We start from the raw sequence: 168,614 nt of genomic DNA, 5'->3' as shown, positions 1-168,614 counted from the left end.
CCGAAAGCTTTGATGATTACTTTCCCTGTAGAAAACAAAACTGCAAACTAGAACATATCAAACAATGGATTACGGTATTCGCTTGGCATCATAACAATAACATTAGAGATTAACTTTACAGAGCCTTATTTTTTATCTAAATATTTATTAACTTGTGTAGCTGGATCGAGGATTTATCGGTCAATTTAATTAATTTGATGACTAGTATGAGCATGTATCACTGATGACGGTGATGATGTTATGGTAAGACATACTTAAATAATTCAGATTATATCATAATGGAGATAAGAAATTTTAAAGGTAAATGCAGTAGATATAGTTAACGCACAAAAGCAGTTGTATGGTTTGGGTGTAAGAAGAACAGATCTGATCAAATCGGCAACTTTTTCTGAAATGACTGGTTCCAATGTTTTTTTAAAACTTGAATGCCTACAGAAAACTGGTTCGTTTAAAATCAGAGGTGCTTTACACAAGATCAGTAGGATGGATGATGATTCAAAAAAACTTGGAGTTATTGCTGCGTCTGCTGGAAATCATGCTCAAGCAGTTGCATATGCTTCTTCGATACTTTCCGTTGATAGTATTATTGTAATGCCTAAAAATGCATCACCTAGTAAGATTTTGGCCACAAAGTCCTATGGGGCAAAAGTTATTCTTCAGGGCCAAAACTACGATGAGGCAGCCGAATTTGTGAAAGAATATGCCACAAAAGAAAATCGTATAGAAATTCCTGCCTTTAATGATCCTGAGATCATAATAGGACAAGGTACAGTGGGTCTTGAAATCATTGAAGATCTACAGGATGTTGATGAGGTTTATGTACCTGTGGGAGGTGGCGGTCTGATATGTGGGATCGCAATCGCAATCAAAGCAACCAATCCAAAGGTTAAGGTGATTGGCGTTGAATCATCAGCCTTTCCAACAATGAAGGAATCTTTGTCTCAAAAAAAAATAACCAAAGTTTCAAATGGTCATACTATTGCTGATGGGATTTCCATAAAAACACCTGGATTGCTCACATTCAATCTTGTAAGAAAATACGTAGATGATATTGTGCTAGTAGACGATACATCAATTGTAAAAACAATGTTCTTACTTATGGAAAGGGCAAAAATTGTAGCGGAAGCGGCTGGGGCCATTTCGTTGGCCTACCTGTTAGATAAACCCGTCAGAACATCCAAAGACAAAAGACAGGTTTCAGTAATATCAGGGGGAAATGTGGATATGTATCTTCTTGGTCAAATAGTGTCAAAAGGATTAATGCAGACTGGAAGGTTATTGAAAATTTTTATAGATTTGCCTGATAAGCCTGGTGCCTTAAAAAAGATTGTAGACGAAATTTCCAAAGCTAATATAAATATCGTGGAAGTGGAACATGATAGGTTGAGTTCGAATGTATTTCCTGGCACAGCGGGTGTTTATTTGAGTTTGGAGCTGGAGAACAAAGAAAAATCCACAACACTAATGCGGCTGTTTAAAAATGAAAAAATTAATTTCAGCATAGTGAAATAAGAATTCGCAGTCATTAAAAACCGTTGGAAACTAAATTACACCAATAGCTGAGATCATCTTTGAATATTCTATAAAATAATGGTTCCACCATCAATAACAATTGTATTCCCATTTGCGAAAGAAAAATCCTCCTCGGCTATCGATGTGGCAACTTTTGCTACCTCTATAGGATCGCCCCATCTATTCATAGGTGACTCTTTTGCTGCTTTGATAATCATACTTTCGGGTAGTGAATTTATAGTAGCTTTAGTCGAAATATTCCCAAGGGCAAGTGAATACGCTCTGATGTTATACTGTCCATATTCCTTGGCTATACATTTTGTAAGTGCTATGTTTCCAGCTTTGGCTATAGAATATGGAAAACCTCCAGGCTGACCGGATATTGCTGGAGTTGAAGATATGGTTATAATTACCCCACCTCGCAGTTTCGGATAATTTTTTTTAAGACTATTCGATACATGAGTGGTGTCTTCAATTTTGTTATTAAGTGGGTTGGCTATAGGTTTATGCAGATCAGCTGGAGAGTCACCATTATAAGTTGCCTTTGATCGTAACATTAATGGGATTATGGCTCTAGACAGCCTTACTGAACCTAGAAGATCCACTGATAATACTCTTTCTAATTCTGAGATCGTTACTTCGTGGGGCTTTTTATTCCATAATAAACTATCGTAAGGATAGCCTGAGTTATTTACAAGTACATCGACCCTGTCGAATTTGTCACTAATTTTTTTTATGAATTTTTCAACGCTAGAGTCATCTGCTACGTCAACTTCAAAGGAAAATGTGGAACCTTTAATCCTTTTGACAGCAGAGTCACATTGCCCTATGCTCCTAGAACACAAAATAACATTAGAATTTTTGTTCTCAGCGAATTCCCTAGCTATTTCAAACCCAATCCCTTTGCTTGAGCCTGTAACTAATACTACCTTGCCTTTAAGTGACATGCTAACCAATTCTAATAAATTCTTACATAATTTATCCTCTTTGATATAGGTGATACCGTTATATTTTTCAAATAAGTGAAGTTAAGACTTTTGAGATTAAATTATCGTTAAGCAAAAAAACACCGTATCATGATATAAGTTTGAAATTCGATTTTTTTAATTGAATTCAGTTCCTTTAAACTAGCCATTAGATAGCAATTTTGTTTGTGCTTGATTTAAATGTGAAAATGGAATATAATCCAAATCAATCGACCTTTCTCAATATACAATGAAAGGCTCTGACAGCAGTAACGCTAATTGGACACTCTATAAATCCTTTGATATTAAATTGTACTTGTATGCAAATGGACTGTGGCAGTTTTAAGATAAAAAAGTTAAAAAATTCGCTCAAATACTATTTACCTAGAGTAGAAGGATATCTCGAAGTCATTAAGCAACTGTCGGCTGAATTTCAAGGGATGTCATTAATAGAATTCGATGGATACTTTGAAAATAAAATCGAACCTGCTAAATATGTCATGGCTGAAGTGCATCTCGATATTTTGGATGAAAATAAAATTATCGAACAAGCTAATTGCATAAGAACTCAGCTAAATCAAAAGAGTCTTGCCATTCAGATAAATAACGAATTAATTCTGGTTGACGGTAACTAATGTAATTAAACACATTTTCAATAAATCATTTGATCGTAGTTGCGGATAAGTTCTAGACACACAAAATTTATATCTTAAATTTTTCGACTGTTATTCATCTTTGTACAAAATTTCATAAATTTCAATCCACACAATCTTCTTGGTTTACAAATTAAACCCGTGAGGTGCGAAATTGAATTGAATTTAAGACCTTAACAGGTTTGCTTACCATTATCCATTTCTTGTGCCTAAAGTACAACAATAACACAACCGAAATGACAATCATTGTAATGAGTACATCTAAGAGCCCTGAAGGAAGGTGATCTATTTTTGTCAAGTCTAAACCGTTCATTCCATATATTCCAGCAATTAATGTTAGTGGTAGCAAGACCACGCTGAAAATCGTAAGAATTCTCATTGTGTCATTTAATCGCAGCGAAATATTTGCCAAATAGAGATCTCTGGTGGAGTTAATTGTATCTCCGTAAGATTCTATTAAATCTATTAATTGTGTAATGTTATCATAAATAATCTTCAAGTATTTCAAATCTTTGTTTTGTTCTTCCATGTGTAACTGATAGTTAATTACATCTCTTGTGTACCAGAAATGTCTTCTTAAAATAATCAATTGTCTTGTTATCATGTCTAAATAATCTAGCATTTCTTCTGAGCTTTTCTCATAAAGAGATTCCTGCTCAAAATCGGTTATAGTAATTTCAATCGAAGTTAACAATTGCTCATATCTGCCAATAATTTCATCTACAAGGACAAAATAAAGTGCCTCAATACTTGCTTCAAGAATTCTCTTATTTTTTTTCTCCATTGTATGCTTTATCGAAGAAAGGATATTTACATCCGAAGAATGAATTGTGATCATCCAATCCTTTCCTAAATAAGTGTATATTCCTTCTATTAGTAGCTTCTTAAAGGTCTTGTATCTAATATCTAGATAAATACCAAATATGTATTTATCAAGGATGCGTACTTGAGCTCTTTTCGCTCCTTGTCTAATAAGCTGAATAGTATCACTATCTATTTCAAATTCGCTTTCGAGAAATTTAAAATCAAATTCTGAAGGATCGACTATATCAATCCATAAATTACAATCTTTTAGTGAAGAATTTGCTTTGTTGCCCAAGTAAACTATGCCTGAGGAGTTATAATAGATAAACCGAGTTTCTGACAAAAATGTTCTAATGGGGAGTTTTTAATTATTATAATCCTAAAGCATCTTTAAGATCTATTTCATGGTCTTGTTCAGTAGCAATGATCTCTCTCAAAACCTCAGAAAGTGCAAATTCACCAGCACGTTCGGCTTGTCTAATTCTATCCCTATAGTTTCTAACTGTTTCCTGTTCAGACTTGAGATCAATTTCCAACATTTTCTTGGAATCTTTTGAACTCTCAACTTCTTTTACCTGAATAGTAGGTGTTCCACCAAGATAGTCTATCTGCTTGGATATTTTGAGAGCGTGATTTAGTTCATCGGATGCATGTTTTTCCAATTGTTCAGCGATGTTTCCATACTCAGCACCCTTTAATGTAGAACTGAAGACAACATACTGGATTATAGCTTTATATTCGCGACTCAGATCTTCATTCAGACCATTAATAATGGCCTGCTTATCTAGATTATCGTTATCATTATTATTATTATTTGTCATACTAAGTTATAGTTCACAAATATTATAAACATCCTAATTGAATTATTAACTGATAATGAATTGATTTGCGCATAACTTTATTAAGATTACCTATTTGTGCTAAAATGAAAAGACTACTCTAAAAAGTAGAGCCAATCATGTGATGACCTCTTGGATTATTTGCTTTATGGCAGTTAGAAATATATATCATTTTTGAGAAAAACTAAGTTAATATACTTTTTATACTCGCTAATATGATAAAAAAATGTAACACAAACTATTATTGGTTAATAATGCGACTTATCCAATAACAAGGGATTTATGATAATTTACAAATAGGGAGTTCTAATTCATGTTTGTGTCTGTTACTCTCAATCCATTCTACCACCAATCTAATTTCCTTATCCTTTACATTTTGAATTTTGGGAAGTTTGGATTTGATAGAAATACTATCAACTGGAATATTCTTTAAAATTTTATCAATCGTTTCATAGTTTACTCCTATTTCTCCCTCTGCAGTCTGACCCTTCCAGATCCGCGCACTACTAACTTTTTCTATTATTCTGGATGGAACGCCAAGGTATTTGGCAAATTCCCTTATCTCTGTTTTGTAGAGATCTGCGATTGGAAAAATATCTGCTCCGCCATCTCCGTGTTTTGTAAAGTATCCTAGTTGCAATTCACTTTTATCTGCAGTCCCTAAAACGAGACCACTTTTTGCGGCTGCATAGTAATACAGAATAGACATCCTGAGTCTCACCAAAAAGTTGCCTCGTGCAAGGCGATTGTTTGGAAATCCTTTCAGTAGAATTTTTTTACCCTTTGTGATATCTATTAACTTATAATTAATACCTAACTGTTTCGATATTTCGATACCATCTTTGACGTCTACTTTGGGTGTAACTGAATAGTCTGGGATCATTAATCCAAGAACCTTTTTTGGCCCAAGTGATTTTGCAGCTACAAACGCCGCTACTGTAGAATCTATTCCTCCACTTATCCCAATAACCACACAGTTAGCATTCCTCTCTTTAACTTCATGTAACAAAAATTTTGAGATCTTATCAAAGATTAGTGCTTCATTCATTTGAATTTTTATTCTAATAATTTTTAACAGGGATTTATAGCCTGCGCTCCATTATTTGAAATGAGGCAAGGGATAACCTATCATATTTATCTTAACACTTAAAATAATTTCTTTAAGAGGAAGATTCTGACTATTATACCATAATGATTAATTACATCATGTTGGCTTTTCAGTTTAGGACTGACATTTTGCGAACAACTTTTTTCGATAAGATTCTTGATATTCTGTTCTTATCAAGTATTGTTATTTAAATTTCTGCACCAATTTAATATTGTAGGACTCGCAGTTTTAATGTCTCTAAACATTTTTTTTGATACAACCTTTTCATCTTGAGATAAACCCGTAAAGTCTTTTAGACTCAGAGGTGTGTTATTTAGTATTACCATATAATTTATGCCCGCTTTCATTGCAGAATCTACTCCGATAGGCGAATTTTCGACTACTAGAGCGTCTTTTGCCTCAAGACCGAATTTCTCTAAAGCTTTGTTAAAAGGCTGAGGACTGGGTTTACCCTCTGATAAATCGTCACCAGTAACAATCAAATCGAAATTATCTATCAAACCATTTTTTTCAAGTAGAGTTTTGACTTCATGTGATGAGGCTCCGCTTACAACCGCCTTTAAACAATTGGCTAATTTCAAGGATTGAATTAATTCAAAAACACCTTCAAATGGTTTGGATTTTTCATTTTGCTGAAACAGCTCTTTTTTCCTTTGGCTAATTGACTTTATCACTTTCTCATCATTGTCATACTGCATATTTTTTTTCAGTATTTGTTTGATGAGATCAGCGCCTGGCATTCCCTCAAGCAAATAGATATCTCTAGTATCAATATCTAGATCAATCACCTCTTTAAAAGCTCTCTTAAATGCTTCTGCATGGTATGGCATCGCATCTATCAACACCCCGTCCATGTCAAACAATATCGCACGCAAATTGCTATTCTTTGTTTTATGGAAATCAAATATTATATATTATATATTATATAAAATTTTGAACCTACCGGATGATTGAGAAAATACCCTATAATAACATTTGAAAACATTTAACAAATTTATTTTATCATAATTTCAAATTCGTCTCACCTGATTTTTTACTAATGGCTCCTCACTCAGTGTTTTGGGTTTACTCCTAATTTTGAATAATAATTAATTTCTTTTACTTTTTAGATAGGGTGGCACACCTAATCAGAAATTGTTAGTAACAAAATCCAAGTCATTATTTGGATATGAATTGTTTAAAGCTGGAAACCTTTGTATAGCACCATGAAAGTTATATAATCTAGTTGGTTAGACGCAGAATAAAAAACCCGTCCTTAGGTATTTTCTGATTAAAATGGTCATGCAAGCAATACAGATAACTAAAAATTGTAAAATAATAATTAATTCTTTGTTCAAAAACTCATTGAGGCTTATATTTCTTTTTGAGCAATTCTTTATCTATTAAATCGATACATCGATTAAGCTCCTCGACAAAAAATTAGATTGTTATATAGTATGTTACCAAAATTGCATTATTGACTACTGTTGGGGAAGCAAATCCGCAGGGTACAGTAAAATTGAAAAATTCAGTATACAATATTTTGTCTTCTATGGGCAAAGATGCAGATTTTTTGTATAGCACAGCAGACAAGTACATTGAAGATGCTCAGAATGAGGGTAAGGATAACCTAGTAGCCGTCTGGAAGGAAATTAAACAAGACAAAATTAAGCATTTGTCTAAACTAAGGCATGCCTTGAGAAAGAAGCAAAAGAGAAAAATCTCTCTTTATAGTCGATCTAGGTCTGTCGTTATTACTTCTTTTTACTAATTTTGCAACCAGGCAACCATTAAATTACAATTAGGTTTTATTTCTTAGACTATATTTTCAAATTTCTGTTTGTCAAATTTGTAAAATTTGTAAAAGCTCTAGGAAATTTAATAATATATTTTTAGTCTTGGCAAATACATACCTAACAATTCTACGTAGTCATACCTAATTAAAGTAATAGACTAATTTAGTTTGTAAGCATCAATTGTTGTAGACAATTACCATCAGCATTGTATTAAGGATTAACTGCAATAATGCGAGATTACAAAATAACATTGTAATAAGTGTTGTTCTATCATAAGGATTCATACTATGAGTGAAACATTTGAAAATAATGAAAAAGGCAAGAGAAAGTTTATAGACTTTTTGGGCCGATTCAGAAAATACATCAAAAAATAATGACGCATACATTTTTTGACAATGATTTGCTGTTCTAACAAACCATTTAATCAGAATCCTTCTTGAAATGTATACACTTCTTTTAAGAACTGCGCTCAGTTACTGTTGTAAAGTGGAATTTCCATGAAATAGTTAACCGACTTTTATGTTAGGTTGCAAAACTGAATGAATTGTTTCTCTTAATTTCGCAAATTTAACTGGCTTTTCTATGACGTTACAAAATTTTACTGAATTAAATTTTTAGTTGAGTTTCAAATCATCAGTAAGAAATGCAGTGATTAACATTATTGCCACATTCGGATCGTGTTTTCTTATTTCATACGCCAAATCAATTCCAGACATTGCTGGCATTCTTAAATCAGTAAGTATTAAAAAAGTCTTTAGAACTTTTCTTAAAGTAATCCAGTGCCAATGCAGGGTCTGTAAAGGAAATTACCTCATATCCTATCTTAACCAGGTATTCCTTAAATAGACTAGCCAATTCCAACTCATCATCTACTACGATTACTGCATGAGATGAATATTTTATCTTAAACTTTACTGTATTATAATGTATTTAACCATTATGATGAACTTCTATCTCGCACCAGAATTTTTATACTCAACTAATGCTAATTTGAAACTTTGCTACTACCTAGGACCACGTATTTTAGTCAGATCGCTTTTCAGTAAATGTTACATTAACTTTTGTAGTTCTAACCACTTCGATTTGTGTGACTTTTTATTTCAGTTGATATTTGTCTTGACCAACTGTGTTATTGAGATGTTATTTTAATGCACCCTGGAAAAAGGACAATAGTATTCAAATTGGACAATTTTAACCTCGCAAATTCAGGATTCTATAACAAATTATGTGTATTAATGTGACATTAACAATTTCTTAATAATGGTAATTTTAACAGAGGATTACCCGTGTCTAAAAATCTAATTTTCTGATACATCAGAGTTTATTATGGTGCATTTGATCTAAGAAGTAAGGAGCACCAGAAACTAATCTTTTGATCCTTACTTCTTAACACATTATTATACCGCGGATTGGTATAGTGATACTAAATAATTAACAAATTATAATAATATGTTAAAAATGATTATGCCATGATTTCAATATGTATATATGAATTTATTTGATTATAGGGTTAAGGATCTTGCCGAATGTAATTGCTAGTCGCCTAAAGTAGGAATCAAGCAAGCTGTCCTTCAAAAAATTGATAAAAAAGAATTCAAGTGATAAAAATTGGTGTTTTTGTTGTTTATGGACTGTTATCGATGCTTGGGGGTTTACACAGGGGACTCGTACTCTCGATATAATTTCAAATATTTAAAATTAGGCTACGATAGAGTGGCTTGACCCCCTAAAGAAAAAGCATGTTAATTAATCTGATTTCATTAATCAACTAAATAATGTTAATGACCGAATCTGACTCAATAATTTAAAAAGTTTTACATAGGTTTTTTGGCCCGTTTAATTGGAATTGAAATTATTTGAATTAAATACTTTGATCAACATGATCATATCTATTTTTAAGGGAAAGTTAGTTTGGTACTCTACAATTTTAAATTGAGAAGAATCTCGGCTTTAGAGTAAATTGTATCGGCTTTAATTACTATGTCTCATAAGTTTGATTAAATTGTCTGATTTAATTAGAACAGGCGGAAATTATACTGATTCAAAGAAAACAGGAGAAGATAGCGAATATTCAAGAGCGGGTGAGCGAACAGATTCTCCAGCTACTAATGAAGTCACCAAAAGGAATACAGCAGCTAAACTGGCCAATTTACTTGAAGGATTGTCATTTCCTGCATCCAAAGAAGAGATAAAGAATCATTTGAACAGTAGGTCTCCCGCAATGGGAAATAGGATTAATGATGTATTTGAAAGAGTACAAAATAACTTGGAGAATGGAAAGAAATATGCTGATGTCTATGAAATTGAATTGGCTACAGGACTGGTAAAAAACAATGAGTCATAATAGATAAAAGAAATTTTTTCTTATAAAATACTTGTTTATTTCCCAGTCCGTAATTATTTGAAATCTATAAGGGTTCAATACAATCTAAAGATTTAGTACCAAATATTTTTTTAAATCGCGCTTTGACTTTAATTATGGTCTTTGGGCCGGAAGCCATTTGTGTTATCAGTTAGATTTAACCTAAATAATAACTATTTAAGATCCACTTGGCTACTATTGAATTTTATACCAAGATATGTTACAAATAGGACAATCGAAATGCCATCTATTTCTTGGCTCCTCTCAAACTTTTTGACTTTTCAAATTTACATTTTAACAAGATATAATAGTGAAAGGTATCATCAGGAACCTATCTTCTAAAATTTTCAAACTTAAGGGCAATCACATTACGGTAAAGTTAAAATCTAACAAGAAACAGGATGCAATGTAATTAGAGTTGTTTTACTTTTATAATTCTAATGAATCATTTAACTATCTATAAATTACAAATACTTGTAACATTTTGAATTCCATTTTTGTTGGCAGCAGATATTGCAATATGCATTTAGTTACTCTCTTTATCTGTTATTCAATTACAATTGCATTCAAAAATTTTTTGCTTTAACTGTACTAAATTTATCATTTGGTGATACATAATTTCTGTTGAGGTAAATATTCGCCTCCAGGAATAGCTTGAATACCGTCACCATTAATTACTAGGAAAACATGGTTGGAAAATTCAATTGTATGATTACATTTGCCATGGATAAATATATTTCAAATATTATGCTTAAATAAGTTATTATACAAATTTCAAAATGGAACAAGTGAAAAGAGAACAGATTCCGGATTCTGAAGGTCCTGAAAGTAAAACTGGCCAATTTATTAACCGTCAGAATTCCGTTGCAGGTCAAAGAAAGGAAGTGAATGTTGAAAATTACTCCGATGTTGCTAAACTAGCAGATATATTAAAAGATGTTAGTTTTCCAGCTCCGAAAAGTAAAATCCTTCAATATATCACCCAGAGTGAAGACTTTAAAAATAAGGATACTATACTGGCTGCATTAAATAAACTTCAAGATAGATCATACAATGGAGTATCGGATTTGACTACTTCAGCTGGATTAGTGCATCAATGAGGTAAGGTTTACTTACTAAATCTGCATAAAAATACGTGGTGATATTGTCTTTTAGATGGTCAAAATAGACCTTTATTTTACGTATCAGAAATAACTTTGGATCATCTATCTTTTCTTTATTTTGTATTACCATTACCTTTAATCTGACTGCATGTAGATTAGACGCGTTAATAGTCTTAGTGGTGGACTCAGGGTTGATTGCAGTAGAAAAATATTATAATGCTTTCATACAAAAAATTCGCAAAATCGGATGAAAAATAAAGAATAACAAATAATATTTTACAAATGCTGTGGTTAGTCAAATTTCAGTCAACTTTGGACCTGATGATTTAGGTGAATTCTGTCTAGTTGGAGCTGGCTAATTCAAAGCGCTGTAAATACATAGATCTTTTATAAAGTATAATTTGTTTTTTCAGCAATCAGGTCATGTAGAAATAAGTTTTAAACAAGCATTTTTGTGATTTTATAAATGGAATAAACATCAAATTTTTGGTATATGTGTCAACCTTTATTCTTTCTAAGTAATCAAGACAAACAATATTTATTGTTTCATATTGTGGTTATGGATCAATAAGGTCATGTAGTCCAAGTATGCACAGATTTTATTTGAAGATTAAATGAATGAATCAATCCAATCATATTTTGCTAAAAAAAATAGTTGAGGGTATTGGTTCTATATTTTCAATTATTACAATATGAATCGAAATTTGATCTACTTTTGCAACTAATTAGTCAAAAATAAATAGAATAATCTTTTATGTAAAAAACCGTGAAAATAAACAATGACTTGTAGTTGGATTAGGTTGCATATTTTTTCATGATCGCTTTTACCTCCTCATCAGAAACCTGTTCGAAATTTCTATAGAACTGCCCTACCGCGCTAAACTCTATCGGTGTATTTAAAATGATTACCTTGTTGGCCATTTGCTTTAATTTTTCTATTATTTCGCTAGTTCTAGGTGCAACCGGCACTGCTACTATAAATTTTTCATAATTGTGAATATCTTTTACTATCCATTGGGCTGCTGCAAGAATTGTCGCCCCTGTTGCAATGCCGTCGTCTGTCAAAATGACAACTTTTCCAGCCAGTTCCTTGCTGTATGTTCTATTTCCTCTGAATTCTTGCAATCTTCTTTCAATTTCTGCGGTTTGAACCTTTACTTCTTCCTGAATGTATTTATTAGATATGTCTAATAGTTTAATAAATAATTCTTTTACAAAATAGGTTCCCCCTGGCATTACAGCGCCTATTGCTAATTCTTTGTTATTTGGAGCACCAATTTTTTTTGAGATCACCATGTCTAGGTTACAGCGAAGTCTTGATGCAATAACATCACCCAAAATTATACCTCCACGAGGTATAGCTAATACAATAATTTTTTCATCAGGACTGTCTATTTCTAAGTTGTCAAAATTTTCCATCGTTCCTAAAAGGTATTTTTCGACAGCATTTGCTAATTCTTCTCCAGCCTGTATTCTATCATTAAATAGCATTCAGCAGACTCAACAGTCTATAATTACAATAGGATAAATACATTAAAACAACATTTTTTAATTTTTGCAATGCAATAAAAATGATATCTAAATAGGAAAAGATCCGTTTTTTTACTCAAAATATGCATTTCCCTTACAATTTTATAGAATTGGATTATTACTTATTAAAGTCCTAGTACCGTCAAGAGGTAAGGATAATAAAATTACTTAGTAACTATACAACTTTTTTTTGGTAGAACACAAATCTTAATTCATTTTCATTTTTTAAAACTATTTTTTTTACATAAATATGATTTTTGTCTTCAGCGAGTAGGGTTGAAGGTAGACTTAATATCAAGTCCCTATTGCAAACTCTGCCATTGGTAATTGGGTAGACGCACCACCATAATTATTGATAGTAAAAGTCAAGTTATTTTAGCCCTATAATAGGCATATGGTCTTCCATAGGAATGGAATATGAATTAGAAAAGACATTGATTTATTATACTGTCTTACAATTACATCTACCGTTTTCCTTAGTCCGGATCATCAAATTCAGTATTTATTTTTTTACTATGATTGTGCCTAATAAACAATCAAAATAAATTAATGTCGAATTCAATAAAGTCACCTCGATTTTAAACTGTGTGGTTCTATCTTTGATAGAATCAAATAAACTTGTTTTTCCTAGTTAAATTATATACTACTTGTAATTTTCACAGAAGATTATTTAACTCTAACAATGCATGGAATTCTCATAAATTGACGAGAAATAAGGATAATGATGAAAGTATCTTGCCCTTACTTCTCTTGTATATACAATCCTGGGTAATTGCATTAAACACTGTTCATCATTGTTTAAAAAGTTAATATTAATTCTAGCAACACTTGCCCATAAATAAGAACAGCAGACTCTAAGTGAGTGATACATAATTTTATATCATGTCCCAAGTCAAGATGTATCAAAACAAAACTAGACCGTATAACAAGAATTGGGCCTTAGGATAACGCGATCGTTTCTATTAATTGATCAAATCGGCATTCTCTGAGTATGGTTGAATATGTGGATATGCATGTCACAACCTGGGGGACGTAGCATATCTCCAAATTGGGGCTTACACTCTGTAGAAAATGTATCAATCCGGATGGTGAAATTAATCTTTTGATACTTGGCGGAAACTATCAACGGCTATTAGTAGTGGCTAAAGTTGACAAAGCTTAGTTATAAATAGACTAGTTTTCTTCTGGGAATTTGTATCTGAATATTATATACGATCCATTAAATTAGCCAAAGGAGTGGTAACATTAACAAATAAGAAATCATTTAATGGATTTAATTGCAAATCCTGTATAGTAACAGTATACACCATTTAAGCCAAATGTATCTTTAATCGAAATGTGGAAATAAAGGCTACAAATACTATCCTCAAGTCGCTTTCTCAAACCCGTAATTGTATAGTTTTTATCTGATTGCAGTTTAGAACTAAACTAAACTTATATCACATCGAGAGCAGGCGGGGTCCACTAACTAAATGGATAAGAATAGACCATCTTCAGATGACGTTGCCATTTGCAACAACATTAGTGTTATATCAGAACAATATTATTTATTATCCTTTATTATCACATTGCATTTCAACATGTCTGCTTATTTCTGACGTTGTTGTTTGTTTAACCATGTCTGTATTTATCTTTATAACAAAAGGTAGTGACTAAATGCTGTTATACGATTTTGCGGACTTTTCTATGGCTCAATGTTTGTTTTTATTGCATGTTTATACAGTATATTACCGTTGCTAGTATATTGAATTACAAAGCCAATTGTTTGGTAAGGTAGACTATATTTCTACAGCTGGAATCAACATAGGTTTGCAATTTAAGAAATACCCCTCCTACTTTGAGTTGATATCTAATCTATATCTAAAAGTATCCTGCCCAATAAAGTTGATTGTTTTCGTTATTTCTTGTTATATGAATATATTATTCTTACAAAAATCAAACAAAAATAATGAGGATTAAATTCAATTAAATATTAATATCGTTTATAAGCTTTTGACGATTTAAAAAAAGTTGACGCTTAGTATTTGTAGTTATTATAAAATTAAATATCCGACCTTAAATTCAGAATCGTTAATAAACCTTGAAAGAAAAGCAGAATAACCATTGCATTAGCTTTAGCAATAGTTATTCAGTTACATGTAATTAAGCTACAGCAGCTTTAGCCATATCTATACATTCAGATAAGTGCTTTTGTTCCTCTTTTAAGATCGACTTGATGGTTGTGAGGGCTTTCTTATTATCAAAGTTTTCACATATGGTTTGCAGGACTTCATAATGTGATACTTCACCTCCCTCTGCTAAACACAAAAATTCTAAAGCTTCAGAAGTATCGGGATTTTCTCCCAAATATGTTTTCATGATTTTTGTAGCTTTTTTCTCAGTTTCTTTGGCACTTTCCTCTACTTTGGACGCATTCAGTTTGACTTCCTCGTCCTCTGCAAATAGACTTACCACCTCTTGAATTTTCTCTTCGTGGGAACTTGCTTCTTTTTGAATTTCTTTTGCCTGGTCTTTAGATTCTGATTTCAGTAATTTGAGAGCAACTAGTTCTTCTACGGCTTTTTGAGCAGCACGTTCCAATCCTAATACCTCTCCTAATTTCTTTTGTAGATTATCTAAATTCTCTTTTTTGTTTGACACTGTATTATTGTGAGCTTAAAAATTTATATAATTAATGCAGAATACTATAGGGTTTTGAATGTGAGATTTTCTAATCGTAAAGTTGATAAATAATTACTAGTTGGTTTGTGTACCTTCATATCTTTTTTTGTTTTTTGTGCTCTGTTTTAGGTTGTAGTTCTAAAAACAATATGCAATTTATTATCCTTTACATCAGGCTTTGGAAATGCGAAAAAATAATTTATTGTAAAGCATTGAAATTATCTTGTCACGTGATCTGCTAAAAATGAAGATCGAAATTTCGATATAAATCAGGTAGCAAAGTATGAAAAATTACATGTAGTGTCTTACCTACTGATTTAAAATAAACTAATTTCAAATTTAATATTCATTTGACTTAAAAGATACTGCAATGTGGGATTTTGGACCTTAACATCTTAAAAGTAATTAGAAAACCTATTTAATTTGTTAAATGATCGTCTCCATTACCTCATATTAATTTCATAAATGGAAGAAATATTAGAATCAATGCTTGAATAAAAAGCATAATCTAATTTATTAATTGGAATAATTAAATATTTGACTTTATATATAGTGTCAAAACATATTAGTTTACACTATAATGAATAAAAAATCAAAACCTAAGGTGATTTTAGAAATTTCCGTCACAAAATTGAATAATTACTTATTAGCTATTTAAGTTATGAAACTTAAAAACCGGTAATGAAAATTATGAACACATTCGTTGTTGGGATAATGGCAGTTTTGTTTGCATCTGCTTACATAGGAGCAGTCTATGCTCAAAATCAATCAGAAAATCAATCGATGGCTACAGTAACTGACAAACCTCAAACACTTATTGCAAATCAGACAACAGTTCCAGCAAAACAAACAACGGTGACTGTAAACCAGACCACTAAACCAATAAATGCTCAATCTCAGATTGAACCACTGCAAAACCAGACTCTTACTCCTCAACCTGGGAATCTCTCTAACCTAGAAAACAAAACCATGATTCAGGCCACGGGTCCAGCAACAACAATCATAGCCAACAAGACGTCTGTTCCATTCAATCAAACTACCATCGGAGTAGGCACTGTAGCAGATTCACAATCTCAAACATCAAACATGTCGCAACAACCTGCCTCTCAACAACAACAACAACAAAACGAGTCGCAGCCATCTTCACAGACTCTAACATCCAATCAATCAAATTCTTCAAATCAAACCGAACCACAGTCACAACCACAGTCACAACCACAGTCACAACAAAATGAATCAAAGGGACCACTACAGGAATTAGGGGATTCGTTAAACAAAATGATAACTGGGGGAAAATAATTCTTAATTCCTTGAGTAATATATAGATCTAAATCAAATTTACTTATTTTATTGTGAATAGACTCTAATCATAATGCATTTTGCATTTTAAGAGCTAATTATTTTAAGCATCTATTTTAAAATATATTTGGTTACTATTAGCGTTAATCTATGAGCATGCTAACAGATGAAACGTCTGTTTGTATTTTTCAAAAATTTATTAGTATATACATATATGTATGTCAGATGTAAATAGCAAAGCCTAATCTTTTTTTTGAGCCGAACTTTGATATTAAACACTTGATAAGTGAGTAATCTGCAAAACAAACTCAAATACTTGTTTTTTTTAATATCTTAGTTAACTGACAATACAGACTAGGGAGACAATCAAGACATTTATAAAAGCTTTATAAAATAAGACTTCACACAATCAACTTCAGTTACCTTATTGCAACATAATCAGGTTGCTAGCATTATCAATTATTATTATTGAATGGATATTAACTACAAAATATATAAATTTAAAACAGATCCCGTTTAGCACGATTCTATTATTTTACGTGGACGTAGTGCGGTTGAATCTAATTAAAATTGTTATTGCTGTTTAATGCAACAATTAGGGGATCTTTAGCAAAAATTTGTTCTGAAGAATTATTTATAATTGCTTATTAATACATTTAAGATTTGGAAACTAAAAATACCATGCTATAAGATGACAAATAAAAAAATAGAGTTTATGGACCTGCCGAAGAAGGAGTCTTACTGTTTGGTCCCAAATCCTGATATGTTGAGGTCTGCTCTATCATTTCCTTAGCTTGCTTGATTAATTCATTGGCGTCACCGGTTACCGACCAATGTAAGAACAGTATTTTTGGAGTTTCACCTAACATGTGGTGATGAAGTGCTGTTTCTGTCCAATTATATTTATTCATTACATCCCTAACGGGAACAACCTCTGAATCAAGTAAAGCAAATTCCCCAAATGCTGCTTTGGTATTGTTTGTTGTATTATTTCCTGCGTTACTATTGGTATCACTGCTATTACCTTGATACATGGTTGTGGTGTTTAATGCTGGTGATACCATTTCAATGTAGTGTCCAATTCCTGAAAAGTTATTTAACACTAGGCCATCATGTCTCATTATGGCTGGTGCTTGTCTATATACTACAACATCGCACAAATTGTAGTCAGGAAGTGCTTTACCTTTTACAACCTCGGCTAATGCTGCACATTTTTGTGGATCATTTGCTGGCTTACTCTTGTCATTAAATATGAATTGCTGTCCCATTTGAGGTTTAGTAACTTTTATGGAATCAGCTCCAGTTTTATTTTGTGTTGTGGCTGATTGAGATTGTGCAAGGGCATCATGGATTGAAGAATTACTTATACTGGGTATTATCATCATGGAAATGGATAATATCCCAACTATAAAGTATTTGTTAAGATTTTTCATTAAAATGTACTACATTTTATATTTTATATAGTACATAAACTTCAGTTAACCATAACAATATTTTTCTGTGACTTTGAAAAAAACATTTTTTTAATCAAGTATAAAGGATAAAAGCAAAGAAATCACTACAAGACAAAACATTATGAATAACCCTCAAAATCATTTCTCACCTCCGTCAAAAACTATTTGTTTCGTTAGAAGATATTATTTTTCTATTTACCTATCGTCGTAAGTAAACCAGTCATGCCTTGCAAACCAAATTCGATTTTTTCTTGGAAAGCCATCGGATAAAAATGCATATAATACCGGGATATCTGTCTTTTTTTAGAAAATTGAATCAAATGTAAACGTATGAAGTAGAATGTTATTAGATAAGGGATACAGTAAAAACATTTAACTAGGTTATTTTTTTAAGGTAGTTTATAAGTATAAATACATATGTTGATATCCGGTGGAATAAATTCGGTATTTTTTACATAGTTTAAGAAGTGCATAAATTTAATTCTGGAATACTCCCTCCCCCGCATTTTCAGGGGGGTATACTATATGCTATCTAAAACTAAATCTGTAAACCCATAAGTTGCGATATACCCACAATGTGAACATCTTTCTTCTGTGTTAAAGCCAGTAGAATTTGCTGTTTTAAAGTCATCCTCACTTTTAAACGCAGTGCCTTCAATCTGGAACTCTCTTCCACATTTTTTGCATTTAGTTTTTGCATTCATTAATTATACTATAGTATCATGTAAACATTAAATAATTAATATATAATTAATCAAGTGGCTTTTTTTATATATAAATTCAAAGAAGATATTTTCTACAAAACACTACCATAATTGATAGGAAAGTCGTTTGGTATCAAAATAATATAATTTGGTTTCATATTTGGGACAAATTACCCTAAATATATAGATAATGTTAGGTAAAAGAATTTTGAACCAACTACTTCTTTACCATACAAGAGTTCGACAAATGATGATCTCCATCATGATCAATATTATTAATTAGAAAGCATAATATTTTTTCAATTTCTTACGTTATGTTAACTTGACGTATTAATACGGCAGGTTTTGTGGTCATTTCTGTTAATTTATGCACAAAGAGAGATTTGTGTTATTTATTTTCAAACAAAATCGCAGTTTATGTAAGTGTGTGCATGAACTAAAATGTAAAATTCGGAAATCATGAAATATTTTACCTTGAAAAACTATTATTTTGCTATTGATATTTTAATTAGTTTAATAAAGTCAATCTATTACTTTTTATCTTCTTGTTACCTGTTATATGCATTATTGAATTGCACCATGTTTGCGGTGTGATTGTCCTTTGCTGCTAGTCGCACGGATGAAATTCCAGTTCGAAAAGGAAATGCCCCTCTCCCAGCAAACGTATTTGGGTCGATCCATTCGTGTAAGAGATTTGAATGTATTTTACCATTAGAATCTATAAACATTCTCATTAAAAGGGTAAAGTCATCTAATTTTCCGAATCGATTTCTTGCAAGCATTTCAATACCGGTAATCCAAGGCCAGAAAGTGTGATTGTGATATTCATTCACTTTTAACAACCAGGGGCCTGTCTTGTCTACCTCTTTTTCAGTTACAAGTGGTAAATTATTTTTCCAGATCCTCTTTTTTAAAGTGTCCAAGGAATATGATGCTCTATTTAATATTTCTTGACTTGAAAGGAATGTGTCATTTCCATTCTGTGTGTTTTGGAAATCAAAGACATGTGATGAATGCAATACCTCTCCCAGATTTTGTCTATTTTCCGTTAATGCTACAAGATATAAAGATACATCTTGGGTAATTAGTCTATTATGCATCTTTTTATCTAAATGAAGATCAGCGTCTAGTAGATCGATATAACATCCATCCTTTTCAGACCACAGTTTTTCTTCAACTGCTTCCATTGCTTTTTTGGCCAATTCGTCCATCCTCTTGGCTTCTTTTTCATTTGACAATTTGTATAACAAATAAGATAAACTATTAAGAGCAAGAATCCAACATGCCTGACTGTACACAACTTTGCCTGTTCTTAAGAGGGTGTCCATCCAATCTTCATTATGCTTTTGCTCAAGTAACCCATCATTATCGATATCTCTTGCCTGAAGGTAGGAAATACCTTTGAGCATTCTCGGAATAAGAAAGTTAATAATATCATTTATTGATACTTTAAAAAACCAGCTTTCACCTTGATTGTCTTGATCTAATTCTGACATTATGGTATGTAAATTTAATGACATGCTGTAATTGGTCTTCTCATTAGCCTCCACTAGCCTTGTAAGAATCCAAGATGTAACATATATCATTAATGCCGTAGAATCAATGTCGGGAGCTTGACCATATACTTCACAAAATCTCCTTTCATAGTATATTGTTGTTGGCAGGGCTCCCTCAAATCTGGTTTTAATGCCTTCGTCTGCAATTCTTGATTCAAAGTCTAATTCGGGAGATCCTCTTCCGTAAATAAGTGGCAGCTCTTTGAAGTTAACATACTGCAGGAAAGAATGATACGATTCTTTCCCTATTTGGTTTGCCCATATCAAAAGAACCTGCTTGAGGGTTATACCAAAGTTTTCGGTCTGAAACTGATCCTTTAAGATAAATGATGCATCCCTGCACCACACAGCTTTATAATAACCACCAGGACTAGCATTTTTTTCTATCTCTGCTTGTGTAGCGTTCATAAATTTTATGTAATTTTCGTTAGAGATCTTATCCTTAGTTCTTGGAATAAGCCCATTCACTGTAACAAGTAGTGGCTATTTTTTTCTATTAAATAGCTTTCGAATAAATGTTTACACGTATGGAGAATAGCTCAGTTTCATATACTTTACAGTATATTATCTTATCATGATAGGTGAAATAATTGGATGATATTTTAATAGAAAATAAAGAAATTGGTAGCAAAAACGAATATACCTGTAGAATCTGCGGTAAAAAATTTGGTGAAAGTTTGGGAGATATGGAACTTCATCAACTGATTTCACATATTCAAAGCAATGAATGATTAATTCAAGCATTAACGAAATTACCCATGTCCGGTCGTATATTCAGTATACGGGTAGATGAGTCACTTAATCGGAATGCGACCTCAACAAATACCTTTTTCTCAATCATTTTATAGTCATTTCAAACTTTTACACTATCAATCCATTGTATGCCTTTTAATTTTTAACCAAATCATCCACATACTTTATAAAAATTTTGAAAGAATAACCTGCTGCTTACAAACTACAATATGCTATTTAATGGAGCAATTTATCGATAGAAAATATGAAAAACAGAACATTTATCCTAATACTTTTTCCCAGTATTTCTTATGATGCGCAAGAATATACGCATTGTCTCATATTTGATTAGTAGATTGCAATACTTGAGGTTCTGATTTAAAGATATTGTACTTTAATCAAATTTTGATATAATTACTTTTTTGCAAAAGAAATTAATCTTGCAGTAGCAGAACGAAAATTCCAGCAAAACATGCTTTGAGTGGGAATTTAAAAGTTTTCAAAAAGTAATAAGTAAATTATCTTTTCCTTATATACTAAAACTCACATCATAATGACGCAAATCGCATTCAAAAATGCTCGATGCTAAAAATATTTGGTGAAAGTATCTTTTGGATTCGTTCAGACCAAACAATGCGTTCCACGCCCGTTTTTGATTTTACTTTGCTTATTAATTTAAGCAGATCGGTGCCGTCTTTATAAACTACATTCGCAATTAAATCCGAATTTCCAATATGAATTTCTACAGACCTGACACCGGGCATCACTTTGATTTCTTCGGCAATTCTCTCTATGTTGCCGTCCTTTTGATAAATATGCAGCATTCCAACCTTAAAGCCAAATTTATTGTAGTTGATATCGGAGCTAAATAATACAAGCTCCTTTGAAATCAAATTTCTAACCCTTCTCTGCACAGTTGACAAGGGGATATTCATCTCCGAAGATATGTTTTTATTATTTTTGCCTAGGAGTAAATGGCTTATTATTTCTATATCGGTTTCATCAACGTTGATAAAACGATCAAGGGGATTATTAACATTTTGATTTATCAACTCAGTGACTAAACAGTATCCGTCATTTTTAATCATTTCTATGGATAAATTTTTCATTAAATGTACTTGAGCGAGATCGGGTTTATTGTGTATATTGTGTAATACCACTGGGGCTTGCAAAAGTTAAAATTAAAAAATTCTACTATATTTATTTAATTATTCAAGGAAATCCAGAAAAAAATATAGTAGCAAGCAATAGAAAAACTGACTTAATTAAACCTTAATAACTCATCAAAGGATGATTTATCATTGCGTTTCTCGCTAATATATTCTGACCATGTTACATTGTTAATGGTATCCATCTGCTTGATTTCTTCTAGAACTTCAAAGAGTTCTAACGAAGTTTTGTAAGCAATTCTGAAGGAAACGTTTGTATCTGGATTGCCTATTCTCAACGACATATCAATGATACTAGTCTTGTGTTTATTATAAACTTCAGTCATAATATTTTGACTTTCGCCACTACTTGTTCCGATCATAATCTCTGCAATCCTCAAGTCAAGCTTCTTTAGATCAACTATGTAGTTCTTTTTTATAATTGACAATTTCTCCAAATTACTGCGTCGCCTCTGAATTGTAGAAAGAGGAATTTTTAATTTTGCAGAAATCTCAGAACTCTTTATATCGCCATTATTAACCAACTCTTGGATAATTCCAACGTTAATCTTGTCCAACATAAATTTTATTGGTGACGTGTCATCGTGGCCGGTTCTTTTATTATTGTTTTTATTGCTACCTTTTTTATTTGAGTTTTCGCTATAATCGCCAGTTGGCATTTGACTCATATTCCCAGCTCTATTCCCATTTCCTGCTCTGTAAAATCGTCGTGGCAATTTGCAAGATATTTTTATAAAGTATGAGATTTAAGGATATCTTTTTGTCAATTTTTGACATTTAGAATCATAATTTCAATGCTTTACGGTATAAGTTTCATCACCAAGATGTGCAAAAGGGAATGATTTAGCTTTTTAAATCTTGAAACTATCTTGATGAGTTTTTGCATCATATATGTGCGGGTTTATTGTTATAGTCTCCCATCTGACAAATTGGTCTTTATTCAAGAAATAAAAGATCTTTTTTTCCATAAAAAATTAACCTGTTAAAGCCATTTAATTGGGCTTCCGATATTTAGATAATTGTAAATTAAGGTTATCGTTTATCCATGTATATGAATATATTTACCCAGATATTTGTTAAAGAATTTTTGCAGCTTCAAAATATTAAGATCATTTGGGGATCTGGGGATGGTACTGATCTAATTTGTCTGCAAGAGTATTTCTAATTATACCTGTCAAATTATCGCCCAATACTGTTACTTGCTCTGACCAGTCTACTTTATTTGCAACTGGGATTGACTTTATTTCTTCTAAGAGGTTGTGTAGTTCATCCGATCCATTGTATACCACATCTAAACAGAGGTTGTTTGAGGAATTTATTCGAGTAGAAGCTCTTATGACAGTTCTGTCATATTTCTCTAATATCATTTCGCCTACTTCTCTTGCTTTACCTTTTTGAACGTCTATAAAAATCTGAGCGGTTCTATAACCTAATAAACTCAAATCCATGTGATAGCTCTTTTTTAAAATCGATTTTTCTATCTTGGTCCTTCTCCTCTGAATTGTAGAAAGAGGAATTTTTAATTTTGCAGAAATCTCAGAACTCTTTATATCGCCATTGCCTATTAGTTCTTCAATTATTTTCAAATTAATTCTGTCTAAAATTAAAGGTAGCTCTTGATTATTATCTTGCGTATCACTATCAAAAATTAGTTTTGACGTGTTGCGGTTGTTATTCTTGTTAATTCGAGTTCTGTTTACTCGTGCCACCCGCCTGCCTCTTGAAGTATTCTTTTTTGTAGTATCGCCATTCTTGGATAACTCCTTTCTACTGTTGATTCGATTATTTGAAAGCTCATCATTTTGTACTTTTTTTGGCACTGGACTCAATCCATATTAGATTTGGGGACTTTTAAACATATTTAATTTATTAATATTGATTTTTTTAATCAGTATTAAGAATTCTGGTGGTTTAGACCTCACAGAAAAAGAACGTCGTTCTGAATTCAAGTTATTAATGCCATATTGACCTCAACTTTGCTACTTTATTTTGAATAAGAAATAAGTTACAAGGCAAATAATTATAGCAAGCATCTATCAATAAAATAATTAAAATTTAATCATTTGAGGGTACCTATGACTAAAAACTTTAATTTTCTTAAACTATTGTATTAGTGCAAATAAAATATGACCCTTAATTTAACAACAAAACCAAGGTCGTAACATGAATTTGTCCATTAATAAACAGCAATAGCAACCCTAATGTGTTTGATTTTGTTTTTTTGTTAAATCGCTTTTGGCTAATATTATTATAATCGCTAAATCACGAGAGATTCAGAAACTGGGGTATCATCCTTACTAAATTCGTATTTTTAAGAATTGATGATAGTTCCTAAAGAATGCCGGAAGAATTCCAGTCGGTTCTCCATCTAAACTAATTGTTATATTATTTTGTATACCTGATAACCAACTGACGGTTTGCGATTGACCGTAATAGATGTCGTCCTCGTTAGAGATAGCTTCTTCACCTTTTTTTATGTTTATTAATTTTTGCAGTATCTTAAAGCTGTCTGAATTCTTGACTACTATAGAATCCAATAATCCATCGCTGATGTCAGCTCTTGTGGCAGCCTGAAATCCACCTGCCAAATAACTGCCATTTGAAACGGTCCCCATAGTCATCATTGTGGTAAGGCTATTCATTATTTTTTTATTTGTTGTCGAACCTTCGATTATTTGACATGTATTACTTCTATAAGTCGGTAGGGTAGATATTACCCCAGTAATGGTAGAAATTATTCGACTACTTATTTGTTCTCTTACTAATTTTCCTCTTTCAATAATCTCTGCTCCCAAACCTATCTCCGCTGCGTTTAAGAATAATCTAAAGACATTTTTTGAATCCTCTTGGTTATCTTGTTTTACAACAGCACCAATTATGTCTATTTTTTTTGTTTCCTTAGAATCCGACAGGTGCTTACAACATTCGATAAAATCAGGGGGCAGTCCCAAGGACCTGACAAGAACATTTCTTGTCCCACCGGGTAAAATAGTCATGGTAGCTTCTGAATTCAACTGTTCTATCTCTGTAAGTGCGAGAATCCTTCCATAATCTATTGTCATCAAATCTTCTTTTCCAATCATGCCTGACTTTTCAATAGAAAAGAATCCATTCGCCACCTCATTAATAATACCATCTCCACCAATTGGTATGATGTTGCCGTAGCCATTTTTCAGATATTTTCTTGCCAGCTCTGTTCCATCTCCAGCCTTCTCGGTAAAAACGAAATCCAATTTGTTTCCAAAACTCTCAAGTAAATTCTGTTTTATGCTTTCCCAATTTTTCTCTGTTTGACCTCCTTTTGAATTTGGATTTACTATTACAATAGATTTCGATGACATGTTGACTAACTTAAATAAACCATACAGTCAGTCTATATAAATAAAATTAGATATTTTTATTTAAACAAAATCAAATATTTGGATCCTATAGAATATTTAATTCAACTGATGAACTGATGAACCACTGACCTGATAAGAAAAAACTATTAGATATTACAGAATTTTTCAATTTTATTATACTATCGCCTCATCATTTCAATCCTTGTCATCTGAACTTATGTCGCCTACAAGTTTAGAAGACTCTGTGACACTTTTAATTTGAACATCATCACTTCTTGATAATAGTCTTGATAACGTCGGATTTGCGTCCTTCCCAATTACTATGGCTTCTTTACCTTTTCTTAATAAAACGACGGTTACATTATTATCAGATAGCTTTTGAGCGAGGTTTTTTACAATATTTAGTTGCTCAAACAAATTCTTTTCGGAATCTGTGAACATGTGAAAAAAGTCCTTTGCAATATCTAATTTGTCCTTGATCTTGTCAAACGAAGTAGCATTCTTTTTTACTTCATCCTTTTTTTCATCAGAGTTTTCTACCTCTAATTGCTTTAGTATTCCCAAAATGTCAGGATCCAATAGATCCACATCAACTCTGTTGATATCATTTTCATATGATGCTGTGATATCAATTGTAGGTTTGTTCTCTATCTCTACTAAAATATTTCCACTCTTCAAAGATTTCAGAGATTTTACAAGAGTATCAATGATTTTTGATTCGTCGTTATTGTTGCCTGCTTTTTCTGTACCAACACTCATCATTACCAATTCTCTTTAAAGTATCACATGAAAAGTAGATCTCAATTTATGCGGCATGAATTTGTTGAGTTTATCTCAGATCAAACGGGGTTTGATTGATTGCTATTATAATCTCTCAAACTCTCTTCACTATTATTATCATTATTTGCATATGTACTTGTGTTTTCTTCGTTGATGCCTGGCCCAGAATAACTATTTTTTGGGGTATTGGTGTTGTGTTTATCGGACTGAAAATCATTATCTTGCACTTTTATTACCTTGGCAGAAATTGTAACCGTACCATTTACATTGAGTCTGCCTCCTTTTACTGTCTTGCCATCTGGCTTTGTAGCGGCAGGCATCTCCACCTTCAAGTCTTGGAATGAATATTTTACTAACGCTCCTTTACCAGTTAGCTTGTCTAAGAGTTGCTCAATGACTGGAGGGCCATGTTCGGAAATCGTTTCTGTGATCTTTCCCAAATTCTTATTCATTTCATTCATAGTATGATAATACAAATATGCATCATATTTTATAAGGGATCACCCGAATAATGACCATTTTTCTATCTTAGCCAGTCAAATCTTATTTTCAAGGATAATTGGAAATACAACCCACCAAATATGGGTTTGATATCATTTTATTCAACCTCTCTTTAAAATTCAATTAGCCCTCATTACCCAATAAATTACTTGGTGATTTTGAGTGTTTTTATCTTAGACGGTTCTCTTGTAAGGAATTCTAGGTGATTAATTACAACAATGATTTTTTTATCCATTAATTTCTGTTTAAATTTTTTTTTGTAAATCTTTCGTATCCTAATTTCAAAAATAGAATCAGGAACCGTTAATCTTTGGTAACAAAAATTTGTTTAATATTTTAGCTGATAAATGATAATTATAATAGATTATGTTTGAAAATGCTTGGTTAACTGCATCAAGCTCTGGTATATTTAGTTCAGATTACAAAGCTTAATCCTTTTGGAGAACTACGACTGATTTGATAAAGCCGTGTAGATAAACGTGGAATTCTTATTGTAGTATATGAATGCATTATCCAAAAATTCTTATGTTATCTTGACCAAATACTAATATTATTGATACCAGAGAACTGCTCCTTTGTATTCAAGGGCAATAGATGTCCACTTCCACCTGAGTTTATAATAGAAATTAATGATGAAACCAAACAGAATAAATTCATGATAGGGCTTGCTTGCTCAGATCATAGAATTGTTCTAGAACAGAGATTCCTGCAAATGCAACAAAATAATGCAATTCCAAGAGGTAAAATCACTCTTTCTAATGTTAAGGTGATACATACTGACTGTGTTAAGGGAAATGTGGAGGATGAAGAAGAAGTAAAATTAAAGAGATTAGATGGGTCGACCGCCCTTTAATTCAATAAAAAAGTATCTTTTAGGTTTTTACCTTCCAAGACTGTTTTGAGATTATTTACCGCGATTTCACTCATTTTATCCCTTGTTTCTCTACTGGCGCTTCCAATATGAGGCAAAATTACAACATTTTGCATCTTCTTAAGAGGGCTGTTCTTCTCTAAAGGTTCGTCCTCATACACATCCAATGCGGCGCCTGCTATTAATTTCTGCTTCAGTGCTCGTATTAAATCCAATTGGTTTATGATCTTTCCTCTGGCAATGTTTATTATATAAGAGGACTTTTTCATTCTTTTTAACATTTCGTAATTAATAAGATGATAACTATCTTTATTTAGGGAACAACATACAACAATATAATCTGAATCTGATACTAATTTGTTCAGGCTGACATAAAGCGGTCTTTCATTAGATACCTTTTTTTTATCGTGACTGGTGTAAGTAACAGATGGTGCAGTCCTGTTTGAATACAACACTTTCATTTTAAATCCAAAAGCTCTTGCCGCTATGGCTTTTCCTATTTTACCCATACCTATAATTCCTATAGTCTTGTGGTGTATATCCGAACCAACCATTAAAGATGGGCTCCATCCGTACTTCCAATTGTTATCTCTGACAAATTTATCAGATTCAACAATTCTTCTTCCAACAGCAGTCAAAAGACCGAACGCTAAATCAGCAGTGGTTTCTGTTAAAATACTTCCGGTATATCCTACTTTTATCCCCCGTTTGGATGCTTCTTTAACATCTATATGTTCATAACCCGTGCTAAATGTACTAATTATTTTTAAATTTTCTCCAGCAATATCCATAATTTCTTTATCTATGGTATCATTTAGAAAACATAGGATTCCATTTGCATTTTTGATTTTTATTTTTAACTGCGACCGACTCATGGGTCGTTGACTCTTGTTCATAATAATTGTGTATTTAGAACCTAAAATTTTTAGGCCGGATTCGGGAATAGGTCTAGTAATAAGAACAATTGGTTTGAGGGAGGACACTTTGCAATTTAAAGTGGCAGTTTTTTTTATTTGTTGGGATTATAGTTAATAATGTTTTATTGTTGGACTGATGTCCGTAAGGCTTAATCTGTAATTGTGTAATTGTGGTTAAAAAATTCTCAAAGGCTCTTTTCTAAACATACAACTAGAAGAAGGTTTAAAAACTAAAAATTATTGGGTTAGGTTTTGCTTAGCAATACTCAAGTATATTTTTATAGATAATTGTGTATGTTATTTTATGCGAAGGTCCTCCTCAAACATTTATTCAAAGTCATCAAACCGGATTGATAAAGTGGACTCGGATGATTTGGATCAGGTTCTAAAATTCAGCCATTCTAACAGTTTACAAAATAACCCAAATAAAAGTACTTCCGGACCTTTGGATGAACTTGTAGAGGCTAAATCCCAGTTATTTGAAAACATCGTGGGTTACGACGAAATAAAAAAGATATTCAACTACGTATTAAATTCTTCTTTACCTGTTCATGTCTTGCTTGTGGGGCCTCCCGGTTCTGCAAAGACACTTTTTTTGATGGAATGTATGAAATTGCCGCGCTCATATTTTACTCTTGGAAGTCATAGCACTAAGGCGGGCATGCTTGATCATTTGTTTAATAGTAGGCCTAAGCATCTAATTGTGGACGAGATTGAATATATGGCAGTTAAGGATCAGGCTGCTCTCTTAAGTCTCATGGAAACAGGAATACTGAGTGAAACCAAATTTGAAAAAACACGACAGTCAGTCATGCGAACTTGGGTATTCGCATCCTGTAATGATGAAAAAAAATTATTGACTCCTTTGCTTTCTAGATTCTTTGTACTGTATTTTAAGAAATATGATTACAAGTCTTTTGAAAAAATAGCAAATCATATATTAAAGAGAGAGTGCAATCTAGAAAAGGAACTTTCAACTTTGATAGCAAACCTGGTTTGGAATAAGCTCAAATCACGTGACATTCGGGACTGTATTAAAATTGGAAGGATAGCCAAGAACAAAGATGATATTATTTCAATAATAAAAATTCTAAAACAGTATGATAAGGCCAATATGGACAAAAAAGAGTAAAGTTTCCTTTTTTTAATATAAAATCCTATGATTACTGCTTCATACTGCTACGACGATTTATTATATATCTAGACTTAAAGGATGTATGTTTATTTTGAACAAAAAATTTTCACAACATACATTTTTTATATAAAATATCTTAAGACTACTGAGTATTTCTTAAATATATTTATTTATTTATATATATAGAATAGGTAAATCTTATACTGATTTGCATAAAAGATTCCCTTAAATTTCATTAATATTATTTTCTAAATTAAATATGTTTTAGTCTACACACATCAATTTAAAGTATTAATATCATACTCTTTTTCAACCATTGGATAGTTCAAAATGTAACTATTTTTATCTATATGGAAAATAATGACAAATGATTTTTTTACCCTTCAAAATGCATACGGAGTTAATTTAATATATATACCTCATTTGATATCATTATTAGCATCTGGTTGAATAGTTGTGATGTTAGGATGGATGACTTTATTTTTCCATTCTTTGTCTACGAAGATGAAAATGTCTTGAAAAAAAGCTTGGGAACTGGACAGATGAACAAGTCTAAAATTCATGTAAATAATATAACTCAACTACTAGAAAGAGCTGATAGGCTTGGTGTATCACAGATCCTCTTGTTTGGTATCCCTAAAAAAAGAGATATTAATGGTAATTCTGCTCTACAAAAAAAAGGAGTTGTCCAGCGCTCTCTCAAGACTATAAGACAAAACTTTGGAAATAGATTCAAAATATTTTCTGATGTTTGTTTATGTCAGTACAATAAATCGGGTCACTGTGGTATAGCCTCAAACGCAACTGCTAGAAGGAGTCCGATAATTTCGGGTGAAACTCGTATTGACAACGATAAAACTCTCCAGAAGCTAGGTGAGATTTCGTTAAGTCATTGTGAAAGCGGTACGGACTTTATTGCTCCTTCTTCTATGATGGATGGCCAAGTAATTTATTTGCGAAATCTTTTAGATTCAGAAGGCTTTGGAGATGTAAACATCTTGAGTTATTCATCAAAGCACAACTCATGCCTTTATTCTCCATTCAGATCTAGTAATTACCTGAATTCTCGAAATTTTGATAAAAATAGCTATCAAATTTCGTTTAATAATCCTAGAGAGTCTTTGAGGGAGACTTTAATAGATATAGAAGAGGGCGCGGATTGGGTTATGATTAAACCATCATTATGGTATATGGACATTATTAGATATGCCAAAGAATCCATACAAGTTCCCTTAGTAGTCCAAAACGTTTCAGGCGAATATGCCCTGTTAAAAGCATTACTTGGAGGAATAAATGATATTTGTTCAAACACCGTGACTAGCATTGCACTGTCTTTTGTAAAATCTGAGTATCCTTATTATCCTTTAAAAAATCCAAAAGTAAAATCAAAAGAATTTTTTGATTATAAAAATGAAATGGTATTCAGGGAATCTGGTTTATTGAGGGGTGATCTAAAAGATTCAAATTCGGAAATATTGTTGAATTTGATGAAATCATATAAACGAGCTGGTGCTGACAAAATTATTTCATATTTTTTGTTAGACTTGATCAGTAATAAATTATGATAACTGCTCGTAATCTGACTACGATGTTACTATAGAAGAGTTTGATATTGAGATGATTTGACCGCTTGTTGAATCGACATAATATTTTGAGTTGTTTGTTGTAATCTCCCATCCAAAATGACTTCCACCTGAAATCGGAGAGTCTGTCCTTCCAATTATACCATCGGTTTGAAGTGTGTCTTGATTTGCTCGATAAATAGTCCCATTTCCATCCACCATGACATACTGTGAAGTAAACTTGCCATTTAGATCGTCAAAGGTAATTTTGCTTAAGGAACTAATCGATTTGTTAAAAACATCGTGAAGTATAACCAAATAAGCTTCTTCTGGTATTAATCTGGCAATACTTGCATTTTCCTGATTCAAGGTATAATTTGTCACAAAATACATTACTACAGTAAACCCTATTGCTAGAAGAACTAAAAATACAATCTTGTTACGCGGTGAACTTAAGATACCCAAAACAAAATATCTATCCAAATTCAATATATAATTATTGATTCACTACATTACGATTAGATTATATATCAATTCTTTCAAAAATTAATTGTCCCGCGGTAGCTCAGCCTGGTAGAGCTTTCGGCTGTAGTTGTTGGCAAAATATTGCTAATCGTACATCAGCCTATCAGGCTTACATTCAACAGTAACCGAAGAGTCGCAGGCTCAATCAAAAAATGGGAAACCCTTTTTTGGAGTAAATCCTGCTCGCGGGATACAAAATATACCTGGGATTTATCTCAGTTGGGGTTGAGGATGGCTCTTCCAATAATCTTGCCGTTTTTTAAATCATGTAGTGCTTCATTGACTTGGTCTAAGGAGAATCTCTTATCAATGACTGTTCGAACTTTGCCTTGAGAGGCTAAACCAACTAGTTCGACTAAATCACCAAAAGTTCCGGTATAGGCACCTGTAAGTGTATACCCTCGAAGGGGAATCATGGGGAGATTTAGCTCCATTGAGCCTCCAAACAGACCAACCATGATCATCTTACCTCTTTTTCTAAGCATATTAAATGAATTAATTGACGTAAAGTTATTGTTAACAAAATCAATTACAACATCTGTTCCGAAGCCGTTAGTCAAATCCTTTATTTCTTTTACAACGTCGGGTTTTTCTTTGCTATTTATGACATTATCGGCGCCTAGCTTTCTTGCCTCAGCAAGCTTTTGATCATTAACATCTAAGACAGTGATCTTTGACTGGTAAATTGCCTTTGCTATTTGTACTCCCATCAGTCCTAAACCTCCAGCTCCTACTATCACTATATTGTGTTCCTTTTCTAGCCCACCGAATGGCTTGGCTTTTTTTACTGCATTATAAGCAGTTAATCCAGAACAAGCAAGTGATGAAGCTGAGTCAAATGCAAGGTTGTCTAATTTAATTAGGAATTTTGCGTCCGGAATTAGGACAAACTGTGCGTAACCACCATTTTGATAAATACCTAATGTTCGTGGAGAATCGCAAAGATTTTGTTCACCGGAAACACATGCGGGACATGACCCTTCACCTAACCAAGGATAAACTAACACTTTATCTCCAATTTGAATCTCCTTTACGCTTTCTCCGATAGATTCTACCGTTCCGGCAATCTCATGACCTGGAGTAAGTGGGAATTTTACTCCTCTGTCCTCTACTTTCATAAACACCCCCTTAGGTCCTGCATATCCTCCTTCCCAGAGGTGAAGATCGCTGTGACAAACGCCTGATGCAACTACCTTTAGCAGAACTTGATTGCCTTGCGGTTTTGGTTGTTCTAATTCGTTTACTTGAAGTGGTTCATTAGTTTTAATAATTTGTGCTCCTTTCATAATAAAATCAACTCTAACATGATTAATTATCTTTGCTAACCTGCAATGACAAAAAATTCAAAAGAATATATTAATTCCTGTAGGAATCTATTTGGTGTCAATGATGACGACGAAGAGCCGTCTGAACTTTTGATGACGAGGATTATGAGTACTGAGACATCCAAAATATTAAATTGATAAAACCTAAAGCGCCTTTAATTGTAAATTCAACCCTATTTATCCTGCAAATTAAATTTTTCAAATGCGTTCTGGATAGTAGTATATTGTCAAAAAAACATGTATTCTGTCTAAATAAGGCTTTAAAATTATATACCCTGGTGATTCATGTTAAAACAAACTTAATGAGTTCCATACAACAGTATTTGCTATCTTCAATTTATTGTAATAATCTAAACGTCGCTGATAAAATTAAACAAACAATTCCATTTCTCTCCGAAAAGATGGGGTTTGATGCTTCTTTTATAAGGGATACACTTTCTGAATTAGAGAAAGAAGGCCTAGCTACGACCAATTTTAATGCATCAAAAATAACAAATTCAATTAATAACCATAATGACTATAAAATCCACAGGCTCACAGAATTAGGACGCTCAAAAATCCGGGTAGTTTTGGTCGGAGGAGTATTTGATCTCTTGCACTCTGGGCATATTCATACTTTAAAGTCTGCAAAAGCCTTGGGAGATGTACTCATAATTGTGGTCGCTACAGATAATAACGTTTACAATGCAAAGAAAAATAGAAAAATTTATCACAATGAAAAAAGCAGGCTAGAATTGGTTTCTTCCATACATTTTGTGGATAAAGCTATTATCGGAAGCAAGAGGTCAATTTATGAAACTGTTGAATTCGTAAAACCCGACATAATAGCGCTGGGATATGACCAATTTCACGATGAAAAGTTAATGAAAAAGAATTGTCTCGAAAGGGGCATTAATTTAGAGGTAGTCAGACTTTCCTCTCCAGTCCCTCAGCTTAAAAGTTCAGTGATAAAAAATGAGTTAGGGACCTCATTTTATGATTTATGAGTAGGCTTGTCTAGACCTGTACTCTTGATTGAAATTAATACAGCGTCCCCGTTTTTCAGGTTGGCCATCGCTTTTAGATTGAATGGTCCTATTACTTCTATCATGCTATTATCATGATGTGTCCTTTCGAGCAATAATACATGCACATCTGTCATGATATTTTGATTTGAGTTGGAGATTGAACCTGGTTCTAGGTTTGGGGAAAGCCTTGGAGAAGTTTGTCGGATGCTCTGATCCTTGACCAGAGTTGCAGGGTAACATCTTACCCATCCGAAACTTCTATCTGTATTCTTAAAGCCTTCGACATGGATGGATGGCTGATTTATCAAGTCCCTCCTCGAGTTCATATAAAACTTGTCTTCAATTTTTACGTTCAAAGTACCTGGGAACGGTTCATAACCCAATTTATCGCGGAATTGTTTTTTATAACCTTCCAGTGACATGTAATATGCACCTTCACCCATCCCAGTAACAATCTTGCCTTTGAATGAGATTTGTTGTTGCTGGGAGTATTCCATAGAAGATTTCAAAATATCGTAAATGTCTTGCAGCACTTCAAATCCCGACTGGGATAATTTCATTCCAAATCTCTTGTTATTTTTCACTCTTTCAATTAAATTCTCTTTTTCTAAATCGATCAAAACTTTCGAAGCTGTTTGTTGGGATCTATTCAATATCTTGCTTAACTGACTGCTGGTGATTTCAAGATAATTGTCTTTACCTCCGTTTGACAGCAAATAGACTAGGGCCAAGAAATGAAAATAATTAAAATTTATTTGGGGTTTTTCCATGGCATTTTTTAACTGCTGCTAATAGGTTGAGTAATTAATCCAATGTCTGAAAATGTCTGTATTCTGACCGAAGGATTTGGTCGTTTTAAATTACTTGTCTTGTGACCAATAATATACTTTATCCCGGACTTGTTAGCTGCTTCAACCAGCCTCTGGGTGATTATTCCATCTAACACTAGTAAATTTCCATCTTTAAGATCACTGATTTTCTTTAATATTTCGGATATGGGTGTCTTGATAATTTTTTTCATTGATTTATCAAAAACCATGGCGTCCAAAGTTTCATTGATTTCCTGAAATATCTTCTTGACAGTTGAAATCACTTCTTCATCTTCTTTTGTGAGGGGCTCAGGGGTAACTTTGTTATTGTTGTTAATAACACCCTCTGATTTGTTATATGCCGAGTCTTGTTTTTGACGATAACTGCTATTTCCTGACCTTGGATAATTGGAGCCGCCAGATTCTTTTTGATTTTCGTAAGGTTTTTGCAATTCTCTGACCCCAGTTAAACTCTGACTTTGTTCGCTTTTTTGACTATTTCGTATTTGCTGAATATTGGAAGAGATATTATTGTTCTCGCTATATTTGGCTCGGATTGTTTGTTCTGCATCTTTTAGAATCTCTGAAATTTCGAGAGGGGTACATTCCTCTACTTCTCTTCCGGGGGGGGCCCTATACACCTTCTCAATATTAACCAAGCCTTGCAGCTCTTTTAGGATTAAATCTCCAGCCCTATCTCCATCGATAAACGCTACCGTTTTTTTACCCTCTGTTAGTTTTAATATGGTTTCATCTATTTTTGCACCCTCTATTGCTATAGAATTGTCGTAGCCAGCTCTTAGGAGGTTAATTACGTCTGCTCTGCCCTCTACCAAAATTATCCAGTCACTATCAAATACTCCTACCCCACAGGCTAATTGGGCTTTTCCAAAAGTGGTTAATCTACCGGGTTTGCTAGCATCATATACATCCTTGAGCATTTCTTCCCCTTCACTTATTGTCTTTGTAGCCCATTCCTGAACTATTTTTTTTGCTCTATCTACAATTATTTTTTTCTTTATGGCCCTAATATCATCGATGCCGACAAGCGAGAATTTTGCCTGAAATGGTCCTACTTTGTCAATGCTTTCAATGGCCGCAGCTATCAATGCGGCGGTTGAAATATCTGTACTCATAGGAATTAGCGCATCCCCTCTTGCTGAGTTAGACTTTGTATCTACGTTAACTTCAATTCTTCCTACCTTTGATACTTTTTGTAGTTCATTAAGGTTCATTTCTGGACCCAAAAGACCTTCAGTTTGACCAAAAATTGCTCCTATAATATCCGCCTTTTCAACTAGGCCGTCAACATCAAATTTGAGTTTTACATGATATTTAACAATGCCAGTATTAGGCATTTTAACTACATCATTATTAATTTTATTTATCATATTTTGCTGATTAAGTTAGTTATAATACGATGCCTTGATTAAGTTTTTTGTTTTTGAAAGTTTCCTCGAGTGTTACGTAGAATCTTACAAAGGTTCGCTGGCAATATGTTTTTGTTTGATAATTATTCTGGGTTCCATCCGTCTAACAGGCTGTCATAATATGATCGCAATTCTTCAATAGTTTTGACCTTACCTTGAGTGATTTTACTAATTCTTGCCCTATACCCTACATCAATATTTCTATTGTTAAGGACATTGCAAATTCTTCTGGTCATACTTTCTCCTGTTCTATCCAAATCAAGCAACAATATGAGTCTCTTATAATTTCTTCTGAAATTATCAGCGAGTTCGATGGGGCTTTTGAAATTGTGATAAATTTTTATATTTCCATTACAACCCAGGTATGATAACGCTTCCATATCTCTTTTGCCCTCAACCAGTATTAACGAGTCACCACTTGATTCATCGTTAATCTGTTCTATAAAACGATTAATTTCTGAAATTATATGGAGCTTTTCTTTTCTATCCATTAGTTCAACTGAGCTTATGAACCAACTCTTTTCATCTTAGATCCACATTTTGGACAAGAGGACTGATTATGTTTAGTTCCGCAGCTCATGCAATAATAGCTAACAGAGCTTCCATTTCCACCAAATACTGATCCTGCCATGCCCATTTTTTTCATTGCACGTTGTCTAATATAGTAACTAAGTAATATAAAGACCACTATGATTACCGGTAATGATAATGGAAATGGTAGCAAAAACGAGATTGCAAGGCTTATTCCTAATGATATACCAATCCACAATAATTGTTGGGACAAGAATTGTTTGTTATTATCTATCACTATCTCTCAGTGATATATTTAAGAAACATTATATATAAAATGTTTCCCCTGCTTCCAAATTGGTGTACTTAGTTATATTGGGTAAAATATTTATACCGTTTTTCCACTTCCTTGTTTTCACCACTTTTTACCAAGTCGATTTCTTTGGCAAGTAGTTTTCTACAATACCCTTTGAACCTTATTCCCTCTTCAGAGTCGGGAAATTTATCTAGTGAATATCCTATATTCTTCATAAATTCAATTACCAAATCTCTGAATTCTTCTTTTGAAGGAGACTTTGTGTTGGTTACTTTGTAAAACGACACCGCGAATTGGGATGCAAAAATTTTTGCTATATCCTCAAACACTCTGTCAACTTCAAAGTAATCTGCCACCAATTTACCGCGAAACTATTACTAATAAATTTTTATGAAATCCAGGTAATAAAAGTTAAAAATGGGATTGAATTATCAAAATTTATAATGCCGATCACCGATTCAACAAAAAAGCAAATTGCACAGCAACGTCGATTATTCTTTAAAATCTGTTTTAATTGCGGAGCAAAGAATCCTATAGGTGGCACTCGTTGCAGAAAATGCCGAGGTAGCCAAATGAGATTGAAAAATAGAACCTTGGGTGCAAAGAAATAATTTTGTAGTAATTTAACTTTTTTCTAATAATTTTATGTTTTGAATAAGAAAACTTTAATTATCTTTTTTGTTTCCTAAACTCTGAGATAACATATAATATGAAGTATCCGAAGGTCGTTCTTACTGCCGATAGAACATTAATGTCTCCCTATAGAGGAATTTCACTCGCATCATTTTTTGGATGTGCACCTGCATTGGACCCAAACCGTAGCCACAGCTCAATTTGGTATAAGATTTTGGGCAATCAGGTCACACCTAAACTGTTATTTGATTTTATATGCAATCCAATCGCCAACAACAATGGTTTGGCAGCATACGCACCATACGGATTGCGTAAAGTTGAAGCTGCATTGCGACGGGATGGCTATTCTCAAGAGGACGTGGTGGTAGCACACCCCGATCATATAGACAAGTTCATTGGTCCTGAGACAGAATTTGTGGGGACGTATGAAATGGATCCTTTGGGCATGGGCCCCGTGACGATGACATTTACATACGGTAGAAAACAAATGTCCTACGCCGAATTTTACAATAGAGATTTGCATCATCGTATAAACTCTGCCAAGCAAAAGAATGGAAGCAAGGCCAAGGTTGTTGTTGGAGCTTCTGGTACATGGCAATATAATTATGATCCCGCCAAGATAGAAGAATACGGTCTTTATGCAATAGTAGAGGGTGATTTAGGCGGTATTGGACCTGAAATTGATGGCGCGGGGGGACGTTTTTTCGATGCACTCATAAATAATGAACTTGATATGGCCAATCCATTTAAAAAATCCGAATTTAAGGTGGAAATCAAGGAATTTGATAGGAATGGTAGAAAATATCATGGGAGATTTATACATTATTCGAAAGAACCTAGTGTTGATGAAATTCCAGATATTGTAAACCCTAGCATGCATGGCATGGTGGAAGTAATGAGAGGATGTGGCAGGGGTTGCAAGTTCTGTGATGTAACCCTAAGGCCATTACGATACTATCCTATAGAAAAAGTCCAAAGAGAAATTCAAATTAATATGAAATATGGTGGGCTTAAAAATGCTTGGATACATAGTGACGACATATTCGTATATGGTCTGAATCCCAGGACTACAAAAAATATGCAGCCAAATAGAGAAGCTATAGAAGAATTATTCAAAGGTATTATGGAAACGGGTGTTGAACATACAAATCCAACTCACGGAACGTTGGCTGGTGCGATTGCTGATGAAAAACTTATTCCTAATGTATCAAAAATTATAAAGGCTGGTCCTTCAAATCATATCGGAGTTCAATGTGGGTTTGAAACAGGTAGCATTAGATTGATAGGAAAATATGCGGATAGAAAACTTGCTCCCTTTAGACCTTCCGAATGGCACTGGGTTGTCAAAGAAGGAGTTAAAACTTTAAACGAGAATTACTGGGTTCCTGCATTTACACTCATTATGGGCTTGGACAACAACGAAAATGCCGACGATAGTTGGGAAACTATTCAACTTATTCATCAATTAGAAAAGGAACAACCCGACTCCAAATTCACCGTCACTCCATTGACATTCGTCCCGATAGGTTTGCTTGAAAAATCAGACTTTTTTGATATAGGAAATACAATGGATCCAGCGAAATTAGGAGTTATGTACAAGACATGGCAACACAATTTTAAATATGCAATTCACAAGTTCATGCACAAAGTCGGTCAAAATGACCCAATTAGAAAGGTCTTTTTTGCTACTCTTGCGCGAACCCTTGGCGGCGTACCTTTAAGTGCGATGGAAAAATATGCAAGAAAGAAGAGCCCTGAACATGAGAGGGTAATTGAGAAAATCAAAGCCCAATACGCTTAGCTCCATTTATTCCATAATTTACTATCTTTATCCTAAATTTCATTTTATACTTGTTTCAATGACCGCAATCAAACTTTCAAAATCTCCATGTAAGTTTGAATCTGGAATATGTCGATCCAATTTTTCTTTTAAGGATTTGGATGAAAAAATTAACAATTGTATTTTTTTTTCTTTCATTTCTGATTCAAGTAAAGCTGAATGGATAAACCTTATTGATGTCTCATTATTGGAGACTACTATAACAATTGTCTTTCCTCTTACCCTTTTTGTTAGTTTAATAATGTATCTATGTAAATCAATATCAAAGAAAGGATCTATAGAATTTTCAACATTTCCGATAAATGTTGATTTTGCACCCAAACGGGTCGTCAAAATTTCAAGCATATCACAAATAGGATTTGAATCATTATCTCCTGATATGATAACAACTTGAGAGTTTTCATGTCGAATGTTAGGTAGTTTTGTATTGTTACCTAAAATTCTAATCGCATTCGACAGGTTTCTAATTAAATGGATCTTTTCACTCTTTCCAATCTTACCTCTATCATATAACTCTGATATTGTGTTTAAAGTGGGAATACAAATATCAGTGAAGATTCTTTTTAAATTACTGGTTCGGTTTGTGAGGCTGAGCATGATATTGTCACACACTTCTTTCTGTCCTCCTAAGAGAGCGGCAATTAGATTTTGCTGTATTTCTAAATAATTTTCATCTTTGGAATCAATGTTCGTTATACCTGGATCCAGATACCAAAAATTAACAGATCCTATCTTTTTATTATTAATTATTTTTTGAAAATATAATATATCCAAATATTTTGACATTGTGATCCTGTTTATTCCAAGTTCTTTTGCAATCTCGCTGCTTGACATGGGATTGTTGTTTTGTAGTATTTCAATGACCTTGCGTTGGATCTCCTGTAAGGTGTATTTATTGTACATAAAACCAGTGAAACGTAATATTGGTAATTATAAAAAGTAATTTCTAAAAAAAGATTGTATTTGGATCAAAATGGCTTGGCTAATTCATAAATTTTGTTGTACCAATTGTCGGCCTTCACAATGCTACTGGCCGCTAAGATTCCGTTTGAGCCAAGGTCTAAAGCAACCCGGACATCTTCCGAGGTGTTAATACCTGCACCACAGATTAATTTCGTTTTTGAATTCGTAGAAGAAAGGTGTTCAAAGGACTCTTTAATCAATGAAGGTTTTTCAGATGAGATAGACCTCTTCGTTCCAATTAGTTCAGGTGGTTCAATCGCAACAAAGTCTGGCTGCAATTCACTTATTAGTTTTAACTCTTCTAGGTTCTTTGCACATACTAATGAAATCAAATCAAGTTCCTTGAGTCGCTCAATTAATTTTTTAATTATCGTTCTATTAAGTGGATGCTCACTGTGATTGATAATTGATCCAATACCTCCAGCTCCTTTTATCATTTCCGGAATTACGAATCCTGTGCTAGCACCTATCTTTTCAAAGTCAGTGTGTTGTCCAAGGATTTCCAAATTAGTCTTGCTGGCAACCAACCCTAACAAAACCTGAGGGGGGGAAACAATGATCCGAAGGTCTAGATCCATCGCAACTTTTTCAGCCTCTTTGGTTATTTCAATGGCCTTTTGACCAGAAATTTCTGTATAGTTTTTAAGGTTTATGATGAAAGGACCTTTAATTCGATTCATAGTGTAAATACCTATTCTTTGAATTTCTCATTCAACTTGGCCATTCTTGCTTCATAGCCTTTATTATACTCGAGTTCGTCTGGAACAAGAGTAGCAGGATGAATAAATCCTTGAACTCGCATAAACATCGCTCTTTCAGCCGCCAATTTGCGCTGATATTCCCAATCTGCGGTACCAAATCCATCATGCGGGCCCGTTAATTTTCCATTATGCATGCTAAACAAAAGGCAAGATACGATGGGAATTGAGTAGTTCAAACTAGCTGCAGAATTCAATCCCACAGGCATAAAGGGCATATGGTGACTACCTCGCGTATTTCCAGCAACGATATGGGGATCATTAAAGGCGCTGCCTGCTTCTTCTGTAGCCGGAAAACTCTTTTGAGTTCTAACTATTGCAATGGGATCATCTTTCCCTACATAAGTACCGGCGATATTGTGAAGTCTATCAGTAGAACATGAAAGAATCTGTTCACCATCGTGAGAAAGTACTGAATGCACAACATATCTTCCTGGGTACATTAATGCTGCTTCCAATTCTGGTTTGTCATTCCACATCTTCAAATCAGCAATTTTTCCAGTCATCACATCCATCACTCTAAAAACGACACCTTTTGCCAATTCCTCGTTGATTATTAACCCTGTATTGCTTCTTGTATCAACAAACATTCTCCAGAAAGGGAAATTATAAGCTCCCGGTTCAGTCTTATCTGCAGCAAAAATACAAAATACTTCGCTTGGTCTTTCATCCATTTCGATTTCGGCAACTCCTGGTCCCATGCCTTTTACATTTCCTGAAAATGAATCCTTCAACAGATCTTGACCTGCTCCATATAGGCCTTGTTCTTTTGCTGTTTTAGTACCTTCTGTAAAAGCATCCCACGCTAATTTATGTATCTCCTTATTGTCGGTTCCTAAAGTATGGGTCATGATGATATGAATATCGTCCCCAGTATATCCAATATAGTGGTCAATCAATAACCCTTTCCCATTTTTCAATACAAAATCTTTAACTGTTTTCACTAATTCATCGCTAGGTCTAGTGTGTCCCCCAATACCGCCAATATCGGCTTTTATGGCTGAAACGGTGATCTTCATATTCATGTTGTTTTATATGAGGTTTAAAAATTTTTGTTTCGATTACCAAACCAAAAAATTCATAAAAATTTTCAGAAAAGAGGGCCATTTCAATTGCACAATTTAATAAAGATCGACTAATTGATGTTACTGATTTACATGGTTTGACTTCGTCCCACAAAAAAATATCGATATTTGTTGCCATACGAAGTAACTAATAAATAGAGTTAGATCTGCTTTACTACTATGCGTGACGCAAACCTAATAAAAATAATGATAGAAGAAAGAGCTTTGGTAAAATTAATCAAAACAATCGGAGAAAAGGAATATTCTACTAGAGATTTGCTAAAAAAACTCGGAGCTTATGGATATGGTCATAAGTTACTCATCAAAGCAGAGGACAAAGGATTGGTTGAAAGAAGTAACGTAAAGAACAAAACATATAACAAATTAACTAAGGAAGGCAAGAAGATTATTAAACTGGCAAAAGAGATCGGTGTATAATTTTTCATTCAAATTTTTGTCATTTTGGTTTAATCCGCCAAAATAAGTAAATTAAGATCAACAGTTTCTTATTCATAAGGATTAAATTATTATTAATGTTACGAACGCCTGTTAATGAATAAAGTAGTCCTTGCTTTTTCTGGTGGGCTGGATACCTCAGTCTGCGTCAGATATTTACAAAAACTTCACAATTTAGATGTAATTACTCTTACAGTGGACGTTGGACAAGAAGATGATTTCAGTGAAATTGCTAGTGTTTCATCAGAGTTAGGAGCCATTAGACACATCTATATTGACGCAAAGAAGGAATTTGTTAATGATTATGTGATTCCTACAATAAAAGCCAACGCGTTATACCAACAAAAATATCCATTGGCGACTGCGATAGCAAGGCCTTTAATCGCAAAAAAGGCCGTCGAAACTGCAAAACAATACAACGCAAAATTAATTTCTCATGGTTGCACTGGAAAAGGTAACGATCAGGTTAGATTCGATATTACGATACGATCTTTGGATCCCGCATTAGATATTGTAGCGCCGATTAGAGACATGAACCTTACCAGAGATAAGGAATTAAAATTTGCAAAAGAAAATGGGATACGAATTAGTGAAGTTGCAAAAAAATATAGTATAGATGAGAATATCTGGGGAAGAGCTATAGAGGGTGGAACGTTAGAGAATTTGGATAATGAACCTCCAGAAGATTGCTTCAAATTTGTAAAACAAAATAACAATTCTACTGGTTATGTTACAATAGGATTTGAAAATGGAATCCCGATTTCCCTGAATGGACAGCAAATGGAAACGGATTCTTTAATAACTGAATTAAATGCTATCGCTGGATCATATGGCGTTGGAATCATTGATCACATTGAAGACCGTGTAGTTGGAATCAAATCACGAGAAGTGTATGAATCTCCCGCAGGGTTGATCTTAATAGAGGCGCATAAAGATCTAGAAAAATTAGTATTAACAAACAATGAATTGAGATTTAAACTACATGTAGATGACCAGTGGTCTTGGTTAGCTTATTCGGGATTGTGGGTTGATCCTTTGCTGAGAGACCTCAATAGTTTCATCAACGAGACTCAGAAACGAGTAGATGGTGAAATAAAGATTAAAATGCATAGCGGGTCATATCGTGTGGTGGGGAGAAAATCAACGTATTCGCTTTATGATAATGATACTATAACTTATTCTTCAGGCTCATCATTCGATCAGAGACTTGCCATCGGGTTTGTAAATCTTTGGGGATTGCAATCTTCTGCAGCCAATTCAAAGGTATTGGAAAATAAGGAGTAAAAATGGTCAAATTAGATATTTTGTTTGACAAATTGAGATTTGAGGAGAAAGCCTTATTCAATACAGCCAAAAACAGGGAAATTGATGTTACCCTCACTGATTCAAAAAATCTTTTACTTTCTACTGATGACGTTGACACGGTGGCAAAAAAGTTTGGAGATGTACTTTTACAACGTAGTGTGAGCCATTTTAGAGGTCAGTTCGTTACATATTGTCTAGAAACTTGTGGATATACGGTAATTAATAACTCTAGTATAGGAGAAATCTGTGGTAACAAACTTCAGACTTCTCTTGTGCTTAAGAAAAATGCTATACCTACACCTAAATCTTACTTTTCCTTTAATTCTGATTCTGCGTTAGAATTTGTCAATTCTGCAAACCTGGAGCATGAACCTGTGGTTTTTAAGCCTGTCATTGGGTCGTGGGGACGTGGCGTTTTTCCTATCAGGAATAAAGAGACTGGGAAGATTATAGTAGAGATGCGACAGGAAAGTACTAGTCCATTTTCAAATATATTTTATTTTCAGGAGTTGATTAATAGGCCTCCAAGGGATATTAGATGTATTGTGGTTGGTGATAAGGTAGTTGCGGCAGTATACCGATACTCTTCCGAAGATGAATGGCGAACCAACGTAGCAAAAGGAGGGAAAGCAGAGGTATTCAAGATAACGGCCGAATTAGAGGAGTTAGCTTTGAGATCTGCTAGAGCGGTAGGAGATGGTATTCTTGGGATAGATATGATGGAAGATGATTCAAGAGGCTTGGTAGTCCATGAAATTAATAACACTGTGGAATTTAGAGGTGCTAGCATGGCCACGGGGATCAATATTGCAGATTTGATTATTGATTATGCAATAAATCATGCAAGAAAATAAAAAAATCTCAATAAACAAAAAATTTAAATGAGGATTATTAAACGTTTTATTATTTATGGAATTATTTATTGATAAATACTTTTTATTTGTATTAACGATAAATAAAAACAAGTTGAGGAATTCCAAATGAAAGTCGGTGTTATAGGTGCATCAGGATTTGTGGGGGGAGAACTACTTCGATTATTGGTTACTCATCCTAAAGTAGAAGTTTCTATGGTTACGTCAAGGCAAAAAGTCGGAGAATATGTTCATAGAATTCATCCAAGCTTAAAAAGTTTCATTAATCTTACTTTTTCAGACTTTGACATTGATAAATTGACTGACAAATGTGATTTGATATTTGTATCTGTACCTCATGGCAAATCAAATAAAATCGTAAATGATTTGTTCAAACGTGGAATAAAGATTATAGATCTTTCTGCTGACTTCAGATTAAAAAACCCTGATGATTATGTCAAATGGTACGGTTGGGAACATCCATACCCAGATATGCTTGCAAAGTCGGTATATGGAGTTCCAGAATTTCATAGAGAAGAGATTAAAAATGCTCAGCTAGTTGCTTGTCCAGGATGTATGGCGGTTACTTCCCTTTTGGCATTAAAACCTTTGATTCAAAACGATGTTCTTGATACTGAGCATATAGTGGTAGATAGCAAAATCGGTTCTTCTGGTGCAGGTGGCCAAGCAGGATCCGCGACCCATCATGCCATGCGTTACGGTGTAATTCGACCTTATAAACCAGCTAAGCATCGTCATACAGGAGAGATTGAACAAGAGTTGAACCTGTTAAATAACAAAAAGATACACGTCAGTATGACTCCTCATGCCGTAAATATGGTCCGCGGTATATTGACAACTAATCACGCATTCTTAAAAAAAGAAATTAGTGAATTAGAATTATGGAAATTATATCGAAATATGTATGGAAAAGAGGTTTTTATTAGATTGATTCGGGACAAAAACGGAATATATAAATTTCCAGATCCTAAATTTGTAATCGCTTCGAACTTTTGTGACGTAGGGTTTGATATTGATGAAGACAACAAGCGGATTGTCGCAATGTCCGCATCAGATAATTTGATGAAGGGTGCAGCTGGGTCTGCAATTCAAAATCTTAATGTTATGGCAGGATTTGACGAAATGACGGGATTAAGATTCACTCCTGTAACACCAGTATGATAGTAGTTAAAATTGGGGGAAGCATTGTAGAAGGCCTTAATCCCTCTATTTTGGATGACTTTTCTAAACTAGTGAACGATGATAAAGTTGTAATTGTACATGGTGGCGGTAAGGACGTTACTAATACTGCTAACTTGATGGGAAAAGAACAAAAATTTATTGTTTCTCCAGGTGGTAAACGCAGTAGATACACAGACAAAGAAACATCACTAATTTATACTATGGTTATGTCTGGAAAGATAAGTAAACAAATCACAGCTCTGCTTGGAAGCCGTGGTATTCTTTCAGTAGGAATTACAGGTATTGATGGGGAAATGATCAAGGCAGATAGAAAGAAGAAACTTATCATTTTAAATGAAAGGGGCAGAAAGATGATAATTGAAGGAGGGTATACCGGTAAAGTATCAAAGGTCAATCCAAAGCTTATTTATAGCTTACTTGATAGCGGTTATGTTCCTGTAATTTCACCAATAGCAATTAGTGAAGAGAATGAATTCTTGAATATTGATGGAGATAGGGCAGCAGCAAATGTTGCAGGGGCCATCAAGTGTGATACGATTGTATTCATTACAAATGTTAGTGGATTAATGATGAATGATAAGTTAGTGACAAATTTGTCATTGCATGAGGCAAAGCAAATGCTTCCTAAAATAGGTCCGGGCATGGAAAAAAAGATCCTTGCATGTACTGAAGCTATTGATATGGGGGTTAAAAAAGCTATTATAGCCTCTGGATCAGTACAGAATCCATTAATGACTGCATTAGAAAATAAGAATTGTACCGTGATAACATGATGCAAAGTATTAAATCAGAAGAATACTATGTGGGGAATCTGTATCAAAGATTTCCGGTCAATATTGTAAAGGGAAAGGGATGTAAAGTTTGGGATAAAGATGGTAAAGAATATCTTGATTGTATGGGCGGATATGGAGTCGCCCTTGTCGGACATTGTAATGATAGGGTTGTCAACGCGATTACAAATCAAGTACAAGATCTTATTACCTGTCATATGTCTGTTTACAACGAAATGAGATTGAAATTCTTGGAGAAATTTGCTTTAATAGCACCCAAAAACCTAAGAAAAACTTTTTTTACTAATAGTGGGACAGAGGCTGTTGAAGCTGCTTTAAAATTTTCAAGAAAGTTCACCGGTAAAGATGGTATTTTAGCTCTCAATGGAGGATATCATGGTAAAACTTTCGGGTCATTGTCTGTAACCTACAATGAGAAATACAGGAAATCTTTTTTACCTTTGTTTGAAAATGTTAAATTTGTTTCATACTCTGAAATGGATTCAATCATTAACATTGTATCTAATCCTGAAAATAAGATAGGAACCATGATTGTTGAACCTATACAAGGTGAGACTGGAATAATAATGCCACCACAAAATTTTCTCAAAAATATTAGGAATATTTGTACGGATAAGGGGATTGTTCTTATATTTGATGAGATTCAGTCTGGATTAGGTCGGACTGGCAAGATGTGGGCTGGAGAACATTGGGATGTGGAGCCTGATGTTATGTGTCTGGCTAAAGGAATAGCTGGAGGTGTGCCAATGGGTGTAACTACTATGAGGTCTGAAATACTCGATTGCCTTAAAATTGGTGAACATTCGTCAACATTTGCAGGCAATCCTTTGGCTTGCGCAGCAGGTTCTGCTGCGATTGATGCATTGACAGAGGATAACTTGGTTGAAAATTCGAGCAAGGTGGGGAAATTGTTTAAAGAAGGTTTACTTGAACTAAAGGCCAAACACAAGATTGTCAGGGATGTAAGGGGACTAGGATTAATGTTAGGCATTGAAATGAGATTTGATGTAAAAGATATCCTTCTTGATGGTATCAAACATGGAATATTATTGCTGTATTCTGGCAGAAACATTTTAAGATTGCTACCACCTTTAGTTATGGACGAGACTGAAGTGAATAAATCACTAGGACTGATTGATATTCTTTTAGAAAATGAGGTGAAAAGAAGAATTGGCTGAAAATCAAATAAATAACATTGACGAAAAAATTTTGGCCATATTAAGGGATGATTCAAGAAAGTCTTTTGTTGAGATTGCTGATTCAATAGGGATGTCAGAATCTGCAGTTCGAAGAAGGGTAAAGAATTTACAAGATTCTGGGGTAATTAAAAAGTTTACGGTAGAGCTAGGTCCATCAAACAAGACTAGCGCGATAACATTGATTTCAGTAAGTTCCGTTGCAGATACGTCGAAAGTCTCAGCTGAGCTCCAAAATTTAAAGGGAGTTGAGACAATTTATGAAATTACTGGACAATATGATATTGCTACCATTATAGCTGCCCCAACTATTTTGGAGATAAATTCTTATATTGATGAAATCCGCAAGATAGAAGGTGTTTCTGATACAAATACTGTTATAATTCTTAGAACCTTGGGTAATTCGATCTAAACTCATTAAAATAATTTGACTGAAACATTAGCACCATATAATAAGAATTGTCAGAATATCATTCCAATTTGTAATGATAATTTTTTTATACCGAAAACATACATTAAATAATCGATTATAGTATATTTAATTAACTGATGTCACTAAAAACAGACGATCCCAACTATTTTGCGCATCAATATAATAATTCAGAAAAAGATAAAAAAAAAATAAGGATATTAGATTCGACACTTAGAGAAGGTGAACAACATCCCGGGATCTCATTTTCAAACAAACAACGCATCCAAATAGCTTGGATGTTAGATTCGTTTGGAGTCGATCAGATTGAAATTAGCCCTATAGTATCTGAAGATCATTTTGAGGCCACCAAAGTGATAATGAAGCAGGGGCTTAACGCTGATATTGTTGCACACGTGAGGGCAATTAAATCCGACGTAGATAGAGCCCTTGATTGTGACACTGAGTGGGTGGCGACTTATATGGGGATTTCTGATATCCATCTTGTTGCGAAATTGAGAATCTCACGCGAGGACGCTAAATCTCGGGCTCTGGAAGTGGTGGATCATATAAAATCCCATGGACTAAAATCGCGATTTACTATGGAAGATGCTAGCAGAACAGATCCTGAATTTCTAATAGATATGTGTAAAGAGATGAACAATAAGGGCATAGAGAGGATTAGTATACCTGATACGGTTGGAATTATGAGGCCCCGTGGTATGTATAATCTAGTAAAAATGGTTTACGATAACATAGATAAATCCAAGACTATGCTGGATGTTCATTGCCACAATGATGTTGGCTTGGCATTATCTAATGCGTTGTCTGGATGTGAAGCTGGCGCCGATCAAATTCACACTACTATAGATGGACTTGGGGAAAGAACGGGAATTCCAGCTCTTGCTGAGACTGCAGTAGCGTTAAATCTGATCTATAAATCAAACAACAACTTTAGGCTTCATATGTTGAAGGATTTGTCTAGAACCATTTCAGATTATACTGGAATACCAATTCATGAATCTAAACCTCTTGTTGGCGATAGTTCTTATAAACACAAGGCTGGAACTCATTTGGCTGCAATTCTGCGTAATCCATCGGCATATGAGATAATAGAACCGAAACTGGTTGGAAATAGACGTAAAATTGTGTTTGGAGAATTATCGGGCAAAAATGGATCCGCTTATCTACTGTCATTGTTAGGATTGGAGTCTACCAAAGAGAATTCAGAATCTTTGGCAAAAGGGTTAAAAGAGTTGCGCATGGGAGATATTTTAGAATTATTCTTAGATGAAAAATTAGAGAGAAAAATACTTAATGAGGAATATATGAAAAATAGTAAGGATCAAGAAGATGGCAAAAGTAAATTGTAAAGAATGTGATGCTGAAATTCCAGTACCTGACGACTCAATGCAAGGAGAAATTGTTACTTGCCCAGATTGCGGAGAAAGTTTTGAACTGGTAAAATCAGGAAACGAATTTAGTATCAAGCCAGCGCAAGTAGTTGGAGAGGATTGGGGACAATAAATATAGAGGAAGATAGTACTTCTCTCTATATTCTTTTTGATAATATCCGATGGGAGGAGAAGTCTATAATTGAAAAATCAAAGCAAGATGGAATAAATCTAAAAACTATTGATTGCAAGGATTTAGTACTTTTCCTAAACGACGACACTAACCTATTTCGAGACAAGATAATACTACAGCGTAGTGTTAGTTATTTTAGAAACTTACATTCTACTGCTGGTTTGGAGGGATTAGGGGCTAGGATGATAAATTCACTTTATACAGCCCTTATGTGTGGAAACAAACTTATTTCACATATGGAACTTCAAAAAAACAATGTTCTCACCCCAAATTCAATGTGCGCTTTTACCACTGAGTCAGCACTGCATGGCCTGGAGAAATTTGGCTATCCTGCCGTGATAAAACCTACTGTAGGGAGTTGGGGTCGCCTTATTGGATTGTTAAATGATGATGAAGCGGCAAAGGCAGTTTTAGAAGATAGAGAACATATGTTTCCAATTTATCATATTAGCTATTTTGAAGAATTTATTAAACGTCCACCACGGGATATTCGTGCTATTGTTATCGGTGAAGAGGTTGTTGCAGCAATTTATAGATATTCGGGTACCAATGAATGGAAAACAAATATGGCATTAGGAGGACACGCCTCACCATGTCCTATTACCAAGGAGTTGGAAGACATTTGCATCAAGTCTGCTAAGATATTTAAGGGTGACGTAGTGGGAGTGGATCTTATGGAAAGTGAAAAATATGGTTTGATTGTTCATGAGGTTAATAACACCACTGAATTTAAGAACACCGTGAGGGTTACAGGAGTAGATATTCCGTCACTAATTATTAAATATATGCAGAACTTGCTTGTTAAATAATTTCTGAAAATGGTATCTCCTACATTTGCAATTGAGCTTTTGAAAAATGCATTGGATATTTATACCCCATCGAGATCGGAATCTCAATTAGCCAATTTTCTGAAAGATATTTGTATGGACCTTGGTTTTGAACAGGCTAACATCGATAGCGTCGGCAATATGATTGCTGTAAGGGGAAGTGGTGATCCGACCATATTGCTTTGTGGTCATATGGACACAGTTCCAGGTATAGTTCCTGTTAGACTAGAAGGTGATTATCTTTATGGAAGAGGTGCTTCAGATGCAAAAGCTCCGCTTATCTCTATGCTATTGGCCGCAGCAGATATACCGAAACAAACTTGTACCATAGTGTTTGCGGGAGTTGTTGATGAGGAAGGTAATGCTACCGGGATAAAAAATCTAGTTAAAGATACTGCTTTAAAACCACATTATGCCATTTTTGGAGAACCGAGTGGTATAGAAAATATTACAATTTCCTATAAAGGCCGTCTAGAAATTCGTTTGATGTGTGATGTAGAGAACAGTGCCCACGCAAGTGCACCTTGGCTTGCTCTAAATGCTGTTGAAGAACTATTCAACGTGTGGAATTACTTAAAAGAATCATTTACCAGCAAAGAGATTGGAGCCTCGGATATTAACAACAGGGCAGATGAAGTAAGTTTTAGCCTCACTGAGATAACTGGAGGAACTAGTCACAATGTGACTCCTCAGAAATGTCGAATGACTGTTGATATTCGAATACCGACAAAACTGTCTTGTGACTCGGTTTTGAAGGTATTTGATAGACATGTGATCCAAATTCAAGAAAAATCGCCAAGTCTTAAAATAAAATATAGGGTAGAAGATAAGACGGAACCTTTTCAGGCAAATATATCTTCTCCTCTTGTAAGAGCCTTAGTACTTTCAATTTTGGAATCCAAAAAAAAGAGACCATTGTTACTTCGCAAGACTGGAACAGGAGATATGAATATTCTTGGTAATGTGCTTAATATTCCAGTGGTAACATATGGTCCTGGAGATCCACATTCTTCTCATACAATAGATGAAAAGGTATACATTCCGGATTACTTGACTGGAATTGAAGTATACAAAAACGCATTGTTGCACATGGTTAGACTTCACAAGAATCTTTATCCAAAGAAGACCTGAATTCTAACATTCGGAACTAAATACACTCAAATATTTATTTGTCAAATTAACCATTGAATTGCTACACATTATAGGTATTGGAATAAGTGAATTTGATTCGCTGCCAATTGGCTCTGTTGAAGTTTTAAAGAATAGTGACTTTGTGTTTCTAGAAAGGTTTACTGGTTTTATATCTGATGATTTTATGATGAAAATCCATAATATTCTCAATGATTCAAAAGAATCTCAGTTAAATTCAGGAATAGACATTAAATTTGTAAAGCGGTGGTATATAGAGGATGGAAGGGAAATTTTGGAAAAAGCGAGTTCAAATAATGTAAGCATCCTTGCTTATGGAGATCCATTGGTTGCCACTACTTACAATGAACTAATGGTCAGGGCTAAGAAACTTTCAATTGATGTTAAGGTCATTCATTCGTCTTCTGGGCTTATTTCCCTCATTGGCGAAACCGGTCTGCAGCCTTACAAATTTGGTAAGATGGTAACTTTGATGAATGATCCTATGTCTTCCATTACTGTTTATAATACAATTTATGATAATTTGAGTTTAGGGCTCCATACATTGATCTTAACGGAATACAATAATGACGACGGGATTGATAATTTCACTTCAAGCTCCAATCCATTTTACTTGTCACCAAAAAAAGTGTTTGATTTATTACTTGAGAGGGAAGCGGAAATTAAACTCGCTAATCTTTCAACCAAAACGTTTGCCATAGTTGCAAGCAAAATTGGAAGTGATGATTCACAAATACTATCTGGGAATATTGACACTTTATCTAGACTCGAATACGAAGGTGGCCCGAACTCGGTAATAATCCCTGGAAGTCTGCATTTTATTGAAGAAGATTCTGTAAGAAACTTGACTAAACTTCTTGATCCTCCTAACGGAAATTCCTCAAGAATTTCAAAGTTGGCAAACAGAATGCTAGATAAATATATTCCAAACGCCAAAATCGCACTTGCAAATTTAATAAATCTTTTAAGTTCAACCGGAGAAGGGTTACCAAAAGAGTATGAATCAGTAATTGAAAACGCAGAAAACTATTTGAACGATGCACAGACTTTTTATAATCAAGGCAAACTTGAACTAGCCATATTGAGCATAGGCTACGCGGAAGGGCTAATAGACTCACTTCGCTTTCAGAAAAATATGAATCCATGGTAAGATTTAGTAATAGTTTTTTATAGTTGAAAGTTTAGAATTGTTAATAGTTTATCTACGACTTTTTATAAAAAGGAATGTCAGATAGCAGTTCAGGATCTCCGTCTGAAGGTGATTCTCAAAATACTCACACACGACCTGAAAGGGTTAAGCGATTTAGTAAAAGAAAAAATGTAGGTCATTTGCCGTCTGAACTCCTGCAATTTGTAAAGAACGAATCATATTCGTTATTAATAAAGGGAAAGCCAGGTACAGGCAAGACAACATTTGCGTTAACTTTGTTAGATAACTTGAAAGATGACAGTAATTATTTTTATATATCCACTAGATTGTCATTAAAACAATTAGCATTCTATTTTCCCTGGATTGAAAAATTTTTCTCTAAGGATGATACCAAATCTGGCTACCGATTTGAAGATGCTCGATTAGATGAGCCCGAATCACTTTTCGAACGAATTACTAATCAACTAATGGATGTGAAATCTCCTGTTATTCTCATTGACACCTGGGACACAATAGCCTCTTTTATGGATAGGGAATCTAGGCTGAACAACGAAAGAGTATTGCAGATATGGCGAGAAAGAGCAGGTGCAAAATTAATTTTTCTGAGTGAAGCATTTGATTTAGGAATACTTGACTCCATAGTAGACGGTGTTATAACCCTTGAAAATCATATAGTTGATTCGACTAATTCTCGAAAATTGACTATAAATAAGTTAAGAGGTGTTCCTGTGCAATGTAATACATATTGCTATTCTCTTTATGGAGGGGTATTCCGATCGGCTGATAGTATCTCTGAGATAAACTTATTTGACAAGATAAATAAAACTAATGCAAATACAACACGGGTAACCATAAAACAAAAGGATACCCTATTCAAAAAGAGTACAACAAAACCAAATTTAGAAGTCACAAATATCTTCAAAGAAGATAATTTTATTAATCTGGTGGTAGATAATAAAATCTGCCAAGAGTTATTTCTATCTGCAATGATAAAACCTCTCCTAGATTGGATCAAAATCCCTGTGAATTTATTGATGATAAATAACTTCAGTAATAATTTTAGATACAAGTGCCAACAGATCCTAGGTATTCATATGCAAACAGAACTTTTAAATAATAAAGTTATTGTTCAGGAATTAAACTTTGCTGAGCCATTTGGTATTAGAAGGGATAATCACAGTGAGGCATCATTCATCAAATACAATGACGGAAATAATCTGAGCGGTCAGGAAAAAATTAACAATGTTCCTCCACTTCTGACTGGATTTACTACTAAACCAAATGAATTGTTGGAAAAAAAAGATAACATTAAAATTCTTAATTTAATGAATTCTGATAATATACAATCATTACTCAGGGAAGACTATTTTGATAAACTATTGCGAGAGAATTTTACGGTCAATGTCATAGTTCATCAGATTACTTCCACTTTGGATAAAACTTTTGCAAAGGATAATACATGGTGGGAAATGAAAGTAGAGGGCAAAAATTTGTTATTAAATAGGATGGGTAGTAACAGCATCGCTTATCAGACAATAATGGACACTGAGAGATTCTTAATTAATTGGTATCCAATTCAATAGGTTTGCTAATTGGTATTGATATATAGTAATAGAATGCAGGACTGAAAAATTGTATGTACAATTTTACATCTTTTGAGGATGCTCAGCAAACCTTGATTAAGACCAAGAATCTACAAGATGAACACAAATTACAAGGTTTTTTCTCATCTATAGGAATGTCCTCAGGGGATTATGTAAATTTGCAACTACCTCAGAATCTTGTGGTCGTAGGAGACCTCCACGGTGATTCATACAGTTTAACTAAAATCCTTGATAAAATAGATTACAGAAAATATCTTAGTAATGAAGAAAATATCTTGCTGTTTCTTGGCGATTATATAGATAGAGGCAGATTTTCATTTGAAGTCTTGTTGACTTTATGCAAGCTTAAAACTGAATTCCCTTTGAATGTTATGTTATTGAGAGGTAATCATGAGGCATATCATACCTTTCCTTTTTCTAGTTTTACTTTCGACTCTGAATTAAATGATAGATTTGGTAAAAAAGGTAAAGTTTTTTATTCAGATTATGTTGTTCCGTTGTTTGATTCTATGCCGATAGTTTGTGAAATAGAGTCTTTTGCAATCTTGCTCCATGGGGGCTTGCCGATAATAAAAGACACAAGATTTTTTGACAATTACAAGTTTAATTTATCTGATCTTTCAAAGAATACTTTGTTATTAGGAGAGTTACTCTGGAATGATCCGAGAGAATTAAGTGATGTAAAGTGGCAACCTTCTAAAAGGGGATTGGGAAAATATTTCGGAGAAAGAATCACTGACGAATGGCTCAGCAAGTTAAATTGTAGTTTTATTATCAGGGGCCATGAACCATGTAAAGGTTACAAAACCAACCATAGTTCAAAGGTAATGACAATTTTCTCTTCGAAAGAACCATATCCTAAATTTGAGTCCGGCTATTTGGGAATATCATATAACAATATGCTAAAGTGTAGAGAACAAAAATCACTTTTGAGCAATTTCATGAAACTAGTCTAGAGAATGTGGAAACCACAGTTAGTATTTTTTCACAATTCAACTTTGGATTTTATTTCCTTGCATCTTTTTCTTAAAGAGACTGTTGATATCTCGGCGACTTGACAAATTTCAACTTGCCTCAAAAACTCATTGCAATTTTGCGATGCGAGATATATAATAGATCCTGCAAGCGCTCTAGGATTCTTTCCAATTGATATCCTATTTTGCTGTACCATGGAAAAAATTCTCAAAGCTTCTCTCTTTGTTTTCTCACTCAACTGTAAACGATTACAGATCAATGTTACGTAATCTGGACCATGCAGAACTGGCATTTGCAATGAAAGCTCCTTTAAAATAAGTTTATAATGAGACATAATATCTTTGGTAGTAATATTACATGCTGTTGCAATATCTGTTATCGTCTTTGGAGTTGCTGTTTCCCTACACGCCGCATACAGTGCAGCTCCTACTAATCCCAACGTTGAGCGACCTTTAGCTAGTTTCTTGATTGCTGCTTTCCTGTAGATATATGCAGCCCCTTCGATAACTGCTTGACTCAAATAGAGCTTGTCACCAAAATTGTTTAGAAGTTTTAGCGCCTTTTCTAAATTTCTAGAAACGGAGTCATTTAGTTGTGCTCTATTGTTCCATGTTCTTAGCCTTTGTATGCTGTTTTTCTGAGACGGTTCAAGCGCTTTGCCCCTTGCATCGGTATCGCCAATCCCAATCAAGGTTGATAAACCCTTATTGTGAATAGCCAATGATTCGGGCATGCCTGTCCTAGTCCTATCATTATAACCCGAGTTAGCCCTGAAATTTGTCATAGAATCTGAATTGGGATCTTGACTAGAAACACACCCACAGGCTGAGCAAACATATTCAAACGATACATTGTCAAATATAACTGAATCACTTTTGCAAAACTCACAAATCAGTGGCTTTGATCTGTCTACCTTGCCTTCTGGATGCATGAAATTATATTCAATCCTTTATTACTTATATAAGTTATTATTTATTCTTTTTTGAAAAGTTAAGAATAACTATCTTACTATATGAATATAAGTAGAAAAATTTAGGTAAGCGAAAATAATAATAGAAAAAACAATTAAATTATTAAATAATAATATTCATAGTTATTTAATTGATTGATAATCCTGCTTTAATGATAGCTACCATTCTTTGGATTTTTTTCATCCCTAATGCAGTAAAGTTGTTCTATAGGTTTGTCAGAAATAATAAACAATTCATCGAAAAAGACCTTAGGAGAATTCCTAATGATCCTAAAATAATTTTCCAAATTACCACTAGGTCTGCGACAAGGACCAGTGTTGTGAGAAGGGGCATTCAATCAATTATTGAATCTTGTAGGGAAACTAATTACACGAAATATGAAATCCTAGTAGTTACTGAAGATCCATTCGACGAAAGGACATTGAATGACCTGCCATGCAAGGTAATATGCGTTGACAAGAATTTTTCTCCTAACGCGATAAAAAAAGCAAGAGCATTGCAGTTTGCTATTGTTTATCGTAGGAAGTTTCGAAAACAAACTTCCGATCATTGGATATTTCATATGGATGATGAAAGTTATGTTGTCCAACAAACTGTCTTGTCAATCCTGAAATTTATTCGAGAAAAGAGGGGTATCGCCAGTGAAGGACCTATATTTTATCCTTTAAAATTCGAAAAGGCAAATAGAATTACTGCTTTAGCTGAATCAATGCGAGCCTTTGGATGTTTTGAATGCGTCACTCACATGCACAATCCTCCACCCATCCATATGCATGGAAGTAATCTCTTAGTCAGGTCTGACGTTGAGGATAAAATAGGATGGGAGTTCGGTCCAATCTTGGCAGAAGATCAAAGATTTGGATATGAATTATTCAAAAAATATGGCCGTAACTCAATGGGTTGGCATGGTGGTATCTTGCTTGAACAGCCTCCGCTAAATATTAAGGATCACTTTATGCAAAGGCGTAGATGGGTAATTGGAAACCTACAAAATATAGAAAAGTTTTCGAATTTTTTCAAATTCCGCTTAATATACAAGTGCACTTCATTCTTTTTGGGGTTTGTATCTGGCGTTATATCTCTTGCATTAGCAATGTACATAAACATCCCGAAGGTAATTAGCGTTCTTTCTTATGCCAGTTTTGACTGGAATAATAACCTTAGTTTTGATTTGTCCGTTTGGTTTGATAGGTTAATACATATTAACAGTACGTATAATGAAATCTTGCGACCTCTTACTGACATTCAAGTATTTGATAGTACTCTAGGTTTAATCCTGATATTTTCTAGTACGGTTTGGCTGCTTTCATACCAAGTCGGATTATTCCTTAATCTTAAGTACACACGTATCGGCATACCAAAAAGAATACTATTGCATATACAGACCTTGATATTGGCTCCTTTCCTTGGCCTGATAGAATCATTTCCAGCTTTTTACTCTGTCATAGAATTCTATTTTCATAAATTAATAAAGCAAAATAGGCTAAAGTCATACGATTTTTATGTTGTAAAGAAATAAATCCCATTTTTGTTGCAACATTGATTTAATTTAAACAATGATTTGGTTGATTTGATTAATCGCTGTGTTACATCTACTTAAAATTAATAGTGGAGGAGGTGGGATTCGAACCCACGAACCCCTAAAGGACGGGATTTCTTATTTTATATCTTGAGTCCTGCGCGTTTGACCAGGCTACGCGACTCCTCCTTTTCTGATAATGAATAATCCCCTGATTTATAATCTTTTGATCTTTTTGGTTTATTTCATTTGTAAGCTTTTAACAAACAATTAAATGCCAAAATTTTATATTGATTAGATCTGAAGAGATAAACGATGACTATGAAGATAAATGAACTAACAAATGATATGAGGCATGTAACCGTCCAAGGAACAATTGAAAAGATTAGTGAGCCTAGAACTGTTAATTTGCGAGCAGGTGGTTCGGCACTGGTGGCTGATGCAATAATTTCTGACGATACCGGTAGTATCAAGCTCTCGTTGTGGGATGACCAAATTAAAATGGTTAAAGAAGGTGATAAAATAGGGATAGAGAATGGTTATACACAGGCCTTTAGGGGAGAGAATAGTCTTAACATTGGACGATATGGTAAGATATCGGTTTTGGACGAATAACTTTTAGACTTTTAGCTATTTTGCTAAAGTTAGCCCATAACGATTATATTTTCAAATTTTCATTTGAAAAAATTGATTTTTGATTAAAATTTGATTATAAAATTAAAAATCTAAGAAAGAAGTTCCGTTTTTATCCCAAGAAAGTATTGACCAAATAACTAGACATTTTTAAAAAAATTCTGAATGAGGCTCTAATGATTTTCGATGTCCTTGATTTGATATTGTTACTAATGAGTAATATTGGTAATGCATCTATTATTATCAACCATTTACTGTTACATGATCACAATATAATCTACTTTCATATGATAACAAAATGATTATCATGTTCAATTATGATTAACTCCTATATCTTATTTAATAATTCTACTTGTTAATGTATCCCATCAAATATTTGATTTTATTTTTATTAATTATTCCTATTCTTCTTCTATTTGGGATGACTATCTCACTCTTCAGTCTCCATGTACAAGCAATTGAAATTATTACCCCCTCAAACAATACCTGTTGCAAAAATATGACCAACTTTTCTATAGCCCCTGATCCAAGCCTATCTTCAACTTCAAAAATATCTGATGCTATTCCATTAAAGAAAATAAACACCGAAAATGAGAAAAACGTTATTACCCCATCAAACAATACCTGTTGCAAAAATATGACCAACTTTTCTATAGCCCCTGATCCAAGCCTATCTTCAACTTCAAAAATATCTGATGCTATTCCATTAAAGAAAATAAACACCGAAAATGAGAAAAACGTTATTACCCCATCAAACAATACCTGTTGCAAAAATATGACCAACTTTTCTATAGCCCCTGATCCAAGCCTATCTTCAACTTCAAAAATATCTGATGCTATTCCATTAAAGAAAATAAACACTGACACCAACTTGCAAAGCTCAAAGTCTACTATACTGCCTAATCACAAGTACACTAATTTTGAAGAATCAGAAAATTTGGGAAATCCTAACTTGTCTGATGACTATGAAAATCAACTAGGAAATTTACTTGGTAAGCCAGGTTCTTCTAACGGCAATGACAATGACAATGACAACGGCAATGACAATGACAACGGCAATGACAATGACAACGGCAATGACAATGACAACGGCAATGACAATGACAACGGCAATGACAATGACAACGGCAATGACAATGACAACGGCAATGACAATGACAACGGCAATGACAATGACAACGGCAATGACAATGACAACGGCAATGACAATGACAACGGCAATGACAATGACAACGGCAATGACAATGACAACGGCAATGACAATGACAACGGCAATGACAAAAGGTTAGATGATCTTAAAGTTATATTTGGAAAGGTTTTTTCATAAGAGAAATTACTTTTCCTACTTCGAATTTATTAGACATTCTAGGACTTGGAACATATTCTTAACCTCTTTCGAAGGACCCTTAATATCAATTTTAATCCCGCCATTTATTGAAATTTTTGCTAAATTTAACAAGCCTCTCTTTTCTTTGTATTCCAATCCTTGAAGTCTTTCAATTTTTTCGCAAATAACATCTTCAGACTTGTTGATCAAACCACTTTCTCTATAGAGTACAATTCTTTTATTTGTTATGAAAAGGTCATATTTTTTATTCTCATATTCAATATCCCTTTTACAGATGAATTTAACATGTTCTTCAGGTACAAGAAAGTCCTTGAGAGGCATCTTAGTGTTCTGTTGCAATAGTGATATATATCAAATCTAGTTTACTCATTTAATCCGTTTGGTAATTAAAATTTAGCTTGATTTAGACAAGTATTTACTTGGACTATATCTTGAAACACCTGGTTCCTTCACATGCATTGTAAACCTCCATTTTCTTTCAGTCTCTGATGTTATGCCAATTCGACGGGACTGAACAATTATAAAGTCCTTTTCTATACCATTTTCCTCTACGTAAAAATATTTATTCGTATTCTCTACGAGGTCAAAACGGTTGTGTCTATTTCCTATTTTAAATGCCTGGGTTAATTTTCCCGGACCTGATGTTAAGTTAAAAAGATGCATTGATCTTCGTAGTATTTTCATAACACCTATTCCTTCAATTGGTTCTAATGATCTAATTAAGACCGCGCCCGCCAAAGAGTTTCTTTCTTTGGCAACTATGTTCATACAATAATGATTACCATATATAAAATAAATATATGCCGTTCCAGCGTTACCAAACATCGCCATATTTCTAGTTGTCATACCTTTGTATGCATGACTGGCCTGATCATCAATAAAGCCGTATGCCTCTGTTTCAGTTATTATTCCACTAAGCCTAATATATTGTCCAAAGAATGTGACATGTTTAACTAATAATTTCCCAATCAATGATTGTGCTACCTTATGAGTCTCCCGTTCGAAAAAATCTCTGCTTAGTCTCATTCTTTGTGTTAAAGTAATATAAGGTGTCTATATTTTTTTATTCATGGAATATAGAATTAAAGATATTTCTCTTGCTGATAAAGGTAAGAAGAAAATTGAATGGGCAGAGTCCCATATGCCTGTATTATTATCCTTGATGAAAAAATATGAGGATTCCAAACCTTTAAAAGATGTTGTAGTAGGGGGCTGCTTACACGTAACTAAGGAGACCGCCGTATTAACTAAAACTCTTGCTGCAGCAGGTGCTACTGTAGCATGGTCAGGATGTAATCCTTTAAGCACTAATGATGATATTGCTGCCTCGCTAGTCAAGGATGAAGGATTATCTATTTTCGCAAGCCGAGGGGTTAACAATAAGGAGTATTATGATGATATATACTCAGTTTTAAAATTTAATCCTGACATTACAATAGATGATGGAGCAGATTTGACGATTGAATTTCATAAGAATTTGGACAAATATGGAAAAAATATTAAGGGAGGTACCGAAGAGACCACCACCGGCGTACAACGACTCAAGGCCTTGGAGAAAAACTCAAAGTTAGGCTACCCGATAGTAGCGGTTAATGATGCGGAAACAAAACATGATTTTGATAATGTTTACGGAACCGGCCAGTCGGCTTTGGATGGAATCATACGTGCCACAAATGTCTTATTATCAGGGAAAACTGTAGTTGTCGCCGGGTATGGACACGTTGGAAAAGGGATTGCTAGTAGGGCTAGAGGATTTGGAGCTTCAGTTATTGTTACCGAGATTGATCCGATAAATGCATTAAAAGCTAGAATGGATGGGTTTATGGTAAAGACCATGCAGGATGCTGCTTCTGCCGGTGATGTATTTATCACATCTACAGGTTGTAAAGATGTTATTACTGGGTCTCATTTTGAAACGATGAAAGATGGTGTAATTTTGGCTAATGCAGGGCATTTTAATGTAGAAATTTCTATAGATGACCTTACTACGATTTCCAAAAGCAGCAAGGCGATTAACGAAAACGTCGAGCAATACATTTTAAACAATCAAAAGAAAGTTAATCTTATTGGAGAGGGCCGATTGGTCAATTTGGTCGCTGCTGAAGGTCATCCCTCTGAAGTCATGGATATGAGTTTTGCTAACCAATTCTTGTCAGTCCTCAATCTTGTTAAGAATAAAGGCAAGTTTGAAAATAGAATTTATAATATAGACAAAGAGCAGGATTTGCTCATTGCCAGTTTAAAACTCGAATCGATGGGTATTTCTATTGACAAGTTATCTGAGAGCCAAAATACCTACATAAATGAGTATGGTGAAGGAACTTGAGATAAAAACATAGGAAAATCAATTTGAACAAATCCTTTTTTATGGGTCGATTACAAACAAAGATTAATTAATGTTTTTTAATATCAATTATTGAGTTCTATGAAAGGATGGGTAGTCTAGGCTGGTTAGGATACCTGTCTCACACACAGGTGGTCGAGAGTTCAAATCTCTCCTCATCCACTCATGTAATTAATTCTTACAATTACCCTATGTAAATAGCAACATGGAGACATATACAACGAATGTTACAGCAAGAAATACTTTAGTTACTAAAAATGATTTTTCGAGAGCATTTGAATAGTCATCAAATTGATCGTTTCCCATGACCATGACCCTACTTTCAGTCTTGTAAATCTCAAATGTGGATGGATTTGTCCTATTTTTGGCGCTTATGGCCAAATGATCAAGAACTTCTATTATTCTTTCCACTGGTGTTACGTCACCAAGGGTATAGTACCCTTTAGTATTCCGTTTGCCAGAGGTAGCATGAGTATCTGATGTGCAGATTTCTATTATTTTAAATCCTTTGCTTCTTAAAGACTCGATTATTCTCTCTCTTATGCCATTTTTCATATTGTTTGAATCTGTCCAACATAGTAAATGATCCACATCTTTGATTGAAATCACGAGAACTCCAAATTGACCTTTACCAAGATCCGGAAATTTCTCTAAATCTTTGAACTTAAGGTCTTCATTTTGATAACTATTCGTATATCCTATCTTAAACTTATGTTGTGACGATACAACCAATTTTTGCAAACATTCTTTTCCAATCTTGACTAACCTTTTGATATCTTCTTGTTCTATCTTTGCGCCCATCGAATTATGGGCATCAATTATCAGAATCTGTTCAAATCCAATTTCTTTTGCATATTTCTCCAAATCTATCTTAACATCAAGTGGAATATCTTCCATTCCGCTTGGAGACTTTGAGAATAAAATAATGACATTCTTTCCAAGTGCGAATCCACTACAATTACAATCCTTTTCTGAAATCGTTATGGGAACGGTACATTTGTCCCCTGATTCTAAATGCGCATTCTGTGTCAAAGAGTTGAGATACTTTTCAACTTCTTTTTTGGATGGTACGTTTAGAGAATGATCTGATATACTGTGCATAACCATTGCTGACTTTGAATAAAATCTAAATATGTCATAGGGCAAATTACTTCCCCCAATGGGGTTAAATGGTCCCGGATGAAGCTCTGGTAGAATGAGTGAAATTTCTTTTTGAGACTCTGGGTGGAACTTTACATGTAGTGTATTAACAACCTTTGGATCAGCTTTTGCTTCTGCAATTTTTTCCATTTCATCTGATTTATTCTCAGTCCATGCAATCAAAAATGCTTGAAGAATCTTGAATGCACTTTTAAAATTTGGTCTTCCTATTCTGTCAACCACTATAGTCCACAAAACTCCAATAAATAATATGACTGAACCAAACAAATAAACTGTAAAATTTGTATAAAAAATGTGATTGAAGTAAAAGAAGGAGAACAGGATAAAAATTATTAAGGGTTGGATAAATGATATTAAAATAGTTCTTTTTAAGGTAGCTCCAAACACTGATACAAAAATCCCTATTCTAAGACCAATTGCCATGAACATTCCCTGAAGTACAAAATTAATATTTGGACTATTGGTATTAATTATGAATTCTGATATAAATCCGCCTATAACAGTTAATGTCCATAAAAGGTTGGCAAATGCTGAAACATGTAGTACCTTTGAAAATCTGTTCAAGGGTGTACCCCTGAGGGATAAATAGTCAAATACTAAGGTTATGGAAAATATTAGGGCAATTATAGGAAAACTGATCAAGAAATCTGTAACTGTATGAGGAGTGATTACAAAATTAATAAGGGCTACATTAGTAACTAGGCTTAATATAGAAATTAAGAATGAAAATTTTTCAGAAGACGGATTTATGTTTGTAAAAAGCCATCTTTTGTGGAGGCTAGAAACGCTGTCTGATTCAAAATCACTCATTAACAGTCAAAAAAATTAAACTGGAATCAAAACCTTGATTACTATGGATATTGCAATAAGCGCACCTGCTATTCCTAAGATTATCTCTGGCTTTACTTTAATCCCTTTAGTTTCATCTTCAAAAAATCTTAATAATCCAGCACTGGATGCCGGTAACGGTGCATTCTTTTTCGCCTTCTTACTCATATTTAAAATTATCATGTTGGAAATAAATACATTACTGTATAGAAATTGGTGTCATAAATGACTAAAGCCAAACTAATTTATAAAAATATTTCACAAGATGCTCTTATTGAAAAAGTTACAAATCGGAGTCATAGGATACAATAGTGGTAGTACCATCAATATAAGCAATGAAACCCTCAATCTTGCGTATACTTTAGGCTCCGAAATTGCTAAGAGAAAAGCCATCCTGATTAGCGGTGGCCTAGGGGGGGTGATGCAGGCATCTTGCAAGGGGGTTAGAGACCATAATGGTTTTGCGATTGGGATTGTTCCCCAGAATTGCCCAGATGAGGCTAATGAATATTGTGATGCAGTTATTAGCACCGGGATAGGACTCTCAAGAGATTTCATAGTTGCATATTCATCTGACGGAATTATTTCGGTAGGTGGAGGAGTTGGTACTTTAATTGAACTTTGTGTAGGCTACATGACAAGGAAACCGATGGTTGCAATTCGGGGGAGTGGTGGAGTATCTGATATTTATGGTGGAAAATATTTAGACGAGAGGAAACGAATTGAAATAGAATATATCAATGATCCTGTGATAGCTGTTGATCATTTAATTAATAAATTACAGAAGGCTTGCTAACGCTATCTTTGAAAGTTATTTAAAGAAACAAAAGGAGTGACATGCCATTAGAATCTTAATATTTACAACCACTGCTGGTCGAAATCTTTCTTTTAAAAGGAAAAAAGAATTTATACTATAGATCTTAAATAATCATTTGGTTTGTAAAAATCCCCCTCACATTTTTCAAGCTCCAGTAAATGTCTAACCAATTTTTCGGTACCATTCTTACTTACTAATTCAAAAATTTCTGTTTTCATCCCCATTCCCAACTTAAGCGCAGTATCTAGGTCTGCCTTAGTACAGACTTCATTTTCCAGAAGCCAAGATGCATTGTTTGCTGCTACACCTAAAATAGAACTAATGTCATACTGAGAAGCCTTTTCAGGTGTAAGGTTAATTCTTTCATAATTTTCCCCTTGGTATGTGTAAAATCCCTTCCCGGTTTTTTGACCTAGCTCATTTTTGTCAAATAGCACTTTTACTGAGGGATGCATTCTTAAGACATTCTTGTCTCTTAAATTCATTTCAAATGAAGCTTTGTAAATTACATCTAGTCCTGTATAGTCGGCCAATTCAAAAATTCCCATTGGAAAATCCAACTTGTATTTTACAGCTGAATCAATTATTTCCATGGAAACGTGGTCTCTATCCAATGAGTAAAGTGCCTCATGCACAAGAGGTATAAATATACGATTGACGATGAAGCCTGAGACGTCTTTTTTGCATATTACTGGCTGTTTATTTAGACTTTTTACAAATGCAGTTAACTCTTTTGTAACAATTTCATCCGTTCCAATACCTGGTATGACTTCGACTAATTTCATGAGTTGAGGGGGGTTAAAAAAATGAATACCAATGAATTTTTGAGGACGTGAAGTCAATGAACTTAGTTCTGAGATAGGCAACGTACTTGTATTGGATGCAAAGATGGTATTCTCACTGGATAAACCCTCTAACTCACCATAAACCTTTTTTTTAAGGTTAAAGTCTTCTGGGACAGCTTCGATTATTAAATCCGCTTCTTTAGTTGCAGTCTTTAGATCGACCGTTGGAGTAATATTGTTAATGTATTTTTCTGCATCCATCTTGGTAATTTTGGACTTTTCTGTTAGTTTTTCCAATGACCATTTAATTTTTTGCATTGCCTTATTCAGAAATTTTTGATCAATATCCCTGAGATTAACTTTGTAACCTGCCATTGCAGATACTTGGGCAATTCCATGGCCCATGATTCCAGATCCTAATACAGTAATATTTTTGATTGCCATTTTTTTGATAATTAAAGTATTTATTATAATGTCTTTTATTTCATTCTAAATTATTTTTAGAAAAAAAAGTATCAGTTATTTTGGTTTGTTTGGTTCCCTTTCTGACTGCTCTATTGGATTTCTTTCCCACTGCTTTATCTACAATTTTTAATATGTTGTTGTCTTTAGTTTCATTTACATAAATCAAATAAATTGATGCTGCAACTTTATCTTCCGTTTTCCTTATAACCCTACCAATTCGCTGAGCTATTTGATTGATATTTGATGTGTTAGATAAAATTACTGCTATTTTGACATTAGGTATATCAAATCCAATTTCTAAAGTATGAACTGATAATAAAGGGAAGAATTCTACTCCCCAATTCTCTAAAATTAATTTCCTGTCATTATTTTTTGTTTTTGAATGGATCATTTCAGATTTTATCCCTCGTTGAGCGAGTATCTCACTTAATTTGGTAATTGATTCTATCGTCTCACTAAAAACCATCAATTTTTCTGTTTTATGTTTCTCAATTATAGAAACAGCCATATTTAACTTCTGTCTAGACGAGTTAAGCAAATCTTTCCTGATTCTTACTTGGTTAAACCACTCCTTGGCGTACTTTGCTCGTGCCCCACCTTGGTACAGAATCTTTGATAAGACACTTGGATCGTAAGCATTTAGCTTGTAGGAAATTTCTCTAATTGACTCACTAGTTTTTACATAGGTGTTCCTCTCATCGCTCGTAAGATTTACAGCTATAGAAATAATTTCAGGTTTGGCTAATCGACCATCATCAACTGCTTCCTTGATCAAATATCTTTTTACAGGTGGTATGACTTTGATTATTTCCTCATATTTTGGGTCGAGTTCATTTATGGTAGCAGTGAGACCTAAGATCTTCCTTTTTGAACTTTGAGTTATTATATTGAAAAGTCTCTTAAATGAAAATGCGGTGTTACTTAGAAGATGAACTTCATCAAGTATAACCAATTCGCTATCATTTACTAATTGGTGATTTTTTATTGCGCTTTGGTAAGTTGAAATCGTAATCTCTTTTTGGTCCTTTTTGTCGCCATAAAAACATCCAACTTTATCTGGGCTAATGCTGTACTTGTGCAATCGGATAATATTTTGCTCAATTAATACGATTCTGGGAACTAAAAAAAGAATGTTATATGATTCAACCGAAGATATTGGTTTTTTATTATTTCCAGCATCGTTAAAACAGGCCCTTCTTGCACATTCGAAGGCAATTTCGGTCTTTCCAGTACCTGTTGAATAAATTATGGATCCTTTGTAATTATGCTTGATCCATGCATTTACTGCAGCGTTTTGATCTGGTTTTAAGTTAAAAGGAAATTTCAGTGAAGCAATTGCTGGGGTCACGTTTTTGAAATATGTCTTTTTTTATTTATTTCTTGCATTTTAGGCTTTTGTTCATCTTCACATCCTATTTTAATCTCTCAATTGAGAATGGATTAACAATTAACAATTTCCTCCACTTTGAACTTCATACAATTGCCATATGCTATCTTGGAATGTATTTTATTTGCAAATCTGTACATAACAATAATATTTTTTTAGAATTTTGGATTTGATCCCAAAAGATGTATTCTATTTATATTATGTCTTGACCATGGAGATTGATACTAAGCAAGGCTTAATAATAGGATTTAGGTATATTAGGCAATAATAGATGGCTGTGATATGCAAAAAATGTGGCCTGCCTGATGATTTATGTGCTTGTGGAGAGTTGGATAAAGAGGATACTCGAATAGTAGTCCGGTTGGAAACTCGTCGTTTTTCTAAAACAACAACCATGATTGAGGGATTGGATCCCAAGATCAACGATATTCACACAATCGTTAAAGAGCTAAAGAGCAGGTTAGCATGCGGTGGAACAGCCAAGGATGGTTTTATTTTATTACAAGGTGATCATAGGGATATAGTTAAGAATTACTTGGTAGTTAAGGGTTTTAACGAAGCTTCAATTGAAGTCATGTAACTTTTAGAAAAGTTAAAGCTATTGTCAAGTAGAAACACCATTGAAAAGATTATCGAAGGAATAAAACACAGCTTAATACTATTTATGGTTGCTGTTACATTAGCCTCCTTTGCAATTGGAATTTTTCTTGTTTTTTTTACAAACCTTGGTGGTGATATATCTTGGTCTCAAAATGTTTCACTGGACTTTTTATTGATTAATATTTTTGGTTTCCAGTCTCCTCAATTCAACTTAGGCATTACTTTTTTATTTTTTTTATCTGTTTATCTGATTTGTTATCTGTATTGTTTAATTTATCCACACTCGATTCTAAGGCAAAATATATTTAGAAAGTGGAATTTGATACGAACAAAACGGTTACAAGAGCAAAAATCAGTTAGGCCTGAACAAAATTCAAATTTACTCATAATAGCAATCTCATGGTTTTCGGGATACTTTTTATTATCTGTGATCATTGATACAATACAGCAACTATTCGGAGTAACGTTGGGAAATCCGTTGACTGAAAATGCTTTACTTTCATTCTTTTATTTGTCGGCAGCACCTCTCAATGAAGAGATCCTATTTAGAGTATTACTTTTAGGAGTACCTTTACTATTGATATTTTCGCCTATCAAAAAAGGAAATTTTGTTTTATTTTTAAATCATCCTTATAAATTCTTGGCACCTAATAAAACTAGGTATACTATTATGTGTATATCTATTGTTATTGTTATTAATTCTGTAATTTTTGGTATGTCTCATGTCTTTTTTGGAGGCGGATACGAAGTTGGAAAAATAACTCAGGCAGCTTTGGGAGGACTAGTATTAGCATGGATTTATTATAGGTATGGACTTGCAACTGCAATAGTATTTCACTGGATATCAAACTTTGTATTTTTTGCGTATAGTATTCTTGGTTTTTACCTTTTCGGGACCCCTTGGAATACCGAAACTGATAGTATCTTCCTGAGTGCAATTTCAATTGGTTTTATTATTATTGGTATTCTGTTTTTATATCAGCTTACAACAAAAATATTAAAAAAGTATGTTGTAAACTAATAAAATTGTTGACTATAATTTAAGATGTGTTTTTAATCCTTTATACCTGTTCCTAATTGTAACCTCTGTTACACCAGCGGCTTCTGCAACATCTTTCTGGGTTTTGTTCTCTCCATTCATAACACATGCTACGTATAGGGCGGCTGCCGCTAATCCCATAGGATCCTTACCTGCTGAAATCTTACCTTCTTCTGCTTTTTTAAGAATTTCTAACGCCTTTCTTTTGGTTTTTTCTGTCAATCCTGCTTTACTGGCAATTCTTGCAACACACTTTACTGGGTCCACTACTGGCATTTTCAGATCTAATTCTCTTATCAAAAGCCTATAGCAACGAGCTACATCTTTTTTCTTTATGTTGCTTGCATTTGCTACATCTTTTAATGTTCTTGGAGTTTCCGTATCTCTACAAGCCGCATACAAAGCAGCTGCCACCAATGCTGAAATTGATCTGCCTCTCACTAGCCCCTTCTCCAAGGCTTTACGGTAAACGTATGCCGCTTTTTCAATTACTGCGTCACCAACTGCCAATTTATCCTTTAATCTATCAAGTTCACTAAATGCCTGTCTAAAGTTTCTATCAACAGGCTCGTGAACTTGGCTTCTACTATCCCATGTCCTTAATCTTTCAATAGTGCTTTTCATTGAAGCTGATAATGGTTTTCCAGATGCATCTTTATCAACAGGTCCTATGATAGTAGCTAATCCCATATCATGCATCGCCAGCGACGTAGGGACTCCTGCCCTACTACGATCTTCGTGCTCTTCCTTTGAAAAAGCTCTCCATTCGGGGCCCGTTTCTTCTATTCTTTCAGTTACTACAAATCCGCAATTACCACAAAACATTTCACCCGTTGAATTATCTGTAACCATAGGACCTTTGCCGCATCGGGGGCATCGATCGCCAAACATAGATATATCTTTTACCAACTTATATCACCACAAAACTTATAAACCAATTCCACATATATTTATATCTTTCCTTACTTATAAATATATCGGAAATTATTAAATAATGAAAATTAATACTTTGCTTTATTCCTTTTTCTCCTTTCAGCTTTCGCATACTTTTTACTTTCCGTTCGTTGTGAACTATATACGTGAGTTCTTTTACCTATCTTATTGCTCATGTTCAAAGAAAACCTATGATCATTTATATACTATAGTTTTTACCTTGGGAATTATTGTGAGGGTACGATTAAAATTAAATGAGAAATAATAAATTTATAACACGTTAAATCTAGAAGCTATCATTGAAGCTGAAACTATTACCTGTTATATTAATTGTCTTTTTATTCGGTATTTTAATTAATATTATTCCTCAAAGTCATGCGTATTTACAAAATGATAATAAAACTGGAGGGTTTGCAGATTTCATAAAGTTTATCAGATTTTCTAATGAAAATGTTGCTTACCAACAAGTTAGTAATGGCCAACTTGATTCTTATTTTTTTCAAATTCCTCTTCAGTTAGTTGAATCAGCTAAGAAAAATCCAAATCTAAAAGTTTATGAAAAAGAAGGTTTAACCTATGGATTACTCTTAAATCCTTCAAATACATCAAAATCTTTAAATCCATTTTCTATCAGGGAAATAAGATTCGCATTAAACTTTCTAATCGATAGGAATTTTATTGTTAATAATATTCTTAAAGGATTTGGTGAGCAGATAGTCGAGCCTTATGGTTCTCGCTCCCCTGAATATTATAATGTTCTGCCAGTCATAGACCCGCTTAAAATTAGGTATGATCAACAGTTTGCGAAAGACAAGATCAATAGAGCAATGACTGAGGCAGGTGCAACCTTAAGCTCTTCAGGAAAGTATATTTTTAATGGTCAACCTGTATCTGTGAAGATTTTAATAAGAAATGATGACTTGTTGAGAAAGTCATTTGGTGATTACGTTGCCTCCGAGATTGAAAAGGCGGGTTTCATTGTGGTAAAGGAATATGGTGACTTAACCAAGGCAAATCGCATAGTGTATGGGTCTGACCCATCTGATATGGAGTGGAATTTGTATACTGAATCTCTTATTTCTAACTCATTCTCTCGTTATAACCCTGGTTCTGTAACCCAAATGTATGCACCTTGGTTTGGCAATATGCCAGGGTCCCAAAACCCGAATTATTGGCAATACGCAAATTCAACAATAGATAATTTAACTCAAAGACTAATCTTTAATAATTTTACATCAGAGCCTGAGCGAAATCACTTATTACAAGAATCTGAAGAGGTAGGGATTAATGAAGCTGTAAGATTGTTTTTTGCTAGATCATTTGATCCATATATAGCATCCAATAAGATAAATGGATTGATAAATGATTATTCAGCAGGGATAGCGAATACGTTATCATTAATAAATGCAATAAAAAGTTCGACTAACAATTCGACCCTAAATATTGGTATGATACAGGTCTATCAAGGAGCCTGGAACAGCGTCAAGGGTTGTAACGATTTTTATTGTCGCATTATATATTCCCTAATAACTGATACTCCAACTTTTTCTAACCCTTATTCTGGAGATCCAGAACCTTTAAGAAATGAATGGACAAATGTTTTCTCTGGTGACTACAATGACACCATATCTGTACCTGGAGATTCTATCACCTGGGATCCTTACCAACAAAAATGGCAAAACTCTACCGATAATGATACCGCATTAACCAAAGTTAGTCTAAAACCTATTTTCTCAAATTGGCATAATGGAATATCGATGGATAAGTATGATTTATTATATTCGTACTATTTTCCTTTTGAATGGTCTACAGATACTAAAAATGGCGATAATACATTTGATTCTGAGTATGCTAGCTTGGTTTTTCCAACTTTATCCTTGATAAAGGGGGTGAAATTTTATAATAACGGAACTTTTGACACATATTTGGATTTGTGGCATTACGACAAAAAACAAATTCCTTCTTATGGTACCTTGTGGCCTTCTGAGCCATGGGAGATAACGGCTGCCTCTGAGCGCTTAGTATCAAACAATAAATTATCTTTTTCAAAAACGGATGCCAATATCAAAGGAATCGATCAACTCTCCCTAAACCTTCCTGTTCAAGCGGACATGATTAAAAATGAACTTATTAAGATGAAAAGTGAAAAATATGTTCCTAATCCGTTGAAAGGATTGGTTTCATTAGATTATGTAATGAAGAGATATGATGCATCAATAAGTTGGATTCAAAATCATCACAATGCCATAATCGGTAACGGTCCTTACTACCTAGAAGAATTTAATCCAACTGGCGGAGTAGTAACCTTAAATGCTTTTAGAGATGGCTCTTATCCTTTTAAGGTTGGAAAATTTTCAATTTATGAAAACGCTCCCGAGTTATCGATAGAGAATGTAAATGTTCCTAAATTTATTCGAATTGGGCAATCTTTTGCGTTTGCATTAGATATAAAATCGAAAAACACTTCAGGCGAGTTTCAACCCTTTAAAGGCTTTGTTGATTATTTCTTAACAGATAGAAATGGTAAGGTTGTAGCACAAGATAAGGTCAAAATAAACATGACCTCAGTGTTAAATTCTGAAAATGTCAATAAATCACAATCTGATCGGCCAATAAATATCTATCTTAGTTCTAACCAGACTCAATCCCTCGACCCTGGACCATCAAAGCTTAAGATTATAGTTACTACTTTCGAATCACCAAAACCAGTAATACGCGAGGAAACACTACTTGTTAGACCATGATCAAGATATATTGTAAAAATTTGAACTCCTATTTCAGGTAAAGATGAATGAGTTTATTTATTTTTTTTATTAAGAAAATTTTAATACTCTTTCTGGTTTTGATAATAACCTTACTACTAACAATTGTATTATTAGGATCTACTATAGACAAAATTATGGCGGATAACATTAGGATTCAGGTGTTAAATTCATTGTCAAATTCTCTTTCAGAGAATCAGAAATTAAATCAGTTTGAAAATTTATCCCAGCGACAAGCTTTTGTAGATCAGCAGATTCAAGCTCAAGTTAAAAGTCTTGGGTTGGATCAACCTTGGTTTTCACCCATAAAGATCCTGAATAGTTTGTATCAGATTTTAACCTTAAATCTTGGTAATTCTAGATTCTTTACCACCTATGATGGTTCCAGTAGTGTAAATAATCTAATTATGGAGAAGTTACCCAATACCATACTCCTTTTTACTACTTCTTCATTAACTATAGTTGTTTTGGGTATCATAGCCGGGGCATATTTGACTAAAAAATCTGGGAAGGTTACTGATAAGATTATCGCTGGGATGGCATCTTTGAGTATGAGTATGCCGCCATGGTGGTTCTCCATGATCATGATAGTAATATTTTCTTTCTTCCTTCAAATATTCCCTGCTAGATCTACTCCTGTAATCGCTCCGGATTCCCCTGGTTATCTTAATGACTTGATCTACCACATGGCGTTACCTTTTATTACCATTGTACTAATGGGCTTCTCTTCTTCAATCTATTATGTAAAGTATGTAGTATTGCGTGTAATTGATGAGGATTATATCAAATCTCTTGGCGTGATTGGAATACCGTCTCGAAAGATTTTGCTCAAACATGCCTTAAAAAATGCTGGTCCTCAATTAACAACAATGTTGGGAATAGGGATAACAGCCACCCTGGGAGGGTCTATTCTTATCGAAGAAATTTTTGATTGGCCAGGAATGGGAAATTTGTTTTACAATGCAATAGTACAAAACGATTCACCATTGATAATAGGATTGGTTTATTTTTTTACATTATTATATTTAGTCACAAGATTGGTGCTCGATCTAACAATTTCATTTATAGATCCTAGGATTAAAACTGAGGAATAAATAAAGTTGGGGAATCAGTTTTGAATAAAATAAGGCGGTTGAAAATCAATGAATTCAAGGGTGGGCTATTAGGCATAGTACTTTTGTTTTTTTTGATAACTATTACTTTATATACCTTGATTTTTATTCCTGCATCTGAGCGATCTGAATGGAATAATCCCTCTTTTTGGATAGATTATCCAAAAAATGCAGAACCCGTATGGGTAAATTATTTTTTGACATTCTTTAACCAACAATTACCAGAACATGTTGTCCTTCCTAAAGAAGGTGCTATAGAATCTAGATACGCAGAAGGACCTGATTACAAAATTCAAAATTATACTTTTGAATATAATATGAAGTATGATGAATTTCCTTCTGCTTTTTCCATACCATACAGCATCCAACTTGGACAAATTCCACCCGTCATTGAAGTTTCAGTGCAAAGACCAGACGGAAATGAACTCGTATTGTATTACAATTCTTTAGACTCTGCTCCGCTCAGTGGGTCTAATTTTTCCAATCAGAATTCCTCATCATCACAAAGCTCAAATGAAGATTCCATTATTGACAACTCTACCCCCTCTGGTTTAAGAGAAATGACATCAAATATCGTGTCTCAACGACTCTTTTCTACATCAAGTGATATAATCCAATCACTTTCAGATTACTCCAATTTATTCAATTTCTCTATTAGTGGTTTGCCAGCAGAGAAGGTAATTTTTTCAAGCCAGAACAATAACGTTCCTCTTAAGGGTACATATAAATTTGTTATTTCAATCTATTCATTTGATAGTGACACTACTGCGCAGGATATTAAGGTAGTAGTAGAAGGAAAAACTTTTGGTATGTTGGGTACAGATGATCTTCGAAGAGATATCTCATTTGGAGTAATGATCGGTACTCCAGTAGCGTTATTGATTGGAACAACTGTTGCTGTATCCTCAACAATGATAGGTCTCTTTTATGGATTAATAGCGGGATATAAAGGTCGCAGATTAGGGACTGCTATGGTTATTATTATTGATATATTTCTTTCTATACCTACAATGGTAATCTTTATCATATTATCCTTAAATTTTGGTAAGAGTTTGATTTTTTTGATTGGCTTATTTGTGTTGTTTGGCTGGCCTGGATTAGCTTTAATCAATAGAACTTTTAGTATTCAGATTAAAAATTATCCCTATGTTGAAGCATCCAAACTAATGGGGGAGTCAGATATTCGTATTGTCTTTAGACACATTGTTCCACAACTAATTCCCTTTACTTTAGCAAATTTTGCACTCTCGGTTCCGGCCGCAATTTTGGGAGAATCAGCACTTAGCTTTTTGGGGTTTGGTGATCCTTCATTTCCAACTTGGGGACAAATGCTACAGGACGCGCATTTTTCATCCGCTGAAATATTAGGATACTGGTGGTGGATAATACCGCCGGGGTTAATGATTTCTATTACAAGTATCGCCTTCATCCTTATTGGTAGATTTTTAGAAAATAGGGCTAAAGTCAGTAAAAGGAGATGAAGTAAGTTTGAACGTGTGTTTCATCTTCTTATTAGGTCTACTTCCCTCCCATTACTGTCATATGCGTGGATATCGCTTTCGTCATATGGATGACATATAATTATGGAGATTAAACCATAAAAGTGATTCAAGTCCTCCAAAGAAGGTTGGCTAGATCCACTAGGGTGTGAATGGGCCGTACCAACGTATTTTAAATCAAATGGAAGTTCATTAATGGGAAAACCAGAATAAAACGGCCCATGAACTGAAAAAGGTGGGATAACTAAATTATTTATTAAAATTTCAGTTCTTTTTCTTTCCCCCTCTAAGATCAGGATTCCTTCATAGGGGTGATGCATTTTTGAATATGATATCAATCCATCAATTACGTTACTAGTAATTGTAACAACTTTCTTTATTTTCTTAGGCTCCACATCATTTCTATCATTTCCCTTTTTGAAAAAACCAAAACGCATATGTAATATCCGTTACACTATAATAAAAAACTAAAACCTGATAAGCATTAAAATACAATCACTTCTCAATATATCTATTTACTCGAACAATTTTATTTTATATTTCTCTAGGCAATAAAATAACAAACTTTTAATATTTTTGAAAAGCTATGTCTCTTAGTTTGATTTACAGGATTATGATTATACTTATCTTATCAACTTTTGTCCTACTTTCAGGAGTTGTTTTATCTACTCATGCTCAAATTCTTCCGCAAAATAATAATCCTGCTGCCACAACTCCTGAACCTATTTCAACTTCATCACCAGTCAAAAATCCTTACGGAATTAGAATCACAGATCCAACTAATGGTAAACAATTTTTCATCAATGGAACAAATTATTATAATGATGATGGTCAAAAACTCAGTGTAAAGGGATTTTCTGTTGCTAATAGTGGAAATTTAACTAATTGCGACGTTTCTTTAGTAACGAATAACAAATTTCCTTATCAACCGGCCAACGGTACTGGACCTCAGGGTAAAGATGATTATTCAAAATGGAGTTATACATTCGGTTCAAAATACGCAAATTTACATGAAGGATCAAATAAGATTACTTCCAAACTAACTTGCGAATCCGGATCTGCTAAGGCATATTACAGCGTAAACATAACTGGGGTAAAATTCAATGGAACAATTCCTAAACCCACAACAAGTCTTAATCTGGCAAGTCAACCGAATGTCTCTACTACTCCAACACTAAATTATTCAAAATTGGAGAATAAACCTAACAATTTGTCCGGTGATACTTTACATAAAAGTAATTTGGAGAACATAGATATTCCTGTTACTAATATTCGAATTAATTCTCCAATAAATGGTGCTACGATAAACGTGGATGAACCAATAACCGTTAACGGTACATCTGAATATCCATCAAATTATGATTGCGAGGTCATGGTAGCGGCCGGAAATTCTGCAGGTGTAATCGCCCCTGCAAGTGCAAACCACTCTAATTTTAAAACCACTTTGCCTTTTGGGAATAACGGAACTGAAGATTACAGAGAATGGGGCACAGTTTTAGAACCTGGTACTACAACACTCAAAAATGGTTCAGAATCCCTTACAGCAAAACTCCAGTGTTATTCTCCATTATCATCAGTGAAATTTGCAAAGGTGAATGTCATTGCTAATTCTCCAATACCTGCTGAACTAAAGACGATGGATGTGAGTATAGACAAAAGCGGAGAAGGATTGAATCAAAGAATAATTATTGGAGCTAGTGATGCAGAGACTAATGAACCCCTTACCCAAACTCTAATAACTGGATCTATAAATGATAATAAGTTTTCAGGTTCGACTAATACAGAAGGTAAGTTTACAACAACTATCTCATCAGATGTTTTAGAGTCTGGAGACACGATTAACGTTTCAGTCACAGTTACAAAAGATGGTTACAAACTGAAAAAAACTAGTACATCTTTTGAGGGGACTCCTATAAACCCGAGCGAAACCCCAGCCGAAAGGCCTGAAGAACCCTCAACTGAAAGATCAGATAACGAAAAAGATTTAACAGATCGAATTTTTGATGATGTGCAAAAACAGCTTAGTGATCAAGGAATCAATATACCCCTTCCCTTTGGTTAAATTAAATTTTAAAACTGCGTTAATACCCTTTTTCACTTAGCAGCAACAGTAGGCCAGTTTAGGTTAAAATTTTATTAGTGTATAAATAACAAAGTTATTATTCTCAATTATTCCAATATTTTTGAAATTAAATTAATGGCACTAAATGATTATAAGTTTCTCGTACTTGAATTGGGTATTGCAATTCTTGAGAATGAGAATTCAGTTGTCTACTTTAAGAAGTTTGAAAATCCATACGAATCACATCTAAAGTTAAAAGATAATAATTATGCTGATCTCAGAGAAAGTTTGGAATTCTTTAGTGAGAAGCCTCACCTTATTTCAACGAATTATCCTGCTACTACAAGTTTTCTTAAAGACTTTTCAGAGAATGTAGAAAGAATCTCTAGTCGAGATGAAAAAGCATTTCAATTAAACAAGCTAAATCTATATCTGTCTTTGCCTGAAGTTTCAATGGACCAAAATAAGGCAAAAAAAAGCTTAGTTGCAGAACTGAGAAATTTTGCATTGGAATGGTCATCCTTGAAAATCCAGGAAGCTTCACAACAACTTGATTTACATATTAGTCAATCAATTAATGGCCTCGACGAAATTGACAAGATTCTCAATACCGTAGGGACTAGGATGAGGGAATGGTACGGATTGCATTTTCCGGAACTAGATAACTTGTTACAGAACATAGTGACTTTTGCGCAAATAGTTTCACAGGCAGGAAGGAGGGAAAACATTACAAAAGAATTTCTTACAACCTTGGACATTCCCGATAACAGAATTGATATAATTATTCAAACTTCATTAAGGAGCAAGGGTGGAAAAATTACTGACGAGAATTTAGTTATTCTTCAAAGCCTTGCTACACAAGTTATATCGCTAAATCAGATAAGGAAAACTTTGGAACAGCATGTAGAATCTACGATGGAGGAAGTCGCACCAAATTTGAGAGAACTATTGACTGCATCGGTAGGAGCAAGATTAATAGCAAAAGCGGGAAGTTTGAAGAGATTAGCCTCATTGTCGTCAAGCACAATTCAGATTTTGGGTGCAGAAAAAGCTTTATTTAGAACCTTGAAAACAGGTGCAAATCCACCAAAACATGGTTTACTGTTTCAACATCCTGTTATCCATTCTGCACCTAAATGGCAACGCGGAAAACTGGCGCGAGCCATTTCTGCAAAAGCTGCCATAGCAGCAAGAGTGGATCTTTTTAACCATAATCCCCAAACTACAAGTTTACTGACTACCAAACTCAACAATAGGATCGTTGAAATTCAGGAGAAATACAAAGAACCCCCTCTTTCACAGAATAATCATTCCAGACAGGGAGAACAGTTCAAAAGGAGTAGAGATTTCAAACATTTTGATAGGAAAAAAGGCAAGCGATTCACTAAGAATATTCCTGGAGAAAATAAAACAAGTCAACCACGAGACAGGGATTTTTCTTTTAAGAAAAACAAGAATAAAAAAAGACACCATAAATCTAATAAAAAATGAGATAATGTATTTAATAAAGAGGGTTTGGGAAAATGAATCAATTGTCATTTGTTATGAAATTTGATAATGGATCGTATGCTATTCTAGAGGATAGTTCAAAGCAACGCTACTTGGCGACTCAAAACTTTGATGTTGGAAAAAGTGTTTATGGTGAGAAAATTGTAAAAATGGATGATGTTGAATATAGACTTTGGGAACCATATAGAAGTAAATTAGCTGCTGCTTTGTTAAAAAACCTGGAAAATACTCCTATATTGGAGTCTTCTACAGTCCTGTACTTGGGCGCATCAACTGGTACAACAGTAAGCCATGTATCAGATATTTTAGGCCCAAAGGGAATTGTTTTTGCTGTCGAGCCCTCATCTAGGGTAGCTAGGGAATTACTAGAAAATGTGGCGGTTAGAAGAAGTAATGTTATCCCAATCATTATGGATGCTAGAAATTACCTCCAATATTATTCATATTTTGGAACTGTTGATACAGTTTATTCTGATATAGCTCAACCAGATCAAACAGATATTGCTATAAATAATTGCAAGAGTTATCTGAAGCCAGGAGGATCTTTACTTATCATAATCAAAACCAGAAGTATTGATGTACTAATGGATCCCAAATTGGTAACCAAAAATGAGGCCAGGAAGCTAGAAAAAAATAATTTTGAGATTTTGCAGACGATTAACTTGGAACCATTTGACAAGGATCATTCTTTAATACATGCAAAATATATGGGATGAACTGAGTCCACTTAATATTAAAGTAATTTTGTCTGGTATTTTTTGTTTGCTAATAATTTAACAGGCGCCCATGTGAATCTAATGTGCTCTTTAAATGCCTTATTTTGAACATTGTCTTTTAGAAAAGTCTTGGTAATTGGATCCGAAGGATATCCAGAACCTATTCTGATACCAAATCTGGTTTCTAAAAGAGATATTTCTCTGTCTCTAGTAACTTTAGCTATAATTGATGCTGCAGCTACCGCGGTGTTATCTTGATCTGCTTTATGAAAACAGTATATTTTTACGCTTTTATTTTTCATATTCTCCAGAATGGATCTCTTAAATCTATCCAAATTCACATCACATGCATCAAAGATTATTTTGTCCACTACAAGGTTATCTGAAACCAGAGTCATAAATTGCACCTCTAGTGAATTTAGTTTTTTGAGCTGAACATATGAATCAATTATTTTTGGTTTGATTTTGCAAACGAATATGGACTTTGCCCTCAAAATTATTTTTGGATATAGTTTTTCTCTCGTTCTTGGTGTAAGACTTTTTGAATCAAGAACTCCTTCTCCTTGCAAGATTTGGATATTCTCTTTATCAAGCGATACTCCTGCAATCACTAGTGGACCAATTACTGATCCTCTACCAGCCTCATCGATTCCTCCTAAAAGCAAATATGTCTAAATAAGTTCTAGAGTATAAATACCCTGGATCCAAAATCAAATTTCCTTTTATTTGTCGGAAAATCCCTCGGCAACAACTTGAAAAATCCATCAAGTTGATTACTAATACAAATACCCTACTTTTACAGATATATTATATAAGTTATTGATAATTGATCTTTTATCAATAACTAAAGATAGTAACTGCCGATATCTTATTTCAAGGTATTGAAACATGAGGCGACATTCAGGTTATATATTGATGATATAGTTCACAGATGAAATTTGATTTGAATAATTCTTGTTTAAATTTAAATAAATTAGGGATTTAAGAAATGAACTTTGAAAAGTTTTCATGTCTAGTTCATGGATTTCAATCATCGAAGGAAAGACGCAGATCCTTGTTCCTTCGGCATCAATTTATCAAAGTGAACCTTCTAAGTATCCTGCATTTTTTAACACTGCAGCAAGGTTTAATCGTGATATCTCTATTTTCCTTTACAGAAATTCATTTGATAAATCAAGGAAAAATTTATCCTTTGTGGATTCCCTCTCGGGGGTAGGTTCTAGAGGTCTAAGAGTTGCCAAAGAAATCCCTCAAATTCAATCAGTTATCTTAAATGATTACAATTCAATTGCTCTCCAAGCATCTAAAGCAAGTGCAGTAATAAATGATGTATTTCACAAATGTAAGTTTTCAAATAAGGAAGTTTGTTCGTTCTTAAGTAATTCGAACATTTGGGATAACAGATCTTCCATAATCGATTTGGATCCTTTTGGTTCACCCTCTCCTTATATAGACTGCCTGTTACGATCGGTCGAAAACGAAGGCATAATTTCAGTCACTGCAACAGATACTGCCGTGTTATTAGGCGTCTATCCACACGTGTGTTTTAGAAAGTATTATGGATTGCCCATCCGATCAAAATATAGTTTAGAGGTTGGTACAAGGTTGCTTATATCAAATATTGCACTGGTTGCATCTCGATTTGATCTTTTCGCCTTTCCTATTTTTGCCCATGCCTACAGGAATTATATACGTGTTTATTGTAAGATTGTAAAATCTGCAAAGAAGGCAAATCGATTATTTGAAAATCTTGGTTATGTTCAACACTGTTTTAATTGTGGCAATCGAAATTTTTTCAAGGAAATACCTATCGTTACTACCTGCAGCAATTGTAAAGGGAAAACGCATTTGGGAGGGCAGATGTGGATAAGGGAGATATTTGATAAGGATCTAATGGATAGATCTATATTAGATGTAAGAAATCGACTTGCAGAAGGGCAACCTCATGGGTCATGCAAGAAAAATCTTGAACTTATTCAAACCTTTTTTTTTGTGGCCAAAAATGAACTTGATAATATTCCCTTTCATTATCTGAATGATGAATATGGGAAACTATTTAAGAGACAAACTCTACCGCTCAGTAAAATTTTCGATCTGTTACAACAACAAGGATATAGATCAAGCCCTACCATCTTTTCAAATTACGGTTTTAAAACAGAAGCAAGCATGACTGACATCAAAAGTGTACTAGATAAGGTTTGAAATAGACTACTATAATAACTACACATTCATTTATTCAATTTTAAATTGATACATTTCTTAAAGTTGTTCAGAAATTGAGGTGGAGGTGATCTCAGAAGATGGAATAATATTGATTTTGTGATATTTACCGTTCTTCTTTATAAGGTATTCTAATCCATCTTTTATTTTAGGTAGAGATCTGATTCCAAGCTTGCCCAAATAGACTTGAGGAATTGTAGAAATGACAATGATTTCATATTTGTCCTTGATTAATTGAAGATAATTGAGATGCTCTATATCTTGCATGTAATTGTATTTATTTAGACCAGACAAGTCCAATCTTCCATCTATGTATCTCGATAATGCCCCAGTCCCAATTCCTTCCCTATTTTCAGATAACAATATAATGGTTCCATTTTGTGATATTGCGTGAATATTATTCCAAAGTAGGTTCATACTTTCACCTAGACTCCTCTGAATATTATAATTAGTTTCTCCAGAAAATATTCCTGATTTTGAATTTTTACACTCAACAGTGGATTTTTGCTTAAATTGAGAAGTTGACTTTAGGAAGGACTGACTAGTATTCTCAAAATGTAATGAATCTATACCATGCTTATCTGATATTACATTAATCATTTGATACCCTGTTTTTGCTGTATATTCCATCGCTATCTTTAGTGATTCCGTCTGCTGACCTGGACAGGGGGCATTACCGATTATTGTTGGATAAATTTCATTCATTACTTCGGGATTACACTTTCGAATTAATCGCGAGTGAGTTCCTGCGAATCCAAACATCGGATCATATTCTAACTTGTCAACTAGTATAATGTTCTGAAATGTTGAAATTTTGTCGTTAATCTGATTCGAGGAAATTCTTGTTATATTGCTCTTTTGGTCTAGAATCATGTGTCTCATTCTTTGAGAAAACGGTGGAGAAACTATGCATATTTCCCATGAATTGATATTCATTTCTATTAATTGATCATGGAAGATATTAATTATTGGTAACATAGATTGGAAAGGGGTAATAAACAGTATCAATGTAGATTGTTCAATTATCGTGTTATCCTTGATAGCTGTTTGGATTTCTTCGTATCTCATCGATTCAAAATTTGGTTTAGTGATTTTTAAAATATTTTCATATTTTATATCTAAAATTATTTCAGTTTCTCCGTACCCCAACCATATTTCTGGCATAGTTATATTGCCGTGGAAGTAACTTATAAAATCGAAGAACTACTACCTTAATTAACTTGAGCATAAACGGCAATATTGAAGTATTGAAGGAAGATTTAGTCATGTTTCTTTTTGATAAAGGTGCCATTAAGGTTGGAGATTTCACACTTTCAAGCGGATTGCGCAGTACATTTTATTTAGATTTGAGGATCTTACAAAGCTATCCGGTTTTTTTTAGAAAGTCGATATCTTTACTTAAAATGCTTGTTCTTTCTCATATTGGTTACGATGGATTTGATTTTATATGTTCTATTCCTACTTCCGGGACCATATTCGGATCTGCTTTAGCCTATGAACTTTTTAAACCCCATTCCTATTTGAGAAAAGATTCAAAGTCCTACGGTACAAAAAGAAAGTTGGAGGGAGTGATTGATTCTAAATCCAATATGATTTTTGTTGATGATGTAGTAACAACTGGCCAATCAATAATTAATGGGGTTAATTCAATTACTGAATCCAAAATTTGTGGAGTGTTTGTGGTTGTAAATCGAGGCCAAGGTGCTGATAAGCAATTTAAAAAAATGGGTATTAAACTTTATAGCGCTGTCACTATTTCTGAAATCTTTAATATATTACATAAGAAGAAAAAAATCTCAAATAAGGAAGTTCAGTCATTTTTTGATGAACTTGGATAAAATTATCCTTCGTAAATCATCAGATTTTTTTCTTCCAACAAAGTGTGCAAGTTAGTTACTGCTCTGTAAACTTCAGTTTCCTTCTTTGCGCCCGTGCAAACTAGCTTTCCACTGGCAAATAGTAAAATAACAGTTTTTGGATCCAGCATTCTATGTATTAAACCTGGGAATTGTTCAGGTTCATACATGCTCCTAGGTAAGATCCTTGCAGCCAATTCTAAATGGATCTTTCCACCCAAACTCGCTGATGCAACAATATTTTGTATTTCTATGATAGGGTCGTTTTCAATAGGTATGCCACCTTTCCTTAATTTTTGTACTACATTTCTAACTGCCTTAATTGCTTGCTCTTCTGATTTAGCCCCTGTACAGACCATCTTACCTGAGCTGAAAATTAAAGTCGCAGTTTTGGGAGCCTTTAGTCTAAAAACCAATCCTGGAAATTGATCAGGATGATACTCAACATCGGGAAATATCTGAGTAATTAAATTTAAATTTACAGTTTGATTTACCGTTGCTGATGCCACAACGTTTTCGATACTTACCATAGGTTTTGTTTGGGGCATATTTTCTTTTCCTTGGGTATATAAATACTCGATATAAATATACCTTTATGTGATATTGTCAAATTTGATCAATATCTATAACAGATTGCTGATTCATGATTTTTAGACGGTAGTAGCAATCATTCGAAATTTGAGTCAGTTCATGAGAAAATACTATAATATTAATATACAATAAAGACAAAACCTATTAATTCAATATTAAACAATTTCGGATTTTTTTTTAATAGTAGAAATTATATAAATATTTAGGAGCTTATACTTGATTTTGATTAAAAATAGATTTTATTATTATTAATTATGTTAATATGGTATTTATGATAAAACATGTGCATGATTATTTTTACTGACAATTTACATAGATTCCTTGGTTTTTCCTTAAAATTAGTAAATTTATCCTCAAATGAGTTAGCAGTAGGCAGAATTTGAATATTCTCAGTTAGTTGTATATTTTGAAGTTTGAATATAATAAATTCCAATATTTAGACATTAATGTTTGTTCATACAACGCACATTTTTAATATCTCTAAAGAAGATTGAATTGCATGATCAACGATAAAAGAATTGATAAAGATTCACTAGGTGAAGTGGAAGTTCCGATTGATGCATACTATGGACCATTCACATCACGCGCCAAGAAACAGTATAAAATTACAAACATTCCCCCACATAGAAACTTCATTAGGGCATTTGTTATGATAAAGAAGGCTGCTGCAATTACAAATAAGCAATTAAAGGCATTACCAGTCGATATTGCAGATGCAATTGTACAATCTTGTGATGAAATTTTGACAGGAAAGTTGCTAGATCAATTTGTAATTGAGACATTAAATTCTGGGGCCAGCACTGCCTTTAACATGAACTGCAATGAAGTAATAGCTAATAAATCTCTTGAAATTTTGGGTAAGAAAAAAGGGGATTATAATTCTATAAGTCCAAACGATCATGTTAATATGTCACAATCTAGTAATGATACAACACCGACAGCTATTCATCTTTCAGTACTAATGAATTGCTATGAACTCTTACCTATACTTGATAATCTTATTGTTTCTCTCTCTAAAAAATCAATTGAGTTTGCAGAGGAGATCAAAATCGGGAGAACCCATTTGATGGATGCTATTCCAGTTACAATGGGAAAAGAATTTGGTGCATATTGTTTTGCTATTCAAAAATGCAAAGATTTGATAATAAAATCTATGGATGACTTGTATTTTGTTGCTTTGGGGGGCACCGCAGTGGGGACAGGTGCTAACACACCAAAAGGGTATCAAGAATTAGTTGTGTCAAATTTAGCTAAAATTTCTGGATATCCATTAAAACCTTCAACAAATCTATTTTTTTCGTTACAGAGTAAACTAGAAGTGGCAAATATCTCATCCACCATCAAAAATCTAGCATTAGAATTAACCAAAATAGCAAATGATATTCGACTAATGGCTTCAGGACCAGTGGCAGGATTTTCTGAAATTACTATCCCGGCCGTCCATGCAGGATCTTCCATAATGCCTGGAAAAGTAAACCCCTCTTTATCAGAAAGCTTGAATATGATTTGTTTTAGCGTTATAGGTAATGACCTTGCAGTCAGTCTGGCTGCTCAAGCTGGTCAATTTGAGCTCAATGTAATGCTAGGTGGCATAGCAAAATCGCTCTTAGATTCTACAGATATGCTCATAAATTTTCTTCCTGTCTTCACTCAGAACCTGATTGATGGAATTCAAGTAAATAGAGAAAAGCTACAAGACTATGTTCAGAAAAGTCCTGTTCTAGTTACGCTATTGAATCCCATTATAGGGTATTTAAAAGCTGCTGAAGTTTATAAAGAAGCGCTATCAACCAATAAGAGTATTAAAGAAGTTGTGCTTGCGAAAAATCTTATGACTTCAGAGCAGTTCGATAAGGCGCTTTCTAAGGAGAAGATAATTTCTTAAATATTATGATTTGAAATTTGCATCCTTGTCGAAACCGCATTGGTTGCAGTGCTCAAATTGTTCTCCATCCAGGTGATCAAAATGAGTACCACATGATAAACATGTATGATGTGAGTCATTATATCCATCATTTGCAGTGAAATCGTTACTTATGAGACCAGTGCTTTTGCATTTGATGCATCTGCAATTACATTCCATCTTTAACCTAACTCCCCAAATTATAAAATTGTATGTTTAAATTATATTCAATTTTACCTTAATCATAAAAAATGATTTATATCAAAACCTTATGCATTGAACTATCGATTTTTGTTGTAGTTCTATGGTTATTAAATGCTGGAGAAATTGGATTCTCTGATGCTAATCCCAATGATAACAGAACCTCATCTACAGTGAGAATTGATGATATGAATATAACAGCTATACTTGCTTTGACTCCAGAAGAACAATCAACTGGTCTGGCCATCAAAGAAACAATGAAAGAAAATGAAGGGATGTTATTTGTTTTTGATACACCAAAAAAATATTCGTTTTGGATGAAGGATATGAAATTTCCTATAGATATAATTTGGCTAGATTCCAAAAAGAAGATCGTTCATATTGAAGATAGATTAGAGCCGTGTGTGTTTCTATTACCTTGTCCTTCTTATGCTCCTACTACTGACTCGTTATATGTATTAGAAGTAGTTTCAAATTTCACAAACAAACATGAAGTTAGAATAGGAGATCAAGTGCTTTTTGATAGTAGAAATATATAGCCTTTTAGGTTTTGAAACTATCTACAAGTTTGTTATGATAATTGCTTAAACATTGAATTTTTGAATCTTGGTCATTTTCAAGCTTGTGGATTTTTTTCATTTGTTTTGAGTCATAGATTGTCTTTAAGAAATTATAGCAAGTTTCGCAAACATACAAAGTACAGTAAATTTATGATAATTATTTTTATAGGTTTGGAATTGTTGGTGTTAATAATTTAAGCACCCGATTATCCATTGTCCACTTGATGTATAAGTTAACACTTAAAAATAGGTGTCATTTTAGAGTATTTGTCATGGCTGCCCGCAAAAGTACTACTAGGAAAATTAGATTGTTGAAGAAAATTAAGCAAAATAGACCGGTGCCAGCCTGGATTATAATTCGAACTCATAGACACGTTAGAACAAATCCAAAGCGTAGGTCTTGGCGTAGGTCGGATGTTAATATAGGATAGGTATGTAGGAGGTAAAATGTATGTCAAATGTAGATGAATCCATAGCAAGAATTTATACAATAAATTTTAGTAAAGCTTGGTTAACACCAAAACACAAGAGAACAGATCGTGTGATAAACATGATAAAGGAATTTGCTATTAAACATATGAAAAGTTCTCAAATAAAACTCGATCAGGAACTAAATAGGTACATATGGCAAAAAGGGAAAACAAATCCTCCTCGAAAGGTGAGGGTGCGTATAGTGAAAGATGAAGATGAACAGGTTATTGTGTCACTCTATGAGGATATTCAAATCGAGTCTGAATCTAAAGCAAAATCTTCTGGAGTCCAAAAAGAAGAGAAAGAGGATGCCGAGTTAAACAAAAACATGTCAGATAACCAAGACAAGAGTTAAGAATATCTTAACCTAAATTTTATTAGTTAGTTTTTCGATTTAATTAATTTTTTTTTCTGCTATTGAATTTGTAATTGGCTGGGAAAATTATTTGTTGTCGATATTCAAGTTTATTCCAAGTTTTTAATTATCTTTAGATTTACTTCCTCTGCAATTGCGATTTCTGGCTCAAAATCCAAGATGTTTTTCTTTGAGATTAGCTTATCAAGTGGATCATAAGATGAAATAAATTGCATGCCTGTATTAACAATAATATGACATCTTGTTTGTTGTTTTTTTATTCCAATAATATTCACATCATTGTTAGAATGAGGCATAATAAAATTTGTAGATTCCATTATATTTCGTACTGATGTAATATCAGTTGATTCTCCATACAGATAAAGAGAGCATTTTTCAATATCGGAAATATCAATCCTGTTGGTCATTGAGGCTATGGTATCAATAAATGCCTCACCCAAATTGCATTTCGTATTTAGGTTGGTACTAATCATATTGAGGTCACTCGGGAAACACTTGTTAATAGATTCGATAATGATGTCTGATACTGCCTGATTTATAGTTTCATAATATTCCTTAATTTGTACTTCAATCTCATTCCGCTGAATGGCACTATTATCTATTACAACTAGGTTTTTAATAGATTTAGCTAGCAATTTAAGGGATACTCCACTTCTAAACAACCTGAGTTTCTCAAAGGAGAAAGGCAAGATCACAAAGCAAACTACTTGGTTTATGCCATGGTTTTTTAATGATTTGCCTAAAATGGGAAGTATTGCAGATCCAAAACTTGAAGCTAAATTGCCAATAATGATTATAGATTTTTTGTTTTGAATGTATTCTAAAAGTTTGTCCTCAAACTCTAAAAAGACCTTTCTAATCATATGAGGGCTTGGATTTAAGATATTTTCTACATCTACCTTAATAGTATGACCAGAATATTCATCTATCAATCCATTTCTTTTTATAAATAAATAGTCTGAATTTACTTTTCCATCAAGAATTTTTACGATATTTTCCCCAGCCTCACCTATTGCAATGATAATGGAATTTGATTTTTTTGATAAATTCAATGGTCATTAACAAATTCTATTTGAAAGATAAAAGTGTTGTGAGCAGTATTTGTTCATTTTACAATTTCCAAGGGAATTGCTTGCAATGTGTGGTTTGAATGAGAAACAACCTTTACAATTACTCTAGATCCAAGATAAGGATTCGAGGATAATACTTTATTTTTACTGTAAACGTTGGATTTGTTTATATGACTATTTGACGATATTCTAATTCCCTCTTGATTCTTGGAACTGGGCAAAGGTTTCATGAAAATGAAATTTGGATCATCCTTAAAAGATATAGACTTGTAATAGTCATTTCTGCCCTTCATTATTCCATTCTCTAAATCATTGATCAATACCTCGCCTTTCCAACCCACCCATTTGGAATTGTTTTCTTTGGCTATTTGCTTTATGATTTGATGTATTTTCTCTGATCTAGTGGAAATAATTTCGTCGCTTACCTTAGGCATATTTGCAGCCAAAGTTCCTGGGCGAGGACTAAACTTTGATGAATTTACTATATCTGGTTTCATATGTAGAATTGCAGCTAGAGTTTCTTCAAAATCCTCTTCTGTTTCAGTAGGAAATCCTGTTATAATGTCAGTAGCTATTGTAATATTCGGGACTGCACTTTTCAGTCTTTCAACCATGTTTAATAGAGGTTCTATCGATCGACCTCGCTTCATTTTTTTTAATATTTTTTTACTCCCACTTTGAATAGGAATATGAATGAACTTGTATAACTTTTGACTAGATCCATATATTTCTTCGATCCCTTTGTACATATTCCCTAAATACATTGGATTCATCATCCCTAATCTTATCTTAAAATATTTGTCAATCATTTCACAACTCTTTAGTAAATTCAGAATGTTGGTTCCTAAATCAAATCCATAGCAACCATTATCAGTGGAAGTGAGCCATATCTCCTTACTTCCGTTGTCTATATCATACTTTACCTGATTGACGATATCTCCAATCCTGAAACTTTTCAATGTGCCCTTAGCAAGTTTAGTTTGACAGAAAGTACAATCACTCAAACAGCCAGTTGATATTTGAATAATGCTAATTATTGGATTAATCTTGAGTTTAGGCAAATTTATCTTGTTGTACGCTTCCGCAGACAGTCTTTTTAACCGGATACCGTTTAAGGCAGACTTCGCAATTTCCGTTACTGACTCTAAAGAATTTGGTCCCATAAGACACGCTTTTGGACTTAATGTTGAAACCATACTTTCATCGGCAGCAGGTAGGCAGCCTGCAATTATTAAAGGCTTATTTAAATTTGATAGATGCTTGATTCTTTCACTCATCTTATGTTCAGTCGGCATTTTGACAGAGCATGTTACAATAAGATTGAAATCAGCAGTTTCGGGACTATCTGCAAGAGTAAAACCGTCATTTTGCAATTTTCCTGCGATCATTTCCATATCAGAAAAACTGGCCGAACATCCGTAACCCTCAATCCAGAAATTGGATTGTACTGTGTCGAATGGTTTTACAAGAGACCTTTTTAAAACATTGGGATTCCTCTGTATGGTTGAATTTTCCCAATTCTTCCTATCCTTTTGAATTATCTTCACTTTATCTATCAAATCTGGTTTTAAAGAAAATGGGTGGGAATTCGGTTGCATTACTCTATCTGTGTATTTAGTATTTCATTATATAGATTTAAGTTAACTATTTGATCAGATATGAAATTAGATTCATTTATAATATTCCATTTAAGGTTATATTACTCAACCTTCAAAATGGTTTGACTTCAAATTGAACCAGCGATTCATGTATAATGTATATCAAATACTTTTGATCGCTTATCTCACAGGATTTTTGTGGCTTCGTCGGAATCCATTATCACTTGTTTTTACTGCTATTTCGCCTTTTTCGATACTCTTTATACTTTTCGTGGTAAGTAATGGACAATATGTTCAATTCGCCGTGGCGGGCAGCCTAGTGATGGCTCTTGTTGGATATGGCCTCGCACTCGGCCAGGATATTTCTTTGTACAAGATTGAATATAAAATGCAGGACATTTTCGTGGCCTCTCCCGTATCCTCTGTTACTTATATGCTTGGATTAGCTTTATCGGAGCTTTTGTATGGTTTACCCGCATTAATGGTCTTGATAGTACTTGCACTTTATTTTTCTACTTCACTTGCATTTCTTCCATTACTCCTTATCAACGTGGTGCTAATTTGGGGTACTATGTCCTCAATTGGATTTTTTTTGTCTTCTCATATGATTCACATGAGGAATGCAACACAATTGATATCTTTTGTAAATGTAGTAATAGCGGTAGTTCCACCTGTTTTTTATTCAATTGATAGGCTACCAGAAAGTCTACAACTATTGTCCTATGTGGTTCCAACAACTCATGCCTCATTATTGCTTCAATATTCCATGGGTTTTCCAGTCCCTCAGGGATGGTCAATATCACTAGGCCTCGCTGTTCAAGGTTTGTATTTCATATTCTTCTTGATTATAGCGAAGAAAAAAGCACTTTGGCGAGAGAAGTGATTATAAGGAAAAAATTTTGTATTACGATCGGGGTATTTTTTCAAAAACATTTCTGGTTGCTTCGATAAGTTTCTTTGGATCATCTGTATCATTCGCATTTGAGTAAGCACCCATCTTACCAGGAAGAAAAAAGATTTCATATTTTGACATCAATGCAAAATTGTATGCGAATAATTGTTCCTTATCAGACAACGAAACATCCAGAGCGCTATTAATACTCTGAACTTTGTCATTTAAGAAGTGCACCATAAAAAGTGATCCCATTCCAGTAACTTCTGCCTGTATATTACATTCTTCAAACACTTTGGTTAGCTCATTTCTTGTAATTTTTCCTAATTCGTTTATTTTGGTATATACAGAGGGATTTTTCTTCAGTTTTTTTAGTGTGTTGTAGCCGGCATTCATAGTCATCGGATTTGCTGAAAAAGTGCCACCGCCTATCGAACAGTAGGTTGTCTTATTACCGTCGACGGTAGAATCTGCTAGTTTCATAATATCTTTCCTTCCGCACACTGCTCCAATGGGCATACCACCACCTATTATTTTGCCTAATGTAAATAAGTCGGGATCTAATTTGTACCTGTCCATCGCCCCTCCATAAGAGAATCTGAATCCTGTTACTATTTCGTCTAGGATGAGTAAACTGTCATTCTTTTGTGCAAACTCTTGCAATCCTTCTAAATAACCTTCTTTAGGTACTATGCAACCTGCTCCCCCAAGTATTGGCTCGACGATTATTGCTGCCAAATCATCCTTAATAGAGTCTAAAACTTTGAGTGACCTTTCTAAATCATTGAATTGGAGTGATTCGACGAAATGCCCTTCATCTTCAATTAATCCTAGTCCTTCATCTGCTTCATAGGGATAATTAACTGATTGTAACAAGTTTGTGTTAAAGCCATGCCATCCTCCCTCTATTTTAGCAATAACTCTTTTACCTGTTGCTGATCTTGCCAGTCTAATCGCATACATTGTTGCCTCAGAACCTGTACTACAGAATCTAATGTTTTCAGCTTTAGGAATAGCTTTGTTTATTTCCTCTCCCAATTTGAGACTCAATTTATTAGCAGTTCCATAAAGAGTTCCTTTTTTCAATTGTTTAGTCATCTTTTTTACTATTTTGCGCGGGGAGTGACCAAGTATTAGGGCCCAATGTCCGTTCCAAAAATCTAAATATTTATTTCCATCCACGTCATACAAGTATTTCCCCTTTGATTTTTGAGTGAAAAATGGATAAGGTTTATAATATCGGATATTGTGGTTGATTCCACCTGGAAAGATTTCCCTTGATCTAAAGTATAAATTCATGGATTCAAAAGTTTTACCTTTGTATAACTCTAAGTAATCGTTAGACTTCATATCAACTAAGAGTCAATTTACAGAATCTTTTATTTGTTTATGATTAATATATTATCATATCGCTTGTCTAAAGAGCGAATTTTAATTCAAGTGTTTGATATATCTCCGGATTTTTAAGGTGTACTAAAAAAACAAGATTTATATTAATAATTTAGAGACTGTAAATAGAACGCATCCAAGACAAAAGGCGGCGTCGGTAATGAAGTTGGCAAGTGCCACAATGTGATTTACAGACCTCCAGATGCGCTCTTGACAATATCACGATAATAAAAAGGGAGATCCGATCAACACACCAGTGCTGACCTGGTAGATTGGATCTGACATTGGAATGATCAGATAGATGATAACGAAAAAATAGAAAAGCAGTATAATACTACAAAATACAAAATACAAAACGTTGCTTATTACAAGAAGTAATATTACAACAAGAAATGCTAACAATATTCTAAAAAATATACATGTATGTATATGTGAAGGATCAAAAGAACATGCAGAGCCATATATGATTGCATTAAAGATGTTCAGTAGAGTAACAGGTTGTTATTTTATTGTCATTATGTAGTCAGTCATTGCTGTGTTGGTGTTTTATCTTTGTTCTTTGTTATGTAATATCTTGTTATTCTTGCAAACTTGTTGTATTTGTATATATATGTATATTACTATAGTATATTGATTGACTAGTTTTCGATCGTACTCTTTTCTCTTTGTAGTAATAAATAAAAACTACAAAGAAAGAAACTCAATAAATGTTCCAACTTTTTTTCTTTTATTTTTTCTGATTCTTTATTTATTAAAATAAATAAATGAACAGAAGGAACAAAAGAGGAAAGGTCATGGGATACTAAAAGCTACTAGATGTTCTGGTGTGTTTGTTTACATGTATTGTATAAAATATACATTGCATACATACACATACATATACCATACTATATAGCTATTAGGAAAATATGGAGAGGAATTCAACCGACATATACAATTCAAATTAATATTTTGAATTTGACTCCGGTTGATCCTGCCGGACCCGACTGCTATCAGAGTGGGACTAAGCCATGCGAGTCGACATAGCAATATGTGGCATACGGCTCAGTAACACGTAGTCAACATGCCCAGGGGACGTGGATAACCTCGGGAAACTGAGGATAAACCGCGATAGGTCATCACTTCTGGAATGGGTAATGACTTAAACCTATATGGCCCCTGGATTGGACTGCGGCCGATCAGGCTGTTGGTGAGGTAATGGCCCACCAAACCTGTAACCGGTACGGGCTCTGAGAGGAGGAGCCCGGAGATGGGCACTGAGACAAGGGCCCAGGCCCTATGGGGCGCAGCAGGCGCGAAACCTCTGCAATAGGCGAAAGCTTGACAGGGTTACTCTGAGTGATTTCCGTTAAGGAGATCTTTTGGCACCTCTAAAAATGGTGCAGAATAAGGGGTGGGCAAGTCTGGTGTCAGCCGCCGCGGTAATACCAGCACCCCGAGTGGTCGGGACGTTTATTGGGCCTAAAGCATCCGTAGCCGGTTCTACAAGTCTTCCGTTAAATCCACCTGCTTAACAGATGGGCTGCGGAAGATACTATAGAGCTAGGAGGCGGGAGAGGCAAGCGGTACTCGATGGGTAGGGGTAAAATCCGTTGATCCATTGAAGACCACCAGTGGCGAAGGCGGCTTGCCAGAACGCGCTCGACGGTGAGGGATGAAAGCTGGGGGAGCAAACCGGATTAGATACCCGGGTAGTCCCAGCTGTAAACGATGCAGACTCGGTGATGAATTGGCTTATTGCTAATTCAGTGCCGCAGGGAAGCCGTTAAGTTTGCCGCCTGGGGAGTACGGTCGCAAGACTGAAACTTAAAGGAATTGGCGGGGGAGCACCACAAGGGGTGAAGCCTGCGGTTCAATTGGAGTCAACGCCGGAAATCTTACCGGGGGCGACAGCAGAGTGAAGGTCAAGCTGAAGACTTTACCAGACAAGCTGAGAGGAGGTGCATGGCCGTCGCCAGCTCGTGCCGTGAGGTGTCCTGTTAAGTCAGGTAACGAGCGAGATCCCTGCCTCTAGTTGCTACCATTATTCTCAGGAGTAGTGGAGCTAATTAGAGGGACCGCCGTCGCTGAGACGGAGGAAGGTGGGGGCTACGGCAGGTCAGTATGCCCCGAAACCCTCGGGCCACACGCGGGCTGCAATGGTAAGGACAATGAGTTTCGATTCCGAAAGGAGGAGGCAATCTCTAAACCTTACCACAGTTATGATTGAGGGCTGAAACTCGCCCTCATGAATATGGAATCCCTAGTAACCGCGTGTCACTATCGCGCGGTGAATACGTCCCTGCTCCTTGCACACACCGCCCGTCGCTTCATCGAAGTTGGTTCTTGGCGAGGTGGTGCCTAATTGGTACTATCGAACCTGGGGTCAGCAACGAGGGAGAAGTCGTAACAAGGTGGCCGTAGGGGAACCTGCGGCCGGATCACCTCCTTAGTAAATAAAACACATATTGTAGCAGGCTAGTGGGTAAGGTAAGCAAGAGAAAAGAAAAGAAATTTTGTTTTGTTTTGTTTACCTTGCCTGCGAGACTATACAATATTTCTTTTTATACTAAATTTAAGATCATTTAAAAAACAATAAAAAAATCCAATTCCAATAATTGTTTCATTCAAACGATAACGATTCGAAGATTTGAAATTAGTTCAATCAAAGAATAATAATAATATACACATGTATTGTAAATATATACATACAAATACACAAACAACAAGATTGTAAGAATAATACTATATGATATCATATAACAAAATAACAAAATATCCACAGAACGCAGATTGGTTGGATTATTCAGAACAAAATGAATGGCAATAATCCATCTATCTATCTACCGTACTACCAATTTACCTATTGACATCTGTGCACAAAATTCATATGTATGGCGGTTCCAATCCAAAATCCAAAATCCAAAATCCAAAAAAATATTGAGAATTATATACAAATAGCGCAAACTTGGCTATAAAGTAAGTAATAGCAAATACTATATTATGTATTATTACATATCATCTATCTGGTCAACTAAATCCAAATAAATAATCAGCAGATAAAAAGAAAAAAAAGAACAACCCGATAAAATCACCGGATGCAATTCTTTGTCTCCTGTCGAAAACGTGAGGAGTATAAAAGACTGACAAAGAATGAAGTTGATGTAGTAAACTGTGTTTACGATGATCATCGTGTATAGGAAAACTCCAATTAAATAGAATAACCGAATATATGATTGAATGTTTATTTAATGTTGTCCAACAAATCTATTCGCGTAATAACAATTATGCAGTTGAATGGTTTTTTTGATAATATTTTAATAGATATGCTGTGTTATATGACTGGTTGTAGTGTAAACAGCAATAGAAATGTCACAGCGAGTATATTATAGAACTAATCAATAACTATCTATACCTAATATGATTGACTTTTCTACCACAAGTGGAACTAAATCATTAGACAAGATAAAAAAAGACTAGATTAAAAAAATAAAAAAATTGTAACTGGACTGGTGCAAAGACGCCGATTGGTGGATGACTCGGCTTGATAAGCGAAGAAGGACGTGGCAAGCTGCGATAAGCCTGGGTTAGGTGCATGCGACCGACGACCCCGGGATTTCCGAATGAGGTCTCTCTATATACTCCCTTGCTTTTAGCTTGGGAGAGCGAACCGTCCGAAGTGAAGCATCTGAGTAGGACGAGGAAGAGAAATCAATTGAGATTCCGTTAGTAGCGGCGAGCGAAAGCGGATCAGCCCAAACTGAATCTGTTATGGTAACATGATAGAGATGTGGTGTTACGGGTATAACGTATAGGATCCTATAATTGAAGCTAAAGTGTACTGGAAAGTACCGGAATAGAGGGTGATACCCCCGTAGGCGAACGAAAGTGGGATTCTGTTATATTCAGAGTAGCTGGCCTTGGCAGTGGCCAGTGAAGGTGGGTGAAAGTAGCATCCAAGGCTAAATATTCATCAAGACCGATAGAATACTAGTACCGTGAGGGAAAGTTGAAAAGTACCCCGGAAGGGGGGTTAAAAGCGCCTGAAACCAATCGGTTACAGACGTGTATGGCTCGAAAGGAATTCTAGAGTCATACGTTCCGTCTAGAAACACGGGCCAGGGAGATTGCTGTCATGGCAAGCTTAACCTTTAACAGAGGGAAGGCGAAGGGAAACCGAATTTGCGCATTTTTTCTTTTGAAAAAAGAGGCAATGGATCTGAAAGGGTCTTTAGTCATGGCAGTAAGGCTAGAAACCGGACGATCTAGTCCTGGATAAGACGAAGGTGAGCGAAAGCTCGCTGGAGGTCTGCAAGGGTCCTGACGTGCAAATCGGTCCCCTGATCTGGGATTAGGGGTCAAAAACCAATCTAGTCCGGTGATCGCTAGTTCCTACCGAAGTGGATCGCAGTCCTGCCTTAGTTGAGATTGCTTGTACTGTAGAGCACCGATCGGGCGGTAAGGGCTCGAAAGAGCTCGCCATCCATTCGAACTCCGAATGTTCAAGCGTCGTAGAAACTAGGAGGCGGGTTTATGTGGGGTAAGCCTCATAACCGAGAGGGGGACAACCCAGACTAAAGTTAAGGTCCCCAAATGTCTACTAAGTGTCAAACCAAAGGGTGTTTTCGAGCAAAGACAGCAGGAAGGTAGGCTCAGAAGCAGCCACCCTTCAAAGAGTGCGTAACAGCTCACCTGCCGAGCTCGAAAGCCCCGAAAATGTACGGGGCTCAAGTAGACTACCGATACTTTAGACCACCGACGATGTCGGTGCGTGGTAGGTAGGCGTAGTGTTTGGGTAGAAGCTGGGCTGTAAAGTCCAGTGGACCGAACTACTAGTGCAGATCCTGGTGGTAGTAACAGCAAAGCCGGGTGAGAATCTCGGCGACCGCATGGGCAAGGGTTTCCCGGCAATGCGTCATCAGCCGGGAGTTAGCCGGTCCTAAAAACAACCTCAACAGAATTGTTTGAATGGGAAACTGGTTAATATTCCAGTGCCTTGAAAGTTCGTTATACCTTTTCTGTTGCTTCCGGATAGGGTGAGCAGAACCGTCGTTCTGTCTAAGTATTCGAGTCTTAAGGAGTGCCGTAATGGCGAGAATTAGGGCGAGATGCAAATGGCCTTTCGCAAGAAGGGTTTGCTTGATTCCAGGAGACAATGAAAGCAGAAATAGGAAGATACTTTCAAGACCGTACCGAGATCCGACACTGGTGCCCTGGATGAGAAGTCTAAGGTCTATCGGGTATACCGTATGGCAAGGGAACTCGGCAAAATAGCTCCGTACCTATGGTATAAGGAGTGCCTGCAGTTTTTACGAGGAGTAGGGACTGCAGGTCGCAGTGACTAGGGGGTCCCGACTGTTTAATAAAAACACAGGTGGTCGCTAGTCCGAAAGGATGTGTATGGCCTCTGTATCCTGGCCAGTGGCGGTACCTAAAACCTGGGTTCAACCGGGCTAAGGGCCGCTAAACGCCGGGAGTAACTCTGACTCTCTTAAGGTAGCCAAATGCCTTGTCGGGTAAGTTCCGACGTGCATGAATGGAACAACGAGGGCCCCGCTGTCCCTGCCTACAACCCGGTGAAGCCACATAACGGGGACGAACAGTCCCCGAACCTCTGTCGGGGAGAGAAGACCCTGTGGAGCTTTACTGCAGCCTGTTGTTGCGATATGGTTGCAAATGCAGAGAGTAGCTGGGAGCCGTTATGGTCAGTTCTCCGGGACTGATCTAGGCAATAGTGTAACACCAGCCATTTGTTACCGTATCGCTAACCTGTAAATCAGGGACATCGGCAGGTGGGCAGTTCGGCTGGGGCGGCACCCCCTTGAAAATGTATCGAGGGGGCCCAAAGATTGGCTCAGGCGGGACAGAACTCCGCCGGTGAGGGCAAAGCCAAAAGCCAGTCTGACTGGATTCCCAATGATACGGGATTCAGAGGCGAAAGCCGGGCTTAGCGATCCATCATGTCCTCACTATTGGGGGCTGGTGGTGACAGAAAAGTTACCCTAGGGATAACAGGCTCGTCGCGGGCGAGAGCTCCCATCGACCCCGCGGTTTGGTACCTCGATGTCGGCTCTTCCCATCCTGGTTCTGCAGCAGGAGCCAAGGGTGGGGCTGCTCGCCCATTAAAGGGGAACGTGAGCTGGGTTTAGACCGTCGTGAGACAGGTCGGTCTCTGCCTGACAGGGGCGTGGTTGTCTGAGGGGAAGTTGCCCCTAGTACGAGAGGAACAGGGCAGCGCAGCCTCTGGTTTATCAGTTGTCCGACAGGGCAAGCTGAGCAGCTAAGCTGTTTAGGATAACTCCTGAAAGCATCTAAGGAGGAAGCCTTTCCCGAGAAAAGACAACCTTCCGTAAGGAGAAGGGCGGCCATAGAAGATGGCGTTGATGGAATGGAGGTGTAATTATCAAGCCTTCGGGCGAGGTATTCAGCCTGCCATCACCAATAGCCCAACGCACCTGATTCGAAAAATTGTGCTTCGCTGTGTACGTTTTGGTTGGGTTTCACTATGACCTAGATATAGAGACCTTATTGTTAATAAGTCTCGGGAAGTATAACAAGCATAACCTATTAAGAAATATTCAAATGACTTTTCAATTGATATATTGTGCGTAAAGAAGATGATTTATGTTGGGACAATATTTTGATAATATCTATAACCTTTGCTATTTAATTGGGGTTTTACCTTTATTTTGATAGTATTTCTGAAATTAAGAATTTGAAATTTTGATAATTTGGTGTAATCTCTTGTTATTTCAATGAGATTATCCTAACGTAAACATCTAAATAACATTACATAATAGAAAGTTGGTTATATTGAAGAGTATTTGTATATCCCATAAAGAAGATGTTGATGGGATTGTATCAGCTGCATTGTTGCAAAATGGATTGAAGATTAAGAACATTTTCTTGGTTGATTATCCGAATCTACTTAATGTCTTGGACTTTGTTATATCTATATGTGCTAGAAATAGGGATTTTACTAGGGTCTTTATTTGCGATTTAGGTTTGAATAAAAAAAATGAGAATTTGTTTGTGGAAAAACTAAGTGTTCTAAAATCAAGAGACATTGATATTATTTATATCGATCATCATTATTTAGAACCAGAAATTAAACAGAGGATTATATCACTTGGTATCAAGTTAGTTCATGATATTGAAGAATGTACTTCTGTCCAGATTTATTACTTATTAAGAAAACGTTTGCGGAGATCGTTCTCTTTTTTTGCCGCTGCGGCAGCACTAACCGATTATATGGATGGGAAAATGAAAGCTAAACAACTTGTAAAGAAGTATGATAGAACATTCTTAATGTTGGAGTCTTGTTATCTTTCATATGTAATATCTTCTTCACAAAGAAATATAGAATTTCTGAAGCTTATATCTCGAAAAATTTCAACAGGCATGATGCCACATGATATAAAAAATAGTTGCAAGTTAGTGAAGGATTTTTCTTCAAAAATTGCAAATGCAATTTCTGCGATTGAGCAAAAGTCAATTCATATGAAAAATATTTCATACTATCAACATGATTTAGACCTACCTTCCAGCATGATAGTCAACTTTGTTTTAGGTTTGTCTAATAAGAAGGTAGGTATAGCTTATAAACTGAAATCCAATATGAATTCATATATTTTGTCAATTAGAGGATCTAAAGAATGCAGCACTCATTTAGGTAAATTGGTAAACGAGCTATCTGTTGAATTCGATGGTAGTGGGGGTGGACATGATAAAGCTTGTGGAGCTTTGATACCTCAGACCAGATTTACCGAATTCCTTAGTAAGTTGAATGAATCAATACAGTGAGTTTAACCTTAAAAAACTATTAAGCAGAATATTCTAAATAATTTATATTCAAATGACGAAGATAGGCGAATTTTATAGGAGAGTTCATGGTCAATTGATTGAAAGACCTACTAATTTTAGCTGGGTAATTCCTGAGAAATTAGCAGGAAGTGGGTTACCATCATCTGTTGATCAGCTAACTTGGATAGCAGCTAAAGGTATAAGAACGGTTATTACCATTAGGGAAATTCCATTGCCTGACATTTGGGTTAAAAAAGTAACTTCACAGTTTGATATGTTCGAGAATTACTTTCTCAAAACTGATGATTATGATGCTCCAACAATACAAGAAATTACAAAAGTAGTAGACTATATTGATAAAAAAATAAAATCCAACTTACCTGTTCTCGTTCACTGTGCGGCTGGTAAAGGTAGGACTGGCACAATTTTGGCTGCATACTTAATTAACAAAGAGAGGTTGACTCCTGAAGCAGCAGTTAAGAAATTGAGGCTTATGAGACCGGGATCAGTTCAGTCCGAAAGACAAGAATTAGCAATAAATTACTATTACAAAAACCTCAAGAGTTCTTGATTATTGAACCTTATCATGCAATACTTAAATTGGCATAGTGGGTTTGATTCAGTATGACTCTTTTCCTTGAAATGTATCAATATATTCAAAATAGAGTTCAATGGAATCACTCTTTTACCTTATTTATGGGAGTGATTTTTGTATTTTTCCCTATATTATTGAGCATGGATTCTAATTCAGTTTCTGGTGTGGTGTATAGTGTCACCAATAGTTCTGTAATAGGAAATTTAAATGATAAAGTAAATCCTCTCTCGGATTCTGTATCAAACTCGTCCTCAGATTACACGAATTCCTTGCCTGACTTATTTTCCAAAGTGGAAAAATCAGTAGTCCAAATTACTGAACCTGGTACAGCTCAAAACGGACAACCAAATCCCTCTAGACTTGGGTCTGGATTTGTTTATGACAAGTTAGGACATATAGTTACGAATTTTCATGTAGTCGATGGTGCAAAAAATAACAAAGCTTACATCACATTCTTAGACGGAGTCTCGTATGAGGGGGATATAATAGGTACTGATCCTTATTCTGATTTGGCGGTAATTAAGTTAATAGATGTGGATCAAAATGTAAGTTCAAAACTTGTTCCTGTAGAACTGGGAAATTCATCTCAATTGAGAATTGGTGAAAAGGTTGTTGCAGTGGGAAATCCATTTGGTTTATCTGGTTCACTTTCTGAAGGAATAATAAGTGGATTGGGTAGATTGATGCCCGCTGGAGATTCAGGGGAGGCACCCACAAATCCATTTGATAGTGGATCTCCTCAACCCCCGAAACCATCATTTTCGATTCCAGATATTATTCAAACTGATGCAGCAATTAATCCTGGAAACTCTGGTGGACCACTTATAGATATGAAAGGTAAATTGATAGGAATTAATACTGCTATATTTTCCAATACTGGTGTATACTCCGGAATTGGCTTTGCGATACCTTCTAATTTTTTGGCAAAAATTGTACCCGAATTAATTAAAGTTGGTCATTTTGAGCATCCTTATATTGGAGTGAATGGGTTCGATGTAACTCCAGAAATTGCCAAGATGATGAATTTGAGAGAGGCAGTGGGTTTCTTAGTAGTCAATGTAACGGAAGGAAGCCCAGCGGAAAAATCTGGAATATTAGGAGGGAATGAAACTATTCTTCTTAATGGAACGCCACTCAGAATAGGTGGCGACATAATTACAAGAATAGATGACAAATCTGTAAGAAAAGTGGATGACATTCTCTCATATCTTGAAAATTACAAGACTATCGGAGATAAAGTCAATTTGACAATACTTAGGGGCGAAGACCTTGAAAAAAAGGAAATTTCGATGGTACTTACATCCCGTCCATCCCCAGAGAGTAGTGTTGTTTATCCTACCTTGGGTGTATTGGGTTTGGACGTGACACCTGAAATAGCTAGTTTCCTTAATCTTTCAAGAGCGGATGGATTTCTTATTACAAGTATAATAGAAAATAGTTCTGCTGCCGATGCAAAATTGAAAGGTGGCTACACAGTTAGTGATGTTAATGGTACGTTATTGGAACTAGGTGGTGATGTGATTATAAGACTAGATAACGTTAATGTCAAGTCCCAGCAAGATATAAAGGATTATTTAAAAACTAAGAAGGTGGGGGATTCAATTATTGTTACTGTTTTAAGAGATGGAGCATATAAAACTGTTGCTGTTACTTTAAAACCTACTGATTACGACACCATGAGATTACAAGAATTTGGAAATCCACAGAGTGGCCAAATACAATCACCAAGGGAATTAATTGAAAAATTCTTACAATCTTGTTCACAAATCTTACCCAAAGAGGTATGTGAATCTATGGTGATAATCAGATGAAACCAAAAATTTTATCATATATAAATGGGTGGATATAAGTGGTTTGAGTATATGAGGTCAAAAAATGAAATCGAATTTAACGAATTTTGTAATAAAGTAATTAACTTAGATCCTTCAATTAGGTTTGCCGGAATTGCAAATGAGGATGGAGCTCTGGAATCGATTGCTGAAAGAAAAGATTTGGTCCCATTGCTCACGCCTGAGGAGAGAGCCCAATATGCCATTACGGCTGCCACTCGTCAGTACACTCGACTGCGTTGGGAGTTTATGTTAGGAAAAATACAATACGCAAGTTCAAAATATGAACGACTTATTCGAGCAACCATTCCGATTACTGATGAAAATAGTACATTGTCATATGTTTTACTTTTATCCTTTGATCCTGAAATTACAAACTTTCATCAGATAATAACTCAAAAGATTATACCGTTTATTAATGAAAATAAGACCAAGTTATCTTTACTTCATAGGTGAGTGGAGCAAGCTGATTTAGTAATTTTTTTGTTGAGATATTGCAAGAATATTTAACCTAACTTTTATTAATTTTCAATTTGAATGCAGCCATTAGAATGAAAAGTTTAGACTTATATATGATAGATTTCCCTATTTGGAATTTTATTACCACTTAATTTATTTTGCTTATGCGATAAGAAAAGGTAAAATAACTTGATTACATGATTTGAAAATTAAATATTGATCGTTAAATACAATTAGACTAGAAGTATGCCCTTTGAAAGTTTAAGTGAATTTGTTGAAAAACTAGATAAAATTGGTGAATTAAAGCGAGTTTCAGTAGAAGTCTCTGCCGAATTGGAAATTGCAGAAATTATGAGACGTATGATGTATTCACGCAATAGTCCTGCTATACTTTTTGAAAATGTAAAAGGATATTCTATTCCTGTTTTAGGTAATGCTTTCGGATCTATGAAGCGGCTACAAATTGGATTAGAAATGGATGATTTTTCTGAAATTGGTAACAGGATTGTTGATCTTACAAGGATGAAAATTCCATCAGGGATGCTCAACAGGTTGAAAATGCTTCCAAAACTTTCGGAAATCGGGGATTTTGGGCCAAAAATTGTAGATAGTGGTCCTGTAACTGAAGTACAAGACACTAATAATCCTTCATTAAGTGATTTTCCAATTCTGAAATCTTTTGAAAAAGATGCTGGAAGATTTATCACTTTTGGAATGACTATTACCAAACATCCTGAAACCGGTATTAGGAATATTGGAGTCTACAGAATCCAGATTCTTAATGATAAGCAGGCTATTATGCATTGGCAAATTCATAAAAGAGGGGCTCAGCATTTCCAAATATCAAAGGATACTGACAAGCCGACTGAAGTCGCTATAGTTATTGGGTCAGACCCTTCTACTATTTTCAGCAGCATTGCTCCTGTACCCGAAGGCATGGACAAATTCCTTTTCTCAGGAATATCTAGGAAGAAAGGAATAAAGTTAGTCAAATGCAGGACAGTTGATATCGAAGTACCTTCGAATGCTGAAATCGTCTTCGAAGGCATAGTCGACCCTAACAAGCTAGTGCTCGAAGGTCCATTCGGTGATCATACTGGTTATTATACTCCTCCAGACTATTTTCCCCTTTTTACTCTTACAGGAATAATGCGTAGGAAAAATCCAATATATCTAACTACTGTCGTCGGTAAACCCATACTCGAAGATGCGTACTTTGGTAAAGTAATTGAAAGATCCTTTTTGCCATTGATTCAAATGTTTCAACCAGAAGTAATGGATTTTTCCATGCCGGCGGCGGGTTGGTTTCAAGGACTTGGTATCATTTCCATCAAAAAACGATACCCCGGACAAGCAAAGAAAGTAATGATGGGGCTATGGGGATTAGGTCAACTGGCTCTAACTAAGATGTTTATAGTAGTTGATAATGATGTTGATGTTCACAGTATGGATGAAGTAATTTGGGCAGTTACTACTAGAGCGGATCCTAAGAGAGATACTATGATCATAGATTATATGCCCACTGATACTCTAGATCCCTCATCTCCACTTGTGAATTTAGGATCGAAATTAGGTATTGATGCTACAACTAAATGGAAAGAAGAAGGTTACCAAAGAGATATACAAGAGTTAGTAAAGGTAGATGAATCTACCAAACAATTGGTTGACAATAAATGGAAATTGTATGGTTTAAACCTGGAAAATTTAAGTAATTTAAACAATAATTTATGAATGTAAAATTTGAAAACAGTAATTGATCGTGAAGTTATTGATTTCGATTTTTTTTATGTTTCCAATGAGTTAAATTATGACATGGATGCTTAACGAAATCTTGATATTTTATTTTGATTATTTAGCATAATGCTTTTTTTGGGAATCATTTATCAGTTGCAATTCTCTAAACTACACGATATCTTGTTTACAGATCAAAAGTAGAAATTGGTAGCCTCGGGCAACCAATAGAAAATCAATTTGGTTGTTCGTAATTTTTACTTGATTTTTATTAATATTATTTTTAATTATATATTTGATGAAACTAAGTTTTTTAAACTGATCTTTAATATATTAGCACTTTATAATTCAGTTTTTTTTGTGAAACTGTGTTATGCACGATGGAACTGCATATAATGGAAGGATCAGAGCGTTCAGAGACCTTGCCTGTTATTAATGTCTTAAAACAAAGTAAGGTATCATAAACTTTAATTGCTGAATTATTTCTGGAAATTAATTTTTATATTAATAAATTCACGTATTGTCTAAAATATTCTTTCTGTAAACCTGTATCTATATTCAAAGTACATGTTGCTAGGTAAACCTAATCAAGAATCAAGTGTATCAAGAGAAACAAGACAGTCTTATATATAAAAAATTTTATAAATTATTACCTGTGACTAATACTAAAAAGAAATTTAATGATATTGCAGATAAAGCGCCTATTAATGGAAATCAGCTATCATATAAAGAAAAAAAGGAACTAGTTATTAAACTATACCTTGAGGGATACAACCGCAGAGACATCGCGAAAATCGTTCATTTAAACTTTGGACATATTTCTAAAGTTATAAAGGAATATGGGGGCGAAGATATATTGGAACCACGAAAAGAAAAATCGAATACAAGTAAGGCCTATCAACTTTTTCTGCGAAATAAGTCTCTCGTTGAGGTTGCAATTCATCTAGATCTACCAGCGCCAGAAGTTGAAAAAATGCATGATGATTTTGTCAGACTAAGGTATCAACATCTTATTCCACAACATTATCATGAGATAAAAATGCATTTTCCACAGTTTATTGAATACTATAAAATAATAAATAAAAATAATAGAAAAGAAGGAAATAAAGTAATATCCATAATCGATAATGATTATATCATATCTAAACAAGAATCTCGTATTCGTCATTTAGATTTGGAAAATCAAAAGGGAATGGAGTTTAAGGTCAAACTAGAGGCAGATATTCAAAAAATGGAAGAGCAATATAAATTCTATAGTTCTCAAAATTATCATGGTGAAAGGTGGCTTTAAGTTCTGAAATAGATAGAAAATCCGCAATAAATTTAGTAGATTTATATAAAATTTAAAATAGAATTTTTTCGGATGATAACAATTGTAGATTCAAATACGTTAATTGTTGATGCTAATAAATTACTAACATGTGCAAATACTCTATGGGGATCTATCAAAGAATATGCCAATGAAAACATCTGTTTTAATTTGTTATCATACTGAAGCCAACAAATTGGTTTCTATTTAGTAGTAATTCTCTCATATAATGCAATTCTAAGACAAGTATTTTCAGGACAAAAAAATATTGCACTCGTGAATAAATTTTTCGTTATCAGTCATATTCGCGGCATATTTTACATTTGGTAGAAAAATCGCTTCGCTCTTCCTATCTTTCTATTCTATTAACATTATTTTAACCTAAATTTTTCTGTTCACCTGATAATTAGGCAAATTGTTTTAATTTTAACAATTAATTCTTGATAAAAAATATAAGAAATTGTTCACAATAAAATTTTTATATTTAATTATATAAGGGTTCATGATGACTGAAAATAACGATTATGTTCCAAATGTTGTGGCATTAGAAGTTTTAGAGAAAAATGGCGTAAACATCGAAAGGCTCAAAGAATTGATTACGAAGGGAGTTGGTGCCGAATTTACTACTTATTATTACTACACTATCTTGAGAATGCATTGTACTGGGTTAGATGGAGAAGGTATAAAAGAAATTGTAGAAGATGCTCGTATTGAAGATCGTAACCATTTCGAAGCAATGGTGCCCAGATTGTATGAATTAGGCGGAAGCCTACCTCGAGATATCCGTGACTTCGCAACTCAAGCCGGATGTCCAGATGCATATTTGCCCGAAAATTGGAAAGACCTGAGCTCTATTATCAAGGTGTTATTAGAAGCTGAGCAGTGTGCAATAAGGTCGTGGGGTGAGGTTTGCGATATGACTGCAGGAAAAGATCCGAGAACATATGACATCGCTCAAAGAATTATGCAAGAAGAAATTGAACATGAGGCCTGGTTCATAGAATTGTTGTCAAAGCGACCTTCTGGACACTTTAGAAGAAACTTTCCAGGGCAATCACCATACAGTGCTGGCGCTGGTAACCTTAGCCATCTCTAATTTTTTTGTGGTTTAACTCGATATTGGTTCCTCCAATATCAATCCTTTTTTAAAGATTATTTGATCCGAGCCCTAAAAAAGTCATAGAAAATATTTTATAAACCTCATATTAAGTAAATATGATTAATTTGCACTTAACCAGTAGGAGAAAAGGTGAAATTATAATGGCTTTGTCAGGTATTGCAATGGCGATCGGAGCAGCAAGTATCAGCGTACCTCAGGTTGCATATGCTGGACTTTGTATAACAGGTTTAGGCATAGTCTCGATGCTGTGGCGATAACTGAATCGAATGCTTATAGTTATGCAATATCACCATACAATTCTCCTCGTTAAATCGAAATAAATGAGTCAGAGAATATTGAAATTCCGTTTAAAATTAGCATTAGGATTTGGAAAAAGAATGTTTGATATCTTAATTCAAGATTTCAGACAAAAGATTCAAACAATAACTTGATTTCTTGTTCATTTAAGCGATATAGGCGATAATTTTATAAATAATAAAATAAAAAAATTTATCTTTTCGGATTTCTTAACCATATCAAGTGCCTATAACTTATTATGACATTCTACAACTGGATAAAAATGCTTCTCAAAATGAGATTAAAAAATCGTTTAGGAAGCTGGCCCTAAAGCATCATCCAGACAAAAACAAGAGTTCTGAATCTCATCAAATATTTATGAAGATAGTGGAAGCATATGAAGTATTATCAGATCTCAATTCTAGAAAAAAGTATGATTTAACGCTACAAATCAATAACTCTTACACTCCCAATAATTCAGAGACTTGGGTGCCACCAGCTGATTTATCAAAGTATTACAGTTATGATACCATAAAGAATTGGACCATAATCGGAAAAGTGGAATCTGGAGGAATTTGGGATATTGGAGAAAAAGAAAATCTGGGAATGTGGAAAACAACATTAGCACTTTTTGCATGTCTTGCGACATTAGCGCTGGTTATTATAGTGCTTTCAAGTTGATTTATAATTTCAAAGTATACTAGCATGGGATTCTCAAATGTTTAAAGTTCATAACACCTGAAAAATTGTAGGTTCACTTATTTGATTTTGCACCTATACCCTTGGAAAGAGGGTCTTGTAATAAATAAACATACGTAAAAAAGTCATTTGGTACTGCTTGCTATATCCCATAGATGCGAAATGTTATTCCTATTTTTGCAATAATAAATAGGTAGTAAGATATAACACGAGATAAGGTCAAACACACCTCTTGGATATTCTGATCCTGTCCTTAGAAATTCGAAAATAAGTGTTACTGGAGAAGCATTAAATTTGAATTTGCGTACAAACTTGTTAATTTGAGCATGTCCTCTAATAGCCCTTACAATTTGGCCATAAAAATCATGTCGTGTGGACGGCGGTGTAAAATAAATAGTCGCCTCGTCGTTGTAGGATACTAATTTTCCTGCCTGTATAACCAAACACTGAAGGTATAAATCAATAGCAATTATATCATTTGGAATTCTTATTTTCTTCCCAACTTCTCCCGTTAAAGAAAGTGCTCTTCCCATTGTTGTATATTGTGATAGACCGTGCAAGCGTACAGACCTTAACCAATAAGCAATAAAACTAGATGCACTGGAATACCGAGTCTTGTTTTTTGCCCTCGGGAGTGTATTGGAGGCGCAGAGCCCAACTTCTCCAGTTATACTGGTGATCAAATTCTTAATACAATCCTTTCCAAATTCTATATCTGCATCTAGCAAAACAATAATCTTGCCCTTGGCCATTTGTAAAATTGTATTCCATGCATGAGCAGCGCCCATCCTCTTGTTGTTATGGATCACTTGAATGGATAGATCTGAATAAGTTTGTCGAATTTCATTCAATATAAAAGGGGTATTGTCTTCGGAGTCGTCTATCAAAATAATTTCAAATTCATAAGCCATTTGACCAATTTGACCTACTAATTGTTGGAAAAAAGCGGTTATATTGCTCTCTTCGTTAAATGTGGGAATTCCAACAGTGATAGTGGTTTCATACATTTTCGGAAATTAAGTTCTCTGATATTTTGCTTGCGAGCTGTCGCAGTTCTTCAATTTTTGCAATTTGTCGAGAAGGCCACTGTCCTTTAATTTTTTCTTTAGAATATCTGGGTACGATGTGAACATGTACATGAGGTACAATTTGATTTGCTGATTTGCCATTGTTTTGGTTTATGTTAAAACCATCACTATCGATAACCGTAATAATGGCCTTTGCCAATTTTGGTACTAGAGCATACATTTCCCCCACGAGTTCCGTCGGCATATCCAGAATTGTATTGTAGTGTTGCTTTGGAACCAATAAAGAATGGCCATAATTTATAGGATATTTGTCCATGAATACCAAAAACTTGTTATTTTCATATACAATAGCATTCGGGATAATCTTTTGAACTATCTTGCAAAAAATGCATCTATTGGCTATCGCATCCATTCTTTAACTTATTATATGAAATATTTAATCCATTAAATTGTCAATATTCTACCCATAGAAAATGTATTATTTTACTTTAGTTCATTTTAAATAGCTCGAAAATTTTTTAGAACATATGAGCGAATCAATTGAGTTGGATAATTTCACGGTGAACTTTTCTTTTCCATGTCCGAAATGTGAATATTTGAATGAAATTTCATCCAGTGAGTTACATAATAATAGCATAGAATGTGGTATGTGCGAAACTATCTTCAAATTTGAAGGGTTAGACTCTATCAAGATAACAGCTACTATTGAATAAACAGACAGAAGGATTATAGATAACTTCGGTTCAATAGCCTTGATTTAGGTCATAGCAATGGTCATAGATAGCAGAAAAACACTGGAAGGTCCATCCCGCGCTCCGCAGCGTGCGATGTACAAATCAATGGGACTAACTGATTCAGATCTTTCGAAACCTTTGGTAGCAGTATGCAGCACATGCAATGAAGCTACACCATGTAATATTCATTTAGGAATGTTAGCATCTAAGGCAAAGGAAGGGGTAAAAAGTTCTGGTAACACTCCAAGGGAATTTACAACTATTGCCGTATCCGATGGTATAGCAATGGGGCATGAGGGGATGAAGTCTTCTTTAATAAGTCGCGAAATTATTGCTGATTCTATTGAAGTTATGGTGAGGGCGCATCAATATGATGCAATAGTTGGAATCTCTGGATGTGACAAAAGCCTACCTGGGACCCTAATGGCCATGGCTCGATTGAATGTTCCTTCAATCTTCGTATATGGGGGGACTATTTTACCTGGAAATTGGAATGGTCAGCCCGTGACTATCCAAGACGTATATGAGGCTGTCGGTACTTATGATGCTGGCAAAATGTCGCTAGAAGATTTGATAAGTTTGGAGAATGTAGCATGTCCCTCAGCTGGCTCTTGTGCTGGAATGTATACAGCAAATACGATGGCTTCAATTAGTGAAGCTTTAGGAATGTCTTTGCCAGGAAGTGCTACTCCGTCAGCAGAAAGCAGTGAGAGGCAGAAGATAACATATGAAACGGGTAAGGCTATTGGACTCTTAATTGAAAATGATATCCGTCCAAAAGACATCTTAGTGTATGAATCCTTTGAAAATGCAATAATGATGGCAAATGCTATCGGTGGATCCACCAATGCGATATTGCATTTACTTGCACTTTCACGCGAGATTGGTATAGATTTGGACATTAAGGATTTTGAATATATCCGCAGGAAGACCCCTCACATTGCAAATATGAGGCCCGGCGGAAATTATGTAATGCTAAATCTCGACAACATTGGGGGCATTCCTATCATAATGAAATCTTTACTTGAAAAGAATATACTGAATGGAGATGTTCTCACAGTTACAGGCAAAACCATAAAGGAAAATTTAAATAAATTTAACTTCCAAAAATCAAAGGAATATTTAAAAAATCACAAAACCGAATTTAGAAATATACTAAAAACTATTGATAGTCCTATTCATAGGGAAGGAACATTAAAAATTTTGTTTGGAAATCTTGCCCCCGAAGGCGCTGTAATAAAGATAGCAGGACTAGAGCAAACTAGTTTTAGAGGAAAAGCAAAGGTCTATAATTCTGAAGATGCAGCGTTTGAAGCTGTATCTAAAAATGAAATCGAAGCAGGAGATGTAGTGGTAATACGATACGAGGGCCCTAAAGGAGGGCCCGGTATGAGAGAAATGTTAGCGGTTACCGCAGCAATAGTGGGACAGGGTTTGGGACAAAAGGTCGCAATGATAACAGATGGTAGGTTTTCAGGAGCTACAAGGGGCTTTATGATAGGTCATGTGACACCTGAAGCCATGGTTGGGGGGCCCATTAGCATCGTAAAAAATGGTGATGAAATAGAAATTAACTTAATAAATGAAACCGTTGATCTTAAGATTACCAAACGTGAGCTGAAAAAGCGACTAGAAAAGCTTAAGGGAATTAAAATTAAATACCATACTGGAGCTTTGGCAAAGTATGCCACATTGGTGCAATCAGCATCGGATGGCGCAATTACTACACCTATACGCAAATATATGAAAAAGACTTTGAGCTAGTTGGGTATTTCCACTTTATCAATTGTCCCATAAATCGGATAACCATAAAAGTGATTTGAAACATTTTTGTCATCTAAGATAATTTGGATGACCTCCAAATTATTTATGAACACATTGATGTTTATTTTCTTTGCAATTTCATTATTGTCTGTGTAAAAATCTATAGATCCGTTAAGAAAAATATTTCCATCGTTGCCAAAATAGGATTTGCTAGAATCATGAAAATTATTTAAAATGTGCCAATGAAATCCGCTGCCACTTGCTGTAATCATTATCAATCTTGCATCAAAATTTGTAACGTTTGAGTGATCAACATTTATTCTCCAATTACCAGATACAACCATCAAAGGGTTATTCATCTGTAGGGAATTATTATTTAAGGAGGTGTCAGTTATAGTTGGGTTTCCTTTCTCTATTGACTGTATTATTATTCCTGAAAGCATTGATACTAGGTTGTTTGAGAATGAATCAGTCTGGTTGATTCTTTCTGAAGGTCTGAAATTAGATATTGGTGATTCTAAGTCGGATAAATTCTCAGCATCAAGTTGAGCCGCTTGGTTTGAAACTCCGGGATAATTGAATTGATCAGATTTTTCAAATGATTCTAAACTGGAATCCTGTATTTCACTCGAGTTATCGAATGAATTTGTACTTGTATTTTCGACGTTGGTCGTAGTAGCTTTTATCGTTGAAATGATAGACCCTGACAAAGAAAATGAATCATTTATGCCTAAATGACTAAATCTTTCGATATTAGTGGTTGAGCTATTTATACCATTATCCTGTCCAAAAGCATCGAAAAATATAACAAATATTGATAGTATGGAAATCGCATACAAAACTATTGATAATATACTTCTATCAGTAACCGGTTTTTTCAAAAGGATTGATATACTCAAGTTACTTTCCTCGTATAAGTTTATAACTAAAACAAAATTCAAAATAAAGTTATCTGCTCGATATGTTAACCAAACAGGATCTATTTGAATTCTTACAAAAACACTACAATAAAGAATTCTCAAAGGAAGAGATAATTAATCGATTTTCCACATCTCAGGCTGATGAAATATTAATAGAAAAAATGCTTTCCGAAATCGAAGTCGAATTTACCTATTTAAGAAAACCTTTGAATGCTACTTGTAAAGGGGGCACTGTTTACTTCAAATGGAACAGTTTTGAAGAAACTTAATAAAGAATTTAATATGACTTTGAGCTTCTTGTAACTTTCAGACTATGTTTTCGATAGAAACACCATTTTCGATAGAAACACCATTTTCGATAGAAACACCATTTTCGATAGAAACACCATAGAGTTATCAATTCTAGAGACAAGATTGAAAGATCTTTGGAAAAGATAAATACAAGATCATCAGTAGGGAATAATTTATTGTAGTTTATATTCAATTACACTTTTCATAAAAGGTAAACTTCTAATGTAAAGTTTGATCTATGAGCATGACTGCCTCGACGATTGATACGACAATATCTTAACTCTTGTATTTGATCTAGCGAGGTAGAAATTCTTGATAGATATGATTTACTCATCTTATTACATTAAAGATTTTAAGTGCAAAAATCACTTCCATAATATGGGTAAAGGACTGTGAAATTAATAAATAAAGGAAAAGTAAAGGATGTTTACGAAACTGATAGAGATACATTGATTTTTGCTTTTTCAGATAGGGTTTCAGCATTTGATGTTGTTTTGAAAGATCCTATACCATTCAAAGGCAAAATATTGTGTGATTTTGCAGTGTATTGGTTTGAAAAATTGAAAGTCCAGAACCACTTCATTAAACGTGTTAATACTAACATGATAGAAGTAAAAAAATTGAACATGATACCCCTTGAAATCATAATTAGACAATTTCTTTACGGAAGCTTGTATCAAAGATATATCGATAAGCAAATTCATATAAGCAATTTTGATAAGTATTTTATGAATAGAGATCTAAAGATGGCTGCACGTTTACCGCAACCGATTTTTGATCCTACTACAAAATCTAGTCTACATGATGTGCCAATTACTGAACAAGAAATTTTAAAGGAAAATATACTATCCGAACCGGACCTCTCTTTCTTAATCGATTCTTCAATGAAGGTATTTAATCAAGTAAACTCAATCGTCTCAAAAGCTGGTTTTCTTTTAGCTGATATAAAATTCGAATTTGGACGAGATCCAAAAAACAATGTAATATATCTTGCAGATTCCATAGGTCCTGATGAATTTCGAGTCTGGGATAAGAATGACTATGAAGAAGGCAAGGTACAAAAAAGCTATGATAAACAAATACTAAGAGATTGGTTGAATGAAACAGGATTCAAGGCAGCTGTTGAAGAAAGCCGTGCGAAGCATACTGAAATAAAAATCCCAGAATTGCCACAGAATTTAATTTCACAGCTCTCTGAGGGATATATCAGTGCTTATGAACGGATAACTGGACTAGAGTTTAAAGATAAAATTTGAGACAGAATACATCTAACTTTTTATTCGACTGATATTCGCATAATCCCGCTTTTTAACGGATCTTTCAACAAATTAATCATGCTTCTTGGAATGTCCGAAGCAGCAAAGTTGCAACACAAGCCTGCAGTTCTCTGGCAGACAAATTTGCTCTTTCTGATAACAATGTCATGACTGTGTTGTAACTTTAGGTCAGAACTTCCTTTTGCTCTAATCTCAAATGTAAAAGGTTCAACGATGATTTGTATATGGATATTTGAATCCTCCGTGGCGATCTTGTCTTTTAACCTTGCAGAAAAGTCATTACATGCCTTACTGGCATTTACTCCAATAATGCAGTCACCATTTGGCGTAAGAAATTTATCTTTAGTTATTTCGATCGTCCTGGAGTGCAGGGATTTGATGTTTTTATGTCCAAAAAATTTTATCTCTTCTTCTAACAAATATTTGATATCAGATTCTCTATTGTAAATATTCTTTTATTTTTTTAATTAAGGTAACTATAAATAAAGATTTAGAAGTAAAATATTTGATTTGTTACCAGCAGCAGCAGGTTATGATAGGGGAATTACCGTCTTCTCTCCTGATGGAAGGTTATATCAGGTAGAATATGCCATCGAAACAGTTAGAAGAGGAACGCTAGCTTTGGGTATAAAGAGTACAGACGGAGTTATCTTAGCCGTTGAAGAAAAAACAAGAAAATTACAAATATCAAATGTTACACAAAAAATATTTCAAATTGATGATCATATTGGCCTAGCAGCAGCAGGTTATATACCAGACGCGAGGACACAAGTTGACCATGCTCGATTCTTCGCTCAGAGTAATCGATTAATTTATGATGAGATTGTTGATGTTGAAGGCGTTGCTAAGAATTTAGCGGATATGGCTCAGCAGTATACTCAATACGCTGGGGCTAGACCTTTTGGAGTTGCATTAATTATTGCTGGTGTTGATAAGAATGGTACAGGTTTGTACCTTACTGACCCTAGTGGCACTTACATTGGATATGATGCAGTTGCTATCGGAGCAGGTAGCGAACAGGTAACTGAGCATTTAGAGAAAAATTATAAAAGTGATATAGATCTCAACAAAGCCTGTGTGCTTGCAATTGAATCAATTTTCATGGTTAGTGAAGAAAAAACCGGCACTAAACATATTAGATTAGCTTTGATTGATTCTAAAACTAAAACACTCCGAATGATGACTGCAGAGGAAATCGAGTCTTATTCACAGCAGGTCCAAAGTAAGGACACACAATCTTAATTTCAAAAAATTATTAATCTATTTTTTTTAATTTACGACCGTTTAAATAATTCTATTTTAAAAAGGATTCATATTTATATGTCAATAGAAATTGGATCGATAGCACCAAACTTAATATTGTCAAACTGGGTTCAAGGAACACCTACAAATATTGACCAGTTGAAGGGAAACGTGATTGTAATCGAGGTATTTCAAGTTAACTGTCCAGGATGCTTTCTTTATGGACTTCCACAAGCAGTCAGTTTGTACGAAAAGTTTAAGGACAAAAATGTTAAGGTTATTGGAGTAGCTACTGCTTTTGAGGATTATGACAAGAACACCTTAGAAAATCTTAAACTCTTGGTAGCAGAAGGAAAGGTTATTGGAGAAACTTTAAAAGCATTAAAGCAATATGGAAAACTGGTCCAGGGAGATAAATTATACTATAATATCCCATTTCCAATCGCACAGGATGAAATCATAAAAATGCCTGTTTCTATAACTGAGCAAATGATTAAGGAATTCATTAAAATTTATTTTCCTGATTACTTGTCCTTAACGGATAAGGAAAAAGAAGATTTGCATAATAGAGTTCAGCAATATTTGCAGAATAAAGATTATTCTGCTCGGACCTTTGAATTATATAGGCTACGGGGCACTCCATCCTCTATCGTTATTGATAAGCAAGGGTTGTTACGCTATTCTTTCTTTGGTTCTGAAGGATATTTAGAGGGAGCTGTGAGTGAACTTTTAAGGAATGGCTAGTTGAATTCAAAGAATAAAATAAAATTCGAACTCGCGATACCTGATTCATATCTTTATGACGTAAAATCAGACATAGATAGAACTGCAAAAATCTTTCAATTATCACGATCTTTATCCATATTCCGAGTTGAAAAATTAACTATCTATCACGATAGCCTCCTTAATCCTACTTATAAAGAAAGGGAATTCCTTATCACTATCTTAGAATATCTTGACACTCCGCAATATCTTCGACGAAAGATCTATCCTAAATTGGACATTCTAAAAACTGTAGGAAGACTTCACCCTTTGAGGTCCCCTCATCATAAAGATAAAGATAGTATAAGACACCTCAAGAGTGGTGAGGTTCGCGTTGGTCTATTGGAAAAGAAGGGTCGGGAATTTTTAGTTGACGTTGGATTAGATTATTCTTTAAAATACGTAGGAAATCAAACACAATTCGGAAAAAAACTGAATGTTAAATTAATAAAACAAAAGAAACATCTTCTTGCAACTGACCCAAGTATTGATGATCTTAAAAACCTCTTTTATTGGGGGTACAGCGTTCATTATACAAAAGAATTTAGGGATTTTATTTATAAATTTGAGAAATCCAAAGTCATACTGACTTCAAGGTATGCAAAACAATTTGATGGATTCGGCTTTGTTAAAAGCCTGATTAATGATGAACTCGTTAATACTACTCTCCTAGTAGTATTTGGATCTCCCAAATATGGATTAAAATCTATTTTTGAAGCAGCTAAAATTGATATGAGTGAATACAAATCGTACAACTTCTTTCCTTCTCAAGGTACCCAAACTATACGAATGGAGGAAGCAATTTTCGGAGTCTTATCCATTTTGAACTTTTATACTCAATCATATTAGTAACAAGTTACAAATAATAGACTTATTAATGGGATCCGAAAAAATTTTGTATCTATGGGTCACCGTAAGTATAGCACACCTAGGAGAGGTAGTATTGCTTTTCGTCCACGGGCCAGAGCTAAGAGCTTAGAAGCTAAGATCAGAACATGGCCCGAAAATGTAAATCGAGAAAGTGTAGGATTAGTAGGATTTGCCGGTTTTAAGGTAGGGCAGATTCAAGTAATGACAGTTGACGACAAGGAAAAAACCCCAAATTTTGGAAAGCCTTTGATGAATCACTCCACAGTTATTTCATTACCACCGTTAAAAATAGTTGGAATACGCGGGTATGCCGAGGATCAATATGGCAAACATGCAATTTTCGATGTTTTTGCAAAGGATAGTCTCAAAGATCTTTCTGCCAAATATAAGACAAAATATTCCGAAGATAGTATGAAAAAGGCGGAAGAAAAATTAGCAGCGGCAAAACAAGTTGTTGCAATTGTAGCTATATATCCAAATATGATTGGGTTGTCACAAAAAGTACCGTTCATTTATGAAATTCCAGTAAATGGAAAAGATAATCAGTCAAAATTCGATTTTCTGAAATCAAAATTGGGACAAGAAGTCCGAGTATCTGATGTTTTTAAAACTGGTCAACATGTTGATGTTCACGGAATTACCCGTGGAAAGGGTGTTGAAGGTCCTATTACCAGATTTGGTGTTAAACGTAAACAACATAAATCAAGGAAGAGTGTAAGGGCGGTTGGTACTCTTGGACCAATCTCACCTGCTGTTGTAATGTATACTGTTGCTAGACAAGGTCAGAGAGGCTTTCACCAACGTACTGAATACAATAAACGTATCCTTGTAATGGCTAATTCAGAAAATAAAGATTTAGTCGATATTAATCCTAAAGGTGGTTTCAAGCATTTCGGAATGGTTAATGGGGATTATATGATCGTAAGGGGAACAATTCCAGGTGTACCCAAAAGGCTAGTTAAATTACGACATCCCATAAGGAGTAAACAAACAAAAATCAATGAGCCTAAAGTATTGGAGGTAGTTGTTTAAATGAGTGCAAAAATTCTTGACTTAAAGGGAAAGGAGATTGAAACCGTCGATCTTCCTCAAGTTTTCAGTTATCCATATCGTCCAGAGGTCATAAAAAAAGCCTACGTTAATTTAGATACCCATCACTATCAAAAGCAAGGTCGTTATCCTGCCGCCGGTGAAATGGTGAGTGCTGAGTCAAGAAATACTGGATTAGGCATAGCAAGATTGGCTAGGGCAAAAGGAGAAGGATTTTCTCGGGCAGGACAAGCAGCCGGTGTGGGCGGAGTCAGAAAGGGTCGACTCAATCATCCTCCAGAATCTTGGAAAGTTATTTACAAGAAACTAAATAAGAAAGAAAAAACTGTCGGATTATGTTCGGCGATATCTTGCACGAGTATCAAAGAACTTGTGGAGAAAAGAGGGCATATTGTAACAGAACTTAATTCTTTTCCGATGATAGTTACGGACGATTTGGAATCCATAAAAAAGACAAAGGATTTGATGTCTGTTCTAAAAGATTTGGGGATTGGAGATGACATTGTAAGAGTTGAGAGATCTATAAAAAGACGTTCTGGAAAGGCTAAGCAACGGGGCCGTCCAAATCGAATTGGCAAAAGTGCTCTCATTGTTGTAGGGGATGATGATTGTAGTTTATTGAAATTAGATGGTTCTATTCCGGGTATTACTGTTAAGAGTGTTAAGGATTTAAGCGTACTTGATTTAGCACCCGGGGCCAAGCCAATACGTCTCACAATGTATTCTAAAAGTTCTCTTGAAAAGTTAAATGAATTAAAAATACCTTCAATGATAGCAATGGAGGAGTCAAAATGAGTCAAGGAATTGGAAACAAAAATGTTGAAATTGATTCAGAGCTGGCAAGTAAAATTATTCTTGAGCCATATGTAACCGAAAAAACTTTTAACATTATAGAGAGAGAAAATAAGCTAAGTTTTATAGTTCATAATAAAGCAACTAAAAATCAAATAGTAAAAGCAATGAAAATAATTTACGAGGCAGAAATTAGTGAGGTAAATACTTTTAATACCATACGTGGAAAGAAGGCTATTATGAAATTCAAAAATGTGGATGGGGCAAGACAGCTTGCTACGAACCTGGGATTGGTATAGTGTATGAATCAAAATTATGTGGTTATAAAGATTTTTCCAGTTAGGTGGATTTAGAAATTGGCGAGAGAGTTTAAATTTAAAGGATATTCTGGGGAACAGGTACAGAAATTATCTATCGAAACTTTGATGCCTTTGTTGAATTCAAGACAAAGAAGATCATTAGATAAACGCTTATCAACATATATGAACGACGAGAAAAGAAAATTTAGAGAAGATTTAAAATTAGCGAGAGAGGGAAAACTGAATGGTCAATTGAAGACTCATCTTAGGGATATGATTATACTTCCGGATATGATTGGGTTAACAGTATTAGTTCACAATGGAAAGGAATTTGTTTCTTTCACAATTAGGGCTGAAATGGTTGGTCATTACTTAGGAGAGTATGCTATTACCAACAAGAGAGTTCAACACGGAGCACCTGGAGTTGGTTCCTCAAGGTCAAGTCTCTACGTTCCATTGAAGTGATCAATATGCCGCAATATTCTTATTCATTTCAGAAATACGAGAAATCGAGGCATGTTAGAGCTGCGATCAGGGATAAATCCATCTCGCACAAACATTCACGAGAGTTGGCGCTAGCCGTAAATAATAAATCTATTGAGAAGGCCAGAGAATTTTTAGAGGATGTGTTGTCAAAGAAGATTGCTGTACCTTATCGTAGGTATCATAATGAAGTAGCTCACAGATCAAATATTAGAGATGGATTCTGTTCTGGCAGATATCCACACAAAGCTACATCTGAATTTTTAAAACTTTTAGATAATTTGGAATCAAATGCTGAATATAAGGGAATGGACCTGGATAGGTTAAAAATTATTTCGGTGGTAGTACATAAAGGTACAAAGCTAAAGCGATTTACTCCAAGAGCTATGGGTAGAGCAAGCCCAAAATATGATACACTCGTACATGTGGAGATGGTCGCAATTGAAGGGAGGTCTGGCTAAATGAATGCAATTAAAAATGTGTTAAAGAATAATTATAGAAATAGTGAATTAGATGAATTTTTGAGGGACGAGCTTAAGGATGCTGGGTTTGGCGGAGCTGATATTCAAAAATCTCCTTTAGGGACTAGGTTAACCCTATATGTTACAAGACCTGGTTTGGTAATAGGTAGGAAAGGTAGTGGGATTAGGGATCTCACTTCGAAACTCGAAGTTAGGTTTGGGTTGACAAATCCCCAGATATCTGTAGTTGAAGTTGAAGTTCCCGAGCTTAATCCTAAGATAATGTGCAATAGGCTTGCTCAGTTGATAGAAAGAGGTACAGCCTTTAGGAGAGCTGCACTATGGACGTTAAATACCATAAGAAATGCAGGAGCTCTTGGTGTCGAGGTAACTATTTCAGGTAAATTGAGAAGCGAAAGAGCACACTTTGAAAAGCATTCTTCGGGTATTGTACCTAAAAGTGGTAACATGGCTGACAAAGTTGTTAAGGAAGGTCTTACCCATGTGTTAACAAAAATGGGCATTATGGGGATTAGGTTAAAGATTGCTATTAAGAATGCAACTCCTCCGGAGTTTGAATTAGTCGTAAATCATAGAGAACCTAACAGCCCGAGTTATTATCAAAACAATGAGGGTGCTTCACAATCGACAGAAGAGCCAAGCACAGAGAAAAATAAAAATGCCGTAGAGGCAAAATCAACCGATAATCCTACGGAGGTTACAAGTTAATTGTCACGAAACAAGACCAAGACCTTACGACAATTTAATGATGATGATTTAAAAGATAAACTGACAGATTTGAAAGTAGACTTGGCTAAACTGAAATCTGAATCGATAAAAGGGACTCTGAAAAAGGAAGCTGGTGTAATAAGATGGAAAAGGCGAGATATAGCCAGAATATTGACTATAATGAATGAAAGGTCTGGGGGTAAAGACAAAAAGTGACCATCAAATCTCATTTGACAGAAACAAATAGACTCATTGCATTCGATACTGAGATTGGTGTTTTAAAGTCATCTAATCCATTTAATGACAAGAAAAGAGGGAAAATTGTGAACATTTCAAGAAATATGATATTTCTTAAAGAAACAGAATCTAAAAAAATCATAAAGATCGCAAAAAAAGAAATATCATTTTTTAAAGTTAACAATCAATATCGTAATCAGATTATTCCTGGCAAGCGATTATTAGGAAGGCCTGAGGAAGTAGTTGTATAAAAAAGGTGAAATTAATGGCTAAAAATATAGGAATACAAGTAAAAACTCCAAAAAGGACATGTACTAATAAATATTGTCCGTTCTGTGGCTCTCTTTCACTTAGAGGCAAATTAATGACTGGCGTCGTTGTAAGTCACAAAGGGAAAAATATGGTCGTCGTTGAGAGAGAATTTTCTAGATTCGTAGACAAATACAAGCGATATGAAAGAAGCAAATCAAAGATTCATGCTTTTATTTCTGATTGTCAGGATGTCGAAGATGGAAACAAAGTAAAGATTGCAGAATGCAGACCTTTGTCAAAGACTGTTTCTTTTGCCGTAGTGGAGGTTAGTGAATAACTATGTCTTCAAAATCAAGAGCTGTTTCATCTAGAGGAGTTGAGGAATTCAGACCATATGTGACACGTTCCTTACCGTTATATGCTAATTTGGTCTGTGCAGATAACACCGGAGCTAAGATTTTACAAATTGCTCAGGTGACCCGATACAAAGGTAGACATTCAAGGTTACCCGCAGCAGCAGTAGGTGATTTTGTGACCGTAACTGTTAAAAAAGGACCAGCAGAATTAAGAAAACAGATATTTGGTGCAGTCATTATCAGACAAAAATACCCAATTCGAAGACTAAATGGAGTTAGAGTTTCATTCGAAGATAATGCTGCAGTACTTGTTACTCAAGAAGGTGAAATTAAAGGGACTGATCTAAAAGGTCCAGTTGCAGCTGAGGCAGCTGAAAAATGGCCAAGGATTGCCAATCTGGCATCAATGATAGTTTGAGTTGCAAAAATTATGAAAAGAAGAATTAATAATATTTCATCAAACCTCTCAGATAATTTGAAGAAAGACTTTGGTAAAAAAAGCGTATCGATAGTTAAAGGTGATACCGTGAAAATTATGAGAGGTGAGTATAAAGGAGTTGAAGGTAAGATCGAGAAGCTTGACACTAATAGGGGTCGCTTAAGCATCGAGGGTGTACAAAGAGAAAAAATAAAGGGTGGAAATGTTAAAGTTCAAATTCATGCTTCAAACGTTCAAATTACTTCTCTTAACTTGGATGATAAAATGAGGAAGAGTAAATTGGAAGGCAAGAGTAAAAAGGAACAAATTAATAAATCCTCGAAAAAACAGATTGATAGGACTGAAAAGAAGGAGTAAATTGAGAGAGTGATTATAACTTGGTAAGAAAGAGTGGAAGTACAAAGCTAAAGAGACAAAAGGCCCCTAGATTTTGGGATGTTAGAAGAAAAGATTCTCAGTTTATACTTGGACCCCGACCTGGTCCGTATTCAAAATCCAAATGTTATCCACTTGGAGTTATTTTGAGAGATGTTTTGCATCTAAGTTCCAATTCTAATGAAAGTAAAAAAATTTTGAATTCTGGGTTAATAAAAATTGATGGTATAATTCGACGTGACCCTCGTTTTGGTGTGGGTATAATGGATTTAATTGAAATAACACCCAATAATGAAGCATATCGAATGATTCCAAAGGGATCAAAACTTTTGGTCCCTGTAAAGACAAGAGAAAATAAAAAGAAACTCCTAAAGATTACTAGTAAAACCAGTACAAAAGGAGGGAAAATTCAATATGGATTCCATGATGGCAAATCTTTGTTACAAGATAGTAAGGAAATGAAAGTTGGAGATGTTTGCTTGGTAAGTGTTCCTGAAATGCAAATTGAAAGCCATATCAAATTCGAGAATGGTTGTAATGTTCTTGTGGTTCAAGGAGAAAATGCGGGAAAAATTGGGAGAGTAGAAGAAATAAAGGAAGGATTATTTGCGTTACCTAAACGAGTAATTCTAACCTTTGAAGAAAAAACTGTAGAACTTCCAGTAGAATTAATTATGCCGGTTGGATTAGACAAACCTGTTTTAGAGGTGTTAGTAAATGAGTGAAAGCCCGTCAAACTCTATGAAGCAAATTAAAGTCGACAAAGTGGTTATTAACATTGGAGTTGGAAAATCTGGAGACCCAGTAGAAAAAGCAAAGAATGCCCTATCAGAATTAACAGGGAAAAAGCCAAGTGTGAGAGGTGCTAAGAAAAGTGTAAGGGATTTCGGCATTCATAAGGGAGAACCAATCGGTGCCATGGTAACGCTACGAAGAACCGATGCAGTAAACTTTTTAAGGCGAATATTGGAATCAAAAAAGAATGTGATTAAAAGTTCATCTTTTGATACTAATGGAAATATTTCATTTGGAATTCGTGAGCACATTGATATTCCCGGTACAAAATATAATCCAGATATAGGGATTTTTGGTATGGATGTTTGTGCTGCATTGACTAGACCTGGATACCGCATCTCTCATAAGAGGAATCCAAGCAAAATCGGAAAAGACCACAAGATCACCAAGAATGAATCAATAGAGTTTTTTAGATCACAATTTGGAGTCGAAATAGTTTGAAGGTCAAGATTCGCGATTATGCATTGACGGGTAGGAAAAAACTGGCTCATGGTAAAGGGACAAGATGGTGCAAAAGGTGTGGTTCATTTAGTGGTATGATTTGTTCATATGATTTGATGCTGTGTAGAAGATGTTTTAGGGAAGTTGCATTCACATTAGGTTTTAGGAAATATGAATAGGTGATTTGGATGCCCGCATTAAACATTTTGTCAAATTTATTTACTACGCTATACAATAATGAGATGAGGAGAAAAAGAGAATGCATTGTCTTACCTTCTTCAAAATTTTCTAGCGAAGTACTTAGAGTAATGCAAAAGCATAGATACATCGGAGAATTTGAGCAAGTAGATGACGGAAGACTGGGTAAATTTAGGATCCAGCTATTGGCTAAGATTAACAAGTGTGGTATAATTACCCCACGCTTTAGCGTTAAAAAGGATCAATACCTAAATTGGGAAAGACAGTTCTTGCCTTCATACAATATGGGAATACTAATTGTTTCTACAAGTAACGGTATAATGACACATCATGAAGCACAAGAGAAGGGATTAGGAGGTTCTTTAATCGGATATGTCTACTAAACCTGACTTCTACATTAATGAGATTAGTATACCCGATGGCGTAACTGTTACTAAGAACCATAATACTATTACAGCCAAAGGAAAAAATGGTTCTGTGCAAAAAGATTTCACCAAAATGCCTGCTACGATCGAAGTAGCAGATCAAAAAATTACTATAAGATCATATGGTAATCGCAAAAGAGACTATGCTTTAGCCAATACCTTGAGAAGTGTAATCAATAATATGATTCTCGGATCTACCACTGGATTTACATATAAACTTAAAATTGTTTTCGCTCACTTTCCGATTTCTGTCAAGATAAAGGGTCAAGAGATTCATATTGAAAACTTTTTTGGAGAACGTTCTTCACGTGTTTCTAGAATAATCGGACGCGATACAAAAGTGGTTGTCCAAGGTGAAGATATTTTGGTAACTGGTCCCAATATTGAAAGTGTTTCCCAAACTGCTGCCAATATTGAATCATCCACTAAAATAAAGAACAAGGATTCTCGAGTATTCCTTGATGGGGTATATATATATTCTAGATCTTGATTTTCCCTTAGTAGTTTTGCTTATACCTCTTTTTAATATTTATTTTTTTAAGTTAAAGTAGTCAATTTAGTCTTAATATCCTAAAATCATAACATTTAATTATTCTTCCCAATCTGATATTAGATAGTGCCGCTGTAGCTCAGCTTGGTAGAGCAAATTCATAATTTTTGTTATGAAGCTTAACTGGCTGTTAACCAGTAGGTCATCAGTCCGAGTCTGATCAGCGGCGCTTTTTGTTTAGAAAGAAACTATGTCAAGTGCAATCGCATCAGAAAGCAAATATGTGTGTCTATTACCAGAGACAAAATTATTCCTGATATCCACTCGAGGTACCCACCTATTTGACGAAGTAAATAGTCTTTCTTTTTTCATACGATTTTCCAACTCTTCGATATCCAACTCTTTTTCTTCTATTTCTTCTGTCTCTAAATTTTGTACTATAAGTAGAATCTTTTTTATTAAAACCCTATCTCCATTCTTTGAAAAATCTCTACTTCTTTCGTCCTCTTCAATTATTTTAATTTTTATTTGTTTTTTATTTAATGCATCTCTGCTCATAAGCATCCTGTCACTCAGATAACTTTCGTAACCCATATCAGAAAGACACGTTTAACTTCCTAATAATCTTACATATCAACACAAAATTTTAGATCAATTTTTCTGTTTTTTTCACGAATTCTGCAAATAACAATTCTGTCACCTATCTTCATAGACCGTTCTATTGTTCCAATAATTCGAATTCCAGTGAATTCGCCAAGGCCAAAGTACCCTTCCTTGCCACTTATATAAGAAATAGATTTAGAAAGAAGGACACCGTTAGAAGGGACGTCTTTTATAACTGCTGTTGAATAACAAAGATTGCAAGAATCCTTCGGAGGCCAAATATACTTATTGCATTGTTGACAATAACTAGTAACGAATTTTCCTTTTCTAGCACTATTAAGTATTTCTTCAAAAAAATCCATGTTAATTCTGCAATAAAATTATAGTAGTTGAAGTTCCTGCAGCGGCCATATTGTGAACCAGGCCACTTTTCAAATTACTTATTTGCCTTCCTTTGGCTAAACCTTGGAGTTGTAAAACTATTTCATTTGTTTGACTTATGCCTGTTGCTCCAATTGGATGTCCACATCCAAGCAATCCGCCCCTCGTATTGATGTTTATTATCTCATCTAAGATAAAATTTCTTCCACAGCCCTTCTTAACAAATCCAATGTCCTCATATGCTAATAACTCTAATATGGTAAAAGCATCATGAACTTCAGCTATGTCTATGTCCTTAGGACTCATTGAAGCCATTTCAAATGCTTCCTTGGCTGCAATCTTGGTAGAGGCAATGTAATCTAAGCTATGAGAAATTGATGCAAAACTCGCACCTTGGCTATTTTGAGATATACTTCGAATCCAGATGGGTGATTCAAATTTGTATGCTAAATCCTCAGAAACAAGTAATAGGGATGATGCACCATCACAGGGATAACAGCAATCCAGCTTCCTTAGTGGTTCAGCCACCATATCTGAATCTAGAATTTGAGAAAATGAAAATCTCTTGTTATAAAAAATCGCATTTGGATTCTTATTTGCATATAAATGATTCTTGTATGATATTAATGCAAGGTCTTCCGGTTTTGTACCGAACTTTTGAAAGTGGTTACTTGCATACATTGCTGCCCAGTGTATTGGCATATCAAAAATACCCCTGGATATATCCCAATTCAGTTTATTTCCAATACTGTTTTGTTTTTCTGTACCTACTACTATTACTGCTTTACAAATACGTGCTTGAATTAAAGAAAATGCCATCAGAATTCCACTAGTCCCAGAATTACACAAATTTTCAACCCTGGTAGAGAATTTTGGCTTGAGACCACACATCTCAGATACTATGTTGCTTAGGTAAATCTCCTGAGAGTTACTTGTTACAATTAGACCATCAATACTAGATTTGTCTATAGTCGTATGACTTAGTAATTCTAATATCGATTTGGTGGCTAAATCACCAGCTGTACTAGGACCGAGTTTAGTATTCTTTAAATTATTTGATGAGACTATAGCAACTTTCATAAATCCTTGAAATCCTTGTATTCTAAATCTCCATTTACATCCTTAATTGGATTAATTTGTAAAATGGGAAGGTCTACACCTTTTTTGATAATTTGTTTAATTTTGTATTCACATTCATTGACCGTACCTGAAACTACAAAATCATTTAGCATATCTGGTTTAATATTTTTTATGGCCTCATTAATACCCAGTTTGTGATAGTCAGAATAGATCTTTTTAACTGAATCACTATATATTGTTCCAAGTAAATATTTATAGTAAATTTTTCCAACTGAAATGTAAAAGGCTAATGTTTTGGATGCTCTTTTGTTAGCTTGTTCTGGATTCTTATTTGATACTGAAGTTATAAACGCTACTGCTTTGGTAAATGACTTGCTAGAAGTGACTGTTCTGATTCTTGACATTATTTTTTCTATTTCGCTTAATGGTTTAAGATATAGTATAAAACCATCACCAGAGTCAACACTGAGGCTAATCATCTTGCTATTGACTGCCGCCAAATAGATGGGTATATTTTCTCTTGAGTGTTCTAATAATTCAAAACCATTTACTCTGACTGTTTTCCCTATAAGTTCAATTTTTCCTCTTTTGAACAGTAGTCTAATAATGTCTACATATTCTTTAATTCGAGTCAATGGATATTCATACTTCATCCCATGGAGTCCTTCGACTAGGGAAGGTGTACTTACACCAAGTCCGAGAATAAATCTTTTCTCAGATAAGTTATCAAGTGTAACAGATCCCATTGCAATTGTAGCTGGAGACCTGGAATAAATGTTAATAATGGAAGTGCCTAATTTGACTCTATTAGTTACTTGGGAAATTGCACCTAATATGGAGAATGATTCTTTACCCCATGATTCAGGGGTCCATATTGAATGGACTCTATCATTTCTATCTACTGATTTGGAGAATTCAATGACTTGCTTTACATTTAAAAGGGTCCCAATGCTATATGCATACTTTTCTTTCATATTTATTTTGAATAAAGTTTTGATAGTTCTTTTGAGGATTCCTCGATATCCTTATGGGAATCAATTGATTTCCAGAAAGATTTTTCAAATTTTTTAGCTTTTAATTTTTTCTCATTTGCCATCGCAGGGAGGGCTGTAGTTTCAATATTTCCTTTGTCAGGAAGAAATTCAAATATTTCTTGATTAAAGTAATAAATACCCGCATTTATCCACTTATCTGTTATGTTGGGTTTTTCCTTAAAACCAGTCACAAAGTGTTGATCATTGAAATCTACTATTCCAAATGGACTTTTCAGTGGTACTACTGCAATAGAATTGTACTCATTCTTACCTGATAATTCATTAAATTCAATATTGGTTAAAATATCTCCGTTTAGCATGAAAAATCCGTTTTTTTCGTCCTTTAACAGAGCTTGAGTGTTCTTTAAAGCTCCTCCTGTTCCTAACGGCTCCTCCTCAACCACATAAGCTACTTTTACCTTGAATTTATTGCCGCTTGCTATGTGATTGATTATTTGTTCTTTTAGGTATCCGACGCATATAATAATCTCTGTTATATTGTTTTTTGCAAGTAACTTGATCTGCCATTCAATGATTGGTTTCCCTAATATCTCTATCATTGGTTTAGGTCTGTTATCTGTTATTGGCTTTAGTCGTTTTCCAAAGCCTCCTGCTAGAATTACTCCTTTCAAAACATTTGATCTAAGCCATCTAAGGATATATTTTTTACTCAGATTTTATACGAAATAGTTACCTAAGCACAGAACTTAATTAATAAATGTCTTATTTTTTTTATACTACAATAATAGTTATATTACTACAATAATAGTTATATTACTACAATAATAGTTATATTACTACAATAATAGTTATATTACTACAATAATAGTTATATTACTACAATAATAGTTATATTACTACAATAATAGTTATATTGGGAAATAAATATGAAATATTTAAGGATAAAAGATATTTCAGAATTCGAATTCTGAAATATTTTATTTCAACAGAGAATCTAAGGTTGATAATAATCCTGATATTTGCTTAGATGTATGTATTGCAGAAATGGATATCCTTAATTGGGCTTCATTTCGTTTCACTGTGGGATATCTAATGGGTTGTACAAAATATCCTTTTTTTAACAATGAATCTGAAATCGATAAGGATTTCTCTTCTGACCCCAAAACGAGGGGAATAATTGGACTGTCCTCAGTAAATCTCAAGCCTGGCAAAGTGTAATTTTTTGATTGTTCTTCAAAATATTTTAAATTTTTATGTAGCTTTTTCTGCCTATCGCCCATATTGGCCAACAATACAGCTTTGTAAGCCAATTCACAAAAAATGTCGGGGAGTGCCGAGGTAAAAATAAATGCCCTGGATTTATTTATCAGATAATTTCGTAAAAGATCTGAACAAGCTACATAGCCGCCAAAACAACCTAGACCTTTACTCAAACTACTAATATGAACGTCCACTTCATTTTCAACTTTGAAATAACTTGCAGTTCCTCCATAATCTGTTTGTGATTTATCTCCTATCACAAAATCACCGTGGGCATCGTCAACTACAAGAATACACCCATACTTAGATGACAATTCAGACATAACATCCAGTCTTGCCATATCTCCATTCATGCTAAAAATACCTTCAGTAACAATTACCTTACGCTTTGCATCATTTTTTTTGATTTTATTTTCCAAATCAAACATGTCGTTATGTAAAAACACTTCGATTTTAGCTCTGGACAAACGGCAAGCATCTATTATGCTCGCGTGGTTAAACTCGTCACTAAAGATTGTGGTTTGATTATTTGCAATACAACTTATTGTCCCGATATTTGCCATATATCCGGTGGGATAGATTAAAGCCGACTCAGTATGTCTATGATGGGAAAGAATTTCTTCTAATTTTTCAAAAAGAGGAGTGTTTCCACTGATAAGGCGTGAACTACATTGAGAAACACTTGAAAAATGTGACGAACTAAACAGATTCAAGAGATTTTCATGCTTGGACAGACCCAAATAATCATTTGTGGAAAAATTAATAAATGGAAGGTTATCTTCGCTCGAATTAGTGTCTCTAAATTCGTTTTGAATTCTAAGGTACCGATATAAATTAAGACGTTTCAGATCTTTAAGATTTGACTCGAAAAAATTTAAGTTATCTTTGCTTAATACCAATCTCTTTTAGCATTTTGAAATCATCACTAGGTTTATTTCCTTCAGTTGTTAAGTAACCTCCTGTAATTATTCCGTTTGCACCAGCTCTAAGTACTTTCTTATCGTCGCCCTTAAGATGCACTTCTCTTCCACCAGCAATCTTGAGTATGGTCTTTGGCATTAAGAACCTAAATGTACCTATTGTCTGAATAATTTCCTTTTCCGATATGAAATTATTGTTATAATGAGGGGTCCCTTCTCTACCTAGTAACATATTAACAGGGACCTCGTCAGGTTGTAATTCTGATAAGGCAACACCTAGTTCAACTCGCTGTTCCTTGGTTTCGCCCATTCCTATTATGCCACCACTGCAAAGTTCCAAACCTGCTTCCTTTACTATTTTTGCAGTATTGATTCTATCCTCGTAAGAGTGAGTAGTGCAAATTTTATTAAAAAAGCTTTTTGAAGTTTCAAGATTATGGTTATACCTTTTTACTCCCAAACTCTTTAATCGCTTTGCTCTTTCTAGTGTCATAAATCCCAATGAAACATTTACATCAATTTTGAGCTTGCTACGGATAATTTTAATTGATTCGCATATATGTTCAAAATCATCTTCCGGTGGTGCCTTGTAAGCACATACAATGCAAAAACTGTTTGCACCGCTTTGTAAGGCTCTTTCGGCTTGTTCAAAAATTTTATCATGCGATAACAGTGGATATTTGTCAATAGGGGTAGAATTGAATGAAGATTGAGCACAAAACGAACAATCTTCCGGACATCGCCCTGATTTTGCATTAATTAAAGTTTCAACGTCAACGCTATCTCCTGAAAATGTTGTCGTTATTTTATTCGCGCATTCTGCTAATACGTTTATATCTTTTGTGGATATTAACTTGAGTGCTTCTTCGGATGTAATTTTATTTCCTTCTATTACTTTATCCTTCAACCTATAAATAAAATCACTTTTCAAATTGCGCAATTAATCTTACTTTTCTATTAATTATTGCTCTGTTATATTAGTCTTTTATAAGCGAAAGTTAGTAGACGAAAATCGTTAACCACTCAAAAAAACCATACCGTTTAAAAAACGACCGTTATTTAGACAGACCAATAATTACTACCTTTTTTTGACTATTAATTTGGAAAAATAATATAGATAATTTGACAATAAATGGGATATTATTTAACAACCTTTTTTATACGATTGTTGTCAAATCTCGTTTTATGAAATATGCATTCGCCTATCTTAGGGTAAGTACAGAAGACCAAACTGTCATGAATCAAAAAATTTCGATTCAAAGGTGGGCCACGAATCATGATTTTCAGATAATTGAATACTTTGAAGATGCCTCCATTAGCGGTAAAATTGCCGCTAATTCTAGAAAGGGGTTTAAAGATCTCTTGAATCTGATTGCGAATGAAAAAATTGATGCCATTTTAGTTTATGAATTGTCCAGGATAGGACGTACTTTTTGGGATACCCTCGAAGCTATAAAAGCAGTAGAACAATATGCTCCACTTATCTCTTGCTCCCCTAGGGAAACATTTCTTCAGACTACCGATCCTAGCATTCGCAAGCTTATGCTAGGTATATTGACTTGGGTGGCAGAACGTGAGAGAGAGTTATTAATACAAAGGACAAAGGATGGGATAATACGTGCTAAATCTATAGGTAAGCATGTGGGAAGACCTAGGAAGATTGTAGATAGCGTACACTTAATTTCTCTCCTTTCCCAAAATAAATCTAAAACAAAAATTGCTAAAGATATGGGGATGTCCAAGGCAACCCTCTACAAGAATTTAAGAAATATTGCGACGTCTGGATAATCAATTTAAGCTCTTTTGAATATCATTTATTATATCGGTTTGAACATCAATAATTTTCTCAATTGAATTAAAGTCAATAGCTAAGGGGGGGATTATTAGCATGGTAGATCCCAGAGGACGAAGAAATACGCCGCGTTTTAAGGCTTCCCTGATGATAAATATCGTTATTGGAACTCCGTTGACATTTTTAATCATCTTCTTCTTATGGATTAAATCAAAAGCTGATAGCATTCCTTTGGAGCGTATGTTTTCAACAATGGGAAACTTATCGAACTCTCTGATCCTTTTATTTATTTTACTGGCATTTGTTCTAATTCGTTCTATTAATTTTTTTTCCTTATACATTTTTATATTTTCAAGTACTGCTGCGCACCCAACTGGATGTCCCGAATAAGTATGACCGTGATATAATTGCCTGCCCTCATCCCATTTGCCTTCAAATTCTTGATAAATGTTCTTTGATGCGGCTGTCAATGCCAATGGAAAATAGCCTCCCGTTATGGATTTTCCAAAACATGCAATATCAGGGGTTGATTCTTGGGCCAAATACTCTACCATGTTCCCTAATCTTCCAAACCCTGTTGCAATCTCATCCAATATCAAAAGAACATTATTTTTCCTACAAATATCTTTAATCTGCTTTTGATAGCCGTCAGGAAAGATTGTGACACCGCCTGCAATTTGAGCCCCACTTTCCATTATGAGTGCTATAGCTTTGTCAGCATTCTTTTCAATGATGTTTTTGGATTTTTCAATGGTTAGTTTTAGATCGGATTGATTATCCCTTTCGATTAGAGTGCTTTTTGGCTTGGGAATTCTACGAGTTGGTATTAGAAGTTGCTTGTACCTATTAAAGTAATTTTCCACATATCCTACTGACATTGCACCTATAGTGTCGCCATGGTAGCCATCTTTAAGTGACAAGAATATTGATTTATTTTTTACATCTTTGTTGTACCAATACTGAGTAGCTATCTTCATTGCTACTTCTATTGCTGATGAGCCATTATCAGTGTAGAATAATTTATCCATGCCCTCAGTTAACTGCAAAAATTTAGACGAAAGTGATTGTGATTTGTCATTAGCAATACCAAAAATATTTGAATGAGGTATCTTCAAAACCTGATCTCTCATAGCATTAATTATTCTATTTTCACTAAATCCCCATACATTGCACCACATATTAGAAACTCCATCTAAATATCGATGACCTTTTCTGTCAACAAAATAAAAATCACTACCTGAGGAAATAGTTTTTATCTTATAATGCTTAAATGTCTCACTCATCTGAGAATAAGGATACCAAGTTTTATCGTCTTTTGACAAAGATTCATTGAATAAGAAATATTATGTCAATAAATCTCTTACTGATAGGTATGTGAATAAAAATAATATAATCAGAAGTATCTAATTAGTATATGGATGTTAAGGAATTGCTCTATGCTGAGATAAATCAAATGGGGATTAGTCGAATTCATAAAAAATTAAGCGAGTCTCGTGAAAACTCTATTGCCTTGATAGATGAATTGATGGATAAATGCACTATAATTAATGAGAGCGGGCTAATCAGCACTACTGATCAACTTGCACTAGCTGAATCCTTGACGCATTATTTGCTTACTACAATGATGTTACCATCTCAGCGAAAGATCAAAATTGGCGAAATCGAAATAAGTGTAATAATTCCTAATTTCAGGAACATTAAAAGGAATTCTGAACAAGTCCTATTAATCCAATTTATTGACTCTGAATCTTCTGATGTACAAAGTATAGTCAGTTCTTTGAAAGCACTACAACCAATACATCATAATATTTGGGTAATATCTTATTTGCCTGTAAATGTTTCTGGACAAATAAAAAACTATTGCATTTCAAAATCAACTAAATTTGAGAGAAATGATGAATTACAATTTTCAAGAATAATGCATGATGCGGCAGCATTTGTTGATAAGTTAAATGGCTTTCATTTTAAGGTTTTTTAGAATGAAAAACTATTATATTTCAAAACTCGAGTTTTGAAATATTGAGGGACTATGGTATGAGAAAATACAGTATTGAAATAAATGCATCAAAGCCCCAGTATCTTGAAATTAAGAAATACGTAGATACATTGCCGGTAGAATTTGTTATTTCTGGTTTAAGATTTTCCTATAATAGATATGTTGCCGATGTAGGGGGTTACCTTAATTCGGGAAGAAAAAGCCTAGTAAAATCTGAGACTTCATTTTTGACTAAGAAGCAAGCGATTATGCGACTTAAAAGTTGGAAGGTAATGGTTAAGAAATTTAGGGAAAAAGGATATAGTTACCCAACCATTTATCGAATAAAAGTTGAACTAAAAAAAATATCAATGACAGGACCCAAATAAAAAATAAATTAATAGAGAGAACTGCTTTCGGACAACTTGTTGTCTAAACTAGAATTAGGCAAGTCTGGAAATTTATCTTTCATATTTTGTTCCACTATAGCACTTGCTTCCTCGATTATTTTCAATGCATCTTCACTTACACTGCCTGTATTACCATTAATTTCAGAAGCAGTGGGAATTTGTCCAGAATCGTTCATGATGCCATTTAGAATATCTGTTATCTTTCCAAAAGATTGCCCTGCTTCAGGTATCATTGAATTTAGGCCGCCCTGAATATTCTTTATAACAGACATCGCAGGACTCAACGTTACTACTACATCTCCTAATTCAGTGATAGTATTTAATCTGAGTTGAATTTGTTCCAATGCCAATTTAGCGGAAGTTATCATTTTGTTCATCTTACGTATTTGAGAAAGTTCATTTGAAAGAATTTTGGCGTATTGGCTATCATGATTCTGCATAGCACTAATTATGCGTTTAAATATAATCTGATCTTTTTCATCCATTTTTGCTGACATAGTTTCTAATTTTGAGATCTGTGAGTGGAGGCGCTTTTGTGCTTCCTCTATACGTGGTTTAAGCGGCGAAGGTGGTTTTATATTTTCTAGAAGCTTCATCCCTACGTTACTAATTTCATTTTGTGGTTTGATCCATTTATTGCTGAATGACATTGACTTTTATACCCTTAACCCAATATCGAAGTTTGTATTTAAGGTTGTATTTCTTTCACAATATGTAACTATGGATACTAATTGTAAGAGTGACAAATTCAGTGTTAATTTTTAACTGGGTATGCCCCGCAGACTTTGCAATAGTTGCCTCTCCATTCCCATGCTGTGTTACAGAAAGTACATTTTTTTGTAGATGTCTGTTTTTTTTGAACATTACCGGGAGGAGCAAAAAATTGTCTATAGAAATTGTAATAAAAAAGATGTTCTTTATTTCTGATCTTAACCCCCTCTTTAGCGGCTTTCTGTACCCCGTAAACGTACTGTTCATTTTCAACTAGCTCTTCGATTTTTGAAACATACATATTCATACCAGAGCCTATTTCTAGTGCTTCTTTTTTGCGCCACACAATTTCCTCTCCTAATATCGGAAGAAAATGTTGCCTCAATAAGAATTTACCATACAAACATCCTTCGTACCTAGATATTTTATCATTTATTGTCAAAGTCTTGGAGAATTCTATTATTTGTTGTTCAAGAAAAGGTAGATATACTTTAAGTTTATAAAATTTGGATATTCTGTTTGAAAAAAAATCCATATTATCGAATAAATCTTTTATTTTTCTACAAAGGATTTGCGGTTCGTTTACATATTTGTGTAGGTAATTATAACCTGCGAATAATTCGTCAGCACCATCGCCTATTATTATAGTTTTACATCCTAAATTAATGGCGTGTTTACATCCAATTAGTTGCACAACGTTATTCCTGATATAAATAGGATCAAAGGTCTTTGATATAGAGACCAATTCTCGAATACTATTAATTATCTCGTTAAGGTCCGGATTAATGATGTGATGAAATGATTTTGCACCCTTGATGGCCAAAGAGGAAAATTTTAGGTCATTTGAATAATAATTTAAAGTAATAGTAATTGCATTCTTTGGTTGAGTCAAATGTAATAATATACTGCTATCTAGTCCTCCAGAGAGTAAAATAGCTTCGTGTGGGATTGAGTTACAAATGCCTTTCAGCAAGTTAACGATGTCTGATCCGTCACTAAACACTTGGTTATTAACATTTTTACGTTTATAAATCTAAATTGGTGATCTAAATTGGGATGAAGTTAAATACTGTAAAGCGATGTATAAATCCCTCGTGTGGAATGGAATATTCAATAGACAACGATATATACCGTTGTAAATGTAGTTTTCTACTTGATGTAATTTATCCGGATATTCCTGATAAGAATTTGATTGATGTATTCTATCAGAGGCGGAACTATGCTGGCAATATATTTAATGAAAGTGGAGTGTGGAGGTATAGAGAGTTACTTAATTTTGTTGGAATTGACACTGAGGATATTAATGAATGCTCAAAATATTTAGTTTCCCTAGATGGATCTGAAGGACGATCCTCAAGACCATATCAAATGAGCAAAGTAGCAAATTATGTAGACATGCCATCTGAAAATATGCTTCTTCAGCCTGAGGGGTATAATCCTAGTGGTTCTTTTAAGGACAATGGCATGTCTGCTGCTGTTACACACGCAAAGTTGTTATCTGTAAAAAAGATTGTGTGCGCATCTACAGGAAACACTTCCGCATCGGCAGCAATGTACGCTTCTAATGAGGGTTTAGACTGTGATGTTTACATTCCTAGAGGAGAAATTGCTCCCGGTAAGCTTGGACAAGCCTTTCAATTTGGAGCACAGGTCATTGAAGTAGATGGAAATTTTGATGACGCTTTAGCATTGTCACTAGAAAATTCATCGAGGGAAGGTGGATATACTGTAAACTCATTAAATCCCTTTAGAATTGAAGGCCAAAAAACTATTGTATTTAGGATAATGGAGCAATTAAATTGGAATCCTCCTGATTGGATTGTATATCCTGGAGGTGCACTTGGTAATGTGTCAAGCTGCGGCAAAGCCCTTATTGAACTATATAAATGGGGTTGGATAAAAAAAGTACCTAGAGTAGTAGTGGTTAATGCAGTAGGTGCGGATACATTTTATAGACTCTATAACGGTCACTTTGATAATATTAAACTTAGATGGAATGATGGTAAAGTAGATCTTGATTTGATTAAACGATTTTATGACCATCAAGATTCTAATAATTATTCTCCAAAGACTTTGGCTACTGCAATTCAGATTGGTAAACCAGCCAACATAGTTAAGGCATTAAGGACTATTGATTTTACAAATGGATTGGTTGAAGCTGTTGAAGATAAGGACATGATGGACGGAATGTCTGTTGTAGGATTAAACGGATTCGATTGTGAAATGGCATCTGGTTCAGTTCCGGCTGGGATACTAAAATTACGCAAAGAAGAGGTAATTAAAAAAGACCATATTGTGGTTGGGGTGTTGACAGGTCGTCAAAAAGATCCATCGATAGCAATAAAGTATCATTTAGAAAAATCAAACATGTTCGCTAAACCCCCTCGAGATTTATAAAATTATTGAATTCTGGACTTAACTTCTGACTTTTTTTAATATTCTCTATTATCAAATTTAGAGAAGTCAATATAGCCATAGATTTAGCCTCGGTTTCCTTATACTCTTTACTAGGGATAGAATCAATTACTATACCAGCTCCGGATTGGGTATAACACTTGTTTTTGTTAAAAAAAATTGACCTTATGGTTATGGCAAAATCGCAACCACCATTAAATGAAAAATACCCTATCGCTCCTGCATAGGGGCCTCTGCTAGCTTGTTCCTGGTGGCTGATTATCTCCATAGCCCGGATCTTTGGAGCCCCAGAAATCGTACCTGCAGGAAAAACTGCTTTAAATGCATCAAACATGTCAAAGTTGATATCGAGTTTTCCAATCACATGGGAAACCATGTGTTGAATGTGACTAAATTTTTTAACAGTCATTAATTCAGTAGTTGTAACACTTCCGAACTTGCAAACCTTACCCAAGTCATTCCTAGCCAAATCTACAAGCATAGTGTGTTCAGCTATTTCCTTAGGGTCTGTAATTAACTCTTGCCTAGCCTTTTCAGTAGTTTCATAGTTATTCGACACTGGTCTTGACCCTGCAATAGGATAGGTTTCAACAATATTGTTGGTGATTCTTAATAACATTTCTGGGCTAGCTCCTAAAATAGCCCGACATTCATTCCTAAAGAAGAACATGTATGGAGAGGGATTTATACGTCTCAATGCTTCATATATGAGGAACGGATTTTCATCAAAAGTAAATTTGATCTTCTTTGAGAGAACAGCTTGAAAAATGTCCCCATTTCTTAAATTTCTTTTAATTGAATCTACTTTGGATTCATACGTAGCTTTGGTCATGCTCCTTCTTGTTCTAAAATTGGTTTTTGCAACACTATGTAATTTCGGGACATTGTTTTTACATATTTGCCTTAGAACATCTAACCTCGAATCATTATAAAAAAAATATTCTAGTTTTTTATTTTTGTGATCATATACTATCCCATCTTCGTACCACCCAACCTCAATTAGAGGGAAAGTTCGGCTAGTTTTCATAGGAATCTTTTCCCAAAATTTTATCGCTTCATAACAAAAGTATCCAACTAGACCACCAATATACCTATTATTATTATTACTATTACTATTCTTGTTAGTAATCCTTGGAAAAAAACTTTTTATAGTTGAAAAAGGATCTTCGGACTTAATCCTGAGGATTTCCCTCTTATTTTGATAAACAATCAAAGCATTAGTTGTGCATTTAATAGTATATTTTGGATCAAATCCTATTATTGAAGATTCAACAAATTCCCGTGGTCCATCTAATGATTCAAAAATAAATAGACTTGCAAATCTTTGTTCCAATTTTCTAAAAATATCAAATGGGGTTGAAACGTTATCCAGAACCTCAAATTTTGGATCTTCTTCAAGCTTGAATAATTCTGATAATTCATTAGTCAAATTTGATCTCATTCTAGCGCAAATCTTCTAGATTATCTACTTCAAATGTCCCTTTTATAGATAACGGCTTTCGACATGTAAATCCTTCATCTTTACGATGCCAAAATCGAACCTCATCTTCACCTAGTTTCCAACATAACCATACCTCTTCATCATATCTAACTGCAGGGAAGTCAATTAGTCCTTCATCAAAACTTTTTATCATGACGCCTAATTCCTCCAGTTCTTCGATTTGTTTATAAAGAGATGTAATTGATCTATTGATTTGTTTTTTCAGTTTGAAAAACGTCTCGTGCTTATTGTTATTACCGGTTAAATAATTCAATTCTGTTTCAAGTTCCATAATTTCAATACGTTGGTTCAAAATATTGGAAAATTTAGTTCTAATCTCGGGCAGAACCTTGTTAGCACCAAAGGGGGTAAACAAATTAAACATATGATAGCTGAGCGAAATAAATATTTATTTTTATATGATTCTGACTGGAAATCCTTAATACATGTAGATGAGATAAGCTAAAATGAATTATATAAAGAATCGTAAAAATATACTAGAATATCACAACTTTCAAAGTGTCTCTGATTCTTTGGATGCCTTGGAATTCGCATTCAGGAGCTGTAGTCCCAACAATTTGGTCATGAGTTCAATTTCCATGAATACTGAACTAAGTATACTTGATATCGACGGAAATGTTACCACATTTCCCACGTTAAAACAAAATTCTGTTTTGGTTATAAGCGTTGGAAAAGCTAGTGAAAGGATGTTGCATGGATTATATCAGAAATTGGGTAGCCAAATAGAGAGGTCTTTGTTAATTTTTCCAGAAGGTTATTCATTGCCCATTGGTGCAACAAAACAATACAATACTACGATTATCCAATCCTCCCATCCAATTCCTAATCAAAATAGCGAAGAGGCATCGAAATTGGCAATTAGATTTTTGAGGGACTTGGAAAGGTATGATTTAGTAATTTTTTTGATTTCTGGAGGTACCTCTTCTCTTATTGTTTCACCAGTTCCGGGATTAACCCTTTCTGATAAGAAGGAAATCAATAAATTACTTGTTTCCTCTGGCGCTGATATTAGAGAAATTAATGTTGTGCGAAAACACTTATCCCAAATAAAAGGAGGAAATATCCTCCGATTCTTAAAACCAAAAAAGAGGGTTTTGACCTTGATACTTTCTGATGTTGTGGGCGATTATTTGGATACAATTGGTTCAGGAATGACCTTCTACGACAAGTCAACCTTCAACGATGCTCTTAGTGTAATGAAAAAGTATGGCTTAGACAAATTAGAAAATTCTAACGTTCAAAAAGTATTGCGTTATCTTAATCAGGCTATTAATAACAAGTTATTAGAAACGGTAAAACAATCTGAATTTGAAACCTTTGATGTAACTAATTGTGTAATTGGAAATAATGCAAAATTTTGTGAGTTTATAGCCGAGCATCTTACGTCAAGAGGATACAATGTAGTTTATAAAGGATCAGGTTGTGAAGGAAGTGTAGAAGATTTTTCTATTTATTTTCGAAAATTGTTTTATTCACTTCCTAACAAAACTGCTATAGTAATGGGTGGAGAAGTTACTAATTTCATTGATAAATCAAACATGGGTAAAGGAGGAAGAAACCAAGAAGCAATATGTAGAATTTTGCAATCAATGGGTGATTTCAAATCAGACGATTATGCAATAATATGCATCGGTACCGATGGAATAGATGGAAATTCAGATTCTGCAGGTGGAATAATATCACCAAACTCCATCTCCTATGTTAATAAAAAATCACTTGACATTCATTCTTTTTTGACTGCAAATAATTCCAATGTCTTGCTCAAAAATTTGAATTCAATTATACATACCGGCTATACAGGTTCAAACTTTAATGACATTTATTTAATTGTAAAATTGAGCTAGCACATGTTAGTAAAAAAGTGAAATTAGTCAGGATCATTTTTTTTATATTGTCCATTCAATAGGAATATCTTCGTATAGTCCGTTTGGTAATATCCTTCGAATCGAAATAGGTAGTGTCTTTTTTTCCAGTTCATATTTAGCTATCATAATTGTATCAGTCAATTCAGAAGGGATTTTTGTAAGGATTGGTGCTCCCAAGGAAAGCTGCAAAGACCTGGCACCAGTAATTCTAGCTTTTTCAAATCTGGTCAAACGAGTAGGTCCAATAAGGATTTCGCCCTCTTTCGATGGTATTTCTTTTAACTTAAAATCTATGTCAGCTTCATAAGTTTTGTATTCTCTAGTTATTGTGACCTCTTTCTTTTTGGTCGACAGTACTTCTGTAGAATTTTCTTCCAGGCTATTGATTCCATTTTCATCATTTTCTCCTTCATCCAACCGATCGCTTTTTTTGGAAGTAGACTTTTTTGTTCTCTTAATAGCCACTAATATCCAAAAGGAATAACTAATATAATTAAATGTTACTGAAAGTTCATATTTATAAACTTTTAATTAATGTTGTTGTCTGGTTCAAATTCAAGTGTATCGAGAATTTCAATCGAGTTGGTTATAAATGGAGTTGACATTCTTCCAGCACAACTAGTAAGACATTTATCACCATTGACCATACGTAAAATAATTAATTCTATGCCTATTTCAGGCATCTTGCACAAGTTTGGTGATTCATTTATTTATTTTCAGACTGATATCAAAATGGGTTCAGAAAAATCGATTGGTCAATTTAAAAAGGGTGATATTGCATTCTCTCCACAAAGTAGTATTTTTTGCATCTTCTTAAGAGATTCTATTACCGCACAAAAGTTTAATTTAGTTGGACATATGATTTCAAGTAATCTGGATATCTTATCTTCAATAAAGATGGGGGATCAAATGACTCTAAGAAAGTCGGAAATATTTTGATAGTTTACTTAATTTTTTCATAAATCTTGTGCCCGCTATACCCTCCAACGTTTTTAATAATATTTTTGTTTTCCAAATTCTTTAGATAGTTATTTGCCACAGAAATCTTTACTCCTAAATTGCGAGCCAAAGAATGCACCGTGATTGCTTTCATTGAATTTAAAGCCTTCATGCCTTGCGAGTCTTCTATTATTACTGATAATTTTTGTTTTTGTTGAACTTTAGGGGCCTTTTTAACTTCATCTTTCTTATTGCCTTTAGCATCTTGTGATTTAGATGCTCCTGACTGAGTTGGCTTCTTCTTGTTACCGCCCATTAATCTTCATCATAATTTGGATTGTAGATAATTTATATCTTTAAGGATGGTTTAATCCTTAACGTAACTCTAAAACATGTCAAAATATCCTTGCAGCGGTTTCTAATAGTTACTTCAGTAACACCTGCTAATTTTGAAATGTCCATTTGGAGTAGATTTATGCCTAGTAGGACCGACGCTAGATAAATATATGCAGCTGCAATCCCATTAGGGGACTTTCCATCTGATAATAAGTGATTTTCAGTTTTTTTGGCTATTTCCAGTGCAAGCCTTTCAATTTTTACATCAAATTTCGCAGTATTAGCTATTTTGGAAATATATTGGTTTATGCTAATAGATTGTAGACTTGAAAATGAATAATTTGACTTTGTTGTGTTATGAGTATTTTCACTACACATAAAGTTAGTAATTTTGTTCTGTTTTTCATTTCCTAAGTTCTCGTTATTACCACAAACTAAGACCATTGATCTATAATACTTTGACGATAATTTTATATTCTCATTAGTTTGTTCAACTGTGTTATTGTAATTTACTATTTCATTCAGGGATCTTAGGACCTTGCAAACCTTGCAAGCATAGTATACCGAGGCAATTGCCATACAAAAAGCCGATTTGCCTTTTGTATCGCATTTGCTTTCATAATATCTATAAATCATGGCGGCAGTCTCGCAAACAACTTTCGGAAAAGACATAGCAGAGCTAACTTCGTTAATTTTTGACAATACATTTGATAATCTTCTTTCCTTAGTACTCGAAATTCTTATAATGCTGTTCCATTTTCTGAGGTTAATCATGTATTTTCTAGTATTTTCGTTAAAATGTTTCCCGGTGTAATCCTTAGATTGGTTATCTATCTCAGTATGAAGTCCAAAATCATGATAAGATATGCTATTTATTCCACTGGCCCGAAGAGTTTTATTCTTAGAGTTTAACTCGTTCGTAAATATTTCTTGTCCCAGGTATTCTGCATTCTCTTCAACCACATAACCACATGTTCCGCAAATGGACTCTCCTTTTAATATATCCTGAATTAACTGGGAATCACACTCCGGACACACATTTGATATCTCTAAATTATTGGAAATTTCTAATTCACCTATTTTTTGTTTCTTCTTATTGATCTCTTTGACCTTGATGTTTTAGAATTCTTCAAATATGCTGCGGTATATACCTTTGATCCGGCCATTTTATTTTTCGACTGAATAAAGGGGAGTATTGATGCATAAGGGGAATTTACGGGTCCTATAAGTTCTGCAATTTTGCCAATTTTCTTTTCACCTTCATTGTAGACCTGTGAGCCGGGTTTGTGATTAATATTATTTTTGTCAATTTTTATGATTATACGTCCACTTTTTGAAAAATGAAGTATTTCTCCCAGTAGTTCCATAGTCAAAAACAAATTATCTTTATTACTTACATACTATTCTGTCAAATAAAGCTATCAAATGGATGAATTAAATTTATTTGCATTAATTTGTACAAAAAGGTCATGACGGGATTTGAACCCGCGACCTAAGGTTTACAAAACCTTCGCTCTGCCAGGCTGAGCTACATGACCATTTTTTAATATCAAACTTAGTCAGCCTTAAAAGCTTTTGTATATATATTAGGTAAATTGTAGTCTGATTGTGTGTAATGAGCGAAAAGAAAAAAATTTTTACAGTTTACGTTACAGTTAGTAACAAAGATTTTCTAAAGGACCCAGAAGGTGAGACCGTGTTAAACGATCTGATCCTTAAAGAAAACTATACTGATTTTGTGTCGGTCAGATCGGCTAAGTCGTTTACGATACAGGTAATGGCTGAGAATGAATCTAATGCTGTTGAAAAAGTAAGAAATATGTGTAATGATTTGAGGATCTATAATCCTATTGTTAGTCAATGCATCATATCTGTTAAAAATGAATGAATGATCCTTAAATTATAATAAATAAAAGAAAAATTTAATGATGCCTTTGGTAGATATATAGATGCTGTTCATAGAAAATGAAAGATTATGATAATATTATAATTTGGGCTGATTATTTTAACAAGAATTTGTCTAGGACTCGAGGAAGAAAAGTTTCCAAATCTATTGCATCTTATGATCCCCTTGTTTCTGAATTGGTAAGTGCAGTTAAAGATTTGGGAATAAAAGTTGAAGAAGGGAATATAAATGACGGCGCCCGTTTCCCTAAACGCGCTCATATAAAGTCTGGATATGTAATGATTGAAAAGTCAGAGACAAATAAGAATCAATTTTTGAAAATAATCGCTGAAAAAATTTCGACAAATAGGTCCAAATCCAGAAAATAACATCCTCACGAGAATCCTGTTTAAAAACATAAATAATGAGAACGACCAGTTAAGTCTGTTCGACTTTTTGATGCAATTTAGAAACAGGGAATTTAATGCAAATTGATACCCGAAAAGAAATTAGAAAAAAATGAAAGAAATCCCAAAATAAATGATAGGGAGTCTCGGATTAGGGAAGATGCCAACAAATTTGTTGATAAGGACGGCATAAATAACGAGAAAATATTGGAAGGTCGGATTTTAGATTCTATTCCCAAAGAAGCCAAAATTACCACTGTTGTCTTTGAATCAGCAAATATTGCCTTATACACAAAAAATCCTGCATTTGCGTTAACAGAATTAACATTGCATTTGTCAGCTTTGTCAAAGTCCGTAAAAAAGAGATTTATAATCAGAACCGACCCATCCATAAGACTTTCTGAAGATGCTACGAGGGTAGCTATAAGTAAGATACTACCAAAAGAGATTACTATATCTGTGATTTTCTGCGATGAAGCTACAGGTGAAGTTATATTAGAAGTTAATAATCCTGAAGGAATAAACAGCGAACTCTTTTTGAAAATAGCTGTTGATACAGGATGGATTGCTCACACTAGACGCTCTCCGCATATCCCCTCAAATAGTATCAAGAATATCCATTCTGTCCTGAAGAGTTCTTCTAAGGAACGTACAATTTTTTATCAAGATCTAGGTCGTAGAATCTTCCGACCACCTCTTTTGTCTAATTCACTTGTAAGACAAAACAACATAAATGGTAATAACAGTTTGCCTGTGTCTAATGGGGAATTATTTAACGTTCCTGCTACTAACCAGGTAGATCATCATAGGTTTGTTTATAACAATATCAAAGAAGTCCTACTATACTGTCTGGGTGGAGTCAAACAAGTAGGTCGGTCATGCTTTATCGTTGTTACTCCTGAAAGTAAGATCATGCTTGATTGTGGAATTAACCCTGGTGAAAGTTTAAATTTCAACGCATATCCTCGATTAGATTGGTTTGATTTTAGCCTTGATGAATTGGATGCAATCGTAATTAGCCATGCTCATATTGATCACCAAGGCTTTCTTCCAAGTATCTACAAATTCGGATATAAAGGTCCAATTTATTGTACAGAGCCAACTCTACCGTTAATGACTTTGTTGCAAATGGATTCCATTAAAATCGCTCAAAGCAACGGATCTTATATTCCGTATGAAACACGAGATGTAAATGAAGTCATAAAACATTGTATCCCTATCCCTTATGGAAAGCCAACTGATATATCTCCAGACATTACAATAACCTTGAATAATGCTGGTCATATTATGGGAAGCGCAACTGTTCATATAAACATCTCAGGAGCTCATAATATTCTGTATACTGGTGATTACAAATATGCGAGGACACAATTGCTGGATGGTGCACTAGCAACATATCCTCGAGTTGAAACCATCATTACCGAAAGTACTTATGGTGCGAGCAATGATATCATGCCTGACCAATCTCAAGTTTATAGTTCATTTACGGAGAGTATTAATCGAACTCTGAAAATGGGCGGAAAGGTATTGATTCCTGTCCCTGCAGTCGGTAGGGCTCAGGAAATAATGCTTGTTATAGATAGAGAGATGAGGGAAGGACGATTAATTGAATCTCCAATCTTTATAGAAGGTATGATTTCTGAGGCAAGTGCAATCCACATGTCTTTTGCTCATTACCTTGGATTTGATGTAAGAAAATCCGTCTCTGAAGGTGTTAATCCCTTTACCTCATCATATTTTACCATGATAAATGGGATTGGAAAGCGAGAGGAGGTTTTTGAGGATGATTCTCCTTCAATCATTATGGCTACCTCGGGAATGCTCGAAGGAGGTCCATCGGTAGAATATTTCAAACATATTTCTCCGAATCCTGCTAATAAAATCATTTTTGTATCCTACCAAATTAATGGGACATTGGGCAGGCGAGTATTAGATGGATCAATTTCTGAAGCCAGCATGATTGACAAGAACGGAAAAGTGAAAGTAATTCCCGTTAAGTGTGAAAAGCAGAAAATTGATGGTTTTAGCGGCCACAGTGATTTTAACCAAATAATGAATTTTATTGCTAAAGTTAGACCCAAAAGAGTTCTCGTTAATCATGGTGAGAAGTCTAAATCAGAGAATGTGGCAAGTATGGTTTACTCTAGAATGCGAATCCGATCGAGTGTACCTGACAATAAAGAAATTTTGAAATTAAAATAGGATTCGATAGGTTTTTCCATATGTATGGTGTTGTAATTGTTGAACAGAGTTGGCCATAAGATACAGATGTATAAATTGTAATATTGTCTTAAGTGGAGAAGGTGCATCACGCCATTATTTAGCTAATCCCAATCATAAACTGGAAAAATTACCTCCGCCTCCTAAGCCCGGTAAACCTGCTACTTGATAGTGAAAAAAAAGTTTCTATTCGCGTATACTCTCTAATGCAGAAACTACTTGCCAAAGGCTGGTCCTTATATGTGATTGCATTTGTGGATTCTGGGTTACTCCATCCAGCATACTAATGGCATTTGCAGCTCTAACTGATATGCTACCTCCTTTTTCATCTTTAAGAATTGCTAAAACCTCGCGAATCATGTTTCTAATGTTCCTTTGAATATTTACATTCTTAATTAACGAATCTAGTGTCGTTATTGCACTATTTAGTCTTTCCAAATTCTCTTTTTGTTTTAATTCTTTTTTTGTCGCTGTCAGTTTCAATCACACATTATAATTTTTACTCTATTCATATTAATAGCTTTATTTATAAAATCTTCCAATCTACCTGAAAAATTTAATAGTAAATCCTATTATACGGATAATAACTTTCAATGGGATTTATCGATGAATAGGCTAGTTTTGATCATAATGTTTTGGATATTAGGTTTTGTTGGAGGCATTTTGGTCTATTCAATACTTCCATTTATCACGAATTTTTTTAGTACTATTATTCCTAACCTTTTTTCCAAGTATTTTTTGGAAGCCTTACTTGCAGGAATTATAGGATCAGGATTAAGTACTATTGCTGTTTTGTATTGGGCAAACAAATCATCAAAAGAATTTTAGACCCTAAATTATTATACGATGATGGTTGAAGGTTGATGAAGTATAACTATTGATTGAATTTATCCTTGCCTTTATAGTTTCATTATTCGCAGGATTAGTTGGCTCCATGGTGGGAGTCGGAGGGGGAATTATAAACGGGCCATTCTTAAGTTACCTTGATTACATCCCTTCTCAGATATCTTCTACCAGCCTACTTGCTGTAATGAGCACTAGCGTCTCATCTTCAGCACAGTATGTTAGAAAACGACTTGTTAATTATAAAACCGGCTTGGCATTAGCCTGTTCGTCAATTCCTGGCACCGTTATCGGGGTACAATTATCCAATTTTATGTCAATTGAGCAGTTTAGATATTACTTTGGAATAATCTTGGCAACTACGGCCATCTATTTAATTCTGAGAAAAAATTTGATAAACTCTAGGAAGGGCGATGAATCTATTACCAGGGTTTTTGACAATAAACTTAAATTCACAATATTTGTTATTTTGTCTTTTTTTGCTGGTATAATATCCAGTAGCTTTGGAGTTGGAGGCGGAATTATTTATGTTCCTTGCTTGGTAATATTAATGCGATTCAGCATGAAAGCTTCAACGGCTACCTCTCAGTTTGTATTAATATTTACTTCTCTATCGGGTGTAATACTTTTTGCTTTACAGGGATGGCCTGATTATCAAATGGGCATTGTCTTGTCGATAGGATCTTTAATAGGTGGCACTGCGGGAAGCCTTTTGGCCCTTAGAGTAGATTCGTCAAAGATTCTTATATTATTTAGCCTGGTTTTGTTAGTAGTGTCGGTAAAGGTATTTTATGACGGATTTTTTGGATTCAGAACTTAACATATTCAAAATTAAATACATCAAAATTCGAACTGCATTTAAAATTGGGCATTGATATTACGAGCGGTTTTTTTGATCCATGTATAATATTCGAATAAATACTACCTTTCATGCTAACTTATTAACTTGCTGAATTTGGCTATACTTATTTCAGGAAGAGGGAGTAACATGAAAGCAATACTGGAAGCCATTCGATCAAACAAATTAAAGGGTATAAAAAAAGTCATTGTTATCTCTAACAAATCCGACGCACCAGGTCTAAAAATTGCTCGTGATGAATTTGGAGTGCAAACTGTTGCCGTGACGACCAAGGCCAAAGAAGATTTTGAGAATGAGCTATTATCGGTTTTAAATAGATATGACTTTGGAGTAAATGATACTTTAATTTGCTTAGCTGGTTTTATGCGTATTATCGGCCCTACTATTATAAACAAATTTCGACATAAAATTGTTAATATTCATCCTTCGCTGCTTCCTTCCTTTAAGGGCCTAAATGCCCAAAGGCAAGCCTTAGATGCAGGGGTTAAAATTTCCGGCTGTACTGTACATTTTGTCGATACAGGTGTTGACACTGGGCCAATAATATTACAAAAATGTGTTCCCGTACTTTCCTATGACACTGACCAAACCTTGTCTGATAGGATCCTAGTTTTGGAGCATGAGGCTTATGTCACTGCGATAGAATTGATATCATCCAATAGAATAAAAGTCAAGAATAATAAAGTTATAGAAAACTGAAATTATTATCCCTTTATTTTTTTCTCCATTTCTAACATGAATCTGGATATCTCATCCTTATTCGAATTCAGATATTCTTGACCTTTTTCTTTTAGCCTGCTATAAAATAGTCTCAACTCACGATGCTCTTCAAAGTAGTTGTCTAAAATTAATGTACCGTGAAGTATGGGGTTTAGAAGCTTGTCAATATTTTGCAACAACAGGTTTAAGTCGCCTCTTTCTGATGATTCTGAAGACTCATATAGTATATTACTTATATCTTTTAATTGCTGGCTAGAGAATAATACTTCTTTTTTACTCTCTAAAGGTTTTGAACTACTCCTTTTTTCCATGCCTATTTTTGATATTAATTCTTGTGTTAACTCGTATTGCTCGTCTTTTCCTGTAAAAGATTTTTTCACATTCTTAATAAGAAGCCCCTTATTTGCCAATCTCGAAGTAGCGTCTTGGATTTCATCTCTATCAAGTCCAGTCACCCACAAAATCTTTCCTAAATGATCATTTCCTTGCCTTATTGATTCCAAAATTACAACTTCAATAATTCTTTTATAATCTTCCTCCATGCGTGCACCAAGAAAATCCCTGTCCTTGACAGCCTTTTTGGCATTTGATATATCTAATTCGATTGATTTTTTGAGGGCTTCCATTCCTTGAGAAGTTCGTCCATCCAATGTTAGATAACATGCATAGTTGTACCATCCCATGGAATCATTTGGATTAATATCAATGGCCTTTTCGCAACATTCAATGGCCTTTTCATAATTTTTTGATTTGTAAAATACTAATCCCTTTAGGTTCCAAACCTCTGGATTATTAATGTCAATTTCTAAAACTTGATCGAATACAGATATCGCGATATTAAATTGGTTCAAATGGAAATGAGCATACCCTTTTTTTATTAAAGAGTCAACAAAGTATGGGTCTATTCTCAATGAAAGGTCAAAACATCGGACAGCATCTTCAAATTTTTCTTCAGACATTTTATTCACCCCTTTATTATATAAATTGACTTTTTTGATATCGTCTTCGGTTATTTTGTATCCGCCAGAAGAAATGGAAGAATTGGAATCCTTTCTATCAGATAACAGTTTCCTCCCAAACAACTTTTCCATTATAAATAATATTACCACAAACGAATAAATATATTTTTATTTTGTTAGCTTGATTCCAACTAGAGTGTCGAACGTTTTGATAGTGATAAAAAAATTCAAAAAGTGGGGATACTGGTTTTAGTCACCTTTGCAACAATCCCGCTAAATGCAAAATTAACCAAGAGGAACCAACCCCAAAGAAACACTTGGCCTGGCACTTTACAAGGACCATGTTTAACTTCGGTGTTAGTACTATTAGTCGTTTGAACTGGAGTATCATTTTTTACATTATCATCTGAGCACGTCAAATATGGAATCGCAATTGGTGATAGCGCTACAGTTTGACCGAATATTGCTGGAAAAACAAAAATCCACAACATGAAAGACGGGACCATATATAACATCATGGGTCTCATCTGTTGTTGTTGCATTTCCATACTCATTTTCTGCATTTGAGATTGCTTCTTCTTTAACTCATCTATCAACTGTTTGTCCTTCTTCTTAATTGCCTCAGTGTACTTTTTTCTCCATTCTCCCGTCTCTTTCATGACCGTTTTCATTTTTTCTATATTCGTAGTTTTTCTACGTAAAAGGGCCATTGCTAGATTTAATCCAATTGCAATAATGGCTGCCACAACAGCAGAAGAAAACATATCTGGAAAAATGGGATGTTGAGTGTAATGAGGGGCTAATCCTGGAAGCTGTATTATGACTTTTTCAGGCGAAATAAAAAAATCTATCAAACTATTCAAAAATAAATTTTATTGATTTATTAACCTTTTTACTTATTTTGATATCCTTACATCTTAGGTATCGCAGAAATTCCAATCAAATACATACACTCTTTCATTACTAACAAGGCAGCTCGCAAAAGGATCACCCTACTCCTTGCGACATTTTGATTCTTTTCGCTAAGAATAGGTGATTTATCGTAGAAATTGTTAAAAAGCGTTGCCAGTTGAAATAGATATTTTGCTATTAATTTGGGGTTTGACTTATCAGTAGCTTGACCTAAAATAATCGTGTACTTACAAATATGCCAAATGAGTTCGATTTCAATACTTGTAAATTCAAACCTGTATTCAATATCTGGTTCCATATCTTGACTTGCAATATTTGACTTGCTGACTTTTTCTTCAACCTTTTTCCCGCGTGCGTAAGCATACTGAATATATGGTGCCGTATCTCCATCTAAACTGAGAGAATCGTTGATATCAAACGTTATCATCTTTCCTAAATCAAATTTTATGAAAAAATATCTTATTGCTGAGACTGCTATTGCGGAAGCTATGTGTTTGGCTTCTGCTTGTGTAATTTCAGGATTTCTTTTCACGGTCTCATCCAGAGATTCTTGCTCAAGTATTGACAAAGCACGATCGGCTTCGATGAAAATGCCTTTCCTTCCTGACATATGAGCAGAATTAGGTTTTTCTTGTTGGATCCCTAGCATGTCTAATGACCCTTTGCTCAAAATTACCGGTTCATAACCCAGATATTCATACTTGTCAATTGGGATTCCTATTCTCATTAATATTTCACTTAAGAGCGCTTGAAGTCTCTCTTGTCGTGAATCAATTATTGTTATCACTTTCTTAATTCTATTAAAGTCGATTAACTGCGAATCAGATTGGTTTGAAATATTAAAACCTTGACGTGTTTTTTTGTCTTTCAAGACGGTTGCATAAAGGTTTGTGGTATCCCACTGAGACGAATAAAATCTAAAATCAAAGGGGTTGTTCAAGTAACCAAGCTTCCATATTGCATATGGAATATCTTTCGCAAAGTAAGTGATTGTAGAATCGCTTCTCACCAAAACTTTGTCTCCAATCGAACTAGATTTATAGACCCAACAACCTTTGTTTGCACCGCTTTCTTCATAAAAAATGATACCTTTTTCCTTGAGTGTTTCAAAGGTAGATCTCCAAAGATTTGATTGTACTATTTGAGACTCAAAATTTATCAAGTCATATCTACATTTTAGGTTCCAACTAGTTTGTAATTGTCCTGCTAAAACTTTCATAACAATATCATGTGTATATTTTGAAACCTCGGATTCAGGGTCTTCAAGATCTTTAAGAATATCTTTTCTTCTTTCCAGAAGATCAGGTTTACTGCTATACATTTCATTGATTTTAACATATACTTCGTTGCCGCAATATTGATCGAATTTTGTGAGATCAGATGAGCCACTTTGATTCGAGTCTGGCATCGGGATGCCTGCATATTTTAAACCTACTATGATATCGGCAACTTGAAGGCCAGAATCATCGACGTAATTTAATACTTTAACATTTTTTCCCACTTTTTTAAATATTCTGAACAAACAATCTCCAATGATGGCGTTTCTGACATGTCCTACATGAAGCGCTTTATTAGGATTTACACTAGTATGTTCTATTATTATAGTATCAGGTTCATCATTTGATTCATATTTTATGATTTCTTCGATCGCATTAACTTTTTTCATAAATTCCTTCATTATGATATCTTTTTTCAAAAAGAAGTTGATGAAGCCAGGTGGCTGAGTTGACGAACTCTGTAAATATTTTTTAGTTCCCCAACTCTGAGTCGAGGGGAGTATCTCTTGGGTAATTTCATTAGCTATTTGCATAGGTGACTTCTTTAATAATTTTGAAAGCACGAATGCAATATTGGTTGAATAATCACCGAATTCTCTTACGGGAGGTTCTGATATGTCATAAGGTGTTGCTATAACTTCTTGATCGTAGTAACTTAGCACATCTTTTAATATAATATTAATTTCTTGGATAATATTTTCGATAATCAACTGAAATTACCATTAAACTTTATTGCACACTATTAGATTGATTGCATTAACCAATCCTTCACCATTTGAACCTTTGACAACAAAAGTTGCGTTGTTTTGGACATCCGACTCAGAATTTTCAAATGTAATGCTGTATTCTGTTTTTTTAAACATTGGGACATCTGTTATACTATCGCCAATTGTAACTATCCCGTCAGATTTAATATTAAATGATTTCATAAGATGTTCAAGGCCGGTACCTTTATTAATATTAGATTCATTTATGTGAAAAGCATATTGACTATCTACAATTGTTAATTCAGGTGCCTTTTCTCTAAATAGTTGGTTTGCATCTTTGATATCAAATGACCTTTCTAATACAATTTCACTCATTCTGGGAAACACGGGTTTCTCAGATACATTTTCCAAGTGGTTTTCAAGTATTTGTAGACCTTTCTTACATTTTTCTCTACTTGCCAAGATTTCATGTTTTATGGGTGAGGTGGAAATAACACCACCATTTTCGCCAATAGCTATCTGTGTCGTTCCACCAAAAACTGCCAATGAGAATGCTTCTAAGGACGATCGCCCAGTTACATAGATAACTTTATAACCCAATTTTACCAAAAAACGCAATTTAGAAAGTGCCTCCAAGTTTACCATACCGTTGCCATTTACTGTTATAGTTCCGTCTATATCGATTGCAAGCCACCTTATTTTGTTCAAATGAACTGAAATTATTACAGAAGTAGCATAAAAATCTAGGTATCGCAATAAATATATTTACTAATTTCTGATATGATATAGAATAGATTGAGTTTAGAAGTAGTGCTGTTGGAAGATAATAACAATGTTTTACTTAAGCGAAGAGAGATAAAATCCATTATTAAAAATGCAGTTGGTTCGGTTAAGAAAGATGAAGCTGCAAACCTACTTGCAACAAAGCTTGGTATAAGCAGTAAGAATCTTTTACCTATCTCCTTAACTAGTGAGTATGGTAATCCAGATGTTTTTGCATTGATGTATTATTATAATGATTTGGAAGACGCTAAAAAGCAACTACCAAGGTATAGGTTCTTAAGAATAATGTCTAAAGAGGATAGAAAAAAAATCATAGATGAAGAAAAAGCAGCAAAATTAAAAGCAAAACAGGCAGCTGCTGCAGAAGCAAAATCTAAAAAGAAATAATAGAGCTAGGTCGATTAATTCAAGATGAGTAAAGAATCAAAATCAAAATTAACTATTCCGAAATTTTATGATATTACTGGTGATAAAATTGAGAGAAAAAAAAGGGAATGTCCCAGATGCGGGAAAGGTGTATTCATGGCAGAACATAAAGATCGATTTACGTGCGGAAAATGCAGTTATACCGAATTTCAAAAGGATCAATCTAAAAAATCAAAATCTTGATAGTAAATCAAATAAATTGGTGAATATCATAGAATTTGCAATAACCAGGGTCTTTAATTCCATTTTTGTACCATCGCGATTAAGTGGTCATCAAATTTTGTATTAAAAAAAGCTTCAATGGGTAGCTTTGTGTAGTTTTTAGATAGTTGAATACTTTGGATTGATTTATTTTTGCTAATCCACATCTTTTGAGTTTTTGTATCTAGTTTAGTGTCATTCAGTCCATTAGCAAATTTTGAGTCAAGCATCCTGACTAAGGATCTGTCGCCTTTATAGACACTTTTGGCATTTAATGTCTTTTCATCATCAACAAATGACGTTTCAAATGAAGTAACAGTAATTGTATCTGAATTTATGTTCATTTCCAAAATGTTTTTTACCAAATTTAAATAATGCAAAAATTCATGTGCCATGACAGCATGAATGGTTCCCTTTAGTCCATAAAGGATCAAAGGTGCACACAATTGGATTATTATTTTAATTTTGTTTGTCTCTGTGGGATATGGTATTGTTCTTGCATACAGGATCGCATGTTGCCCAAACTCGACATCGGATGAACCTATAATTAAGCTTGGCTCTATAATAAAATCAGGAAATTTGACAGTCGTCACATATTCAATCCTATTCACTGCGTCATTAACGATTTCTACCCTCTTTATGATTTGTTTATAGGTTTTTGAATCTAAAATTCCTTCTGTATATGACTTGTAAATTAGTGCTAATGGGTGTATAGTTCTCATGCCAATCTATTCTAATTGCTTTGGAGTACATCAACTATGTCAAAATATATACATTCGCATGTGACATTGAGGTGATGAGTAAGACTAGGTTGAATAGGGGTTTGTCCTCCAACTAGCTGTTTTATAGGTATCCCATTGTCTAAAACTAAACGAATTTCAAACTGGTTGCAAGACTTAACACCCATGAGCCTAGAATCGTAAATTCTTTTGGTTATTGGCCTATTGTTCGTCTTGAATCGAACCTCACCTACAAATTTCGCTATGAATTGGTTCAAATCAATATTGTCATCTATCACACCTTCAATTAGCACTAGCAGGTCGACTACTTGACGATATGTTTTCCATTTATTTGTAAGGTCTGATTGAAAATCTTCAAACGAAATTTCCATTCCATTTTTTTGGTATATCTTGTTGGTATCAACATTCTGACACATTTTTACCTTTATTAAAAATGGTCGACCATTTCCCATTACAAGACTGTTTTTGTCTTCGCTGCCCGTCCAAATTATCTTGGTTTTTTCTACATCATAATCTGAACCTAATATTTCTCTTATGAATAATTCAACAGAATCTTCACAAGAATTGCATTCAACATTTGTTTGTTCATTCTTTGAATATTTAATATTAGTGGGTGATCTCTGAGATATTCCTCTTTTTAATTTTTTATATCTACCTAGGAATAACTGCTCTTTGAAAATAGTCGCAATTGAAAATTGAAAATTCTTGTCAATTGTGATTTCAAATTTGCAGTCAGGTTCTGAATGGTTTATATCAATTCCAAAGTTAGAACTAATAGTATCCCTAATGTCACAATTAATTTGACCTTTTATACTCAATTTACCTTTGATATGGAATAATGATCTAATGTAATCTTCATTTTCAATAATTTTGTATGGTAGTTTTGTACCTATATCGATAGTTTTGATGTAATTTCCAAAGTTTGTGATCTCATTAGCAACTTTTGATATGATTGATGGGAAAGTGTTTAAAAAAAAATCCATACACACAAAGCATTTGGTATCACTACTTTTTACAGCAATAATGGACGCACCAAACTTAATTCGCTCTTTGCAAGTTATATCGAAATTTCTTCGGTAACATGAAGTGCATAAATTAAATTTAATACTTTGAACATTTTCCCTCTGTGTTAAAGCCGTTTCCTCCCTTGTGTCTCACTATTTATCCTAATCCGAATCTTCTCAAAAGACCTTGCATTTGGCGACCTTTTGCTTGTTTCATCATAGTCTTGGAATTATTATACTGCTTTATCAAATCTTTAACATCATGTTCCATAACTCCGGAACCTCTTGCAATCCTTTTCCTTCTGGATTCATTAATTATGTCTGGATTTTTCTTTTCCTCAACACTAAATGACTGGATTATAAATCTCCATTTTTCCATCTTTTGCTGAAGCACATCTAAATGATCGTCTTTTACAACACCTGAAAGCCCAGGTAAATTTTCGATAACATTTCGGAAACCCATTTTACCCATATTTTCCATTTGTGAGTAAAAATCCTCGATTGTCATTTTACCACTCATTAAACGTTTAGCCTGATTTTCGTCAGATTGTATTTCAAGATTTCTTGCCATTTCTAGGAGAGCTTTTATGTCTCCCATCCCTAGTAGCCTACCAACAAAACTGGTTGGTGAAAATTGCTCCAAATCGTCTACTCTCTCTCCAGTTCCTATAAATAGAACTTTTGCTCCTGTCGCGGCAGAAGCGGCAATAGCACCTCCGCCTTTCGCAGTTCCGTCTAACTTAGTTATAATTATCCCACTGACTCTTGCATTTTCATGAAATATTTTAGCCTGATTATAAGCCTGTTGACCAATGGTACCGTCAATTACTAAAAAAACTTGATCTGGTGAAACCACTGAATACATCGATTTCATTTCATTTAACAGGTCCTGCTCAGCTTTATGTCTCCCTGCTGTATCTATAATGATAATATCCACAGGTTGACTGTCAAAAAATTTTAACCCATCTTGTACTATGTCAACCGCATTCTTATTCCCCTCTTCGCCATAAACTTGGACATTCATTTTACTGCAATTCATTTTTAATTGGGTTAATGCTCCAGGCCTCCAAGTATCGGCGCCTATTACTCCTACTCTATACCCACGTTTGGACAACCATCTTGCAAGTTTTGCAACAACTGTAGTTTTACCACTACCTTGTATTCCAAGCATTAGTATTGTGTTCTTTTTTTCAGAATCAAAGTTTATCAAGGTATCTTCCGATTTCTTTCTGTCTATAGTTTTGATAACTTCTCCACTGTAACCTAAAAGAGCGGAGAGTTCGCCATACAGGATAGTTATAATATGATCTTTCTTTGACAAACCCTTTGGAGGGGACTCCGACATGGATCTTCGCTTTAAATTATTCGTAATTTCTAAAACAAGCTTCACATTTACATCAGCAGCTAATAGAGCGCGTTGCAAGTCTTTGCATAATTCGTTTATTAACTCTTCATTGATGTCTGAAGCACCTACTATTTTTTTTAGGGCTACACGAAGATTATCCTTTAAACTGTCAAGCATTTGATCTCTTAATTTCTATTAATTCAACATCTGATATTTCAAAGATTCCCCTAATACCATCCCACTGACTTTTTGAAGCTTTTGTAACTATCCTCTTCTTATATAAAGGACAACTCATTACCAGAGTTTCAGCTTCTCCGCCTTCAAAGTCTAAATTAAATCCAAATTTGTTACTTAAATTTCTTAAATCCCTCAACGTAATGGGAGTGATAGTTTTTCCAAGCCATGTTTTATCAAGTCCATTCGCTGCAACTCGAGTTAAAATAATTTCAAAATTATCTTTAAAAAGAGTATTATAATAAATTTCTGTGTCTATTTTCCAGAGAGGTGATAGCAATTTCAAATTGAATTTTTCCACTACTTTCCTAAAAATATTCATTTGAAACTCACTATGAATACATCCATGACATAGTCCTTTAACCTGGAACTGGTTAATAGCTTGGTTTATACCGTTGTATAGGTTATCAACTTCTGATTCTTTATCATTTTTTTCACATTTAATTTCAATAATAGGGACTCCTATAGCTCCTGCAACTTTTGCTAAAATGTGGTGGTTAGGATAGTGATACAACAAACTTTCATCATCTTTGGGATGAATTATTATGACACATCTCAATTCGTGCCCCTGTCTCACAGATCTCAAAATCGAACTTACACTATCTTTCCCTCCTGAGAACAAACCTGCAAATCTCAAGTCAAACATCAACCTGATAGGGAAATCTAATAGTATTTATAGTAGAAAACACCTTGGAATTAACAAAATGATTAATTCGGAAATAATTGCGGGTTTGTCCGTATTCATTCTTGGGCTCTTGTTTTTTATAGCTGGTATGTTTAATTCTGTATGGGCTACCATATTCATAGTTGATTATCTAATAATGGCCATCGGCGCCGCCACAATTGGAGTTGGAGTATGGACAATGTCATACGAAAAGAAACATAACTTGCATCAATCCGAACATCATCACTAATTTCCATTTAATTATAGAGCAGTATTATTCATCTAAATAATGAATTAAATTATTTAGAGACTTATTTTGGGATGACAATTCAATTAACGTTCGCTTCAATTTTGAATTTTGGGGTGAGTCACCGCTCGTATTTCCTTGAAGTATTAAGGTCAAGTTTATTTTTGAATTCAAAACATCGTGTAATTCTTGATTAGCTGTTGTCACATATGGTCTAAGTGCACCCCTGAATACCTCAGACCTTGCTCTTACAAGGCCAGATATTTTTTTGCCTTCAGGAGCATTAGGACCTACAATCAAAATGTTACCAGTTGCAACTTTGAATAAAGAAGGATCATCGATTGCCTCCCTTGTAGCCATGGAGAGGACTGATTCTCTTGTGATCAAGTGTGGGATAAGAATGTAATTTTGAACCAACTTGTCCCATTGAGCTGGATTTAGTTTCAAAAATGACTGGTCATAATCGTAACTTCCAGTAAAATGGATTGTTGAATCGATTCTGCCGTATTTTGAAGCTATAACGTTAAATATTCTTTTAACCGCATCTTCGCTTCCAAGATCTATTGAATGATGGTGAAAATTAGTAAACAAGTTATTTGATTCTTTAGTAATTTCATTTTGGTTTGTTAATATGATCAACTGCTTTGGTTTTTCGTTGACAATTTCGGAAGCCAACTCTTTCAGCATTTCTAGTTCTGACATATCTGTAGTTGTAGAAGTCAATAAAATGACTTTATTTGCAAGGTTACTAGATGAGTCAAAGTTAATCTTCCTTTCGACTATTGGTTTTACTGGATAAAATACTCTGTCATTAGGAATTATCTTGCCATTTAACATTTTTCCTATTTTTTCGTCGGCCAAATTAAAGACCATTTCGGCAACATCCTCTTGTGATAAAAATTCATTATCCACTATCATCTTCTTGGTGTTGTTCTGGACTTTTTCGGCTATTTCTTGAATCTTCTTCAAAAGATCTTTAGAAAGATCTCGCAGTTGAGAAGAATTCATAGAATCTTCAATTGGTAGAAGTTTCCCTGCAATCTTTTGTGTCTCTGTTTCAATAATTTGTTCATCGTCCCCTAAAAATGGCAATAATGCTGTTGAGATTTCCTCAATTTGCTTATTAGTTAGACCTGGAAAACCTCCAATTCTTAAAAATTCGGCTGCAGCCTTCGGATATACTGTTTTGTAAATTCTATCCGAATGTACTGGACCTGGATTTGTGGCCACCGAATGGATGCCTCTTTCTACTAGTTCCCACGCAAGGCACTCAGCAAGCCTGTTTTTAGCTCCTTGTGCGGCTGTATACGGAGTTCTAAAACGATATGGTCTCTGTTCGTATTTATTTTCCTCAGTAAAGAATGTGGAAATTGTAATGATCTTACCTGATCCTTCCAAAACATTGAGGCCTTTCATACTTGTCCAGAATGTACCTCCTAGATGAATAGATACACAATCCTTAAAATCATTAAATTCTGAATTAGTAAAAATTTTTACTGGTCCAGAGACACCAGCGTTATTGACTATAACATCTATTTTTCCAAATTCCTTTTGAATTTGGTCATACATTTTAATGAGTCCACTTAAATCTGACACATCCACGCCTGGATAATATTTTACTCTTGTGTCAAATTTGGATTGAGATATTATTTGGTTAAGAATATCTGATGCTTCAATTAACGGTTCCTTTCTTCTACCTAGGATGATGATATTGTATCCTGATTTAGCAAATCTTCTCGCTACTGCTTGGCCAATCCCTGTACCACTGCCAGTAACAAGTACTGTTTTATTCTTATTAACCATATTATAATTAGATTGAACGTTAATATCTATTAATAATTGTTTATTGGATTAGATAATATTTGCGATTTTAGTCAATCGTTTCAGAAAAACAAGTTACATTTCTACCAGAATGATAAAACTTTAAAATAAAGAACTATTTCACAGATAGTATAGAAATGGGCGATTATGGATTAATAAAAGAATTTGTAGTGTTGGAGGAATTCTCCAAGTGAAGATTAAATTCGGACTAACTTTTGGATTAAACGTAGCAAGGTTAGGATTAGATGAAACTCAAGTAATTACCGCAGCACAAATCGCAGATAGGACAAATTTTGACTCTGTCTGGGCAATGGATCACACCAATGTCCCCCAGTGGAAGAATGCGGTGGTCAACGATGCATGGTTGATATTGACAGCTATTGGAGCAGTGACAAACAAAGTAGAATTGGGAACCTGTGTCACAGATGCAATTAGACGTCATCCATCTACGGTAGCCCTTTCTACCGTGACTTTAGATAGGATAACAAATGGAAGAGGTATACTAGGGATTGGTGCAGGTGAAGCTCAGAACGTTGTTGATTTTGGAATTGAGTTTAGCAAACCAGTTACCAAATTTAGAGAACAACTTGAAGTAATTGAAAAGTTATTTGATTCAAGTCCAGACAATCGTGTAAATTATGATGGTAAGTACTATAAATTAATCGAAGCATGTTTGCAGGCAAAACCCATAAGAAAACCTCGTCCCCCTGTTTATATTGCTGCCGGAGCCCCAAAGACCTTGGAGTTATGTGCTACATATGGTGATGGATGGATCCCAATTGGTTACACTCCTGCATTGTTTGAAAGCCATGCGAATGTTATTAAAGATCATGCCAAGAGACTTGGCAGAGACATATCAAATTTCGAATTTGCCAACGATGTTGATGTATATTTTACCGATGATGGTGAGACGGCATGGGAAAAGATGAAAAATGCAGTCAAGGTTAGCTTATATAAACCCGAATTACTTAAAGTTCATAATATACAACAAGATTCTGAATTTGACTTTAGAAAGTACTTTACAGAATATGCTATGAACAAGCCAGAATTAATGGAACAAATGAAAAAAGCCTCCACTCAGATACCAGACGATGTAGCCCGCACTGCCATAGGAGTAGGGAGTCCAGATGACGTGATTGAAATGCTAGAGCGATTTATCAAGGCAGGAACAAATCACTTTATTATTAGGTTCTGGGGAGATGGTTTGTACAGGAATATTGAAACTTTTGGAAACAAAGTTGCTCCTTATTTTAATAGCCTACAAAAATAATCCTTTATATTTTTTAGAAATATCTGTCTAGCATATTTTTTCTCATATTTACTGCAATACTTCTTTTTTGAGACGAATGGATCCTTGTTATGGGTTCCGCATCGTACCCTAAACGTACTAATTCTTTTGAAAATTCTTCCACGAATCCATGAAAGGTAAAAATTTTCCTAGGATTGCATTTTCTAACTACTTCAAGCAATTCGTTATAATCACAATGATCACTAAAAGGGATTACATAATCTAGGTTCATCATTGTTTTATAGCCCTTATTTATTCCCCATCCGCTAAATCCTATTGTCACTGCTCCATACTTTTTCTTCAATGTTTGGAGAACTGAGTTTCTAGGGGTAGTTAGTGGATAAATCAAAACCCATGGTTTTCTATTTAAAAGTCCATTTTCTAATGCATGTGATAATGAAATATCTGGCTCTAAGTCTATACCGAATTGCCTGTGGATCTTGTTAAACTTAAATATCTCGTCATGGACAAATAACGGTTTCCAAAATCCAAACAATGACACTAAGGTTTGTGCTTTTCCCAAGGAATATCCCATAAGTATTACAGGCACTCCTCTATCATATAGTTCGGACAAAATAGAATTAACTTGATGGACAACTTTTTGCAATGGTGGAAAAATATATTCTCTTTTTCCAAATGTGGATTCTATGATTAAGGTATCTACTTTAGGGATTTTTGTTTTTTTTAAGAATCCTCGATCGCGCATCGCAATATCACCAGTATAAAATATTTCATTTTCGATGAGTAGTCCTCGTGACCCCAAAATATGACCCGTATTAATGAACTGAAGTTCAGGATGACCTGCAATAGTTTCTCCCAAATTGTGGCCTCGTACTTTAGCTATTTCATTAGTTTCAGCTGAGCAAATTACCCGATTTTCAATGGTCAATTTCTTCAGACTGCTCTTGCTAATCAAGTGATCACTATGAGCATGTGAAACAAAAGCTATGCTTTTTGAATCTAAATATTTTGGATCTAATAATACTTTGATTTGACTCGCTTTAATGAATATTTGATTCCTACTGTCAAGAGAAACTTGATACCGCAATGTCCTAATCTGAGATAAATTACTATTTATTTCCTGGGATTTGAATTATCATAGACATTAGGAATAAATTTGATGAATAAAAAAAAATAATGTTGAACAAGCCTAAGATAGTGTACATATTACTAGACGGGATTGGGGATTTGCCTCACCCAGATTTAGATGGATTGACCCCGCTCGAGGCTGCATATACACCTTTTATAGACAAAATTTCTAATGAGGGGGTCTCAGGTCAAGTTATAAGCGTCGGTGATGGTATCGCCCCTCAATCTGATATAGCGGTTTTTAATATGTTAGGTTACAATTTTCAGGATGTCGAATACTTTGGTCGAGGTGTGGTCGAATGTATTGGCTGCGGAATTGATTTTTTAGAGGGTGATTTAGCCTTGAGGGGTAATTTTGCTACAATCGATCCTACAAGTAAGAAAATAATCGATAGGAGAGCTGGCCGAGTTATTACCAAGGAAGAATCAAAAAAAGTATGCGATCTGATACGCCAAAGCTTGAAGTTACCTGGAATCAAATTTGATGTTGAACCTACAATAGGACACAGAGTAGTTCTCCGGTTTAGGAAAAATGGCGCAAAACTAGGACAAAATATAACAAATACTGATCCAGCATATGACAAGGTAAATGGTATAGGTATAGCATTAGACACAAGTAACAAAGACATTTTTGTCGCACCTTCTCTATATAAAGACGATCTCTCTGAAGAATCCTCAATGATTGTTAACGAATTTTCCAATCAAGTGATTAGCATTCTGGATAACTGTGAAGTTAATATTGAGAGAAAGAACAAAGGACTTTTGCCTATAAATTGCATATTGATGCGGGATTCGGGCAATAGATATCCCAAAGTCAATAATATAAATGAGAAATATGGATTGAATTTTGCCTCCTTAGTTGATATGCCCGTTGAGATAGGGATTTCAAAGATTGTAGGTATGAAGTCTTATGAGGCTGGCAGCCCAAGCAATTACGAATTAAAGGCGAGAAATTTAATCAACATTCTTGAAAATCATGATGTAGTTTATGTTCACATTAAGGGACCCGACGAGTTTGGGCATGACGGAGATGCTAAGGGAAAGAAAAAGAATATTGAAGAAATTGATTATCATTTTTTCAGGAAATTATATGAAGAATTAGTCTTAAAATCAGTGGGCTATAATGTAGGGTTTGTGATATCTGGAGATCATTCTACGCCTTGTATAAGAAAGGCTCATACTGATGATCCTGTTCCGTTAGTCGTTTCAGGACTTGATTCACAAAAAGATGGTACATCAAGATTCACAGAAAAGGATGCTTCGAAAGGCTCAATAGGCAAAATTTATGGCTTTCAGGTTATTGAAAAGGCACTAGAAATTTTGAACAAAAATTAGGTAACTATTCTATTAAGACATGGGTTTAAATCTCAAGAGTGCGCCTATCTTTCCAAGACTCTCAATCTGTGCTCCCTCTTCAGTCTTTGAAGAAATGATATCTAACTTAGTTCCAGATAATGAAGCATATTCTTCAAGAAAGTCAATAAAATCTTTTTCGTTAATAGAAAAATCAATTCCATTACAATTTTTGCAAGGAGTTGATAAAATGGATTGTTTCAAGTCTACGAGTTGATCGCGCTCAACAATTCTCTCAAATTTATTGTTGCACTTGTTGCAAGCAACTTCTAAAAAGACTAAATCTACGTTATCTGTTACGATAATGGAGTCAGTAATACCAGATTTCAGGTAATTTACCACATCATTTAAGCCATATACTCCAAGTCCCTTCCCCGAAAAAATCTCACTCATGAATTTTTTTACAATTTTCTTTTCTTCAAGCGACCTAAATTCTGTCATTATACCCTGATCGTTAACCTTTTCTATGATCTCTCTAACCCCTTCATCACCAGAATAAGAGGTATCCAGCGTGGCAATTACATTATTCTGAAGCCTATAGTCGAGATATTCTTCTCGTAAAAAAGTGTCTTTAGTGGGCCCGGGTCCACCAACAATAAGACCCTTTACCGTATACTGATCTATGAAGATTTTTTGAGCGTAGTCAGCAACACGGTGATAGTATTCATTCAGTTCGTTGTCCCGAAGCCTCTCAAATCTCCTTGCAGATTGTCCTCCTTGACGATGCTTTCCTGAAACTCCTGATGTCAATGTCTCAACTGTCTCCCATCTGTCTCCAGTTAAAATGCCTAAACCAGCTTCTTGTGTATCGATTGAAATTATAGCAATTGTTCTATCATCTTTTAGCATTTCTTTAATATGATCAATCCAAAAATGATCGTCACATCTATACAAATTAATTTGAACAGGCTTTGGTGGCACAATCGTATAAATTTCAATTTTTTCTGTGCCTATACCCTTACCGGTTGGAATTGCCCCACAAAAAATTACTAAGCCGTTCTCTGGTGGTTCTTTATAAAGTTTAAGTTGCTCCATCGTCTTGTTAAGTGCGTCCTGAACATGATTCCTAGTTAAATCCGACTTGATATTTGTAGCCGTACCTGCCTCGTTTCTTAACTGTCCCAGCACGTCATGAATGGGTCTTTTTGGGGGAATGTAAACACTAACAAGCTCGGTTCCATGTCCAGAAATTTTTGATAAATCATTAAGCATTTTTGTAAGTTTATACTTTTTTACCGAGTCCCATTTTTCTTCTCCGGAAGCTTGAGGCATAATGGAAGTTCGGGTTTACATAATTTAATTTTTGACCATTCATTTATCGTTTAATAATTCAATGAGCAACAATATCTCTCAATATAATTTACAAAAGCATGATTTTATAGAAATGACCAGTGCTTTTTATAAATTAATTATACTCAGAAATCGAACTTTTGGGAAAAAAGGATACATAATATTTAATTAAAACAAAATACAGAACTTTTTAGATAGAAAAAATGTCGGAGTTACGAAAAGACTATTATGTTCCAGATAAGTATGTTCTCATACCAAATAATATTGATCAATTTGATAAATTTCCTGAAATGGTTCACAAAAAACAACAATCCGATATTGTCTCAGACTCGATCAATTGTCCCTACTGTCCACACTCTTCAAAAGAATGCGATAACTTGGTTCTTTCGTTCGTAGTAAAGGAAGGAATATTGCAGAGATTATATGATACTACGGAAGATGAGAATGAAAACTGGACAATACGTGTATTTGAATGTAAGCATCCAATAGTCTCCTCTACCTCTAGTCATAAATATTCTGATAGACCTTTTTATAGAGAACCTGCATGTGGATATGATCTGATTGTGGTTCCAACTCCAAAGCATGATGTAGCTCTGTCAGAACTGTCTGTCGATGAATGGACAAATCTTTTACTAGTTTTGCAGGATAGAGTAAGATGGCTATATAGCCAAAGAGGTGTGACCTATGTTGCAATTTATGCAAGCAGGGGTTTAGATAATGGTACATCAATAAGGCACCCTCATTTTCATATAACAACTTTTTCTGCTATCCCACCTATAATTGAAAAGGAAGCTAAAACTTTTCACCAATCTATGAATGAAAGTGGAAGCTGTCCGGCATGCGATATGATTGAAAACGAAACGAATGGACCGCGACAGTTGTTTTCCACCAGTGGATTTATAACCCTAGTACCTTGGGCTCCGACTTACAATTATGAATTCTGGATATGTCCTAGAAAACATTCGACATTTTTTTCCAAGGTAACCCAGAAGGAGATTAAAGATCTTGCTTTAGTTGTTTGTTCGTCATTAAGGGGGATGGATAAGACCCTAGGACAGGCAGATTTTAGTATTGCATTCCATATCTCTCCAGAGAAGAAGAATAGTAGGCAACTTCATTGGCATTTGGAAATTTATCCTCTAGTAACTTCTTGGTCCGGGTTAGAAAGAGGGTTTGGTATTTTTGTTAATATGCCGACTCCCGAAGATTCGGCCCGACTATTGGGAGATGCAACTAGAAAGGAACTAGCACGGTTAATTGGCGTTCTTTAAAATTTAACAAAATTAAAATACAGTATTTTTTATCTTTAAATTATAGGGTATGTTAAAGTCTGGAGAATGGCTGTCAATAGCAATTGTTGGTTTGGTGTTTTTATTTGTAGTTACCTCAATTGGATTCTTTAATTTTTTGATTGGGCCAAATGGTTCGGGTCCAAGTACCACTGTTGAACCCTCCAGTGCTTATATACAGGTGATTTTTATATCTCTTGCCCCTGCGGTCGCTCTCTCATTCTTTTTAAGAGTGTTATCTGAAGGATCTAAATTATCCACAATTTTTGTATTGACTTCAGGTATCATTCTAATATTTGGGATGATTTACATTTCTAATTTGATACCAAAGATTAATGAGGTTGAACTACCCTGGTGGATTTATAATTCTCCTTGGATTTTTAGTGGTTTTGGTATTTTGCTTTTAGGTATCGGATACCTTAACTTTAGAAGGGTTTCATCTCGTTCTGTTGATACCCTTCACAAGTAATATACATGCAGGAGAAAATTTTCAAAAATGGATGGTTTTATTGGAAATAAAAAAAACTTGAAAATTCAACACGGGCCCCATCAAACGCCAATTCGAGATGTAGAAAAAATTGTAATTGACCCAAAGTTTCTTCCTATTGAGGTTTATAATAACAATGTGGATACCTTGCTGTCAAGAAATTCAAATTTTAATAAGGTCTTGGCAATTGTCATAGGGACAAAACCAGATTTTTATAAACAAGCTCCAGTCCTTATAG

174 protein-coding genes, 5 tRNA genes and 2 rRNA genes are annotated in these 168,614 nt (G+C 34.5%); 103 read left to right on the top strand and 78 right to left on the bottom strand.

All coding sequences use genetic code 11. The annotated features are described in order from the left end of the window. The first annotated feature begins 345 nt into the window (after positions 1-345). Complete coding sequence (ilvA, locus tag F1Z66_RS05760) at positions 346-1,512, top strand: threonine ammonia-lyase (RefSeq protein ID WP_230207469.1); 1,167 nt, start codon at positions 346-348, stop codon at positions 1,510-1,512. 68 nt (positions 1,513-1,580) lie between these two features. Here ilvA and F1Z66_RS05755 read toward each other — a convergent pair whose 3' ends face one another. Then, positions 1,581-2,459, bottom strand: a complete 879-nt coding sequence (locus F1Z66_RS05755) for an SDR family NAD(P)-dependent oxidoreductase (RefSeq protein ID WP_149862646.1) — start codon at positions 2,457-2,459, stop codon at positions 1,581-1,583. 338 nt (positions 2,460-2,797) lie between these two features. Here F1Z66_RS05755 and F1Z66_RS05750 point away from each other — a divergent pair, with 338 nt between their 5' ends. Continuing rightward, a complete protein-coding gene (locus F1Z66_RS05750) occupies positions 2,798-3,112 on the top strand; it encodes a hypothetical protein (protein WP_149862645.1) in 315 nt (104 codons plus the stop codon). A gap of 151 nt (positions 3,113-3,263) precedes the next feature. On the opposite strand, the gene F1Z66_RS05745 is transcribed toward F1Z66_RS05750, so the two are convergent. From F1Z66_RS05745 to F1Z66_RS05730, 4 genes are all read right to left on the bottom strand, one after another. After that, positions 3,264-4,277: a magnesium transporter CorA family protein gene (locus F1Z66_RS05745; protein WP_159357282.1), complete on the bottom strand. Its 1,014-nt coding sequence runs from the start codon at positions 4,275-4,277 to the stop codon at positions 3,264-3,266. Between the two features lie 28 nt (positions 4,278-4,305). Next, positions 4,306-4,755 (bottom strand): ferritin-like domain-containing protein, encoded by a 450-nt coding sequence (locus F1Z66_RS05740; RefSeq protein WP_149862643.1) that lies wholly within the window; start codon positions 4,753-4,755, stop codon positions 4,306-4,308. 298 nt (positions 4,756-5,053) lie between these two features. Beyond that, positions 5,054-5,821, bottom strand: coding sequence for an NAD+ synthase (locus F1Z66_RS05735; protein ID WP_149862642.1), 768 nt, complete (start codon positions 5,819-5,821; stop codon positions 5,054-5,056). Positions 5,822-6,054: 233 nt separating this feature from the next. After that, positions 6,055-6,756 carry an HAD family hydrolase gene (locus F1Z66_RS05730; protein WP_149862641.1) on the bottom strand — a complete coding sequence of 234 codons (702 nt, stop codon included), beginning with the start codon at positions 6,754-6,756 and terminating at the stop codon, positions 6,055-6,057. A 581-nt stretch (positions 6,757-7,337) separates the two neighbouring features. Here F1Z66_RS05730 and F1Z66_RS05725 point away from each other — a divergent pair. Then, positions 7,338-7,631, top strand: a complete 294-nt coding sequence (locus F1Z66_RS05725) for a hypothetical protein (protein ID WP_149862640.1) — start codon at positions 7,338-7,340, stop codon at positions 7,629-7,631. A 639-nt stretch (positions 7,632-8,270) separates the two neighbouring features. Here the strand turns inward: F1Z66_RS05725 and F1Z66_RS05720 are convergent. Further along, on the bottom strand, positions 8,271-8,399 hold the full coding sequence (locus F1Z66_RS05720; RefSeq protein WP_255437894.1) for a response regulator: 129 nt from the start codon (positions 8,397-8,399) through the stop codon (positions 8,271-8,273). 1,259 nt (positions 8,400-9,658) lie between these two features. Here F1Z66_RS05720 and F1Z66_RS05715 point away from each other — a divergent pair. Together F1Z66_RS05715 and F1Z66_RS05710 are read left to right on the top strand one after the other, a co-directional pair. Then, positions 9,659-10,000 (top strand): hypothetical protein, encoded by a 342-nt coding sequence (locus tag F1Z66_RS05715; RefSeq protein WP_149862638.1) that lies wholly within the window; start codon positions 9,659-9,661, stop codon positions 9,998-10,000. An 806-nt stretch (positions 10,001-10,806) separates the two neighbouring features. Beyond that, the gene (locus F1Z66_RS05710) at positions 10,807-11,118 is read left to right on the top strand and encodes a DUF2795 domain-containing protein (protein ID WP_159357285.1); all 312 of its coding nucleotides are present in this window, start codon (positions 10,807-10,809) and stop codon (positions 11,116-11,118) included. A gap of 798 nt (positions 11,119-11,916) precedes the next feature. Here F1Z66_RS05710 and F1Z66_RS05705 read toward each other — a convergent pair. Next, positions 11,917-12,612: a phosphoribosyltransferase gene (locus F1Z66_RS05705; protein ID WP_149862636.1), complete on the bottom strand. Its 696-nt coding sequence runs from the start codon at positions 12,610-12,612 to the stop codon at positions 11,917-11,919. A gap of 2,181 nt (positions 12,613-14,793) precedes the next feature. Beyond that, complete coding sequence (locus tag F1Z66_RS05700) at positions 14,794-15,291, bottom strand: hypothetical protein (RefSeq protein ID WP_149862635.1); 498 nt, start codon at positions 15,289-15,291, stop codon at positions 14,794-14,796. Between the two features lie 711 nt (positions 15,292-16,002). Between F1Z66_RS05700 and F1Z66_RS05695 the strand changes: the two genes are divergently transcribed. Continuing rightward, a complete protein-coding gene (locus tag F1Z66_RS05695) occupies positions 16,003-16,611 on the top strand; it encodes a hypothetical protein (RefSeq protein ID WP_149862634.1) in 609 nt (202 codons plus the stop codon). Positions 16,612-17,324: 713 nt separating this feature from the next. On the opposite strand, the gene F1Z66_RS05690 is transcribed toward F1Z66_RS05695, so the two are convergent. The 3 genes from F1Z66_RS05690 to F1Z66_RS05680 all read right to left on the bottom strand — a co-directional run bounded on the left by F1Z66_RS05690 (position 17,325) and on the right by F1Z66_RS05680 (position 20,733). Further along, positions 17,325-18,044 carry a DUF1259 domain-containing protein gene (locus tag F1Z66_RS05690; RefSeq protein ID WP_149862633.1) on the bottom strand — a complete coding sequence of 240 codons (720 nt, stop codon included), beginning with the start codon at positions 18,042-18,044 and terminating at the stop codon, positions 17,325-17,327. A 542-nt stretch (positions 18,045-18,586) separates the two neighbouring features. Next, complete coding sequence (locus tag F1Z66_RS05685; protein WP_149862632.1) at positions 18,587-18,769, bottom strand: hypothetical protein; 183 nt, start codon at positions 18,767-18,769, stop codon at positions 18,587-18,589. Between the two features lie 548 nt (positions 18,770-19,317). After that, positions 19,318-20,733: an amylo-alpha-1,6-glucosidase gene (locus F1Z66_RS05680; protein WP_149862631.1), complete on the bottom strand. Its 1,416-nt coding sequence runs from the start codon at positions 20,731-20,733 to the stop codon at positions 19,318-19,320. A gap of 182 nt (positions 20,734-20,915) precedes the next feature. Here F1Z66_RS05680 and F1Z66_RS15295 point away from each other — a divergent pair, with 182 nt between their 5' ends. Continuing rightward, positions 20,916-21,056, top strand: a complete 141-nt coding sequence (locus F1Z66_RS15295) for a hypothetical protein (RefSeq protein ID WP_154670492.1) — start codon at positions 20,916-20,918, stop codon at positions 21,054-21,056. A 570-nt stretch (positions 21,057-21,626) separates the two neighbouring features. On the opposite strand, the gene F1Z66_RS05675 is transcribed toward F1Z66_RS15295, so the two are convergent. The 6 genes from F1Z66_RS05675 to F1Z66_RS05650 form a co-directional block, all read right to left on the bottom strand. Continuing rightward, on the bottom strand, positions 21,627-22,166 hold the full coding sequence (locus F1Z66_RS05675) for an Lrp/AsnC family transcriptional regulator (RefSeq protein ID WP_149862630.1): 540 nt from the start codon (positions 22,164-22,166) through the stop codon (positions 21,627-21,629). A gap of 152 nt (positions 22,167-22,318) precedes the next feature. Further along, the gene (locus tag F1Z66_RS05670; protein WP_149862629.1) at positions 22,319-22,894 is read right to left on the bottom strand and encodes a winged helix-turn-helix transcriptional regulator; all 576 of its coding nucleotides are present in this window, start codon (positions 22,892-22,894) and stop codon (positions 22,319-22,321) included. 441 nt (positions 22,895-23,335) lie between these two features. Continuing rightward, positions 23,336-24,046: an Lrp/AsnC family transcriptional regulator gene (locus tag F1Z66_RS05665; protein WP_159357287.1), complete on the bottom strand. Its 711-nt coding sequence runs from the start codon at positions 24,044-24,046 to the stop codon at positions 23,336-23,338. Positions 24,047-24,523: 477 nt separating this feature from the next. Then, the gene (locus F1Z66_RS05660; RefSeq protein ID WP_149862627.1) at positions 24,524-25,567 is read right to left on the bottom strand and encodes a diacylglycerol/lipid kinase family protein; all 1,044 of its coding nucleotides are present in this window, start codon (positions 25,565-25,567) and stop codon (positions 24,524-24,526) included. Positions 25,568-25,762: 195 nt separating this feature from the next. Continuing rightward, positions 25,763-26,329, bottom strand: a complete 567-nt coding sequence (locus tag F1Z66_RS05655; protein WP_149862626.1) for a hypothetical protein — start codon at positions 26,327-26,329, stop codon at positions 25,763-25,765. 77 nt (positions 26,330-26,406) lie between these two features. Then, positions 26,407-26,799, bottom strand: a complete 393-nt coding sequence (locus tag F1Z66_RS05650) for a hypothetical protein (RefSeq protein ID WP_149862625.1) — start codon at positions 26,797-26,799, stop codon at positions 26,407-26,409. A gap of 602 nt (positions 26,800-27,401) precedes the next feature. On the opposite strand from F1Z66_RS05650, the gene F1Z66_RS05645 reads away from it, so the two are divergent. Then, entirely contained in the window at positions 27,402-27,701 is a 300-nt protein-coding gene (locus tag F1Z66_RS05645; RefSeq protein WP_149862624.1) for a hypothetical protein, read from the top strand. Here F1Z66_RS05645 and F1Z66_RS05640 read toward each other — a convergent pair. Beyond that, a complete protein-coding gene (locus F1Z66_RS05640) occupies positions 27,698-28,702 on the bottom strand; it encodes a 2-hydroxyacid dehydrogenase (protein WP_159357288.1) in 1,005 nt (334 codons plus the stop codon). The genes F1Z66_RS05645 and F1Z66_RS05640 overlap by 4 nt on opposite strands. 238 nt (positions 28,703-28,940) lie before the next feature. Between F1Z66_RS05640 and F1Z66_RS05635 the strand changes: the two genes are divergently transcribed. Together F1Z66_RS05635 and F1Z66_RS05630 are read left to right on the top strand one after the other, a co-directional pair. Beyond that, entirely contained in the window at positions 28,941-29,768 is an 828-nt protein-coding gene (locus tag F1Z66_RS05635; RefSeq protein ID WP_149862622.1) for an AAA family ATPase, read from the top strand. Between the two features lie 449 nt (positions 29,769-30,217). Beyond that, positions 30,218-31,336 (top strand): porphobilinogen synthase, encoded by a 1,119-nt coding sequence (locus F1Z66_RS05630; protein WP_255437893.1) that lies wholly within the window; start codon positions 30,218-30,220, stop codon positions 31,334-31,336. A gap of 18 nt (positions 31,337-31,354) precedes the next feature. On the opposite strand, the gene F1Z66_RS05625 is transcribed toward F1Z66_RS05630, so the two are convergent. Further along, positions 31,355-31,798, bottom strand: coding sequence for a hypothetical protein (locus F1Z66_RS05625; protein WP_149862620.1), 444 nt, complete (start codon positions 31,796-31,798; stop codon positions 31,355-31,357). 89 nt (positions 31,799-31,887) lie between these two features. Between F1Z66_RS05625 and F1Z66_RS05620 the strand changes: the two genes are divergently transcribed. Continuing rightward, positions 31,888-32,049, top strand: a tRNA-Tyr gene (locus F1Z66_RS05620). A 24-nt stretch (positions 32,050-32,073) separates the two neighbouring features. On the opposite strand, the gene F1Z66_RS05615 is transcribed toward F1Z66_RS05620, so the two are convergent. Next, entirely contained in the window at positions 32,074-33,144 is a 1,071-nt protein-coding gene (locus F1Z66_RS05615; protein WP_149862619.1) for an alcohol dehydrogenase, read from the bottom strand. A 341-nt stretch (positions 33,145-33,485) separates the two neighbouring features. On the opposite strand from F1Z66_RS05615, the gene F1Z66_RS05610 reads away from it, so the two are divergent. Beyond that, positions 33,486-34,169: an adenylyltransferase/cytidyltransferase family protein gene (locus F1Z66_RS05610; RefSeq protein ID WP_149862618.1), complete on the top strand. Its 684-nt coding sequence runs from the start codon at positions 33,486-33,488 to the stop codon at positions 34,167-34,169. Here the strand turns inward: F1Z66_RS05610 and F1Z66_RS05605 are convergent. The 5 genes from F1Z66_RS05605 to F1Z66_RS05585 all read right to left on the bottom strand — a co-directional run bounded on the left by F1Z66_RS05605 (position 34,157) and on the right by F1Z66_RS05585 (position 37,611). Beyond that, positions 34,157-34,960, bottom strand: a complete 804-nt coding sequence (locus F1Z66_RS05605) for a DUF120 domain-containing protein (RefSeq protein WP_149862617.1) — start codon at positions 34,958-34,960, stop codon at positions 34,157-34,159. The genes F1Z66_RS05610 and F1Z66_RS05605 overlap by 13 nt on opposite strands. Positions 34,961-34,968: 8 nt before the next feature. Further along, positions 34,969-36,357, bottom strand: coding sequence for a DNA primase DnaG (gene dnaG, locus F1Z66_RS05600; protein WP_149862616.1), 1,389 nt, complete (start codon positions 36,355-36,357; stop codon positions 34,969-34,971). A gap of 155 nt (positions 36,358-36,512) precedes the next feature. After that, positions 36,513-36,920, bottom strand: coding sequence for a toprim domain-containing protein (locus F1Z66_RS05595; protein WP_149862615.1), 408 nt, complete (start codon positions 36,918-36,920; stop codon positions 36,513-36,515). A gap of 14 nt (positions 36,921-36,934) precedes the next feature. Beyond that, positions 36,935-37,237, bottom strand: coding sequence for a hypothetical protein (locus F1Z66_RS05590; protein WP_149862614.1), 303 nt, complete (start codon positions 37,235-37,237; stop codon positions 36,935-36,937). Positions 37,238-37,305: 68 nt separating this feature from the next. Beyond that, positions 37,306-37,611 (bottom strand): hypothetical protein, encoded by a 306-nt coding sequence (locus F1Z66_RS05585; protein WP_149862613.1) that lies wholly within the window; start codon positions 37,609-37,611, stop codon positions 37,306-37,308. 87 nt (positions 37,612-37,698) lie between these two features. Here F1Z66_RS05585 and F1Z66_RS05580 point away from each other — a divergent pair, with 87 nt between their 5' ends. Beyond that, positions 37,699-37,866, top strand: a complete 168-nt coding sequence (locus F1Z66_RS05580) for a 50S ribosomal protein L40e (protein WP_149862612.1) — start codon at positions 37,699-37,701, stop codon at positions 37,864-37,866. 98 nt (positions 37,867-37,964) lie between these two features. Next, positions 37,965-39,689, top strand: a complete 1,725-nt coding sequence (locus tag F1Z66_RS05575) for a B12-binding domain-containing radical SAM protein (protein WP_149862611.1) — start codon at positions 37,965-37,967, stop codon at positions 39,687-39,689. Between the two features lie 39 nt (positions 39,690-39,728). Here the strand turns inward: F1Z66_RS05575 and F1Z66_RS05570 are convergent, their stop codons facing one another. The 3 genes from F1Z66_RS05570 to F1Z66_RS05560 form a co-directional block, all read right to left on the bottom strand. Beyond that, positions 39,729-40,631: a winged helix-turn-helix transcriptional regulator gene (locus F1Z66_RS05570; protein WP_149862610.1), complete on the bottom strand. Its 903-nt coding sequence runs from the start codon at positions 40,629-40,631 to the stop codon at positions 39,729-39,731. 65 nt (positions 40,632-40,696) lie between these two features. After that, complete coding sequence (tpiA, locus tag F1Z66_RS05565) at positions 40,697-41,371, bottom strand: triose-phosphate isomerase (RefSeq protein ID WP_149862609.1); 675 nt, start codon at positions 41,369-41,371, stop codon at positions 40,697-40,699. A gap of 11 nt (positions 41,372-41,382) precedes the next feature. Then, positions 41,383-42,468: a fructose-1,6-bisphosphatase gene (locus tag F1Z66_RS05560; protein ID WP_149862608.1), complete on the bottom strand. Its 1,086-nt coding sequence runs from the start codon at positions 42,466-42,468 to the stop codon at positions 41,383-41,385. A 225-nt stretch (positions 42,469-42,693) separates the two neighbouring features. Here F1Z66_RS05560 and F1Z66_RS05555 point away from each other — a divergent pair, with 225 nt between their 5' ends. From F1Z66_RS05555 to F1Z66_RS05490, 14 genes are all read left to right on the top strand, one after another. Continuing rightward, positions 42,694-42,951, top strand: coding sequence for a hypothetical protein (locus F1Z66_RS05555; RefSeq protein ID WP_148686968.1), 258 nt, complete (start codon positions 42,694-42,696; stop codon positions 42,949-42,951). Between the two features lie 114 nt (positions 42,952-43,065). Further along, on the top strand, positions 43,066-44,253 hold the full coding sequence (locus F1Z66_RS05550) for an argininosuccinate synthase (protein ID WP_149862607.1): 1,188 nt from the start codon (positions 43,066-43,068) through the stop codon (positions 44,251-44,253). 2 nt (positions 44,254-44,255) lie between these two features. Then, positions 44,256-45,128, top strand: coding sequence for a lysine biosynthesis protein LysX (gene lysX, locus F1Z66_RS05545; RefSeq protein ID WP_149862606.1), 873 nt, complete (start codon positions 44,256-44,258; stop codon positions 45,126-45,128). Between the two features lie 126 nt (positions 45,129-45,254). Beyond that, positions 45,255-46,307: an N-acetyl-gamma-glutamyl-phosphate reductase gene (gene argC / locus F1Z66_RS05540; RefSeq protein ID WP_149862605.1), complete on the top strand. Its 1,053-nt coding sequence runs from the start codon at positions 45,255-45,257 to the stop codon at positions 46,305-46,307. Then, complete coding sequence (locus tag F1Z66_RS05535) at positions 46,304-47,101, top strand: [LysW]-aminoadipate/[LysW]-glutamate kinase (RefSeq protein WP_149862604.1); 798 nt, start codon at positions 46,304-46,306, stop codon at positions 47,099-47,101. Before argC ends, F1Z66_RS05535 begins: the two co-directional genes overlap by 4 nt. Continuing rightward, positions 47,098-48,297 (top strand): aspartate aminotransferase family protein, encoded by a 1,200-nt coding sequence (locus F1Z66_RS05530; protein ID WP_230207467.1) that lies wholly within the window; start codon positions 47,098-47,100, stop codon positions 48,295-48,297. The genes F1Z66_RS05535 and F1Z66_RS05530 overlap by 4 nt, the downstream gene beginning before the upstream one ends. Beyond that, on the top strand, positions 48,290-48,727 hold the full coding sequence (locus tag F1Z66_RS05525) for an Lrp/AsnC family transcriptional regulator (RefSeq protein WP_230207466.1): 438 nt from the start codon (positions 48,290-48,292) through the stop codon (positions 48,725-48,727). The genes F1Z66_RS05530 and F1Z66_RS05525 overlap by 8 nt, the downstream gene beginning before the upstream one ends. A 137-nt stretch (positions 48,728-48,864) precedes the next feature. Further along, on the top strand, positions 48,865-50,097 hold the full coding sequence (locus F1Z66_RS05520) for a LeuA family protein (protein ID WP_149862603.1): 1,233 nt from the start codon (positions 48,865-48,867) through the stop codon (positions 50,095-50,097). Further along, a complete protein-coding gene (gene lysW/argW / locus F1Z66_RS05515) occupies positions 50,078-50,251 on the top strand; it encodes an alpha-aminoadipate/glutamate carrier protein LysW (RefSeq protein ID WP_149862602.1) in 174 nt (57 codons plus the stop codon). Before F1Z66_RS05520 ends, lysW/argW begins: the two co-directional genes overlap by 20 nt. Beyond that, positions 50,239-51,120: a lysine biosynthesis protein LysX gene (gene lysX, locus F1Z66_RS05510; protein WP_201448471.1), complete on the top strand. Its 882-nt coding sequence runs from the start codon at positions 50,239-50,241 to the stop codon at positions 51,118-51,120. The genes lysW/argW and lysX (F1Z66_RS05510) overlap by 13 nt, the downstream gene beginning before the upstream one ends. 9 nt (positions 51,121-51,129) lie before the next feature. Continuing rightward, positions 51,130-52,269, top strand: a complete 1,140-nt coding sequence (locus tag F1Z66_RS05505; RefSeq protein ID WP_149862601.1) for a M20/M25/M40 family metallo-hydrolase — start codon at positions 51,130-51,132, stop codon at positions 52,267-52,269. Positions 52,270-52,327: 58 nt separating this feature from the next. Continuing rightward, positions 52,328-53,437 (top strand): diphthine synthase, encoded by a 1,110-nt coding sequence (dph5, locus tag F1Z66_RS05500; RefSeq protein WP_149862600.1) that lies wholly within the window; start codon positions 52,328-52,330, stop codon positions 53,435-53,437. A gap of 74 nt (positions 53,438-53,511) precedes the next feature. Next, positions 53,512-55,020: an RAD55 family ATPase gene (locus tag F1Z66_RS05495; protein WP_149862599.1), complete on the top strand. Its 1,509-nt coding sequence runs from the start codon at positions 53,512-53,514 to the stop codon at positions 55,018-55,020. Between the two features lie 53 nt (positions 55,021-55,073). Next, on the top strand, positions 55,074-55,997 hold the full coding sequence (locus F1Z66_RS05490) for a metallophosphoesterase family protein (protein ID WP_149862598.1): 924 nt from the start codon (positions 55,074-55,076) through the stop codon (positions 55,995-55,997). A 29-nt stretch (positions 55,998-56,026) separates the two neighbouring features. Here F1Z66_RS05490 and F1Z66_RS05485 read toward each other — a convergent pair whose 3' ends face one another. After that, complete coding sequence (locus F1Z66_RS05485) at positions 56,027-56,947, bottom strand: transcription initiation factor IIB (protein WP_149862597.1); 921 nt, start codon at positions 56,945-56,947, stop codon at positions 56,027-56,029. Positions 56,948-57,117: 170 nt separating this feature from the next. On the opposite strand from F1Z66_RS05485, the gene F1Z66_RS05480 reads away from it, so the two are divergent. Further along, positions 57,118-58,506 carry a glycosyltransferase family 2 protein gene (locus F1Z66_RS05480; RefSeq protein WP_149862596.1) on the top strand — a complete coding sequence of 463 codons (1,389 nt, stop codon included), beginning with the start codon at positions 57,118-57,120 and terminating at the stop codon, positions 58,504-58,506. 90 nt (positions 58,507-58,596) lie between these two features. Here the strand turns inward: F1Z66_RS05480 and F1Z66_RS05475 are convergent. After that, positions 58,597-58,695: transfer RNA gene (locus tag F1Z66_RS05475), tRNA-Leu, on the bottom strand. A gap of 126 nt (positions 58,696-58,821) precedes the next feature. Here F1Z66_RS05475 and F1Z66_RS05470 point away from each other — a divergent pair. Further along, positions 58,822-59,121 carry an OB-fold nucleic acid binding domain-containing protein gene (locus F1Z66_RS05470; protein WP_230207465.1) on the top strand — a complete coding sequence of 100 codons (300 nt, stop codon included), beginning with the start codon at positions 58,822-58,824 and terminating at the stop codon, positions 59,119-59,121. A gap of 366 nt (positions 59,122-59,487) precedes the next feature. Here F1Z66_RS05470 and F1Z66_RS15805 read toward each other — a convergent pair whose 3' ends face one another. Then, complete coding sequence (locus tag F1Z66_RS15805) at positions 59,488-59,922, bottom strand: hypothetical protein (RefSeq protein WP_159357289.1); 435 nt, start codon at positions 59,920-59,922, stop codon at positions 59,488-59,490. On the opposite strand from F1Z66_RS15805, the gene F1Z66_RS15290 reads away from it, so the two are divergent. Continuing rightward, positions 59,915-60,466, top strand: a complete 552-nt coding sequence (locus F1Z66_RS15290) for a hypothetical protein (RefSeq protein ID WP_159357290.1) — start codon at positions 59,915-59,917, stop codon at positions 60,464-60,466. The genes F1Z66_RS15805 and F1Z66_RS15290 overlap by 8 nt on opposite strands. A 15-nt stretch (positions 60,467-60,481) precedes the next feature. Here F1Z66_RS15290 and F1Z66_RS05455 read toward each other — a convergent pair whose 3' ends face one another. Further along, positions 60,482-60,826: a PH domain-containing protein gene (locus F1Z66_RS05455; RefSeq protein WP_149862594.1), complete on the bottom strand. Its 345-nt coding sequence runs from the start codon at positions 60,824-60,826 to the stop codon at positions 60,482-60,484. Positions 60,827-60,880: 54 nt separating this feature from the next. Beyond that, complete coding sequence (locus tag F1Z66_RS05450) at positions 60,881-61,513, bottom strand: DNA-3-methyladenine glycosylase (RefSeq protein ID WP_149862593.1); 633 nt, start codon at positions 61,511-61,513, stop codon at positions 60,881-60,883. Positions 61,514-61,556: 43 nt separating this feature from the next. Here F1Z66_RS05450 and ahcY point away from each other — a divergent pair, with 43 nt between their 5' ends. Both ahcY and F1Z66_RS05440 read left to right on the top strand, forming a co-directional pair. Continuing rightward, complete coding sequence (gene ahcY / locus F1Z66_RS05445) at positions 61,557-62,813, top strand: adenosylhomocysteinase (protein WP_149862592.1); 1,257 nt, start codon at positions 61,557-61,559, stop codon at positions 62,811-62,813. 105 nt (positions 62,814-62,918) lie between these two features. Continuing rightward, positions 62,919-62,993: transfer RNA gene (locus tag F1Z66_RS05440), tRNA-Val, on the top strand. 27 nt (positions 62,994-63,020) lie between these two features. Here F1Z66_RS05440 and F1Z66_RS05435 read toward each other — a convergent pair. Both F1Z66_RS05435 and F1Z66_RS05430 read right to left on the bottom strand, forming a co-directional pair. Continuing rightward, entirely contained in the window at positions 63,021-64,802 is a 1,782-nt protein-coding gene (locus F1Z66_RS05435) for a DUF2070 family protein (RefSeq protein ID WP_149862591.1), read from the bottom strand. Between the two features lie 15 nt (positions 64,803-64,817). After that, a complete protein-coding gene (locus F1Z66_RS05430) occupies positions 64,818-64,988 on the bottom strand; it encodes a preprotein translocase subunit Sec61beta (protein ID WP_149862590.1) in 171 nt (56 codons plus the stop codon). Positions 64,989-65,085: 97 nt separating this feature from the next. Here F1Z66_RS05430 and F1Z66_RS05425 point away from each other — a divergent pair, with 97 nt between their 5' ends. Continuing rightward, a complete protein-coding gene (locus F1Z66_RS05425) occupies positions 65,086-65,616 on the top strand; it encodes a TIGR00725 family protein (RefSeq protein WP_149862589.1) in 531 nt (176 codons plus the stop codon). A 110-nt stretch (positions 65,617-65,726) separates the two neighbouring features. On the opposite strand, the gene F1Z66_RS05420 is transcribed toward F1Z66_RS05425, so the two are convergent. Next, positions 65,727-66,866, bottom strand: coding sequence for a 3-hydroxyacyl-CoA dehydrogenase (locus F1Z66_RS05420; RefSeq protein ID WP_149862588.1), 1,140 nt, complete (start codon positions 66,864-66,866; stop codon positions 65,727-65,729). A 40-nt stretch (positions 66,867-66,906) separates the two neighbouring features. After that, entirely contained in the window at positions 66,907-68,235 is a 1,329-nt protein-coding gene (locus tag F1Z66_RS05415) for a DEAD/DEAH box helicase (RefSeq protein ID WP_149862587.1), read from the bottom strand. Positions 68,236-68,545: 310 nt separating this feature from the next. Here F1Z66_RS05415 and yciH point away from each other — a divergent pair, with 310 nt between their 5' ends. Together yciH and F1Z66_RS05405 are read left to right on the top strand one after the other, a co-directional pair. Beyond that, entirely contained in the window at positions 68,546-68,854 is a 309-nt protein-coding gene (gene yciH / locus F1Z66_RS05410) for a stress response translation initiation inhibitor YciH (protein WP_149862586.1), read from the top strand. Between the two features lie 21 nt (positions 68,855-68,875). Continuing rightward, positions 68,876-69,895: a CPBP family glutamic-type intramembrane protease gene (locus tag F1Z66_RS05405; protein ID WP_149862585.1), complete on the top strand. Its 1,020-nt coding sequence runs from the start codon at positions 68,876-68,878 to the stop codon at positions 69,893-69,895. A 12-nt stretch (positions 69,896-69,907) separates the two neighbouring features. Here F1Z66_RS05405 and F1Z66_RS05400 read toward each other — a convergent pair whose 3' ends face one another. Continuing rightward, the gene (locus F1Z66_RS05400) at positions 69,908-70,804 is read right to left on the bottom strand and encodes a transcription initiation factor IIB (RefSeq protein WP_134485877.1); all 897 of its coding nucleotides are present in this window, start codon (positions 70,802-70,804) and stop codon (positions 69,908-69,910) included. Between the two features lie 341 nt (positions 70,805-71,145). On the opposite strand from F1Z66_RS05400, the gene F1Z66_RS05395 reads away from it, so the two are divergent. The 3 genes from F1Z66_RS05395 to F1Z66_RS05385 all read left to right on the top strand — a co-directional run bounded on the left by F1Z66_RS05395 (position 71,146) and on the right by F1Z66_RS05385 (position 76,201). Next, a complete protein-coding gene (locus F1Z66_RS05395; protein ID WP_149862584.1) occupies positions 71,146-73,590 on the top strand; it encodes an ABC transporter substrate-binding protein in 2,445 nt (814 codons plus the stop codon). Between the two features lie 191 nt (positions 73,591-73,781). Beyond that, positions 73,782-74,702 (top strand): ABC transporter permease, encoded by a 921-nt coding sequence (locus F1Z66_RS05390; protein ID WP_159357292.1) that lies wholly within the window; start codon positions 73,782-73,784, stop codon positions 74,700-74,702. Positions 74,703-74,722: 20 nt separating this feature from the next. Next, entirely contained in the window at positions 74,723-76,201 is a 1,479-nt protein-coding gene (locus tag F1Z66_RS05385) for an ABC transporter permease (RefSeq protein ID WP_149862582.1), read from the top strand. A 20-nt stretch (positions 76,202-76,221) separates the two neighbouring features. On the opposite strand, the gene F1Z66_RS05380 is transcribed toward F1Z66_RS05385, so the two are convergent. Further along, positions 76,222-76,656 (bottom strand): Mov34/MPN/PAD-1 family protein, encoded by a 435-nt coding sequence (locus tag F1Z66_RS05380; RefSeq protein ID WP_149862581.1) that lies wholly within the window; start codon positions 76,654-76,656, stop codon positions 76,222-76,224. A gap of 149 nt (positions 76,657-76,805) precedes the next feature. Between F1Z66_RS05380 and F1Z66_RS05375 the strand changes: the two genes are divergently transcribed. From F1Z66_RS05375 to F1Z66_RS05365, 3 genes are all read left to right on the top strand, one after another. Then, positions 76,806-78,281 (top strand): hypothetical protein, encoded by a 1,476-nt coding sequence (locus F1Z66_RS05375; RefSeq protein WP_159357293.1) that lies wholly within the window; start codon positions 76,806-76,808, stop codon positions 78,279-78,281. Between the two features lie 135 nt (positions 78,282-78,416). Beyond that, entirely contained in the window at positions 78,417-79,772 is a 1,356-nt protein-coding gene (locus F1Z66_RS05370) for an NOP5/NOP56 family protein (RefSeq protein WP_149862579.1), read from the top strand. Between the two features lie 32 nt (positions 79,773-79,804). Further along, complete coding sequence (locus F1Z66_RS05365) at positions 79,805-80,506, top strand: fibrillarin-like rRNA/tRNA 2'-O-methyltransferase (protein WP_230207462.1); 702 nt, start codon at positions 79,805-79,807, stop codon at positions 80,504-80,506. A gap of 17 nt (positions 80,507-80,523) precedes the next feature. Here the strand turns inward: F1Z66_RS05365 and rnhB are convergent, their stop codons facing one another. Further along, complete coding sequence (rnhB, locus tag F1Z66_RS05360; protein ID WP_149862578.1) at positions 80,524-81,171, bottom strand: ribonuclease HII; 648 nt, start codon at positions 81,169-81,171, stop codon at positions 80,524-80,526. A 343-nt stretch (positions 81,172-81,514) separates the two neighbouring features. On the opposite strand from rnhB, the gene F1Z66_RS05355 reads away from it, so the two are divergent. Then, positions 81,515-82,708 carry a tRNA (guanine-N1)-methyltransferase gene (locus tag F1Z66_RS05355; RefSeq protein WP_149862577.1) on the top strand — a complete coding sequence of 398 codons (1,194 nt, stop codon included), beginning with the start codon at positions 81,515-81,517 and terminating at the stop codon, positions 82,706-82,708. Between the two features lie 57 nt (positions 82,709-82,765). Here the strand turns inward: F1Z66_RS05355 and F1Z66_RS05350 are convergent, their stop codons facing one another. Next, complete coding sequence (locus tag F1Z66_RS05350) at positions 82,766-83,890, bottom strand: hypothetical protein (RefSeq protein WP_149862576.1); 1,125 nt, start codon at positions 83,888-83,890, stop codon at positions 82,766-82,768. A 56-nt stretch (positions 83,891-83,946) separates the two neighbouring features. Here F1Z66_RS05350 and F1Z66_RS05345 point away from each other — a divergent pair, with 56 nt between their 5' ends. After that, positions 83,947-84,564, top strand: coding sequence for an orotate phosphoribosyltransferase (locus tag F1Z66_RS05345; RefSeq protein WP_149862575.1), 618 nt, complete (start codon positions 83,947-83,949; stop codon positions 84,562-84,564). A gap of 2 nt (positions 84,565-84,566) precedes the next feature. Here F1Z66_RS05345 and F1Z66_RS05340 read toward each other — a convergent pair whose 3' ends face one another. Then, positions 84,567-85,130: a TATA-box-binding protein gene (locus tag F1Z66_RS05340; protein ID WP_149862574.1), complete on the bottom strand. Its 564-nt coding sequence runs from the start codon at positions 85,128-85,130 to the stop codon at positions 84,567-84,569. A gap of 542 nt (positions 85,131-85,672) precedes the next feature. Between F1Z66_RS05340 and F1Z66_RS05335 the strand changes: the two genes are divergently transcribed. The 4 genes from F1Z66_RS05335 to F1Z66_RS05315 all read left to right on the top strand — a co-directional run bounded on the left by F1Z66_RS05335 (position 85,673) and on the right by F1Z66_RS05315 (position 88,663). Beyond that, entirely contained in the window at positions 85,673-87,058 is a 1,386-nt protein-coding gene (locus F1Z66_RS05335; RefSeq protein ID WP_149862573.1) for an aspartate ammonia-lyase, read from the top strand. Positions 87,059-87,327: 269 nt separating this feature from the next. Further along, on the top strand, positions 87,328-87,816 hold the full coding sequence (locus tag F1Z66_RS05325) for a DUF192 domain-containing protein (protein ID WP_149862571.1): 489 nt from the start codon (positions 87,328-87,330) through the stop codon (positions 87,814-87,816). 293 nt (positions 87,817-88,109) lie between these two features. Beyond that, the gene (locus F1Z66_RS16395; RefSeq protein WP_144734863.1) at positions 88,110-88,268 is read left to right on the top strand and encodes a 50S ribosomal protein L39e; all 159 of its coding nucleotides are present in this window, start codon (positions 88,110-88,112) and stop codon (positions 88,266-88,268) included. A gap of 20 nt (positions 88,269-88,288) precedes the next feature. Further along, positions 88,289-88,663, top strand: coding sequence for a 50S ribosomal protein L31e (locus F1Z66_RS05315; RefSeq protein ID WP_149862570.1), 375 nt, complete (start codon positions 88,289-88,291; stop codon positions 88,661-88,663). A gap of 110 nt (positions 88,664-88,773) precedes the next feature. On the opposite strand, the gene F1Z66_RS05310 is transcribed toward F1Z66_RS05315, so the two are convergent. Together F1Z66_RS05310 and F1Z66_RS05305 are read right to left on the bottom strand one after the other, a co-directional pair. Next, positions 88,774-89,736 carry a hypothetical protein gene (locus F1Z66_RS05310; RefSeq protein ID WP_149862569.1) on the bottom strand — a complete coding sequence of 321 codons (963 nt, stop codon included), beginning with the start codon at positions 89,734-89,736 and terminating at the stop codon, positions 88,774-88,776. A gap of 53 nt (positions 89,737-89,789) precedes the next feature. Beyond that, positions 89,790-91,352 (bottom strand): tRNA (N(6)-L-threonylcarbamoyladenosine(37)-C(2))-methylthiotransferase, encoded by a 1,563-nt coding sequence (locus F1Z66_RS05305; protein WP_149862568.1) that lies wholly within the window; start codon positions 91,350-91,352, stop codon positions 89,790-89,792. Positions 91,353-91,524: 172 nt separating this feature from the next. Between F1Z66_RS05305 and F1Z66_RS05300 the strand changes: the two genes are divergently transcribed. Continuing rightward, positions 91,525-92,235 (top strand): ABC transporter permease, encoded by a 711-nt coding sequence (locus F1Z66_RS05300; RefSeq protein WP_195907486.1) that lies wholly within the window; start codon positions 91,525-91,527, stop codon positions 92,233-92,235. A gap of 21 nt (positions 92,236-92,256) precedes the next feature. Here the strand turns inward: F1Z66_RS05300 and F1Z66_RS05295 are convergent, their stop codons facing one another. Then, positions 92,257-93,594 carry an aspartate aminotransferase family protein gene (locus F1Z66_RS05295; RefSeq protein WP_149862566.1) on the bottom strand — a complete coding sequence of 446 codons (1,338 nt, stop codon included), beginning with the start codon at positions 93,592-93,594 and terminating at the stop codon, positions 92,257-92,259. Positions 93,595-94,593: 999 nt separating this feature from the next. Here F1Z66_RS05295 and F1Z66_RS05290 point away from each other — a divergent pair. The 10 genes from F1Z66_RS05290 (at position 94,594) to F1Z66_RS05245 (ending at position 109,415) form a co-directional block, all read left to right on the top strand. Next, positions 94,594-96,062 (top strand): 16S ribosomal RNA (locus tag F1Z66_RS05290). 1,056 nt (positions 96,063-97,118) lie between these two features. Next, positions 97,119-100,073, top strand: a 23S ribosomal RNA gene (locus F1Z66_RS05285). Together the 16S and 23S rRNA genes form the textbook arrangement of a ribosomal RNA operon. 352 nt (positions 100,074-100,425) lie before the next feature. After that, positions 100,426-101,415, top strand: a complete 990-nt coding sequence (locus tag F1Z66_RS05280) for a DHH family phosphoesterase (protein WP_149862565.1) — start codon at positions 100,426-100,428, stop codon at positions 101,413-101,415. Positions 101,416-101,467: 52 nt separating this feature from the next. Next, positions 101,468-101,986: a phosphatase domain-containing protein gene (locus tag F1Z66_RS05275; protein ID WP_149862564.1), complete on the top strand. Its 519-nt coding sequence runs from the start codon at positions 101,468-101,470 to the stop codon at positions 101,984-101,986. A 53-nt stretch (positions 101,987-102,039) separates the two neighbouring features. Continuing rightward, positions 102,040-103,821 (top strand): trypsin-like peptidase domain-containing protein, encoded by a 1,782-nt coding sequence (locus F1Z66_RS05270; RefSeq protein WP_159357646.1) that lies wholly within the window; start codon positions 102,040-102,042, stop codon positions 103,819-103,821. A 51-nt stretch (positions 103,822-103,872) separates the two neighbouring features. After that, on the top strand, positions 103,873-104,295 hold the full coding sequence (locus F1Z66_RS05265; RefSeq protein WP_149862562.1) for a hypothetical protein: 423 nt from the start codon (positions 103,873-103,875) through the stop codon (positions 104,293-104,295). Positions 104,296-104,544: 249 nt separating this feature from the next. Further along, positions 104,545-106,029 carry a menaquinone biosynthesis decarboxylase gene (locus tag F1Z66_RS05260; protein WP_149862561.1) on the top strand — a complete coding sequence of 495 codons (1,485 nt, stop codon included), beginning with the start codon at positions 104,545-104,547 and terminating at the stop codon, positions 106,027-106,029. A gap of 598 nt (positions 106,030-106,627) precedes the next feature. Continuing rightward, entirely contained in the window at positions 106,628-107,320 is a 693-nt protein-coding gene (locus F1Z66_RS05255) for a helix-turn-helix domain-containing protein (RefSeq protein WP_149862560.1), read from the top strand. Positions 107,321-107,843: 523 nt separating this feature from the next. After that, a complete protein-coding gene (dps, locus tag F1Z66_RS05250) occupies positions 107,844-108,434 on the top strand; it encodes a DNA protection during starvation protein (protein WP_149862656.1) in 591 nt (196 codons plus the stop codon). Positions 108,435-108,977: 543 nt separating this feature from the next. After that, entirely contained in the window at positions 108,978-109,415 is a 438-nt protein-coding gene (locus F1Z66_RS05245) for a J domain-containing protein (protein WP_149862559.1), read from the top strand. A gap of 143 nt (positions 109,416-109,558) precedes the next feature. Here F1Z66_RS05245 and F1Z66_RS05240 read toward each other — a convergent pair whose 3' ends face one another. Then, entirely contained in the window at positions 109,559-110,440 is an 882-nt protein-coding gene (locus F1Z66_RS05240; protein WP_149862558.1) for a glycosyltransferase, read from the bottom strand. Beyond that, positions 110,433-110,873 (bottom strand): HIT family protein, encoded by a 441-nt coding sequence (locus F1Z66_RS05235; RefSeq protein WP_149862557.1) that lies wholly within the window; start codon positions 110,871-110,873, stop codon positions 110,433-110,435. Before F1Z66_RS05235 ends, F1Z66_RS05240 begins: the two co-directional genes overlap by 8 nt. A 115-nt stretch (positions 110,874-110,988) precedes the next feature. On the opposite strand from F1Z66_RS05235, the gene F1Z66_RS15800 reads away from it, so the two are divergent. After that, positions 110,989-111,174: a hypothetical protein gene (locus tag F1Z66_RS15800; RefSeq protein ID WP_159357647.1), complete on the top strand. Its 186-nt coding sequence runs from the start codon at positions 110,989-110,991 to the stop codon at positions 111,172-111,174. A gap of 57 nt (positions 111,175-111,231) precedes the next feature. Then, the gene (ilvD, locus tag F1Z66_RS05230) at positions 111,232-112,959 is read left to right on the top strand and encodes a dihydroxy-acid dehydratase (RefSeq protein WP_149862556.1); all 1,728 of its coding nucleotides are present in this window, start codon (positions 111,232-111,234) and stop codon (positions 112,957-112,959) included. Here the strand turns inward: ilvD and F1Z66_RS05225 are convergent. Next, positions 112,956-113,858, bottom strand: coding sequence for a hypothetical protein (locus F1Z66_RS05225; protein ID WP_149862555.1), 903 nt, complete (start codon positions 113,856-113,858; stop codon positions 112,956-112,958). The two genes, ilvD and F1Z66_RS05225, sit on opposite strands and share 4 nt — an antisense overlap. 62 nt (positions 113,859-113,920) lie before the next feature. On the opposite strand from F1Z66_RS05225, the gene F1Z66_RS05220 reads away from it, so the two are divergent. Next, positions 113,921-114,148 carry a hypothetical protein gene (locus tag F1Z66_RS05220; protein ID WP_149862554.1) on the top strand — a complete coding sequence of 76 codons (228 nt, stop codon included), beginning with the start codon at positions 113,921-113,923 and terminating at the stop codon, positions 114,146-114,148. 414 nt (positions 114,149-114,562) lie between these two features. Continuing rightward, positions 114,563-115,426 carry a phosphoribosylaminoimidazolesuccinocarboxamide synthase gene (gene purC / locus F1Z66_RS05215; RefSeq protein WP_149862553.1) on the top strand — a complete coding sequence of 288 codons (864 nt, stop codon included), beginning with the start codon at positions 114,563-114,565 and terminating at the stop codon, positions 115,424-115,426. 20 nt (positions 115,427-115,446) lie between these two features. Here the strand turns inward: purC and F1Z66_RS05210 are convergent, their stop codons facing one another. Next, entirely contained in the window at positions 115,447-115,866 is a 420-nt protein-coding gene (locus F1Z66_RS05210) for a DUF371 domain-containing protein (RefSeq protein ID WP_149862552.1), read from the bottom strand. 91 nt (positions 115,867-115,957) lie between these two features. On the opposite strand from F1Z66_RS05210, the gene psmA reads away from it, so the two are divergent. The 20 genes from psmA (at position 115,958) to F1Z66_RS05110 (ending at position 126,372) form a co-directional block, all read left to right on the top strand. Beyond that, on the top strand, positions 115,958-116,689 hold the full coding sequence (gene psmA, locus F1Z66_RS05205; protein WP_149862551.1) for an archaeal proteasome endopeptidase complex subunit alpha: 732 nt from the start codon (positions 115,958-115,960) through the stop codon (positions 116,687-116,689). Between the two features lie 78 nt (positions 116,690-116,767). Continuing rightward, a complete protein-coding gene (locus F1Z66_RS05200) occupies positions 116,768-117,433 on the top strand; it encodes a peroxiredoxin family protein (RefSeq protein ID WP_149862550.1) in 666 nt (221 codons plus the stop codon). Then, positions 117,434-118,300, top strand: a complete 867-nt coding sequence (locus tag F1Z66_RS05195) for a putative RNA uridine N3 methyltransferase (protein ID WP_149862549.1) — start codon at positions 117,434-117,436, stop codon at positions 118,298-118,300. A 54-nt stretch (positions 118,301-118,354) separates the two neighbouring features. Next, entirely contained in the window at positions 118,355-119,353 is a 999-nt protein-coding gene (locus F1Z66_RS05190) for a 50S ribosomal protein L3 (RefSeq protein ID WP_149862548.1), read from the top strand. Continuing rightward, positions 119,354-120,166, top strand: a complete 813-nt coding sequence (gene rplD / locus F1Z66_RS05185) for a 50S ribosomal protein L4 (protein WP_149862547.1) — start codon at positions 119,354-119,356, stop codon at positions 120,164-120,166. Then, positions 120,163-120,462, top strand: a complete 300-nt coding sequence (locus tag F1Z66_RS05180; protein ID WP_149862546.1) for a 50S ribosomal protein L23 — start codon at positions 120,163-120,165, stop codon at positions 120,460-120,462. Before rplD ends, F1Z66_RS05180 begins: the two co-directional genes overlap by 4 nt. Positions 120,463-120,519: 57 nt before the next feature. Next, positions 120,520-120,927, top strand: coding sequence for a 30S ribosomal protein S19 (locus F1Z66_RS05175; RefSeq protein WP_149862545.1), 408 nt, complete (start codon positions 120,520-120,522; stop codon positions 120,925-120,927). Positions 120,928-120,932: 5 nt separating this feature from the next. Continuing rightward, positions 120,933-121,406 carry a 50S ribosomal protein L22 gene (locus tag F1Z66_RS05170; RefSeq protein WP_149862544.1) on the top strand — a complete coding sequence of 158 codons (474 nt, stop codon included), beginning with the start codon at positions 120,933-120,935 and terminating at the stop codon, positions 121,404-121,406. Then, entirely contained in the window at positions 121,407-122,135 is a 729-nt protein-coding gene (locus tag F1Z66_RS05165; RefSeq protein ID WP_149862543.1) for a 30S ribosomal protein S3, read from the top strand. Continuing rightward, positions 122,136-122,351: a 50S ribosomal protein L29 gene (gene rpmC / locus F1Z66_RS05160; protein WP_149862542.1), complete on the top strand. Its 216-nt coding sequence runs from the start codon at positions 122,136-122,138 to the stop codon at positions 122,349-122,351. After that, on the top strand, positions 122,348-122,623 hold the full coding sequence (locus F1Z66_RS05155) for a hypothetical protein (protein ID WP_149862541.1): 276 nt from the start codon (positions 122,348-122,350) through the stop codon (positions 122,621-122,623). Before rpmC ends, F1Z66_RS05155 begins: the two co-directional genes overlap by 4 nt. Before the next feature lie 14 nt (positions 122,624-122,637). Beyond that, positions 122,638-122,961, top strand: a complete 324-nt coding sequence (locus F1Z66_RS05150; protein ID WP_149862540.1) for a 30S ribosomal protein S17 — start codon at positions 122,638-122,640, stop codon at positions 122,959-122,961. 2 nt (positions 122,962-122,963) lie between these two features. Next, positions 122,964-123,398 carry a 50S ribosomal protein L14 gene (locus tag F1Z66_RS05145; protein WP_149862539.1) on the top strand — a complete coding sequence of 145 codons (435 nt, stop codon included), beginning with the start codon at positions 122,964-122,966 and terminating at the stop codon, positions 123,396-123,398. Between the two features lie 12 nt (positions 123,399-123,410). Next, positions 123,411-123,776: a 50S ribosomal protein L24 gene (gene rplX, locus F1Z66_RS05140; protein ID WP_149862538.1), complete on the top strand. Its 366-nt coding sequence runs from the start codon at positions 123,411-123,413 to the stop codon at positions 123,774-123,776. A 20-nt stretch (positions 123,777-123,796) separates the two neighbouring features. After that, positions 123,797-124,519: a 30S ribosomal protein S4e gene (locus tag F1Z66_RS05135; RefSeq protein WP_149862537.1), complete on the top strand. Its 723-nt coding sequence runs from the start codon at positions 123,797-123,799 to the stop codon at positions 124,517-124,519. Continuing rightward, positions 124,512-125,030, top strand: a complete 519-nt coding sequence (locus F1Z66_RS05130; protein ID WP_149862536.1) for a 50S ribosomal protein L5 — start codon at positions 124,512-124,514, stop codon at positions 125,028-125,030. The genes F1Z66_RS05135 and F1Z66_RS05130 overlap by 8 nt, the downstream gene beginning before the upstream one ends. 8 nt (positions 125,031-125,038) lie before the next feature. After that, a complete protein-coding gene (locus F1Z66_RS05125; RefSeq protein ID WP_438502938.1) occupies positions 125,039-125,209 on the top strand; it encodes a 30S ribosomal protein S14 in 171 nt (56 codons plus the stop codon). Positions 125,210-125,218: 9 nt separating this feature from the next. Next, positions 125,219-125,611, top strand: a complete 393-nt coding sequence (locus F1Z66_RS05120) for a 30S ribosomal protein S8 (RefSeq protein WP_149862535.1) — start codon at positions 125,219-125,221, stop codon at positions 125,609-125,611. After that, entirely contained in the window at positions 125,601-126,143 is a 543-nt protein-coding gene (locus F1Z66_RS05115) for a 50S ribosomal protein L6 (RefSeq protein ID WP_149862534.1), read from the top strand. The genes F1Z66_RS05120 and F1Z66_RS05115 overlap by 11 nt, the downstream gene beginning before the upstream one ends. A 128-nt stretch (positions 126,144-126,271) precedes the next feature. Further along, a tRNA-Asn gene (locus tag F1Z66_RS05110) sits at positions 126,272-126,372 on the top strand. 8 nt (positions 126,373-126,380) lie between these two features. On the opposite strand, the gene F1Z66_RS05105 is transcribed toward F1Z66_RS05110, so the two are convergent. The 7 genes from F1Z66_RS05105 to bioB form a co-directional block, all read right to left on the bottom strand. After that, complete coding sequence (locus tag F1Z66_RS05105) at positions 126,381-126,737, bottom strand: hypothetical protein (protein ID WP_149862533.1); 357 nt, start codon at positions 126,735-126,737, stop codon at positions 126,381-126,383. 32 nt (positions 126,738-126,769) lie between these two features. Next, complete coding sequence (locus F1Z66_RS05100) at positions 126,770-127,108, bottom strand: hypothetical protein (RefSeq protein ID WP_149862532.1); 339 nt, start codon at positions 127,106-127,108, stop codon at positions 126,770-126,772. Between the two features lies 1 nt (position 127,109). Then, positions 127,110-128,207, bottom strand: coding sequence for a thiolase family protein (locus tag F1Z66_RS05095; protein ID WP_149862531.1), 1,098 nt, complete (start codon positions 128,205-128,207; stop codon positions 127,110-127,112). Then, entirely contained in the window at positions 128,204-129,181 is a 978-nt protein-coding gene (locus F1Z66_RS05090) for an LLM class flavin-dependent oxidoreductase (RefSeq protein ID WP_149862530.1), read from the bottom strand. The genes F1Z66_RS05095 and F1Z66_RS05090 overlap by 4 nt, the downstream gene beginning before the upstream one ends. Positions 129,182-129,183: 2 nt before the next feature. Then, a complete protein-coding gene (locus tag F1Z66_RS05085) occupies positions 129,184-129,873 on the bottom strand; it encodes a nucleotidyltransferase family protein (protein WP_149862529.1) in 690 nt (229 codons plus the stop codon). Between the two features lie 306 nt (positions 129,874-130,179). Then, positions 130,180-131,361 carry an aminotransferase class I/II-fold pyridoxal phosphate-dependent enzyme gene (locus F1Z66_RS05080; protein ID WP_149862528.1) on the bottom strand — a complete coding sequence of 394 codons (1,182 nt, stop codon included), beginning with the start codon at positions 131,359-131,361 and terminating at the stop codon, positions 130,180-130,182. Beyond that, positions 131,342-132,322, bottom strand: a complete 981-nt coding sequence (bioB, locus tag F1Z66_RS05075) for a biotin synthase BioB (RefSeq protein WP_230207460.1) — start codon at positions 132,320-132,322, stop codon at positions 131,342-131,344. The genes F1Z66_RS05080 and bioB overlap by 20 nt, the downstream gene beginning before the upstream one ends. 245 nt (positions 132,323-132,567) lie before the next feature. Between bioB and F1Z66_RS05070 the strand changes: the two genes are divergently transcribed. Next, the gene (locus tag F1Z66_RS05070; protein WP_149862526.1) at positions 132,568-133,170 is read left to right on the top strand and encodes a recombinase family protein; all 603 of its coding nucleotides are present in this window, start codon (positions 132,568-132,570) and stop codon (positions 133,168-133,170) included. Here F1Z66_RS05070 and bioA read toward each other — a convergent pair whose 3' ends face one another. Further along, positions 133,171-134,496, bottom strand: a complete 1,326-nt coding sequence (gene bioA / locus F1Z66_RS05065) for an adenosylmethionine--8-amino-7-oxononanoate transaminase (RefSeq protein ID WP_149862525.1) — start codon at positions 134,494-134,496, stop codon at positions 133,171-133,173. 92 nt (positions 134,497-134,588) lie between these two features. On the opposite strand from bioA, the gene F1Z66_RS05060 reads away from it, so the two are divergent. Together F1Z66_RS05060 and F1Z66_RS05055 are read left to right on the top strand one after the other, a co-directional pair. Beyond that, positions 134,589-135,152, top strand: coding sequence for a hypothetical protein (locus F1Z66_RS05060; protein WP_149862524.1), 564 nt, complete (start codon positions 134,589-134,591; stop codon positions 135,150-135,152). A gap of 56 nt (positions 135,153-135,208) precedes the next feature. Further along, positions 135,209-135,538, top strand: a complete 330-nt coding sequence (locus F1Z66_RS05055) for a hypothetical protein (protein WP_149862523.1) — start codon at positions 135,209-135,211, stop codon at positions 135,536-135,538. An 8-nt stretch (positions 135,539-135,546) separates the two neighbouring features. Here F1Z66_RS05055 and F1Z66_RS05050 read toward each other — a convergent pair whose 3' ends face one another. Then, positions 135,547-136,209: a Snf7 family protein gene (locus F1Z66_RS05050; RefSeq protein WP_149862522.1), complete on the bottom strand. Its 663-nt coding sequence runs from the start codon at positions 136,207-136,209 to the stop codon at positions 135,547-135,549. A gap of 104 nt (positions 136,210-136,313) precedes the next feature. After that, positions 136,314-137,273 carry an asparagine synthase C-terminal domain-containing protein gene (locus F1Z66_RS05045; protein ID WP_149862521.1) on the bottom strand — a complete coding sequence of 320 codons (960 nt, stop codon included), beginning with the start codon at positions 137,271-137,273 and terminating at the stop codon, positions 136,314-136,316. A gap of 53 nt (positions 137,274-137,326) precedes the next feature. Here F1Z66_RS05045 and thrC point away from each other — a divergent pair, with 53 nt between their 5' ends. Then, entirely contained in the window at positions 137,327-138,667 is a 1,341-nt protein-coding gene (thrC, locus tag F1Z66_RS05040) for a threonine synthase (protein ID WP_149862520.1), read from the top strand. On the opposite strand, the gene F1Z66_RS05035 is transcribed toward thrC, so the two are convergent. Both F1Z66_RS05035 and F1Z66_RS05030 read right to left on the bottom strand, forming a co-directional pair. Then, the gene (locus F1Z66_RS05035) at positions 138,645-140,114 is read right to left on the bottom strand and encodes an anthranilate synthase component I family protein (protein ID WP_195907485.1); all 1,470 of its coding nucleotides are present in this window, start codon (positions 140,112-140,114) and stop codon (positions 138,645-138,647) included. The two genes, thrC and F1Z66_RS05035, sit on opposite strands and share 23 nt — an antisense overlap. 13 nt (positions 140,115-140,127) lie before the next feature. Next, positions 140,128-140,550 carry a DUF2203 domain-containing protein gene (locus F1Z66_RS05030; protein ID WP_149862518.1) on the bottom strand — a complete coding sequence of 141 codons (423 nt, stop codon included), beginning with the start codon at positions 140,548-140,550 and terminating at the stop codon, positions 140,128-140,130. 82 nt (positions 140,551-140,632) lie between these two features. Between F1Z66_RS05030 and F1Z66_RS05025 the strand changes: the two genes are divergently transcribed. Next, positions 140,633-142,030, top strand: coding sequence for a glycerate kinase type-2 family protein (locus tag F1Z66_RS05025; protein ID WP_149862517.1), 1,398 nt, complete (start codon positions 140,633-140,635; stop codon positions 142,028-142,030). 42 nt (positions 142,031-142,072) lie between these two features. Here the strand turns inward: F1Z66_RS05025 and F1Z66_RS16015 are convergent, their stop codons facing one another. Next, entirely contained in the window at positions 142,073-142,516 is a 444-nt protein-coding gene (locus F1Z66_RS16015) for a DNA-directed RNA polymerase subunit K (protein WP_201448644.1), read from the bottom strand. A gap of 75 nt (positions 142,517-142,591) precedes the next feature. Between F1Z66_RS16015 and F1Z66_RS05015 the strand changes: the two genes are divergently transcribed. Beyond that, a complete protein-coding gene (locus F1Z66_RS05015; protein ID WP_159357635.1) occupies positions 142,592-142,990 on the top strand; it encodes a cyclophilin-like family protein in 399 nt (132 codons plus the stop codon). Positions 142,991-142,994: 4 nt separating this feature from the next. On the opposite strand, the gene F1Z66_RS05010 is transcribed toward F1Z66_RS05015, so the two are convergent. From F1Z66_RS05010 to F1Z66_RS04995, 4 genes are all read right to left on the bottom strand, one after another. Then, positions 142,995-143,306: a MarR family transcriptional regulator gene (locus F1Z66_RS05010; protein ID WP_149862515.1), complete on the bottom strand. Its 312-nt coding sequence runs from the start codon at positions 143,304-143,306 to the stop codon at positions 142,995-142,997. Positions 143,307-143,338: 32 nt separating this feature from the next. After that, positions 143,339-144,289 carry a transcription initiation factor IIB gene (locus tag F1Z66_RS05005; RefSeq protein ID WP_230207458.1) on the bottom strand — a complete coding sequence of 317 codons (951 nt, stop codon included), beginning with the start codon at positions 144,287-144,289 and terminating at the stop codon, positions 143,339-143,341. A gap of 113 nt (positions 144,290-144,402) precedes the next feature. Then, positions 144,403-144,693 carry an H/ACA ribonucleoprotein complex subunit GAR1 gene (locus F1Z66_RS05000; RefSeq protein WP_149862514.1) on the bottom strand — a complete coding sequence of 97 codons (291 nt, stop codon included), beginning with the start codon at positions 144,691-144,693 and terminating at the stop codon, positions 144,403-144,405. 97 nt (positions 144,694-144,790) lie between these two features. After that, positions 144,791-144,864 (bottom strand) — tRNA-Thr (locus F1Z66_RS04995). Positions 144,865-144,941: 77 nt separating this feature from the next. Between F1Z66_RS04995 and F1Z66_RS04990 the strand changes: the two genes are divergently transcribed. The 3 genes from F1Z66_RS04990 (at position 144,942) to F1Z66_RS04980 (ending at position 147,820) form a co-directional block, all read left to right on the top strand. Further along, positions 144,942-145,214 carry a phosphoribosylformylglycinamidine synthase subunit PurS gene (locus F1Z66_RS04990; RefSeq protein WP_149862513.1) on the top strand — a complete coding sequence of 91 codons (273 nt, stop codon included), beginning with the start codon at positions 144,942-144,944 and terminating at the stop codon, positions 145,212-145,214. Between the two features lie 77 nt (positions 145,215-145,291). Then, positions 145,292-145,600, top strand: coding sequence for a signal recognition particle subunit SRP19/SEC65 family protein (locus F1Z66_RS04985; protein WP_149862512.1), 309 nt, complete (start codon positions 145,292-145,294; stop codon positions 145,598-145,600). Positions 145,601-145,702: 102 nt separating this feature from the next. After that, positions 145,703-147,820, top strand: a complete 2,118-nt coding sequence (locus F1Z66_RS04980) for a beta-CASP ribonuclease aCPSF1 (protein ID WP_230207457.1) — start codon at positions 145,703-145,705, stop codon at positions 147,818-147,820. Positions 147,821-148,024: 204 nt separating this feature from the next. Here the strand turns inward: F1Z66_RS04980 and F1Z66_RS04975 are convergent, their stop codons facing one another. Continuing rightward, positions 148,025-148,321, bottom strand: coding sequence for a UPF0147 family protein (locus F1Z66_RS04975; RefSeq protein WP_201448643.1), 297 nt, complete (start codon positions 148,319-148,321; stop codon positions 148,025-148,027). Between the two features lie 123 nt (positions 148,322-148,444). Here F1Z66_RS04975 and F1Z66_RS04970 point away from each other — a divergent pair, with 123 nt between their 5' ends. The 3 genes from F1Z66_RS04970 to purN all read left to right on the top strand — a co-directional run bounded on the left by F1Z66_RS04970 (position 148,445) and on the right by purN (position 150,239). Then, positions 148,445-148,666, top strand: a complete 222-nt coding sequence (locus tag F1Z66_RS04970) for a hypothetical protein (RefSeq protein ID WP_159357634.1) — start codon at positions 148,445-148,447, stop codon at positions 148,664-148,666. A gap of 49 nt (positions 148,667-148,715) precedes the next feature. Then, complete coding sequence (locus F1Z66_RS04965; protein WP_149862510.1) at positions 148,716-149,501, top strand: sulfite exporter TauE/SafE family protein; 786 nt, start codon at positions 148,716-148,718, stop codon at positions 149,499-149,501. A gap of 126 nt (positions 149,502-149,627) precedes the next feature. Then, a complete protein-coding gene (purN, locus tag F1Z66_RS04960) occupies positions 149,628-150,239 on the top strand; it encodes a phosphoribosylglycinamide formyltransferase (RefSeq protein ID WP_149862509.1) in 612 nt (203 codons plus the stop codon). A 5-nt stretch (positions 150,240-150,244) separates the two neighbouring features. Here the strand turns inward: purN and F1Z66_RS04955 are convergent, their stop codons facing one another. The 4 genes from F1Z66_RS04955 to F1Z66_RS04940 form a co-directional block, all read right to left on the bottom strand. After that, positions 150,245-151,351: a tetratricopeptide repeat protein gene (locus tag F1Z66_RS04955; protein ID WP_149862508.1), complete on the bottom strand. Its 1,107-nt coding sequence runs from the start codon at positions 151,349-151,351 to the stop codon at positions 150,245-150,247. Positions 151,352-151,446: 95 nt separating this feature from the next. Beyond that, the gene (locus tag F1Z66_RS04950) at positions 151,447-152,073 is read right to left on the bottom strand and encodes an EMC3/TMCO1 family protein (RefSeq protein WP_149862507.1); all 627 of its coding nucleotides are present in this window, start codon (positions 152,071-152,073) and stop codon (positions 151,447-151,449) included. A gap of 56 nt (positions 152,074-152,129) precedes the next feature. Further along, positions 152,130-154,118: an arginine--tRNA ligase domain-containing protein gene (gene argS, locus F1Z66_RS04945; RefSeq protein ID WP_149862506.1), complete on the bottom strand. Its 1,989-nt coding sequence runs from the start codon at positions 154,116-154,118 to the stop codon at positions 152,130-152,132. A 12-nt stretch (positions 154,119-154,130) separates the two neighbouring features. Continuing rightward, entirely contained in the window at positions 154,131-154,871 is a 741-nt protein-coding gene (locus F1Z66_RS04940) for a phosphoglycolate phosphatase (RefSeq protein ID WP_230207456.1), read from the bottom strand. 60 nt (positions 154,872-154,931) lie between these two features. On the opposite strand from F1Z66_RS04940, the gene F1Z66_RS04935 reads away from it, so the two are divergent. Continuing rightward, positions 154,932-155,285: a hypothetical protein gene (locus tag F1Z66_RS04935; RefSeq protein WP_159357633.1), complete on the top strand. Its 354-nt coding sequence runs from the start codon at positions 154,932-154,934 to the stop codon at positions 155,283-155,285. A gap of 24 nt (positions 155,286-155,309) precedes the next feature. Next, positions 155,310-155,507 carry a 30S ribosomal protein S27ae gene (locus F1Z66_RS04930; RefSeq protein ID WP_149862504.1) on the top strand — a complete coding sequence of 66 codons (198 nt, stop codon included), beginning with the start codon at positions 155,310-155,312 and terminating at the stop codon, positions 155,505-155,507. Between the two features lie 53 nt (positions 155,508-155,560). On the opposite strand, the gene F1Z66_RS04925 is transcribed toward F1Z66_RS04930, so the two are convergent. The 4 genes from F1Z66_RS04925 to F1Z66_RS04910 all read right to left on the bottom strand — a co-directional run bounded on the left by F1Z66_RS04925 (position 155,561) and on the right by F1Z66_RS04910 (position 159,494). Further along, positions 155,561-156,247, bottom strand: coding sequence for a hypothetical protein (locus tag F1Z66_RS04925; RefSeq protein ID WP_149862503.1), 687 nt, complete (start codon positions 156,245-156,247; stop codon positions 155,561-155,563). Between the two features lie 11 nt (positions 156,248-156,258). Continuing rightward, entirely contained in the window at positions 156,259-157,248 is a 990-nt protein-coding gene (locus tag F1Z66_RS04920) for a hypothetical protein (protein ID WP_149862502.1), read from the bottom strand. Positions 157,249-157,426: 178 nt separating this feature from the next. After that, positions 157,427-158,791 (bottom strand): signal recognition particle receptor subunit alpha, encoded by a 1,365-nt coding sequence (locus F1Z66_RS04915; RefSeq protein WP_149862501.1) that lies wholly within the window; start codon positions 158,789-158,791, stop codon positions 157,427-157,429. Further along, complete coding sequence (locus F1Z66_RS04910) at positions 158,784-159,494, bottom strand: diphthine--ammonia ligase (RefSeq protein WP_149862500.1); 711 nt, start codon at positions 159,492-159,494, stop codon at positions 158,784-158,786. Before F1Z66_RS04910 ends, F1Z66_RS04915 begins: the two co-directional genes overlap by 8 nt. Between F1Z66_RS04910 and F1Z66_RS15795 the strand changes: the two genes are divergently transcribed. Next, complete coding sequence (locus F1Z66_RS15795; RefSeq protein ID WP_195907487.1) at positions 159,394-159,762, top strand: hypothetical protein; 369 nt, start codon at positions 159,394-159,396, stop codon at positions 159,760-159,762. The genes F1Z66_RS04910 and F1Z66_RS15795 overlap by 101 nt on opposite strands. A 24-nt stretch (positions 159,763-159,786) precedes the next feature. Here F1Z66_RS15795 and F1Z66_RS04900 read toward each other — a convergent pair whose 3' ends face one another. Further along, positions 159,787-161,562 carry an SDR family NAD(P)-dependent oxidoreductase gene (locus tag F1Z66_RS04900; protein ID WP_149862498.1) on the bottom strand — a complete coding sequence of 592 codons (1,776 nt, stop codon included), beginning with the start codon at positions 161,560-161,562 and terminating at the stop codon, positions 159,787-159,789. A 208-nt stretch (positions 161,563-161,770) separates the two neighbouring features. Here F1Z66_RS04900 and F1Z66_RS04895 point away from each other — a divergent pair, with 208 nt between their 5' ends. Then, positions 161,771-162,850, top strand: a complete 1,080-nt coding sequence (locus F1Z66_RS04895) for an LLM class flavin-dependent oxidoreductase (protein WP_149862497.1) — start codon at positions 161,771-161,773, stop codon at positions 162,848-162,850. Between the two features lie 13 nt (positions 162,851-162,863). Here F1Z66_RS04895 and F1Z66_RS04890 read toward each other — a convergent pair whose 3' ends face one another. Continuing rightward, positions 162,864-163,916 carry an MBL fold metallo-hydrolase RNA specificity domain-containing protein gene (locus F1Z66_RS04890; RefSeq protein WP_201448641.1) on the bottom strand — a complete coding sequence of 351 codons (1,053 nt, stop codon included), beginning with the start codon at positions 163,914-163,916 and terminating at the stop codon, positions 162,864-162,866. Positions 163,917-164,005: 89 nt separating this feature from the next. Here F1Z66_RS04890 and F1Z66_RS04885 point away from each other — a divergent pair, with 89 nt between their 5' ends. Continuing rightward, positions 164,006-165,292 carry an alkaline phosphatase family protein gene (locus tag F1Z66_RS04885; protein ID WP_195907482.1) on the top strand — a complete coding sequence of 429 codons (1,287 nt, stop codon included), beginning with the start codon at positions 164,006-164,008 and terminating at the stop codon, positions 165,290-165,292. 12 nt (positions 165,293-165,304) lie between these two features. On the opposite strand, the gene prf1 is transcribed toward F1Z66_RS04885, so the two are convergent. Further along, a complete protein-coding gene (gene prf1 / locus F1Z66_RS04880; protein WP_149862496.1) occupies positions 165,305-166,582 on the bottom strand; it encodes a peptide chain release factor aRF-1 in 1,278 nt (425 codons plus the stop codon). A gap of 221 nt (positions 166,583-166,803) precedes the next feature. Between prf1 and F1Z66_RS04875 the strand changes: the two genes are divergently transcribed. From F1Z66_RS04875 to F1Z66_RS04865, 3 genes are all read left to right on the top strand, one after another. Next, complete coding sequence (locus F1Z66_RS04875; protein WP_149862495.1) at positions 166,804-167,871, top strand: galactose-1-phosphate uridylyltransferase; 1,068 nt, start codon at positions 166,804-166,806, stop codon at positions 167,869-167,871. 49 nt (positions 167,872-167,920) lie between these two features. Continuing rightward, the gene (locus tag F1Z66_RS04870; protein WP_149862494.1) at positions 167,921-168,358 is read left to right on the top strand and encodes a hypothetical protein; all 438 of its coding nucleotides are present in this window, start codon (positions 167,921-167,923) and stop codon (positions 168,356-168,358) included. Positions 168,359-168,385: 27 nt separating this feature from the next. Then, the coding region (locus F1Z66_RS04865; RefSeq protein WP_149862493.1) for a hypothetical protein at positions 168,386-168,614 on the top strand (229 nt) is incomplete at its 3' end.

Source organism: Candidatus Nitrosocosmicus agrestis (genome assembly GCF_008389435.1).
In the GTDB taxonomy this organism is placed as follows: domain Archaea; phylum Thermoproteota; class Nitrososphaeria; order Nitrososphaerales; family Nitrososphaeraceae; genus Nitrosocosmicus; species Nitrosocosmicus agrestis.
Note: the sequence above shows the minus strand (reverse complement) of the source record. Positions and strands in the feature narration are given on the sequence as shown.

Excerpts from the sequence above, each read along its gene's own strand:
- F1Z66_RS05530 (WP_230207467.1), top strand. The coding sequence starts at position 47,098 with ATGATGCAAAGTATTAAATCAGAAGAATACTATGTGGGGAATCTGTAT.
- F1Z66_RS05595 (WP_149862615.1), bottom strand. The coding sequence starts at position 36,920 with ATGGATAGAAAAGAAAAGCTCCATATAATTTCAGAAATTAATCGTTTT.
- F1Z66_RS05295 (WP_149862566.1), bottom strand. The coding sequence starts at position 93,594 with ATGAAGTCTAACGATTACTTAGAGTTATACAAAGGTAAAACTTTTGAA.
- F1Z66_RS05275 (WP_149862564.1), top strand. The coding sequence starts at position 101,468 with ATGACGAAGATAGGCGAATTTTATAGGAGAGTTCATGGTCAATTGATT.
- F1Z66_RS04915 (WP_149862501.1), bottom strand. The coding sequence starts at position 158,791 with ATGCTTGACAGTTTAAAGGATAATCTTCGTGTAGCCCTAAAAAAAATA.
- F1Z66_RS04875 (WP_149862495.1), top strand. The coding sequence starts at position 166,804 with ATGTCGGAGTTACGAAAAGACTATTATGTTCCAGATAAGTATGTTCTC.
- F1Z66_RS05025 (WP_149862517.1), top strand. The coding sequence starts at position 140,633 with ATGAATTATATAAAGAATCGTAAAAATATACTAGAATATCACAACTTT.
- F1Z66_RS04970 (WP_159357634.1), top strand. The coding sequence starts at position 148,445 with ATGAATAGGCTAGTTTTGATCATAATGTTTTGGATATTAGGTTTTGTT.
- F1Z66_RS05180 (WP_149862546.1), top strand. The coding sequence starts at position 120,163 with ATGAGTCAAGGAATTGGAAACAAAAATGTTGAAATTGATTCAGAGCTG.
- F1Z66_RS05340 (WP_149862574.1), bottom strand. The coding sequence starts at position 85,130 with ATGCCCCAAACAAAACCTATGGTAAGTATCGAAAACGTTGTGGCATCA.
- F1Z66_RS05495 (WP_149862599.1), top strand. The coding sequence starts at position 53,512 with ATGTCAGATAGCAGTTCAGGATCTCCGTCTGAAGGTGATTCTCAAAAT.
- F1Z66_RS05030 (WP_149862518.1), bottom strand. The coding sequence starts at position 140,550 with ATGTTTAATTTGTTTACCCCCTTTGGTGCTAACAAGGTTCTGCCCGAG.
- F1Z66_RS05315 (WP_149862570.1), top strand. The coding sequence starts at position 88,289 with ATGTCAAATGTAGATGAATCCATAGCAAGAATTTATACAATAAATTTT.
- F1Z66_RS05470 (WP_230207465.1), top strand. The coding sequence starts at position 58,822 with ATGACTATGAAGATAAATGAACTAACAAATGATATGAGGCATGTAACC.
- lysW/argW (WP_149862602.1), top strand. The coding sequence starts at position 50,078 with ATGGCAAAAGTAAATTGTAAAGAATGTGATGCTGAAATTCCAGTACCT.
- argC (WP_149862605.1), top strand. The coding sequence starts at position 45,255 with ATGAAAGTCGGTGTTATAGGTGCATCAGGATTTGTGGGGGGAGAACTA.
- F1Z66_RS05610 (WP_149862618.1), top strand. The coding sequence starts at position 33,486 with ATGAGTTCCATACAACAGTATTTGCTATCTTCAATTTATTGTAATAAT.
- F1Z66_RS05370 (WP_149862579.1), top strand. The coding sequence starts at position 78,417 with ATGGCACTAAATGATTATAAGTTTCTCGTACTTGAATTGGGTATTGCA.
- thrC (WP_149862520.1), top strand. The coding sequence starts at position 137,327 with ATGAAGTTAAATACTGTAAAGCGATGTATAAATCCCTCGTGTGGAATG.
- F1Z66_RS05690 (WP_149862633.1), bottom strand. The coding sequence starts at position 18,044 with ATGAAAAATCTTAACAAATACTTTATAGTTGGGATATTATCCATTTCC.
- F1Z66_RS05650 (WP_149862625.1), bottom strand. The coding sequence starts at position 26,799 with ATGAATAAGAATTTGGGAAAGATCACAGAAACGATTTCCGAACATGGC.
- F1Z66_RS15800 (WP_159357647.1), top strand. The coding sequence starts at position 110,989 with ATGAGCGAATCAATTGAGTTGGATAATTTCACGGTGAACTTTTCTTTT.
- rplD (WP_149862547.1), top strand. The coding sequence starts at position 119,354 with ATGAGTGCAAAAATTCTTGACTTAAAGGGAAAGGAGATTGAAACCGTC.
- F1Z66_RS05420 (WP_149862588.1), bottom strand. The coding sequence starts at position 66,866 with ATGGCAATCAAAAATATTACTGTATTAGGATCTGGAATCATGGGCCAT.
- F1Z66_RS05105 (WP_149862533.1), bottom strand. The coding sequence starts at position 126,737 with ATGGGTTACGAAAGTTATCTGAGTGACAGGATGCTTATGAGCAGAGAT.
- F1Z66_RS04930 (WP_149862504.1), top strand. The coding sequence starts at position 155,310 with ATGAGTAAAGAATCAAAATCAAAATTAACTATTCCGAAATTTTATGAT.
- F1Z66_RS05050 (WP_149862522.1), bottom strand. The coding sequence starts at position 136,209 with ATGTCATTCAGCAATAAATGGATCAAACCACAAAATGAAATTAGTAAC.
- F1Z66_RS05535 (WP_149862604.1), top strand. The coding sequence starts at position 46,304 with ATGATAGTAGTTAAAATTGGGGGAAGCATTGTAGAAGGCCTTAATCCC.
- F1Z66_RS05100 (WP_149862532.1), bottom strand. The coding sequence starts at position 127,108 with ATGGATTTTTTTGAAGAAATACTTAATAGTGCTAGAAAAGGAAAATTC.
- F1Z66_RS05550 (WP_149862607.1), top strand. The coding sequence starts at position 43,066 with ATGAATAAAGTAGTCCTTGCTTTTTCTGGTGGGCTGGATACCTCAGTC.
- F1Z66_RS05675 (WP_149862630.1), bottom strand. The coding sequence starts at position 22,166 with ATGAAAAATTTATCCATAGAAATGATTAAAAATGACGGATACTGTTTA.
- F1Z66_RS05150 (WP_149862540.1), top strand. The coding sequence starts at position 122,638 with ATGGCTAAAAATATAGGAATACAAGTAAAAACTCCAAAAAGGACATGT.
- F1Z66_RS05750 (WP_149862645.1), top strand. The coding sequence starts at position 2,798 with ATGCAAATGGACTGTGGCAGTTTTAAGATAAAAAAGTTAAAAAATTCG.
- F1Z66_RS05655 (WP_149862626.1), bottom strand. The coding sequence starts at position 26,329 with ATGATGAGTGTTGGTACAGAAAAAGCAGGCAACAATAACGACGAATCA.
- F1Z66_RS05115 (WP_149862534.1), top strand. The coding sequence starts at position 125,601 with ATGTCTACTAAACCTGACTTCTACATTAATGAGATTAGTATACCCGAT.
- F1Z66_RS05575 (WP_149862611.1), top strand. The coding sequence starts at position 37,965 with ATGAAGTATCCGAAGGTCGTTCTTACTGCCGATAGAACATTAATGTCT.
- F1Z66_RS05270 (WP_159357646.1), top strand. The coding sequence starts at position 102,040 with ATGACTCTTTTCCTTGAAATGTATCAATATATTCAAAATAGAGTTCAA.
- F1Z66_RS04985 (WP_149862512.1), top strand. The coding sequence starts at position 145,292 with ATGAAAGATTATGATAATATTATAATTTGGGCTGATTATTTTAACAAG.
- F1Z66_RS15290 (WP_159357290.1), top strand. The coding sequence starts at position 59,915 with ATGACCAACTTTTCTATAGCCCCTGATCCAAGCCTATCTTCAACTTCA.
- F1Z66_RS05605 (WP_149862617.1), bottom strand. The coding sequence starts at position 34,960 with ATGGAAAAACCCCAAATAAATTTTAATTATTTTCATTTCTTGGCCCTA.
- F1Z66_RS05505 (WP_149862601.1), top strand. The coding sequence starts at position 51,130 with ATGGTATCTCCTACATTTGCAATTGAGCTTTTGAAAAATGCATTGGAT.
- yciH (WP_149862586.1), top strand. The coding sequence starts at position 68,546 with ATGGCTGTGATATGCAAAAAATGTGGCCTGCCTGATGATTTATGTGCT.
- F1Z66_RS05430 (WP_149862590.1), bottom strand. The coding sequence starts at position 64,988 with ATGAGTAAGAAGGCGAAAAAGAATGCACCGTTACCGGCATCCAGTGCT.
- F1Z66_RS05740 (WP_149862643.1), bottom strand. The coding sequence starts at position 4,755 with ATGACAAATAATAATAATAATGATAACGATAATCTAGATAAGCAGGCC.
- F1Z66_RS05425 (WP_149862589.1), top strand. The coding sequence starts at position 65,086 with ATGCTCTTATTGAAAAAGTTACAAATCGGAGTCATAGGATACAATAGT.
- F1Z66_RS04870 (WP_149862494.1), top strand. The coding sequence starts at position 167,921 with ATGTTAAAGTCTGGAGAATGGCTGTCAATAGCAATTGTTGGTTTGGTG.
- F1Z66_RS05090 (WP_149862530.1), bottom strand. The coding sequence starts at position 129,181 with ATGAAAGAAAAGTATGCATATAGCATTGGGACCCTTTTAAATGTAAAG.
- F1Z66_RS05705 (WP_149862636.1), bottom strand. The coding sequence starts at position 12,612 with ATGCTATTTAATGATAGAATACAGGCTGGAGAAGAATTAGCAAATGCT.
- F1Z66_RS04920 (WP_149862502.1), bottom strand. The coding sequence starts at position 157,248 with ATGGATTTTTTTTTAAACACTTTCCCATCAATCATATCAAAAGTTGCT.
- F1Z66_RS05060 (WP_149862524.1), top strand. The coding sequence starts at position 134,589 with ATGGATGTTAAGGAATTGCTCTATGCTGAGATAAATCAAATGGGGATT.
- F1Z66_RS05305 (WP_149862568.1), bottom strand. The coding sequence starts at position 91,352 with ATGCAACCGAATTCCCACCCATTTTCTTTAAAACCAGATTTGATAGAT.
- F1Z66_RS05325 (WP_149862571.1), top strand. The coding sequence starts at position 87,328 with ATGATTTATATCAAAACCTTATGCATTGAACTATCGATTTTTGTTGTA.
- F1Z66_RS05555 (WP_148686968.1), top strand. The coding sequence starts at position 42,694 with ATGCGTGACGCAAACCTAATAAAAATAATGATAGAAGAAAGAGCTTTG.
- F1Z66_RS05490 (WP_149862598.1), top strand. The coding sequence starts at position 55,074 with ATGTACAATTTTACATCTTTTGAGGATGCTCAGCAAACCTTGATTAAG.
- F1Z66_RS05400 (WP_134485877.1), bottom strand. The coding sequence starts at position 70,804 with ATGTTTGGCGATCGATGCCCCCGATGCGGCAAAGGTCCTATGGTTACA.
- F1Z66_RS04885 (WP_195907482.1), top strand. The coding sequence starts at position 164,006 with ATGTTGAACAAGCCTAAGATAGTGTACATATTACTAGACGGGATTGGG.
- F1Z66_RS05200 (WP_149862550.1), top strand. The coding sequence starts at position 116,768 with ATGTCAATAGAAATTGGATCGATAGCACCAAACTTAATATTGTCAAAC.
- F1Z66_RS16395 (WP_144734863.1), top strand. The coding sequence starts at position 88,110 with ATGGCTGCCCGCAAAAGTACTACTAGGAAAATTAGATTGTTGAAGAAA.
- F1Z66_RS05635 (WP_149862622.1), top strand. The coding sequence starts at position 28,941 with ATGCGAAGGTCCTCCTCAAACATTTATTCAAAGTCATCAAACCGGATT.
- F1Z66_RS04925 (WP_149862503.1), bottom strand. The coding sequence starts at position 156,247 with ATGAGAACTATACACCCATTAGCACTAATTTACAAGTCATATACAGAA.
- dnaG (WP_149862616.1), bottom strand. The coding sequence starts at position 36,357 with ATGCCTAATACTGGCATTGTTAAATATCATGTAAAACTCAAATTTGAT.
- F1Z66_RS05260 (WP_149862561.1), top strand. The coding sequence starts at position 104,545 with ATGCCCTTTGAAAGTTTAAGTGAATTTGTTGAAAAACTAGATAAAATT.
- F1Z66_RS05615 (WP_149862619.1), bottom strand. The coding sequence starts at position 33,144 with ATGAAAGGAGCACAAATTATTAAAACTAATGAACCACTTCAAGTAAAC.
- F1Z66_RS05190 (WP_149862548.1), top strand. The coding sequence starts at position 118,355 with ATGGGTCACCGTAAGTATAGCACACCTAGGAGAGGTAGTATTGCTTTT.
- F1Z66_RS15795 (WP_195907487.1), top strand. The coding sequence starts at position 159,394 with ATGACACATCTCAATTCGTGCCCCTGTCTCACAGATCTCAAAATCGAA.
- F1Z66_RS04910 (WP_149862500.1), bottom strand. The coding sequence starts at position 159,494 with ATGTTTGACTTGAGATTTGCAGGTTTGTTCTCAGGAGGGAAAGATAGT.
- F1Z66_RS04955 (WP_149862508.1), bottom strand. The coding sequence starts at position 151,351 with ATGGAAAAGTTGTTTGGGAGGAAACTGTTATCTGATAGAAAGGATTCC.
- F1Z66_RS05735 (WP_149862642.1), bottom strand. The coding sequence starts at position 5,821 with ATGAATGAAGCACTAATCTTTGATAAGATCTCAAAATTTTTGTTACAT.
- F1Z66_RS05170 (WP_149862544.1), top strand. The coding sequence starts at position 120,933 with ATGCCGCAATATTCTTATTCATTTCAGAAATACGAGAAATCGAGGCAT.
- ahcY (WP_149862592.1), top strand. The coding sequence starts at position 61,557 with ATGGAATATAGAATTAAAGATATTTCTCTTGCTGATAAAGGTAAGAAG.
- F1Z66_RS05660 (WP_149862627.1), bottom strand. The coding sequence starts at position 25,567 with ATGTCATCGAAATCTATTGTAATAGTAAATCCAAATTCAAAAGGAGGT.
- rplX (WP_149862538.1), top strand. The coding sequence starts at position 123,411 with ATGAAAAGAAGAATTAATAATATTTCATCAAACCTCTCAGATAATTTG.
- F1Z66_RS05220 (WP_149862554.1), top strand. The coding sequence starts at position 113,921 with ATGTTAACCAAACAGGATCTATTTGAATTCTTACAAAAACACTACAAT.
- F1Z66_RS05685 (WP_149862632.1), bottom strand. The coding sequence starts at position 18,769 with ATGAATGCAAAAACTAAATGCAAAAAATGTGGAAGAGAGTTCCAGATT.
- F1Z66_RS05485 (WP_149862597.1), bottom strand. The coding sequence starts at position 56,947 with ATGCATCCAGAAGGCAAGGTAGACAGATCAAAGCCACTGATTTGTGAG.
- F1Z66_RS05335 (WP_149862573.1), top strand. The coding sequence starts at position 85,673 with ATGATCAACGATAAAAGAATTGATAAAGATTCACTAGGTGAAGTGGAA.
- F1Z66_RS05265 (WP_149862562.1), top strand. The coding sequence starts at position 103,873 with ATGAGGTCAAAAAATGAAATCGAATTTAACGAATTTTGTAATAAAGTA.
- ilvD (WP_149862556.1), top strand. The coding sequence starts at position 111,232 with ATGGTCATAGATAGCAGAAAAACACTGGAAGGTCCATCCCGCGCTCCG.
- F1Z66_RS05350 (WP_149862576.1), bottom strand. The coding sequence starts at position 83,890 with ATGCCAGAAATATGGTTGGGGTACGGAGAAACTGAAATAATTTTAGAT.
- F1Z66_RS04900 (WP_149862498.1), bottom strand. The coding sequence starts at position 161,562 with ATGGTTAATAAGAATAAAACAGTACTTGTTACTGGCAGTGGTACAGGG.
- tpiA (WP_149862609.1), bottom strand. The coding sequence starts at position 41,371 with ATGAATCGAATTAAAGGTCCTTTCATCATAAACCTTAAAAACTATACA.
- F1Z66_RS05070 (WP_149862526.1), top strand. The coding sequence starts at position 132,568 with ATGAAATATGCATTCGCCTATCTTAGGGTAAGTACAGAAGACCAAACT.
- F1Z66_RS05000 (WP_149862514.1), bottom strand. The coding sequence starts at position 144,693 with ATGGAACTACTGGGAGAAATACTTCATTTTTCAAAAAGTGGACGTATA.
- F1Z66_RS05130 (WP_149862536.1), top strand. The coding sequence starts at position 124,512 with ATGAGTGAAAGCCCGTCAAACTCTATGAAGCAAATTAAAGTCGACAAA.
- F1Z66_RS05095 (WP_149862531.1), bottom strand. The coding sequence starts at position 128,207 with ATGAAAGTTGCTATAGTCTCATCAAATAATTTAAAGAATACTAAACTC.
- F1Z66_RS05560 (WP_149862608.1), bottom strand. The coding sequence starts at position 42,468 with ATGAAGATCACCGTTTCAGCCATAAAAGCCGATATTGGCGGTATTGGG.
- F1Z66_RS05450 (WP_149862593.1), bottom strand. The coding sequence starts at position 61,513 with ATGAGACTAAGCAGAGATTTTTTCGAACGGGAGACTCATAAGGTAGCA.
- prf1 (WP_149862496.1), bottom strand. The coding sequence starts at position 166,582 with ATGCCTCAAGCTTCCGGAGAAGAAAAATGGGACTCGGTAAAAAAGTAT.
- F1Z66_RS05520 (WP_149862603.1), top strand. The coding sequence starts at position 48,865 with ATGTCACTAAAAACAGACGATCCCAACTATTTTGCGCATCAATATAAT.
- F1Z66_RS05355 (WP_149862577.1), top strand. The coding sequence starts at position 81,515 with ATGTCTAGTTCATGGATTTCAATCATCGAAGGAAAGACGCAGATCCTT.
- F1Z66_RS05570 (WP_149862610.1), bottom strand. The coding sequence starts at position 40,631 with ATGTACAATAAATACACCTTACAGGAGATCCAACGCAAGGTCATTGAA.
- lysX (WP_149862606.1), top strand. The coding sequence starts at position 44,256 with ATGGTCAAATTAGATATTTTGTTTGACAAATTGAGATTTGAGGAGAAA.
- F1Z66_RS04990 (WP_149862513.1), top strand. The coding sequence starts at position 144,942 with ATGAGCGAAAAGAAAAAAATTTTTACAGTTTACGTTACAGTTAGTAAC.
- dps (WP_149862656.1), top strand. The coding sequence starts at position 107,844 with ATGACTGAAAATAACGATTATGTTCCAAATGTTGTGGCATTAGAAGTT.
- F1Z66_RS05145 (WP_149862539.1), top strand. The coding sequence starts at position 122,964 with ATGTCTTCAAAATCAAGAGCTGTTTCATCTAGAGGAGTTGAGGAATTC.
- F1Z66_RS05580 (WP_149862612.1), top strand. The coding sequence starts at position 37,699 with ATGCCGATCACCGATTCAACAAAAAAGCAAATTGCACAGCAACGTCGA.
- F1Z66_RS05055 (WP_149862523.1), top strand. The coding sequence starts at position 135,209 with ATGAGAAAATACAGTATTGAAATAAATGCATCAAAGCCCCAGTATCTT.
- F1Z66_RS05755 (WP_149862646.1), bottom strand. The coding sequence starts at position 2,459 with ATGTCACTTAAAGGCAAGGTAGTATTAGTTACAGGCTCAAGCAAAGGG.
- F1Z66_RS05240 (WP_149862558.1), bottom strand. The coding sequence starts at position 110,440 with ATGTATGAAACCACTATCACTGTTGGAATTCCCACATTTAACGAAGAG.
- F1Z66_RS05695 (WP_149862634.1), top strand. The coding sequence starts at position 16,003 with ATGAACACATTCGTTGTTGGGATAATGGCAGTTTTGTTTGCATCTGCT.
- F1Z66_RS05235 (WP_149862557.1), bottom strand. The coding sequence starts at position 110,873 with ATGGATGCGATAGCCAATAGATGCATTTTTTGCAAGATAGTTCAAAAG.
- F1Z66_RS05120 (WP_149862535.1), top strand. The coding sequence starts at position 125,219 with ATGCCCGCATTAAACATTTTGTCAAATTTATTTACTACGCTATACAAT.
- F1Z66_RS05010 (WP_149862515.1), bottom strand. The coding sequence starts at position 143,306 with ATGGGCGGTAACAAGAAGAAGCCAACTCAGTCAGGAGCATCTAAATCA.
- F1Z66_RS05670 (WP_149862629.1), bottom strand. The coding sequence starts at position 22,894 with ATGAGTCAAATGCCAACTGGCGATTATAGCGAAAACTCAAATAAAAAA.
- F1Z66_RS05375 (WP_159357293.1), top strand. The coding sequence starts at position 76,806 with ATGTCTCTTAGTTTGATTTACAGGATTATGATTATACTTATCTTATCA.
- F1Z66_RS05365 (WP_230207462.1), top strand. The coding sequence starts at position 79,805 with ATGAATCAATTGTCATTTGTTATGAAATTTGATAATGGATCGTATGCT.
- F1Z66_RS05435 (WP_149862591.1), bottom strand. The coding sequence starts at position 64,802 with ATGAGTGATTTTGAATCAGACAGCGTTTCTAGCCTCCACAAAAGATGG.
- F1Z66_RS05380 (WP_149862581.1), bottom strand. The coding sequence starts at position 76,656 with ATGCGTTTTGGTTTTTTCAAAAAGGGAAATGATAGAAATGATGTGGAG.
- F1Z66_RS05165 (WP_149862543.1), top strand. The coding sequence starts at position 121,407 with ATGAATGCAATTAAAAATGTGTTAAAGAATAATTATAGAAATAGTGAA.
- F1Z66_RS05680 (WP_149862631.1), bottom strand. The coding sequence starts at position 20,733 with ATGAACGCTACACAAGCAGAGATAGAAAAAAATGCTAGTCCTGGTGGT.